Origin of the sequence: Larkinella humicola, from assembly GCF_008727875.1 — a bacterium.
GTDB lineage: Bacteria > Bacteroidota > Bacteroidia > Cytophagales > Spirosomataceae > Larkinella > Larkinella humicola.
In genome coordinates this window covers 1152570-1383255 of the sequence record NZ_VTWS01000001.1, presented here as the reverse complement: position 1 = coordinate 1383255, position 230686 = coordinate 1152570, and the positions used below count along the sequence as shown (strand labels likewise).

Here is a 230686-nt window from a genome sequence, read left to right as displayed (position 1 = left end):
GAGAAAAAGCGCTGCAATGGACGACCAGTTCCGAAAAAGACGCCAGCCGCTTTGAAGTCGAATTCAGTGCCGATGGGCTGACGTTTGGCAAGGTGGGGGAGGTGGCGGCATCGGGTACTAGTGCCCTTGAAAAAGCCTATTCGTTTATTCACCCGGATGCGTCCGCCGTGGCGTATTACCGCCTGAAAATTTTTAATACGTACGGACTTTTTAAATACAGTGACCCGCTGCTGATCGGCGCCTGCCCCAGTCCGCCTGCCGTGCCGACGCTGAGCGCCAGCGCAACAGCGATCAATGCCGGACAGAGCACGGTGTTGACAGCCGCCGGGTGCGCCCATACGGTGTTGTGGAACACCGGGCAAAGCGGGAATCAGGTGACGGTAAGCCCGGCCACCACCACCGCCTACCAGGCCCGGTGTCGGCAAAGCGCAGGGTGTGAGAGTGCCTTTTCCAACGCTTTAACCGTCAAGGTCAACCCCGTGACAGCCTACGATGGGTATCTGAGCACGGCCAGTTGCACGGTCATTTCGGGCTGGGCCTGGGATGGCAAAAAGCCCAATGCGCCGATGGTGGTGGAAATTCTGGAAGGGCAGACTGTGATTGCCTTTACGGTGGCCGATATTTACCGGTCAGAACTGAAAACCGCCGGGAAAGGAAACGGATTACACGCCTATGCGTTTGAACCGCCTAAAATCCTGTACGATAACAAACCGCATGTTCTGTCGGCCCGGATACAGGGCAGCACGTTCGCACTCAAGCAGGGCCCCAAAACCGTCACCTGTCCGCTGACCAACTATGCTCCGCTCGCGCCCACCATCGCCCCCTTGTCGGCCACGATCAATACGGGTTTCGCGTGGACGTTGCCCATGTTCTTCGATGCCGACTATGGTGCGGTCTACTACAGCCTGAGCGGTTTGCCCGGGGGCTTGTCGTTCGATCCGATTTCACGGGATATTACCGGAATGCCCACAGCATCCGGAACGTTCAACCTGACCTATTCGGCTTCGGATGGCATTGCCACAACGCCGGTTTTGATTTCACTCGTGGTCAGTACGACCGGTAGTGTGCCGGATCCTGTTAACCAGCAACCGCAGCCCCCGACGATATCACCCCTGTCGGCCACGGTCAATGCGGCTTATACGATCACCTTGGCGCCCTTTACGGACACCGACCCGCTGACGTACGCGCTGAACGGCTTGCCCAACGGGTTGGGATTCACGCCCGGAACCCGGGTTATTACGGGAACGCCAACGGTAAGTGGCCCGTTCAGTCTGACTTATACCGCGACGGATAACCAGTCGGCCAGTGCTTCTCTGCTTATTTTGCTGACGGTTAGTCCGGCGGTTTCCGTACCCCCATCGACGACGGTGACCGGAAATTTTGAAGGCTATCTTGACAAGGTAGAGTGTGGCAGCATACGGGGGTGGGTTTGGGATCGCAACAAGCCCAACACGGCTCTGATGGTGGAGTTTTTTGCCAATGACAACCCGATCGGTACGGCCAAAGCCGATATTTTCCGGCAGGATCTGAAAGACTCCGGCAAAGGGAACGGGGCCCATGCTTACAGCTTCCCTACACCTACCAGCGTCAAAACGGGAGCTTCCTTCCAGATTAGTGCCAAGGTGCAGAACAGCAGTTTTGTGTTGAAATGGTCGCCGAAATCCCTGAATTGTCCGGTGGGAAGCCGCCTGAGTGTGGTGGAGGATTCGGGAGCTGAATCGGGTAATTTGCTAACGGTCTGGCCGAATCCGTCGGACGGTCACTTTGAGATTCGCTATACCCTGGAAGCCGGAAAACCGGGTGAACTGTCGGTGGTCGATGCCGCTGGCCGGGGCTGGTACCGCAAGTCCGTCGAAGGGGTTGGTCCCCAGCGGCAAAAGGTCTCACTGACCGGTGCACAGGGTGTTTTCTTTGTTCAGTTGCGCCAGGGGACGACGCTGCAAACCAAAAAGATGGTCATTGGGAAATAGTCGCTTTTGCCCCGTTCCTCTAAACGGGACTTTTAGCATCCGGAGGATTCCGAGTCCAAGTCTCCTTCAGGGGAACGGGGCAAAAGCGATAACTTACTTTTTGAACACCAACGCCTTGATCGGTTGGATTCGCGTGGCCACCAGCGTGGGAAGCCACATCACGAGCGCAATGAGGGTGATGGTGGCCAGGTTTACCAGAGCGATCACCGAAAAATTCCAGGCAATCGGCACCGTGTCCATGTAGTAGTTTTTGGGGTCGAGCGGAATCACTTTGAAATAATACTGAAGCGCGCAGATGCCGATGCCCAGCAGGTTGCCAATGACCAGACCTTTGATGACCATATTCAACCCCACGTAGAAAAAGACCCGCCGAATCAGGGAATTCTGACTGCCGAAAGCTTTCAACAGACCGATCATGGGCGTGCGTTCCATCATCAGCACCAGCAGAATGGCGACCATGTTGAACCCGGCTACGAAGAGGATCAACACCAGAAAAATGCTGGTATTCTGATCGAGCAGCATCATCCAGTCGAACAGCGGTTTGTAGGTATCCGTTACGCGCATCGGGCGCATGTCGGGCGAAGCCGCATCGCGAACCCGCCGGTAGGTCTCATCGATGTGTTTGAAATCGTTGACGAAAATCTCGTACCCGCCTACCGAATCCGCTCCCCAGTCGTTGAGTTGCTGGATCAGTCGCAAGTCGCCGACGATCATCACATTATCGCCTTCCTCCAGACCCGTGTCGTAAATGCCCGTCACCTGCAGCTTGCGGGGCCGCAGGGTATTTCCGATAAAATACATGATCACATCCTTGCCGACGCCGAGTTGAAGGCGGTCCGAAATCCGCTTGCTAATCAGGATCTGGCAGGAATAATTCGGATTACACTGTGCGCTGTCGTTGAAAAACCGGGGCAATCGGCCGGCCACCAGCGAGCTTTGAAACAAACTCCAGTCGTATTCCCGGCCAACGCCCTTCAAAACCGCCCCCGAAAGCTCGTCGGCGGTTTTCAGCATGCCGGCTTTCGTGGCCACGGCCTGAATGTGGCGGATGCCGTCGATGGTTTTTGCCTGCTGGAAGAGGGGTGTCTTGAGTGCCAGGGGCGTTTCTTCGTACGAATTGTTCAGGGAAAATTTCGAGACGGTAATGTGCGAACCGAACACAAAAATCTTCTGCTGAATCCCGTACTTGTAGCCAAACAAAACCGCAAAAGCCACAATGATGCTGGCCAGTCCGATGGCAATGCTGGCAATACCAACTTTGGTAACGGTCGCTGAAAAACTCGTTGTGGGCGTATGGCGAATGCGCCGGGCAATAAAAAACGGAACGTTCAAGCGAAAAGATTTTAAGGATCAGGACCCGTTTCGGCAAATGGACTCATCTATTAACCGAAAAACGGCGAACCTGGAGACGGTTTTCTATAAAATACCACATAAATGTAACAGATACCGGCGGGACAACCTAATTCACCGGGTGTGGAATTTGGATCATACCGTATACAGTCTGTAACCGCAATAAAAGTACATGAAACAAGCCAATAATAGGCCATACAAGCCCCAAAAAGGCCATCGGGCGGGGAAATTATTACAGTATTGTTACAGTAATTCTGTAACTTGTTTTCCAGCAACAAACCCTGTATGAACACCCATTTTAACGTCGAATTGACCGACGATCCCTACAAAGACGGGCTGCACCGGATCATGATCCGGATTCACCAGAAAGGGCAGCTACCGGGCCGGATCATGACCACCCTGGCCCTGCTCCGCAAGCACTGGAACGAGAAAAAAACCTACGGGGCGTGGGTGCGCAAAAGCCATCCCGAATCCGCCGTGCTCAACAGCAAAATCGAAACGGAGCTGAACCGGGTCAAAGCCCAGTTCGAAGCGTGGCGGGTGGATTCTCCCGGACTTACGCCCAAGCAGGCCGTCGACCGGTTCCGCAAACCGCAGAGTGATCAGTTTTTTAAACTGGCGGACGAGGTGATCCGGCAGTTGAAAGCATCCGATGAGCTGGCTATCAGCACGGTCCTGATGTACCAGAGCCGTATTCATACCTTTCGGCAGTGGGCGGGGGAGGAGTTGCCCGTCAGCCGCTTGACATCGGATCTGGTACGGAAGTACCAGGAGTACCTCAAAAAGAAAACGATCCAGGCGGGCACCGTCAACGATCACCTGTTGTGCCTGCAAGCCGTCTTCACCCGTGCGATGGCGCTGCTGCACATGACCCGTAAAAAAGCCCTGGCCTTGTCCCCGTTCATGGAAGTGGAGAGCCTGACGGTGGACGAACGCAGTGGCCGCACCAAATTGGTAGGCGGGAAGCTGGAACGGGTGAAGAACCTGGAAGCGCCCCGGATCATCAACTACGGGCGACCGGTCTCGATCCAGCCCGAACAGGGGCTGCTGGCCTGGATGACGGCGTACACGCTGGCGGGGATGCGCCGGTCGGATCTGCTGCTGATGCGGTACAACTGGTTTGAGACGGACGAAACGGGGCGGGCCACCTGGATCCGGTACACGATGCACAAGACCGGCCGGACGGTATCGTTTCAGGTGTCGGAGGTTTCCTGGAGCTTGCTTCGGGTATGGTGGAAAGCGCAGGCCCGCCCGACCGATTACGTACTGCCGTATCTGAAAAACGATGCCGAATACGCCCGGTACCCCACGCGGGCGGCTCTGCGGAAAGCACCCGAAGAGGTACGGTCGGCGTTAAAGAACCGCATTGGCCACATCGGTACGCAGCTCAATCGGGCCATCCGGACGTACACAAAAGCGGCCGGGATTACCGAAGACGTGACCATGCACACGGCCCGGCACAGTTTCGGGGTGTTGGCGGTGCGGAAAATGCGGGAAGGCAAACCCATCAATTTGCTGGACCTCCAGCACTGGTTCGGTCACAGTTCCATTCTGACTACCCAGCGGTACGCCGTCGAGGTGGACCGGGAGATTCAGGGGGAAGCGATGGTGTCGATCTGGGAGGATGCGGTAAAGGAGGTAAAACAGGTGGAGTAAGGTTACTTGGGAACCGGAAAATGCGTGCTATACTTAACTACTTCGATTTGACTTTGACAAAATAATTATTCAATCTAATAAATTATTTTAACTCAACCCTAATAAGCTGATATTAGATTAATAGAAGTCATTATAATATTCACTCCTAGGGCTCATTGTTAAGAAACAGGAGCGTCGGAAAATTGGTAAACCTAAATTATCAATTTGCTAGATCTCATATTTCTCAAATACAGTTTTATACTAACTATCCAAAAGTTATAACTTTGAACTATCGGCCAAAATTTACTTACTAAATATCGCAACTGGCAAAACATAGAGGAACAAGGTAATGGATTAATAAAGTTTGTGAATTTGTATCCAATTGAACTGAGTATTCTGAAAATGAGCCATATATATAAATAAATGGTAAATTAACAAAAAAAACCTTTGAAAAGTTATATTTTTTTTGTATCTTAATATACGTAAACGACAAAAAATCGAGCCATGAATAAGATTGATTTCGTTGTTCAATCTATAAAAGGTGAAAATAGATCATTTAATCAAGACCATATTGAAGTTTTTAAGATTAACAACTTTCATTTATTTATGGTTTTTGATGGAGTAAGTTCAATGTCTAACAGTTATAGATTTATAAGAAATTTTATTGAATCGTTCAAATCAGAACTCAATAAATTTGATGAATATGAGTTGAATTTTCATGAACTTTTACATGAAGCTCATAATAAAGTTTTAGAGGAAAATATTGAAGGAATGAGTACACTGTCCTTATTATTATTATCTGAAAGTAATAAGATTGCAAAGTACTTAAATATTGGTGATTCTAGAATCTATATATATAATAATCAATTCATTGAAAAAATTACTGTTGATGATAACCTTTTGAATAAAAAAAATATATTAACAAGGTCTTTAGGAATGCAGGATTTATGTTTGGATGATTTTTGTTTATCTAATATTGAACCAGATATGAATTATCTAATTTGCACAGATGGCTTTTATAATTTGATGGAGAAATATTTAAAGAAATACTTTCTAGCTATCAATTATAAAAATTTACGTAATATTGCTAGAAGAATACATAGTATTCAAAATGGAAAAAATATTGATGATTCATCATTTATTTTGATTAAAAATGTATTTTAAAGCAGAAAAAGAATTAGTGCATGTATTAAAACAAACTTTGAAAAGTCGTTTTAATACTGGAAGGTTTGAAATATTTCAAGAAGTTTCTTTAGGATATGGTATAGCTGATTTAGTTATAAGTTTTTGTGACAACAAATCAAATGTAATTAATAACTATTTACCCACTTCAAGATTGGATATTATAGATATTTCTATTTTTAATGTTTTAAATAAAATAGATTTTATTAAAGTTGATGATCTTGTTAATATAACTAAAATTAACAGAAAAGAAATTGTAATTTCTGTAGATAAATTAAATCAATTAGGTTATATAAAATTAGAAGATGGTACTATTATTAAACAAAAAGAATATGAATTTCCATTTTACTGCAACTTTGCTGTGGAAGCAAAGTTGAAAAATTGGAAGAATGCTTTGAAACAAGCATATAGATATAGATGGTTTGCTGAGTATTCTTATGTTGTTTTGGACAATCATTTCTCAAAAATGGCGATTTGTAATATAGAATTATTTGTTAAATATAATATTGGTTTAGCAACTATATCTCCGAATGGTATAATAAAAGTTTATCATAATCCCACAAGAAAAAAACCATTTGATGTTAGAATGAAAATGCTTTTTTCAGAATATTTTTTAAATAATTATGAGTTAAATAAATAAGTTTTCCATACATTAAGGTGATAGTTACTACTCTCGTTGTTTAAATAAACCCCATTTATTTCAAAATATCTATACAAATGAATTGCTCTTTCAATTAGTCCTAACACATAGATCTTTCTCTGTTCATAATCCTCAATACTTGCAATTTCTTTTAATAGTTTTGAAATAGAAAGTAAATAATTTTTGTTTACATCTGGTTTATGGATGTTCCATTTATAATCTTCATGTAGTATTATATCTGAGAATATATTCCTTTCATTTTTAATTAGGTCAAGGTGTCCAGTTTCTCTAATAGGTGCAATGTCATCAGCACGGATCATGTTTAATAGTTTTTCTGAAAAATAATATCCTTTAGATGCACCTCCTGATTCATTTTCAGTAAATCTTTTAATATTGAAATTTCTTAAATTTTCATAGTTTCCAATTGTAATATAGTCAATATCAGTTTGTGTTAAAAAAATAATTGCGTCCCAATTTGAATAAGCATAAATTGTTTCAAATTGTTGTTGCTTCAAGGTTTTAAATACTTTTGATAGGTTCCTGAGCACCTTAATATCAGTAGTTACTTTTCGTTTCTCTTCCGGCTTGTTCTCAGAAACTATAAAATATCCATCAAATTTAATTTTCATATCAGTACAAGCAACGAGAATTTCTTCAACTTTATCTTTATCAATGATAACGTGGTTTGCGAAAGGTAAAGTCATGTAAAATTTTTCGCCATTTTTCGGCAAAGTTGAAATATACCTATTTATAGAATTTATAGTATATATAATGCTCCTTACATCCTCATTTTCATAATAATGAGGTATAATAATTTTCTTATAACCATTTTCGATCTGGTAAGATATAGCGTTTTTTACGCAATTGTCAAAATATATATTTGTTACTTCAGATGATTCACAGTTTGCTGGGTGGAAAGGTATTTCGCTTAGCTTACCTTTTAAAATGCTTCCGCTTGCCTTTTTGCCATAAAATTGCAAATCTATCAAAAAACTTGAATCTAATTTTTTAAATAATTTTTTGTCCTTGTAACCTAAACCATGATTAAACGCAGAGATTAAAAAATTATCGCCTACTTGCTGCTCCAGGTAAGTTTCAATACTCCAGTTGGAATTGTGACCTAGTATATGCGTTATTTTCATCTGATAAGTAAGTTTAATACTATTTCAACATTTCTCGGTCTTTCCGAAGGATTATTCTTTAGAACAGCATTGCAAAATCTTTCAATTATTGAACTGTCCAATTTTACAAGGGGTATTGGTTTTTGATATATCTTATCAATTTCAATTTTGTTATTCCCAAAAGGAAGGCTGTTTGTGTATAAATAATATGCTATCAAACCTAAATTAAAAAAGTCAGTGCGATAAGAAATTAGATTTTTTTTGCCCTGATATTGTTCTGGAGTAGCATATAAGTATGACAATGGCTGTCCGCCGGTTGCTGTTATTGAATCAGAGTTCAAATCCCTCGCAATCCCAAAGTCCAAAACTACCGGATCCCCATTTGGTTTAATCCTTATGTTCTGAGGTTTTAAATCTCTATGTACAAAGTTGGCAGTCCAAATCGGATCTAAAATTAATACGATTTCTTTGATAAGTTTTATTATTTTCTCTTCGTTATTATTAAATGTTGAAGAAATATCTGATAAATCATTTCCCTCAATATATTCCTCGAAGATTATTAGATTTTTTCCGAATTTATCTATTTCTTTTATCTTTGGTATTCCATAACTAGTATTGTACTTTTTGTAAATTTCTAATTCTCTATCTAATCGTTCATCCGCATTCTCTACAACTTTCAAAGCAAATACTTCTGTACCTACATTTACAATAAACACTTTCTTTTGACCTCCATGATTTGCGTTCTTATAAGATGAAATTTTATATTTACTTATAAACTCTGGAGTTAGATCAAAGTAATTCATACGTGATGTTATTCAAATTTGAATTTATGTTATTCATTTAATAAAATTATCTATTTAATAAATCTGCAATTTTATTAAATTTATAGTAAAGGTCGTCGAATGTAGAAAAAATTCTATTATTTGATTCGTTAAATTCTACAGTTAAATATTCTCTCTTCTCAACTGTTATTTCACTTTGTCTTCCATAAATTAGGTGATATTTTGGTTTAAATAAGTCTTGAAATTTATTTTTTAAATATAACGTGTTATTAGTTATGTATCTATCCCACTCTAATAATTGACCTTTAGCCTGGGTAAAGTCAGATGTGAATTGGAAATTTTTATTGCCCATTGTAAAAATTTTCTTTGAGGGTTTTTCTATTTCCACAAATATCCATTGCAGGCCATTTAAATGTCTTAAAGCAAAAGCATAGTCTGGCTTATAGATACCACCAAGATTTGGTTTTACTAACATAGTTTCGTATTCAAGGTAAATGAATTCTGGGTGTTGATTTAAGAATAATTGGACCTCTTCTTCTTTATGTGCAGTTTCTAAGAGTATTAAATATGTATTTAATAAATTTTTTGCATTATATTTACATTCTATATTTAGAATTTCAAATGCTTTGTTTATGTGATTTATTGCTAATTCTTTCGAGTTCCATGTTGAATTAAAGTACTCTATTCCTACAATTAATATTTTACTATACAATGGGTAAAATACGCCAGTAGTTTCATCTTCTATATTTATGTCAATTAAACAATTGCTAATATTTTCATTAATATTTATTTTCGTTCCTGGGGAAAGTTTGGTTGCTTTAGTGATTATTTCGTAGAATGTAAAAAAATCAGATTGATTGTTATTCCATATTTCAATTGATTTACTATTTACATATTCGTAAAAATTATACTTAATTTCGGAAGTAAACCCATTTATAAATCCAATTATATATGCATCTGAACAAATAAAAATGTTGCAACTACCTAAAGCAAGGATTGGAGCTCTTATGCCATATAGGCTAGAACTCTTCTCTTTAGGCATTTCTAATAATGTGTTATTTATTTCACTTTGATATGAGTCTAATTGCTTTGTAATTGTTTCTTTTGAGTAAGTCATTTACACGTATATTAATTTTAAAAACTATGTTTAGGTTTTATTGTTTTTTATTGTAAATCATAAACATCATGGAACTCCATAAAAAGAATAACTGTCTTCTATAAGTCTTACCTTACTTTAAAGATATATAATTGAAAAACTACTTATTAAGCGCGTATATTTCAATTAGCCGTCTGGTTCCAATAACCCTTCACCAGAAACAGGTGTAAAATATCTTCTTTATCCACTTCCCAATCCGGGTAGGTTTTGTTCTGGGACACCAGCACCACCTTTTTAGGATCGGCATGGGGAAAAATGTACTTCAGTACCCGGTACCCATCCAGGACGACCAGGTAGATCTGCCCGAAGTCTATATACTTCTTATTCTTAATGTAATAAATAAAGGCGGTTGCCCCTGGGTAGATCCGGTCGTACATGCTATCACCTTTCACCCGGCAGGACACACAGCCCGAAAATTCCGGGGCATAGACATAACCGCTCGGAATTTCTTCAATGTCCATGAACAGCTCGAATTTTCCCGCCGTGATCTCGACTTCGTAGAAGGGAACATACAGACGTTTACGGTTATCCGGTAGGCGTTGGAAGTACTCAGTGGGATCCCATAAATTCCTGAATCCATCACTTGATTTTTCAGAATTGTCAGACTCTTTTGTTTGAGTTATTTTACTTGGATCAGCTAAGTATTTTTCCAAATCTGCACCTTCCTTTAAGACTTCAAAAGGTACCAATAAGGATTTACTCATTTTTGATAAAGACTTATCAGAAATAACTCTTGAACCGCTAAGCATATTTGAGATGTTTTGCTCTCCAATACCAGTCAGCTCTGCAAGCCGTCTGTTGCTTATTCCCCTATTTTCAAGAATCTTCTTTACGACTTCTCTGCTATCCACTTGAAATATAGATTGTTGTAAAAAATTAATCATTTTTGATAAACTAATTTGAGTAATGTCTTGAAAATGTTACTCAAAAATGATTAACTTTGGCTAACGATTTGAACGAACGGTCTACTGACCGGATAAATGAACGAAAAACCATGATACTGAGCAAGCAAGACGCGGATTTAATTCGTGAACGGTTGCTGAAGACCAAGGCGGGGATTAAAGGGGCTGCGGCCTGCGCCGGAATTTCAGAGCGGGTGGCACTCAAAACGTTAGCCAGCGAGAATGTGGACGAAGCAACAATTCTGCTTTTCCGCTTCGGGGTGGACATGATCGAAGAGGCCGAACAAAAACGGGCCGCCTGGTTCAACAGCCTCCAACCCGTAACCGCCTGACCCTATGCTGATCGCCATTGACGAAGGGAAGGCCGACCGGCTGCTGGCCCTGCTTGAACGGTTCGGCGACAACATCGACCACCTGTCGGCCCTGAACGACCGCTTGAAACGGCTGGAAGAGCTGGAAAAGCACCGGCCCCTGAACCGGGACGAAATCCTGAAATACTTCAACCGCAAGGAGGAACAGGTGCTGACCTACCGGCGACGGGGCTGTCCGATCAAGCGGATTACCAAAACGGAGTGGTTCGCCTGGAAACACGAGCTGGACGCCTGGCTCGACGGAAAGCATGTCAATCGCCACACGACGGGCTAAAAAGACAAAACCCGCTCAGTACCGGGCGGGCTTGTGCAGCATTTCAATTAAAAATCATATAAAACTATGGAAAGCAACGAAGTTAAGCAAGCCGCAACTACCGGCGAGACGATGGGTAATGCCTTCACCGACGCACTGGAAGCTCTTTGCGCGCAGCACGGGATCAAACAGTTTGTGTTTGGCGGTATCGACCAGGGCAGCGAAGCGCAGCCGGATCAGGACGAACAAACGCACTTTACCGGGATGCTGAACGGGTCCTCCGCGTTTTGCCTGCAAGCCATTCCCTGCCTGATCAGCCGCCTTTCGACGGCGCAGAAAGGTGTGATTGCCATGGCCATTATTCAATCGATCGGAGTCGTATCCAAACCGTCTGCCCACCATGCCACAGCCTGACAAATCCACCTTGCCCGCCAGCTGGCAGTGCGTGGTCGATGCGCTGTCCACTGCGGACCACCGGGGGTTCTCCGATCTGGAAGCGACGCTCCAGCGGCAGGGCCACTCATTCGCCCCCATCGCCAATCTGATGGTGCTGGCCGGGGTGATCCGGCCCGATGGCTGTCAGGTGGCCGAAAACCTGTACCAGCCCTCCGAATGCTGGCGCTACGAAGACTGCTACGCGCTGGCCGGCCGCTGGTGGAAAGCCTACCGGGGTCTGTGCAGCTACGAGCGGTACCTGCTCGATACGGGCCTGCACCTGAACCCTGCGGAGCTGCTGGCGAAACTGCCCCCATCTTACGCGCACCGGTCATGAAAAAGCGAGACCGCAAGGGCGGACCACCCTTCGACGAAGACCCCGCTACGGGGCAGTACACCGACGGCACCCGGGAACTCTGGGCGATGATCCTGCTGCTAGCAACCCTATTTTTTAACCTGTTTTTCGCATGAGCCACAACGCCACCCTGATCAACGACGCCAACGACCTGGCCGACGAGGCCCGGTTCGCCATTCACATCACCGTTCAGCCGCCTTTCCGCAACCTGCCGGAAAGCGAGGTTCGGGAACTTCGAACGAAGCTCAAAGCCACGGTCGAGACCTGGCTGACCAATTTTTGCCACCGGCACCCCCTCCATGCCAAACCCGTTTCGTCCCATGAAAAATAACGCTTTTCGTACCCAGCCCCCGGTGAGCCGGTATCAGCCCGAACCGGCCAAGGTGCACGCCACCCCGCGAACCCCGCCCCGGCGCGTTAAAATGGGCTTCTGGGCCCGCATCAAAAAACGCGACCACATCGCGTCCGCGTTGGCCCTGGCGGGCGTAACCTATCTGCTGTGCCGGTTTGCACTCGGTGTCGTGGTCAGCAAACGAATCGCGGAACTGACCGCCCTGGGTACCGTGGCCGCCGTGTTGATGCTGGTCTCGGCGCTGCTGCTGACGATCGATTCCGGCCGGGATAACCACCGGATGCACTAGACTTTTTTCACCCCTTTTCAATCACAACCATGACGAAGACAACCACCTCGGCGGAAACGCCGATCGGGGAAGGACTGTCCCTATCCCAACCCCTCGACCCGGCCCTGAGCCGGTCCACCCCGGCCGCTTTGCAGGCCATCGACCTGACCCAGCCGCTGCCGGATCTGGATAACGCGACTTTGATTCCGCTGGATCTGGCCTCAGAATATTGGTCACCCGAACGTCCGGGAGAAGAAAAGCGGGTCTTTTTTGTCAAACTCGCCACGTCGCTCGTCAAACCGGCCGACGATTCAGATGAACTGATTCAGTTGGAATGCGCCTATTTTCTCGAAAAAGTAAATGGGGAGGTGCGCCAGATCCGCAACGGCAGTAAGCGGCTGGTCGGAACGCTAGCCGATGCGGTCGATCAGGGTTTTGTCACACAGGGTACGCCCATGCTTTTGACCTATATGGGGAAAAAGCGCAATCGGACGAATAGCTTTTCGGCGGATGTATTCTCGGTGAAACCATTACGGGTTAATGTTGGAGCCTGATGGAAGAGATCTGGGAAAATATTGCCGGGTATGAAGGCTATTACCAGGTAAGCACCATGGGTAGGGTCCGGTCATTAGACCGGACCATCAACCGACGGAGTGGATTGCCAACCCAGCAGAAAGGGGAGATCAGTAAGTTTTTCAAGCGGACGTATCTGTATGTGGGCCTGAGTAAAAACGGGAAACGCAAGTTCCGTGATATTCATCGCCTGGTTGCCGAGACCTTCATTCTCAATCCACTTAACAAGCCGATGGTGAATCACATCAACGGCAACAAGCTCGATAACCGGCTCGAAAACCTCGAATGGGCAACCGCTTCCGAAAACCAGGTCCATTCCAACCGAATCGGTTTGGCGAACCAGAAAGGCTCCAGAAATCCCAGCGCGAAGCTTGATTTAGCCCAGGCTCTTGAAATTCGACGGCTAACCAAAAGCATGTCCCGAAGTGAAATCGCAAAGCGGTTTAACATATCACCTCGCAACGTCAGATCAATCGAACTAAGAGAAACCTGGAACTATGAACCTGCATGATATTGACTTAGAAGGGGCGGAGCTGGGCGATGAACTCAACCACCTGGCGTTTGACCCGGCGGACTACTGTGATCTCAACACGGTGGTCCGCACGCTCCGCACCCGCCGGAAGATCGCCGGGGTTAACCTGCCCGATCTGGCCGTTAATGGGGAGGTGATCCGCGATTCATTCGGCCGGTACCTGGCCACGAAACACCTCTCCAGCTCGGTGCTGAAGGAGGTCTACAAAACGCCCCTGCATTTCTACTGCGCCATGAACGAGCCTGCCGCCAAACGGCAGTCGAAAGCCTTCGACCTGGGGACATTCTGTCACCTGGCGTTTCTGGAACCTGACCGGTTCCGCAAAGTGGTGGTGGAACCCAAAGCCTTGGGTTCTACCACGGAAGGCGTCGACAAGTTGCTGCGGTTCTGGGAGAAGAAGCTCGAAAACGAACGGGTAGGGGATGGCCGCTCGCTGGTCAACTACTGCCGTCGGCTGGTGACCAACCGGAAACTGAGCCTGGCGAAGATCGACGGCAAACGGCAGCTGCTACAGCTGTACCGGGAACGTTCGGGATTTGCGATCGTCGATCACCACACGGCGGAAGTCATCAAGCTCATCAAGCGCCACTACTACGCCTACGGCGGGGGGCTGCTGCCCGACCTGTTGGCCGGATCGATCCCGGAATGCTCGTTTTACGGCCACGACCCCGCCACCGGGTTGCCGGTGAAAATCCGCCCGGACGGCATCGTACTGGAAGAAAACGCGGGGGCCAACCTGATCATCAGCTTCAAGACCACCTCGGCCGACAGCATCGGCAAGTTTGCCTACGATGCCGCCAAATACAAATACCACCTGGCGGAAGGCATGTACCTGGAAGTGGCATCGCAGGTGACCGGTCGAAAGTTTACCGGCGTGGTGACGGTGATGCTGCAAACCGTCCCGCCCTACCTGCCCGCCGTGTTTTGGTGGGATGCCGAGCACCTGGCCAACGGCAAATACCAGTACCACCAGGCGTTGCAGACCGTGAAGGCGTGTCACGAGTCGGGTTTGTACCCGGGTTTCGATGCCTTTGCCGAGTCGCCCGACGATCGGGGACTGATTCCGCTGAGCCTGCCGGAGTGGGTGCTAAGGGAAACACAACCGATCGGGATATGAACGAATACCCGCTGCCATATCACCAACGGATCTGTCCCAACGCCCTTTAAAATATTCGGTGCGGCTTTACCACGAGCCGGGAGGGTGGCCGCCCCCCGTAAAGTCCAACCATAAGGAATCCCCGGGCAGCCGCAAACGATGCCATGTCCAAGTACCTGGGATTCTGGAGTGTGCGGTATTTGAACATTAGCACATGGTCGGGAAAGGCTGACAGCCGGAAAGACGGCAATTTTTCAACCTTTATTCACTCGTCATCATGTCCGATTTACGCGAAACCATTACCTACCGGCACTACTACACGCCGGAAGAACATTCCGAGAAAAGCCAGCAGCTGGCGACGGTGAACATCCAGAAAGTGGAACTGGAAGACGAAAAGAAAGCCATCACCTCGGAGTACAAAGCCAAGATCGATGCCCACCAGTCGCAGTTGAACCTGCTGTCCCGCCAGGTACACGACCGGTTCGAAACCCGGACGATTCTGGCCGTCAAACGGAAAAATTTCACCGACCGGATCTGGGAATACATCAACCCGGACAGCGGGGAAATCATCAAAACCGAGCCGCTGACGGGCCGGGATCTGCAATACGACGTGCCGCTGAGCGACGAGGAGCTGCCGGGGGCTACCAGCCAGGACGATAGCCCGATTGAAGGGGAGGACCTGGAAAACGGCGTAGAGCCGGACGCTACCGAATACCTTCCCGCCCTGCTGCCGGGTCAGCCGGAGGATCCGCCGAAGCTGCTCGGGACCGGCGAGGAGCGGGACGATGCGGGAACGGGAACGGCGGACCTTCCCGGCCCGAAAAAGCGGAGACCGAAACCGAAAAAGCCGTAACCCATGCAGTCGAAAAAAGGCAGTTTTACCGAGGCCCTGGTCAGTACGCTGGTGGGTTATGTCGTCTCCCTCGTCTGCGCGCCGGTGATCTTCTGGGTGTGTGGCGTAGCGATCAAACCCACGCAGCTGGGCTCGGTAACCGCCCTGTTTACCGTCGTGTCGGTGCTGCGAGGGTACCTGATCCGGCGGTATTTCAATGGCCGAATTGTGAAAAAAAATCCACCCAAATCGTAGCCCTGCCACCGGTACCACCGGGGCAGGCTGCATCGCCCAACATGAACCGATTACTCTGCGGGGATGCCCTGCGCATCGTGCCGACCTTCGACGAAGCATCGCTGGATGCCGTCATCACCGACCCACCCTATTCGAGTGGCGGTACGTTTCGCGGGGACCGCATGCAAACCACCACCAAAAAATACCAGCTTACCGGGACGAGCAAGACGTACTCCGATTTTTCGGGGGACAACCGCGACGGCCGCAGCTGGGCGTTCTGGTCGACGCTGTGGATGAGCGACTGTTTCCGCGTCCTGAAAACCGGTTGCCCGATCGTGGTTTTCTCCGACTGGCGGATGCTGCCGCTCTGCACAGATGCCCTGCAAGCCGCCGGATTTGTCTGGCGGGGCATTGCCGTCTGGGACAAAACCGAAGCCGCCCGGCCCGACAAAGGCCGGTTCCGCGCCCAGGCGGAATACCTGGTCTGGGGCAGCAAAGGCCCCATGGCCGTCGACCGGCTCGACGGGGCCGAAACCCGGTGTTTGCCGGGTGTTTTTCGCGCGATCGTCCGGCAGGACGATAAGTTTCACCTGACCGGCAAGCCTACCAACCTGATGCGGCAGGTCGTCAAGATCTGCGCGCCGGGCGGGACCATCCTCGATCCTTTCATGGGATCGGGCAGCACCGGCAAAGCGGCCCAGCTGGAAGGGTACCCCTTCGTGGGCATCGACCTGAGCCAGCACAATGTCGACATCGCCCAGGCCCGCATCAACGGGAAAACGCTTCCCTCGAGTACCCCCACGCTTTTTACGTCTGACCCATCACCCACTGGTTATGAAATTTGATTATTCCGCTTCCATTACCCATTTCTGGGAAGAGGCTCCCGATCAACCCGGCTATAAATACGTGTATGCAGCGGTGTTCTGCGCCATCATCCAGCAGATCAAAGAGGGCGGCAACCGCTCCATCAACATCAATTTTAACCGCGTCAATGCTCTGTTAAAAATTCCCCAGGACACGTACCTGGATTCGCTGAAATGGCTCAACGAAGCCGGGTTCTGGCAGTATTTTCCGGGTAAAAACCGCTTCCGGGAGGCTACCGTTTACATTCCGGTTCCCGAGTGTATAGAACCCGGAATTCCGGGTTCTAATGGGGGTGCTATGGGGGGCGCTACCGGGGGTTCTATGGGGGGTGCTAAGGAGGGTTCTAATGGGGGTGCTACGGGGGGTGCTACGGATTTTTCACCCCCCCACACCCCCCCTTTAGAAGTAAAAAATATTTTACCTACCAACCCACCTGTTTCTGAGCCGGTGGGTGGGTCGGTGGGTGAATCGATTTCCCATTTTGAAAAACAGGGGAGGGGCTACAGCATTCCGACCAACATTGACCTGACCGAAGACGAACAGCAGGACCTGGTGGCGGCCTTCGGAAAAAGCAAGCTGACGCGGGCGCTGCTGCTGGTCTCGTCGTTCAAACGCAAAAAAGGCGGTTCGCTGGCCACCTCGGATTTTACCAATGTCGTGGAGTGGGCGGCTCAGGCGGTCGACCGGCAGGATGCCGAAGCCGAGCAGTGGCTGAAAGAGCCGGTTGGGGGGCGGCAGCTCGTTCACCCGGCCACCCTGACGGAATCGGGTCGTCCGCCGGTAACGGGTGCCCCCAAAGCTCTTTACGCCCTGATGAATTCATGATGAGCACGCCACGCCCCAACCCGGCCCTGACGAGCCTGAACGCGGTTCCGGTTCAGGATGCCCAACTGGAAGCCTCCATCTTGGGGGCGATTTTGACCGAACCCGCGTACTACCCCACGGCGGCCCGGTACCTCAAATCGGCGGAGGTGTTTTACCAGGCCGAACACCAGGACGTTTGGCGGGCCATGGAACGGCTGGCCGAGCGCAGCGTCCTGCCGGGACTGATGGACGTCACGCTGGCGCTGCGGGAACAGAGATCCCGGATCTCGCCCGCCTTTCTGCTCGATCTGACGGCCGGTCCCGGGCTGCACCTGAATTTCGAGCAGCGCTGTGTGAGCGTGTTCGATCTGCACCACCGGCGCAAACTCTACCAGGCGTCAATTGGACTGGCACGGGATGCCTTCGATCTGTCCGTCGACAGCCGGGAAGCGGGCAGTAAGTTCCGCCGTCGGCTGGAGGAAATGGAGCTGGCCCTGCCGGATAAGAAGATCCGGACGCTGACGGAAAGCGCCAAAGAGATTCTGCGGGAAATGGAATCGGAAAAGCCCCCGTTCATTCGCAGCGGGATTCGGGCGTATGACGACGTGATCGGGGGGTACGAAAACGGCTGTTTTTACATCATTGCCGCCCGGCCCTCGATGGGCAAAAGTGCGTTTGTCTGCCAGAACCTCGACGGCATTGCCGTTCAGCAGAACATTCCCGCCGGATTGCTTTTGCTGGAAGGCAACGACAAAGCCATGCTCCGCCGGATGTGTACCCGGTACGGGGGCTTCAGTGTCGATGACATCAAACAGAAACGCATCACGCCCGAGCAACTGGAGAACGCCCTGGCCCGGGTGCATACCGCCCCCGTCTTCATCGACGATACGCCCTGTACGCTCGACCGGATGGAATCGCGGATCATCCGGATGGTGCTCCAGGGGGCCAAAATTGTTTTCGTCGATTACCTGCAAAAGATCCGGGATCACCGGCCCAAAGTGCAGCCGACCGATACGGTTTCGGCCATCAGCGGAGGACTGAAGGATCTGGCCAAAACCCTCAACATTCCCATCGTGGCGCTCTCGCAGCTCAACCGGGGCAGCGAATCCCGGTCCGGCTGGGACAAACGCCCGGTCATGGCCGATCTGCGGCAATCGGGCGAACTGGAACAGGATGCCGACATGATCGCCTTTCTGTTCCGGCCCGAATACTACGGCCTGAAAGAATACCCGGAAGTCGGGTTCTCAACGGCCAACCTGACGGAAGTGCTGATTGCCAAAAACCGGGAGAGTGCCATCCGCACCGGCGACGATGCCGTGGTCCTTTACCACCGGCTGGCGCAGTCGGCCTACTACAGCAGCAAAGGCGAATTCGAGCAATCCGCGTATTCCATGCACCTTCAATCCCCTTTTTAACCATGAACAAACACCACGAAAACGTAAGCTGGGCCCGTACGTACCGCCCGTCCCTGGGCCAAAAGCTGGGTTTCTGGGTCGGCCTGGTGCTCTACCCGGTGATCTGTCTGTACCGGCTGCTCAAACGACAGCTGCGATGATCACCATCATCACCATTCCGCAGGCGCTGCCGAGCCTCAATGCGATCCGGAAAATGCACAAGGGCGATTACAAAAAGCTGCGGGATATGCTTCAGCAGTATGCTCGGATGACGACCCGGTACCGGCACCCGGGCCGGATCACGATCGAGTATTACCGGTACAGCCCGGGGGTGCTCGATTTCGATAATCTGGCCGGATCGGGAAAGATTTTACTGGATGCCTGCCGGTTTGCCGGACTCATCATTGACGACCGGCCCGGTATCCTGCTCCGGCCGCATTACGAAAACATCAAAATCAAACGGGGTGAACAGCCCCAATCCGTACTGAAAATCATTGATCTGGATTGAAATGAAACCAACACTCATCGAAGTCATCGAAGAACTGGAATACGAACTCCGCAAAAAGCAGGAGGTATTTCCGGCCTGGGTACGCATGGCGAAAATGACCCAGAAGAAAGCTGATCACCGGATTGCCTGCCAGCAGGAAGCCATTCGGCGCATGAAGGAATTGCAGGCCAAAGGAGAACAGACTCACCTTTTTGTATCATGAGCAAGGGCACCCCACTCACCTGCATCGACAAAACGATCATGTCGGTTTCGTTCGACCAGAACGAAATCCTGCAAAACATCGTGACGCTGCATTGTCCGGCCGGAATCGACTGCGATGCCCCGGACGGATACGGCGGCTTTTACCAGACTATTCCCCGGCCCCGGTACTGCTTCGACATCGCGCCGAAAAAACCGGAAGCGGTGCCGTGAAGGGCGGAGGCATCAAGGCTCGCCCCGTGATCGAAACCACTACCGGGAAGCGGTACCCGTCGGTGGGGGGCGGCTGTGCAAGCACCGGGTGTTCGTCGACTCGGCTGATGGCGGTTCTGAGTGGAAGCCAGGTGTCGACGAATGAGTTGGTGTTTTAATACGAGGAGTAGTCCAACAATGCCGGGCAATCAACTGGCGTTTTCGGTACCTTGATTGGTTGACCGGGTTTTTGATCTGAATTGAGATTCAGGAAGTTAAAATAAATCACATTTCTTAACTCCACGTTTTATGGGCTTCGACCGCAGGCTAATAATAGTTAGTTTTTCCGGGGGCAAATCGCCGGCTATGATGTGCGACCTGCTTAAGACGTTGCCGGAATATTGGAATCGAAAGAAACCCTAGGTATAAATAACTTACTGTCTAATTTCAAAACATCTTCAATTCTTATCTGTTGATTTTTCATAAAACACTTTAATTAGGCTGTATTAGCAGTTTTATATATGATCCTTTATCATATAACAAGTGCGCAGCAATAAAATTTTTCAAGTTTTATGAACCAGTCTATCCCCTCATCCAAGGCAACTCGAACGACCCATTTTTATATCCTTCTGGTGACCCAGTTAATTTTAGGGATTGGAGGGATTCAGGGCGGATGGCGTTTAATCGCGGACCCTACAGGCGGCTCCCTGGGGATCCCTACGGAGATTTTAAGAAGTTTGCCAACTGCCAATTTTTTCCTGCCAGGAGTGTTTATTCTGCTGATGTTCGGCATAGCGCCAATGTTTCTGGCTTATGCGCTCTGGACAAAATTGCCCTTGCCATCAGCCGAAGCAGTGGTCAAAGATTACCCCTGGGCCTGGGCGGCTTCAGTGGGGTTAAGTATCTTATTGCTTATGTGGACCGGTATTTTATTTTGCCTGTTGGGCTACCGCATTTACTATCAATTGATCGATGGGCTGATGGGGTTGGTCCAGTTGAATTTGCTGTTGATGCCTTCCGTGCGAAAGTCCATGAGTCGATAGGAGTACCGCTTGTATTAAAATACTGCGTAAATTATGTATTGCCGTTGTTCTGAGTTGGAATCTGAACAGCTTTAGTGACCTTAACCAGTGTTCCTACATTTAAAGCGATAAACCGTCGTTTGGCATCGTGTCGATTGAGAGCGGCCAGATGCATGTCCCGGATTTCCTCCCCTTTCAAGTAAGTGATTTTGTAATTCTTCGTCAGCACGGCTTTTAACTAGAAAATGGTTCCTGGGCTATTTGACGATCAATTAAGGTGCCAGTTTAACGATGTGATAAAAAAAGTCGATGGTACAAAATGGATGTGTAGTTCAACAAACCTCCGAAAAAAAGAAGGGGGCGTGACACAATTGTCAGGTACTCGATAAAACTTTGTCAAAGTTTATCAATTCATAAGCTGAAATGCCAAAATAGTGACAAACAGGTTCAGTATAACCATACCTAGAAGCCAATAATACTTATTGCGTTGAAGGCCGGGTAATCCACGACAAAAAATAAGAATAATAGCAATCAAGAGGACATTGAGAATAATGCTGAGATGGTACATCTTTTGAAAATAGAGACCAACCGAATGAAGGTCGTATTCAAAGTACAGTAGGGCAAAAGAAGTGCCAAGATTTTAAGTCTAACAAACCTCCGAAAAGTGAAAGTCGAATTACTAAGGGACAGACTGAGCTATGAACAGGAAATGGTTGACTGGCTCAATAACTGGCATCCTGCTAATCGCGAGGATTTGCTGGAAATCCTGAAGCGTGAACTTGATGAAAAACGAACTGCGGGCGGTGACAGGCTCATAAATTTCGAATTCCACAAAAACGGAAATGTGGTTTTATTAAATAATTCCTATTGATCTGCGGGGCCATTCTGTCGCCTGATCGTAGATGACACTAAATCAATTAATTAAACCTCCAATTCAATCCGTTGCATATGGAATGAATAAACGCTCATACATCGTTGATTTAGGTTAGGCTAAGCCCGCATATAAGGCTTTCAGGTATGATTTATGACTTTCCAGAAAGGCTTGCAGCGATTCGGGTTGGATGCCGTAGCCAGCAGCCTCTTGTGGGTCAATTCTATAACCTTCCACGTTCTGCCAGATGTAGGGTTCGATTCCCCAGTTAAACAAGCCGCTTGAGACTGCTTCCTCCTCGGTGAGACTGGTGGCTTCAAAACGTTTGCCGATCACGGCGGACAGCGCTTCGGCCACCTCGGCCATCGTGAGTTTATCCCCCACCAGTGACAGTTCTTTGTGGTTGAATTTCGCCGGGTGGGTAAAGGCTTCGGTAGCAAAGCGGCCAATATCCTGCCCCGTTAACCAATCAACTTTGGTGTCGGATGCGATGGGCGTGTTCAGCTTGCCTTGGGCCATCATAGGGAACATGACGGCATCCCGGGGGGGGAGCAGATTCTCCATTAAATACGGAGGCTTCAGAATGGTCCAGTACGGGAAGCCCGCGGCTTTAACGGCCTCGATAGCAGCGGTTTTTTCTTGCCAATATAATGGCTCCCAGCGGCCTTTGTCCCAGTCTACAAAGTGTTCTTGCTCCCCGGCCCGCGCCACCGAGGTATGCACAAACTGCTGCACGCCAGCAGCCTTGGCGGCCAAAACCAAATTGTTAGCATGCCGCGTTTCTTCCCCCTTATTACCGGGGTGGCTACCCATTTGTACGGAGAAGACCCCGGTCGCCCCTTGTGCCGCCTTGGTCAACCCTGCCAAGTCGTCGAACGTAGCCTCGACCACCTCGACCTGTTTGGCCGCTAAGGCTTGGGAGGCTTTACTGTTCTTATCGCGCACTATCGCTCTGATGGCGAAATTACCTTTCGCTATTAAGGCCGTAACGACGGCCCCACCCTGGAGGCCAGCGGCACCCGCTACCAGAATGACTGATTTCTGAATCTGATTCATGTTCGTCGGTTAAATTTCCGTAAATTTACACCGTACTGGTTTACAAAAGATGCCAGTTACCTAAAGGATGCCAGATATACAACCGGACAAAGCCACCGTTGCGCAGCAAATACGCCACCTTCAGGATACCCTGTACGTAGTCAACGGGAAGTGGAAGCTCCCCATCCTGGTAGCTGTTCACCAAGGCAACAGCCGCTTCCGCGACATCCAGCGGAGCGTGCAGGGTATCACCACCAAAGTCCTATCCACGGAACTCAAGGCCCTGGAACAGAACAAGCTGGTGGTGCGGAAGGTGTATGACACTTCGCCCCCCACCGTGGAGTACACGACTTCTTCGTATTGCGATACCTTGCAGACTATGATTTTGGAAATGATTGCCTGGGGTAAAAACCACCATGACCGGATTCGGGAAGAGTAAGGGTGTTATCAGTCTATTAAAACCTCCGATTTATGAGGGATTTAATTGTGGCGCAAACAGGCTTCACACTCAGCGAGAGTTTCAAATGGAACGACCCCTCCGCAACCACCCCACACAAAAGATTTACATACCTTTTCTGATGGATCATAATAATATCTGGTAAAGGCCGCAAAGCATGGTCCACTTTCCGGTTTGAGCTCGCATCGGGGTGATTTTATACTATCCTTCTCACAACCAATAAGAGAGATAGCAATTAGTACGAAGGCAGTTATTGGTTTCATGAAGTTACTAAGCTAAGAGTCTTTGTCCATTAAGAGTCTTTTCAAGTAACCAGGGTTGTAAATGGAAAAGAAAAAATGAATTCTAACAAACGTCTAATTTCAATACATCTTCAATTATTATCTATTGACCTTTTATAAAACACTTTAATTAGGCTGTATTAGCAGTTTTATATATGATCGTTTGTTGAGAATAGTTCTTAAAAAAGTGCATCCTAATAAGGCCCGATCGACCGAAATACAAAAAGACACCGGTTAATTCATTACTCGTAGCCTGGTAAGAAAACGCTAAACGTGGCTCCCTGACCAGACTGACTTGAGGCTGTAATAGCCCCCCCATGATTGGTCACCACCTTCTCACAAATCGCCAGCCCGATGCCAGTGCCGGCAAACTTGCTTTTGCCATGCAAGCGCTGAAAGACCTGGAAAATGCGATCCAGATATTTCTCCTCAAAACCAATCCCGTTGTCCACTACGTCAATCCGATAATAGCCGCTGACCGGTCGGTGGGGCGTAAACCCCTTTGGTAAATCACTTGCTAACACCCAACTCGACAGGATCTGAATCCTTGGATCAACGCCGGGCTTAACAAACTTAAGGGCATTACTCAACAGGTTCTGGAACAACTGGCCTAGCTGGGCGGCATCACCTGGTAACATAGGCAACGGCCCCACTTGAATCTGAGCTTCTGTTTGCTGAATCGTCCAGTCTAATGTATTGAGCACGGTGGCAACAATGGTTTGGAGAGAGACGGGAGCACTTTGGTCGCGAAGGGTGGAAATTCGGGAGTAATTCAGCAGGTCCCGAATCAACGTCGACATCCGAGAGGCCGATATTTGCATCCGCTCCAGATACATCAGTGCCTCACCAGCGGGGTCTGTTAAATACGTTTTTAAGAGATCACCAAACTGCTGAATCTTGCGTAGAGGCTCTTGCAAATCGTGGCTGGCAATGAAGGCAAAGGTTTGTAGGTTGGCATTCGAGCGAACCAACAAGCCATTGGCTTCGGCTAAGGCCTGGTTATTGATCGCCAATTCGTGGTTAGCCGCCGCCAGCTCCTCCGTGCGCTGTTGCACCTGACTTTCCAAATTTGCCAACAACTGCCGAAGCTGCTCCTCACTTTGGCCCAGGGCGGTCTCGGTGCGGGACCGTTCCAAGACCGTCCAGGTACGTTCCGCCGTTTCCTGGATCAATTCAACCTCCGACAAAGTCCAGGAGCGAGCCTGGATACTAAGTATCGTCAGCGTGGCAACCCATTGCTGTTTCTTAACCAGAGGAACGGTGATATAGGCTCCAATCTGAGCGGCTTGCAGTTCCGCTCGTTCGGCCAGTGTATGGACGGGATCCATGGCCACATCGGCAACTACCTGCACCTGACCCCCTCGGTCGGAATCAAGTGATTTTACGCCCAAGGTCATTGAGCGAAAGGTATCCATCCGGAGTGGTTGATGGCTGCCATGGACCGCGTGAATGATCACTTCCTGCCCGGTCATTGGTATAAACTGAATCTGGGTATTGCCAAGGTATTGCTCCAGCAACCGGACGGACGTCGTTTGGATCTCAATCGGATCCGCTAAGGCCTGCAGCGCATCACTCAGGGCGAGTAAAAATGCCTGTTTCTCCTGGTTTTGGCGTAGCGCTGTCGTCAGCTCATATTCAGCTGTCATATCCAGATTTGTCCCCATCAGTTCCACGGGGCTTCCCTTCGGGTCGGTTACCACATGGAAACGGGAGCGAATATGGCGGACGCTTTGGTCCGGATGGATGACCCGATAGCTCAGGCCGAAGGGTAGGCCCCGGGCGATACCCGCCATCACCTCGGCTTCCGTGTGGGCCAAATCGTCGGGATGAATGCTGGACATCTGTGCCTGGGCTACGTTGGCTAGATGTCCCGGAGCCAGACCGATTAGCTCCGCTCCCCGTGCATCCAGATACCCCTCATTGGTCAGCAGGTTCCAACTCCAGGTGCCCAGTTGGGCAATATCCAGGGCCAACTGTAGGCTGACTTTGCTTTGTTGCTGGGATTCTTGGGCCTGTCGACGGGCGGTGATGTCGTCATAATGGACCACAAACTGGTCATTGCCATAAAAAAAGGCCGTCATTTCAAACCAGCGGTCCAATCCAGGCATGAACCGCTCAAAGCGAATAGTTTGTCCGCTATCGATGAGCTGCTGGTAGGTGTCGAACCACGCTGGGTCAAGAGCGGGGAATACGTCCCGAGCTGTTTTGCCAACGGCCTCTTGAGGAGGGACACCGGTGAGTTTTTCAAATGCCGGGTTCAGCTCCAGGAATCGGCAATCGATCATTTTACCGGTTTGATTCTTAATGGTTTGGCAAAGGGCAAAGCCGGTGTTTATCGCTTCGAAGAGTCGGCGGTATTTTTGGTCTGACCAGTCCGGGCCTTGGGAGTTCTCTACCGCCTGGTGGCTTAGAGGTGAATCTGTAGGCTGAGCTAGATGCTGTTTGCTCATGGTAATCGGAAAAGAGCCTTTGATAGCCATCTTTTATGGAAGCCAAAGTTAGGCTTAATTTTCTATTTACCAGAACCAGTTAAGTTTTGGTCGTTGAGGGGGAGTAGGTTGGATTACCATGTCAAATATGCCTGTTTCCACGAGACAATAGACTAACCAGCTATGTGGCCTTCTTGGGCTAAATTCATCAGTCTCACATTGCCATCTCTCGAATCCATCGCAACGGCGCACCGTGTTCCATTTTTTAGTACAACAGATGAGTTTGTGACTTACCCGCCCCCTCTACGGTAGGTAGCCACCAGAACCAACAATGATGCCCTGTTATTTTGCAGGCGACTCAATGTGCCGGGTCCGGTGCTTAGTAACGAGTCAAAGTCGTGATCGGGCAAATTACTTTCGATTATTTTGTACTGGCAAGTAGACGCTGAAGGTAGCCCCTTTACCGAGCTTACTCGTAGCGGTAATAACTCCGCCGTGATTAACAGCCACCTTTGCGCAGATAGCTAAACCAATGCCGGTTCCGGTAAATTTACTCCTGCTATGTAAACGCTGAAAAAGCAGGAAGATGCGATTCAGATACTTTTCATCAAAACCGATTCCGTTATCCATCACATCAATGCGGTAGTACTGATAAGCCTGTTTAATGGGCTTAATCAAAGGGGGTAAGTCCGAATGCCGTACGATGCTTGAATGGATACTAATTTGAGGAATTACCTCCTCACGACGAAATTTGAGCGCATTGCTGAGTAGGTTCTGAAATAATTGCCCGAGTTGCAACGCATCACCCGAAATTTCTGGCATAGGATCCGTGTTGACCACCGCTCCAGCTTCCTTAATGACCAGTTCAAGATCGATCAGTACAGCATTGACAATCTCATTGAGGCTCACCATTTCAATCGTATCCCGCTGATTGGAAACACGTGAGAAGGTCAAAAGATCCTGAATGAGGGTCGACATTCGACGGGTCGCTTGCTGCATGCGGTCTAGATAATCAATACCATCTCCCAACTGATTTTTGTGCTGATCCCTCAGCAAATCTCCGAATTGTTGAACCTTCCGTAGCGGTTCCTGTAAATCATGGGAGGCTACATAGGCAAATTGCTGTAAGCTATCATTGGAACGTTTCAATTCGTCGATCTTGCTTTCGAGCTGGAGTTGTAGCAGCCTTAGGCGGGTAAAATCAGTAAAATGAATGACAACCTCATCATTCAACTTGGCCGTACTCATGAAGTTATATAAGTCCAGTCCGTCTTTATTGTAATGAATCTCAAACGTGAGCGGCTTGCCTGTTGTAAAAGTAATAACCGGGTTGGTGAAACTCTCGGTTTCAAAATAGCCGGGAAATACCTCACTCACCCGTTTCCCCTGCAATTGCTCGGGGGTAGTATTAGCATAGGTTGCATAAGCCTGGTTGGTTAAATTAAAGCGAAAGTCGATGATCTGACCATGCTCAATAATTGGTTCAAGAACTTGCAAGGGCTCCTTAAATTCATTGATGATGGCTTGAAGATACTGGTTGGCATGGGTAAGCTCCACCAACTGCACGGATTGAGTAACGTCCTCAATCGTGTGAATGACACCAATTAGCTCATTATCGGAGGTAAGGATAGGCTTATTGACCGGTCGCCAGGTACGCCACTCCAGTTCACCAGTCCCAACATTAGGCCACCTGTGCCGTTGATCGGCCATCTGATGGGATTTTCTGGTCAGTAATACCTTGTACATCGAGTGGAGGAAATGTTCGGAAACCCCCTTGTTCTGTTCGTCATGGAAGAACACATCGAAAACGGCAAAACCCACCAGGACTTCCCGATGTAGGCCGAAAGCCGCCAGGAAATCGTCGGTTACGGCGGCAATCGTAAATCTTGGCGCATCGGGTAACAATACCAGATGCTTGCCAGGCATGGCATTGATCAATAGTGAATAGAAGGCCAAGCTATCAGGGCTAGTGACTGGTGTGTGCATTCTTCAGGCTCTTTCAAGTATCGGGATTTAATGAACAAACCTGGCTGATTTACGCCAACACGAAACTACGGATCAGCTAGGTCGAAGCATGTGCCACAAGATAGATATTTTGTGGCACATGCTTCGACCAGGTAATTTAGAATTAGCTGGTTTTAATCAAGCAATTCTATGATCTGCTCAACAGCCCTAATTCACTCTGCTAAGTTGGCTATTATAGCCGGGATACCTTTAAAAAGCTCCGATTCCAGTGAACTACCGGCATTCACAACCATTCCAACGGAGATTTGCTTCTCTTACCCAATTGTATTACCTGAATAGCTCTTGTTTACCTGTCATCGTTTCGAGGTTCGACCATTTAAAGTAATCTCTTGGTCACCAATTAAGATACAAAAACTCGGACTGCACCGCCACCTTATCTGCCTGCCCTTCAATCACCCGCTCGACCGCATTCGGCACATTGGCCAGCAGATCATACCCGGTTAATCGCTCAATCTCATCAACGCTCACCCGGTAATCACTCCAGGGCTTTTCGCCGTCGGCATTGGTATTCGGGATGAATACGGCAATAACCCGCGTCTGGGCGGTGATCCGGTTTACATCATCACTACCTACCGGTAAGACGACAATCACTTTCCAGAGGGCAGAGGGAACGGTGACTTTGCCGCCCGCGATCGTTTCGGCCTCCCCGTTGTCCCCAATGCCGCCTTTCCCGTATGTCCCCGCCATGATGTAGGCTTCGTTTCCGTCGGCGATGAGCTTCCGGGTATAGCCTTCCAGCAGGTTCCAGCTTTCACGGTTATGGCGGGGAGCCTGGGGAATGATGTTCGTCATGAAAAACGTGGTGCGGTTTTCCTCTGCTGTTGAGTCTCGGTCATCCGACGGGCAGAGGTGGCCACGGTCAAAGCCGCTGAGCGTATAATCATCATGCCGTACCTGATACCATTCGGTTGGCAAAGTCTGATCCGGAATGAAGATACCTGCGTACCGTTTTGCTGATCCCTTCCAGGCGGAAGAAAGATGCCAGGAACACCAGTTGGCAATCCCAGTGCTGCGGTTGTAGCTGAGGGTGTAAGCGGGCCGATCGATGAGGTAATTGTTTTCCTGGGTGCCTGCGTTACTGGGATTGCCCAAAGCAAGATTCGCCTCTCGGGTGGGTATAGAGGTATCCGGACCCGGCTGGTCGGCCTTCTTGCAGGAAACGGGAGCCAGAAGTAAGAAAACGGCAGAGAGGAGGTAAACGGCGATGCGGTTCATGGGGCGATAGCAAATTTTTATTGATTACTCCCTCTATTGATGACCCTTACCTTGACTGGACGCTCCTTCGGTCCATTCGGGTTTAGGCATTTTATCCACCGCTTGCTGAATCTTCAGTGTCGTTTCTTCGTCAATGGGTTTTCATACCACCATGCCTGTTTCAGGGTCGGTCACAAAATGCATTTTCGATGGATCAATTGTTGAATCAGTCGTATGAAGTTAGTCCATGAAAATCCCCTGCATCTTTTCGAAGTCCATTGCAATCGGTCCTTCGCCGGTGTCCATATCGTTGGGCAATTTTATTACGAATGTACATAAAAGATCTTCAATCCAGTTCATCTGTAATCGGCTCAAATTGTCAAAGTTCAACGGTGAACGGATCCAACCATACAGCTTTATTTACCGCCAGGACGCAGGCATGTAGGGCCATGGCAACGGGTGTTAGCGTTTGATGGGCGCAATAGCCATTCTTAAAGCGACCTTCTCATATATTTATCCGATTTACAAGGTCTCCGGGATCATTTATCTTTGCCTATCAGCAACCGACCACCTACTGAAGGAAGCCAGACCAGGAGCACCACCCCAACGTCCGGTGCTTGCCACTTTAATTCAGCAGGAAGCTTGAAGGGAGTTCCAACCTTGATCGTTATACAACAATTCAAACCCTTATAACCATGATTACGATTCGAATTATGCTAAAAACCCCGCGCAAAAAGAAGGCGGGTACGGATGCCGACGTCCAAGCTTCCATCACCTCCACAATGGGGGGCATGGATTGGACGGTACTTGATCGTAAAAATGTCGATGATCGGGAACAAGGGAGTTTCGACTACTATACCTTTACGCTTCCCCAGGATATAGGCATCATTCAAGAGTTAAAGCTGCGGGTGAAAAAGGCAAATGAAAATGGTCCCGAATGGCTTTTGGAAGCCGCCTATGTTCATATCGTGAACCAGACGAATCTGTATAAATTCTTCTATAATCAGTGGATCGTCCCTACGTCCTACACAGACTGGGTCATTGTTAAGATGACGAATCCCAAAATCCTGAATGTCCATAATACCGAGTTTGGACAACCCAGACCTCTGGGACTGTAGTAAAAATCTATTCAGTATCTGGAGTGGAGTACCCGAGATTTGACGCGTAGGCAGTTGTGGAAAACCTATCACTTGGTTCGAAAAGGAATTGTGGCACTGTAAATAAATCTGGTAGGAATCAACATATTGGCCGACCTGTATTGCCATTCCCTTAGATGGAAATTCATTTATGCGTTCGGTTCAGAAACAGGCTTGAGCAGCGTTTCAATCTTCATTAATAACTCCGTCATGGCAAAGGGCTTTATTAAAAAAGCATCCGGAGTTGCCTGGGCTACCCCCTCCCTGGCAATAGGCCATTCGGCTCCTGAAATCAGAATGACGGGTAACTTGTAGGGTAAGGCCTTTATACTTTCCAAAACTTCAATGCCACTCATCCGGGGCATCAAAAGATCAACCAGGACCAGATCGGGCCGCTGCTGCGGATTCTTAAGCCAATTTAATGCCTGCTGCCCGTCATTGGCTATCATTACATCATAACCCGCCCTGGTTAATCCGATGGTCATCAACTGGCGGTAGGCCGCATTATCGTCAACAACTAGTATTTTTTGTTTCCCGGTCATCTTTCTCTGTCGGCTTCACGTTGACAATCTGGGCGGTACAAGAAATTTAAAAGGTTACCTTCCTACTTTAGAACTCGCTCCCAGAGTAATTGTTCCTGCTATCTGCACTCCCTACTGGAGACCGGAAAAGTCCAGGCCTGGTTACTCTGCACTTAAAAACGGGAACCAGGTAACGCCAAAGAGCCAGGGGATGGCAGTTGGATTCATGCCAACAAAGATGGAGCCGGTTTACCTAAAAAGTTCATTCGAATCCAGCGCCAGCCCCGGCAAGGCCTGCACCCATAGCTGCCCTGCACGGTCTTGTTCAGCTACGGGTTGATACAACCCATCCGGGTTCAGAACATACCGAACGATCTGCCGGGTATCCGGGGAAACGATCCAGTACTCCCGGACGCCAAAATACTGGTACAGGTGGTATTTCGCACCTTGATCCGTTTCATCTGTTCGGGCGTCGGTTACCTCCAAAATCCAGTCCGGTACCCCGTGCCAGCCGCGCTCGTCCAGGTAGTTCGGCGATTCCCTCCGGATCACGTATACATCGGGAAGCACCAGGTTGAAACTATCTTCGGGCTCTTCATACCCCAGGATCAGCGGCAAGGGCAAAGACCATATTTCGTACGCCGGATCAGGCCATTTCTGGGTTACCTGCATTCCGATGCGACCCACCACCTGCTGGTGAGCGGGTGATTTGCCGGGGGTGCTGAAAATCGTACACTGGCCGCCAATAATCTCGACCCATTCTCCAAACTCCCAGGTCAGGTAGTCTGAATACGAATAGTGATTGTTCGGGTCCAGTTGCGAGAGCGTGGTGATCGTTGCCATGGTTAGGGGATACAGGAGGTTGGATTGCTTTCTTCCGTTGTCCGGGTTTCAGTGCGGTTGATCGATCCCAATCGCTGCATATTCTCATCGACCAACTCACTAAAGATGTGCAAATAATTTCGTTCCAGGGTCCTCAGGTGCTGAATCCCCAAAATCTTTTGAACCGCTTCGGTTCGGTAGCCTCGGAGCAGGAACAACGCACCCGCCGTCTTCCGACATATCTTGGTCGTTAACCGAAAGGGCAGGTCCATCATCTTCTGGATGGTCTCCAGGTTGCGGTTCACCCGCTGAATCGTCACGGTAGGCAATTCAGGAGCCTGCTCCAGCAAGGCCTTGGCTTCGGGCAGCAGGGGAATATGGGACACGCCCCAATCCGGTTTAGCCTGGTGGACGGACTGGAACTTCTGCCTTCGGATGACAATCTTCTGTCCGAAGGGTAGGTTCACCAGGTGTTCCGCCGGATTCCGAACCAGTTGCACGGCATCTTTGAAATCCAATCCGGTATAACAACTCAGCAAGGCCCAATTCCGCACGGTGTTCAATTGCTCGGGTAATACCAGCTCCGCTAAGTGTTGAACTTGCTGAGGGGTCAAACAGTACACCGTTTTGGCGGGCTCCGCCGTTAGATGCAACTCGCTGAGTTTGTTGCAAGTAATCAGTTCCTGCTCGACGCTATATTGCAATATCTCCCGAATCTGGCCGATGTACCGGGAAGCCGAATCGATGGACAAGGGGCGTTGCCGGAGCCAGGAATAGTACGTTTTTGCCCAACCAATGGAAACCCCGTCCAGCGATAAGTGCTGCATCTGATTCGTATTCAAATACGTGGTCAGGAGGTGATAACCCCGGTTCCACTTGTAGAGCGTACTGGGGGAATTGCGTTCCGGAAGAGGGGCCTGGTGTAATTTCGTCAGGTACTCTTCATACACAGGCAGCAACCGGACCGAGATTCGTTCTCCCGAGAGCCAGTACCGTTGAATCAAAGCGGGTGACATCCCCTGATTTGATCGTTGTAAATCCAGCAGGATGCTGAGGTGATCCGCCCGAATGTCTGAAAGACACCGGTTCACTACGCGGGCTTCCCGGGTGGGCCCCTCAGCCTGCTGGCGAGTAGAGTTCCAAAGCGATCGCAAAAGGTAGATACCTGACCCGTACGGTGGCAAGTCCTGATCATCGACGCGCAGTAGGCATTGCAGTTCGTCAAAAGCCAGATGCGTATGCGGGGGAAAATCAAACGTCAGCTTCAGGCTCACCCGCTGGCGGGAGGAGCAGGGTGGTAATCGGGACGGTGGGGGCATGGGGTTCGATTAAAATCAGCGCGAATATATTTCAATCATATGAGTAAACCGGCGATTCATTGGTAGGTTTGCCGCATGGATTCGTTGACACTAACCACTTCTTTACCGCTGTGCAGGCGGGTTGCCCTTTCGTTACGCTTCGATTTTGCCCCACAATCCCCTCCGGGTCTGGCTGAATTACAGTGCCATCTGACCGTAAATGAGACTACGGTGGAAGCCTATGGTTCGGGAGTATTCACCCTTCCAGCCTTGTGGAATGCCAACACTCAATGCTCCGAAGGGGACTCAGCCGAAGCGCGCATCGTTAGTCAATTGCTCTCGGATATTCGGGCGGGCCACCTCTCGATTTTTCAGGCGTTGATTCGCGCCGACCTACCGGTAAATGCCCAGCGCGTACAACACCATTGGAACAGCGGGGAACCCATTGCGCCCCGGTTGATCCACGTTTATGATGAATACCTGACCACGTTACTAGCCATGCCCGAGCCCGAGCGCCGGGCCGTGGGTACCCTCTACAAATGGCAACTCAGTTACCGCTATCTCAAAACGTATCTGGAATCCACCGGCCAGACCGAATTACCCCTAAATCGGGTTACCATCGGGTGGGCGAAAGACTATTACCAGTGGCTGCGGGCTCGTCCACTGGCCATCAACTATTCGACGGAACTGATCGGCAACGTGCGCGAAATTCTCCAGTTTGCCCTGGAAAACGAATTGATCCTCGAAAATAAGTTGAGTACTTTGAAGCTGACCTGGCAGGCGAGCAAAGCAATCCACTGTTTGTCGTTGGTTCAACTCCAGACGCTGGAGCAACTTGACTTACCCAAGCCGCTGGATCTGGCCCGTTGGTGGGCCCTTTTTTGCTGTTATACGGGGCTGGATTACCCCGATGCCATTGCGGTGGCGAAAAATCCGGAAGCTCATTTGGTTCGTTTGCGGCAGGGAGACAAAATTGTCTGGAAGCGCTTGAAAGTGAAACAGGTGCATCAGTCGTATCCCGAGTGGGCCATCTGCCACATTCCCCTGCTGGAAGAGACCCGGCGGTTGCTACCCCGAATGCAGTCCTTAAGGGCCCCCTCGTTTACCGGCCTGAATGAGAATCTAAAGAAGATCGAAGGTCGGCTGGCTTTACCGTTTCGGTTCACCACGAAAGTGTGCCGTAAAACGGCGGGTGCGTTGTTTATTCACCGGGGGTACCGGATGGAAGCGGTGCAGAAGATTCTAGGGCTGAAGGATTTCAGGACATTCCAGCGGCATTACCTGACCACCTGGCAGGAGGTGGTCGATGACAACATGGAGCGGGTGCAGGGCTGGGAATCAGGGTCAGGAGATTTCCTAAGGTAATCATGTCAGGTCCACCAATTTCAGGAACTGGTAAATTCGCTCCCCGAGTTGAAACTGGTTGAGAGAGCTGATTTCGTATTGGGAAAAGTAACCCGCCACGATAAGCTTGCCGTGTCGGCAATACTGCTGCTCGGCCGGAGAGAAAGCATCCCCCTGATCCCAGTTAAGATCAAACGCAACCACTCCCGATGTCAGATGATAAAACAACGTATACGCCCTTAGGTCGAGAGTTGTGATCGGCTGAGTTCCGGTTTGATTCATCGCCCGCTCGAAGGCCACTGAAACAGTTCGGGCTATGGAAATACATTCAGACTGAAGATCCAGTATGTCTTTTCGGGCCATCATGAAATACGGATAGCGGGTTCAATAGAAGCTATCAACCGGAGCTGTAAGATATTTAGATTTTCCATACCGAGTATGTTGGATAACAAAATTCTGGAGCCGTTTAGCTGGAGTTTAAGGAAATCTTTACCGGAATAATAAGCAAACTGGAAGTTAGGAATTTCGATGCTTATTTTCTTTGCTTATGCCGGGATTTGTTACGCCTTTCCTGTATAAACTAAATTGTCGGCAGCATCAAAATTTTAGCCACTTAGGTAAAACAGGATGTAGAAAAACTTTCCAGATTGTACATTCTACGAGTGAAATGTCCCAAATCTGACGATAGATGTCCCGAATCTGACAGTCTGTTAGTTTTTAAATTAGCAGTTTTAGGTCGGCAAATTGTACCTTATGAATTTAGCCTCAATGTGGTCAATAAGGTCAATTAAATAGTCACGCTATCTCGGTTATCTTACTTAAATCGTCAATATCATGCAAGCAAAACGTTTTCTGGTATGGGCTATTTGTCTCTTTTTGGCGAGCCAGTTTTCAGGTTGTGGTGATCATCTTCCGCCCGGAGAACCACCCGCCCGGTTTCGTGTTAAATCCTTAACCCAGGTGGTGCCAGAGGTTGCGGGGCGGATCAGCGTCATGGCCAGTTTGAGCACGGTCAGCGCCTTTTCCTATGATGACAAAGGTCGATTGAGTTTGATTGTGGCTTATCAGCTACCCGATAGTTCAGTCGCACCCGTTGAGAACACTACTTTCCATTATGATGACCAGAATCGACTTACGCAGGTTGAGCATTCGGTGGTCCGGCGGGGATCAGGATCAGAATCCTACACGCTTACCTATAATGGCGCGGGTCAATTGACAAAGCTCGAGAACTCGCCGTCAACATTTAGTATCGTACCCCAGTACAACTCCGATAACAAAATTTCAAGTTATTGGAGAAGTATCGACGTGGGCGGCCTTTCTTCTAACGGTGGAGGTGAATTTACCTTTACAGGAAATAATTTAACGTCTACCACTGACGCATTTTCAGTTAGTCGTACCGGGGGAGGGCCTTTAGTCGTTTACAGCCGATCGATTAACTCTACGTATACCTTCGATGATCAGACCAATCCATTTTACGGCGTTTTTATTATTCCTGCTCCGGGCGTATTTCGTCCGTTTGCTAATTCCCCTTCCGCTTTTGATCCCTATTACACCTTCTACGGCGGTATTGACAATTATTATAATTTAAGTCAGAATAACGTATTAACGGTCGTGAGTTCCAATGGAACGACTACTTCGTATAACTATGCCTACAATGGGTCAAACCTGCCAATCACCAGAACGACAACGATCAATGGGAAGGTGACCGAAATCTTACAATACGAGTATGAGTCGTAATGGCCAGGAGAGAATGGAAAGCTAAACGGCAATAGTGGCCGGAGCATGCTCATTGTTGTCTTCCCGGCTGCTGAGAGCTATACGTTTTTGGGTTTGTGTTAGTGTATGAACTAACACAAACCCAACCCGGCGGGCTTTTTCTTTATCGCATTCCCAGACTGGCGATCACCACCTGGTCCATGTGCCAACCTCTCCCATTAAACCCCAAATCACCCAACTGGTACGTTTTCCATCGGCTTCAATGCGTTATTGCGGGCCTTCAAATCTTTCTGAGTACTCACATGTACCGGACCATAAACTGGGTTGGTCCGTTGGTGGAATAGCATCTGGCTGAGCGAAGCCAAGCACGGAGTAAAGGTGCCGTGTTTTCGTATGACTGAACCAGCACAATTACTAACAGGTGCTGGCCTTGTTGCTGGAAATGCCCGATGGAGACAAGGAAAATGAAAAATACCGGCAGATCCGGGCGATCCTGGAACAGGCGGTGAAATAAAAAAAACGACCCGGTCAGCTGATCGGGTCGTTTCCGATGTACCCTAACCTTTTTTAAGCGGCCTGGTTTAGCTTTGGCAAAGCGCTGGTAAAAGCCTGAAAAGCCGTAGGATCCCGGGCAATTGTCAGGTAAACTTTCTCAGTCCGCAGGGCGGCCTGGATGCGGAGAAACCAGGCCGTGAACGCGGCCCGTGAATCCAGCACCTTGTTGGCTCCAAAGAACAGCCCCGGCAGCAGACAGCCTTCCGTGTCGGCCGCCACGTTGCCCGGGTGAATCCGAATGCCTTCATAACCCGGCACGGCCAGCAGCAGCGGCAAGAGTTTCCGGAACCGGTTGCTGTACGAAATAGCTACTTCATACCGGCCGGCCGGAATGGCCGTTCTGCCTTTCACTTTGCGGGCGGTGATCTGGGCCAGGTTCATCGTCTGTTCCAGCCCCCGGTCCTGATCTTCCAGAAAATGCCCCACGAACTGGCCATCGATAAGAACATCCGAAATCGTCGAATCGACGGTAAAGCGTTTTCGTAGTGCAGTGATTTCCATCTTACAATTTGGTTTGGGTACGGTGGGCAAAGCGGCTACCGGCTACGAACATGACCAGGCTCACCCAGGATAGGAGCAGTAAGGCTCCCAAAACGAACGCGGCCGTTCGCCAGTTTTCATTCACGCCAACGATGAGCTGAGGAGGGCAGGGGATCTGCACCCGAACCTCCTTGACGATCGAATCACAATCCGCCCGGGCGGTCGTTTCGGTGGGCGTGCGGATGACCGTCACCGTTGCCCGGCCCTGCCGCTCGATTACCTTAACATGCGTGGTGTCGGTGGTCAGTCGAACCACCGCAGAGTCCCGGGGAATCATCACCGTTTCGACTTGGGTCACGTAGGTCGTGTCGACCAGTGTTTCGGCTTTGCGCAGGATTTTCTTTTGCGTCAGGCAGCCCGGCAAGGTGACTGCCAGACAGAGGATCAGGACGTATTTCATACGGCTTTCCGGTTTGAAGAGCGTGGGTTTTTCGTACCGTGAATTTCCTGCTTAAGCTCCTTGAGCTGTTCCCCCAGGCGAATAAACCACTCCTGCATTTTATCCCGTATCTGGTGGATGTCCTGCCGGAACAGGGCTTCGTTTTTTTCGGCCTCGGCTTCGATCCGGGCGATGCGTTCAGCCTGCGTGCGTTGTTCAGCTCTCAAATCGTCCAAATCCTTGTTCCGACCAAATACGCGGTCGAACACGGCTTTTAATAGCCAGGATCCGGCGGCTGAGATCAGGCCAACTACTAGGGTTAGGTTATTCTGGTCCACGAGCACCTCCTTTCCGGTGATCCTTGGCCGCCAATCCGCCGATACCGGCAGTTACCAGGGCGACCGAAAGGGTGGTTTTGAGGGTGACATCCATTTCGTCCTGAAGAGCGACGAAGAGGCCCAGGGCCAGCAGCAACAGCCCGACGGCGGTCGTTTTGGTCTCCCGGTACGCATTTTGCAGGAATCGTTTCATCGGTTGCGTTACGGTTAAAAGCACGATCGGTTCAGGCCGATCAATAGACCTTTTCCAGAATGAACTGGCTGATGTTGATGCGCCGGGGGTTGTTACCGGCACTCTTTTTAATGAACAGCCCCCCAGCGTGGGGGCCGGAAGGGTACGATATGCCACCCACCCCGTTGGTGTAGCTTCCCACGACATCGCTATTGTCCAAGGCCCAGGGCCATTCCTCGATATCGTACCAGAGTCCACCGGTTTCGGCCTTCATCCGAAACGTGACCATATTGCCATCCCACTCGACGCGCAGGCGGTACGTGGTGGCCGCCACCTGGGTGCCCGACCCCAATTCCGTCCCCTGGGTGGATGACGACTGCACCGAACGCGCCCGAAAGGAAGACGACTGAATGGTCCAGCCGACGTAGTTGCCCGCATTGGCGGTGTTGTTGAGAAAGCCAAAAACGGCCTGATACGTATCTGTTCCGTCGCTGAAGGTCGGCACATCGATGACGGCTTCGATGGCGTATTTGTCGGTGGAGTTGAGATTAAACAGACTGTTCGATGTGCCGAGAAAGGTGTAGCCCGTGGTCGTTGTCCCGGTTGAAATCCCGTAGGTCCCGATGGGAGTGCCGGACGTAAACACGGCACCGGCCCCGCTTCCCGACGAAATCAGACTCAGCAACCCATTCCCGGCACCGAGGAAATTAGCCGAATAGATCACCCGGCCGTGAGAAGACCGTTTCGCAGAGCCTCCACCACCACTGGGGAGCGTCGCCCAGGTACCATCCCCGCGCAAATACGTTGTATTACCCGGGGTACCGGTCGCGGCAATCTCCGAAACCGGATGCGTGTGGGTCGTGGGAATTCGGGCGTCAGCCAACCGGCTGTCATCCCCTCGTACCACGCCGGTCGAACTGTTGACGCCCGTGGCCACCACCGGTAGCCGGGCCAGCGGCACGGTGCCGGAGGTGAGATCCGCTCCGGAATGCGTGTGGGTGGTCGGAGGCCGGGCGTCTGACATCCGGGCGTCATCCGACCGAACGAGCCTGGTTGAGCTGCTCTCTCCACTGGCGGCAACCGGCAGCCGCCCAACTGGGACCGTGCCCGACGTGATATCTTCACCGGCCAGCAGTATGGCCCCGGTTTTTCCAGCGACTGAACTCACGGCGGCTGTGGGGGACAATACCTCTTTCCAGTCCGCTACCGTGGTGGGGCTGTCGGTCGACAGCACGAAGGTTTTGTTGAGGTCGGTGCGGATGGCGATATCCCCGCGCTCCGCCACCAGCGATAGCATGGCCGCCTGACTGTTGGCGGTAAACACATCGCTGATCACCACCTCGGATAATTGCGAAAGGGGAACCTTTCCTCCAACCAGATCGGCTTTCATCGCCAGCGTGCCGACCAGGCTGGTTATTTTGCTTTGCGGCAGTTCCGGAATCCGGCCAACGGCCAGCGTTCCACTGGAAATCTTCGATGCCGAAATCGACGCTGAGGTGTCCAGCTTCACCCGGACGGAATCCCAGCGGGCTTGTAACGTACTATCGACATCGATGCGGGAAAGCCCAATGCCGTATTCGGCGCGCCATTCTGAATTTAATTCATGAGGATCTGTCTGGGCGGTGGCCAGCAGAGGCCAGAGCAAACAGAGAAACAAAAGCAATTTTTTCATGGGGGTTACGACAGGGGTTTTTGTTTGGTTACGAGTTCTAAAAGCCGGTTGACGCCATTGAGGTAGATGTAAACTTTACCGTTGGTGGTATCGCCGTAAAAGCGAATGCCGGTGGCCAGGGCGGCTTCGGCCTGCGTTTCGGCCAGTGAGCCGACCGCCATCACCCCGCCCGACTGGAGGGCAACCACCTGACTCTCCAGCGCCACCAGCCGCTGTTCAGCCGCCGACGCTCCGATGGCGGTTTCGACAAAGGGATTGCCGCCGTTCCAGTTGAACCGGATCGTCTCGGCGACGGCCGCACCCGGGGCGAAGTTGGAAGTCGTCGACGCAGCCGTTTTGATGTCCAGAAAAAGCAGCGGAAAGATCCCGGCCGCATCGTTGCGGAACATGATCACGACGTTGGAGCCGGGGACGCTGGCGGCCGTGGGCGTTGGATAGTCCACCAGCAGGGCGTGGCTCTGGGGCCGGGATAAATGATCGGGATCGTTCCAGATTTCCTGGAGGGGCGTTTCGTTGATTCCGGTTAATTTGGCAAACCGGATGTCCCAGTTTTCGGGGATCTGAAACGGGTTGGCCCCGTCGTACCATTCAATTGGTACGATAAACCGGGCGAAGCTGTAGCGAAAAACCAGCTGGGTCGGCGCGTAGGGAGCTGAAATAAGGTCTGCCATGGATCAAGCGGCCAGCGGCCAGGGGCTGTTGACTTGGATGATGTGGGTAAACGGGCCGGTGTAATTATTCAGCGATTTGGCACTGCCCGTATCCCGGTACTCCTCGCTGCTGTAGGTGAGCGTTTTGGTGTTGTAGATCGTGACGAAATCCGAGCCGATGAGTCCGGCCGGGGCAACCGTCCGGTCGTTCTTGATGAGCCGTAGCGGGTAATAGAAAAACCGGATGTTGCCAAATACGCCCAGATAGCCGTTGCCATTGAGCATCTTCACCATCTTGTCGCGGGCAATTTCCCGGTCGGTGTACACGCCCGGCGAGGTATACCCGCCCGTTGCCCACATCCCGTTTTCCCGGCGGAGAGAGCCGTCCGCATCGCCCGTAAACCGGTTTTTCAAACCGCGCCCGACGTCGGCTTTCTGCTCCCAGTTGTCGCCATAGGTAGGGTTTTCCTTCACCATATCGGCCGTGCTGGCAATGGTCTGCACTTCCGTGGTGCCGTTGATCACCGCCTGATTGCCATAAAAGCTCCCGCACTCGAAAGCGACCGGTATGTTGGGATTGGTCTGGCGGCAGTACCACTCGAACATTTTCTGATCCTGCTCGACCCGGCGGCTGCGAAACTCATACCAGGCCTGGCGAATACCAGTACCCTTGAAGGTGCTCCAGAAGGATTCCCAGCTCGACCGGCTCGGCGTTGGAAACACGAGCTGCGCATCGGTCAGCGACTGATTGCCCAGCAGGTTGCGGACCCCGGCCAGCGTCCCGCCCCCCAGCGTATACAGCCAGGCTTTGAAGGCGTCCCGTTCGCTTTGCTCATTGCCGCCAAACTTGGCATCTTCCAGCGAATCCACCCGGGAGTTATAGCCCCCTTCGCCGGTATGGGTTCGACCCTGGGCCAAAAACCAGATCGGTGCGATGGCTTCCAGTTCCTGAATGGCCGGAATGACCATCTCGTCGTACAGGATGCGCTTGGGTGTTACGCCAGCCTGCCAGTTCGTCGTATCGCCAGTGTTGCGCCATGCCAGAAAACCATCATTCTGGCTCATGGACGGGGTGTAGTAGTACTGCTCCGTTCCCCCGTTGTTGGTATAGATTTCCGAGGTAGAATCGTTCACACTGCTGGGCATGGCGTGCCCTTTGTCGAACATCATCCCCATGTGAATGGCGCACTTCTTCCCCTTGACGACCGTAATCCAGTGGTAGACGTTCTTGAAAGCCGCCCAGGCAGCCGGGTTTTTGATGTCCTGGTAGTAGACGCTGAGTTTCGCGCCGGTTAACAGGCCCTCATCGAAGCCGACCCCCAGTTCGTCTTTCAGGTCGAGCATTTCCCCCGCGTAGGAAACGTGGTGCTTGACGGCGTAGACTTCCCGAATCGGCGCCAGGCGGGCACTCACGCCCGGCACCAGCGGCCCCAGTGATTGAATGCCCGCGAGGAATCCGTTAGCCAGCTTTCCGCTGCCGGTCGCATTCAGGTGTGTGCCGTCGGACAAATCCGTTGCCCGGTTGAGGGAACTGGCCGCGCCGACGTACTGCAGCACCCGGCCATTGGCCGCCCGGCCCGCTACAACGGTCGGAACGATGTCGTTGTACGTATTGACGCGCGCGTTGAAGGTGTCGTCTGATCGGGGTGGGATGTTCGAGACAATCAGTTTGACGTTCGATTTGGTCGCGTAGATCGTATCGATCAAATTCCCCAGTTCCCCCGCAGCATTGGACAGGTTGTAGGCCCCATTGTTGACGTTGTTGGTTCCGATCATCAGCACAATGATGTCCGGGTTGGCGGCATTGATCCAGCCCGCCACGCCATCGCGAATCTGGGCGATGGTATACCCCACGTGGCCTTCGTGCCGGGGATCATCAACCGTACCGGAACCTAAACTCCCCACCAGCGAGGAAACGATACCGGCATTGTCCAGCCCCGCTTTCAGGTTTTTTCGCATTACATTGTCCACCATTAGCGAATCCCCCAGCAGCATGATTTTGGCCCCGACGATCGGCGTGGGGGTTGTTCCGCCCCCGGTTCCCCCGCTGGCTGCGGAGATCGTGAAGGCCGTGCCGCCGTTGGGCGTGTTGGAGGAAGGGGGCGTAAAGGTGATGGTCTGGACCGGACCCAGTGTGTTTTTCTCCCGGATAAAGATGCGGTGGGGAATCTGATTCACCCCGGTTCCTCCGGTAGCCTCCCAGCGTCGGTGAATGCTCGTCCCGGCCAGGTTGACATCGACCGTGTTGGATACCAGGTCATACCAGACTTCCGACTGCCAGGAACCGGAGCCAGGACCGGAGCCAAAGTTTGAGCCGTTTTCGTCGGCACCCGATTCGGCTTCCAGCCAGATCTGCAGGGCTTTGCCAGCGGTCTGCGGCTCGAAGAAGGTCGAAAAGGATTTGTTGTTGACGTCGTAATTGAACCGCCCTAATTTTACCAGCAACTCCACGGTATAAATAGCGTGCCACTGGCCATCCTGGGGAGGAGCTCCGGCGGGTATGATGACATTCAGGACCTGATCCGTCCCGGTTTTTTGAAACTGGAGGGTTCGTTGTGCGGTGCTGGTGGGCAATGGGTCTTCCAACTGGTAGCCTTTGGCACCCGCCAGCAGGTTAGTCATCCCTGAGTTGTAAATGGCGTTTTTCCAGGAAGTTTCCGTGCTGAATTTGTACCGAACACCCGTTAGGTCCGTTACTTGTGCCCGGACATCCAGATACCCCTCACCGCCATCGGCCCAGTCCACCTGCAGGAAGTAATTCGAGACAGCCTGAGCGGCTACGGTGAACACCCCGGATTGCACAATCGATGTGCCAACGATCCGGACATCGTACCGATAGGACCCCGCCGGGGCGACGGTGCTGTAGGCCCGTTGGTAGCTGCTGTTACCGGAAACGAGCGGAGCGGAGCCGTAACTGGTCAGATTCCAGCCACCCCCCGACGTTTGCACAATGGCGACTTCCACGCCGTTGGGAGCATTGAAGACCACGGCGTTCACGATGGGCTTGCCATTGCTGTCGATGGTATGGGAAATCGACGAAATCGACGGATTGGGGGTTCCCGAGTCGCTTTTCTCGTAAATCGTCCGCGTATTGATGTTTTCAGAAGGGATGTTGACCGCCCGGCTGATGATGGGACCGCCTTCCACTTCCTGAAACTGAATTTCGTAATCGCCCGGCTGAACGCCGGAAAATCCCTCCGGTGAAGCGGCATTCAGCACTTTGTTGGTACCGTCGTCACTGTAGGAACCGTTTGCCATCACCTTCCAGCCACTGCCCCCGTAGACCGTCCCGGAAGCCCCCAGCAAGTTGACGCGCATGGGCCCCGAATCGACCACATTGGCCGTAATGACCAGACGCCGTTGCGGCTGGATGTAATCGTAATGAATTTTTGCAAACAGCAACGTATTGAGCGTACCGACCCGCTGCACTTTCAGCTTGAAGGTAGCCGTGGTCGAGGAGCCGTGTTCGTCCGTGGCCGTCAGTTGCAGCGGATACTCGAAAACGGTGGACAGGGAACCGCCCTCCCAGGGCAGCGCCGATACCAGAATGTGGCCACCCGACCACGCCATCCACGAAGGCAGGGCAAAACCGCCCTGGAGCGTCAGCACTTTTGTCACCGCGTCGCCATCGACGTCTGTTACCGACGGATTCAGGTCGTAATCCAGGGATTGCCCTTCCGTGCGAACGATGTCGGTAATGGTGCTGATGACCGGCGGGTGATTTATCACGGGGTAATCACCGAAGTCCTGCCATTCATTGAGCCTCAGCTGACCGGTATCGGACCTTTGCACCAGAATGGTACTGGCCTGAAAATCCTCCAGGTCGATTTTGATCGGTGAGGTCGCATCCACCGGAATCTGCCAGAAGCGTATCCCTGCCTTGTTAAAGTTTTGCTGGAACGACCCGGCGCTGATGCTGAGGTTTTCCCCGGCGATGACGAAGGCTCCCTGAAAATCGGCTGGATTGGCCGTATGGATGTAGCTAACGCGGTGGCGGGCTTTCTGCCCGTCCGTTTCCAGTCCGGCAAATCCGATGCAGGGTTGCAGTTCCGAGTCGGTGGCGAACGAATCGCCCAGGTTCAGGTTATTGATATTTTCCTGATTGCTGCCGGAGGATACCTGCGCGGTCTTGCCGGTAAACAGATTCACCTGACCCGGAAATACGACGCCGGGTTGGGTACCGGTCGCCAGCGTAAAGTCTTCCTGAATGGCCCCCGAACCCACTTTCAGCTCGGCCCGAACGGTATAGTCCCCATCGACGGCCCCCTGAAACGTAAATTCGTAGGTGCGATCGGCTACTTTGACCATGTCAAAAAATGACGCATCGGTAAAGCCGGATCCAGCCAGTCCCTGTTTGATCCGGATGCCCTCCGGGCCGCCTTCGCCTTTCAGCGTCCATTTCAGACTGGTACCCGTGCGCTGGCCTGCCAGTTCTTCCAGGTAGCGGGAAATCGAAGCGGATTGGACCGTAAAACCGACCGTGATGGCTTTGCGAATTCCGGCCGCGCTGATCCCCGTCACGGTTACGACGTAGTTACCGCTGGTGGTGGGCGTCCCGTAAATCCGGCGAGTCGCGTTGTTGAAGACGAGTCCGGCCGGAAGGTCTTTCACCTCGTATTCGTTGGCATTGCTCCAGGCGACGAGCTCATAGATGTAGGCGGTTCCGACCGTCAGGGTCTGGGTCAGAATCCCGCCCGTCGGTGGGGTCGGCACGGCCGAGCCACCGGTCCATCCGGCGAGCAGATCGGGTGGGATTCGGTAGGATTTACGGATTCCGCCTTCATTGCGGGAGATAATAACCTCGTCACCCTCCATAAACGCAGTTACCGCCGGAAAATCGAGCAGTTTCGATTTCTTCTGTTTCTGAATTCGTTTCCGGGGAATGCCATCCGTAATGACCAGCTTTTCGGTCAGTACAAAATCGACCTCGGTGGTTACCTCTTCAAATTCGGGAGCTTCGAAGCCGAAGGCGTCGATTACCTCACCGGTTCTGCGTCCGTTTTTTGCTGCCACATCAAGTGTTACTTTTCCATTGGTTAATCCAAACGTGTAGGTTCCGTTGATCCGGTATTCGTCGGCGGTACCCCGGCCCGTCACCGCGTATACCGGGTAGGTCTGGCCGGAAACAAACGGCTGCCCGTTGTAGTCGTCAAAAACGGGCGACTCCTGCCAGGTGGCATTGTCCAGGGAGTATTCCCAGATGATGCCGTTGACGACATCCGAAACCGGGTTTTCAATTACAATCTGGTTCTCGTTCATCTATTTAATCTTTAAGCCGAAGGCGTTCAACAGGCGGGTAGTCGGTTGGATGTACTTGAGGATGCCCGCATCTTTGACTTTCAGGACGAGTTGTTCGGGCGCACCGGGCGGCAAAACAGCGTGCCCCTGCCCATCCGTCATGCCGACGCGAATGCCGGGTAGGAGCGGGCTACCCAACAGCTGATTGGCAATGCGTTTGTCAATGAGGGCCTTTAGAAGCTCGTTACCCGCTTTGCTTTTTCCGGGACCGGCACTAGCCAGGTTATCCTCGTTGTCATCCATGGGGATCAGGACACCGTCCTGGGTTTCCCAATACCCCATCACATCAATCGCTCCGGCCACCTGACCGGGGATTTCTACCGCCCGAACCCGGGCGATTTGCGAAAAGTCGCCGATGGAGTGGGATAGAATCAGCATCCGGATGGGCTGATTGGAAGCATCCCGGATTTCCGGAAATACCAGCACGTCCAGGGGGCGGATGGGCTCCACACAAAAAAGATCCCCTTCAAAGCCGCGCCGAATGGCTCCCGTCAGGGCCAACCGTTCGTAGGCGAGAATCTGCGCCAGCGGTTTCGACTCATGGAAGGTGCTGGGACGGGTTTGCCATTTGCTGGTCGCGACGCTGCTTTCAACCCGGCGCATCGCCCCGGTGCGAAACCGGTAGTAGGTATTTTTGATGGCCACCGGCGGAAAGCCTGCGGCTGTCAGGTACTCTCTTTTGGCACTGCGCTGATCGGCCAGGGTCAGAGTGGTTTCGTCAACCGAGCGGACGGGGTCCGTGGTTTGCAACGCAGCGATGTAGCGTTCCCCTTTCAGCGGCTCTTTGCTGGAATCCCGGCGGGAGAGTCGCACATCCCTGATTTCGATCTGAGGAGACGGCGTAGCCAGCTGGCCGTCGAGCCGACGGCCGCGAAAGAAAGCGATTTGCAATTTGTACGCTCCTGAATCGGGTACCTCGGGCATTTCAATCTCCACGTTGATTCCCCGGGTGGGTTTGGCCTTCTGGATTTTGTCACCATCCGGATAAAAATTGTCGTGGGTATAGTAGTAGGAGAATCGGCCCCGGTCTTTCCAGGTCCCGTCGTTTTGCAGATAAAAAGTGGTTTTGGCGGTTGTTGCCGATATCTGCAACTTCACGCCCCGCGTATTGCGGTTGATGTAGGTCAGTGACAGTTTCCACAAATCGGCTTCCAGGGTGGTTCCGTTCCGGCTGGGTACTTCGATATAGGGCGACGCAATGTTGATAAGATCAATTTTGGTTTCGTTTGTGTCGGAGTAGCCATCGATCTGCAAGGCGTACGGATTATCAACCGTTCCCTCACCGATCCGCCGGGCCTGAATGCCCGGTTGCCGGGGGGTGAAGCCGGTTGGAAGCAGGCCCGTTACGTCCGAAAAATCACCGTTGGGCATTTCGTTCCGGTCATCTCCGTACGCGACGGCAACCTCCGCCCGGTGGTAAATGGGCTCGAAAAACAGGGATCCACCCTGCAACGGCAACCCATCCGCGTCTTTGTCAATTCGGCGGTCGATCCGCTCGGTGATGAGCCACTGGCCGACGGGCGGAGTTCCGCTGAGCAAACTGCCGTTATCCCGCCACTGGATGTATTCCGGATTGAAACCAATGGGCGCGTTGGTGATCGGGTGGGAAAACTGCCCCCAGCGGCTGATCCGAAACGCGCCGTCCTGCTGGCAGAGCCGGGCACCCATCGATTGCAAAATGGTTTTCAGGGCATCGTAACACGATTTGCCCTGAAAAAGCTGCTCATCGTGTTTGAGATAGACCAGGGGCGAAAACGGAGCTGCCGGAGCTACGCCCGGTGTTGGCAACTGATTGGCTTCTTCGGCAAGCGGCAAGCTGGTATAAATCGGTAGATCATACCCCACGTGCGCCAGACAATGTTGCAGCGCTTCGTTGGTATTACCGATGCCCCGCCGGATGGCTTTCGTCGGGTAGCTGCTGTAGGGAATATTTTTCAGGGATGCCAGCCCGCACGATGCTGTAATTTGAACGACGTACGGGGCCTGGGTGTAGGGCTCTTTTACATCCCAGGCGGAAACCCAGCCGGTAAACAGGTTCTTGTCATACGACAGACCGCTGTTAACCGACTCGTCGATGGTGATCCAGAAATCCCGCTCCGAATTGGAGTAGACAGCTTCCAGCGCAAAGTGATCATCGACCACCAACTGGATTTGGGCTTTCCGGCCCACAATAGCACCGAATAACTCTTCCCCGTCGGATACGGATTCAATCGTTACCACCGATTCCGCCGTCAGGATGTGATCCTCCGGCCGGTGCATCTCGAACGGGTTGCCATCGTAACCCTTCTGGTACAGGTGGATCCGGCGAAGATTTCCCGGCCGATAGGTGCCCGCGACCGGGTCCAGGATATCAACCGGATAATAATCTGCCCAGAAACGAAGGTTATAGCCCGTCATCTTATCCGAAATTGATTTTGCTTTTTTCAGCCCGGCGTAAAACCGTAAGGAGTTCCGAGCCTTGCGCCCTGAATTCACCCTCCACCAGAATGCGCTGGGTATAGGCCGCTGGTGTCAGGTTGTTGTAGGGGCGGCTCGGTAAATTTTTCCGGAGCCGATCGTCGATGGTTTGGGAAATCAAAGGACTCAGCATACTCTTGAGCGTCCGGAGCGGACTGATGACTTCGGGGTTGCCGGTACGGGCGGAGGGGTATTCACCCACCAACCCCAATGTCGCCCCCCGGACGATGCCCCCGTTGGCAAAGGCTTTGGCACCACCGCTGGATGCGAGTGCATTGACCGCCGAGGCACCGGCGATCATGATGCCTCCGGTAATAATTTTCTTCACCCCGGTTGCCGCCGTCAGCGGATCGAGTAAAAGCAGTGAACCGACTTTGATCAGGCCCGCACCAATCTTTTTGACGTATTCCGCCAGCATGCCGACGATTCCCTTCAGCAGATTGCCAAACGCATCGCCTTTGCTGGCTATGGATTCGCCCAGGGCTTCAAACAGACCGACGGCTACCGTTTCCTTGATGGAGGCAAAGCCTTCTTTGAATACCCCGACCACGTTGGTGAAAGACTCGGCAATCCGGGCGGTTTCGTCGGTGGTCAGGATGCCGTTTTTCAACGCTTCCTTAACCTGGTCGAGTCCCAGCGAACTCAGGACTTCAGTAGTATTTTTCCCCAACCCGCTGTCGTTGACCAGACCATTCATGGCCTTTTGGAAATCGGCCATAGCGGAAAATTTCCGGATGGCGGAATCGATGTTGGTATCGCCCCCCTCGGCGGCTTTCTGGTCCTGCGCTTTCTGGAACGCGTCTTTGACAGCCCCTTGCAGGTTGGAGACCACCGTGGCGATGTTTTCCTGAGCGGACAGGGCGTGCCGGGTCATCGACAGTTTCCAGCCGTTGGTGACCGTTTTCCAATACGCATCGGACTGCCTCCCGATTTTGTCTGGTGTTTCGAACAGCCGGTCCTCCTGCTTCATCCCCAGCCAGCCCTTCAGTTCCTCCCGGTGCGCACGCAGGAAAGCGGGTGGTTCGATGCCCCGGTATTGGTCCTGAAACTGCTTGATCCGGCGCTCGACGTCATCGAGTTCTTTCTCCAGTTCAGTCTTTTCCCCCTTTCCGGGTTTGGGAGTGCGGGCGAAATCCTGAACGGTGGGCGCAAGGGGTGCAGTACCGGCAATCGGGTCCGGTGGGGCCATCCCGCTGGTGGCCTGGGCTTCCTTTTTGGCCCCGGCCACCGCTACTTTCATGGTATCGGCTGCCGATGTAATGTCGTTCAAACCGGCCCGGATGGATGCTCCGAAATCCCTGGCCCCGAATTGCTCTACAAACGCGGCAAACAGTTCACCGACATAAGCGATCGATTTGGACGTTAGGCCAATGATGCCGTTCCAGATGCTGACGGTGATGTTCTGCAACCCTTCCATCAGCTTGCTCCAGTCGAGCGTTAGGATGCCCGTCAACACTTTGAAAATGCCGGTCAAAACGCCCCCGGCGACGTTGAAAATCTCGGTCAGCGTACCGAACAGAAATTTTGCCTGGGGAATCAGAAACCCTTTGAAGGTATTCCAGGCGGTCATCATGAGGGCGACCCCGGCTTTGAATACGCCGGTGACCAGATCAAAGGCGGAGGAAACCAGTCCCGTAAACGTCGACCAGACGCCCGAATCGGTAAAGGTTTTCTGGGCGGCTTCCCAGTAGACCTTCAGTTTGTCCCAGTTGGCCATGATAAACATGGCAGCTCCGGCAACGGCCGTCACCGTCAGCGCAACGGGACCACCCAGAGCGGCAAAGCCAATTTTTACAACGGGGAGCAGTCTGATCAATGAGCCGATGGCGAGGGTCAGCGGCCCCAGGGCCGTAGCCAGTCCGGTGACGAGAAAAATGGCTTTCTGAACCGAATCGGGCAGGGCTTTAAATTTGCCCGCCCAGTCGCCCAGCACATCGCCCAGGCCGCTTAGCTTGTCAGTCAGACCGAACAGCCGATCGGCGGAAGCACCGATTTCGTAAGACCCGATTTTGAGACCGTCGGTAAAGTTCTCCCAGGCAACCTGCGGCCCGACAATCGCGCGGGGTAATTTGGAAAGACCGGTGACGACCTTGGTCGTGAACTCATCAGCACTGATGCCCAGCTTTTGCAGGCTCTGTGTGTCAGTGGTTCCGAACACATCTTTCATGATCTGCCGAATCTGCGGCATGCGCTCGGCAATCTGGTTGATTTCTTCGGCCTGAATCGAACCTTTGGATTTGATCTGCTGGAAGGCCAGCGAGACTCCCTGTAGTTCGGCCTTGCCTTTGCCCGCCAGGGTCAAAGCGTTGCCAAATTCCATCACCGCCGATTTGGCCAGATTCGCATCGTATTGAACCGCCCGAAGACCCACCACGGACCCGGCCGCTTCTTCCAGACCCAGACCCGGCGCTTTGGCAATTTTCTGGATGTCCTGTAACGTAATGCCGTAGGCTTCCCCGGCATTCTTGAGCTGGGTGATGCTGGCGTAGTTCCTGGCGATCATACCCAACCCAATGGCCAGCGGCCCGGTGAGACCGACCGTCAGACTCCGCCCAACCGATTGGAAATCGTCCGCTAATCTGCCCAGTCCTTTGCTGAACACCGCCCGCTGCCGATCCTGCGCCTTGTAAAAAGACGCCAGATCATTGTTCATGGAAGCGACCGAATTGCGCACCGCGCCCGAAACGCCTTTCATGGCGTTCAGAAAATCGGTGGTGATCGCTCCCAGTCGGATGTTGACAGCTCCGGCTCCAGTAGCAGACATGATCAAGTAGTTACGGTAGTACGGTTGAAACGGCGGTCGAGTTTTTCCGACAGCTTCCTGGGCAGTTCGACGGCCCCTTTGTCCTTTTTCGAGGGTTTCCACCGTTTCCTCGGCGGCTCCTCATCGGACAGCAGGTAGAAGTCGCTGCGCTTGGCCGGGCCTTTGGTAAAATCCCGGTTCGCGCTCGTGTTGTAGAGTGTGGCCAGCAGTTCACCCTGAAAGTGTTTGCGCTCATCGTCCTTCAGAATGTAATGCGCTTTCATCAGTTCGAAATCCGCGGGCCGCAGCTCCCAGAATTCATCGGGTTTGAGACCCAGCACCCGGATCGCCAGCTCGTATTCGGCCCTTAGGGCTTCTTTGCGGCTTAGGACTTTTTGGCGCTGGCGGGGACGGGTTTGGCGCTTTCCACGCTTTTGGCGATGGCGCTGTACTTTTGGATCGCCAGCCCGATAAACCCCATGGCTTCCGTACCCAATTGGAAGACCTCGCCCACATCGTCGGGTGACATCGTAAAGAGGAAGTCATCCATCTGATCCAGCGAGAAACCTTCCGGAAGAGGGTTGTTTCCGGCGACCAGGGCGGCAAACAGCAGGACGGGGATTTGCTCGAACCCGTTGAGTTTATCAAATTCTTCCATGTCCACGGATTGAGCCAGGACGGCCATCGTGCGGAAGGTGAAGGCAAACGTTACCGGAGTTCCGTTTGCCATTTTGGTGATCTTGGATTGCAGAAACATTGAAGTGGTGGTTAGGTGGGAATCAGCGTGGTGTACTTCAGGGGTTACGCATCCACGGTATCAACCGTGATTGGCTCGGAGCCTTCCAGCGTCAGGGAGTATTTGGACGCTTCGCCCTGGTTTCCGTTCAGCTCAAATTCGGTAATGAATGCTTTGCCGAGCCAGATGGGATCCCCTTCGAACTCCGTTCCGAACTGGATTTCGATGATGGTTTTGCCAGCATGCCATTCGTAGGCCTTTTTCACCGAGATGTTCAGGGCCTCAGCCGCCGGGTTGAAGATCCGGTTGAAACCACCCGTCGAAATAGTCCACGAAGCCGCTTTGCCACTGGGCTTCTTGCCCGAAAAAGCACGGCAATTGACCTCGAAAGATTCAATCGACGATTTGAAGCTAAAGGAGTCCATACACCCCCATTTGATGAAGGTTGAGCCTACCTTGGCGTAGAGGTATATCTCGTCACCTGCTACGTTTTCATCGGTTCTTGCTGCCATGTTTATACAGAATTACGGTGTTAAAATTTGACCCAGAATGTTCCAGCGTAGTGATTTGCCATGCAGTTTCAGCGTGTCGTCATACCCGGCCTGTCCTTCAGTGCCGGTAAAAAACCGGACGGAAATTCCGGCCGCTACACCCCGGTAATTGTCCAGTGATTTGCGCACGGCCCGAAGCGTCAGAATCATTTTGTCGAAATCAGGGCTGATGACGCCGATCTCGATGGTACCGCTGAATGACCCCCGGGCGTCGCGGCAATTCAGGGGGGTAACCTCCTCGGTATCGTACCAGGCGGCTGTCGTCGACTGGCCCTGCGGAACCAGGTTTGGAAACACGTTCTCGCCGATCTGGGCCGTGACGCCCGGATCGTTGGTCAGAATGTGGTAGATCGCATCTCCAATCATCGGCTGCTGTACGGGCGGCTGGCCAGAAAAGCCTCGGCCCGTTTGATGAGCACTCCGCCCAGTTGTTTGACTACCCCGGAAAAAGTCCGATCGTAGGTTCGTTTGATGAAATCATTTCCCCGAGTGTTGATCTGTCCGGCTTTCCCACCGCCCGAAACGGGCCGGGTGATAAAGTGCGTTCGCCAGCCTACTTTGCCCGATTTCATGCTGACCCCAACGTACGCGACTGGACCTGTGTCGAGATAAAGCACCTTGATGCGCAGGTCGCGCCGGGTTGCTCCGCCCCGTCGGTACTCATTGGAACGGGACGATTTGCCGTACCGAAGGGAGATCCGTTCGCGTCCGTAATTGCCGATCGGAGCCTCCTGCCGGGCTACGCGAAGCATGGGCTTGACCGCTTCCCGCAGCGCCCCACCGACTACGCCTTTCGGGTAAATGGCGGAGGCTCGTTCCAACCGAATGACCAGCTGGTGGGCCTGGCTGAAATCCGCTTTGACCCGGAACATTTAATCGTGCCTTCGGCATTTAATCGCTAGCAGGTGGTTTCGTCCTACCGGCGCGATGTGCTGGATGTCGAAGGTGTCACCGTCGGATACCAGTCGCCATTTCACCGTAATGTCCGATCGGTACCGGATCGTAAACGTGACCAGACTAACGGCCGTTAGCCGTTTGCTGCCTTCGACCTTCTCATCCGCTCCGCCGGTCTCGTCCGTTCGGGCGGCCCAGATGGCGGGCAGGTCTTCGAACGTATCGATCACCTGCCCGGAGCCGGACTTGGTTTCAGTCGGTCGCTGCGGAATGACCTGCCGGTCCATCTTGCCCGCCTGAAATCGTTTCTCTGCCATCAGAAGTGCATGAGTTTGTAGGGTTTCAGCAGATTCTCAACGGCTGAGGGTGCAGCTCGTTTGGAATCGGCCCGATTGTCATACCAGTCGGCCACGCAGAGCCTAATCACGACCGGCATGACCGGGGGTAGGGGCGTTGGCCCTGCCTTGAACCGGATCTCCACGCGATCGACGTTTTGCAGGACAAAAAGCGACTCATGGAAGTGAAGGGCGTTGTCGAACAGCTCAAAATCAAACCCTTCGACCAGTTCCGTTATTTCCGTTTCGCCCTTCACCTGGTACTCCACCCGGGTGATTTCGGTGACATACAGGCTGTCAAAACACCCGTTTTCAAAGCCGCGAAGCGTCACAACGAATTCCCGGTTGAAAATCGGCTGACAGCAAAAGTCTTCGATCCAACCCATCGCGGCCTGAATCAAAACCGGCACATCCGGATCATCATCGGCCACTTTCACCCACGAACACGCGTCTTCCAGCGACACCACGGTGGGAAGTGCAGCAGCAGGATCAGCGGGTTCGTGGGTGAAGGTGGTCATGATGGCTTCTTAGGGTTTCTTTCCAGATGCCCCTTTCCCCGTGGCGACTGTCTGGCTGGGATTGGCACGGGTTGAGGTATCGATTGGATCAGGTTCTGAATCGACAGTGTCCTGTGCGGTCTGGGCATCCGGGACGGATGCACTGGCGTTTTCGGCCGTACCGGATACCGCTGCCGTCGCCGTTTCAGCTTCGTTTTGCTGCTCGATCGCCAAACCGTGCCTGACCAGATCCGCCCCCACGATGGGGTCTACGTTGTCGACTTCCTGCCCTTGCGCGTAGGAGAATCCCAGACCTGAGCAGGAAGTCAATAGTTTGATTTTCATGGCGGATGTCGGTTAGGCGGCCGCGTGTTGCAGAAACTTGACGGCTCCCGCGTTGAGCAGCCGGGCATCCGTCCGCATAAAGCCGACGTAGGCCGTCTGGTTGTACTCCGCAAAACGCTCCGTCAACCGGGTGATCAGCGGCTGGGCTACATTCCGGATGATGTAGCGGCTGAAGTCGCCAAAGCCGACCGTTTTGGCCGAAGCCGCGATGTCAGCCAGATCATCATTGACGATGTACTGGTACCCCCAGATGGTATCCGGTGAACCTTTGGTGATGTCACCCATTTGCCAGATGTAGCGCCCCTGGCTGTCTTTCAGCTTGCGGACGGCTGCCAGCGTCAGGTCGTTGAGCGTGTATTTGGCGTTACGCCGGTAGGCCCGATTGACCGAGTGGAGAAGATCCAGCAGGTTATCGGCGGTAATGACGGTTGCGGCTACTCCCGTATTGAAGACGCCCGCGCTGGTCACAACTCCTTCGGGCTGGTTTACGCCCGTTCCCTTGGTGTAGTGCTCGTTCTGAATGCGGCCAAAGCGAATCCCCATCGCTTCGGTGATGAGCGCGCCCAGGTCAAAATCGGAGTCCTGAACCAGCGCGTTATCGACCTTGATCACATCCGAAGTGTAGGTGTAGGCACCGAACGTTTTGTTGCCAAAACCCAGGTCCGTCGAACCGGGCGTAGCGTCGGATCCGGCCGTCAGAATGCGGCCTTTTACGCCGGTGTCATCGACGGTGGGCCAGTCGACTGTAGCCCCGGTACCGGTGCCCCAGATGCGGCCCAGTTCCAGCATGCCGCCATAGGCTTTCAGGGCCACTTCCAGTTCCCGGCTGAATTCGCGTGGAACCAGATATCCCCCGGCAGCTCCGGAAGCGGCACTTTGGGCGCGCGAGTTGGCACCACTTTCAACGGCTTTCTGGAATTCACCCAGGGCCCGTTTTTCGGCTTCGTCCAGATCCGCAAACCCGTATCGTAAAAACGCATCGAAGGCCTGTGCATGGGCGGTCTCGGCCTGACTTTCAGACGCCTGATTGCGTTTTTCTGCTTCGACTTTTTCAGTGGCTTCCGCTACCGCCCGTTTGTCTGCCTCTTCCCGTTGCAGGAAGCGGATTTGGCGATCGAGGTCCTGAATGTCGGCATCGTGCAGGTCAAACGCCGTTCGCTCTTCAGCGGTAAACGACCGGGTGTTTTCGGTTTCGGCCTTGTCGATGAGGGCGCGTTGTTCGGCAACAATCCGACCCTTGCGCTCCTGAAGGGTTTTTAGTTTATCGGGCATAGTGATAAAGAATTTTGGTGGGCTCGGTTTTTGGCTTTGTACCAGGCCAGCTCATCACCCACGGAGCGCTGGTCGGTAGGGGTTGTATTGGGGTCGATGGGTACGCGGTTTAGATCTGATTCGTCGGTCGATTCGGGAGCAGTCTCCTCTGTTTCGGTTTCCGTCCCGGGAGTGGTTTCTGTCGACCGGGTTTCGGCTTCTTCCCAGGCTTCATAAGAGCGTTGGGCGGCATCAACCGAAACGGACGTTTGCAGGAACGCGGCCCGGGTGACCAGACTCAGATCAAGCAGGGCCTTGAACTTTTCGACAAAGCGGTATAGAACGCCATTGATCCGCTGCCAGCGGTCTTTCGCCGTCGTGTATTTGAAGGAATTGCCCCGGATGTCGCCCCGGCGCACCCATTCTGCGCAGTCGATGCCGATCGAGTTGTGCGGTTTAAGAATCCTGAATTTGACGCCTTCGGGCGTTGTTTCGAACCGGAGCGTTCCCGAATAGTTGGCCCCCAGCAATCGGTTTTCATCGTGATTGAACACCGCCAGCACTTCCGATACATCGCACCCGTCCATGGCAGTCGGTTCGATGACCTCGATGAACGGGCCTTTGTCTTTGTGCAGCAGTAGCCGGGAGGGCTTATTAAACGGGATACCCAACCCCACGAATTCAATGCCCCCGCCTTCCTCCACGGACCGGGTTTCAATGCCGATGTCGGTTACGTAAATCCGCTGTTCGATTAAATCCATGTTATTCGGTGGGCGGTTTTGGGGTGGAGGTGTCGGATTTCGGAGCGTTCCGGTGCGAATCGCCGGTGACTTTCGAAAAGCCGAGCTGGATGTAATAGTCATCCATGCCCGGATTGGTCGACGGGTTTTCGTTTTCCTTCCGCTTGATTTCGTTGGGAGTCAGGGAGCCGGAAGCAAAGCGGGCCTGGTAGAGCGTAGCGCGGGCCGCTGAGTCACCCCGGAGCAGGAAATCGAAATCGAAAACGATCTCCTTGATTTCCTTCTCGTCTTCGGCAATGAGTTTCATTTCGAACTCCTGCCGTATCCGTTCGGTCCAGGGTAAAATCGTATCAGTAACAAACTCTTTCGACTGGTGCTCGATGTTGTTGTTGGTGGCTTTATCGAGCTTGCCCAGTTTGTGCTGGGGCGTCCCGTAAATCCGGGCAATGTCCTCCACCTGAAAGCTGCGCGTTTCGATAAACTGCGCATCGTCGGGCGGAATCGAAATCCGGTTGTACTTCATGCCCGCTTCCAGCAGCAGCGGTTTGTGGGAATTGGCCAGGCCGCCGTACCGCTCGGCAAACTGGGTACGCAGCCGATCGACTACTTTTTGATCTTTCAGCACCTGATCCGTCTCCAGCGCTCCGGACATGTTACCGCCCTGACCAAAAAACCGCGCGCCGTATTCCTCAGCTGCTTTGGCCAGGCCAATGCTTTCGCGAAACAGAGCGATCGGGCTTTTGCCGATCACGCCGTCACTGCCCAGGCATTTGATGTGGATGATGTCCCGTTTTTCAACGAGTTCGCCGAAAACGAAATAGTAGAGGTACCGATTCCGGCCAGTATTCTGATACAAAGGGGTGCATTCGCCCTTTGTCAAAAACCGCAGGCCCAGCGGCTCCATGTACGGCCCCCGGATGATTTGGGCGTACCCATTTCCGTTCAGCAGGCAGGACGCCACCAGGGCAAACATGAACTCGTACCAGGTCATGAACTCATCCGGGGAACGAAAGAATAGTTGCTGGAGCAGATCCGTCCGGTCGATGTCACGACCGTTTTTGGTTTCCTTGTAAACCGCTTTGGGCAGCATGGCCACCGTATTCGCTATCAGATTGACGGCCCGGTAAACGGCGGAAACCTTCAGGGCGGTGTCGGAGGTGACGTTAACGCCTGCCAGCGCGTTGGGCTTGCCGCCCCCGGAAAGGTGGAGGTCATCCCAACTGGTCATGCCCGAGAGGGGAACGGCCGGATTTTCGAGGGAACGATGATGGGAGCTCGAAACGGGAAAAGCCGACCCCGTGGAAGAGTCGGCATTTGTTGTCTGTTCGGAAGAAAATAGTCCTTTGAAACTATTCCAGAGGTTCACATCGTCTGTACGCCTTTAAAGTGGGTGCGTAGCCGATGTAAAATTGCCGGGAATCAGAAGGGCAAAACAGTGACAGTTGTCACCTATTTTATTTTAAAACTAGAGCAAAACAAGATAGGAGAGGAATGTTGACCTTAAGCAGAATGTATTAAATTATGGTAAGTATTTGCTCTTAACCAGTACTTATTACGTTTAAGATCACTTCTGGATTATTGCGATGGCACTTTCGAAAAGAAGGTTTTTAGATTTCGGTAATCAAATACCTTGGTCAACGTAAAATTGAATAAAGGCATTTGTCCTCTTCTTAAATAAACCTCAGCTCCCAGTGAAACTCCTGGACTTTCTACTAGCGTTGCGTCAACATGGCAACGGAAATACAAGTTTCGAGATTGGTCGTATCTTGTTATTTCAGTGGCATTTCTCCTAACGGATGAGATAGGGAAATTGTAAACATTTAACCCTAGTTGAATAAAAGTTTTTAGATTAACTGAGTTGCCTGAATGGATATACATGAATCCTGTATAAATATTGTAGTTCCAGGATTGTATTTGAGTCTGAACTAGTAACGGAGTAAAAGTATAGAGACTATCTCTTCTCGAAGGAATAGTAATAGTATCAGATTGAATGTTGTGATTAGTAAACTTTAGGGTTCTTTTTTGAAAATCAATATAAATTCCAGTCATAATATAGAAATTGTATTTATTTGAAGGGTGGTTCATTCTCAAATTTTGCAAACCACTAATGCTAAACCCGATATTTTCCGTTACAGACTCTCGGAATGAATTATACTGGCCTTTCGCAATTGTGATACTGTCAGTTTGTCCTCTTTTGAAAACTCGATCTGTAAAAGCTAGGCGGTATAGGGAGTCTCTTGAGCTAAAAAAACGATTCTTTTCAAAGGTTATGTACAGTTGTTGGTTCTTAGGTTGAGTATTATTGAGAGGAATTAAAAATGAAGTTCTGAAATAGAGGTCTTTTGCCTTGATTCCATCAAGAAGATCGAAATTAGTTCCTACAAAAAACCAGTACTCATTGTCTGCATTATCCAATTCAGGGCGCGGTTTGATATAAATTTCAGCCTCGGTTTCTCCATTTTTTTTAAGTGCCAAGTCTTTATTGGCTGCGTCTAAAGCCGTAAGCTTCAATACTAGTCGTCTATCATTTTTAGTATCACGAGTAAAGGAGACCTTAAATTCAGCAATTTGTTCCTTTGTATCGTCTTTTATTACATAGGTTGGGTCGTTGGAAATCATAATACCTGTAACATCCGATTTTGCAGGGTCAACTGAAAAAATAACCTTTGATCCCTTTTTTCCAGGTTGTTTGGGAATCTTGACTTTGGCAGTATAGCTTGACACCTCTGAACCAGAAGCTATTGTGTCTTTAACAATTTCAAATGAAACGGCTAAAGTATCGGCCGCAAAACAGTTTGTTACCTGTAATAAACTGACAACCAGGAGTAGGTAAAATGATTTCATAATTTATAGGAATTAGACTGAGTTTATGGTGCGTACAAGTTTGGTCTGTAATGATAATGAAATGACGAATGGCATGTCAGAAAATTCAGCCGCTCCCAGCTGTTCCAGGCAGGAAAATAGCCTATGGATTTAATGGTTATCGGAAATGAATTATATGATTCCAAAAAAGTAGAATTTGCATTAGACAGACAATGGGGAATTTCCCGTATTTTTTTCAGATCTTTTATCTTCTTTAATTTAGAAGGCTTTTGTATACTGATTTAAGCTTGGTTCACTCTGATTTAAACAGAGTCTATTACTCTATCAGACCAATTTGTAGTCGTTCAGTAAATGATTGTAGGAAGCTGATGTAATTGCAAAAAATAATGCAAAATATGAAGTTGATAAAGACCTAAGTAAGGGTTCGAGTTTAATCTGAGAGTTCTCGGGCTATATTAAAATAAAAAAGCCCGTTAAATTAACGGGCTTTAGTAAAAGGGGAAACTATATTTAAGCAGCTACCCGCAGTGTCTTTGGGGGTTGCAGCTTTTGAATATGCTCTTCTTTCAGTACGATCACATCACGTTGTGGCTTGCCGCTGTTGATCGAATCAACCAGCGCATCCAATAGCCGGGTAGCCCATTCGGGGATGTATTTGCCGTCCACTTCTACAAATACCCGTGGAAAACTATATAGAGCACGGCCAAGGCCGAATTGCACAGCTGCCCGCTTCATTGCATCTGAAATGCCTCCTTTCAAGGGCTCTACATTCGTGCGGCTAGCTCCGTCAGTTTTGCTTACCTTTTCACCTGTTGGCAAAGTGACCGTAATAGTACAGAGGAACCCGCCGTCCACTTCTTTAATCTCATTGCCCCAGTTGGTCCAGCCAAATTGATCATCGAAACGCTCCATGACACAGCGGTTGGTGATGTAGGGGACAACGATCAACTTCGCGGGTTTACCGTTCTTAGCTTCGATCTGTTGTTGTACCCGCCATTCGATTTCGTCGGGTCGCAAGGGCGCTGTTAATTTGCTTATTTCCATACCTGAGTTGTTTATAATAAAACAAAAAACAACTCAAAATCGATCAAATATTCAACTGTTTTTGGAATAAGTACCTATAAATTTTCAGAGAGAATTAACGCCCCAAACGATGGGCATCATACCGCTTGTAAACCCGTTCAAAAGTCGAATAGCCATTTTCATACCGGCGGCTGCCGTATATGGCTATATGCATTCGCTCCGTCTCTTCGTACGCCAGTTCATTGCCTAAAACCGTCCGGTTTTCGCAAAATTTCTCATAAAACCCTTTGGGATCGGCTAGTTTTCTCAAATCTTCAGTTAATAGGGCCATTTTTTGGGTAGTTACGGTGTCAGTTGAAAAATCAAAGTTCAATAAAACCTCGCTTGTCATAGATTGAGGAATCCTCCAGGGTGTCGCTCATCCAGGAACCCAGTGCCATGATCCCGGCCACAATTCCATCGACTTTTTCAGGAGCGCGCTTTGGGTCTTTCGTAATTTTGATGTTTCCATTCGTATCGGTGATGGGGACCGAATTGCGCATCATCCAGGTTGCAATCGGATTATGACCGTGATCGAGCCTTTTTTGAAGAACCAAATCCCGAAAGTTCTTGGTCGGGGTGGTAAAATGAGCCATGGTCTGCGGAAAATCGATGCTCGAAATACCCTGTTCATTCAGGGCGATCGCCGTGCTATTGCAATTGTAACGGTCATACATCAGTTGCCGGATGTCGACTATTTCACTCAGGCTGATAATATCCTTTTCGATTTCGCGGGGATCAATGACGTTGCCTTCCAGAAGCCGGATGTGCCCGTCTTTTTCCCAATCCCGCAGCGCATGGAGACCGTTGGAAATGCGTTGTTGTTTCTTGGCTTCCGGTATCCAGAATCGCCATAGCATGCGGTATTTACCCGGTACCCGGATCGGGCTCCGAACGTAAATGGCCTTGTCGTCATCGATATCGCATTCATGCACCTGCCAGTCTTCGGGCGGGAAAAACAACGCCAAAGCGCAAAAGTCGTTCGTCTGGGCCATGTCGAGGCCACCCCAGCACTGCATACCGTATACCTCCTCCTCCTTCCATTTCGTGCCCGATTTGATCCAGATGGTTTCGGCCACAAAGGAAGTAGGAGCGTCACACCACCAGTTGAGATTCTTGGTTTTGAAGGCGACCACCGACTCTTCGCCGTTGTTGATTTTATCGTCCCGTTCCCGGATTAGCGTCACCAGATCCAGCACCCCGCCTTCGCAAAGCATCGGGTTGGACTTTTGCCATGTCTCAGGTTTGTCGAATTCGTCTTCCGAGTCCTGGGTATAGATCACCACAAACAAATCATCGTTGATCAACGAACCTTCCAGCGTCGGAATAGCCACTTTCCGTTCGTAGATCGCACAAGGCCAATCTTTGTGAAACCCCCGGGTGGTAATGATCGATAGCACCGAGTTTTTCTTTTTGATCAATCCGGAAGACAGCACTTCCGTCATTTTGTCGTTTTCAAACTCGTGGTATTCGTCAAGAACGGCATAGGTGGGGCGGCTCCCGTCGGCTGTGCTGGGGTTCGAGGTCAAAAAGCGGAATTTCGAGCTGTTTTCGGGGCAATAAATCTGTTCGGCACTCGCCGACATGACATCCTGCAACTCGGGTGAATTGGTCAGCATCGCTTTGACGTCACCAAAACAGATTTTGGCCTGCTCTTCCTTGTTGGCCGACACGTAGGCTTCGGCTTTGTAGGGTCCATCGATGGCCAAATGGTAGAGAATTTGAAGCGCTTCCATTGGCGTTTTACCATTGCCCCGGGCGCAACTCTTGTACTTTTTACGAAAGCGTCGGGTTCCATCCCGTCGCTGCCAGCCATAAAAAGCGTAGAGTTCCCATTGCTGGAAGGGAAACAGCACGATCGGCGTATCTGGCTCCAGATTGACTAGTTCGCCGAAATCGAGAATGGCCTGGGCGGCTTCGGGATCGAAATACAGACCGCGTTTGGCTCCTTCCCGCAAATCCTTCCGGTGCCGCCTGATGGCCAGCTTCAGCAACCGGCCGGCAACGATCTTTCCGGACAATACGTCTTCTTCGTACTGCCAGACAATAGGGTTATAGTTCTTGGGCGCTTTGGCCATCGTTACGGTTGGGATCGGGGTCGGATGGGTTACCGGTTCCCGCGTTTACTTTTTAATTTTTCCAGTCTGGACTGGGGCTTTTCTATTTTTCCGGCCTTGATCCGGCTCCGGGCCGAGGGCGTAAACCCGAATTGACCCGCTAGCCGTACCGCACTGTCGTAGGAAGACTTTCGAAGGGCGGTGTACGGATTCGCCTGAACCCTGGAGGGATTTCCCACCTCATCTTTGAAGACGATAACCGACCCTTTGGCTTTTACGATAGCGTCATATTCCCAGTAATTGGCGATTTCATTGCAGTAAATCGCCACCAGGGACAAGTCGGTACTGGCCAGATTGCCGACCGAATGAAGCCAGCGGCAGACGGTATACCATTCCTTTACGGCCAATTCCTCCAAACCGTCCGGGGGATCGGGAATGTCGCCCAACAGTTCCGGCTCCACTTCATCGTGGATGGCCCGGTCCTTCCGGTAGGTGCCTTCCAGAACCTTAACAGCGGTGGGTTTGGGTGGTCGAGCCATCGATTAGAACGGAACGTCTTTGTTTGCCCCTACGCCTTTGGGAACCTGTGTTTTGTAGCGGAAGGGTTGCCGCGCTTTTGCTGCGGATCCTTTTCCTTTTCCGGCTTTACCTGATTTTCCTGATGGGGATGAACCTGATGCCATAGCGTTTTGCCCCGAAGGGACTTGTTTATCGTTTTGAACGTGTCAATGATGCGGTCGTGAATCCGGATGTCGATTTTGTTGATCATCTCGTTTTCTTCAATGGTAATGTGTTCAATGCAGGAAGAGGAGCGGAGGTTTGCCGAGCCACGGATACCGATGTGCAATCCCTCATCGGTCGTAAAAACACACAGTTTGCAGTGGGAACCCGCTACGGCCAGTTGGAACCGGTTTTCGATATCGAGTTGCTGGTAGAGATAGGGAATGAGGTTGTTCCGTTCGTGGGAAAAGAAGTAGTCGGAAATAACCAGGTCCAGGGTATCGACGAACTCGCCCTGCAACAGATTCCGCAGACTGTCCACGTTATTCTCACTCATGCCCAGGGTTGAAATGATCATTCGGTCGGTATGCCAGTTGTTGACCACCATCAGCGCTTCGATGAAATCGCCGAAGTGGAATGAACCGTTGATGTAGGCGTAGTACCGACTGTTCTTTTTGATCTTCAAATCCAGCGCCAGCCGTTCCGCGTTCTCGTAGCACAACCCGTACTCCGGAATTTCCGGGGTCACTGGCGGTTTGATCAGGTGCGACTCGGTGGCCGGAATCAGCTCGTCGTACCGTTTGAGCCGCTTGGCTGCCTTGGGCGTCGCCTGGATCTCGCAGGTGAAATCGGTATCCGGCGTGAAGTCATCCAGCGAAAAAAAGTCAAGATTCAAGGCCTCATTACTGGCATCAGACCGCATGGTAAAAAGCTGTTTTTTTTTAATTGTCAGACACAATAAAATGACCAGTAACGCTCTGATCAGTAACCTGTTAAATTTGCACACCGTCCCAACACGTCCGGGAGTTTTGACACCGATTTTTTTTGGGGCTGGATTCGGTCGCAGGCAAGACGCTTTTAGGGATTTGACCCACCCCTCCCCAGGGCCCGTGTCATTGCTGCGATGAACAGTTCGGGGCGGGCTTTTCCTGCATGATCAACATCAAACCACTTCCTTTCAGGATTGCTCCAGATCCAGCGGGTTCGACAATGTGTTGCTGGATGGCTTCGACCAGGTTGCGCAGCACATTCACCGCCGTATCGTGGTGGCCCTGCTTCTCATAGCGTTCGTAATCATTGACCAGGTCATGAAACAGGAGGGCCATGGGTAAGGGGGTAAACGGGCCGTTCCCCTCTAACCATTCCACAATGGGGGTATTGTCCGTAGAAACTTGGGAATTCCAACCTTCGTCGGTTCGGGTATAAGCGCCAATCTTGCCTTCAGCATCTTTGGTATAGACCAGTTTGCCCACTTCGGGTAAACGCTTTTCGATTTTTATCCAATTCATTTTGATACAGTGGTTACGGTTGCTCGGTAAACGCTTTCTCTCTGGCCCGGCAACACAATCCCACCGTCAGCAGGATGCCGGTAATCAGTCCGGAACAGAATAAGACGGTAGCGACTAGGAGCATCGTTCGGGTTTATCGGTGGGTGGTAGGGGTATAGTAACATTCCATCGGAGTAGGAAAGCGGTAGGCATAGAGGACTGTGGGCGGGCGGCATGACGGACCGAAAACATGGGTTCATTTCTCTTTTCCGGATTTCGCATTGTGGCAGGAATTGCAGAGCGTTTGCCAGTTCTCCGGATCCCAGGGATCACCGCCCTGATTGATGGGTTGAATGTGGTCGGTAACGCCCGTTTTCTTTCCCGGGCTACAATCGGTAAGAATCCCTTTTTTCAGGCATTCCACACAAAGCGGGTGTTTGGAGCGGTGCATCCGGGAACATTTCGTCCAGCGCGACAATCCATAGATGTCCCGGTTGGTGCGGGAGCGGCCCTGTTGCGGTTGTCGGGGAGTCGGATCCCGGCGAAACGGTCGGGGCAGGATTCTACGAATGGCCATCGGCAACGTGATGGTACTGATCGAACTGACGGCGGACTAAGGCGATCCGACGGCGTGAGACCGTCAATGACTGGCCACCCGGCGACGCACTCCCTTTGATAATGCATCTCGCACTTCCGGCCTGCGCATTGGCGGGCCATCGGATTCTGGCCACAAAAAAAGGATTGACCGCCGTCTTTCGATGGATGCGAATAAAATGAGAAAAAGGCGTTTTGGCCAGCGCTCTTTTCAACGTCCGGCAAACGACCTTTTCTTTTCCATCAGCGTAATGAATACGGGTGTAGTTGCCCCAGCCGGACAGGTGGGTAACCAGCGTAGACTCCATAGAACGTTACAGTGGATATTTGAAGCAATTATAACAAAAAGTTATAACAAAATAAATAATATAGTATGAAAAGTTATAGATAGGTAGTAGAATTTGGGTACAGGTCTCCTGGTGTTCCGCAGTTGGGTAGGTTGGCAGTAAGAGGAGGGGATGTCAAGTGAACAACGACCGGCGTTCGGTTTGCAGTCGCTTTGGAGTAGGAGGGGTGTAGGGAGCTTCTTTAAAAACTATACCGTACGGATCACCCGTCAAGCGGTCCGGGTAAAGCGATGCGGTCACTAAGCCTTGCAGACCTGAACGGGTGGCAGACCAATTCGGGGAAGGAACTACCCGTGCAGCAGCCTGATCAGGAAAACAAACGAGACCAGGGCGGTCAGCGCAATCGGAACAACGATAAACCCTTCGGGCAACCGGCTCAGGAGTTTTTGTATGGTTTTCATGGTCAAAGAAAGAGGAATTCAAAGATTAAAAATCCATCCGAATTCCACTGCGATTCAAGCGCACTTTTTTGAACCGACATGTCTGTGAGGTAATCAACCCGGTCTGGGAGGCCGGGTTTTTGTTTTTTTTCCGCTCCCGTAAAAACTTCGTATGGCATTGAAAATATGCCATTACCTTTGTGAAAAGACCCTTCCGGGGAATATTATTTCAGAAATATTACAGTACTGTTTTCTGAAATTATGTCCAACGCCTTGTTTATCAGTTGACTAGTAGGATATGCGCCTATTGGTAACAGATTTGCAGTATAAATGATCAGACGAACCATGACTTCATCCGTTAAATTACTCTTCATCGCCTGTTTGGCCGGTTTTCTGGGAACGTCGGTGGGCTGCACCGCCCAATCCGGCAAGAAGCCGACCACCGTTGCAACGGCGGAACCCATCCGCACCGGAGCCGAACAAATGAACCTCTACCTACCGTCGTTGCTCGGCAAACGGGTAGGGCTGATCGTCAACCATACCTCCGTCATTGGCAAAACGCACCTCGTCGATAGCCTCCTGGCAAAAGGCGTTACCATTAAAACCATTTTTGCGCCCGAACACGGTTTTCGTGGACAGGCGACCGACGGCGAACACGTTGCCAACGGCCGCGATCCGCGCAGTGGTGTTCCCATCATCTCCTTATACGGTGCCAACCGCAAACCGACACCCGCCCAGCTCGACTCGCTGGACGTGCTCCTTTTCGATATTCAGGATGTCGGAACGCGGTTTTATACCTACATCAGCACGATGCACTACGCGATGGAAGCCTGTGCCGAAAACAAAAAATCGTTCATCGTGCTGGACCGCCCGAACCCGAATGGCAGCTATGTCGAAGGCCCCATTCTTGATCCCCGGTTTCGGTCGTTTGTGGGTATGCACCCCGTTCCCATTCTCCACGGTCTGACGGTGGGCGAACTGGCCCGGATGATTAACGGAGAAAAATGGCTGAAACGGCCGGATACGGCCTCGGTCGATCTGCTGTGTCCGCTGACGGTGGTTCCCGTAAAAAACTACACCCACCAGCTTCCGTATACGTTGCCGGTGGCTCCTTCGCCGAACCTGCCGAATCAGCAAGCCATTCTGCTGTATCCGACGCTCTGCCTGTTTGAAGGGACGGTCGTCAGTGTGGGGCGCGGAACCGATAAGCAGTTTCAGGTCATTGGTAGTCCTAAAAACCCGAAGTTCGGGTCCTATCAGTTTACCCCCGTCGACAAACCGGGTGCCATGAACCCGCCCCAGGAAGGCCAGCTTTGCTACGGGATGGATTTGTCGGGGATCGATGCGACCCGGCAGGGGTTAACCCTCAAATACCTGATCGACTTCTACAAAAAAGCCGTCGATAAGGACAAGTTTTTCCTGGCAACGAATTACATCCACAAGCTGTATGGCAACGACCAGTTGCCCCTGCAACTTAAAATGGGGTTGTCAGAAGACGCCATCCGGAAAACCTGGGAACCGGGTTTGAGTCAGTACAAGGAAATGCGGAAAAAGTACTTACTCTATCCGTAGGGAATTACCAGATTCAGCCGCTTCTGTGTGATGTTACCAAATAATAAATTAAGTGACATTTTGATCGTAACCAATTGACTGACATAGAGATAATTTAAAACTTACGCACGTAACTTGTAAACGTGTGTCCATGAAAAAATACTCTATTGTCTACTCTTGGTTAATACTCATTTTTTCTCCTTATTTTTCAATTGCCCAAATCGGTATCGTCTGGCAGAAGTGGCCCGCAGCCTTGCAACTGTATCCCCGTGATCATCAGAATAAAGCGGAGGTTCCGATTGCCGGAAAGTTGCAGTCCTTAAGCTACTCCCACGCATCGGTCTGGGTTTTTAAAAACAACGCCAAATGGAAATACCTGCGGACGGCGGTTTCTAAAAACGGCGGTGAATCCCGGTTTCAGTTTACGCCGACGATTGAAGCGGGTTTGCATCAGTATAAATTCGAGGTTTATGCCGTTGCGGGATCTGATTCGGTGTTGGTCGACACCCGCGACAACATCGTTTGTGGCGATGTGATTCTGTGCATGGGCCAGTCGAATCTCACCGGTTTTTACCCCAACAACTACAGTTACCGCAACAATTTCGTCCGGGCGTTCGGAAATAGCGCGGGCGCGGTACCCGACACTGTCTGGCGAGTATCCAATGTTCAGGAAGGCCAGGTGGGGCTGATTGCGACCGAAATCCAGCGACTTATTCTGGAAAAACACGGCATGCCAACCTGCCTGATCAACGGGTCGGTGGGTGGCACCTCGATCAAAAGCCACATCGCCCGCAACGCGGCCAACCCGGCCGACCCGAAAACCTTATATGGACGATTGCTCTACTGGGCCCAAAAGGCGGGCGTTGCCAACAAGGTGAAAGCGTTTATCTGGCGGCAGGGCGAAAACGAAGCCGGGGGCGGTTCGGCCATTGGCTACGAGCAGGACCTTCAGACTTTGTTTGGCTATTGGCAAACGGATTACCCGAACGTTGGGAAATTCTACGTGGTTCAGAATAACCTGCTATCCGATTCCAACAAAGGCGCTTCCCAATTGCGGGATTTTCAGCGAAGAACGCCCCAGCTCTTTCCGCGCACGGAAGCCATTGCCACAGTGGGATTACCGGCCTACGGCGGGGTTCACTACGGACCGGAAGGCCAGTACCAGTTTGCCAGTGAAGTCTTTCGCCTGATTGCCCGCGATGTGTATAATTCGTCGGATCTCAACGGCATTACGTCGCCGTCCATTCGAAAAGCGTATTACAAAACCGCCGAGAAGAAAGAGGTCGTCCTGGAGTTTGAAGCCGGGCAAAACATGGTATGGAAGCAGGACACGGTCGTAAACGGCGTTACGCAGGACATCCGGGATTTTATCTATTTTGATTACGCCAACGTTCAGCAGGAACGCGTGATTGAAAGTGGAACGGCGGAAGCAAACCGGATTACGCTGAAGCTCACCAAACCGATTTCGGCCACGGGCATCACCTACCTTCCGAATCATTTTAAAACGCCGTTTGGGGGGCCTTTCCTGAAAAACAGCCGGGGAATGCGCGCCTTCACCTTCCACAAAGTAACGATCGAGGCTTCTGCGGGAACCACCCCGCCGGTGGATAATCCACCCCCGACCGACCCGGTAGTGGTAACGCCACCCCCAACCCAGACCGCAGTCGCTACCAATCCGCCGGGAACCAACTACGGCGGGAGCCTGGATGGGGTCAGTTGTGACAACATCTGGGGGTGGGTCTACAACAAAGACTACCCCAATGCGCCGATTACAGTGGAGTTTCTGGTCAATACGACCGTCGTCGGTACGGTTATGGCTGCTCATTTCCGGCAGGATCTGAAGAACGCGAACAAGGGCAACGGCGAGCACGGTTTTAATTTTCTACCTCCTGCCAGCCTCAAAACCGGACAAAATCAGGCTATCAAGGCTCGGGTAGTGGGGACAAATTATTTCCTGCCGGGTGGCCCCAAAAACCTCACCTGCGCCAGTACGGGTACTCCCCCGCCCAATCCGCCGGTTGACAATCCGCCCCCGCCCAATCCGCCGGTGGTGACGCCACCGCCGACGCAGACGGTTGCGACCACCAATCCACCGGGGTCCAATTACGGCGGGAATCTGGATGGGGCCCGGTGCGACAACATCTGGGGGTGGGTTTTTCATAAGGATTACCCCAATGCACCGATCACGGTGGAGTTTCTGGCCAATAATGTCGTCGTCGGTACGATGACAGCCACTACTTTCCGGCAGGATCTCAAGAATGCTAAGAAGGGCAACGGCGAACACGGTTTTGATTTTTCACCACCCAATAGCCTTTTAAATGGACAAAGCCAAGCGATCAAAGTTCGGGTAGTGGGGACAAATTATTTCCTGCCGGGTGGCCCCAAAACTATGACCTGCACGAACTCCGCGCGTTTGAGTGTCGAAACCGTTGACGAATCGCTGGCGGTTTTGGTGTATCCGAATCCATCGGCGGGGCGGCTGCACATCCGGCTGTTCGTTCCGGAAAAACAGGTGGCGACCTTGCGGATGACCGATTTGTCGGGCCATCTCGTCTGGCAACAGGCGGTAACCGGGACTGGAAACTACCACGAAGAAGTCGCCGACGTGCCGGAAACGGTGGTTCAGACGGTGTTGGTTTCTGCGCAGGTGGGGAGCCGGAAAGTCGTGAAAAAGGTCTTGCTAAACCGGTAAAGCGGGCAAGGGCCGCAACGGTTTTCGGGCGGTTGCGGCCCTTGCCTAATGCACAAAATGCGGGATTCAAACGTTAAAGTTGTCAGTTTCCCAAAAACACCCTAATTTTGGTTTTTAGAAACGTATCATGACAACCGAACAAATACTGATTCTCGATTTCGGTTCGCAATACACCCAACTCATCGCCCGCCGGGTGCGCGAACTCAACGTTTACTGCGAAATCCATCCCTACAATCACCTTCCAACGATCAGCCCTGATGTTAAGGGTGTTATCCTGTCCGGTAGCCCGTGTTCTGTTCGGGACGCCGACGCGCCCATGGTTCATCTGGCCGCTTTTCGGCACAAATTGCCTATTCTGGGCGTCTGTTACGGTGCCCAACTCATGGCGCATACGAGCGGGGGAGAGGTCAAACCGTCGACCATCCGGGAATACGGCCGGGCCAAACTGAGCACGCTGAATACCGAAAATCCGCTATTGAAAGGGCTGGAAGTGAACACCCAGGTATGGATGTCGCACGCCGATACCATCACCTCCGTACCGGATAGCTTCGAGATCATTGCCTCGACCGAAACCGTTCGGGTGGCGGCTTTCCAGATTCAGAATGAACCGACCTACGGCATTCAGTTTCACCCGGAAGTGACGCACTCGACACAGGGAAAAACCGTCCTGAAAAATTTCGTTGTCGATATCTGCGGCTGTTCGCAGGACTGGACCGCCGAGTCGTTCGTGGAATCGACCATTGCTGAACTCAAAGCAAAAATTGGCAACGACAAAGTGGTGATGGCCCTCTCAGGGGGCGTCGATTCGTCGGTGGCGGCCACGCTCGTGCACCGCGCCATTGGTCAGAATCTGTTCTGTATTTTTGTCGACAACGGTTTGTTGCGGAAAGACGAATTTGAGCAGGTTCTGGACTCCTACCGCCATTTGGGTCTCAATATCAAGGGCGTCGATTCCAAAGACCAGTTTTATTCGGCCCTCGCCGGTCTGACCGATCCCGAAGCCAAACGCAAAGCCATTGGCCGGACCTTCATCGAGGTATTCGACCAGGAATCACATCTGATCGAAGATGTGGACTGGCTGGGTCAGGGTACGATTTACCCTGATGTGATCGAGTCGGTATCGGTCAAAGGGCCGTCGGCTACCATCAAATCGCACCACAACGTTGGTGGTTTGCCCGCGTTCATGAAGCTGAAAATTGTAGAACCGCTGAACACGCTGTTTAAAGACGAAGTTCGGACGGTTGGGAAGGCGCTGGGATTACCCGATGCCATTCTGAAACGCCACCCGTTCCCCGGCCCCGGTTTGGCCATTCGAATTCTGGGCGATATCACCCCGGAAAAAGTGCATATTTTGCAGGAAGTGGATGCGCTTTACATCAACGGCTTGAAGAAATACGGTCTCTATGACCAGGTTTGGCAGGCGGGTGCTATTCTGTTGCCAATACAGTCCGTCGGCGTAATGGGGGATGAGCGAACCTACGAACGCGTGGTTGCCCTCCGCGCCGTCACGAGCGTCGATGGCATGACGGCCGACTGGGCGCACCTGCCCTACGAGTTCCTGGCCGACATTTCCAACGAAATCATCAACCGCGTCAAAGGCGTCAACCGCGTCGTCTACGACATTTCTTCCAAACCCCCGGCCACCATCGAGTGGGAGTAGGTAGTTAAGAGTTAAGAGTTAAGAGTTAAAAATTAAAAGTAGGTTGGCTGGAGTTCGAATGCGTCAGCCCATTTTTAACTTTTAACTTTTAACTCTTAACTTTTAATCCTCACTCGAAACGCCGTCTTCTTCTTCGTATAAGGTTGTCTGTTCCAGATCCGGGTCGGGACTGGGGAGGTTTCCGGACGGACTGATGTCCGGTTCCAGTTCTTCGCCTGCATTCGGGTTGTTGCGCGACATGGTTGAGGCCACGCCCTGATTTTCGTCTTCGGCCGGATTGTAGTTTTCCATACGGTTTCTGGTTTACGTGCCACTGCGGGTGACTTTCCCGCCGAGAGCATAGTTATCGTCCTGATGATGGTCGTGTTCGCCGGTCGGGTCGCCATCTTCATCGACCGGTTCATCGTAGAGGTCGGTTTCTTCCTCGATTTCGTTCAATTCATCTTCATCACCATCTTCGATGGAAGCACCGCTTTGGTTGGTGAAAAGATGGGGGTTGATGCGGGCCAGCCGCGAGCTCATGAGTTCCATACTTTCCGTCTCCGTTTTCGTATATAACCTGGCGAATTGCGAAAGGTTTTATTCGTATCTTACTGGCCTGAACCCCGTACTCCGTGAAAAACCGTCTCGCAATGCTTCTGCTGGCTTTGCCGCTGATGTCGCTGGCACAATCCTCCCGCGAACCGCTGTTTACCTCATTCGACGGCACGAAAATCCATTATGAAGTAGCCGGTGAGGGAAAACCGGTGGTGCTCGTACACGGTTTTATGGGCAGCGGAATTTCCTGGCAGAAAGCCGTGCTGCGACAATCGCTGCTCGATGCCGGGTATAAAGTCGTTCAATTGGATTTACGGGGCAACGGCCTGTCCGACAAACCGCATACCGTCGAAGCCTACCGAAACGACGCCGAAGCCAGAGACATCATGAGTCTTATGAATTTCCTGAAACTGAAAAACTACGATGCGATTGGTTATTCGCGCGGTTCCATCATTACGGCGCGGTTGCTGGTGCTGGATAAAAACCTTCGTTCGGCGGTTTTGGGCGGCATGGGCGCGGATTTCACCGATCCGAACTGGGCGCGTCGTATGTCCTTTGCCGAACTGTTCAGCGGAAAAGCGCATTTACATCCCGAGTTTCAGGGCGCCCTAAATGCTGCTAAAACCAGAGGATTGGATACATTAGCCCTTGGTTTTCAGCAGCAAACGCAGCCTTCGACCAGTCCGGCGGAATTGAGCAAGGTCAAAATTCCGGTCCTGATCATTTCCGGGGATCAGGACGAAGACAATGGCCGGGCGGGTGATCTGGCGAAACTACTGCCTAATTCGACTTTGAAAACCGTACCGGGCAATCACGGCAATACGTCCGGTTCGGAAGGCTTCGCGTTCGTGGTGCTGGCGTTTTTGAAGAAGAACTGATTTACAATGTTTTATCTAGAGGTGCCGTATGCGAAGAATAAAGGATCAAACCGGGTCTCATTGTCGGAAAAGCATGCGATTAACGGTTTTGCTCCCGGCATTCTGGCTCCTCTTCAGCAGCCCGGTTGCCTGTACCCAAGCTACGGAAAATCTCAGGATTCCGGGCCTGCGCCAGCCCGTCGAAATCCTCCGCGACCGTTGGGGCGTCGCCCATATTTATGCCCAAAATGAGCACGATCTGTTTTTTGCCCAGGGCTACAATGCCGCCAGTGACCGGCTGTTTCAGCTTGAAATCTGGCGTCGGCAGGCCACCGGAACCGTCGCCGAACTACTCGGAGCGAAGGAGATCAAACGGGATCAGGGGACGCGCTTGTTCCGGTTTCGGGGTAATCTGGAACAGGAACTCAAACACTATCACCCCCACGGTCCGCAGATCGTGGGCGCTTTCGTCGAGGGAATCAATGCCTACATCCGGGCGATTAATCAGACACCGGAGAAACTGCCGGTCGAGTTCAGATTGCTGAAAACGCAACCCGGTTTCTGGACGCCGGAGGTGGTCATCAGCCGTCATCAGGGTTTGCTCGAAAACGTGCGGACGGAACTGGATTTCGGGCGACTGGTGCATTTGCTGGGGCCGGACAAAGTCCGGGAATTGTCCTGGTTTCACCCCACAACCAAAGCCGGAGAACCCGATTTAACCCTCCACGTCAACGGTGCGGAACTGTTTCAGCCCATTCTGGAATTGTATGAAGCGTTTCGATTGCCGATCCGGTTTACGGACCAGGATACCGGTTTGGGCGCGACGGAGGAAGAGGCTTTACGGACTCCAGAAAAGAACCGGTCTTTGGATGAAAAACCGCGCGATGGTTCCAACAACTGGGTCGTCAGCGGTCAACGGTCGGCGAGCGGTTTTCCGATGCTGGCGAACGACCCGCACCGGGCACAGGCGGTTCCGTCGCTGCGGTACTGGGTTCACCTGCACGCGCCGGGTTGGAATGTAGTTGGCGCAGGGGAGCCCGCGCTGCCGGGTGTTTCGGTTGGTCATAACGAATCTGGCGCCTGGGGACTGACCATTTTTGAAACCGATGTAGAAGATTTGTATGTCTACGAAGCCAATCCGGAAAGCCCCAATCAATACAAATACAAAGGCGCTTGGGAAACCGTGCGGGTGATTTTCGATACGATTGCCGTCAAAGATCAAAAACCGGTCGTCGTGCCCTTAAAGTATACACGGCATGGCCCGGTGGTGTTTGAGGATGCGAAAAACCATAAACTGTATGCCGTTCGGGCGGCCTGGCTCGAAACGGGCTGTGCGCCCTATCTGGCGAGTTTGCGGATGAACCAGTCGAAAAACTGGACCGAATTTCGGCAGGCCTGCACCTATAGCCGGGTTCCCGGCGAAAACATGGTTTGGGCTGGGCGGCATTCCGCTGGGCAGCCATCCGCCATTCCAAAAGGAGCCATTGGCTGGCAGGCCACCGGCATTTCGCCCATTCGCCCATCTAAAACCTGGACGGGACTTGTACCCGTGCCGGGCGACGGGCGGTTCGAGTGGGGCGGGTTTCTACCCATCCAGCAACTGCCCGGCAAGGTGAACCCGCCCGAAGGATTTGTTGTAACCGCCAATAACAATCTGATCCCCAAAAGTTTCCCGCACCGGGACGCGGTCGGGTGGGAGTGGGCGTCAGCGGTGCGGGCGGATCGGATTACGGAGTTGATCCAGGCCAAACCGAAGCATTCGCTGGCCGATTTCAAAACCTTGCAGTCGGATTATCTGTCGATGACCGCCCGGAAACTGGTGCCGTTGCTGGAAAGTCTGAAAGCCGATGACGAACCCGTCGAATGGGCGCGGCAGCAGTTGCTGACCTGGGATTACATTCTGGAACCCGGCTCTATTCCGGCGGCTGTTTATGTCGCCTGGGAAACGCAATTGCGCGGGGCGGTTTACGAATTGGCTGTACCGGAAATAGCCTGGAAATACATGCCTTCCATTGCAACGGAGAAGCTGGTGCAGTGGCTCCGGTCTGATCAGCCAGGCCCATTGAAAAATAATGACCGGAATGAAGTGGTACTCGCCTGCCTCGAAAACGCGATTGCCGATCTGACCAAGCGGCTGGGGCACGACCGCACCCACTGGTGGTATGGGCAAACCGGGAATAAGCACAGTTACCTGCGGCACCCGTTGTCGAATCTCATGGCCCCGCAACAGGCGTCCGAATACGGTATTGGTCCGGCTCCGCGCGGTGGGTATGCCGAGACCGTCAACAGCACGGGCCACCAGATGAATCAGGAATACGGCGCATCGTTTCGAATTCTGGTCGATACGCAGGATTGGGACAAAACGCTGGGCATCAATAGCCCCGGCCAGTCGGGCAACCCAGACAGTCCGCATTACCGCGATCTGTTTCCGATCTGGGCTAGAGACGACTATTTCCCGGTTTATTTCTCTTCTGAAAAAGTAAAGTCCGTAACCGAAAAGCGAACGGTTCTGAAGCCATAGGCTATTGAAGTTTCTTCAACAAACCGCCCGGTACGTTCACGGTTGCCAAACTGTCGGTTTGCAACGCGAGCGTCCCAAAAACATCCCGTTCGGCTTTGAACACCGAACTGTCGCGGGAGGTGATGAGGGCGGTGCCAACCCGATTGGTCGGTTTGGTGTGCAGTTCGCTGCCTTTCTGGTCGAGTACCGTCAGGTTTCCGATGTTGCTATTGGTCAGTAATACACCGGCATTTTCCTGCAAAATCGTCAATTTATCGACATTCAACTGGTTTACATTGCAACTTACTTTCGACGTAATGAGCGTTTGCAACGTGGGCGTCAGAAAAACCGCTACAGGAATGGCATCAAAATGCTGATTGGCCCGGGATTGCCAGGGGGCAGTGGCCGGTTTGTAAGTTACCAGCATCGTATCGCCCTGCGAACGGAAGGTAAACAGCTCTTTCGTTTTTTCTTCAAGGCGAATTTCGGTTGTTTTTCCGCTTTGGACGCTGATCAGTCCCGTGTTGTTGCCTTCCAGTTTCATTACCCGGAACGGTTTCAATTCCATGGATGAAAGGCCATAGAACGGGTCGTCGAAGTCGATTTTATCGTATTCTTTTTTCAGGGCTACGTTCGCACCGATCAACGTCAGCAGACCGATGGTAAAAAGAGCGATGAGGAGTTTATTGCTTGTTTTCATAGCGGTTTTAAACAACTTTATTCGGGTTGAATTCACTTTCGATGAATGCTTTATACCGCTCCTCAATCTCTTCCAGGCTAATGTTTAGCAGGTAAAGGTTGCGGAAAAAGTAGGGTATTTCAGTTTCCAGAAATTGTTCTTTTCGATAGGACTTGATGCGTTCTGCCGCGTCGTCGGCGGCAAAAAAACCAATGCCCCGTTTGTTGTAAAGTATGGCTTTCTGCTGCAGGAAATCGTAGGTCCGCATCACCGTATTGGGGTTGACTTCCAGTTCGGAACCCAGATCCCGGACGGAAGGAATGCGGTCGCCGGGTGGCCATTGGGCCAGGAGAATTCTCTCACAAACGTAGTCGGCGATTTGGAGGTAAATGGCTTTTTTATCCTGAAAATCCATATTAGAGTTCTTTCTCTTTGAAACGTACGTAGGCAATGAACCACAGGAAAGGAATGATCAAGGTCAACAGTGTATTGATCAGTACCCGGGACTGACCCGTCAATTCGACCCTGTACCACCGGCGGTTTTGTATAAAACTCACTTCCTGAAACAGCGTAAGACCGTAGTGTTCGCGGGGCGGAAACAACTGCCGGATGATGAATTCGTTCAGAAACAAGGCGGTTATAAAATACAGCACAAACGCGATAACGGCAGTTTTGACGAAAGGCACTTTGGAAAAATAAATTGATCCAATCAGAAAAAAAGAAGGCGTAATAAGGGTAAGATAACGCAATTCCGGATCCAGGTAGTCGCCGGTTAAATCGAGCAATTCATACCGGGGACTTCCTGCGGGCAGACGCGCGTTGATGATTGAAAATGTAACGCCTTCAACGGTGTAAAAAACGCCCAGGAAAACCGGAACGAACAACAGCAGCATCAAGAAAACCGCTAAATATTTTTCAAGTTGGGAAGCAGGTATGGTTAAAAAAGGAATGCCGCGAACGGGCGTGCTGACCATCCGGAAAGCTTCACTGGCAAACCAGGCACCGGCTCCGCAAAAAATAAAACCAAAAAATATGCCGTGTTTCCGGTAAATCGATTCGTGGAAAACGGAAAGCCGGGTGGTATCCGGCAACAGCATGAGTAACCAGACGCCGACCAGAACCCCGATTCCCAGTAAATAGCTTTTGAGGTGTTCGGACAGATGCAGTTTCACAACCAGGCCGAAACGGTAAAAATTGAAAGTTTGGTTCATGGGTCAGAAAAGCGAGGTGAGACAGGAGACGAAAGACAGCAGGGGGGCGGGAAGGCCCGAAAGGAGCGCAGCCAGCAGGATTTGGAGGATGGGGATGAAGCGCATAGCGGTTATTGGAAAAGATTTTTAATGCCCGCCCGGTTGGTGACGACGGCGTTGAAAAGCCGTTCCAGATCGACTTTGCTGTCTTCCTGTTCCGTGTTTTCCAACACCACCGAATACCCGCGTAATGACGGTTCGGCGTATAACACCCGGTGGGTTTCGGTGACGCTGCTTAGCGAACTGAACAACAGCCGGTCGCCGATGTCGGCCAGGGAATGATTCAGCAGGATTTCGTTTTCGTCGATGATGATGATGCCGTCGATGAGGTGATCCAGATCCCGGACCTGGTGGGTCGAAATGAGCATCAGCCGGTCGGGAGCAAGCGCCGAAGAGACAATTTTCCGAAACTGGCTTTTCGACGGAATATCGAGGCCGTTCGTCGGTTCGTCCATGATCAGAACGCGGGTGTTGGTGGCCAGCCCAAAGCTGATAATGACTTTCTTTTTCTGACCATACGACATCGCCGTGAGCTTCTGATCCGGCGGCACGTCGAACTCCGAGAGGTATTTCCGAAACTGGCCTTCATCGAATTTCGGATAAAATGGCCCCATCGTGTCGATGTAGCGGTTGAGCGAAACCGACGGCAGGTAAATTTCTTCCGGAATGAAATACAGTTCCTGGAAAAACGCCGGTTCCCGTTTGCGGGGCGTAAACCCGGCCACGTCGACGCTGCCCGCCGTGGGGTAGAGCAGGCCCCCCATCAGCCGAAGCAGACTCGATTTGCCCGCGCCGTTTTTGCCCAGCAACCCGTAAATGCTGCCCGGCTGCAGCGACAGATTCAAGTCCTGAAACAGCAGTTTTTTGGGCGTATAGCCAAAGGTCAGGTTTTTGAGTTCGATCATTGTTTTAGTGTACTAAGTATCTAATACACTGCAAAACAGTAAAATTGTATTTACAATGTCAAGCAGGAGTGAAAATATTATTCATTATCGCACAGATTCGACCGGTCGAACGGGGCATTCATCTATGAAATTGGGGCATTCGGCGATTAAAAGGTGATGACTATTTAAAACGGGTCTAACTTGGACGCTTTAAAGCGTCATGCGCTTTAGATAGTTTGTAATAATTGGTTTTATTTTGCACAGTCCCCGGTATTCACCGGGGATTTGTCTTTTTTAATCGATTAAGGACGCGTTTTTTTCGGTACTGAATCAACGATAAGCCGCAGCCCATGTATTTCCAAAGCCGCTCCGAATTTTCACTTTTCCCAGAATTGACGCCGGATTCTTCCCCCAAATAGGCCGATTCAACCGCCGGTTTTCGTCACTCAACCTCTTTTATTTTCCAGAGCCGGTTGCCGGGTGCAACTTTGTTTCAAGCAAACGAAATCAATCCCATTTAAATCGCCGAAGAATCGGTCCACAATCATGAAAAAAACAATCCTGTTGATGCTGGGTCTGGTAGCCGGAACCGCATCGTTCGCCCAAACGTCTCCTTCATCGCCCGTGGCCCAATCGCCCGAAAGCATTTTCCTGACGGCCACCGATCAGAAAATCAAGCTGTTCATTGAACCCAAAACCGCAGCGGCCACCATCCTGATGCGCGATCAGAACGGCCATGTGCTGTATCGCAAAACCGTGGATTTGCAGAATGGTTTGCGTCAAAACTTCGACATCTCGGGACTGGCGAGCGGAGCCTACAGCCTGAGTATCGTGACGGGTAAAACGACCGTTGAAAAACCTTTTGCCATTCAGGAAAAAACCATCGAAAAATACATCACCTTTGGTTCCTGATCTTACTTCGAATGAAGGCACCTGGTTCTGACCCACTTACGATCTGGCAGAAGGGACAACTCGCCCTGAGCATTTTCGTCATCTACTGGCCGATTCGTCTCTACATGAACATCGATCAGATCAGTGGGTCATTCCTGGTGAGCTCACTTCCTTTCTGGGCACTCGAAATACCGCTGACGATCTTCTTCTTCTTCTGTTGGGTTCTGGTCACTGACTGGCTTCAACAACGGGTGTTGCACTGGTTTGGCTCCCGGGCGCTGGTGGAAATGAAGCTTCCCGTTCAGGTTGGTATTCTGCTCGTTGCCAGTGCGCTGGCGGTAGTGTTCAATGGCGGTTTTAATCAAATTCGGGCGGAGATGGCGGATTCGCTCAACCTGCGGTTTCCGCCAGCCGGCCACCGCCCGACCGTCGAGCAATGGCTCCACAACGGTGGGAGCGGAAACCGGAACCAGCGGCAAAAGATGAACAATGGCATTACCGTCATGGCGATGTTGTCGGCGTTCTACCTGGCGGCCAACCGTCGCTCCGGCGCCCGGATGCTCGAACTGGAAATTCAGACCGAACGGCTGGAGAAAGAATCGGCACAGGCTCAGTTTATGGCCCTCAAAAATCAGGTAAATCCCCATTTCCTCTTCAATAGCCTCAGCATTTTGTCGTCGCTGGTCGAAGTGGATGCGAAGCTTTCGGTACAGTTTATCAACCGCCTTTCCAAAGCCTACCGGTATATTCTGGAGCAGCGTGACAACGAGCGGACCCGTTTACGAACCGAACTGGATTTCATCGACGCCTATACCTTTTTACTCAAAATCCGCTTTGATGAGAAGCTTCAGATGGCAATAACCGTTTCGGAAACTGATGCTAACCGGTATGCCATTGCGCCCCTGACTCTGCAATTGCTGATCGAGAACGCGGTGAAACACAACCAGATGTCGGCGCAAAAACCGCTGCTGGTGTCGATTTATACGGAAGGCGATTATTTGATCGTCGCCAATCCCTTGCAGCTTCGTCCGCAGAACGATACCTCGACGGGCGTGGGTCTTCAGAATATCATGAACCGGTATGCCTTGCTGACCGACCGGCCGGTTTGGGTGGGTGAGCAGGACGATCAGTTTGTCGTTAAAATTCCCTTGTTACCATGAACGTGCTGATTATCGAAGACGAAAAGCGGACCGCTCAGCGGCTGGAAAATTTGCTGCACACCTACGACCCGACGATTCAGGTGCTGGCCCAGATCCCTTCGGTTGCCGAAACCGTTCGCTGGTTCGAGACCCATCCGATGGCGGATCTTGACCTGGTTTTTATGGACATTCACCTGGAAGATGATCTGGGATTTCGCATCATCGAGCAGGTGAAATTCACCACGCCGATTGTCTTTACGACGGCCTATGATGAATACACGCTCCAGGCCTTCAAGGCCAACAGCATCGATTACCTGCTTAAACCCATCGATTTCGACGAACTGGTGGCTGCCATCGAAAAATACAAATCGTTCCGGTGGGCGTTTTCCGAACCGGCTCCGCCCTTGCCCGACTTTTCGGCGGTGCTGAACCTGCTGGGACAGGCCCGCCCGACGGCCTACAAAGAGCGGTTTATGATTACGGTGGGTACGAAAATCCGGAGCATCGAAACCGCCACCGTTGCCTACTTCTTTTTTGAAGCCAAAGCCACGTTTCTAACCACCCGCGACGGCCAGAATTTCGCGCTCGAATACAGCCTCGACAAGCTGGTGAGCCTGCTGGACCCCCGGCAGTTTTTTCGGGTAAACCGTTCCTTTCTGGTCAGTTTAGCCGCCATTCGTACCATTCATGCATTTTCCGGGGGCAAATTGAAACTGGAACTGGAGCCGAAAGCACGGCAGGAGGTGTTTGTCAGTGGCGACCGGGTTACGGATTTTAAAGCGTGGCTGGGGCGCTGAAAAAGGGCTTGCTTTCCCATTTCCGGTAGCGGATGTAGCCCCAGATGTCTTTGAAAAATTCCGGGTACAAGGTCGTGCCTACGCTGTAGTAGGTGCCGTTGTAATGCTGGCTGACGTTGGTTTGGAAAACCGAGTAGCGATAACCCACCTGGGCACTCAGACCAATCCAGCGCGACGCCTTCCATTGCCCGTAAACTCCAATTTGGACGGGCATAAAAAAGTCCCAACGGGCATTGCCCCGTAAGGTATCCGTCTGGGTGTCTTGGCGAATGATCGATGCTTTTCCTGCGCCAATCTCGACGGGAATGCTGAACAACCAACGGCGGTTATTGATCGGATTGCCCCAGAACATCAGACTGCCGTAGGCCATATCGGTTTTGGTGTAATACTCGATGTTCAGTCGTTTGGCAGCATTGCGGTGCCAGTTGATCAGTCGCAGATAGGAATTGTAAGACAACCAATAGTAGCCAACCGTCACCTGATGGCGTTTCTCGCCAAACACGATCCCGGTGTTGACGCCCCAGACATTGACCGGTTGCCGGTTGACAAACGAATTCCGAAAATCAAGGTTGAGCGTCCACCGAACCGGATACCGGGTTGATTTGACCACAGAATCCACAGGCGCCTGGATCGCAACGCTTTGGGCGAAACCGACCGTTCCTCTCCACCAAAATAGTCCGCACAGAATCAAAAATGCTTTCATGTCGTCAAGACAAAACCCGCCAAAGTTGGCGGGTCTGTACCGATTCTCTTAAAACATTGCCAAAATATTTTTAAACGGGCGCCAGGGTTTTTGGCCGATAGAACACATAAAAGACGAGTGGAAAGATGAAAAGTGTCAAAAACGTGGCGGTTATCAGACCACCGATGACCACAATCGCCAGCGGTTTGGAGGTTTCGGAACCGATGCCGGTGGAGATGGCCGCCGGGATCAATCCGATGGCCGCCATCATGGCCGTCATCACCACCGGGCGCACCCGCGAGATGACCCCCAGCTTGATCGAGTCGTTGAGACTGAGTCGATTGTGCAGGTTTTTCTTGAAAACCGAGATCAGAATCACCCCGTTCTGAATACAGATTCCGAACAGCGCAATGAAGCCTATTCCGGCCGAAATGCTGAAATTGACGTGGGTGATGAGCAAAGCCGCAATGCCGCCGATGATGGCAAAGGGCACGTTGAACAACACCAGCCCGGCATCTTTGACGTTGCCAAACAGCACAAAGAGAATGAAGAAAATGCCGAGCAAACTGAGCGGAACGACTTGGGTCAGCCGGGCGGTGGCCCGTTGCTGGTTTTCAAAATCCCCCGCCCATTTAATCGAGTAGCCCTGCGGCAGTTTAACGTTGGTCGACACTTTCTGCTGCGCTTCGGCCACGGCGCTGCCCATGTCGCGGCCCCGAACCGAAAACTTCACCGCGCCGTAGCGTTGGTTGCCTTCGCGGTAGATCAGGATCGGGCCGGTCTGGGTGTAAATTTTGGCGATTTCCTTGATCGGAATCTGCGAACCGTTGTTGGTCGGCACCATCAGATTGCCAATTTCAGCTTCGTTGGAGCGGAACGGCTGGTCGTAGCGAATCCGGAGGTCAAACTTCCGTTCACCCTCGTAAATCTGCGTCGCGGCCTTGCCACCAATGGCCATTTCGACCACGGTTTGGGCGTTGGCTTTATCGACGCCGTAAAGTGCTAGCTTCTGTTCGTCCAGCTCGATCCGCAATTCCGGCTGTCCAATATTGCGGATCACGCCGAGGTCGGTAATGCCGTTGACGGTGGCCAGTTGCTTCTGGATTTCGTTGGATTTATGTTCCAATGTGTACAAATCCGGGCCGTAGACTTTGACCGCAATCGAACCTTTGACGCCCGAAACCGCTTCGGCCACGTTGTCCATAATCGGCTGCGAAAACCCGAAATCGACGCCCGGAAAAACCGCCAGCTTTTTCTGCATCTGACTGATTAACTGGGCTTTTGAAATACCGCTTTTCCATTCTTCTTTCGGGAAAATGCTGACCAGAAATTCGATGTTGTAGAACCCCGTTGGGTCGGTGCCGTCGTTGGGTCGGCCGGTTTGCGAAATGACGCCTTTCACTTCCGGAAACTGCTCGAAAACGTGCCGCATTTGCGTGGTCAGTTTGACGGATTCGGGCAATGAAATGCTCATCGGCATACTGGCCCGGACGTAAATCGAGCCTTCATCCAGTTCCGGCAGAAACTCCGTTCCGAGCAATTTGAAACCCGACAAACCCACTACCACGAGACCCAGCGCGAACAACAGGCTCAGTTTTTTGTGGGCAAACGTAAAGCCAAAGGTTTTGGTCGCGTATTTCGTGATGACATTGACCACCGGGTTGTGTTTTTCCCGAACATCTTTTTTCAGTAAAAAACTCGCCAGAACCGGAACCAGCGTCAGGGTGAAAATCAACGCACCCAACAAGGCAAAACCGAGTGTCCAGGCCAGCGGGGAGAACATTTTGCCTTCCACTTTCTGAAACGAAAAGATGGGAATCAGGCAGGTGATGATGATCAGTTTGGAGAAGAAAATCGCCTTGCCCATTTCCGTTCCGGTTTTGCGCAACACGCTGAGTTTAGCCAGTTTATTGAATTTTGGCATGCCGTTGTGCAACGCCATTTCGTCCAGCGTGACAAAGATTCCCTCCACCATCACCACCGCGCCGTCGACAATAATGCCGAAGTCGATGGCCCCCATCGAGAGCAGGTTGGCCGACATGCCTTTCAGCCGCAAACAGATGAACGCGAAGAGCAACGCCAGCGGAATGACGATGGAGACAATGATCGTGGTTCGCCAGTCGGCCATGAACAGGAACACAATCACCGTCACGAAAACGAGTCCTTCAATCAGGTTATGCGTCACCGTGTGCGTCGCAAAATGAATCAGGGTTTCGCGGTTATAGAACGTGTCGATTTGAACGTCTGCCGGCAAGATGCTGGTATTCAGTTCGTTAATTTTCGCTTTGACGTTTTCAATCACCTCGCTGGGGTTTTCGCCCTTGCGCATCACGACGATGCATTCCACGACATCGTTCTGGTTGTCGCGTCCGGCTTGCCCCAATCGCGGTAGTGCTGATTCCGAAACCTGGGCCACGTTGCGCACCATGATCGGTGTTCCGTTGGCATTTTTGATGATCACGTTGCCAATGTCCTGGCTGTTTTTCAGCAACCCGATGCCGCGAACGACGTAGGCTTCTGAATTTTTCTCGATCACATCACCGCCGACATTGACGTTGGAATTGGCGACGGCCTGGTACAATTGCAGGGGTGTAATGCCGTAATCGAGCAACCGGCGCGGATCGACCGAGATTTCGTAGGTTTTTGCTTCGCCCCCGAAACTGACCACATCGGCCACGCCCGGCACGCTTTTGAGCTGACGTTCCACTACCCAGTCCTGCATGGTTTTCAGTTCGCGGCTGGTGCGGGTGCTGCTTTTGAGGGTATAGCGGAAAATCTCGCCGGTTGGGCCGTAGGGCGGTTGCACATCCGGTTTGACGCCATCAGGAATGTCGATGCTGCCCAACAGATTGTTGACCTGCTGACGGGCAAAGGCATCGTCGACACCGTCTTCAAACATGATTTTGACGACGGATAAACCAAACAGCGTGGTCGAGCGGATGTCGGTTTTTTTCTGAACCGAATTCAATCCAATCTCAATCGGAATCGTCACAAACTTCTCAATTTCTTCCGCACTCCGGCCCGGCCATTGCGTGATGATGGTAATCTGGGTGTCGGTAACGTCCGGGAAAGCTTCAATGGGCGTGTTCTGGTAGCTGACAAAACCCGCAACAACCGCCAATGCCGTCAGGAAGAAGATAAAAAACCGGTTCTTCAGCGAGAACGAGATGATATTTTTGATGAACTTGTTCATGTTGTTCAATGAGTGATTTGTGATTGAGCGAATGAGTGAATAAGCTTCGCTGTGATGAGGTCATGAGTAAAACCGCACACCAGCAGCTCACTCAATCGCTCAATCACAAATCACTCAATTAGTTTCCTAAGGCATTGTAAATCAGCAGTTGATTTTGTTTCACGACCCGGTCGCCGGGCTTTAGGCCGCTGTTGAGGTAGGTGATATCGCCGATGGTTTTGAAGATGTCAATTTCGCGCACCACCGGCTGATTCCGGGAGTTGACGGCCACGACGAAATTGCGGCTTTTATCGAACACAATGGCTTTGGCCGGGATGCCAACCCGTTGTTCGTGACCCGCATACTCAACGCGCACATTGGCGAACATTTCCGGTTTCAGCGTAAAATCTGCATTCAGTAATGTCACCCGTACCTTCATGGTTTTGCTCTCTGGATCGAGTACGCTGAAGATTTTATCGATTTTTCCTTTGAAAACCCGGTCGGGGTAAGAGAGTGTCGTGATGGTGGCGTTGAAACCTTCTTTCACGTTGGCCAGATCCGATTCGTAGACGTTGGCCAGCACCCAGACCTGGTCGAGGTTCGAAATCGTGAACAGATTTTCGGGATCATCCGAGCGGAGTTCCATTCCCTGAGCCGCATTTTTTTCAACCACAAAACCGTCAACCGGGGCTTTTACAACATAAATGGAACCCGAACCGCCAAGAATGCTTTTGCGCTCCGCCACCCGATTGACTTCACCCTGAGCGGCTTGCATCTGTTCGCGGGCAGCAATGAGGTCTTTCTGGGCCGTCAAACCGGCTTTCGACATGTCTTCCGTTACCTGAAGGTTTTTCCGGGCGACGGCCAGTTGGCCTTTCGCCGAAATCGCCTGTTGGGCGAGGTCTGCCATGTCGCCGGAACGGATGATGGCCAGTACCTGACCGCGTTTCACGTAATCGCCGAGGTCGGTTTTGACCTCTTCAATGTGCCCGCCCACCAGCGGAAACACTTTCACCACCTTGTCCTGGTTGAAGGTGATTTTGCCGGTCAGGTTCAGTTCGTTGTTGACGGGCAGCAGCCGGGCCGTATCCAGTTTGGCAGTGGCTAATAGGTTGACTTTCTGTGTTGTTGCTTCGTCGGCGTTGTCTTCGGGATTGGCTGAGGACTGGCATCCGGCCAACCCGATCATAAGAAGAAAGGCCGTTAAATACCAAGCCGGATGGGTTGACAATTTCAATGTTTTTAAGAGATGATTCGTGTTCATGATCGTACGGTTTAAAACCGTTGCTTATTTCGTGAATAGGGTAGTGCCGACGGCAAAATTGAGTTCTTCCAGACTTTGCATGCGGTCGTTTTGCAGTTGGTTGTATTGAATCTGGCTGGACTTGAAGGAGTCGAAGAAGTCCAGAAATTCGACCACGTCGATGTTTTGTTTCCGGTAATTGGTCGTGACGCCTTCGATCAGTCGGCTAAAGTCGCCGTTGAATTTCTGGTCGAATGTGCGGTACACCTGATCGGTTTGCTGCACTTTTTTAAACGCCCGTTGCACATCGCTTTCGACCTGAACTGTGTAGGCATCCGTGGCCTGCTGGCTGCTCTGCGTCCGGATGGCAGCGGCTTTGATGTTGCCCTGATTTTTGTTGAAAACCGGCAGATTGATGCCAACGCCGATCCCCACGTAGTTTGGAATGTAGCCCGCATTGCGATCATAAGTGGCCTGCACCGACAAATCCGGAACCGCTATGGCCTTCTGCAACGCCAGATTCTGCTTTTCCTGAATGGCCTGGTCCCGGAACGCTTTCAAATCGTAGCGGTTTTCTTCAGCGGTTTTAATCAGCTCATTCAGATTGAGTTGACCGACGGCAGGCTGAACGGCCTCCGTATTTTCCAGCACGGGTTTTAGGGTGAGTGAAGGGCTGGCATTCAGTAAGACAGCCAGATCGGCCTGGTCGTCGGTCAATTTCCGGAGCAGTTGCTGGCGCTCGGAGGTTAGATTGAACAGGTAGGCTTTCAACCGGGTCAGGTCTTTCAGCGGCACATTGCCTTTGTCGTATTGCTGCTGAAACAAGCTGACGGTTTGCCGGAGCGTGCCGGTTTCCTGTTCGTACACCTGGAGCGCCTGCTGCGTATAATACAGGTCGTAAAACGTGGTTCGTAACTGGTAGTTGAGCGTCCGCAGCAAGTCGTAAAACCGGTCGTTGGCCAGCTCGGTATTGGTGCGGGCAATCGCGAGTTGTTTGTTCCGTTTGCCAGCCAGCAGCAGCAATTGCTGCAATTGAACGACCTGTTCCGAATTCCGCTGCCGCAGCGGCATCACCTCCTTCGTTTGGGCGTTGTACGGCATTTGTTCAACGTAGAGGCTCGGATTGTTCCAGAGTTTCGCCTGAAACTCGTAGGCCTGGTTTTCATGGATGCCCAGTTTGGTCGCCATCAGTTGCAAATTGTTCTGACGGAACTGTGCTTCGGCCTGGGCGAGCGTCAGTCGCAGGGTATCGCTTTGTGCAAACGAAACCGTTGGACAACTGACCAAGCACCCAAACACGAAAAGAAGAATCCTTTTCATGATGAATGGTATGTGTGTTTTAAGAGCGTACTGCGCCGGATGGCGGTAAAGAATTGGGAGGCACTGGGGCAAAATCAGCCCGGAGATTTTAAACCGAAGGAATGCGTAACGAGCAGAATAACAGGTAATACGGCTGGGATAACCCTGCCCGTTTGGTAACCGGAAGCCGCAAAATGGGTTGGAGCAGCACCAGCGCCATCAGCAAACCCGGCAAAGCAACCGGAAGCGACGGCAGAAAATCGGAATTGACGCGCAGCGAAGTTTGCTCGTCTTCGTCCTGAACCAGAAAAACGGCTGAGTCGGGAATCGGATGGCTTTTGTGGGCATCCCGGAGAACGGAGGTCTGGACGTTTGGCGCTGCGGTAAAAACCGTTTCGGCTACCGCCGGGTAGACCCGGAATAGTACCGCCCAAATCAGGCTGACCGTTAGCGTTATGTGGTGGATAAGACCCATTGTCTGGCTTTGCTTGCGACAAACTAAGCCCGACGGGATTTAAAGCGAATGAAATTTTTGTTAAAAGGGCGTTAAAAATACCCTGTTAGCGGTCGAAGACTCTGACAGCGGTATTTTTAACGCCCTTTTACGTCTTTTTGAATAGGCGGTTTTAGGTAAAATGCCGCTTTTAGAGGTTTTAGGGTATTTTAATTCGGATTTAACTTGCCTCCATTCACCGTTATCACTCGCGAAACGCGATCGACAACGGTGAATTTTAAAATGCGGATTGTATTTTGCCCTGGCGGGGCATACTGTCAATAGTTAAATTATGCCGTCAATAGAAAAAGCTCCGGCGGAGCGTCCTGAAAATAAAGGACGCTCCGCCGGAGCTTTGGAATTTTCCAGCGTTGTTGTTCTATTGACAGAAAACTCCGCCGGAGTTATTAAACGAATCGGTTACCGGAACTTCAGCGTCGTTCCGATCCGGAAACCGAGTTTCTGGTACTGCCAATCCTGCCACTGCGAAATCACCTCCACCCGGAAAAAGGGAAAAATGCCCGGAATCAGGCCGTCGAGGGCGTAGCCGACTTCGGTGTAATTTTTGGAATGGGGGGTGCCGAGGTAGTGGACAAACAGGTTTTCTTTCAAACCCGTCAACCGAACGAGCGTTAGTTGGGTAATCAGGAATTTGCGGTATTCCATCAGCACGTGGCCTTCCACAAACCGCTTTCCGGTGCTGTACTGATAATACGGTAACATCCGGAAAATGGACGTCGGATCGCCCTGTTGCAGGAAAAATTCGTTGCCCTGGAAATGCTTGAAATCCGGGAAAAACACGGCTTTGTCGTTCAGAAAACCACCCGCCGACACATTATAACTCAGGCGACTCCGAATACCGGTTTCGAACGAATGGCTCAGACCGGCTTGGACAAAATCATAATCCACATCACTAACTTCGGTATTGCCGGAATTGAATGGAATCCCTTTTCGGTAGTTCAGCGTCAGTTCGGGGCTGTTGTTGCGACTCGCCACGCGCCGACCGTTCCGAATCCGGTAGCGGGTAGCCGCCAGTTTTCCCGAAACCGCCAGATTGAGCGTCAGCGCCTGATTCACCGGAAAAGCCGCCGAGCCCAGTTCGGCGTTGTTCGGCCGGTTGGGGCTGTAACTGAACTGATTCCAGTCGATCCAGGGTTTCAGATTTTCCTTGTAATTCGCCAGTTCCGTTCGTTCGGCGTATTCCAGACTCCCGGAAACCGTGATCCGGTTCTCGAACGGACGGGCCGAAATGCCCAGACGCAGGAAATCACGCTGGTAAAACTTGGCGTAATTTTTTTCGAATAACAGGGAGGTTATCGAGTTGAGGAACGGACTAATGGGTTCATTGGGATTAAACTGGTTTACCCAGCGTCCGCCCATGAGGCCTATGCTGGTGTTTTTGTAGTTGTAGCTAAGTCCGCCTGTTCCCACCAACCGCTTCATGCCAAACTCGTAGCGCCCCGCCCCGCCAATCGTCAGGTCGGGCGTCGGTTTGTTCACTACCCGTCGGCGGGTGGAGTCGCGTTGCGGAGTTCGGAGGAAATACCGCAGTCGTAGTCCCATATCAAAGGTGTAACCTTCCACGGTGTTGTAATAAATTTTCTGGAGCGGGCTGTCCCAGGTCAGCGCCGTCCGTTTGCTGAAATTCCAGGTGTTGCCCGAAATCAACTGGCCGGGTTTGAAGGTTTTGCTCGACCGGTTTTTCTTCGTTGAATCCCGAACGGCTTTGGTGCTGTCTTTCTGCACTTCAATTTTCCGAACAATTTTCAGGCTATCCCGCTTAACGTAACTGATCCGTTCGGCCGAGGTCAGCGGAACCGTCCGCAGGGAATCCCAGAACGCGTTGCTGCGTTTACCGGCCAGTGAGTCGACGACCGTGGAGTCGTTGCGGGAAACTTCCACTTCTTCCTTGCGTTCTTTCTTGGCCTGGTATTCCTGTTTTTCGTATTCTTTCAGCAATTTTTTGAAATCTTTGGTCGAATATTCCTTCTGTTTGGCAATCTTATCCTCCAGTTTTTGCCCTTTTATGTCCTTGTTGGAGAGTGAAACCGCCGGTTTTTCAAACTTCTCGTCCACAATTTTAACATCCTCCACAAACGCCGGATTGACTTTCAGGCTATTGAATGTCTGGCTGATAATGAATTGAGCGTTGCCGGCTGCCCCCATGATCTTGCCGTCCAGGTTATACCGCTGATTGACCGGTAGCCAGACGTTTTGCACCGGGCTGTAAACCTGCCGAATTTTGATGTCGAAGCCCAGCGGATTGCGGGTTTCCAACTGCAAACTGTGAATGGCCCACGTGTTTTCGATGATGAAAATATACCCCCGAAAAACGCCTTCGCCATAGGCCCGCGGGTTGACCTGAATCTTGCTGACGTCGATACCGCGCTCGCTGAATGTGCCCTGGTATTCAAATTTGTAGTAGGCAAATGCTTTCGGCGACAGGGGCGAAACCGCGTTATTGACCTCCGGGCGGTAGAAACTCGTCAGGAAATAATCGCTCACCGAAATGTTGTCGCCCATCGAATTGCGGGTCGCCATCAGGCGGTAACGGTAGGTATTGGGCTGTTTGAACGTCACTTCCGACACCGATTCGTATAGCATCGGAACGCCGATTTTAAAACCTTCTTTTTCGGCTTCCTTCAACTGTTTCCGGTACATGAACTGCATCGGCAGATCCGTAATCGTGAAGGTCGTTTTGGTATAGGCTTTGGCCGTGTAACTCATTACCTGCAATTCGTGGTAACGGGCTTTGGCAATGGCCCGGCGCATGATGCTGTAGGCCGGGTCTTCCTTGCCCTCGCGGGCCTGCACTTCCTGCAGGCGAAAGGCCTGTTCCTCCATGGTCACGTCGACAGTTTGCCAGTCGCTGCCGATTTCAACGGATTTTTCCTGCGCCTGAAAGCCTAAGTACTGGAAAACTACGCTGTATTTGCCCGGTTTTAGCGGTACTTCATACCGGCCTTCCGAATTGGTAATGGCCCCGCTCGACGTCCCCTTGACCACGATAGCCGCGTAGGGAAGCACCTCGCCTTTAGTCGTTTTGATCGTCCCCCGGATGCCCTGAGCCGGAACCAGTTTTATAAAATAAAGGATGAAAAGAATCGTAAGCGTGTATTTCATAAGTATACGGTAAGCAAACGGAGTGGAAAATAACCATTCTGCCCCACGGAGGCAACCTCTTTGTAACGGTTTTTTCGGCAGACAGCGGTATATGTAGCGATCTATTTTCCTGCAAGATGCCGAAATATAGCCTACCGTTGCTCACCAGAGCGGAAAATCCGTATTTTTAACGAATAATAACATTTCACTTCATCCATGCACCACCGTCTCCTTTCGCTGTTTTTAGTCCTTTTTTCGGCCTGCGGTTTAGCCGCCCAACCGCTTTCCCCTTCCACCATCCTGAACGAGCGAGAACGCGCGCGCGTGATCGATGAAATCCTGGAAGATCGCTTCAACAACCTGCTGCCTCAGTTGATGCGCCGGGAGGGCATCGATATGTGGGTGATTATTTCGCGGGAATACAACGAAGACCCGGTTTTGAAAACCATGTTGCCCAGCACGTGGCTGTCGGCCCGGCGCCGGACGATCATGGTTTTTTTCGATCAGGGGGGTGATAAAGGCGTGGAAAAACTGGCCATTGCCCGCTATGATGTCGGCAATCTGCTCAAAGGGGCCTGGGACATCGACGTCCGGCCCAACCAGTGGGATGCACTCGTGAAAATTATTCAGGACCGCAAGCCGAAGAAAATCGGGCTAAACTTCTCCAAAAACTACGCTCATGCCGACGGCCTGACCTTTACGGAACACGGTGAGTTTCTGGAAAAATTACCGGCTGACGACCAGAAAAAGCTGGTGTCGGCGGAGAAGCTGTCGGTTGGCTGGCTGGAAACGCGGACGGAGAAGGAAATGGCCATTTACCCGCTTATCTGCCGGTTGTCGCACCAGATTATTCAGGAAGGCTTTTCAGAGCAGGTCATACAGCCCGGCGTCACCACGACCGAGGATGTGGTGTGGTGGTTTCGCCAGCGGATTACCGAACTGGGCCTGGAAACCTGGTTTCATCCGACGGTGGATGTGCAGGGGAGTGGGGCGCCCAAAGACTTCGATCACCTCAAAACCTTCTCCAAACGCCCCGCCGGTCAGGTGATCATGCCGGGCGATCTGCTGCACGTCGATTTTGGCATTACGTACCTGCGGCTCAATACGGATCAGCAGCAACATGCCTACATTTTGCGCCCCGGCGAGACCGAGGTACCGGAAGTGTTGCGCAAGGCCTTTCAGCAGGGAAATCGATTGCAGGACATCCTGACGGAACGGTACAAGGCCGGAAAAACCGGGAATCAATTGCTACTGGAAGCCCTCGAACAGGCAAAGAAGGAAGGCATTCGGGGGACAATTTATACGCATCCCATTGGTGTTCATGGTCATGCGGCTGGCCCGACCATCGGGATGTGGGATCAGCAGAGTGGGGTTCCCGGCTCGGGCGATTATCCACTGTATGCCAATACCGCCTATTCCATTGAACTGAATGCGGCTGTCGATGTGCCGGAGTGGAAGAAAACCGTGCGGATCATGCTGGAAGAAGACGGTTTTTTCGACGGACAGAATTTTCGGTATATCGACGGTAGGCAGATCGAGATTTTTACCATTCCCCGCAAATTATCGTATGTCAAATAAGGCTATTGGCCGTGAGCAGGATTTTTGTTTTAAAGTGATCTTTTGAAGGGTTAATTTGATTTAAATGCAGTATGTTTTTTTGCATTACCAGACTGTTAATTCTTTAACTACATTCGTAATCATTCATTACGAATGCACAGGATTGAATGATAGAATACAAGATTCATTCTTGCGCAGGCAAGAATAAATAAAGATTTGACCGTGGTTAATCAGTGCCGATTTTAACGAATTTTTTTCGACAGCCCAGGCATCGGTAGGTACGGGTGGGAACATAAAAAAGAAGGCTTTTCACCAGAATGGAGCGGGGAACACGCTCTGCCGCCGACTGATCCCGACCGCAATGGGGGCATTCTTTCGTTGTCGTAAATCTACGGGAGATGGACATGACGTTCAGCGTCATGGATAAAAAAGATAAAGTTTTCATGGCACGTTTCGTAATGTATCCCTCAAGATACAGAATACGGTGCTATTGAGACTACCTGACCCCGCAGATAAACCGTAAAATCTTGATTAGTTTTTAGAAATTCCTCATTCCGTTCAATGTTGGTGAAAATAACTAGTTAAAAGTACTTAACGTGTTAAACTATTTGCTGTTATTTACACCGATATGTACTAACCTTCAGGTTAATAGGGGTAACTATCAGACGCATTAGTTTTTGGAAAAGAAGGCATAAAAAAAGAGTTACCAGTCTTTCGACTCATAACTCTTAATTCGTAATTCTAACTTCCTTATGCCAGTCGGTTGATGCAGTTCAGGTCTTCGAAAGCCACTTTCAAACGGCTCACCAGACTTTCTTCGCCCTTGCGCAACCAGACGCGCGGATCGTAGTATTTTTTGTTCGGAGAATCGGCACCTGCCGGGTTTCCAAGCTGACCCTGCAAATAAGCCTTGTTGGCTTCGTAGTAGTTTTTAACCCCTTCCCAGGTAGCCCACTGAATGTCGGTATCGATGTTCATCTTGATGGCACCGTAGCGGATGGCTTCCCGGATTTCTTCCCGGCTTGAACCCGATCCGCCGTGGAAAACGAAGTTGACGGGCAGCGGGCCGGTACTGAATTTTTCCTGAATATAATCCTGCGAATTTTTCAGAATGATCGGCGACAGCTTTACATTGCCCGGTTTGTAAACACCGTGAACGTTTCCGAAAGCTGCGGCAATGGTGAAATTCGGAGAAATCTTCGACAGTTCTTCGTAGGCATATGCTACTTCCGAAGGCTGGGTATACAGTTTCGAATCATCGACGTCCGAGTTATCGACGCCGTCTTCTTCACCTCCCGTTACGCCCAATTCAATTTCAAGCGTCATGCCGATTTTGGCCATCCGTTCGAAATACTTGGCGCAGATTTCGATGTTCTCTTCGATTGGTTCTTCCGACAAATCGAGCATGTGTGAGCTGTACAACGGTTTTCCGGTCTGGTCGAAATGCTTCTCGCCCGCTTCCAGCAGTCCGTCGATCCAGGGCAGCAATTTCTTGGCGCAGTGGTCGGTATGCAGAATGACGGGGACACCGTATAATTCCGCGATGTTATGAATGTGCAGGGCTCCGGAAATCGAACCGGCAATGGCCGCTTGCTGATTGGTGTTCGACAGGGTCTTTCCCGCGTAGAAAATACCACCACCGTTCGAGAACTGGATGATAACCGGCGAGTTGACGGCTTTTGCGGTTTCCAGCACAGCATTGACGGAGTTGGTCCCGACAACATTGACCGCCGGAAGCGCATAGTCATTTTCGTTGGCATGACGGAAAATTTCGGTGACGCCTTCGCCCGTTATCACACCGGGCTTAAATCGGCTGGCTACTTCGCTCATAGTCAATAGGAATAAAATAGATTGCGTAAAGAAAAAATAGACTGATTTCGAGATGGTTAACTCATAGCGAATTCAGACTGCAAAGTACGATTTATTTTCTGAAAAGTAGTTTCGCGGAGTTGAGCGGAGGTAAGCAGAGTCGAGCGGAGTAGTTTTTTTCTCTGCTTATCTCTCTTTTACTCCGCTCAACTCCGCGAAACAACCGTATCTTCTTTACCTTTGAAAACGCCCTTTGCCTAACTCATGCAGCTCTCAAAAATTACCGTACTTCTTCTTGCTCTCAGCAGCAATTTTACCCTTTCTGCTCAAACCGACAGCATTTCCTGTTCCTGCCAACAGCTTGCCAGACAGACGTTTCCGGGAGCCACCATCACGATGGCCGAGTGTGTAGCCGCCGGAACGTTCAAAATGCCGGGCAGTGGCGTGGCCGTTCCCGATTTGCCCGCTTTCTGCCGGGTGGCTGCCACGCTGAAACCTACGCCCGAGTCGACTATCCGCATCGAGGTGTGGCTTCCCCAAACCGGGTGGAATGGCCGGTTTCTGGGAACCGGTACGGGCGGAGGAGCTGGCAGTATCGCCTACGGTGCCCTGGTGAATGGCCTGAAGCGCGGTTTTGCGACCACCAACACCGACATGGGAACCTCCCCAAATGCGAATGAAGCCGTGGGGCACCCCGAACGCTGGGCGGATTTTGGTCACCGGGCCACGCACGAGATGACTAAAACCGCCAAAGCCATCACCCAGGCCCACTATAAAAAGCCGATCCAGCGTGCCTACTTCGCGGGTTGCTCGACCGGAGGGCAGCAGGCACTCATGGAAGCACAGCGGTATCCGGACGATTATGACGGTATTTTAGCGGGTGCACCCGCCAACAACCGTACCCATTTGCACACCGGTTTTGTCTGGAATTACAAGGTGACCAATCAGTTAGCGGGAAGTGCGTTTCTGCCGAAAGAGAAGATTGCGCTCATCACCCAGGCGGTGGTGAAAGCCTGTGCCGGGAAGGATGGCGGAGCGCCCGGCGATAATTTTCTGACCGACCCCCGGGCGTGCCGGTTTGATCCCGAAACGCTTCCCAAATGCCCGGAGGGTACCGACAATGGCACCTGCCTGACCAGCACGCAACTGACCGCCCTGAAACAAGTATACGCCGGACCAACAAACCCCCGAACGGGTGAGCGAATCTATACACCCCTGCCACTCGGGAGCGAAAACTCGTCGGCCGGACTGGAATACCAGCAGAATCCGAAACAGGCACCGGGTTCGCTTTTTTATCAATACAAATGGGTATTTGGCCCGAATTTCGATTACAAAGTATTTGATTTTGACCGCGATCAGGACCGGATGGATTCGGTGTTGGCCCCCATTCTGAACGCCAACAATCCCGATTTGTCGTCCCTGAAAAAACGCGGAGGCAAGATTTTGATGTATGCCGGAACCGCTGATCCGCTCGTTCCGTATCAGGATGCCGTCACCTACTACGAGCGGGTGGTGGAAGCGCAGGGGGGCGCAAAGCAGACCACTGACTTTTTTCGGTTTTTTTTGATACCCGGTATGGCACACTGCGGGGGAGGGCCGGGCCTGAACGACTGCGGGCAAAGTCTGGCGCTGACGGTTCCGCAGGACCGGGAGCATGACATTTTGACGGCCCTGATGAACTGGGTGGAGCAGGGAAAGGCTCCGGATGAATTGATCGCTGCGGCTTATACCGGTGGCGTCGCCAGCAACGGCGTCCGGTTTCAACGCCCGATTTACCCGTATCCCAAACTGCCCACCTACAAGCGGGGTGACCCAAACGCTCCAGCCAGTTACCGGGGCGTCGCCTACCCCAAACGAGCGGTTCTGAGCCCGGCAAAGAAATACTTGAGGTAGCTAAGTTGTTTCACAGAGTTAATCAGAGGAAATCAGGGTTAAACGGAGTTATTAATTTTCTCTGATTAACCCTGATTTCCTCTGATTAACTCTGTGAAACAACCCTCATTTCCGGTAATCCAGCGCCGGTTTCCGGTCGCCTAGCAAGGCTTCGTATTTGAAAGCTGCGCCACCCCGGGCTTTTTCCCAGTCGGTGTGGGCTTTTTGAATCAGGGTTGGATCTTTGAAGAGGTCGATGGCGGTGAGCGACAGCGATTTAGCCGCAACAATCATGCCTTTGACGCCAATGCTTGTGCCGCTTGATGCCACCGCCTGCCAGCTATGAGCGGCCGTTCCGGGAACCCAGGTGGCTGCCGATAGACCGACCGTCGGAACCACCCAGCTCACGTCGCCCACGTCCGTCGACGCGCTGCTGAGAAGGTCGTTATTCGAGAAGGGTGAAACCGCTGCGGCTTCTCCCGGTTTCCGAATAGAGCCAAATGAGGCCCCGAACGATTCGCCCAGCTTCTCGGCAAATTTGGTTTCCTCCGGCGTGTAGGTGACGCCCCCCACCAGACTGAGGTTTTTGTGCATCTGTTTCGCCAGGGTTTCTACAGGCAACAGATTGTAGACACCACCGATGATTTCGTATTCCATTTTGGTTTCCGTACCCATACCGGCTCCTTCGGCGGCTTTCACCATGCGCTTCCAGACGTCCTGCAAAATCGTCCGGTTTTTATGCCGGACATAATAATAGACTTCCGCAAAATCCGGCACGACATTCGGGGCTTCACCGCCTTTGGTAATGACGTAATGCACCCGCGTATCCGACGGAATGTGTTCGCGCATCATGTTGATCATGTAGTTCATCGATTCCACACCGTCGAGGGCCGACCGCCCGCGATCGGGCGACGCGGCTGCGTGGGCCGCAATGCCCCGGAAGCGGAATTTGGCGGTGATGTTGGCGAGCGAGGTCGATGGGTCCGCTCCGTTGCGGTCGGCGGGGTGCCAGTGTAAAACCACGTCTACATCGCTGAACAGGCCGTCCCGCACCATGTAGACTTTCCCCGAACCGCCTTCTTCCGCCGGGGTTCCGTAGAGCCGGATGGTGCCGCCTTTGCCGGACTTCTGCAACCAGTTTTTCACCGCAATCGCCGATGCGACCGAACCGGGTCCGAACAGATTGTGTCCGCAGGCGTGTCCGGCTTTTTTGGTGTCGAGCGGTTTTCGGTCCGGCGTGGCATCCTGCGTAATCCCCGGCAGGGCGTCGTATTCCGCCAGAATACCGATGACCGGTTTGCCACTTCCGAAGGTGGCGACAAAAGCCGTCGGAATACCGGCAACGCCCGATTTTACCGAAAAACCTTCTTTGGTCAGTTCTTCCTGCAACAAGGCCGAGCTTTTCTGTTCCTGGTATCCCACCTCGGCCCAGTCCCAAATCTGTTTGGAAAGTGTGCCGTAGTGGGCCGATTTGCTGTCCAGTCCCGCCAGAACTTCCTGTTGCTCTTTGGTCAGGGTCGATTGGGCGAGCAGGGCCGTAGGAAGCCAACCCAGTCCGAAGACCAGCAGCCGGAAAAGCGGTTTTTTTTGCATGACAAGTCAGTTAAGATGGTTTTGTAGGCGTCATGCCGGTCGTAACCGGCACGACGCTACCGTTTCGCTGATGAAGATATTGTTTTATTTTAAAGGTTGGTACAACGCTTTCTTGTTATCCACGCGAATCACCAGGCGGCAATCGCCAACCTGCCCCCGGGTTTCGTCACAAATCCCGTCGTGGAACGCGTCGAAACGACGGCCATCGTTGGTCTGAACCACAAATTTCAACTGAAACGTATCGTTCAGCACCAGACTCGTTGGCGACACCCCAACGGCCGCAGCGGCTTCGCTGGCTTTGATGGAAACCGTCGCCGGGAAGGTCGAAAAGGTCTTCCACAACTTGTCGGTGGCTACCAGACGGCTGGGCAGTGGCCCCAGCGAACCGCTCGGATACAGACAGCCGACACCGTTGCCACAGGAGGTCATGGATGCCGCCAGTGTAATTTTGGGGCTGTTCAGGCCGATCCAGACTTCAATGGCTTTGACGCCGACGCCCTGACCAAAATCCTCGCCACTCAACTGAAACTCAAAATCCGTGGTCGCCAGATTCGTGACGTCAAAATACGCTTTGGCGGCATTGACCTTCGCCACCGCTACCGCTCCGGCGGGAGCCAGCGGAATGGGATCTTTGGTCTGGCAGGCGTCTGAAATGACCAGCGCGGTTAAGAACAAGGTTATATAAACAAGTGATTTCATATGGTTCTGACGGTTTTTGATACCGTGTTTTAAGTTAGTTATCGTTTACGGTTTTCGGTCTACCGTTTACGGTGGCTGACGCCTGCACAATAAAACGCGTCAGCAAGTAGGCGTCAGCCACCGTAAACAGTATACCGAAAACCCGTAAACCGTTTACAAATCCCAGAAAACCGGGGTTACAAAATTGTTCTGGGCCGGGGCCGCCGTGTTGGTGTTCAATTCACGCTGTGAATACGTAAACCGCAACGGGAACGGATTCAGGGGCGAAATCGGGGCCATCAGTGTCGGGATGCCGGTTCGGCGGTAGTCGTTGTACGATTCGATGCCGTTGCCGAATAGCGAAATATACTTCTCTGTCATCACCACCGACAGTTTTCCGGCTGCCGGAGCCGCATCGAATTTCGCCAGCCGATCAGTCACGAAGTTAGTAATGGTCGTGGCCGATAGCTGCGTGCCGGAGTTACCCGGAGCCTGCACAAAGCTGTTGATGCTGTTGAGATTCAGTGTCATTCCGTTTCTGAAATACTCTTTGGCATCCCCCGTTGTGCCGAGGGTCAGCGCGGCTTCGGCCAGAATAAAGTTGACCATCGAAGCGGTAACGATCGGAAAAATACCGGCACCGGTGCCGTCAGCCGTGGTTACCACCCGGAAATTGGCCGGGGAATTGACGCCCGCATTGGTCAGAAAAACGTTGGTAGCCGGTAAATTGCTGATGGGATTGTTGTCATATAAACCGCCATACGGATAAAGCCCGAACGTGGCCCGAACGGCGTTGTCGGCGGGAGCGCCGGTGGGATCTCCCGTAAAGCGACCGCCGTACCCATTGCTGGTCCGGGTGAAATTGACCCCGGCATTGTTGGTCTGGCGATACACATAATAGCGTAGCCGCGGATCATCGGCATTGTACAGACGCTCCATGAAGCCCTGATCCATCCAGAAATCCTTCGTGGCGCGGTAGTCGCTGATGTGAATCGGGTGGCGGTTTTGGGGGGTCTCGGTCGCGCCAAACTTGAAGGTAAAATCCTGCGCATTCGTCAGAATCAACTGTCCACCGGCAATCAGGGCGTTGATTTCCTGCTTCACCCGCGCCTGTTCGCTCGGAACGAGCCGAATCTGATTCAGGAGTTTCAGTTTTAAACTGTTGGCCGCCCGAATCCAGCCCAGCCGATCACCCCGGTAGAATAGGTCCGCATTGCCCGGCGATACATACGGTGTCTTGTTCAGATCCGCCACTGCTTCGTCGATCAGCTTGAAAACGGCCGCGTAAATATCGGCTCCTTTGTCAAATTTCGGGCTGAGGTTGCCGTCACCCTGCGACGCTTCCGAGAACGGCACATCACCCCAGAGATCGACCAGCACACTGTAGACATACGCTTTTTCGAGTTTGGCGATCCCAACATAGCTCCACTGGTTTTTGGCGGTGCCTTCCCGGATGATGATTTCCAGGTCGTTCAGGGCTTCCGAGTAAATACCGTTCCAGGGCGTTTGGAAAGTCGAACCGGTCAGTTCGAAGCGACTGGGACCGTTTTGGGTGGCGTGTTGCATGATGACCGTCGCAATGCGGTTGGTGGCTCCCCCGCCGATGTGGACGCCAATGGAAACCTGCGTGGCCGGAAGAAGCAGATCCAGCACCGGTTGCGCCGGGGTGTTCGGATCGACGTTAATGTTCAGAAAGTCATTGCAACTGCTGAACGTGAGCGCGAAAAAGGCTCCGAGAAACAGTTTAAATATCGTCTTCATAAATAAGTTTCGGTAAATGTTGGAGAGAAAACCGCATCAGAACGTAAACCGCAGGTTGACGCCGTATCGTTTGGTGGTTGGAACCGCCACCAGTTCGAAGCCCTGGGCATTGCCCGCACCCAACGAATTTACTTCCGGATCGAAGTTCATGTACTTGGGAAAGTTGGGAGCTTTGTACCACAGGTTGCGGCCGCTGAGCGAAATCGTTGCCGATCCGAAGGGGGTTTTCGCCAGCCACAGCGCCGGAATCTGGTAGGCGAGGGACACTTCGCGCAGGCGGAAAACCGTCGCATCGAAAACCCGGAACTCGTCGGCGGTTCCCTGACTGCCACTGAAAGCACCCGTACCGAAGTAGTATTCGTTGACCGAAATCGGGATGTTGTTGGGTTGTTTCTTACCGTCGGCCGTCAAAATGGGCAGTTTGGTGTTCGGATCGCCCAATACGCCCACCGGCACCAGCACCTTGTTGCGGTCTTCGTTGTCGCGCGTGATGCCCCGGCTCAACATTTCAGCCACCGAAATCGACAGCAGATCTCCCCCCTGTTTCCAGTCAAACAACGCACCGAGCGTGATGCCTTTGAAGGTGAATGTATTGGTAATTCCCATCGTGAACTTCGGGTTCGGATTGCCGACCGGTCCCTGGCGGTCCGCCAGAATGGCCTTGCCGGTGGCCGGGTTGATCAGCAGATTGCCTTCGTCGTCGCGCAGGTAATAACTGCCCCGAATCAAACCGTAGGGCTGGCCCACGATGTGCATACTGCCGATCGTGTTGGTCGCATTGGCCTGACTGTAATAGAGTTCGGTTGCGCCACCCAGATCCAGCACCAGGTTTCGGTTTCGGGTGAAAGCCGTGTAGATGTTCCATTTGAACCCGTTGGACAACTGGATCGGCGTGATGTCCAGACCAAGTTCAATGCCTTCGTTGCGCACTTTCCCGAGGTTCACCACCCGCGTCAGATAACCGGATGAAGGGGCCACATCGACCGTGAAAATCTGGGACGTACTGATCTTGCGGTAATACGTCAGGTCGATTCCGATGCGGTCTTTCAGAAAACGCAATTCGGTACCGGCTTCAAATTCGCGGATAAACTCCGGTTTCAGCGTGGCACTGCCCAGCCGGTTGCTGTAGGTCATCGCGTTGACGCCGTTGAACGGGGCCAGAATGTCGACCGGGCCGGGGTGGGTGAACGATGGGTTGATGTTGTAAACCGTTTGGGTCTGGTACGGACTGGCTTCGTTGCCAACCACGGCATACCCCAGGCGAATTTTACCGAATGACAAAATCGCCGGGTTGGTTTTGAACAGCTCCGTGAAAACAAAGGAACCGTTGACGCCCGGATAGAAGTAGCTGCGGTTTCCTTTCGGGAGGGTCGAGGAGATGTCGTTCCGGGCGACCACGTTCAGGAAGGCGAAGTTGCGGTATGACAACTGGAAATCCCCGAAAAACGCCATAAACCGTTGTTTGATCAGGTTTCCGCCGAACGTCTGCTGAATCCGGGTGTTGTCGAGGTCGTTGATGCCCGGCACGATAATCCCGTCGCCAAACACGAGCTGGCGGTCGGTCAGTCGCTGGTTGACGTTGTTGCCGATGATGGCCCGCAAGCTGAAATCCGGCCCGAAATCCCGGGTTGCCGTGATGAGCAGGTTGCCATCGAGTTCCTGGCGGTAGATGTTGTCGTCAGTGACGTTTCCGTTCGGATAAATCTCACCATTCTTCCCGTTCACGCTCCGGCGACGGTCGGTGTAGGCATTGAACCCCGCCGTATACTGGACGTTCAGCCACGAAAACGGATCGAATCCAAGGGTGAATTTTCCGTAATACCGGTCGACCTTGCTCGTAAACGGACTGTTTTTGACCGACCAGTACGGGTTATCGATCCCGACCCGGTCATACACACTGCCGCCGGTCAGCGGGTTGGTGTTCGGGTAGTTGGTCAGGTCGTAGCTGTTGGGCGTCCACGGCAGAATTTCGATGGCCGAGGGGCCGTTCCCGATGCTGGACGTAAGCTGCGGGGAGCGCTGGTCGATGTTTACGTACGTCAGTGACCCGTTGAGGTAGAAGCCGTTGTCCAACTGCGCATTGCCGCCGATGTTGAAACTGGTCCGGTTGATTTTATTCTCGGGAACAATCCCTTTGTTGGCCGTCCGCGAAAAACCGGCGGTCAGGCTGGCTTTTTCGTTGCCCCCCGAAACACTGAAAGCGTTTTCGTAGACAAAGCCGTTTTCGTAGAAATTCTCAAAGTTCTGCTGACCAAACGGTTCGTATTTGACCTTTTTGTTCGCCAGCTCCGGGAAAACCGTTGGAAGACGAACGCCGATGGGGTGGAGGATGGAGTCGATCTGGGAATACGGCGCTCCCCAGGTACCAAATACGCCATAGCGCGTATCCCACTCGGTTCCCTGACCATACGTTGTCTGGTATTCCGGTGCTTTGGCGAGTTTCTCGTACGAATACGAAGTGTTGTACGTGATCTCCAGGCCCTTTTTTGACTTCTTGCGGTTGTTTTTAGTCGTCACGATGATGGCCCCATTGGCCGCCCGCGAACCGTAGAGGGCTGCCGCAGCTGCCCCTTTCAAAACCGTCATCGACTCGATGTTGTTGGGATCGAGGTCAAAGGCGCGGTTGGTGAAACTCGCCCCGCCCTGCTGACCGCCATCGGTCAGAAACGAAGAGTTGTCGAACGGCACTCCATCGACAACGAACAGGGGCTGGTTGTTGTTGGAAAGCGACGAGTTTCCGCGAATCGTGATGTTGGTTGAACCACCGGCGGCCCCGCCCGATCCCTGTACGTTGACCCCGGCCACTTTTCCTGAGAGGGACCGAAGCGGGTCCGGTTCCGAAATCTGGGCAATTTTGCTGCTGTTGATGGTGCTCACCGAGTAGCCCAGGGCTTTCTTTTCCCGGGTAATCCCAACGGCGGTAACGACGACTTCGGTCAACTGCTTGGTGTCCGTTGGCAGCGAAACGTCGATGGTGGTTTGGGAACCGATGGTCACTTCCTGGGTCTGGAAGCCGATGGAGGAGAAAACGAGTGTGGTGGCACCCGCCGGGACGTTAATCTGGTACTCGCCCTGTGCGCCGGTCACCGTTCCAATTTGCTGGTTTCCTTTTACCGACACCGTCACGCCTGGCAAAACCGTGCGTTCTTCGGCAGTAATGACCTTACCACGAATGGCTTTCTGCTGAGCGTGGCTCAGGAAGGCACAGAGTAGCAGGAAAAATGTGAGTTGTACACATTTTGTCATAGAATTTAATAGAGTAAGTGAAAAATAGGTTAGGTACAGTTCTGGACTGATTATTTCAAAATAAACACAATATTTGGAATAACTGGTCTTAAATAGAACAATTTTTTTTAAAAATTCTATATTTTAATATAAAATCATCAAATATTTAAACCTGTTTTGTGAAATTTGTTGAAATTATATTTGAGGATGGTATGGGCTATTGTATTTGAATTGTACAAAAAAATAGCTGGGACTACAGGGTAACCGTTAGTAGTAATTTGCCGTGACCTCTATACGTTGTATGCGTCTCTATGTGGAAAATCAATATCTTCACAGTCCATCAAGTGCAGAATTTGTGGAAAATCAGTTGAAGATTTTACTGGAAACCTTTCCCCGTTCGGGGCAGGTAGAGTGGCTGGGGATTCGGCCGCAGAAACACGGCGCCATCGAAGTGGTTCGTGAAGTCGAAGTTTCGGAGAAAAAGGGATTGCTGGGCGATCACTACAGCGGGCGGAGCGGCAACCGGCATGTGACACTGATTCAGGCCGAACACCTGCCGGTGGTGGCCGCCCTGACCGGGCGTGAATCGCTCGACCCGGCTTTGCTGCGGAGAAATCTGGTGATCGGCGGGCTGAACCTGCTGGCGTTGAAAGACCATCAGATTCAGATCGGCGATGCGGTTATTCTGGAAATTACCGGACAATGTCACCCCTGTTCACGCATGGAAACCAACCTGGGGCCGGGCGGTTACAACGCCATGCGCGGCCACGGCGGGCTCACGGCACGAGTTGTCCGGGGTGGTAGTATTCATTTGAATGATCCGGTTACGGTCTTAAAAACCGATCAAACCGGGACCGAGCGGCTGACCAATTCCTGAAACCGGTCTGGTGTCAGTTCCGTGAAGTCACGGATTACTTCGTTGGCTCCCATTCGCAGCAGTTCTTCGACCGAGTCCGTGGTGGCCAGTCCGATCACATAAGCGCCCGCAGCTTTGGCCGCCCGGATGCCCGTGGTTGAATCTTCAAAAATAATGCTCTCGTGGGGTTCGACGCCCAGCAGTTGCATCGCTTTCTGGTAGATTTCCGGATCCGGTTTCGGTCGGCTGACCTTGCTTTCGTCGAGTAAAACCGTAAACCACGAACGCAGAGCGAGCGCATCCATCACAAAATCAAGGTTTTCGAGCGGGGCTGACGTACCAACGGCTGTCAGGATGCCGGCATTCCGCAGCGATTGGAGGAAGTCGATCAAACCGGCCACTGGTGCAATGTCGGGCTGATACAATTCCCGAAACAAAGCTTCCTTTTCGGCGGCCAACTGCCGGGATTCGGCATCCGACAACGTGCGATCGGTGAAGAGGTGCGTCAGAATCTGGCTGTTGTGTTTGCCCGAAACGTACTGAACAAAATCCGCATCGGACAGCGGTTTTCCGTAGCGTTCAAAATACTGGCGCCAGGCCAGGCGGTGGTGGGGATTGGTGTCGACAATGACACCATCCATGTCAAAAATGGCAGCTTTCATGAAAGGATCTTGAGTGAATATAGAGCGGTGAAACCGTGTTTTGAGTGATTGATCAGACGTTTACTTTTCGGGATATGAAAGCAGAAAGCACCAGCACGACGACGACCAGACCCAGTCCGTAGGCCAGCCCGTAGGCTTCGGCCACAAAACCGATGACGGGCGGTCCGGCCAGAAAACCGATGAAACTGAAGGTCGCAAAAGTGGCTAGACCGGTGGCTGCCGGAATGCCCGGAACGCGCATCGAAGCCGTATACAATATGGGCGCAATCAGCGAACAACCCGCGCCCAGCAGGGTAAATCCCGCCAGCACCACCAGCGGAACCGGAACCAGAATGGCCAGCAACAGCCCCGAAGCCGCCACCAGACTACCCACACTCAGGATGCGTTTGGCTCCGAAACGCGGAATGATGGCGTCGCCCATGAACCGGCCAATCGTCATCGCCAGTGAAAAACAGCCAAAACCCAGCGCGGCAATTTGGCTGGAGGCACCGGTTGATTCGTGGAGGTAAACGGCACTCCAGTCGAGGGCCGCCCCTTCGCCCATGGCAACGGCCAGACCAATAAAAATCATGAGCAACAGCAGCATATTCGGTTTCACGAAAGCCGCCGACGATTCGGTGGGTGGTTGCGCCGGGATCGTCGCCAGGATGGGACGCAGCGCAACCGTCAGCAGGAGCAGCGCGATGGTGACGGCGAGCATGTGGATGGAGGGCGAAACGTGAATGGCAATCAGAATGCCGGCCAGCAGCGAACCAACCATACCGCCGAGGCTCCACATACCGTGGCAGGAAGACATGATCAGAATCTTTTGTTCCCGTTCGACATCGGCTGCGCAGGTGTTCATCGCCACATTCAGCAAGGCCGCACTCAGCCCCACCAGAAACAAACCAAAGGCCATCAGGGCTACGTTGGGGGCGTTAATGGGGATCAAGGTGCTGAAACACAGCACGAGCGCACTCAGGAAACAGGTTCGGGCGGCCCCCAGCCGGGCAATGATCCAGCCCGTTAGTGGGTTCATGAGCAGCAGCCCGACCGGCATGGCAAACAGAACCATGCCCAGACCGGCGTCGGTCAGGTGCAGTTTTTCTTTGACGTAAGGGATATGCGCCACCCAGCCGCCCAGTGACAGGCTTTCCGTGGTGAAAACGAGTCCGACAGCCCGCGCCTGCGGATTGGTAAAAAATGTTTGGAGGCTTCGAAGGAGGCTTGGTGTGGTTGACGGTTTCTCGTCGAGCGTGATGTTCATTGGATTCTGATTCATTCCGGTTACAAAAGTAAGGCGGTTTTTTTACTTCTATTTTCGTTTAATTACCTTATTTTGGTGCTGGATTGATTTATTATCTCAATATCATGTTTCCAAAATGTTAACAGTGCATCTATTCGATCCTAAACAATGAAACCGCAGTTTGAAAAAATAGAACCGGAATTCGGGAGTTCGTTCCGGCTGATGCACCACACCCAGCCGGACAGTTGCTGGGTTTACTGGCATTATCACCCCGAATACGAGATCGTGTACATTCCGCGCGGCAATGGCAAACGCCACATTGGTCACCACGTCTCTACCTATTCTGATGGTGAACTGGTGTTTCTGGGGCCGAATCTGCCGCACCTGAATTTCAGCCACGGAATCGTCGGGGAGTTTGAGGAAATTGTGGTGCAGATGCGCGAAGATTTTCTGGGGAAGGATTTTCTGCAAAAACCGGAAATGGAGGCCATTCGGCGGTTGTTCGAGCGGGCACACCAGGGCATGTCATTTTACGGGCAAACCAAGCAGCATGTGGGGCAGCAGGTCGCGTCGCTGGTGACGCTGCCACCCTTTGAACGGATGCTGGCGTTGCTGACGATTTTTCAGCAACTGGCGGTTTCGACCGATTACCAGATCCTGAACGCCGAGAGCATCAGCCTCGATCTGAACGGCCGGGAGCAGGAGCGGATCAACCGCATTTATGGATTTGTGGAAACCAACTATGTTCAACCCATTGACATTCAGGATGTCGCTTCGTTGGCCAACATGACGGTGCCGGCTTTTTGCCGGTATTTCAGGAAAATGACCCAAATGACGTTCACGGATTTCGTCAACGAGTTCCGCATCACTCAGGCCCGCAAGCTCCTGACCGGCGACCGTAGCATCGGCGAGGTCTGTTACGAAAGCGGTTTTAACAACCTCTCGCACTTCAACAAAGTTTTCAAACAGCGAACGGGGCAGACGCCGGGGCTGTATCGCAAGAGCCTGGCATTGTGAGTAGAACGAACCTTTCCGGATGACCACTCGCTAAGACGCCGGGCCGGATGCGTGATTTTTGTCGTATACTTGCCCCGGTATGACCATTCACCAAACGATAAAAGTAGCCGTCGATGCCGTGGTTTTCGGGTATCGAAACCAGGCCCTGCACCTTCTGTTGATTCAGCGAAAGCTGGAACCGTATCGGGGAGGCTGGGCGTTGCCGGGCGGTTTTGTGTTGGAGGACGAGAGCCTGGAAGCCGCCGTTCACCGCGAGTTGAGCGAAGAAACCAATGTTACCATTAATTACTTGGAACAACTTTATACCTTCGGTCAGCCCAATCGCGATCCCCGTTTCCGGACGGTTGCCGTTGCCTATTATGCCCTCGTGAAGCCGGAAGCCTTTGCCATTGCCGCTTCGACGGATGCTGACGATGTCCGCTGGTTCGACGTTCGGGACCTGCCCGATCTGGCGTTTGACCATGCCGAAATCATTCAACACGGCTTGCAACGTCTGCGCGGTAAATTGAGGTATGAACCCGTTGGATTTGAGTTGCTCAGCGAGAAATTTCTGTTCTCGGACTTCGAAAAACTCTACGCAACGATTCTCGACAAACCCATCGACCGGCGCAATTTCCGGAAAAAGGTGTTGAGCTTCGGGCTGTTGACAGAACTGGACGAAAAACGATCCGATGGGAAAGGTCGTCCGGCGAATCTGTTTCAATTTAATGAAAATCAGTACTTTAAGATGAAAGAGTGCGGTTTTTACTTCGAGCTTTGAACGAACGGTTTACCGTTTGCTCAACAGTTGGCAAATAAAAACCGCAAAATGTAGTTACTATGTAGTTTGTTTTGTTGATTTGCGTAAAAAATACGCAAAATGATTTATCTACACCTTTCTCCCGGTTTTGAGCCCTACGGTCCGTCCGTGCCGTTCAAGGCGTTCACTTTCAATGGGGGAGAACCACACCTGAAATTAAGCGGGCCTTTGCCCGAAACCAGCGTACTGATCACGACCCGCCTGAACACGTTTCAGGATGTGGGCCTGCTTCTGGTGGCAACGGATGCCCTGCGCCGGGCCGGTGCCGAACGCATCAGCCTCTTTGTTCCGTATTTCCCCGGAGCCCGCCAGGACCGGGTTATGGTGCCGGGCGAACCGCTGACGGTTAAAATCTACGCCGATCTACTGAACGCCCAGCAGTATCACCAGATTACGGTTTTTGATCCCCATTCTGACGTAACGCCCGCTTTACTTAATAAGGTTCAAGTGGTTGATAATCATCGGTTTGTCGAGCAATGTCTCGCGCAGGTTGGGGATTGTAAACTGATTGCTCCGGATGGGGGTGCGTTAAAGAAAATCTATAAACTCTCCGAAGCCCTGGGCGGTATGGAGGTGGTGGAATGCAGCAAACGGCGGGATGTCAAAACCGGCGATTTGTCGGGCTTTCTTGTATCGGGGCCGGATCTGCAAGGCGCGTCCTGTGTGATTGTGGATGACATCTGCGACGGCGGGGGCACGTTCGTGGGCCTGGCCGATGAACTCAAAAAACACGGGGCCGGTGATTTGTACCTGATGGTCAGCCACGGGATTTTCAGCCGGGGCCTTGAGCCGCTGGCGACCTCGTTCAAACGGGTTTTTACGACGGATTCCATTCGCGAAATCACCCATCCTCTTCTGAATCAAGTCTCATTTTCCAGCTTTTTACCACACCTTTCCAACCAATGACGACCCTCAATCTTTCCGACGGTTACAAAGTAGACCACCGTCGTCAATACCCCACCGGAACTGAACTGGTCTATTCGAACTGGACCCCTCGCAAAAGCCGCCTTGATCAGGTCGATCGCGTAGTTTTCTTTGGCTTACAGTACTTTATCAAAAAATACCTGATCGAGGATTACAACCGGAATTTCTTCGCCCGCCCGAAAGAAACCGTCGTGGCCGAATACAAACGCCGGATCGAAAGCTACCTGGGGCCGGGTGCGATTACCTACGATCACATTGAAAAGTTACATGATCTGGGCTATTTGCCGCTCGAAATCAAAGCCGTTCCGGAAGGAACGCGGGTGCCGATGCGGATGCCGATGTTTACCTTCAAAAACACCCGCCCCGAGGAATTCTGGCTGACGAATTTTCTGGAAACAATCCTGTCATGCATCCTGTGGTTGCCCTGCACCAGTGCGACAACGGCCTTCGAATACCGGAAAATCCTGGACGGCTATGCCGAAAAAACAGGTGGTGATCCGGCGTTTGTCCCCTGGCAGGGCCACGATTTCAGTTTTCGCGGTATGGGCGGTCTCGAAGCGGCTTTGTTGAGTGGAGCGGCTCATTTACTGAGCTTTACAGGAACGGACACCATTCCCGCCCTGGATTTTCTGGAACAGTATTATGGTGCCAACTCCGACACCGAACTTATCGGCGGGAGCGTTCCGGCGACGGAACATTCGGTGATGTGTATGGGGATGCAGGATGGCGAAATTGAAACTTTCCGGCGGCTCATTCAGGATGTGTACCCGAAAGGCGTGGTCAGCATCGTGTCCGATACCTGGGATTTCTGGCAGGTCATTACCGGGTATTTGCCCCAGCTAAAACCGCTCATTCTGGCCCGCGACGGCAAGGTGGTGATTCGCCCCGACAGTGGAGACCCGATCAAAATCATCTGCGGTGATCCGGATGCCCGCGAAGGAACCCCGGAATACAAAGGAGCCATCGAATGTCTGTGGGAGGTTTTTGGCGGAACCGTTACGGATAAAGGCTTCAAGGTGCTGGACTCTCACATCGGGTTGATTTACGGCGACAGCATCAACCTCGAACGCTGCCAGGCCATTTGTGAAGGCCTATACCAGAAAGGGTTTGCCTCCACGAACGTGGTGCTGGGCATCGGAAGTTACACCTACCAGTATGTGACGCGCGACACCTTCGGGTTTGCCGTGAAAGCCACGTATGGTGAAGTGAACGGCGAAGGACGCGCGATTTTCAAAGATCCCAAAACCGATGACGGAACGAAGAAAAGCGCGAAAGGGCTGATTCGTTTGGTGAGTGACGAAACCGGTACGACCGTGATGGAAGACCAGGTGAGTTGGGAAAAAGAAGGAACGGGGTTGCTGGAGACCGTCTTCAAAGATGGCCAGTTGCTGAAAGAACAGACCTTGCGCGAAATCCGGGCCAGGCTGGTAACCCAGTAAGGAACCGTGCTAAAAGGAGCGGGTGTTCGTCCGGGCGACGGAGGCCCGCTCTTTCGTTTTCTTACAATTTTGGGCGGGGAAGAAAGGTGAAATTTGTCCGATCAAACCAACACAACCATGACACAATCCACCTCCCCTTCGATTCTTATTACGGGTGCCACCGGCACGATTGGTTCCGAACTCGCCACTCAACTTTCCGCCAAAGGCATCCCATTCCGCGCCCTGGTGCGTTCTCTGGAAAATGCCAAAACGCTGGCGCAACTCGACGGTGCCGAACTGGTGGTCGGCGACTTGAACGATCCCGAAAGCCTGGTTCGCGCATTGGACGGTATCGAACGGGTTTTTCTGCTCACCAACTCTTCGGAACAGGCGGAAACACTGCAAATGAACTTCGTTGCAGTGGCGCAACAAACTGGTGTAAAGCATCTTGTAAAACTTTCCCAGTTTGCCGCCGACCTTCATTCGCCCGTCCGGTTTTTGCGATACCATGCCGCCGTCGAGCAAAAAATCCGTGAATCCGGGCTGGCGTTCACCTTTCTCCGACCGAATCTGTTCATGCAGGCCCTGCTGGGTTTTCGTGATTCCATCGTGAACCAGGGGAAATTCTTTGCCACGGCAGGAGATGCCCGAATTAGCCTCGTTGACATCCGAGACATTGCCGCCGTGGTCGTCAAAGCCTTAACCATGCCGGGCCACGAAGGCAAAACGTACGATCTGACCGGCCCCGAAGCGTTGACGCATCAGCAGATGGCGGCTCACTTTTCCGACGTCCTCGACCGACCGGTTCTTTACATCGATGTGCCGCCCGCCCATTTGCGGCAGGCGTTGCTCTCCGTGGGTTTTCCCGAATGGCAGGCCGACGGGTTGATTGAAGACTACGCCCATTATTCCCGCGGGGAAGCTTCGGCGGTTTCTTCGGCCATTCAGGAGGTGACGGGTAAGCCGCCCCGCGATTTCAAAAGTTTTGTGCGTGATTACACGGCGGTTTTTTCCTGATAGAGCCTACGGCAACGCAAAGGCGACGTAACTATCGCCCTTTTTCGTCCCCAGCTTGGTGCCGCCACAGGCGATGACGATGTATTGTTTGCCGTTCACTTCGTACGTGCTGGGCGTCGCATACCCAGCCGCCGGGAGTTCGGTTTGCCACAAAACCGCCCCGGTTTTTTTGTCGATGACCCGGAACATGCCGTCTTTGCTGGCGGCAATGAACAGCAAACCGCTGGCCGTAACGACGGGGCCACCGTAGCTCTCGGCCCCGGTTTGTGGAATGCCTTTGGCGGTCAATTCTTTCAATTCGCCGAACGGTTTTTGCCAGAGGTGTTCACCCGTGTTGAGGTCGATGGCGGTCAGCGTTCCCCAGGGCGGGCGGATGGCGGGGTAGCCATTGCTGTCGAGAAATTTGGTGTAGCCATTGAATTTATAGGGGACATACGGTTCCTTTTTGCCGGGTTTCGCGGAGGTTGCTTCTACCTTTTCATCACCGAACAGGAAGGCCGTCAGTGCCTGTTTTTCGGATTCGGAAAACCGCGTAAAACCAGGCATCATGCCTTTGCCGGAGGTGATGAGTTTACTGACAAACTCCCGGTCCCGGCGTTGCCCGATGTTGACCAGCGACGGATAACCACTGGTCGGATTGCCTTTGCGGTCCGGCCGGTGGCAAACCGCACAGTTGAGCGTATACAGCTTCTCGCCCGGACTCAGGTGGGCCAGTTCTTCGTCTTTCGGCGTATCGCGCAGACTCAGCACCCAGGCCATTTCATTGGCATTCACGTACATAATGCCGTCCGGATCGACGGCGGCACCGCCCCATTCGCCCCCGCCGTCCAGCCCCGGATAAACGAGCGCCGGGGTTTTGCCGAGTGGTTGGTACGGGCCGACTTTGGAACGTCGGTAGGTTGCCAGCAACGAATCCCGGTTTTCGGCGAGTGGGCTTAAATCCGCTTCGGAAATGGTCTGCCGGGAAAAAGGTGCCGGTTTGGTTGGAACGGGCTGCGTCGGCCAGGTGTATTCATCGGGCAAGGATGATTTCGGATAGGGCGTTTCCTTGATCGGGAAGAGCGGTTTTCCGGTTACGCGGTCAAAAACAAAAACGTGTCCGGTTTTGGTGATCTGCGCGACGGCATCGACGGTTTTGCCCTGACTTTTAACGGTAATCAGATTGGGCGGAGCGGGCAGGTCGCGGTCCCAGATGTCGTGGTGAACAAACTGGTAATGCCAGATGCGTTTCCCGGTTTTGGCGTCCAGGGCCAGCAGGCAATTGGCAAACAGGTTCTGGCCTTTGCGGTTGCCGCCGTAAAAGTCGAAAGCCGCCGAGCCGGTCGGAACATACACAATGCCGCGCTGGCGATCGATGGCCATGCCTGACCAGTTGTTGGCTCCGCCGATGTTGGTATTTTTATAGGCGTCCTTCGGCCAGGTTTCGTAGCCGAATTCGCCGGGGTTCGGAATCGTCCGGAAAACCCAGGCGATTTTTCCGGTTTTCACATTAAAAGCCTGAATGTAGCCCAGGGCTGCATCCGAGCCTTCGGAGAGCCGCAACGGCATAATGATGACGTCGCCAAAGATCGTTCCGGGTGTATTGGAGATGACAAACTTATCGGCAGCGGTGGGACCAAGTCCGGCTTTCAGGCTGGCTTTCCCATCCGTACCAAAGCTGGGAATCAGAACGCCCGTTCGGGCATCGACGGCGCAGAGGTTGGAGCCGGAAGCGAAGAGAATGCGCTTGTCGTCGTTGTTACTCCAGTAGGTGACACCCCGGGTGGTGTTGACTCCGCCCTTGTTGGCTTCTTTATACCGCCACTTTTCCTGTCCCGTTGCCGCATCGAGCGCAAACACCTGACAGGAAGCCGTGATGCCGTATAACGTTCCGTCGACAATGATGGCGTTACACTGCACCTGCCCCGAATCTTTGGAATGATATTCCCACGCAATTTGTAACTTACCGACGTTGGAAGCGTTAATCTGGTCGAGTGGCGAGTAATGGTTCCGGTCGGGACCGCCGAGGTATTCGGGCCATTCGCGGGAGGAAGCGGGTGGTTGGAGGGCGTTGGAGAAGAACCGGGCCGCGGTCAACGAAGCCGCCAGCACAACAGCCGCAGGGAATAAAAAACGTTTCATTCGGTTTAGGAAAGCACGATTCGTGCTATTGATTTTTTAGGATGACAAAAAAGCCACCAGTTACCCGTAAAACGGTTCGGAAATATACAACTTCATCGACACTCCTGACGCTAATTCATGAATAATTCGCCCATTACCACTTCCATCTTCGATTTGTTTAAAGTCGGCCCCGGCCCGTCGAGTTCGCACACGATTGGTCCGATGAAGGCGGCTTATGATTTTCTGGAGCGGTTGCGGCACCTTCCCGAGGCCACTGGAGAATCCGCGGATTCGATTCATGTTCATCTATATGGGTCACTGAGTGCAACCGGCAAAGGCCACGGCACCGACCGCGCGATTGTGGCCGGTTTGCTGGGCTGGCAACCCGAATCGACCGACCCGGTGGCCTTGATGGCGATGTTGAAAGAGCCAGCGGTGACGTATCCGGTGGTGGTGGGAAACCGGACGTTTGACCTGGGTGCGGAACACATCCATTTTGAGCGCAAAAAGTACGAGTCGCCATTTGCCAATACCGTCGTATTCAAGCTGGTGGCGAATGGAAACGGGCTTTATGAGGAGGAATATTACTCCATCGGGGGCGGTTTTATTCTCCGGAAAGGCGAAGAAGCCGTCGATCAATCTGCCATCCAGTTGCCGTATAAGTATCAGACGATGAAGGAATTGAAAACCCGTTTGGCGGACCATCAACTGACGCTGGAGCAACTGATGCTGGCGAACGAAACCGCCGTAACGGGCCGTTCGACCAAAGAGATCAACCTGCGGATCGACCATCTTCTGGACTTCATGCACAAGGCCGTCCGGCGGGGCCTGCGGCATACCGGCACCTTGCCGGGTTCAATCAAACTGCGACGGAAAGCACCGGTTTTGTTTCAGCAGGCGCGGGGTTTGGCACAGTCGTCGGATAGTTTTCTGATCTTTTTGAACTCGTATTGCCTGGCGGCTTCGGAAGAAAACGCGGCTGGCGGCATTGTCGTGACTGCCCCGACGTCCGGCGCATCGGGCGTGATTCCGGGATTGACCTATCTGGCCAAACACCATTTTCATTATAGCAAGGAAACCCTCCGGGCGGGCATGTGGGCCGCAGCCGCTGTCGGTTTTCTGGTGAAACACAACGCCAGTATTTCGGGGGCCGAAATGGGTTGCATGGGCGAAATTGGCACGGCGTCGGCGATGGGAGCGGCTTTTCTGACCCAATGCGCCGGGCATTCCATTGAAGCCATCGAAGCGGCCGCCGAAATCGGCATCGAGCACCACCTCGGCATGACCTGCGACCCGATTGGCGGGTACGTCCAGATTCCGTGCATCGAGCGCAACGCGATGGGCGCGGTCAAAGCTTACAATGCCTTTTTGCTGGCCACCGCCGGAACGCCCGCCAACCAGAAAATCTCGCTGGATGCCGTCATCAAAGTCATGAAAGCCACCGGACGCGACATGTCCACCAAATACAAGGAAACCTCAGAAGCCGGCCTGGCACTCAGCGCCACCGAATGCTAACCCAAACCCCCCGAAGCCTGAAAGGCTTTCATCACTAGCCCCGGCGGTAGGCCGGGGGAGGCATGGTCATGAGTAGGATCGGAATTCGGGGAGGGGTTGTTGTGTGTGATGCGAGATTCCGTCCCTCCGCGATTCCCGGGCATACCGCCCCGGTTCCCCGGTATATGATCCCGATTCCCCCGGGATATCGCCCCGGTTTCCCCCGGCATATCGCCCCGGTTCCCCCGGCGTATTCCCCCGATTACCCCCGTCGTATTCCCCCGGCCCCCCCGGCCTACCGCCGGGGCTAGTGATTAAAGCCTTTCAGGCTTCTGGGGGGGGCGAAGTTGGATTCTGCTCCTCAAACAACCGGTTCGGACCTCCAAAAACCGTACTCTGCAATTTTCTTTTTACATTACCAGCCTTATGATGGACCTTCGCGGTGCATGAATCCGAAAACGGCTTACCGGTTAACCTCCCGCCAGATTGCTCAACTCGCTTTGAGCGTGCTGGTGATCTATTACCCCATTTTGTTGTACGTCAACCTGCCGGAACGAAACTGGCCGTTTCTGGTGCAATCCCTGCCGTTTCTATTGGGGCAGGGTGTGGTGACGTTTGCGATCTACTACGTCTGGATTTACATCACGGAAATCATTCTGGATCGGACGTCCATCCGCTTTGGCGAGGAGTTTCTGGTCGATTTCAAGTTGCCGATGCAGGTGCTGGCATTGTTGCTGGCCATTACCGCCGGGCTGGTGTTGAATCTGGCGGGTGATCAGGCCCGGCACCAACTGGTCCGGTACATTCCGCGACCGGAAGTGGGCAGCCACCGGCCGGCTTCAAAGCGGCAATCAACAGACGAACCGCCCAACCGGCCACACCGCTGGGAGTTTTTCGAGCGATCTAACAACGGTTTGTCCATCGTGATCATGCTGTCGATCTTCTATTTGTCGGCCAATCGCCGGGCCAACCGACGGCTAAAAGACATTCAGATTCGCGCGGAGCGGCTGGAGAAAGAAGCGGTTTTGACCCAGTTTGCGGCTTTGAAAAACCAGATCAGCCCGCACTTTCTGTTCAACAGCCTGAGCATTCTTTCGTCGCTGGTTCATGTCGATGCCGATTTGTCGGAGCAGTTTATCGACCAGCTTTCGCGGGCCTACCGGTATATTCTGGAGCAAAAAGACAACGACAAAGTACGGCTGAAAACCGAACTGGATTTCATTCGATCCTACACTTTTTTGCTCAAAATCCGCTTTGAAGACAGTTTCGACGTCCTGATCGACATTCCTGAAAAGACCGTCGATCAGTATTGCATCGCGCCATTGACCTTGCAACTGCTGGTCGAAAATGCGGTGAAACACAACCGGATGACGCCCGAAATGCCGCAGCAGGTTTGGATCAAAACCGAGGGCGAGTACCTCGTGGTTTCGAACCGGATTCAGCCGCGCGAGCAACTGGAACACTCGACGGGGGTGGGCTTACAGAACATCATCAACCGCTACGCGCTCCTGACCGACCAACCCGTGTGGGTGGGTGAGCAGGACGGCGCCTTCGTGGTTAAAATTCCGCTTATCGCATGAAGGTAGTTATTCTGGAAGACGAAAGACTGACGGCCCAGCGGCTGGAAAGCCTGCTGCATCGCTACGATCCCGAAATCAGGGTGCTGGCTACATTGCCATCGGTCGAAAAAGCTGTGGCCTGGTTTAGTCAACCCCAGCCGGAAAAACCGGATCTGGTGTTTATGGACATCCATTTGCAGGACGGTCTGGCGTTTCGGGTCATCGAGCAGGTGAAGCTTACGACGCCGATTATCTTCACGACGGCTTTCGATGAGTATGTGATTCAGGCCTTTAAGGTCAATAGCATCGATTATCTGCTGAAACCACTGAGTTACGACGAACTGGTTGCCGCCATTACCAAGTATAAAAAACTGAAGGAGCAGTTCGCACAACCTTCGTCGGCACCACCGGCTACTCCGATGGTAGCACCGGATATGGACGCCCTGGTTCGGATGCTGGGGGCATTCAAGGAAACAACCTACAAAGACCGCTTCATGATTACTGTCGGATCGAAAATCCGGAGTGTGGAAACGAGCGAAATTGCGTATTTTTTTCTCGACGAACGCATGGCATTTCTGGTAACCAAAGACGGTGCAACCCTGCCCGTCGATTACAGCCTGGACAAGTTAACGACGCTGCTCAACCCCAAACAATTCTTTCGGATCAGTCGGCAATTTCTGGTGACCTTGCCCGCCATTCACACGATTCACACCTATTCGGCCGGAAAGTGGCGGCTCGACCTGCAACCCAAATCCCGGCTGGAAGCATTCGTCAGCGGAGACCGGATTGCAGATTTAAAAGAATGGCTGGGGAAATAGACGGATTTTCGAATTAGATTTAGTCGGCATTCTGCACCGAAAACCGCCGATTCAGCGCCCGAAAATCCCGGTTTTGCAACATTCTTTTTCGTAAGGAGTTCCCGAAGGCAACCTTTGCAACCTGCTACGACAACGCAGGTCTATCATGAAAACCAAAGGATTTACGTCATCCATTCGCCCGGCCCTCCTCGCCGTTTTTCTCTTCACCAGTCTCTCGGCTGCCATAGCCCAGTTTGGCCCTCCCGGGGGCGGTCCTCCGGGTGGTAGCTTCGGCGGTCAGGACGACAAGAAGAAGAAAGAATTTAACGGTGTCGCCGAGGATGCGCCCAAGGGCAATGGTAAAATATCCGGTATCCTGATTGACTCGACCTCCGGCAAACCGGTCGAGTTCGCCACCATCGCGCTGATCAATCCCACCACCAACAAGCCCATCGACGGAACGACTTCGGACGAAAAAGGGAAGTTCTCGCTAACCAAACTCGCTCCCGGTCAATACCGCCTTCAGTACTCTTTCATTGGCTACAAAAATACGGATTCCAAAACGATCACCATCGCCAAAGGCACGGAGTTAAATGTGGGAAATGTGCAACTTCAGCCCGATGTTCGCCAGTTGAACGAAGTGGTCATTACCGGACAGGCTCCCATGATTGAAGAGAAAGTGGACCGGCTGGTATACAATGCCGACAAAGACGTCACGACCAAAGGCGGTGACGCCACCGATGTGCTGAAACGGGTTCCAATGCTGTCGGTGGATCTGGACGGTAACGTGAGTCTGCGGGGTAGCCAGAATATCCGGGTGCTGATCAACAACAAACCGTCGACCATCGTTGCCAGCAGCGTTGCCGATGCGCTGAAGCAATTACCCGCCGACATGATCAAATCCGTGGAGGTGATCACCAGCCCGTCGGCCAAGTACGATGCCGAGGGAGCCGCCGGGATCATCAACATTGTGACCAAGAAGAATACGCTGCACGGTTTGACGCTGAACGTCGACGCCGGAGCCGGAATTCGCGGTTCGAATCTGGGATTGAACGGGTCGTATCGGCAGGGAAAACTGGGCATTAGCCTGGGCGGTTTTGGCCGGGCCTTCTACAACCGGGCGTCGTCGAGCCTCGATCAAACAACGCTGATCGGTGGCGTTCCGATGCGAACCAGCCAGCAGGCTACGGCTTTCGATAAACCGCTTTTCGGACAATATACGCTGGGTTTAGACTACGATCTGGCTAAAAACCAGTCTTTGACGGCGAATATTCGCTACGGTACCCGCAATTTCGTTCAGGAACAGAACCAGTTGACCAGCACGTATTTCGGGGATTCGTTGCAGGGCAAAACCAACCGCGATGTCGACCGGAAAGATTTATCGAACTCGGTGGATATCAACCTGGATTACATCCGCACGTTCAAACCGCAGCAGGAGTGGAGCATTTCGACGCAATACAGCCGCACCGGTCTGGTGAATAATTTTTATGCCGACTTGCTCAATAATGGCGGAGAATTGACGGCCCGTCAACGGAACCTGAATAACAACACCAACCAGGAAATCACCCTCCAAACCGACTACCAAACGCCGATTCAGAAGAATCAGTTGCTTGAATTTGGTGCGAAAGTGATTATGCGTCAGGTCGATAGCCGCTATCAGTATCAGGTGGGCGGCACCACCGGCGACTTGGTTTTTGACCCGACCAACCCATCCGGTTCACTCAATTATTCACAAAACATCGGAGCCGGTTACGTGTCGTACACCTACGTGACGCCTACAAAATATACCTTCAAAGTCGGGACACGCTACGAACACACCGGCATCACGGCCACCAGCAACGAAACGACGCCCCTGGCCATTCCGAGTTACAGCAACCTGGTGCCGAGCATCAACGTATCAAAGAGTTTGAAGGGGGGAGCAACGGTCAAAGCCGCCTACAACCGCCGGATTCAGCGGCCCGGTTTGCAGCAGTTGAACCCGAACCCCAACGCGGCCAATCCGCAGAACATCAGCGTCGGAAATCCAACTCTGCGGCCGGAATTGACGGACAACGTGGAACTGAGCATCAGCTCGACCATCAAGAAATCATACCTGAATGCCGCCCTGTTCGGACGTCTGACCAACAACGCCCTGACGCAAATCCGGCTGCCATCGGATACGCTGGCGGGGAGCATCATCACGACGTTTCAGAACATTGGGGTGCAGCGGACTTTCGGAGCCAACCTGTTTTTCAACACCAATCTGACGTCTAAATGGAGCATCAACGGTGGACTGGACGGTTATTTTGTCTACATGCAGGGGATGACGGCCGGAGTCGACGGACGCTCGCAGCAGATTAGTAATCAGGGCTTAAGCATCGGTGGCCGGCTGATGTCGCAGTGGACGCTCAACAAAGGCTGGGGCGTTCAGGGGTTTGGGTTCTACCGCAGTCCACAGCCGCAGTTGCAGGGAACGATGGGCGGGATGTACATGTATTCGCTGGGCGTGAAAAAGGATTTTGCCAACAAGCGCGGCAGCATTGGGCTGGCGGCTGAAAACTTTCTGGGGAATGGGGTAACCATGCGTACAACGCTCGACTCGCCCCTGCTTTCCCAGACCAGTGTCATGAATCTGTACAACCAGAATGTGAAGGTAACGTTCTCCTACCGCATCGGAAAAATGACGTTTGAAGAGAAAAAGAAGAAGAGCAAGTCGGTCAATAACGACGATGTAAAGGGCGAAATGAATTAATTTTCTGAATAAAAGTGCATTTGGACTCACTTGCTGAACAGGCGGGTGAGTCCATTATTATGTACAGGGTTTCCATAATTCTGTACGAAAAGCGGGAAATGAATCGCCGATCTTTGTAATGTAAAAAATTGACCACGCTGGTTTTCAGGTTATTGATGGAAGACCGCTTTTTGATCCTGCTGAGGATGACTTGTTTACCAAATTTAACGAATCTACCCATGAAATCACTAAAAATAGGGATGGCAATTATGCTATTGCTAGCGTCATTTCTGTCGCAGGCAGCCATCAAAAATGCCGTAACCGAACAGGTAAAAATCCCGGGTGACTGCTCCCAGTGCAAAGAGGGCATTGAAGCGGCCGCTTTTCAGAAAAACACCTCAGAAGCAAGCTGGGATGTAAGTACGAAAGTGGCCTCCATTACCTATGATCCGAAGAAGACGTCGGTGGATGCCATCCTGAAAAAAATGGCCCTGGCGGGCTACGACAATCAACAGTATTTGGCACCTGACGATGCTTTTGCCAAACTGCCGGACTGTTGCCGGACTGCCCGGGCTGGTAAAAAAGACGCACTGGTTGCCAAAAATGCACCTGCTCATCAACCGGAGTCGGTACCGGTCTCTCCAGTCGAAACGGCTGGTTCTGATCCTTTGAAACCGGTTCTGGCAGCGTATTTCTCGGTGAAAGACGCCCTGGTCAATTCGGACGGAAAGGCCGCTTCAACCCAGGCTGCCGTTCTGGTGAAGGCTATCAAAGCGGTGAAAATGGGGCAGTTGAGTGCGGAGCAACACACCGTCTGGATGAAGGTGATGAACGACCTCGGTCTGGACGCGGAACACATCGAGGAAACCAAAGAGGTAGGTCACCAGAGAGACCATTTTACCTCGCTTTCCGAAAATATGTACAAACTCATTAAGGCCGGAAAACCGTCGGAAACGGTTTATTACCAGCATTGCCCCATGTTTAATGACGGAAAAGGGGCCAACTGGCTGAGCAAAATCCCGGCAGTCAAAAATCCCTATTACGGCGCACAGATGCTGAGCTGTGGTAAAACGACCGAAACCATCAAATAAAATCCGGGCTGTTCCAATTCCATCATACTGCTGCGAATGAGCGACGACACGTGGAATTGGAACGCCCTTTTCTTTCCTCCTTTACAGAAAACACACGATGGATTTTGGTAAAAGTCTGGCTGAAAGGCTGCTTCTCGCTTTCAGCCTGTTTCTGCTTGCCTTTCGCCCGGCACCGGCTCAAAAAGTAGTGCGGTACGACCTGTACGTGAAGGATACAACCGTCAATTTTACCGGGAAACTCAAAAGGGCCATTGCCGTGAACGGGCAAATCCCGATGCCGACGCTCACCTTCACCGAGGGTGACACGGCCGAAATTTACGTGCACAACGAGTTGAATGAAGAGACGTCCCTGCACTGGCACGGGCTGTTTTTGCCCAACCGGTACGACGGTGTTCCCAATCTGACCCAAATGCCGATCAAGCCCTACACGACTCATTTGTACCGGTTTCCCATTATTCAGAGCGGCACCCACTGGTACCACAGCCATACCGGTTTGCAGGAACAACTTGGTATGTATGGTTCCCTGATTCTTCATAAGAAAAAAGAGCCGGTTATTCCCACGGTTCCGGTCATGCTGAGTGAGTGGACGGATATGAACCCCAAAAATATTCACCGGCTGCTGCACAATGCCAGTGATTGGTTTGCCATCAAAAAGGGAACGACACAAAGCTATTCGGAAGCGATCAGGCAGGGCTATTTGAAGACAAAAGTCGTCAACGAGTGGAAGCGGATGAACGCCATGGACGTCAGCGATGTCTATTATTCCCAATTTTTGATTAATGGAAAAAACGAAAGCCAGCTGTCGCAATTCAAAGCCGGTGACCGGGTGCGTTTGCGGATTTCGAACGGGGGAGCCTCCACGTATTTCTGGCTTACCTATGCGGGGGGGAAAATGACGGTGGTAGCCAACGATGGCAACGAGGTGGAGCCCGTGGAAGTCGACCGGTTGATTATTGCCGTTTCCGAAACCTACGACGTCATCGTTACCATTCCGGCGGGAAATGCCGACGCCCGCCCAACGGCCTATGAATTCCTGGTGACTTCCGAAGACCGGACCCGCTCGGCTTCGTTGTACCTCGGTGAGGGCGTGAAACAACTCGCATCGCCCCTGCCGAAATTACACTATTTCGAGGGGATGAAGATGATGAATGGCATGATGAAAATGAACGGTAATCTGGATGATAGGGGTATGAACATGAGCCTCAACCAGATGGATATGAACGTGGTCATGTATCCGGAAATTACCGGGCCTGTCAACGGGAAAACGACACTAATGGGTGGGATTAGCCCGGAAAATGAACATGCCCATCAGAACCGGTACAACAGCAATGCGTTGTCGGCGATTACCACCCTGAATTATGCCATGCTCAAATCGCCGGTTAAAACGTCACTCCCTAAAAATGCACCGACAAAAGAGCTGCGGTTTGTGCTGACGGGAAACATGAACCGGTACGTCTGGAGTCTGGATAACCGGGTGGTGTCTGAAACGGACAAAATCCTGATTCAGAAAGGGGAAACGGTTCGGATGGTGATTTACAACAATTCCATGATGCGCCACCCGATGCACCTGCATGGCCATGATTTCAGAGTGCTTAATGGGCAGGGGGAACAGGCTCCGCTGAAAAACGTCATCGACATCATGCCGATGGAAACCGACACCCTCGAATTTGCCGCCACCGAAAGTGGTGACTGGTTTTTCCATTGTCATATTCTCTACCACATGATGAGCGGAATGGGCCGGGTTTTTTCCTACGAAAATTCTCCTCCCAATCCGGAAATTCCCAACCCGAAACGAGCCCGGCGCAAGTTATTTGCCGACGACCGGGCGTTTCATTTCATGGCCGAAAACGATTTTGCCACCAACGGAAACGATGGGCAGGCGATGCTGCAAAATACCCGCTGGAGTGTTGGCACCGAATGGCGACTGGGCTATAACGACCATCATGGCTATGAAACCGAAACCCACATCGGACGCTATCTGGGCAAAATGCAGTGGTTGATGCCCTTCATCGGTTTCGACTGGCGGTATCGAAAAATGGGGATGGACGAAGTCGAGCGCAATCTGTTCGGCCAGCAAAATACCAAAGACAAACGAGCGGTTTTCAGTGCCGGGATTAACTACACCCTGCCGATGCTGGTGGTAGCCCAGGCTGAGGTTTTCACCGACGGCAATGTCCGCTTGCAACTGGAACGGATGGATATTCCGGTTTCCAAACGCCTGCGAATGAGTCTGATGGCAAACACCGATAAAGAATATATGGCCGGATTTCGGTATATTCTCACGAAAAACAGTGGCGTATCAGCCCATTACGACAGCGATATGGGATTTGGCGTAGGATTCACTCTGAATTATTGACCGCGGGCAGGGCTTTCATAAACCGTAAGAAGATGGAACATCATCACGAGCATCATCACGACATACAAGAGGAAACGGTTTTGCATGCACATTCCGCCAAACCCACGGACGACCATGCCGGTCATGACAAACACGCTGGTCACCACACCGGCGATTTCCTGAAGCGTTTTTGGTTATGTCTGGTCGTTACCGTTCCCGTCCTTTTGTTGTCGCCCATGATCCAGCACTGGGCAGGATTCCACTGGCGCTTTCCCGGAGATACGTATGTGCTCATGGTCCTGAGCAGCTTCCTGTATTTTTATGGCGGATGGCCTTTTCTGACGGGCTTGGTCGGGGAGCTCAAAAACAAAAACCTGGGGATGATGACGCTGGTGGCCGTAGCGATAACGACGGCTTACGGATACAGTGTGGCGGTGGTTTTTGGCCTGGAAGGCATGGATTTCTTTTGGGAGCTGGCTACCCTGATCGACATCATGTTGCTTGGGCACTTGCTGGAAATGAAATCCCAGATGGCGGCTTCACGCGCGCTGGAATCCCTGGTGGCATTGTTGCCTTCAATCGTCCATGTGGAGCGAGGTAATCAGGTAATAGACATTGCCTTGAAAGAACTGCGCAACGGCGATGTGTTGCTGGTAAAACCGGGGGAAAAGATCCCGGCCGATGGGCTGATTCTGGAAGGGACTTCATATGTGAATGAAAGTATGCTGACCGGTGAAAGTGTTCCGGTGCAGAAACAGAAAGCGGATAAGGTCATCGGCGGGGGAATCAATACGGATGGGGTTCTGAAAATCCAGGTTACCGGTGCCGGTGATGATACGTATTTACAAAAAGTAATTAAAATGGTCAGGAATGCGCAGGGAGCCAAATCGACTACCCAGAATCTGGCCGACACGGTAGCGAAGTGGCTTACGTTGATTTCCATCAGTGTCGGCATTCTGACGTTTGTCGTTTGGTACACGGGTGGTCAAAGTCTGGCCTTTGCGCTGGAACGCATGGTAACGGTGATGGTAACCTCCTGCCCACATGCATTGGGTGTTGCGATTCCGCTGGTTATCGCGGTTTCAACCACCCTTTCGGCCACACACGGGCTCCTGATTCGAAACCGCACGGCGTTTGAAAATGCCCGGAATCTTACCACGATCATCTTCGATAAAACCGGGACATTGACCAAAGGGTCTCATGAAGTTCAAGCGATCATCGTGCAAGACAAACTGTTTTCGGAGGACCAGATCCTTCAATTTGCCGCAGCGATCCAGCAAAACTCCGAACACCACATCGCGCACGGGGTGATCCGAAAACTGAAAGAAAAGAAGCTGGGCCTATGGCCCTCAACCGATTTTACTTACCTGCCGGGTGTCGGGGTGACGGGAATTGTGAACAAAAAAAAGGTAATGGCGGTCGGCCCCAATTATTTTAAACAGGAAAACCAGCCCGTCCCCACCATTCCCGATCAGGTCGATCAGGCGACTGATACTGTCAATTTTATTTTAATTGACGGAAAGCTCGCCGGTCTGATCACGTTGGCCGATAGTCTCCGGGAAAATGCGGCCGCATCCGTGGCGGCCTTAAAAAAAATGAATATCAAAACCTTCTTGTTGACGGGTGACAACGAGAAAATTGCGGAAGCCATCAGTAAAAAGCTACAGATGGACGGGTATCTAGCGAATGTTTTACCGCATGAAAAGCAGGACAAAGTCAGGGCATTTCAGGAGAATGGAGAGGTGGTTGCCATGACCGGCGACGGGGTGAATGATGCGCCGGCACTGGCACAGGCCGATGTGGGCATTGCCATTGGCTCCGGTACGGATGTAGCCGCCGAAACCGCCGATATTATTCTGGTCAACAGCGATCCGATGGATGTGGTGCAGATGATCACTTTTGGGCGGGCAACGTACCGGAAGATGGTGCAAAACATGGCCTGGGCCGTTGGCTATAACGTAATAGCTATTCCTTTAGCCGCAGGTGTTCTGTATCCAAGGTTTATGCTTAGCCCGGCGATGGGAGCCATTCTGATGAGTGCATCTACCATTGTTGTTGCCATTAATGCCAAGCTGTTGCGAGTACAATAGGCACTAAAGGGCTGTCGCTGGGGCTGGACAGAAAGAGAAATTCATTCCAAAGGTGATCTTATCCCGATTTGCCAAAACAAAAACCAAGGGGAGTGGTGTTAATTGGGTACACACCTTTTTCAACCATCGATGGCCACCATTTATACTCCCAAACAACAGCGTGTTCTCTTAATTATCAGTCTGGTTGTTATTGCCGGTTTTATCTTGATTGGACTGCGTCAATACACCATTGCCCTGCTCGGTTCCGGAATTATCTACGTCATTTTTCGCCCCTGGTTCACCAATCTGGTTCACAAGCGGAAATGGAACCGCTTGCTGGTCACCATTTTACTCATTCTCTTTTCGGTTGTAGTGATTATCATGCCGTTTCTGGCACTAAGCCTGTTGCTCATCAACCGGATTCAGTATTACAGCCAGCACACCGATCAAATTCTGCAATTGATCGAAAAACTGGAAAAAGCCACCGGTATCCAACTGACCGATCAAGCCAACATCAAGAACCTGGTGAAGCAGAGCGCCGGTTTTGCCAGCCAGCAGTTTCCTTCCATTCTGAGTGGTACCCTGGACGTCATTATTTCGCTGGGTTTGCTCTACGTCGGCTTGTACTTCATTTTCATGGAAGAAGAAAAATTTCTGAAGGGGCTGCGTAAATACCTGCCTTTTGAAGATGACACACTCAACGAGTTGGGTGAGGATTTGAAAAACATGGTGAATGCCAACATCCTGGGGCAGGCACTGGTTTCCCTGGTTCAGTCGATTCTGACCGGTTTGACCCTCTGGATTTTTGGGGTGCCCGATGCGGTTTTCTGGGGTACAGTCGCTTTTTTCTTCGCCTTTATTCCGATTCTCGGAACGCCCATTGTCTGGGGACCCGCCGGTATTCTGATGATTTCACAGGGCAATACCGGTGACGGAATCGGCATTTTGGTGGTTGGTGCGGTGGTGATCATCAACGTCGACAACCTGCTCCGGGTTATGCTGGCCAAGCGCATGGGCGATGTTCACCCGTTCGTAACCTTAACTGGTATCGTGCTGGGCGTACCGATCTTCGGCATTTTAGGTCTGGTCATTGGACCGCTCTTGCTGGCCTATTTCATGGTGCTGTTCAAGGTTTTTGAACGCCAAAACGGCAAGTTGCGCCTGGAAGCCGCCAGAGAAGAAAAGGTACTGGAGAAAAAAGCGGAGCGGACAGTACAATAAGTTTTACTAGAAATCATAAATGAAAAATGATGAATGTAAAATGTTAAAGGATTGGCCGGACCAGCACTTTAACATTTTACATTCATCATTTTTCATTTATGATTCATAGGTTTCGAACAAATTGAAATGCTAATCCGGCCGGGTTTTCAGCCTTTTAGGTAATGCAACTCCACGAGTCCCCGCTCATAGGTTTTGGTTTCCACCAACTGCCAGGGATGCGGTTTTTCCGTCGACTGGAACATCGGAATGCCTTTTCCCAGAATAATCGGATGGACAAAAACCTGAAGCTCATCGATCAGCCCGGCTTCGAGTAAGATAGCGTTGATCTGTCCTCCGCCCACCAGAAAAATGTCTCTCCCGGCCTGCTGTTTCAATGCCTGAACAAATGCTACCACATCACTTGCGATAAATTGCGCGTAAGCTGCTTCGGGTCGATTTGAGTTTCGGGTAAAGACGTAATTCGTCTGGGACTTATACGGAAAATCACCAAAGGTTTCGATTAATTTGTACGTTTCATACCCCATTAGTGTCGTATCGACGGTTTCCATAAACGCGTCGTATCCGAATTCTCCCTCGGTAAACAACCAATCGATTTCGCCGTTCGGTCCGGCAATGTAACGGTCTAAACTCGTCGCGATGTACAGTTTTACTTTTCTCATTGTATTTGTTTTTTGAGGCAAAAGTACGCGGCAGCGGTACCGGAGAATTGTATAAAAATTACCCGCGATTCGGTGAGGCCCGGATGTAACAGGGTGATGCGGGGTCGATGGCACCCGCCAGAACATGGTCGCGGTAATCGCCCGGAGTAAGATTCGTCAGGGATTTAAAGAGGTGATTCAGGTGGGCTTGGTCGAAAAAACCGTGCTGATGGGCGAGTTCCGTGAGCGACTGATGCGGTTTTTGAGCTAAATCGCTCGCGAGATCGTTGAGCAGTCGCAGGTGCAAAAACCGCCCGGGTGAGATGCCGATGTGCTTTTTAAACGCCAGCGTGAGCGATTTCGGGCTGATTCGGAGGTCTTGGGCCACTGCTTTGATGATTCCGTCGTGCCAGCGGCTTCGTTGCAGATAATCGACCGCATAAACCAAATAAGCCGGAATGTCTTTGTCAGTCAGGCGTTTGACCAGAAACCGTTCGAGCAGGTCCAGCTTCTCACCGGCGGTTGGTGTGTCCTGCATCCGTCCGTTGAGTTCATCCATCGACTGGCGAAAAACCGTACTTCCCGAAACGATTTGATTGGTTAGTTCCGACGCAGGAATTCCCGTCAGCGATTGCAAGGCCCAGGGTTTCAAAAAAACGCCGAAGGTTTCGTGCTTGCCCGACGTTACGGTTCGCTGCGGGCGCGTATACAAACCGCTGATCCAGTTTTCCGCGTCTTCAACAATCAGCGTGTCGTTTGAATCGCTGACCGAGAAGTGATCCGAAAAATTGAACATCAACTCGTACTGCAAAACCGGCAGGCAAATGTCCTGTTGATCGATGTAATCCGCCGAAATGTGCCAGAGCTTGTGAACGAACAAACGGAGGGATTCGGGCGGTTCCTGGACAATGACGTTCATACGGATTATGGCGGTTCTTTTCCGGTCAACGCTAGCAGTTTTCGGTAAGTTTCTTCAGAAGGAATTGGGTATAAACTGACTCCTGAAAATAATAGAACAACATGAACAATGAGAGTATTGACCCCGGAGGGGGCAAATGTCAATAGCAAATGGGTATCTGAGTAGGCCAAGCGTGCCGGAGGTACGCGATATAGGCGTTAGTTGCGTACCGATCGGTACGCCTGGAACGCTTAAAATGCCGATTTGCTAGTAACATTACGTGCCGCTGGCACTTAAACAACTGGTCGGCAAGGAAATTATCACATAGTTCGCGTTAAAATAAAAAAGTAACGCCGGGAGCGTTACTTTTTACAATTTGCTACGTCTAAGTGGACCGAATTTTAATAGATGGAAAATAGCGCGGCAATTTTCCATATCCCGTTATTTTCCTATTGAACCAAACCAAACTGCCATTTCGGTGGCACCCCGGTTGTTCCAGGCATAATACGGAATCAACGTAACCGGTTTTGCCCCTGCCGATTTCAAGACCGTTACGCCACCCAGCAACTCTTTTCGAAATTCTGGCGTAAAAGACTGATTACTAGAAGTAGTAATGCCAAGTGCCTGCCCGTTGTTGTCTACTCCTTCGGCACAGTACACAATCGGCCCCCGCTCGATGGCCATTTTCCCTTTGGTGGCTTTTACTTTCTCATTTGCCACCACTTCACGAACCGGCATATCCAGCGTCAGCGTCAGCACATCACCGGTTTTCCAGGTTCTGTACAATTTCAGATAACCCTTTTCAACCGTAACCGGCGTCACTTTTCCATTGATGGTCAATTTAATCGAAGGTGCGTTTTGCGTCACATACCGGTACAGATCCCCCGGCATCGGCTGGTTGGTAGCCCAGCCCGGAACACGAATCAGAAGCGGAAATGCTACGGCTTTTTTGGGCGAAACCGTCATTTTGATGGCACCATCCCACGGATAATTCGATTGCTGCCGAATAGTGACCGGCGTTTCGTTCATCGTTACCTCCGTCTGGCTATCGGCAAAGAGGTTGATAAACAGCTCGTTGTTGCGAAGCGCGTAGATGTAACCCGGCAGCGACGGCAAAAACCGGGCGACGTTGCTTGGGCAGCAGTTGATGCCAAACCAGGGCGAGCGCCGGGCCGGTTCGCCGTTGCTAAAGTCTTTTTTGCCGTTTGATGACATCGGATTGACGTAAAAAAAGGAATTGCCTTCAATCGAAACGCCACCCAGAAAACCGTTGTACAACACCCGCTCGAAAACGTCCATGTATTTGGATTCGCCGGTCAACAGAAACAGGCGGTGGTTCCAGAGCAGATTGGCTGTGGCCGCGCAGGTTTCGGCATAAGCCGCGTCGTTGGGCAACACATACGGTTCGTCAAAAGCTTCGCCGTTTTCACGCGCACCGACGCCCCCTGTGATGTACTGCTTGCGGGTCGTGGCATCCTCCCAAATCTTCATGACCGCATCCAGAATCGGCTGGTCGTGCTGAATGGCTGCCAGATCGGTCATGGCCGCATATAAGTATTGTGCCCGAACGGCGTGCCCAGCGGCTTCGGTTTGCTGGACAACCGGTTTCAGGTCCTGAAAATACGTTGGGCCCAGGTTGTGCGCATCCTGGTACAACGACCGCTTATCGCCCCTGCCGCGCATGTCGACAAAGAATCGGGCCAGATCGAGGTAACTTTTTTCACCGGTTAAGCGGTACAGTTTAACAAGGGCGATTTCCGTCTCTTCGTGGCCCGGCACCACAATCATCTGCCCCGGTTTTGGTCCAATGGTTTTAACGAGGTGGTTGGCATTTTTGATGGCCACATCCAGCAGCGTACGTTTGCCGGTGGCCTGAAAATGGGCTATGGCGGCTTCGTAGAGGTGCCCCACATTATACAGTTCGTGACTGCCATTTTCGAACGCATACCGGCTGGGTCCGGCAATCCAGTCTTTCAAACCGGTGCTGTCTTTGAAAATGGTTCGGATGGTATAAATATACCCGTCCGGTTCCTGAGCAGCCGCAAAAAGCGTAATCAGGCTGTCGAGGTAGCGGTCGAGTTTGGGATCATACTTGTTCTGGAGCGTATAAGCGGCTCCTTCCACGACCTTATACACGTCGGATTCATCGAATCGAATGCCATTGAACGTTCCCTTTTTCAGACCACCGGCCACGGCGAAATTGTCGAGTTTGCCGGTTTCTTCAATTTTATGGAATGCGTGCGGGATGGTTACGTTGCGGGCCGCTTCCAGCCGGTTGTACCAGAAACCGGGCTGAATTTTGACCTTGGAAAGCGGAACGGCGGTGATCGGATACTCCTGCGCAAAAACGACTTGCGTGGCTAAAAAAAACGATAAAAACCAAAACGAATAGTTCATAGGTTGAGCTGATTAATTCAATTTAATAACCGTGCCATCCTGAATGGACACCAGCCAGCCTTCCACCGTGGAATGGCCCATTTGATGGTAGAGTTTCATAAAAGACCGCATTTTGGCCTGATCGTTTTCATCGGACTCTTCGGTCAAATAATTGACCAATACCACTTTGTCCGGAAATTGAACCACCCGATTGGGGCCGTTTCGTTGCGGTTTTCCGTTCAAACCGGTGTTGACCAGAATCCGGCGGTTGTTATCAGCCCGGTTTGCCGACGCGAAAAGCGGACTGATATCGGGATGGTTCAACACGGTTTGCAAAGCCGACCACATCGTATCCTGCTCCGACGCCCGCAAAATCCCCTCGGCCACCATCCGCCGAATGGCGCGTTCCGAGTCCTCCGGTTTCTGAATCAGGGACAGGGCCGTACAAACTTTTTGCCACCACGCCCGGCTTTTTTCAAAGGCCGACGTGTCGATCGTCCGCTCGATGCGCCGGAGCCGAAGCGGTTGGTTTCCTTCCCGGTTTCCAACGGTAACCGCGAAAGCGTCACTTAGGGTTAACGAATGTTTGGTCGGTTGGGTTACAAAATCAGACAGCGGGTAGCTCATTTTTCCCTCTTCCCAACAGGGATTGCCCCGAAGATCAGTGAGATAGGTATACAACCAGAAGTCGATGCCGTTGGCATTTTTAAAGCCGCCGTCTTTGGCCGTTGGCGAAAAATCCTGCTTGGCCGCGATGATGTACAGCCGGTCGGTGGGGCGAGTGAAGGCCACATAGACCAGGTTCATGCACTCGACAAACGTCCGGTACAGTTCGTCCTGGTACTGATCTGCCAGGGGTGTTTCGTCCAGGTCTTTTTTGATGGTGATCGATGCGGTTTGCAGCCGCCGGATTTCCTGGTGACCCAGACCCGGAATGGCCAGTTCATCCACCTCACCCAATGGCCATAGATCGGCCCACATTGTCTCGTTGTTGCGCGGTTTATACGACCAGTCGGCATACGGAATGATGACGACGGGGTATTCCAGCCCTTTCGATTTGTGGATCGTCTGGATCGTGACGGCATTCTGGTCGGCTGGGGTGCTGACCGACACTTTCTCCTGGGCGGTTTCCCAGTATTTCAGAAAATCCGTCAGGTGACTGCTGTACCGGCTGCTGTAGGTTAGCACCTCGTCCATGAACCGGAACAGATAGGCACTATCCCGCTCATTTTCGTACAGATCAAAGTAGTCGGCCAGTTTTTCGCACAGTTCATAGATGCTGAGCTGTTGCAAAGCCGTCGGATCGAGCTTGGCCTTGTCAATTTTTGAAACCAGGCCGAAAATATCTTCCTCATCTTCCGCCTTGGCCATCTTGTCCATGTATTCCATCCAGGCAGCATCGGGAAGGTTGGGGTTGATGAGCCGGTGGTACAGAAACAGCATGTCGTAGCGCACCATCCGGTTTTCGGGCTGGTGCAGCAATTGCAGCAGCGAAACCAGAAACCGCACCCGTTCCGACGATTGCAGCGTCAGCGAATCTTCTGAGGTGAGTGGAATGTCGTTGGCTTCCAGATAGTCGGCAATGCGCCGGGCGTTTTTCTTAAACCGGCACAAAACCGCCACATCGCCGTACTGATAGCCATCGGCCACGGCTTTCTGAATCAGTTGCAGCGTGCGCTCCACCATTCGGGCGTTGAAATCCGGCTCATCCCCGTCGGCGTTTTTAGCCGCAAACCGATCCGGTTTTTCGATGAAATCAAGCTGAACGTGCCCCTGCACCCCGGCTTTGGCCGATGCCTGCCGGAATTGCTCATCGAACACCTCCGTTACTTTTTGGAAATCCGTATTGGCGTAGAAATCCGCCATGAACCGAAAAAAGCCGTTGTTGAATTCCACGATGGATTCTGCACTGCGCCAATTGGTGGCCAGCCGGTCGGGTTGGAGGTGGTGTTGCAAACCGGATAGCCGCTCGACCGTCATGTCACTGGTTTCGTGCGCCGACAAAAGTGAATCCAGTTTGCCGCTGTGCAGGGCGACGATCTGGTCCATGTCGCCCCCGCGAAACCGGTAGATGGCCTGCTTGGCATCGCCCACAGCAAGGTTAAACCGTTGATAGGCTAAGTTGTTGTCTATTAGAGGTAACAGGTTGACAAACTGAAGTTTTGATGTATCCTGAAACTCGTCAATCAGAATATGGTGAAATTTTTCGCCGAGCCGTTCGTAGATGAAGGGAACCGGTTCTTCGGTTACCACTTTCACAATCAGGCGGTTAAATTCCGAGATATGGATCCGGTTTTGCTCGCGTAACAAATCGTCACATTCCTGTTTGATTTGCTTTAGCAAGGCCACTTTCTGCAAATGCTGTTCGATGGCTCCGAATGTCCGGTAGCGCAGAAGACTGTCCTGCCGAAGCTGTTCGATTTGCCGAATGTATTCCCGCAGTTGCTCTTTAATGGCCTCAATCTGAAGTTGTTCGGGGGTCAGATTCTTCTTGCCCGAATGCCAGACGTCGTCGTCGATGGCTTTCCGCACATACGAGTTGGGATCTTCCGGAAAAGAAAAGAGCGAAATTCGCTTCTTGAAATACGCTCCGACGCCTTTGTCGCCGTAGTAAAAGGCCTTTTCGGGAATACCGGCATCCTGAATGAGTTGGTATCCTTGCTGAGCCAATTGCTCGATCATCGTCTCAATTTCCCGGTTTTTCTCGCGCAGGTTGCGCCGAATGGTCCGGAAATTTTCGGGATTCAGTTCCTTGAGTTTCTGCACGAACTCGTAGTTCCGGTCGCCCAACTGGCCTTTGGAGAAATCGGCGAGCGTACCGGCGAGGCTATACCAGCTTTTTCCGTCGGACGCATTATCGAGGTAAAATTCTTCCAGGGCTTCCGACAAATAGGGGTGATCTTCCTGTCCCACTTTTTCCAGCAGCCGGTCGATGGCCGTTTGCAAAACCGCATCGGTATCCATTTCCACCTCAAAACTGTACGGTAATTCCAGATCGTCGGTGAAAGCCGTTACCACGCGCTGCACGAAGCTGTCGATGGTCAGAACAGAGAAGGAAGAGTAGTCGTGGAGAATGGAATGGAACGTCAGCCTGGCCCGATTTTGCAGTTCAGCAGGTTCAAGCTGTAACTCGCTGGCTAATTCCGAAAGCTGGGAGTTCAGGTCACCGGAAGTGATTTTCCGGAGCTGCTCCAGAATCCGGTCCTTCATATCCCGTGCTGCCGCGTTGGTGAAGGTCACCGCCAGAATGTTCTTAAACTGGTGGGATTCAAAGCCTTTGCCGGATTGGGAACGGTCCCCCAAGGCCAGTTTGAGGTATTCTTTGGTCAGTGTATAGGTCTTCCCCGATCCAGCCGATGAACTGAAAATTTTGAACATAGAGGAAAGGTAAGCAGGTTAATGTTGTAACGCGGAGTTAAGCGGAGAAAAAGAGAGTTGAGCAGAGTTATTGTTCCCTCCGCTCAACTCTCTTTTTCTTCGCTTAACCGCCGGGCGGCCCCGTCCGCGAAATAACCTATAAATTCAGGCGTATCCCCAGTCCGGATTGCAGACCCATGAAAAACGGAGCGGGAATTACTTCAACATAAGCCCCGGTTTCCAGAAAAACGGAGAAGGGTTTGTTGGGCAGGAAATACTCCAGACCCGCCACGCCCGAACCGCCAATCGAAATCGTGTTGTCGTAGGCATTCACGAGGCTGAACTGATCGGGATAATACCGTCGGCTGTTCAACTGCCCCCCAAAGCCGAAGTAATAATGCAGGGTTTCCGACTTGCCAATGCCGCCGTGCCAGAGGTAATGTCCCTGAACCGTAAAACCGACATTCTTGTACATCCCTTTGCGGTAACTGCGCCGGTTGCCATAAATGCCGCCGTAGGTGCCGACATTCAGATCGAAGGCATGATTTTCACCGAAATACTTCCGGATATTGACACCGGCCGGTTCGCCGATGCGGAAACCGATGGCCCAGTTGTTGGTTTGCGCTTCGGCCCGCTGGCTGATTGCCAAGCCAACCAACAATACAATCAGCAGAGAAAAATTTCTTTTCATACGATTCATTGATACTTAAACGGTTGTAGTCAAGCGGTTTGCGAACGTTTTCAGCATGGCCAGCACCTGTTCGTTTTCCGAAGGTGTTCCAACGGTGATGCGCAGACAGCCTTCGCACAGTTTAACCCGATGCCGGTCGCGAACAATAATTTGCTGGTCGATGAGGTAGTCGAAAACCGCTCTGGGATCGTCAAATTTCACTAAAATGAAGTTGGCGTCTGAAGGATAAACGTGACGAACCAGCGGTAAATTGAGCAGTTTCGTAATTAATTCTTCCCGCTGGGCCAAAATTTGAGCCACCATCGCATCTTTGGTTGGTACCTGATTGAGGGCTTTCAGTAACAAATGCTGCGTTGGGCCGCTGACGTTATACGGCGGTTTTATTTTATTCAGCACCTCGATCAGGGCTTCGGAAGCGAAGCACATGCCCGACCGCAAAGCCGCCAGACCCCAGGCTTTCGAGAAGGTTTGCAGAACCACCAGATTGGGGTACTGATCCAGCAAAGCCGTAAACGATTCGGTATCCGCAAAGTCGATGTACGCTTCGTCAACCACCACCAATCCATTGAAATGGGTGAGCAGCGTAAAGATTGCTTCCCGGTCGATGAGATTCCCGGTCGGGTTGTTGGGCGAACAGACGAACAGCAATTTTGTGTGAGGCAGGATGGCCGCCAAAACCGCCAGGACATCGATCTGAAAATCAGTCGTTAGCGGTACTTTGATCAATTGGACGTCGTTGATGGCTGCACTGACTTCATACATCCCATAGGTGGGCGGCAGAATCAGGATGGAATCCGAACCCGGTGTGCAGGTCGCCCGCACCAGCAGATCGATCGGTTCGTCGGAACCGTTGCCGATGAAAATCTGCGTGGGCCGAACGCCCTTGATGGGTGCCAGTTTGGCCTTAATCGCCAGTTGGTGCGGGTCCGGGTAGCGGTTATAGTGTTCTTCCGAAGCCGACCCGTCGAGTGTCGACCCAGCGATCGTCGACCCGTCGAGAGTCGATCCGAATGCGTTTTCGTTGGCGTCCAGAAAAATTCCTTCTTTTCCGGTGTATTCGTCGCGGGCGGAGGAGTAGGGCGTCAGCGTAATGATGTGGGGGCGGAGGATGGTATTGAGGTCAAACATAAAATCAAAAAAATACTTACGTAATCGATTGTAAGGAAATTACCTGTAGACCCGATATGTCTTCGAAGTCGGCGGTATTATTCGTTAAAACGGGTAAATTATACACCAAAGCCGTCGCAGCAATGATGGAATCGGCCAGAGAGCGTTTGCGCTGTTGCCGTAAACGGATGGCTTCGGTGATGATGGCGTCTGTTATAGGAAAAATTGATGCTGCATCCAGTAGACGTTCCAGTTCAATCCTATCGGTTGGCTTGAGTCTGTGGTATCCTAAAACCTCCAGTGTAGAAATTAACGAAACATAACTTGTGTTTTGCCTTTCCTTTAAATAAGCCCGTAAGGTGTCAAAACCAGGATTGGCAAAGTAGATCAGAATATTGCTATCCAGTATCATTCCTTGCGACCATCAAGTTCCCGATCCCAACTTCGGATTTCGCGCTGCCATTCTGATGGGTCACCCATGGAGGTTATTCCGCCTTTTGCCGCAATTTGTTCTGCGATTTCAACAAAAGATAATTTAGAATCACCCGGCTGTGGCTGCATTTTGTTTACTACCCGTGCATTCAATTTGGGTAAAAGTGCGAGAAGTAATTCTTTATCCTCAGGAGTTGCTATCTCAATTGTTAATTGTTCCATCACCACATCTTTTTAGCAAGATAACAAAATTAGGGCGAATTAGATCATTCCAGACTCGCCAGCCGCAGACTCACCGCGCGCTTGTGGGCCAGTAACGATTCAGCTTCGGCCATGGCCTCAATCGTGGGTCCGAGGTTGCGAATGCCTTCCGATGAAATGTGCTGAACCGTAATTTTCTTGACGAAACTATCGAGCGAAACCCCGCTGTAGGCGCGGGCAAAACCGTTGGTCGGCAGGGTGTGGTTCGTGCCGGACGCGTAATCACCCGCGGATTCGGGGGTGAAGTTACCCAGAAAAATCGACCCGGCATTGGTAATCCGTTCGGCCACGGCTTCGGCGTTTTCAATGCTCAGAATCAAGTGCTCAGCGGCATAATCGTTCAGCAGATCGATGGCGTCCTGCTGGGTTTCAACCAGAATGGCTTTGCTGTTTTCGATGGCTTTGGCGGCCAGGTCGCGCCGGGGCAGTCGTTCCAGTTGCGTCGTTAACGCCAAATTGACCGTCGTTACCATTTTTTTACTCGTAGAGACCAGTAACACCTGGCTGTCGGCACCGTGTTCGGCCTGCGACAGCAGATCGGCGGCCACGAAAGCCGGAACGGCGGTGTCGTCGGCATAAACCGCTACTTCCGATGGCCCCGCGGGCATGTCGATGGCCATGCCTTCTTTCGCAACCAGCATTTTCGCTGCCGTCACGTATTGGTTTCCCGGTCCAAAAATCTTGTACACTTTCGGAATCGAGGCTGTTCCATAGGCCATCGCGGCAATGGCCTGCGCCCCGCCAATCCGGAAGAGTTGGGTTACGCCCACCAGTTGAGCGGCATACAGAATCGCCGGGTGATCGCTGGGTGTACAAAGAATAATCTCCTTACAGCCCGCCAGTTGGGCCGGAATTCCCAGCATCAATACCGTGCTGAACAAGGGAGCGGTTCCGCCCGGAATGTACAGCCCGACCTTCTCGATGCCCACACTCCGACGCCAGCAGGTGACGCCCGGCATGGTTTCGATCTTTTCGACCGGTTGCCGCTGTGCTTCGTGAAACGTCCTGATATTCTGGTAGGCCTGTTGAATGGCGGTTTTCAGTTCCTCGGAAAGCTGGCTTTCGGCGGCTGCGAGGTCGCCGGGCTGGAAGGGCAAACCGGTGTAGGCGATTTTGTCAAATTTCAGCGACAGTTCCGCCAGCGCCTGATCACCCTGCGTCCGAACTTGTTCCAGAATGGGGGCAACCGCTTTTTCAATCGTTTCGGTAGACTGCACCGGCCGGGCCAGCAGCGCGGGCCAGTCGGTGCGAGGAGGAAAAGAAAGGATTTTCATGAGGAGACAGGAGAGGATAGACAAGAGAATAAAGACAAAAAGCAAACGCAGAAACGTCTTTTCTCTCTTGTCTATCCTCTCTTGTCTACCAATCAATAAATCATTTTTTCGATGGGAATCACCAGAATGCCCTGCGCCCCGGCGGAACGGATGGCTTCGATGTTTTCCCAGAAATCGTTTTCGTTGATGACCGAATGCACCGAACTCCAGCCTTCGGTCGCCAGGGGCGTCACCGTGGGGCTTTTCATGCCCGGCAACAGCGATTTGATCTGATCCAGGGCCGCATTCGGCGCGTTCAACACAATGTATTTGTTGTTCTTGGCAGCCTGAACGGCTTTGATCCGGAACAGCAGTTTGTCCAGCAGACTCTGCTTTTCAGTCTCCAGCGTGGAGCGGGCAATCAGGATGGCTTCGGAGCGGAAAATAACCTCCACTTCTTTCAATCCGTTGCTCAACAGCGTACTTCCGGAACTGACAATGTCGCAGATGGCTTCGGCCAGACCAATGCCCGGCGCAATTTCAACGGAACCGCTGATGACATGAATATCCGCCGAAATGTTCTGATCGCGCAGGTAATTTCCCAGAATGAGGGGATACGAAGTCGCGATGTTTTTACCGCTCAAATCCTGAATGCCGTTCCACTCGTTTCCGCGGGGAATGGCGAGCGACAGGCGGCATTTGGAAAAACCGAGCCGATGAACGGTGTCGATGTTGCGGGCTGATTCGACGGCCACGTTTTCACCGACGATGCCCAGATCAGCTACGCCGTCTTCGACGTAACCCGGAATATCATCGTCGCGCAGGAAAAGAAATTCGGCGGGGAAATTCGATGAAACGGATTTCAACTTGCCGGTGCCGTAGTCGAAGCGGATGCCACACTCTTTGAACAACTGGTACGAATCCTCGCTCAGCCGCCCGGACTTTTGTAATGCAATACGAAGGATAGAAGACACTTTGAATCGGGTCTGGATTTGAAAGCGCAAAGGTACGAAAAAAACGCACCGCATAGCCGCCATTACCACAAGATCGGCGGATTTGCCGAAAGCGGTTTCCCGGAGCGGACGTTGGCCCGGAATCAGCTAAAATAGCTTTCGGCTTTGTACACTTTGTTCTGAACGGTGGCGGAAGTGACCGTATAGCTGAATCCTTTCTGTACCGAAAATGCTCCCACCTCGCCCCGACGGTTCAGGGCGATGAAACCGACCTGAAAGTCTTTCGCCTTCACAGGGTCGCGTTTGATGATTCGTTCGACCGCCCGCCGACAGGCTTCTTTGGGGTTCATTCCCTGGCGCATGAACTCAACGACCAGGTGCGAACCACACATCCGGATCACTTCTTCGCCCTGACCCGAGCAGGTAACGGCACCCACTTCATTATCGACATACAAGCCCGCGCCGATAATCGGCGAATCGCCGACGCGCCCCCGCATTTTGAAGCCCATGCCGCTGGTTGTACACATCCCCGACAGGTTTCCGGCCGCATCGAGGGCCACGGTTCCCATGGTGTCGTGATTGGGCGTTCCGTCCTCTAGTTTGTTGGGTGCGAAAGCCTTTTTACTTTTGGAAGGAGACGGTTTTTGGTTTTCGACGTTGATGATGGGTTTGTACTCGGATTTTTCGAGCCATTTCCGGTAAGTCTTGTCGGCATCGGCGGATAAGGTGCCGGGTTCGAGCGCAAAACCGTTGGCCACCGCAAATTGCTGTGCGCCTTCGCCAACCAGCATGACGTGGGGCGTCGTGTCCATTACTTTCCGGGCAACCGAAACCGGGTGTTTGATTCGTTCCAGAAACGCCACGGAACCGCAGTTGAACCGGTCATCCATGATGCAGGAGTCGAGGGTAACGCGACCATCGCGGTCGGGATTGCCACCCAGTCCGACGCAGCAATTGATGTCGTTTTCAATCGCAATACCGGCCTGCTCCACAGCGTCGATGGCTTTGCCGCCACGTTGCAGCACCGGCCAGGCTCCGCCATTGGCAATGGTGCCACTGTCCCAGGTAGAAACCACCAGGGGCTGGCCCGCGATTCGACTACCCGTTAAACCCGGCAGGCTCTTCAGGCTGAAATGAGACAGTGGAAATAAAGCTCCCAAACGGAGAAACGAACGCCGGCTTTTCATACTAAAATGAAGAAATGTCAATGAAGGTGAAACTGGGCTGCAAGTTAACAGCAAAGTAGTTTCAAAAAACCGACGGCCCGTCCTTTACAGTGAATTGTAGTACGCAAATACGTCCATCAAGGCCGTTCGGGTTTTTAAATCCGGTTTTTTCTCCTTCAAATACACATTGATGGTGTCTTCCTTGTCTTGCATGATACTCAACAATCCTTTGCGGCCTGGGGTGAATTTGGTGAGCGTTTTGCCATCGCTGGTATACCAGATGGCCTCTTTGATCAATTCGGTATCCTTCGATCCGGTGCTTAAGGCGACGTTGTAGGTAGGTTTCTTGACGTAAATCTGGTGGCGAATCAGGAGTTTGAGCTTTCCGTCGCTCACCTGTTCAAAAAAACCGCGAACGTCTGCCGGGGCACCGGCTTCGGTTGCATTGATGAAGGTCGTCGTCTGTCCCTTTTGTTCTATGGTAAACTGTTTCACGCGTTCGCCACTGACGGCTTTCACGGTTCGGTTGTCCATCAGAAATTCGAGGTCGTTGGCCGTGATGTTGTAGCGAACGGGGACGTTAACCAGTTCCTGAATCGGTTGAACGCCCGGTTTGGCAATATTCTGGTAAAACAAAACCGTCGTTTTGGCAAAGGTGGTGTCCAGATAGGGGTAACCCAGGATTTTTCCTTCCGGCCCCGCCATCGTGTAAATAGGGGTGATGTCGTAATTAGACGCACGGAAATAAGCCCCCTGATTCAGCAGGTCGCGGGTCACGTTGGGAATCTGAGCCAGAGCACTGGAAAAGATGCCCATTACCAGGAACGCCGGCAAAAGGAGGGCGCGTTTCAGGGAAAACGTAGTATTCATAAAAGTCTTGCCGATGTGGTTAGGGTCGCAATATGAACAGTAAATCGGGGCCTTTCAAGACTTTTTACCGAAACGTACATTCTCAATCAATCACCGAATGAAAAATACCATAGTCGCTCTGTTATTTCTGGTTAGCCTGGGGCCGGTTTTCGCCCAGAAGAAGCTATTTCCGCAGGCCCCCGGTATGGTGTCGTATACGTATCGACACAGTTTTCAGAAAAACGTGGCGGCCACGCTCGATACGATCAAGGCGCTGGGAATCACCGATATGGAGTTCTCGAATCTGTTTGGTAAAACAGCCGCCGAACTGCACAAACTTCTCGATGAGCGCGGCATGAAGTGTTCGTCGTTTGGCGTGGGGTATCCCGATGCGCTCAACAAAACGCAGGAAGTGGGCCAGAATGCCAAAACCCTCGGTGCGAAGTTTGTCCGTGTGGCCTGGATTCCGCACGAAGGCCCGTTTACGCTCGACATGGCCAAGAAAACCGTCGCCGATTTCAACCAGATTGGCAAGAAACTGAAAGACGACTTCGGGATCATGTTCTGTTACCACAACCACGGATTTGAGTTTCAGCAACACGAGAACGGAACCCTGTTCGATTACATCGTGCAGCAAACCGACCCGAAGTATGTGGGCTTCGAAATGGACATTCTGTGGACGGTTTTTCCGGGCCATGACCCCGTTGCTCTGTTGAACAAATACGGCAAACGGTTCAAGCTGATGCACCTGAAAGACCTGCGCAAAGGAATTGTCGGCAACCTGTCGGGCGGCACGCCGGTGGAAAACGACGTGGCCCTGGGAACGGGACAAATCGACCTGCCGGCCGTTCTGAAAGCTGCCAAAAAAGCGGGTGTCGAACACTATTACATTGAAGATGAGAGCCCCAGCATTGCCACCCAGGTGCCGCAGAGTATCGCCTACCTGAAAAGTCTGTAAGGCTGCTGAAGCAGTATTGGTTCGATCGGCAAGGGTTACACCCCGCGTAACCGTTGCCGAAACCGGGCGGGCGTAACGCCCTGCTTCTTTCGAAACGCCTGGACAAAATAGGAAATGTTCTCAAAACCAGACTGTTCGCTGATGAACGTAATGCTTTCGTCGGTTCGGGTCAGGAGGTCACAGGCGTAGCGGATGCGCAGATCGGTGACAAACTGCGTAAGGGTTTGCCCCATTTGCGATTTGAAATACCGGCAGAACGCGGCCGGATTCATGTTGGCTAATTCGGCGATTTCCACCAGCGAAACGGGCGCTTCGACCTGTTGCATGAGGTGGCCGATCACCCGGCTGAGCCGCTCGCTTTGCCGCGTGACCTGCTGATTGGGAACGTAGCCCGGAGCGATGGGCAGCACGGCTTCGGAGTGGGCAATCTGGTCGAGAATGTGCAGCAGGGCGGTCAGTTGCGTCAGCCCTTCGTTCTCCAGCAAGGCCACGAGCTGGCGGGCCACGTCTGTCCGAAGCGGTTCCAGCAGTTTCAGACCGATGCCGGCCCGGTTGAGGAGCCGTTGAATCGGTTTGGTTTCGGGGAGTTCCCAGAAGGGTTCGCCCGCAAACTGGGGCGCAAACCGGGCGACAATGGCTTCGGCCGAAGCCGGATTTTCCGCTTCCGGATGCACCACATCATTCTTCCAGTAGTGCGGCAGGTTAGACCCCAGCAACACAATTTCACCGCCGGAAAACCGCTCGATGGTGTGTCCGATAAACCGCATACCGGTACTGTTTACGACGAAGTTTAATTCGATTTCCGGGTGAAAATGCCACGGATTGGTAAAAAACGGCAGCCGCTCGTGCCGTAAGTCGAACGAGCGGTGGGGTTGTTGCGGAACCAGGAGACGATCGGGGCGCATCGGCTGATGAATGAGGTACGATTTGCAGTTTTAATCAGAACAAGGGATAAGATGCAAATTTTGTGATAGTATTTGCAAATTTGCTGTCAAAAAAATGAAATTAAATAGCAGAATTTTGCTGCTATGAATGGAATCGCCCTAAAACTCATTACGGTTGGTATCAGCCTGTCATCGCTGGCCCTCGCACAACCAGCCAATACCCTCAGCCCGGCCGAGAAGAAAGCCGGTTGGCAATTGCTCTTCGACGGCAAAACCACCACCGGCTGGCGGGGGGCTTACGCCGACCGGTTTCCTGCCAAAGGCTGGGTTGTGAAAGACGGTGAGCTGCGCGGGGAACTCCAGGATGGTGCCGAATCCGGCGACGCCGGAGACATTGTCACCCTGAAAAAATACCGCCATTTCGAGCTGGTGTTCGAGTGGAAACTGGGCAAAGGCGGCAACAGCGGGGTGAAGTATTTCATCGAGGAACGACTGCCCAAGCCCGCCATTGGCTCACAGGCGGGGTACGAATACCAGCTTATCGACGATGCCGACTATATTTATAACGGTAAAAAGCTGCCCCAGGATTTGAAAACCGCATCCATCTACGATGTGGTGGCCGCGACCAAACCGGACGTGAAAATGGATGTCTGGCACCGGTCGCGCATTGTCGTCAACTCCAATCAGATCGAACACTGGCTCGATGGTGTGAAAGTCCTGACCACCAACCGAACCTCCGATGCGTTCCGGCAGGGGGTGACCGATAGCAAATTTAACAGCTATGCGGGTTTCGCCGACATTCCGGAAGGCCACATTCTGCTCCAGGATCACGGCCACAGTGTCGCGTTTCGGACCATCAAAATCAAACCCTTGCCATGAACCGACGTCATTTTCTGAAAAATAGTGCCGTTGCGGCCAGTGCCGTGTCAGCGGTGGGTATTCCAACCATCGTACCGGCTTCGGTGTTTGGCAAAAACGCCCCTTCCAACCGCATTGCGGTAGGCCTGATCGGAACCGGTCGCCAGGGCTACGGACAGAACCTCCAGGGTTCCGATCTCAAAACCATCGGGGCGCGGATTCCGGGCCTGCTCGATGTGGCCGACGCGCAGGTGGTGGCGGTTTGTGACGTGGATAGCTGGCGGATGGGCAAAGCCAAAACGGCCATTGAAAGCCATTACGCCCAAAAAACCGCCAGCGGGACCTACAAAGGCTGTTCGACCCACCGTGATTTTCGGGAGATCATTGCCCGTAAGGACATCGACGCGGTGATGATTTCGACGCCCGACTACTGGCACGTGCCGATGGGGATTCTGGCGGCCAAAGCCAAAAAACACATCAGTTGCGAAAAACCGCTCAGCATGAGTGTGCATCAGGGCCGATCGCTGGTCGATGCGTTGAAAAAATACGGTGTCGTGAACCGTACTGATAGCGAATTTCGGTCGGTTCGCCCCCAGAATCAGGCGGTTGAACTGGTTCGGAACGGGCGCATCGGCAAGCTCCGGAAAATCGAAATCTCGTTTCCGTCGGACCCCGACCCCGTTCCGGCGCAGGCCGATATGCCCGTCCCGAAAGAACTGGATTATGAATTGTGGCTGGGACCGATGCCCTTCGTGCCGTACACCGACATGCGGGTACACACACCCTTCGATCTTCAGAAACGACCGAACTGGATGCGCGTCGATACTTACGCACAGGGAATGATTGCCAACTGGGGGGCGCATTATTTCGATGTGGCGCAATGGGCCAACAACAGCGAATATTCGGGGCCGGTGGAAGTGGAGGGGAAGGGCGAATTTCCGAAGAGCCTCTGGAATTCGATGATCAACTTCACCGTGACGTACCGCTATGCCAACGGCGTTGAAATGACCTGTGTGCAAAGCCCGACGAGCAAACCGTCCATCAAATACATCGGGTCAGAAGGCTGGATTCTGGTCGATAATTATCCCGGTGTCATCAGCAGCAGCAATCCCGCTTTACTAACATCGAAGCCGACCGGGAGTGAACTGGATTTGTCGAAAACGCTCTGGGACAAGGTGGATTTTGTGGATGCCGTCAAAACCGGTCGCAAAACCCTGGAACCGATTGAAGTGGGTCACCGCACGATTTCGATTTCGCAAATTGGCCTGATTGCCTGTCAGATCGGCGAAAAACTGACCTGGAATCCGGAGAAGGAGTTGTTTGTCGGAAACAATGCCGCCAATGCGCTACTGGCGGCTCCGCTGGCGCGGAAAGAGTGGGCGATGTAAACTCATCAGAAGGAACTTATGAAAAAACTGGCGTTTTTTTTCGCTGCGGTATTGCTGAGCGGTTTTGTGCTGGCGCAGAAGGGTTCGAAAATTCAGAATTCTTTCTTTGTGTTGCACAACGCCATCCGGGGCGATTCAACCTATAAAACCTTCGATCAGCAGGTGGCTTTCATCAAGAGTCTGGGCTACGACGGCGTCGAAATCAACCTCCTGGATTCATTCGAAGGCATGAAAGCCGCGCTGGACAAACACCACTTTACCGGCTCGTATTTCTACATCAAAATCAACCTCGATTCGCCGACGCTGGACCCGCGCATCGAACCGTATATCCGGGCGTTGAAAGGCTCCAAAACAATTCTGGCCCCGTTTATTGTCAGTGACAGCAAGCGGTTTACGTCGCCATCCGCTACCGCAGACTCCATCGTGGTCAGTCAACTGCGGCAGATGGGTGAGTGGGCCAAAGCGGCCAACTTGCAGGTGGCGGTTTATCCGCACGTCAGCTTTTATGTCGAAAAAATCGACCACGCACTGCGGCTGGTTCAGCAGATCGACCGGCCCAACGTCGGGCTGACGTTCAACCTCTGCCACTGGCTGGCCACGACGCCCAAAGCCAGTCGGAGCGACTGGAAAGGCTTGCTGACGACCCTGAAACCGCACCTGAAAATGATCACCATCAGCGGAGCAAACGATGTGGATGCCGCCGGCATGGACAACGGCCCAACGGGCGTCTGGAATCAGTACATTCTGCCGCTGGGAACGGGTAGTTTCGATACCTACGAACTGGTTCGGTATGCGGTTCAGGAACTGGGTTTTCGCGGACCGATCGGTGTGCAGTGTTACGCCATGAAAGGCGACAAACCCACCAACCTGCGGAATACGATGGCGGCCTGGCAGCAGTTTCAATCCCGTATGGCCCGGCGCTGAAACCGTCTCCGATTTTTAGTCTTTTCTCTCTTTTCTCATCTCTATCATCACCCATACAACCATGCCTTTTACCAGCGAACACCTCCAGACTTACCAGCGCGACGGCTACGTGGTCGTACGAAATCTGTTTACCGAAGCCGAAGTGGAACGGCTTTACAGCCTGGCCGTGGGCGATACGGTGTTGAGTACCAAGACCTACGACCGCGTCGATGCCTCGGGCATGAAAACCAAACTGGCGTTGTGGTATGCGCTCGATGAGAGTTTATACAGCAAGTTTGCCCGGTCGGCACGGATTGTGGAAGGCGTGGAGCAGATTCTGGGCGGGCGGGCGGCCCATTACCACTCCAAACTGATGCAGAAAGAACCGCGAACCGGCGGGGCGTGGGAGTGGCACCAGGATTATGGTTACTGGTATAAAAACAACGGATTTCTGTTTCCCGACATGCTCTCCGTGCTGACGGCACTGACACCCGCGACGAAGGAAAACGGCTGCTTGCAGATGATCAAAGGCTCGCACAAAATGGGCCGGGTCGAACACGGTTTTTCCGGTGAGCAGGTAGGCGCAGACATGGAAAAAGTGAACGAAGCGTTGAAAATCATGCCGCTGGAATACCTGGAAATGGAGCCCGGCGACACGGCGTTTTTTCACTGCAACACGCTGCACGCGTCAGCGGCCAACTTGTCCGACAAACCCCGCTGGTCGATCATCACGGCGTATAACCTCGCGAGTAACAAACCGTATAAGGACGTTCACGAAAGCAGCTACATACCCATCGAGTCTTTCGACGGCGATCTGCTGGCCGAAACCGAAGCCGGTATTTCGGAAACGGCGGATTTTTTGGTGAAAAGATAGGTAATTATTTCATCGCTTTCGCCCCTAAATCCCCTGAAGGGGACTTTCAGCATCCAGATTAAGCTGCGTCCAAGTCCCCTTCAGGGGATTTAGGGGCGAAAGTGGCTACTCTAACGTCTCTTGTCTAAAAAAATGACCCTCCAATTTTTTGCCCCTGCCTGGGGAAATACACTGCCCTTCGATCAGTTTTGCCGGAACGTGAAAGCCGCGGGATACGCCGGTGTCGAAATGGCGCTGCCATTCGAAACCGGCGAGAAAAACGCCATTCTCGATAGTCTGGCGAAACACGGTTTGGCCTTGATCGGGCAATACTGGCAATCGTTGGAATCCGATCTGGACACGCACGCGGCCAATTACGAAAAGTACCTGCGCCACCTGATCGACGCCCGGCCGGTATTCATCAATTGCCAGACGGGGAAAGACTTTTTTGCCTTCGAACAGAACCGTCGGCTCTTTGAACTCGCCGACCGGATTACGGCGGAAACCGGTGTTCGGATCACGCACGAAACCCACCGGGGAAAAGCCCTGTTTGCGGCTCACATTGCCCGGGATTACCTGCAAAAACTCCCTGACATCCGGCTTGCCCTCGACATTTCCCACTGGTGCAACGTCCACGAATCGCTGCTCGAAAACCAGGAGGACGCCGTTAAACTCGCCATTCGGCATACTGACCACATTCACAGCCGGGTGGGGCATCCCGAAGGGCCGCAGGTCAACGACCCCCGCGCCCCGGAATGGGCCGATGCGTTGCAGGCACACCTGAACTGGTGGGATCAGGTTGTGGGCATACACCGCGAAAACCAAACCGTCCTGACCGTCACCACCGAGTTTGGCCCCGCGCCATATTTGCCCACGCTGCCGTATACCCAAATGCCGGTCGTGAATCAGTGGGAAGTCAATGTGTTCATGATGAATTTGTTGAAAGAGCGGTATTGAAAAGCGATGCCAATCACATTGATCGGTCGGTGGCATTTCTCCGTTTTATACCTACCTTTGCAGCCCATTATGCGACGTCTGAATGCAGGTAATTGAGGTTGGCCAAAACGCAACATACCAGAAGGAGTTTATCCGGTTTCCGGTGCGCTTATACCGCAACGACCCCAAGTGGATCCGGCCGCTGGACACGGATGTCGAGGAAGTTTTTGATCCGGCCCGCAACAAGCGGTTCGAAAACGGCGAATGTGTCCGGTATGTGTTGCTGAACGACCAGCAGGAAACCATCGGGCGGGTCGCGGCATTCGTAGACCGGGACATTGCGAATCTTGATAATGACCAACCAACGGGCGGACTGGGTTTCTTCGAGTGCATCGACAACCGGGCGGCCGCGTTTTTGCTCTTCGACACGGCCCGGACCTGGCTCCAAAACCGGGGGATGGAAGCGATGGACGGCCCCATCAACTTCGGCGACCGCGACCGCTGGTGGGGTTTGCTGGTCGATGGCTTCGACCGGGAGCCGAATTACTGCATGCCTTACACCAAACCGTATTACATTGCTTTCTTCGAGGAGTACGGTTTTCAGGATTACTTCAAACAGTTTACGTTCGGGATTCCCACTACCTGGTCCAAGCTGACCGGGATGTCGCAGGCCGTGAAAGACCGCGCCCGGCGTATTTACGAAAACCCCGACTACAGCTTTCGAACGATTGACAAGCAGCAACTGCCCGCAGCGGCTGAGCAATTCCGGCACATCTACAACGCGGCCTGGGGTGGCCACAGTGGCGTCAAGGAAATGACGGCGGCTCAGGCCCAAATGCTGATGCAGAAACTGAAACCGGTCATCGACGAGAACATCATTTACTTTGCTTACTACGGCGATGAACCCGTCGCCTTTTTCGTTTGCCTGCCCGAACTCAACCAGGTGTTCAAGCACGTCAACGGCAAGCTCGATCTGATCGGCAAGCTGAAGTTTTTGTGGCACATGATCCGGAAAACCAACCGGAAAGCGTTCGGGGTCGTTTTTGGCGTTGCGCCCGCCCACCAGGGCAAAGGACTCGAAGCGGCCATCGCCCTCCGCATGCCCCACGAAGCCGATCACAATCCGGCCTTTCAATATACTGAGCTGGAAATGAACTGGGTAGGCGATTTCAACCCCATCATGGTGCGGTTTGTCAGCCAGCTCGGCTCGACCATTGTCAAAACCCATGTGACGTATCGCTACCTGTTCGATCGAACCAAACCGTTTAAACGGTGCCCGGTGATTGGTAGGAAAAAAGAAAAAAGCTGAGGGATAAGTAACCTTCGCAAATCGCCCCTAAATCCCCTAATTGATTGAAACATAAAAACCACCGAATTGCTATTTCGGCTTATAGCCCACTGCTTTAGCTGTGGGTAAAGCGACAAGTACCCCCCCACTACCAGAACCGTTTTAACGGTTTCATCGTCCGGTAAACCGTTAAAACGGTTTCGGAATGATTCGGTTTCGTTTCAATTTACCCACAGCTAAAGCAGTGGGCTGATAAACATTCATTTCGGCGGGTATTTTGTTTCAATCAATTAGGGGATTTAGGGGCGATTTGTAAACACATTAGATGATCATCAGGGTATTGCTTTTCTTCGTTTTTTTTAAAGGTGGTTTTCTGAATCCGGTTTTGTCCCTAAAGCTTCCTGTTTTCATCATAAGTCGTTTGTTTTCTGAGTAAAAAAGTTGATTCTGGAAGGAAATTGCGGGGATTTAGTTTGATTTGATAGGTCGATGACGTTACTCCTTTCGTAGATTTGTAACATTGACTTCCTTTCTCATCACCTAACTAATTCCCCTCATGAGGAAAATTTTCCTGACTGGTATACTGACCTGGGGCCTTGCCCAGATCGGCTGGTCGCAGGTTACCTTTCCCCGGAATGGCGTCTACGACGAACGACCGGGGCTTTATGCCTTCACCAACGCTACCCTGATTGTCGATTCAAAAACCACCCTTGAAGGGGCCACCTTACTCATCCGCAACGGGCGCATCGAAGCCGTTGGAAAAACCGTCAGCATTCCGGCGGGAACCGTGGTGGCCGATTTGAAAGGGAAACGCATTTATCCGGCCCTGGTCGACATCGACTCGGACTACGGGATGCCCGAACTCCGGCGAACTCCGCCAGCCGGTGGCCGGGGTGTGCCGCAATACGACTCCAACAAAAAAGGAGCTTTCAACTGGAACCAGGCCATTCAGCCCGAAACCGACGCCGGAACAATTTTCAAAGCTAATGTCGCTCAGGCCAATGAACTTCGGAAACTGGGCTTCGGGGCGGTGGTAACGCACCCGCACGACGGCATTGCCCGGGGTAATTCGGTGCTGGTAACGCTCGCCGATGACCGGGAAAACAACGTCGTGATCCGCGACCGGGTTTCGGGCCATTATTCATTTAGCAAAGGCACCTCGACCCAAACCTACCCGAACTCGCCGATGGGTGCGGTGGCGCTGTTGCGACAAACGTATTACGACGCCGACTGGTACAAGAAAGCCGGGAAAACGACCGAGTCCAACCTGTCACTCGACGCCTTCAACCAGTTGCAAACCGTCCCCTCTGTTTTTGAAGTACCCGACAAACTGGGTGTTCTGCGGGCTGATAAGATCGGTGAAGAATTTGGAATTCAGTATATTATCAAAAGTGCCGGGGACGAATACCAGCGAATTGAAGAAGTGAAAGCCACGGGAGCCTCGCTGATTGTTCCGCTGAACTTTCCGCAAGCCTACGACGTAGAGGACGTCTGGGATGCCGATAACGTGACGCTGGCCGAACTGAAACACTGGGAAATGGCCCCGGCCAATCCGGCGATGCTGGCGAAAGCCGGGGTGCCGTTTGCGCTGACGACGGCCAACCTCAAGAACAAAACCGACTTCTGGGCGAACCTCCGCAAAGCCATCGACTACGGCCTCACCGAGCAACAGGCACTGGCGGCACTGACGACGACGCCCGCCCAACTCCTGAAAATAGACAATGAAGTCGGTAGCCTGAAACCGGGTTTGCTGGCGAACTTCATCATCACGTCCGACAACCTGTTCAGCGCCGATAATGTGGTTCTGGAAAACTGGATTCGGGGAAAGCAGTATGTGTATACGGATAAAAATGCGGCTGATTTGCGCGGAACCTACAACCTGACCATCGGCGACCGCAGCAACCTGAAGCTGAACATTACCGGAAAACCGGGAAAACCGGACTATGCCGTGATGGCCGATACTGTGAAACTGACGCCGAAAGTGGCCCTGACGAACGACCTGATTTCGTTGCAACTTCAACTTGATAAGAAACAACCGGGAACCACCCGCTTAACCGGCTACCGCGACGGTACGACGCTGAAAGGCGAAGGCGAAATGCCGGATGGCAAGCTTGTAAAATGGACGGCGGTTTTGGCGCAACCGTTCTCTTCAACGGCCATTGCTAAAGCGGATACCGCGAAGAAAACCGCCCCGCAGTTCGGGAAGTTGCTGTATCCATTTATTGGTATGGGGAACCTCGAAAAACCCAAAGCGCAGACCCTGCTGATCCGGAATGCGACGGTATGGACCAACGAGAAAGACGGCGTGATGCCCAATGCGGATGTGCTGGTGCAGAACGGAAAAATTGCGCAGGTGGGCAAAAGTCTGGCAGCACCGGCGGGTGCGCAGGTGATCGACGGAACGGGCAAACACCTGACCAACGGCATCATCGACGAACACTCGCACATCGCGCTCTATTCCATCAACGAAGGCGGACAGACGAGTTCGGCGGAGGTGCGGATGAGCGACGTCATCAACTCGGAAGACATCAACATTTACCGCCAACTGGCCGGGGGCGTCACGACCTCGCAACTGCTCCACGGTTCGGCCAACTCCATCGGCGGGCAGTCGGCGATTGTGAAACTGAAATGGGGCGAAGCTCCGCAGGAAATGCTCGTGAAAGGAGCCGACGGTTTTATCAAATTTGCCCTCGGCGAAAACGTCAAACAGGCCAACTGGGGCGATGGTGTCCGGATTCGGTTTCCGCAAACCCGGATGGGGGTGGAGCAGGTCTACTTCGATCATTTCACCCGCGCCCGCGAGTATGACAGCGCCTGGAAAGCGTATAACTCGATGAACGCCAAGGAGAAAGCCAAAGCCGTGCCGCCCCGCCGGGATGTGGAACTGGATGCGCTGGCCGAAATCCTGAACAAGAAGCGGTTTATCACCTGCCACAGCTACGTGCAATCCGAAATCAACATGCTGATGAAAGTGGCGGATTCGCTGGGCTTCAAAGTCAACACGTTTACACACATTCTGGAAGGCTACAAAGTGGCCGACAAGATGGCGAAACACGGTGTCGGCGGCTCGACGTTTTCCGACTGGTGGGCCTACAAAATGGAGGTGAAAGACGCCATTCCGTACAATGCCGCCCTGATGGCACGGGCGGGTGTGCTGGTTTCGATCAACTCGGATGATGCCGAAATGGCGCGCCGACTGAATCAGGAAGCCGCCAAAGCGGTTGAATACGGCGCGATGTCGGAGGAAGATGCCTGGAAAATGGTGACCCTCAATCCGGCGAAACTCCTGCACCTCGACAGCAAGCTGGGCAGCATCCGGGCCGGTAAAGACGCCGACCTGGTGCTCTGGAACAACAATCCGCTGGCGATTTATGCCCGGCCCGAAAAAACCATCATCGATGGCACGGTTTATTTCGACCTGCAGGACGAAGACCGCAAGCGCGATGACCTGCAAAAAGAACGCGCCCGGCTGATTCAGAAGATGTTATCGGCTAAAACCGGTGGTGCCTCGACCCAACGGCCCACCTTCCGCCGTCAGCGGATGTGGCACTGCGAAGACGTGGAAGGCGTCATGGCGGAAGGGGAGGAACGGGAAGCAGAAAAATAACTGTCCCAGAACCCCTGCATTTGCCCCTAAATCCCCTAAAGGGGACTTGGACGCAGCATCTTCCGGACGCGTAAAGTCCCCTTTAGGGGATTTAGGGGCAAATGCAGGGGAATGGGGCAAAATGCAAACTATAAAATCATGAAAAAATTAACACTCTCCATACTCCTGCTGGCATCGCTCAGCGGTTTTGCCCAGAATCCGGCTCCGGCGGGGCCACAGACGCGGGCCATTGCCCTGACGGGCGCGACGATTCACGTTGGCAACGGGCAGGTAATCAATAACGGGGTGATTCTTTTCGATAAAGGAATCATCACCGCCGTCGGCGACGGCAACACGCCCACCAACGGTGCGGAAGTGATCAATGTGGCCGGAAAACACGTCTATCCGAGCATCATTTCGCCCGCTTCGACGGTGGGGTTGCAGGAAATCAGCGCGGTTCGGGCCACGGTCGATTTTCAGGAAACCGGTTACATCAACCCGAACATCCGGTCTTTGATTGCCTACAACACCGATTCGGAGGTGATTCCGACCATCCGGAACAACGGCCTGCTGCTAACGCAGGTGATGCCGATGGGCGGGGTCATTTCGGGGAGCTCGTCCGTGGTGCAGTCAGACGCCTGGAACTGGGAAGATGCCGTGCTGAAAGCCGACGACGGCATCTGGCTAACTTGGCCGGGGTATTTCGCCCGCAGCTTCGATTTTGAGGATTTTTCGGTCAGTTTAAAAAAGAGCGAACAGCGGCAGGAAAGCATCAACGCCCTGAAAGCGACGTTTTCCGATGCGGTGGCCTATGCCGCCCTGAAAAATCCGGCTCCGAAAAACCTCAAATTTGAGTCGATGAAGGGCCTGTTCGACGGCACGAAAAACCTGTACATCCGCGCCGATTACGGCAAGGACATCATCGAAGCCATCAAATTTGCGAAGCAGATGGGCATTCGGAAACCGGTGATTGTGGGCGGAGAAGACGCCGGTCGGGTGATCGATTTTCTGAAAGAGAACAACGTCGCCGTGATTCTGGGGCCGATGCACCGCCTGCCCAACCTCCAGGACGAAGACGTGTATTTGCCGTATAAACTGCCGGGAATGCTCCAGAAAGCCGGTATTGCGGTGAGTTTGAGCTACGACGGAGCCTACTGGCGGACGCGAAACCTGCCGTTTCAGGCCGGAACAGCCGCCGGTTTCGGGGGCATCGACAAAGAGGACGCGCTGAAAATGATCACCTCCACGACCGCCAAAATCATGGGCATCGACAACGTGGTGGGCACGCTCGAAAAAGGCAAACACGCGACGCTGGTTGTCTCGAAAGGTGATTTGCTCGACATGCGCACCAACGTCATCGAACACGCGTATATCCAGGGCCGTCACATCAATCTGGATGATAAACACAAGCGGTTGTACCACATGTACCGCGAGAAGTATGGACAGCCGGATTTAGGGAAATAACTGGAATTTTTTGTAGAATTGGGGAGTTCAACCGTCAGGAGGTTGGGCTCCCTTTTTATTAAAGGCAGGTTCGCGTGCAGCATGGCCGATGGAAGTCAGCAATCCCATTGATTGTTTTGTCATATTAGCCGTTTCAACCATTTACTATCTTAAAGTATAGGACTTTCGCTTTTGCCCCTAAATCCCCTAAAGGGGACTTATAGGATCCGGATTAAGCCGCGTCCAAGTCCCCTTTAGGGGATTTAGGGGCAAAAGCGAAAGTTTGATAGAATTATCAGACGTAAGTCTTAAAGTAAACTCTAAAAAAACGCAAATCAGTATGTCTTTTCAAGCCTACATAGACAACATCAAAGCCAAGACCGGAAAAACACCGGCGGACTTTAAAAAATTAGCGGAAGAAAAAGAATTTATCATTGATGGAAAACTTAATCCAAAAGTAAAAGCGACAGAAATAACAAACTGGCTGAAAGAGGATTTTGCATTGGGACACGGCCACGCCATGGCCATTTATGCGACCTTCAAAGGAAAAACGGAATGAAGCGGTTCGCAACGCTGGTTGTATTCCTATTCTTTTGCGCTTCCGGAACTGCACAGAAAATGCCTGCCAACCTCCTGGATAGCATTACGATTGCAGCGAACAATGGCACCTATCCCAACCTGGAAGGCGTTACCATAACCAAAGGTGGCAAGCTTGTTTTTGAAACCTATCTTCATGGGTTACGGAAGGGTGATCTGCACGATACGCGTTCTGCTTTGAAGTCCGTGACGGCGCTCTTGATGGGCATTGCGATCGACAAAGGGTTCATTAAAAATGTACATCAAAACGTATATTCTTTTTTTCCGAAGTATAAGCCCTACGGAAACTGGGCTAGTTTAAAAGACAGCATGACCATTGAACATTTGCTGGAAATGAAATCCGGTTTTGACTGCGAAGAATGGGATGGAAGCAAGGATTGTGAAGACGACATGGAAAATACGCAGGATTGGATCAGGTTTTGCCTGGACCTGCCCTTAAAAAATAAACCGGGAACACATTGGGATTATACGTCGATCAATGCCATGCTATTGGGCGGCATCCTTGCGCATGCTTCCCATAGGTCGGTTTCGGAGTTTGCCGATCAGTATCTCTTCAAACCGTTGGGAATTACCCAGTACCGGTGGACAAAAGATCCGCTTGGTCACGAAACGACGGCGGGTTCTTTTTACATTTCTCCGGGCGATATGAACAAAATTGGGCAGGTGGTTTTAAATGACGGCGTTTATAACAACCGAAGGATTGTTTCCGGCGAATGGGTTAAAACCATGACAGAAAGTCGTATAAAAATTGAAGACTTTTCAAACGTGCGGATTTCCAGAAATAAAACCGCTATTCCGCAACCTACTTATTATGGGTATGCCTGGTATACGGAAGAAATAAAGACGGATCAATGGAAGCACACGGTTGTTTTTGCTTCCGGGAATGGCGGGCAGTATATTATGGTGATCAGAGATCTGGATTTGGTGGTAACCTTTACGGGCAATAGCTACAATTCTGCCAAATCAAAACTGCCTTTTGATATCCTGATCAAATACATTTTACCCTATTTTGCTAAGAAATAGCTCGGCTACCGGCAAACGGTTTTGCGCAAGTGAGGGGATATAAGAACAAAGAGTATTTGCCCGCTAGTATTCTTACTTCCTATGGATGTTACTGACCAAGAAATTAAAGCTGAAGAAGTATTTATTGATCTGTGAATAGGTTTTTAATATTTAGTTATTTGTGATTAATAAGGTAATCTACAAACAAACCAAATTCGATTGAACTTTAGTACTAAAAATTCGCGCCATCGGCAACCTCCAAACCGTTGGCGGTTAGCTTAAAACAAAACGATCTTACGAAATCAATCCTGCACACTATGACAGATAATAAAAGATCTCTTGAACAACAAAAAGAAGAATTTAAACAAAAGAAACTTTTAGCCTCTCCAATTGCGGGCTTAATTGCTTGGTTGACAGTAGCTGTTTCAGGACTTTTTTTCCCTGACCTGATAACTGTGTGGGTTTTATTTATTGCAACTGGCTCGATAGTTTATTTAGCGATGGGTATTTCAAAATTTACAGGTGAAGATTATCTTGACAAAACCAAACCTACAAATACTTTTGATAGACTATTTTTTTATACTGTAGCTCAATCTGTTTTAGTATATTCAATAGCAATACCATTTTTCATGCTCGATTATACATCCCTTCCGCTGTCTGTTGGTATCTTGACCGGTTTAATGTGGATACCTTTGAGTTGGATAATTGACCATTGGATTGGTCTGTTTCATACATTGACAAGAACAATCTCAATTTTAGTTCTTTGGTATCTGTTTCCATCGGAAAGATTTGTTTATATTCCTATGGCAATAGTAATCGTATATGCAATTTCAATTCTCATTTTGCAAAAAAGAAAGACGACTTGAAAAAGCCGAACTGAAAACAACGAGGAAGCAAACCAATGAAGAAACATGCCGTCTTACTCTGCATTGGCATTTCGGTGATTTTAATCATCACCGCAACCATGCTCTATCCCGGAGGTTCCTTGTTTGATAAAAATTCGGTCGGATTTGACTGGACTAAAAACTTCATCAGCAATCTCTTTGCGGCAAAAGCAATCAACGGTTCAGACAATCCATCCCGAATCTGGGCCATTCTTGGCGTGGCATTCCACTCGGTTGGGTCTGGGATTTTCTTTCTCCATATGTCAAAAAAGATGACGAATCGCCATGCGGCTACGGTTTTAAAATCCGTAGGGATTGCCAGCATCGCACTTGATGTCCTGATCGTCACTTCCTTGCACGACGTGATGGTGATGGTATCGAGTACGTTGTCGTTGCTGGGTCTTTTTTATTGTACGGTTTTTATTCTGAAGTCAAAACTTCACGTCTTAAAATTCGCCTGTGTCATCTGCCTGTTGATTTTTTACTATACCCTCTACTTGTATGGTTCCGGCGATTGGGGATTATTGGCCATCATGCAGAAGGTATCGTTCATCGGTTCAACGCTGCTGGTGTTAGGAATGGAGTATTTTACCAAAAAGGAAGACTTCATTCAACGTAAACCGGATGGGCAAACCATACCGACGACGAACCGGTAACGCCCTTTCAGCTACAACATTGCGACTTTTGGCTACAGCGGTTTTCTGATCCCTGCTGAACTTTGCAGCAACAAACGATCAGAACGATGAACTTACAGAACAACACCATTTTAGTGACCGGCGGAACCAGCGGTTTCGGCATCGAATTTGCCGCCAGATTGCTTGCGCTGGGCAACACCGTCATTATCACCGGCCGGAACGCGGAAAAATTGCAGGAAACGAAACACCAACTGCCAGCCGTCCACACCATCCAGAGCGATGTGAGCAATGCCGACGACATCATCAGGCTATACAATCAGGTAACCCGGCAATTTCCCGACCTGAATATCATCATCAACAATGCCGGTGAAATGCGGAAAATCAGTCTGCACCAGCCACATGAACTGACCGAAATCACCCGCGAAATTGAAATCAACCTGATGGGACCGATCCGAATGGTGCAACAATTTCTGCCCCACCTGAAAAAACAGAAAAACGCGGCCATTGTGAATGTCACCTCGGGTATTGCGCTGTCGCCTTTTCCGATTTCACCCATTTACAGCGGCAGTAAATCGGGGTTGCGGGCGTATACACAGGCTTTACGGGTGCAACTCAAAAACACGGACATTCAGGTAATCGAATTGGTGGCGCCGGGAAGTTCCACACCCTTGAATGATAAATTCAGGAATGAAGACGGATTTAGTGCCAGTGCCTTGATGGCTCCCGAAAAAATTGTGGATGCCGCCCTCAAAGGCATGGAAAATGATAAAGACGAAATCTATCCGGGACTGGCGAAAGTCATGCGGGTGATGAGCCGAATTGCACCCCGCTTTTTGATCGCTCAAGCCGGGAAAATGGGCGCTTCGACGATGTACGGGAAATAATTTTTCTTATGTAGGACTTTTGCTTTTGCCCCTAAATCCCCTAAAGGGGACTTGGACGCGGCAATATCCGGATGCGTAAAGTCCCCTTTAGGGGATTTAGGGGCAAAAGCAAAAGTCCTCTGTTTAAATTAATAAAATGAAAATCATCAGCCTAATTCTTCTTCTGGTATCCGCTTTTCTGGGTATCAAACACGGTTGGGACGCCTTCCAGCCCGGCAACGCCGAACAGGCAAAAATGATGGCAACCCTGGGTATTTCCCAAGCCGTTTTACCCTATTTTGGCGTGGCTTCCATTGCAGCGGGTTTGCTATTGCTGTTCCCACAGACCTTTTTCGCGGCCAATTTGCTCAACGCCTTTTCCATTGTTCTGATCATGGCATTGGCGTTGCGGGCAGGGGATTATAAAATGGCCTTGCTGGAAATTCCGTTTCTGGCCATTCCCCTGCTGTTGATTTGGCTGAAATATCCGTTTAAATTTTAAAAACCACTTTTGCACGATGTTGAAGACAACGCCACGCCGAATAAAAACCATACCAGAAGGGCATCGCTTAACGGGACTTGAAAAACCGCATCATCCGCTGATCAGTGTGGTGGATGTGTCTCAATTTAAAAGTCATTCTGATATTCAGGCGGTTATTTTTGACTTCTATGTTGTATCGCTGAAGCGGGGCTGCGACAACCTGTTGTACGGGCAGCAGAAATACGATTTTGACGAAGGCCTGATGGCGTTTATGGCACCCGGACAGATTCTGCGGGGTGAAGAAAACGGTCGTCCACCCAACCTCCAGGGATGGATGCTGTTTATCCATCCCGACTTTTTATGGAATACGTCCCTGGCTAAAAAAATAAAGAAGTACGACTATTTTGGGTATGCTACCAACGAAGCGTTGTTTCTTTCCGATCGGGAAGAAACGCTGATGAATGGAATCATCGACAACATTAAACAGGAGTACAACGCACCGATCGATAAATTTAGCCAGGATGTCATCATTGCCCAGTTGGAGCTTCTGTTTACATATGCCGAGCGGTTTTATGAACGTCAGTTCATCACCCGTAAAATGACCAACAGCCGGATTTTAACCCGATTGGAAGACGTATTGGATGACTATTTTAACCAGCAAGAATTACTCTCGAAAGGGTTGCCCACCGTGCAATATGTTGCGGATCGTCTTAACATTTCCAGCAAATATTTAGGCAGTTTGCTGAAACAACTAACCGGGCTAACGACCCAGCAGCACATCCACGAAAAACTGATCGGGAAAGCCAAAGAAAAACTCTCCACGACTGAATTGTCGGTCAGTGAAATCGCTTATGAATTGGGGTTCGAACATTCGCAGTCGTTCAGCAAATTATTCAAGACAAAAACGAAGCAAAGCCCGTTGGAATTCAGGGCTTCGTTTAATTGATTGACAAAAGCCCGGCTAACTTTGACAGAAATATCCCTTATTTTTGGCCAAAAATAACGCAGTTATGACATTTATCGGATGGTTAACCCTGTTTCTCTCCCTGTCGGGAGCGTTGCCACAACCTGAAAAAAAAGCTACCTCCGACGGTTTTGGGATCGACCAACCCCTCAACATCAGGAAAGATCAAAAGGTCTGGATGCTAACGTACTTCCGGCAGCGGTATCCGACCCGGATTGAGATCGATGCGCAGGGAAAAACCGTGGAGGTGCCGCTGGAAAACCCGATGCTGATCAACAAACTGCACATTGCCTTGTCGACCGATGGGCGGCACTGGACGCCGTTGAACGACAACAATCCGGTCTGGGAGCAACCCATGCGCGACCCGTACGTTCGGCGGGGGCCAAACGGGATTTGGCGCGTTTTGACAACCGGAGGGGGCGGCAAAGACCGGGAGAAAGTGGGGCCAAGTTGTCAATATGCCACCTCGAAGGACCTGATTCACTGGCAGGTGGAAGGGCCGTTGCCGTTGATGAAGGACGTGCGGAATGCATCCGGCGCGTTGGCCCGCAACATCTGGGCACCCGAATGGTTTTATGACGCCAAAACCGGGGAGTATGTCCTGTTCTGGTCGTCGTCTTACCAGGATGCGGGCTGGAAAGAGAGTCGTCTCTGGTATTGCCGGACGCGGGACTGGAAGACCTTCACCCCGGCCAAAGTCCTGTTTGAGCCGCCCTATTCCGTGATCGACGGCACCTTGCTGGAACACCAAGGCACCTACTATCTTTATCACAAAGAAGAAGAATTTGGGGCCAAAACCGGTGAGCGCAGGGCGATTCGAGTGGCCACCTCGAAGAACCTGGAAGGGCCTTATATCGTGGTGGAAGGCCCGATGAACAAAGGACAAATCGTTCCGGTCATCACCGAAGGCCCCACCGTCATGGAAGATCCCCGTAAACCCGGCTGGTTGTTGCTCTACGATTATTGCATGACAAACCGCTTTGGGGCTTCGTCCTCGCCGGATTTGATTCACTGGACGGTGGAAGAGGACGTCAGTTTTCCGTCGGAAGCGCGGCATGGCTGTGTTTCGCTCGTAACAGCCGCGGAAGCCGAGACCTTGCGGAAGGCGTATGCCGGTAAAAACTAGGGGCAAAAGCGAAAGGCCTGTGAAACCTAAAACGGATTTGTTGATACATGAGGGAACTCCGGGAATGGGGTTCCTTTTTTTGTTGGCAAAATTACCTTTTGTTTGTCCGAAGGAAACCAACCCAAACTTCGTCTAGTTACCAGATCGTGGTAATTTTACAAACCATCAACAACTAATTTATACGAGCAACATGCGGACAAGTATCTTGACCATCGCTTTCCTTTTCATGCTAATCAATCTGTTTGGACAGGCAAAACCCGAAAAACTTAAGATGGCGCACCTGACGGGAGACTTTTATATTTACACAACCTACAACACCTACCAAAACTCTCAGGTACCGGCAAACGGAATGTACCTGGTCACGAAAGAGGGTGTTGTTCTGTTTGATACGCCCTGGGACACCACGCAATTTCAACCCTTGCTCGATAGCATAAAAATAAAGCACAACCAAAACGTGATCATGTGTTTTGCAACGCATTGGCACAGCGACAAAACGGCTGGACTCGAATACTACCGGCAGCAGGGCATAAAAACCTATACGACGGTTCTTACCGATGAATTAAGTAAAAAGAACGGTAAAAAAAGGGCCGAATTTTTAATGACCAAGGATACGGTTTTTCAGGTCGGCCCCTATGCTTTTGAAACGTATTACCCCGGACCGGCCCACACCGAAGACAATATTGTCATCTGGTTTAAAAACGAAAAAATTCTCTACGGTGGCTGCTTAATCAAAGGGGTTGATGCGGATAATTTGGGCTATTTAGACGATGGAAGTGTCACCGAATATGCGACTACGCTGGAAAAGGTTCAGAAAAAATACAGAAATCCAAAATACATTATCATCGCTCATAGCGATTGGAACAACCTGAATTCATTGAAGCATTCTCTGAAGATGGCCAAAGAACTTGAAAAGAAAAACCACCGTTAACATCGGTTTGGTAATCGCAGTGCACGCCGTTCCCAAATCAACAGACCAATCAAACGACGATGTCAATAACGAAAGAAGCGGAACTCATCGGAATGCAGAAAGCCAGTGAAGCAGTTGCTTACACCTTGAAAGCAATGCGAAACTATGCGCAACCCGGTATGACCACCAAACAACTGGACGACTATGGTGCAACCATCCTGGCGGATTTTGGAGCCAAATCCGCCCCTTATTTAACCTATCAATTTCCCGGTTGGACCTGCATTAGTGTGAACCACGCCTTTTGCCACGGTCTTCCGTCCGACAACACCATTCTGAAAGAGGGCGATCTAGTGAATATTGATGTTTCCGCTGAACTGAACGGTTTTTGGTCGGACAACGGCGGCTCCTTTGTGTTGGGCGAAGATGTCAACCAACACCAGAAGCTGATCGACGCTTCGAAGCAGATTTTGCAGAAAGCCATCTACACGATCAAAGGTGGGGTTCGCGTTGCCGACATCGGGCATCTGATCGAAACGGAAGCCAAAAAACGGGGGTACAAAGTCATCAAAAATTTGACGGGACACGGCATCGGAAGAAGCCTGCACGAAGAACCCCGCGAAATAGCCAATTACCGGGATCGCTCGAATCCAACCCGGTTTAAGAAAAATTCGGTCGTTGCCATTGAAACGTTCATTTCAACGACTTCTACCTATGCCGAAACCCAGCAGGACGGCTGGACGATGGTTGGAAACAAGGGCGGTTTTATGGCCCAACACGAGCATACCATTGTGGTTACGGACGGCAAACCACTGGTGCTGACTGAAATGAATGACATTTGGTAGAAAAGCGCAAACTCGTCTTTTTGCCCCTAAATTTCCTACAGGGGACTTGGACGCGGCTTAATCTGGATGTTAAAAGTCCCCTTTAGGGCAGGGCTGTTAAGTTCTGGAAATTAGGATCGTATCGATCCGCTTTTCGCCCCCAACCCCCTAAAGGGGGCTTCGAAATCCGGATGTTTTAGCCCCCTTTAGGGGGTTGGGGGCGAAAAGCGGAAGAACTTAACAACCCTGCCCTTTAGGGGATTTAGGGGCAAAAGCGAAAGTGTAAAGAATTATCAAACGTAAGTCCTACAAACGGACATCTTTTAACAAACCGGCCTTTTAAACAAAGTATATTCGGACGTTTAAACAAAGTCGCTCAGAACCGCCCTGCCTAATTTTGTCCCAACAAAAACAATTAACGGTTTTAAATCATGGGACAAACAAATAATCAGGGCGCGTTGCAGCAGCCGATCGGTTCAGGATTCAACGCTAGCACCACGACCAGCGACGTCATCAAAGGCATTGACCTGACCGGCAAAATCGCCATCGTAACCGGGGGGAACACCGGCATCGGTCTGGAAACCACCAAAACACTGGCAGCCGCCGGAGCCACAGTCATCGTTCCGGCGCGGGACACCGAAAAAGCAAAGAGAAATCTGGCCGGCATTCCCCGCGTCGAACTGGAAACGATGGACTTGATGACTCCGGCCTCCATCGACGCCTTTGCCGAAAAATTCCGGGCATCGGGTCGGCCGCTTCATCTGCTGATCAACAATGCGGGCATCATGTGGGTGCCGCTGCGCCGGGATAGCCGGGGTATCGAATCGCAACTGGCAACCAATTATCTGGCACAATTTCAGCTCACGGCCCGGCTATGGCCCGCCCTCAAAAAAGCCAATGGCGCCCGCGTGATCAACGTGTCCTCGCACGGGCATCAATTCGCGCCCTTCGATTTCAATGACCCCAATTTTCTGAACCGGGACTACGAAACGCTGCAAGCCTACGGGCAATCGAAAACCGCCAGCAATTTATTCGCCCTTGAACTCGACAACCGGGCCAGCGCCTTCCACGTTCGGGCGTATTCGTTGCACCCCGGTTCCATCGGCGGCACGGAATTAGGCCGGGAAGCTCCCCTGGTACTGTTTCAGCAAATGGGATTTCTGGATGCCGATGGGAATATGCTGCCGGAAGTAGCTGCTTCCCTCAAAACCATTCCCCAGGGCGCAGCCACGACGGTTTGGTGTGCTACCAGTCCCTTGCTCGATGCGGTCGGCGGGGTATACTGCGAAAATGTTGAGGTTGCCGGGCTGGCTTCCGACACCGAAATGTCAACGGGCGTGAAACGGTATTCAGTCGATGAAGCCGACGCAAAACGCCTGTGGACCTGGAGCGAGGAAATGAGCGGAATCACCTTCGAGATCAACTAATCAGATTAAAAATCGTACAATGAAAACGTTAACAGATAAAGTTGCCGTCATCACGGGCGGCAACAGCGGGATCGGGTATGCCACCGCAAAAACACTCCTTGGAAAAGGGGCCAACGTCATTATCACCGGTAGACGAAGAGAAGCGGTTGAACAGGCGGCAGCAGCCTTACAGGTGACCGGTTTACTGGCTGATCAATCCAGTTTAGCCGACATTGACCAGCTGGTAGCGGATGTGGCCGAACAATGTGGTAAAATCGATATTTTGCTTATCAATGCAGGCATCACCAAGTTTGCGCCTATTGAACAGATGACTGAAACGATGTTCGACGAAATCATGAATGTAAATTTCAAGGGGGCCTATTTTACGCTGAGTAAATTTATTCCTGTTCTGAATGACAACGCGTCCGTGGTGTTGTTATCGTCCACATCGGCCACCATTTCTCCGCCAAGTGCATCGGTCTATGCGGCAAGTAAAGCAGCCATCAATGCAGTTGCCAAAATTGCCGCGCTCGAACTAGCACCCCGCAAAATCCGGGTCAATACCGTCAGTCCGGGACCGATCGCTACCGAGATCATGCATAAAATTGGTCTGGACGATCAGCTGGAAAAGCAACTGGTCAACAGTATCCCGCTGTCAAGATTAGGCAAAGCTGAAGAGGTAGCGGATTTGATTGCGTATTTATCCAGTGATGAATCCGCCTATATCACCGGTTCAAATTTTCTGATCGACGGTGGGCAATCCGTATAGCCAGAAGCGTTTTTCATTGTATCGATTTTTCTAGTATTCAATTATCTCGTTGACAACCGATTCGTTCGCTGCCCCATTGGGGGCTCCACAGCGGAGCGTCGCCGGGCCGCCGGAGCGGTAGATAATACGATCATTCCGTACCGGGCGTGCCGCCAGGCACGCTGGAAAAACGGGTCATTCTTTTCTACCGCTCCGGCGGCCCGGCGACGCTCCGCTGTTTATTCAATACGGGAATGGATCGCTTCTGTAATTTAATTAAAGCAAAAAAACCATGGACTATCAGGCCAAATACATCACCGACGACATCAAACTTTCCTGGTACGAGGATCGGTTTTTCAAATCGGACATTTTGTTCGACCACCACATGCTGATCTGGTTTATTTCGGGGGAAACCAAAATTGTGCAGGCCGATGCCACCTACTTTTTTAAGAAAGGCGATATTTTTTTAATTCCCAGAAATCAACTGGCAACGATCATCAATTATCCGAAAGACGGCCAGCCGCATAAAACCGTCGTCATGCATTTGACGACCACCAGATTGAGGGATTTTTACGCCAACCGGCCGGTGAAACCCAATGCTTCGGAATCGCAGAAAATCTATGGGTTCAACAACCACCCGTTGCTGGAAAGTTGTCTGGCTTCCCTGGTGCCGTATTTCGACATGACGGATCTTCCCGAAACGATTGCCTCGTTGAAAATCACCGAAGCCATCCACATTCTCCGGGCGATCGACCCGGGAATCGATTCCGTATTGGCCAATTTCGAAGAACCCGGTAAAATCGATCTGGTCAGCTACATGGAAAAGAATTTTATGTTCAATTTGCCGCTGGAAAAATTCGGCTACCTGACGGGCCGCAGCCTGACCACCTTCAAACGGGATTTTGGCAAAGCGTTCAACGTCACACCGCAGCGGTGGCTTACCCAAAAGCGGCTGGAACTGGCACACTACCAGTTTATCGAAAAAAAGAAGAAACCGATCGATGTCTGCTACGAAGTGGGGTTCGAAAACCTGTCGCACTTTTCGTATGCCTTTAAAAAGCATTTTGGGTATGCGCCGACCACCTTGCTGGGGCAAAAGTGACCATAATTAAACTTAAAAACGATGAACAGGCCCAATGGCCCAATGGCGTCCATGTGATTGTCGTGCGGAAAGGATTTTTATAGCAGCGCGGATTCAACGGATCGGGCAGATCAAAACGGATATTCTCCGTGTAAATCCGTTCAATCCGCGTTGCTATCCCAATCGAAAGGCAAATTCTAGTAAGAAAAAGTCATACTGTAAAATGAAAGCAACCAACAAAACGCTGGCAGACTTCCAGCAAGACCGGGAAAAACTTTTCGATAAAGCACTGGAAGACATCGATTTGCTGTCAGCAGATGAGCGAATTTGGTTTACGATTGAGTCGCTGATCGGGGCGGTAGATAACGGTGGGTTAATCAGCCACTACTACAATTCCGACGCCGACTATAATCAGGAGACCATTCAGGATCTGCACACACTCGGTTTTCCGGATATCGCCGATCTTTTAGTACAAGTCAACACCTTATTTCAAGGCGGACAACCACCGAAAGACATTGAAGAACGAAACGAGGTGATCAACCATTGGCCCGAGGGCAAATATGATGACTTATTGGATCGACTCGATCAATTGTTTTACGAGAAAGAAAAAGCGTTGGAAAACCGACTGCTTCTGCACATCGAAACAAAGCTGAGTGTAAGTGGACTGAAAACGCGGGAAAACTGATCCCGATCCCCTCAAAGATTCTGACCGCCCGACACTTCGATTCGCTGGGCATTGATCCACCGGGCTTCTTCCGTACAGAGGAAGGCCACAACCCCGCCGATGTCGTCCGGAAGTCCAACCCGGCCCAGGGCGGTTAAACCGGCAATGTGCTGATTGACCTGCGGGTTGTCGCGCGTTACGCCACCGCCGAAATCGGTTTCGATGGCTCCCGGTGCTACGGTGTTGACGGCAATGCCGCGTGCGCCCAACTCTTTTGCCAGGTAGCGCGTCAGCACCTCGACGGCCCCTTTCATGGACGCATAGGCCGAATAACCGGGCAGGCTGAACCGGGCCAGCCCCGTTGACAGGTTGATAATGCGACCTCCGTCCTGGATCAGGGGCAACGCTTTTTGGGTCAGAAAATAGACGCCTTTCAGGTGGATGTTCATCAATTGATCGAAGGCTTCTTCCGTCGTTTCGGCAAACGAGCCGTAGAGTCCAATACCGGCATTATTGATTAAAAAATCGAAGTGATCCGTTTTGAACGTGTCTTGCAAAACCGCCGATAAGTCGGTGAAAAAACCGTCGAAACTTTTGACGTCGCCCGTATTGAGTTGAAGAGCGGCCGCCTTCCGACCGGTTTGTTCAATTTCGGCTACCACCGCCAGGGCTTCTGCTTTTTTGCTGTTGTACGTCAGAATGACGTCGATTCCCTGTTGAGCCAGACGCAGGACCATATTTTTACCCAATCCCCGGCTTCCGCCCGTGACCAGGGCTATTTTACGTTGTGATTCCATGGTTGTTTTTTGTTTCAATTGCCTGAAACAAAAGTAGCGGGCCAACGTCGGGTACGGTTTGCAAGCATCAATCCATCCTTTGCAAAATTCAAATCAGGCGGTTCAGGACCGGAAGGCGATGGGAGTGAAGGCGGTCTGTTTTTTGAAAAAATTAGAGAAGTGAGCCACTTCCTCGAATCCCAGCGAATAGGCAATTTCGGAAATGTTCCAGTCGGTTTGCTTCAATAGGATCTTGGCTTCCTGAACGATCCGGCTGCTGATGAGGTCGGTGGTGGTTTTGCCGGTACTTTCTTTCAGCACTTTGTTCAGGTGATTGACGTGAACCGCCAGCCGTTCTGCGTAATCCCTGGCCGTGCGCAGGCTGAGTTTCTGGTGCGGAGATTCGATCGGAAACTGCCGTTCCAGGAGTTCGATGAACAGAGACGACACCCGGGCCGAGGCCGTGTGCGACGGATAGAGGGCGGTTTCGGGTTGCAACTTTTGTCCGTAATGAATTAGTTCGAGGACGTAATTTCGCAGCAGGTCGTATTTGAAGGCATAATTGGAGGCCAGTTCCTTGTCCATCTTGCGGAAGATATACGCGATGTCTTCCGACGCTTCGTCGGTAAGCTGAAAGATGGGATAACCGCCGGGTTGAAAGATCGGGAGATCGTCCAACACCACCCCGCTTTTGGTCTGAACCAGAAAATCGGCCGTGAAAATGCAGAAGTGACCTGCCTGGTTTTCGTCCTGCGGAACCCAGTGATACGGTATTTTTGGGGTGGCAAAGAGCAGAGCATTCTTCTCGATATGAATTACTTTATCCGCGTATTCGGCTCGGTTACGCCCGCTGATGTGGCTGATTTTGTAATACGCTCGCCGGTTGTAGGGCATCACCGGTTTTACTTTGAGCTGAGCCGCGACCTCGTCGATTTTGAAAACATTGAAATGACCGATCTCTTTGCTGATTCCTTCCGGGATCAACGAAGCGGTTTCCTTGTAAAATTCTTCCAGTGTCGTGGTTTCCATGTTCCTGCTCGTTTGCGAAATTCAAATGTACGAAAGTTGGCGGGGATTTTATTTGCCCCAACCGGTTGGTTTTGCCGGGCGTTATTTTGGATAAAAGGCTTGCCATCCGTGGAGTAACTTTGTCAAATTCAAACAGAATGGAGTAGATTTGGCAATCGCTCCGGTAGCGACCTTCCTCCTTCAGTTTAACCGCTTCCCAACAAGCTCATGAACACACGATTTACCACTCGAATCCTGGCATTTGTTCTCACGGTTTTCATGGTTCCGTACGCCTTTGCCCAGAAAAAGGCGGAGAAAATAGAGGAACTCATGCGCCAGTACGTCGAAAACCGGCAGTTCAACGGAACGGTGCTGGTGGCCGAAAACGGCAAGGTAATTATGAAGAAAGGCTACGGCCTGGCTAACATGGAGTGGAACATTCCCAACACGCCCGACACCAAATTTCGGCTGGGATCGGTCACCAAGCAATTCACGGCTTTTCTCATCATGCAACTGGTCGATCAGGGGAAATTGAAAGTCAGTGAGAAAATCACGACCTACCTGCCCGATTATCCCAAAGCGACCGGCGATAAAATAACCGTTCACCACCTACTCACTCACACGTCGGGCATTCCGAACTATACCAATTTTCCCCGGTTTTTTGAAACGATGAGCCGCGACCCGTACGCGCCAGAAGCGTTTGTGAAGAAGTTCTCCGATCTGCCGCTGGATTTTGAACCCGGTTCCAAATTTTCCTACAGCAATTCCGGCTATTTTCTGCTGGGCGTTCTCATTGAAAAAGTAACCGGCAAACCGTACGCGACGGTTTTGCAGGAGGGTATTCTCACCCCGGCGAAACTGAAGGATACGGGCTATGATTTGCCCGGTCCGATTCTGCCCAAACGGGCGGCAGCCTACGAAAAACGGGGGGGCGGTTATGTCAATGCGCCCTACCTGGACATGACAATTCCGTATGCCGCCGGTTCGCTCTATTCGACCGTGGAAGATCTGTATCGCTGGGATCAGCTTTTGTATACGGACAAATTGCTGTCAGCAGCTTCAAAAAAGGCTCTTTTTACGCCCGCGCTGGCGCATTATGCCTATGGGTGGGGCGTGGGTAACGCGAAGATCGGGCAGCGGAAAGACAGCGTTCTGATCGTTTCCCACGGCGGAGGCATCAACGGGTTCAATACCCAGTTCACCCGGCTTCCCAATGACAAACACACGGTTATTTTGCTGAACAATACCGGCGGAACGGTTTTGGGTGCCATACAGGCCAATATTCTGAACATCCTGTACGACCAGCCCTATGAGAAACCGAAAAAATCCATTGCGACGGCCCTCCGGCAAACCCTTGCGACGGCATCGCTGGAAAAAGCCCTCCAGCAATTTGCGCAGCTAAAAACGGACAAAGCGTATTCCCTGAACGAGGACGAAATGAACGAATTGGGCTACGATTTAATGCGGGAAGGCAAAATGAAGGAAGCCCTGGCGGTTTTTAATCTCAATGTGGAAGCCTATCCCCAGTCGTTTAATGTGTATGATAGCCGGGGTGAGGCATACCTGAAAAACGGCGATAAAGAACTGGCCATCAAGGATTATACGAAGTCGGTGGAACTGAATCCGCGCAACACCAATGGCCTTGAAGTCCTGAAAACGCTGGGCGAAAAGGTAGCAGGTCCGAAGGATGCGACGGTGTCGGCCGAAATCCTTGAAAAATACGTCGGTAAATACGAGCTGGCGCCGACTTTCAGCATTACCGTGACCCGGACGGACACGCAACTGTTTGCGCAGGCCACCGGTCAGGACCGCTTTGAGCTTTTTCCGGAATCGGAAACCAAGTTTTACCTCAAAGTGGTTCCGGCGCAGGTGACGTTCGTGAAGGACGACAAAGGGCAGGTGACTCAACTGGTGCTTCACCAGAACGGACGCGACATTCCGGGCAAGCGGATTCCTTAAATGATTGTTTAGAGATGTAACCGTATTCTATGATTCGCATATTCCAACAGGATGAAGCCGCAGTTCGGAAGGTTCGGGATATTGACTCGTTTTCCGATACCGAGCGCACCCTCTGGGTTGATTTACAGAACCCGACGCGCGAAGAAACCAAGAGCGTAGAAGATAAATTTGACGTTAATTTCCAGACGCAGCAGGAGCAGTCCGAGATCGAAAGCAGTTCGCGCTACATCGAGGAAGACGATTTCCTGATTGCGAACTCCAACTTCATGGTTCCCGACAAGGAACAGATGTATGTGACGGTGCCGGTCAGTTTCATGCTGAAAGACGAGACGTTGTTTACGTACCGGAACGCCGATCTGAAATCGTTTGCCGATACCGTCAAGCGGATCAAGTCGCGCCGGTCGATGTTCAACGACGGGGCGCAGATTCTGATCACGATTTTCGAATCCCGGATCGATTACGACGCCGATTTGATCGAGGTGGTGTCGCTGGAAATCAAATCCATCAACCGCCAACTGGATCTGGAAGCCAACCTGGATCGTGAAATGCTTCTGAAAATCAACGATTATCAGGAGCTAACGATGTCAATTCGGGAAAACGTGGTCGATAAACAGCGCGTGATTACTTCTATGATTCGCAGCGACGGCTGGTTTACGGACGAGGAACAGCAGCGGCTTCGAACGCTCATCAAAGACATCAACTCCCTGATCGACCACACGAATTTCATCTTCGAACGGCTGGAGTTTTTGCAAAATACGTACCTCGGTTTGATCGACCTGGAGCAAAACCGGATCGTCAAAATCTTTACCGTCGTGTCGCTGGTTTTTCTGCCACCGACCTTGCTGGCGAGCATCTGGGGAATGAACTTTACCAACATGCCGGAACTGAGCTGGAAGTTGGGCTATCCGATCGCGCTGGGTTCCATCGTCCTGTCGTCGCTGGTAACTTTATTGATTTTCAGACGAAAAAACTGGCTTTAAATCATCCAGAGCGAATAAATAGTCAGGAATACGTTACTTTTCGGGGTTCCCTGCTTCTTAACTGTAGGAACTAAAACTACAACTGCATGGAACCCACCCAATCGTCCTTTCAAATCGTTCTCGGCCAGATCGTCGCGTTTGCTACACTGTACGGTTTCAAAATTCTGTTAGCCATTGTTATTCTGGTTGTCGGCCTGTGGCTGGTCAATCAAGTGGTAAAAATGCTTTCCACTGTAATGAACAAACGGCAGGTCGACCGGGATGTTCAGCCTTTTCTGTTGTCGCTGGTGGGTGCTATTTTGAAGGTGCTGGTGTTGCTGAGTGTGGCCAGTACGCTGGGCGTCGAAACGACCTCGTTTGTTGCCATCATCGGTGCCGCCGGTTTGGCGGTGGGTCTGGCGCTACAGGGGAGTTTGGCCAATTTTGCCGGTGGCGTGCTGATTCTGACGTTCAAACCGTTCCGGGTGGGCGATCTGATTACGGCTCAAGGCTTTACGGGTAATGTGGAAGCCATTCACATTTTCAACACCATTCTGGTAACGCTCGACAACCGCACAATCATTCTGCCCAACGGAGCACTGTCAACGTCACCGGTAACCAACATTTCCGGCAGAGGAACGATCCGGGTCGACATGGTTTTTGCCGCCGGGAATTCCAATGCCGTCGATGCGGTCAAGGCGTCGATCAAACGCGTGGTGGATGCCTGTCCGACTGGATTGAAAAACCGGGAACACGACATTCTGGTGACCAAACTAACCGAGCTGGCGTTTCATTTCGACGTCCGGGTCTGGTGCAACAGTGCCGACTATTGGGACACCTACTATTTTGTTCACGAGGGCATCGCGCGCCAGTTTGGTAAAGACGGCATCAAAGGGCCGGAACCGAGTGTTACGGTGATTGGCGATTTTAGCTCAGTCGGCAAGCTGAAATAACGCACATTAGGCGTTTTTGGTCGCGTAGCGGACGGATGTTTGTAGAAAAAGCAACTACTAATGCACCCGCGTGCCTCTGAGTAGGCAAGTTAGGAGTCACGTACCCAGAGGCACGTGCGAAGGGTTAGTTGAGCTACTTTTTCTACAAACATCCCATGCCGATGGCACAGCATCAATCGATCAATTCCAAAATTTTAATAAATCAACCTGCTCAAAACCGGCCAGTGGTCGGAAATGAAAACCTGATCTTTTAAAATGGGCAGGTAATCATGGCGTTGCACCGCAACGTCCGGCCCGACAAAGATGAAGTCGATCACCGGGCCGCGCTGGTCGGTTTTGAAGTTGTTGAAGGTACTGGTGCCGCCGGTATGCGGGTTTTCCGACAGGCTTTCCGAGTTGGTGAGTTTGAATGTCGGGTCACTCGTCAAAGTCTTGATGGAAGGCGACGCGTCGGGCGTGTTAAAATCGCCGGTCAGAATCACCGGGAGATCGTTGCTCAATTCTTTGATCTTGCCAATGAGCAGTTTTGCACTGTTCTGGCGGGCGGTTTCGCTGATGTGGTCGAAGTGCGTATTGATCACAAAGACTTGACTTTCGTTGCGTTTGTCCTGAAAAACCGCATAGGTGGCGATCCTGGGAAAAGCGGCCTCCCAGGATTTACTGCCCGGCACCCCGGGTGTTTCGGAGAGCCAGAACGTGCCCTGTTTCAGTACCTCAAATTTCTGCTTGTTGTAGAAAATCGGCGAAAATTCGCCCTGGGTTTTCCCGTCGTCCCGACCCACGCCAATCCAGGCGTACGCTGGCAATTGATCCTGTAAATCAGCGATCTGCCCGGCGAGTGCTTCCTGCAAACCGGCAAAATCGACCTGATAAGCGGTGAACACATTGGCGGCTATTTCTTTCCGGTTCGGCCAGGCATTTAACCCGTCCTGTGGCGTGTTGTACCGAATATTAAACGACAACACATTCAGCGGAAACCGGGAAACTGTCTGGGCTGAAACACCTGACAGCATACAGAATAAAAGGGCAGCTACTAATCCCAATTTCATAAGGGCGCGGATTTAGTTTGTTTGCGACGAAGTACGCCGTCGATAACCGGAAAACCAATCAAACCGGCTAATATTTCGAGAATGGGCAAGGTGGTGCCAGCGCCTTCCTTGGGCCGGAGCCTAACAAATAACTGTATTCTTCAACATTTAACCGCTTCCGTCGCTTAGCCTGGTACGTTATGAACCACGCACTATGCAAACGACCCTATCCCCCGGCTCTGTAGCGAGCCGGGCACCTTCGCTGCCGGAAAAACACGCCGTCAAGCTCACCATTAATGGCGCCGTTCACCACCTGGAATTGGCACCGTGGACGACGTTGCTCGATGCCCTCCGTGAATACGTCAACCTAACCGGTACGAAAAAAGGCTGCGATCATGGCCAGTGCGGAGCCTGCACGGTGCTGGTCGATGGCAAACGGATCAACTCCTGCCTGACGCTGGCCGTTATGAAGGATGGTTCGGACGTCACCACCATAGAAGGACTTGCCGGAGAAAACGGCCTGCATCCGTTGCAAACCGCCTTTATCGAACACGATGCTTACCAATGTGGTTACTGTACGCCCGGTCAAATCTGTTCGGCGGTTGGACTGATGCAGGAAGGCCGTGCGAAAACCGCCGACGACATTCGGGAATTGATGAGTGGTAACATCTGCCGCTGTGGAGCCTATCCCCACATTGTCGATGCCATTCAGGAAGTGATGCAACTTGACCCCAACGCCTGACGCTATGAATAGTTTTTCGTATGCCCGACCCAGCGACATCAGCATGGCCGTAGGCGAACTGGCAACCCATGAGGGAGCCAAATTTATTGCAGGAGGAACCAACCTGCTCGATTTGATGAAGGAGAACGTCGAACGGCCCAACCGGTTGGTAGACATTAACCGGCTGACACTGAACACCATTGACGACACCGAAGACGGTGGCCTTCGACTTGGTGCGTTGGTGACGAATGCCGATACGGCGTATCATCCGGCTGTCGAAAGCCGGTATCCGCTGCTGTCGCGGGCCATTTTGGCGGGAGCATCGGCGCAGTTGCGCAACATGGCAACCAACGGTGGTAACCTCTTCCAGCGGACCCGCTGCTATTACTTTTATGATCTGGCAACGCCCTGCAACAAGCGTGAACCGGGGTCAGGCTGTGGGGCAGTTCATGGCTACAACCGGATTCACGCCATTCTGGGCACGAGTGATCAGCAGCCTGAAACGACCTGCATTGCCACCCATCCATCGGATCTCTGCGTGGCCCTTTCGGCCCTTGACGCCGTTGTTCGGGTGACGGGACCGAATGGGGATCGAACCATTCCGTTTGCGGATTTTCACCGTTTGCCCGGTGATGAACCCTGGCTTGACCATACCGTTCAGCCGGGTGAGTTGGTAACGGCCATCGATCTGCCCGCCAAAGGATTTTCGGACTATAATACCTATATCAAAATTCGTGACCGGCAATCCTACGCCTTCGCACTGGTATCGGTTGCGGTGGGTCTGGAGATTGAAAATAACCGCATCACCGACGCCCGGATTGCGCTCGGCGGGGTGGCGCACAAACCCTGGCGCAAGCCCGAGATAGAAGCGATGCTGGTTGGGCAAAATCTGTCTGAGGCAGATTTTCAATCGGTGGCAGAAGCCCTTCTGGCCGGTGCCAAAGGGTATGGACACAACACGTTTAAAATTGAACTGGCCAAACGCGCCATTGTGCGGGCGCTGAAACAGGCCGCTAACCTTGAACCCGCATCATGACCAAATACATCGGAAAATCCATCAATCGTGTCGACGGTGTAGCCAAAGTCACGGGAAAAGCAAAGTATGCCGCTGAGTACAAAGCTGCGGATCTGGCGCATGGCTGGGTAATTTCCAGTTCCATTTCCAAAGGGAAAATCACCCGCATCGACGCAGAAGCCGCACTTCAACTGCCGGGGGTTATTCAGGTGTTTTCGCACGAAAACCGCCCCGGTCTGGCCTGGTTCGATATGAGCTACAAAGACCAGGATGCGCCACCCGGTTCACCGTTCCGGCCGCTGCGAGATGCGACGGTGAAATACAGCGGCCAGCCGGTGGCTTTGGTCGTGGCTGAAAGCCTGGAACTGGCCCGGTACGCGGCTTCGCTGATCCGGATTGAGTACGAAGAGGAGGAACACGAAACGGCGCTGGAGCACAACCTGCACCGGGCGCGGGAACCGAAATCGGGCGTTGCCAGTTTGCTCAAACCGCCACCGCCCAAACCACGCGGTGATTTCGAAAAGGCTTTCCAGCGGGCAGCGGTGCAGGTTTCGGGAACGTATGTCCACTCTGCCGAGCATCACAACCCGATGGAGATGTTTGCTACGACGGTGGTGTACGAAAAAAACGACAAGCTGACGATTTACGATAAAACGCAGGGGGCACCCAACAGCCAATTGTATGTTTCGCAGGTATTTGGCATTCCCTTTAAGGACGTCCGGGTTATTTCGCCCTTCGTCGGGGGCGGTTTTGGTGCCGGTCTGCGTCCGCAATACCAGTTATTCTTAGCGGTTTTAGCCGCCCGTGAACTCAAACGATCGGTTCGGGTTTCGCTCACGCGCCAGCAGATGTTTACGTTTGGACACCGCCCGGCTACGGTTCAGAACGTGTCGCTCGGCGCTTCGGCGGATGGAAAGCTTGAGGCCATTCGGCACGATGCCGTGGGAGAAACCTCTCAATTTGAGGATTACACCGAAATTGTCGTGAACTGGGCGGGCATGTTGTATCCGGCTCAGAATGTGACGTTGACCTATAATCTGGTGCCTCTGGATGTCTACACCCCGATCGACATGCGCGCGCCGGGTGGGGTAACCGGCCTGTCGGCTCTGGAATGTGCCATCGACGAACTGGCGCATCAAGTGGGCCTGGACCCTGTGGAATTTCGATTGAAAAACTACACGGAACGGGACATGAACGAAGACCTGCCGTATTCGAGCAAGGAGTTACGGGAGTGTTTCCGGCAGGGTGCCGAGCGGTTTGGCTGGGCAAACCGAACCCCCGAACCGCGCTCCATGCGGAACGGACACACGCTGGTCGGCTGGGGCATGGCAACCGGTATTTGGGAGTCGATGCACATGCCCGCGCGGGCCGAAGCCGTGCTGACGGTCAATGGAAAACTCCGGGTCAGCAGCGCCACTGCCGACATCGGAACCGGCACGTATACGATCATGACCCAGATTGCCGCCGACACCCTCGGCATGCCCATCGAAGACGTCATTTTTCGACTGGGGGACACGGATATGCCCCTGGCACCCATTCAGGGCGGTTCCTGGACGGCAGCCACGGTAGGTTCCGCCGTGAAAGTGGCTTGCGAGGATTTGGGGAAAAAGCTCTTCAAAATGGCTCAAAAAATGCCGCATTCGCCATTTGCTGATGTGAAACTGGAGGAGATTGTTTTTGAGAATGCCCACATCCGACTCAAAAAGGATTCGTCTGTAGCGGTTTCGCTGCTGGACATCGTCGGAACGAATGGCGGGCGGGCCGTGAGTGAAACATCGACGTCGGTGCCGAATATGCTGGAGCAACGCAAATACGCCCGGGCGGTTCATTCGGCGGTTTTTGTGGAAGTGGAGGTCGATGAAGATTTCGGAACGGTTCGGGTAACGCGGGCGGTGACTGCCGTAGCGGGCGGACAAATCCTGAATCCGAAAACCGCCCGGAGCCAGATCATCGGCGGCATGGTGTGGGGCATCAGCAAAGGACTGGAGGAGGAAAGCGTGATGGACCACCAGTTTGGTCGGTTTATGAACCATTCGCTGGCCGAATACCATGTTCCGGTCAATGCTGATATTCAGGGTCTTGATGTGATATTTGTGGAAGAAACCGACACCATTGTGAATCCGCTGGGGGTAAAAGGATTGGGCGAAATCGGGATTGTCGGCATGCCGGCGGCTATTGCCAATGCGGTTTTTCACGCCACCGGAAAACGGATTCGGAGTTTGCCCATTACGCTGGATAAACTGTTATAAAGTAGATTAAACCTTTGACTCTTTCGTTTATCAAAGGAGCAGTTCTACTTTTAACGTCCGACGGGCCATGAAAACACGACGAATCATACCGGTTTTTGGGTTGATGCTATTCTTTTTAATCGCGCTGGCGATGCCTCAAAAAACGATGGCACAACCCGGCGTCGATATGCCAGTGGAGTCCTTTTACGACGAATTGGCTCCTTATGGACAATGGACCCGAAACCCGACCTACGGTCAGGTCTGGATGCCGGATGTGCCGGGTGATTTTCAACCCTATGCGACCAACGGACATTGGGCGGTAACGGAATATGGTAACACCTGGGTGTCGGATTACGACTGGGGCTGGGCACCTTTTCACTACGGACGCTGGTTGTTTGATGACTATTACGGACGCTGGGTCTGGGTTCCGGACAGTGAATGGGGACCGGCCTGGGTGAGCTGGCGTTCCGGTGGTGGCTACTACGGCTGGGCTCCGCTCGGACCGGGGATGAGCATTAATGTGAACATCAATCTTCCGTTCAACTACTGGACGTTTGTTCCGCAGATGTACATTACCAGTCCGCGCGTTTACAGTTATTGCATTCCCAGAACCCGGATCGTCAATGTCTATCATAACACGACCATTATCAACAACGTATACCGGTACAACAACCGGTCGTATGGCTACGGCCCGCGTCGGGATGAGATGGAACGCTACACCCGCCGGAGTGTACCGGTATACCGGGCCAATGACATTGCGAGTCGTGGTGCCTACGGTGCCCGGGGTGGAAACGGGAATCCCAATCGGGGTGATAGCCGGGGTGGTTACAACGGAAATGGAAATTACAACGGCAATAACCGGGGTGAGGTAGCCGGAAACTACCCGAACTCAAACCGTTCGAACCGCTATGACAATGGCCGTAATAGAGCCAATCGGGGTGACAATTCGATGAACCGCAACGATGGTTTCAATAACCGGCCCGATTTGGATAATACCAACCGCCCGGACTATTCAAACCGCCCGAATAGTGGAAATGATAATCGGCCAGACTATAACAGCCGCCCGAATACCGGTTCTTCTGAAGGCGTTGCTCGTCCGGATCGCAGCACCTGGGATCGCACCAGTCCGGGTCGGGTAGAAAGTCCCTCCGAAAACCGTACGAACCGCAGCTTCGATCCTGGCGCAGGCTCTCCGTCGGTCGAGCGTCGGGCCGAAAGCCGGAGTTATCCCCAGCCGGATCAGTCCAGCCAACGCTCCCGTTGGTCGGGTGGTGGCGGAGCAGGTGAAAACACTCCGCAACGGGTAGAACGGCCTCAGGGCCAGGGAGGCCAGTTTCAGCAACGGTCTGCCGACCGGCCACCCCGTCAGTATCAGGAGCGTCAAAATTCTTCCAATCGGGGTGAGGGCGGTGGCGGCCGTCGAGGTCCGCAGTAAAATTAAAAACGCTTACGAAGCGGTCACGAACGGTCTAACGCACGGTTCGTGACCGCTTTTTTATTGTACATCCTGTCGCGATAGAATTGTATAATCTACGTAAAACGTGCCAAATGGGATCAGGCAGGCGACTAATACCTTCCAGGTTGTTTCCTGAAATTTCCATTTCTGCTCGATTCCGAAACTCAGGGTATTCAGGATGAAAAGCAGGAATAATAAACCGTGTACCGGCCCCATGGTTTTTACCAGCGTGGGATCCCCTTTGGCGTATTTTAAAGGAACCGCGATACCGATTAAGACGAGGAGAGAGAGGCCTTCTAAAAAGCCGATCAGCCGCAGACGACCGATTTTGGTAGTCAGAAATTTCATGATTAAAAAGAGCGGAAGTAAGGCCGGCTGGCCAGTGGTGAAAAAGGCCAGGGAATGGCCGACAGCAGAATCAATAGGGCCAGGAAGAACCAGATCGTCAGGGTTTTAAATTTCCCCCGATCGGAATTCATGCGTTTCGAAGCCGATGAACCAATTGTGATCAAAACGATCGCTACAGTCATTAAGATGACATGGATCAGTCCGAAAAAGAGCAGGTCGAATTGCTTGCGGGCTTCGTCGTAGTGGAGCCGGAAATACTGAATCAACGGGCTGTTAAAATAGAGGACGTAGCCGATCAGGAGCTGAATATGGCAAATGGTGGCGGTAATGTGGCGGGTGGCGTTATCGGTTCGGGTAAACGACCGCTTGCCAAACCAGCCCCGGAACCCCCGATAAATACCGTACAAAACACTCAGTAGAACCAGCCATCGGAAGGCAGAGTGAACACTTAAAAGAAAGGAATACATTGATCGATTGCATCTATTGATGATGCAAAGGTCGGTTTTTGGGAGAATGGGGGTTAGGATGGATAAGGAGAGTTTCAGGACTTTTCAATCATTCTGCGGAACTCGGTTGGCGTTTGTCCTTCAAAATTTTTAAACAGGCGGGTGAAATAGGAAGGATCGTCCAAACCGACTTGAGTAGCAACTTCATTGATGGACAAACCAGTTTGGCACAACAGCACTTTGGCTTCGAGCATAATGGCTTCGTCGATCCATTTGGTAGGAGATTTCCCGGAAACGGTCCGAACGGTTTTATTCAGATGATTGGGGGTAATATTGAGCAGGGCGGCATACTCGGACACGCGCTGTTTCGTCCGGAACAGTGAGAATACCAACTCCCGAAACCGGTTCGTCAGGGTCACTGCCGCGATGGGATCAGGGGGTGAAACGGACTGGTAAACCCGGTTTACTTCACACAGTAACGCGAATAAATAGGACTGCAGAAGGCCTGGGTTTTGAAGGCCGTTCTGGGAGTAATCAATCAGAAGTCGTTCGTACAGGGACTGAATAAACTGAGCGGATTGCGCGTCCGGTTTGATGAGTGGATGGCCCCAGATCTTTAAAAAATCAAATTCTTTTAACAGGTTGTTTTTTAGCCATTTCCCCACCAGAAAATCGCTGTGAAAACCGCACAGATAGCCTTTGTTAACGTCATTTTCCTGAAACGAGAAAACCTGGCCCGCGGGTACAATCAGTAATTCATGGCAGTGAATGGTGTACAATTCACTCCCGATTTTCATGCTTGCCGCGCCTTCGGTGAGGTATAAACAGGAATAAATCGTCGATCGGGAAGTCGGAACCGGTCGGTTGACATGGCGATACATTTCTTCTACCCGTACGATAAAAAACTTGCTGCGATCCTCTTTTAAAATCGCATTTAATTTCTCCGAGGGCATGAACTTCGCCGTAAATTCGGGGGCATCGTATAATTTTATTTCGCTCATGATTCCTGGGAATAGAACGGCAATCCGATAAAAATAAAAACCGTACTGAAATACGGTACGGCTTTATTAAACTGCAAAATTTGGTAGTAAAATTATTTCGTTTTCAGTCGGTCGATCATCATAATGGCACGATCCACGCGGATCTGGACGTTTTTGGCTCCGTCGATGTAATACATGATGCTGCGTTGCTTGCCGGGCGTGAGGGCCTGAAAATGCCGGTTTCCCTCTTCGTCGATCGCCAGCAACTCCTGAAGTTCTTCCGGCATTTTTCGGCCATATTCACTTTCATCTTTCCAGATTACCGCCTTCACCGTGTCACCCAACCGCACTTTGAGCTGCTGGCGGATGGGCGTTCCGATGCTGATCATAAATGACCCGTCGCCTTTGGGCCGGAGGGCACAGTGAAATTCAACGGTGCTGTTGAGCAGGCACATGACGCGTACTGCCGACTTTTGCGTAAACTGCTGCACCACCTCGTCCGGAACACCAATGTAATGCGCTCCGATTGCGTTTGTAAATCGCTCGATCACTGCGTCAAACCGGACGGCATCGTTGGGTGCTGCCATGATCTGACTAATTTAAAGAACCGGTTCGGTCTCCTTTAGCCCCAACACTTCACTCGTCCAGGCCCGGGTCTGGTGCGCCAGTTCCGCATTGGTCGCCAGCGATTGTCCGTATGACGGAATCATCTGCTTCAATTTGGTTTGCCAGGCTTCCGTACGAAGTTGGGTGGGGAAACACCGGTTCAGCAGATCGAGCATAATGGATACGGAGGTTGAAGCACCAGGCGATGCCCCCAAAAGAGCCGCAATGGAACCATCGGCCGCACAAACGACTTCCGTGCCGAACTCCAGAATACCGCCTTCTTCGGGGTCTTTCTTGATGACCTGAACCCGCTGGCCGGCAGTTTCCAGATCCCAGTCTTCCATTTTGGCCGCCGGGAAATAGTCTTTCAGGGCCGCCAGCCGGTCTTCCGGTGATTGCCGCACCTGATCGATGAGGTATTTCGTGAGCGGAATGTTATGAATGCCGGCCGCCATCATGGGCAGCAGGTTGTTGGCTTTAATGGACAACGGTAAGTCCATAAACGAGCCATTTTTGAGAAATTTTGTTGAAAAACCGGCGTAGGGGCCAAATAGCAGGGCTTTTTTGCCGTCGATCATCCGCGTATCGAGGTGCGGAACCGACATCGGGGGAGAGCCGACAGCCGCTTTGCCGTAGACTTTCGCTTCGTGCTGTTCAACGATCTCCGGGTTGTTGCAGACCAGCCACTGGCCGCTCACCGGAAAACCGCCAAAGCCTTTGCCTTCGGGGATGTCGGCCTTTTCGAGCAGGGGTAGAGAGCCACCACCCGCGCCGATGAAAATAAACCGGGTGCGCAGTTCCCGTTTCTTGCGTGTCGACCAGTTTTTTACGGTGATTTTCCAGGTGCCGTCTTTCTCCTGTTCCAGGTCGCGAACGTCGTGGGCGAGCCGGATGGTAACGCCGTCCATTTTCCGGAGGTGCTCGAAGAGCGCACGGGTCAGGGCACCAAAATTGACGTCGGTTCCAATGTCCATGCGGGTAGCAGCCACTTTTTGATCCGGTTCCCGTTCATTCATCACCAGCGGCATCCACTGCTTCAATTGTGCCGGGTCTTCGGAATAGAGCATTCCTTTGAAGAGGTGGTGATTATCCAGCGCGTCGTGCCGCTTTTTCAGATAGTCGACGTTCTTTTCCCCCCAAACGAAGCTCATATGGGGAATTTCGTTGATAAATGTTTCGGGCGAGGGCGTAATGTTTTGCTGAACCAGATAGGCCCAGAATTCTTTGGAAACCTCGAACGACTCGGCAATTTTAACGGCTTTGGAAATATCAACCGATCCGTCTTCTTTTTCCGGAGTATAGTTTAATTCGCAAAAGGCGGAGTGGCCGGTTCCGGCGTTGTTCCAGGCATCCGAACTTTCGGCGGCCAGCACATCCAGCCGTTCAAACACTTCGATGGTCAGCGTTGGGTCCAGCTCCTTGAGTAACATGCCGAGCGTGGCACTCATGATTCCGGCTCCGATCAACACAACGTCCGGGTCTTTCTGTATAAATCGACTACTTTGTGGCATAATCAGTAAAACGCGTGGTCTATTCTATAAAACTATATTTATTGCGATGTAATTCACTGTTTTTTAGTAACTTCTTTGGAATGTATGTTGTTTTTTCAGGCAATTTTCCGGGTGCATTTGACCAGTACAATTTATGCCGGTATTTATTCAATCGGGGCTAATCGGGCGTAATAAACCGAATCGAGAAAGCGACCGTTGAAGAATTTATTTTCTTTGAAATGCCCCTCTTTCCGAAAACCGCTTCGCTCCAGAACGTTGGCAGAAGCGGTATTGTCCGGGTCGACAATGGCTTCGATGGAATGGAGTTGTAGTGCCCGAAAACCGTAGTCAACCACCGCCAGCAGGGCTTCCTGCATCAGTCCACTGCCGTGGTAGTCCGAATGCAGCAAATAGCCGACTTCGGCCCGGTAGTTTTCTTTCTGAAAGCGAACGAAACCAATGGTTCCGATCACTTGGGGTTCATTTTTTAGCGCGATTCCCCACGTAATGCTTTCACCGGCCCGAATCAGTTCGTCAAATCCCCGGATCAACAAAACCGCATCGTCCATGGATTTCGCCAGGGGGCGGGGAATAAACCGCATCAGGGTTTCATGAGAACGAAGGGCAAACAAATCATTCGCATCGCTTTCGACCAATTGCCGGATTCGCAGTCGGTCGGTAGAAAGGATGGGGAAAGGATCGAAATTTACGGTTAGCATGAATCAAGATGTGGTTTCCTTCACTTACTGTTCGATATTCGTTATTCAATACTTATTATTCGATATTTATTGATTTTACCTTTACAACATCGAACAATGAATATTGAATAACGAATATTGAAGTTTTTAACCATCAGGCAATCAACGGCGTATCCAATTCCGCCAGCGACTCCAGAATTTCTTCCTGCGTCACTTCATGTTCCACCAGCTTGCCCGACAGATACTGCTCGTACGCACTCATGTCGAAGTGGCCGTGGCCGCAGAGGTTGAACAAAATCGTTTTGGCGGTTCCTTCTTCTTTGGCCCGTTGCGCTTCCCGAATGGCCGTCGCAATGGCGTGGGTGGCTTCCGGTGCCGGAATGATGCCCTCGGTTTTGGCGAATTTGATCCCCGCTTCGAAACACTCCAACTGCTTGAGTGCCTGCGCTTCGATCAGCCCGTCCTTGAGCAACTGGCTCACGATGGCCCCCGCGCCGTGGTACCGCAAACCGCCCGCGTGAATTGGGGCCGGAATGAAATTGTGACCAAGCGTATACATCGGCAGGAGGGGCGTCATGCCCACCGTATCGCCCAGGTCGTAGCGGAACACCCCGCGCGTCAGCTTGGGACACGAAGCCGGTTCGGCGGCAATGCAGCGGATTTTTTTGCCTTCTTCCAGATTATACCGCAGAAATGGAAACGTGATTCCGGCAAAGTTGGAACCGCCCCCAAACGGAGCGACAATAACATCCGGGAAATCACCAGCCTGCTCCAGTTGCTTGATGGCTTCGAGACCTATGACCGTTTGGTGCATCAGCACGTGGTTGAGCACCGAGCCGAGGGCGTATTTGGTGTTTTCGTCCTGAAACGCCAGTTCGACGGCTTCCGAAATTGCTATGCCCAGGCTGCCCGGCGAATGGGGGTCGCCCGCCAGGATTTTCTTGCCGGCTTCGGTGCGGTTCGAGGGGGAGGGATATACCGTGGCGCCCCAGGTGTTCATCATGATTTTGCGGTACGGTTTGCCGTCGTAACTCGCCCGAACCATGTAGACTTCACACTCGATACCGAACAGTTGACAGGCAAAACTCAGTGCGCTACCCCACTGACCCGCGCCGGTTTCGGTCGTAATGCGCTTAACGCCAGCCTGTTTGTTGTAATAGGCCTGCGGAACCGCCGTGTTGGGTTTGTGCGATCCGGCGGGGCTGCCCCCTTCGTATTTGTAGTAAATTTTGGCGGGTGTGTCCAGCAATTTTTCCAGACCATAAGCCCGGAACATGGGCGTGGGACGCCAGATTTTATAGATTTCGCGGACTTCATCGGGAATATCGACCCATTTGTCAGTCGTGACTTCCTGCTTGATCAATTCCATCGGAAACAACGGCGCCAGCATATCAGGACCAATAGGTTCTTTCGTGCCGGGATGTAGGGGAGGCAGCGGCTTGTTGGGCATGTCGGCCACGATGTTGTACCATTTTTCGGGAATTTCGGCTTCGCTCAGGATAAATTTTTTCTGTGCCATGCGTTTACGGGGTCTGGAAAATAATGAACCCCTAACTTAGCAATTTACCCGATGTATTGCGATGACGATTCGACAAATAATACCAGAGGAGACGTATGCCCTGCGTCATGCGGTGCTGTGGCCCGACAAACCGCTTGACTATGTAATGCTGGAAGAAGATGCTGACGGACGTCATTTTGGAGCCTTTCAGGAGGACGAACTGGTAGCCGTGATTTCTTTATTTGAAGAAAGTGGGGTCGCCCGTTTCCGGAAGTTTGCCACCCGCCCCGATTGCCAGCGGCAGGGCGTTGGTACACACCTATTGAATCGGGTCATTGATGAAGCCCGCAAGCTGGGTGTCCACATGCTCTGGTGCGATGCCCGGCTTTCGGCGGCCGATTTTTACCGGCGGTTTGGCATGCAGCCGGAAGGAGAAGTGTTTCACAAAGGGGAAATACCGTATTCGAAATACGTGTTACCATTGAACGTTTCGCCCCCGACCCCCTAAAGGGGCTTTGCCTCCTCGGGTGTTAAAAGTCCCCTTTAGGGGGTTGGGGGCGAAACACTACTTGAAACTATTCACCATGCTGTTGTGCAACGTACGGGGACTCCAGTAACCGCTGGCGATGATCCGGCGGACGGACAGCAATGGATTTTCGTCGTCGCGTTTCTTTTCGGCGAGCTGATAGGCACCCAGATAACCCCGTTTTTTCAGTTCAACGGTGGCTTCGTGGTTCCAGAGACCGAACGGATAGGCAAAATGCTTGACCGGTTTTCCGGTGATGGCTTCCAGTTTTTTGGTCGGTTCTTCAATCTGCGTCACCCAGTCCTGGTCCTGGTATTTTTTGACGTTGTGGTGATCCCAGGTATGACAGCCGATGGTATGCCCCCGGTCGGCCAGGTCCTTGATCTGCTGTTTGTCCATGTAGGGCTGGTAGCCGCGTCGTCCGATGGCCACCGTCATGATGAAAAAAGCGGCTTTGTAGTTGTGCTTCTCCAGAATGGGAACGGCGGTTTCGTATTGGTCCAGGTCCCCATCGTCGAACGTAATCATGACCGGTTTGCTGGGCAGCGGGGCTCCGGTGGTCAGGTACGCATACAACTGATCCGGCAGAATGGCGTGGTAGCCGCTGTCGGCCAGCATTTTGATCTGGGCTTCAAAGACCGAGGTGGGGCAGATGTAATCTTTTGCACTTTTCGAATCCTTGGCGCGCCATTCCCGAATTTGGTGGTAGCACAGAATCGGCACCTGTTTGCGGCTCAGGATGGTAGCGGCATCGGCGATCTTGCCAGCCGGAATCGTTGCCGGGTCGAGTGTGGTTCCGGGTTCTGTTGTGGTCGATGAAACCGGGATGGCGGTTGCTACCGTGGCGCTATCACTATTAGTATCAGTGGTTTGCGAGGTTTCTTTTGTTTGAGAGCAGGAAACCAGGGTAACGGCAGTCAATAGCGAAATGGCAAGGGGTACTAGGGCACTCTTTGTAATACTCATCTTCTTCCGGGCGACACAATTGGATGGTGAAATGGAGTTGGTCCGGGGAAATATACGCAAAAGGTTTTGTTGGTAACTCCGGAAGTTATTCAAAGTGCCGACTATTTTTTTGGCAAAAGCGTTTCGCTCTGACTATGAGACAGATTGTTCCGCTTCTTTTTTGAGACGGCTTTCCAGCCAGAACGTGCCGAAAGGAACCAGAGACGCAATAAAGGCCACGACCACGCGGATGAACGACCAGCGACGGTCGAAAGCAACGGCAAACAGAGCGATGAGGTAGGCGATAAACAGAACGCCGTGTGCCCAGCCAACGTACTTAACGGCCAGCGGCCAACCCGCCCAGTATTTTAACGGCATGGCAATTCCCAGCAGAACGAGAAAGGAAATACCTTCCAGAATACCAATGAAACGGAAACGACCAAGTGGGGTTTTGAGGGAAAGGGACATATATTTCAATAATCAGAAAACGGAACCAGTCAGGTGTTTTGCAAACATACGACAGCATTTTTGAATACCCTCGCAAATCAAAAGGTTAGCCACTGCATTTGGTATCCTCCTTTCTCCTGGTCGTTTGGATGTCGCGCGCGTTCCTGTTAAAGTTTGTTAAGTCAACCCGGCTTTGTTTGATACCTTCAGCAACCGTCTCACCTTTGAAGACAAAACCGGAAGTGAAGAATGATACCTTGGATGTTATTAAGCCGTTCCGTACTGAGTGTGAGTTTAGCCGGTTTGCTTGGCTGTAGTCAGTTAACCACTGATGCGCCCGCTACGTATACGTACCGACTCCCTGATCAGTTGGAGGATGGGTGGTCGGTTGCTTCACTACAGAGCCAGCAAATAAATCCAAAACCGATTGAGCAATTAACGGATATGATCACGACTGAGCAGTACCGGAATATTCATAGCCTGTTGATTATCAAAAACGGCAAGCTGGTATACGAAAACTATTTCGGTGGCTACACGCAAACCGTTCCCGAAAACATCTACTCGGCAACAAAGAGTATTGCTTCTGCGCTGGTCGGAATTGCAGTAGACAAACGGTTTATCAAAAGTGTGGATGAGAAAGTGGTCGATTATTTCCCACAGGATTCTTTCCCCAATCTGACGCTGGCCAAAAAACAGATGACCATCCGCGATTTGCTGACCATGCGCTCCGGACTGGAATGCAATGACGACGATCCGCAATCGCCGGGGAGCGAGGGAAAGATGTATCAGTCTCCGGATTGGATTCGCTACACGCTGGGCCTTCCGATGGCAACTAATTCCGGTACAACCTCAGCCTATTGCACCGGGGGTGTGGCTATTCTGGGCGGTATTATTCAGCAGGCAAGTGGAAAAACCGTGGATGAGTTTGCCCAACAGTATTTATGGGGACCGTTGATGATCAAACCCGTCCGCTGGGATCGAATGCCAACCGGTCAGGTCAATACCAGCGGCAGGTTATTCATTCGGCCCCGCGACATGGCCAAGATTGGTCAATTGTTTCTGAACAAAGGGCAGTGGAAGGGCCAGCAACTGATTTCGGCGGATTGGATAAATAAATCGACCCGCAACCAGGTTCTGTTGCGCGGTCAGGAGTACGGTTATTTATGGTGGCGAAGATCGTTTACCGTGGATGAAAAGAGCTATCCGGCTTACTATGCCTCGGGCAATGGCGGTCATTACATTGTCGTGATTCCGGGCGAGAATCTTGTGATGGTCTCAACCGCTGGAAACCTGAATTCCGGACTCACGGCCCAGATCTTTGGTATGATTCGCTTCGGTATTCTTCCCGCATTATGATGAAAGCGTCGCTAAAAGCACTGCTTTGTGCTGTAGCCATGACCGGTTTTTTCCGCGTTGAAGCGCAGCAGAACCGGTTTTTGGGGATTAGTGCTGGCGTTGCTCCCCTGCAAATCAAGGATCAGTTTCATTCGCCTTACACGTACCGGGGAACGGGCCTGAATCTTCAGGCTACCTTTGGGCAGGAACGAACAAAGACGCAATGGCAACTGGATGCCGGTTACACGCAGGCCAATCCCCAGTCCGTGGTTTCCAGAAAAGCCTCCACCCGGCTCTTCGATCTGATCCTGAATTACCATTGGCGGCTTTTTCCGGCCAGCCAACCTGAAAACCGCCTTCAGTATTTTGGTGGTGTTGGACTTCGGCTTTTTGGAAACGCTACGAATTATTCACCCGATAGTGAAGTTGCTACGGTTCAGGCTACGGCTGCGATTTCGCTGGGAGCCTCGGCCAGGGTTTCGTATCGGCTTAATCCGGTTCATCGGCTACAGATTCAGGCTTTTGCTTCGGTAGTCAGCGTGGTTTATCGGCCCGACTACGACTACAACGGCAAAGAACACCTGGCGGCAAGCTGGTTAGGCAAAAGTCCAATCCTGGCTTTGGAGGCCAGTTATCAGTACCGATTCAGTAAAAAGTATCAGGCGACCTGTCGTTACCAGATGAACTATTTCAGGTACGATCAACCCCGGTCGGTTCTTTGGTTAGGGCAAAGTGTTTCGATGGGGATTCAACGATCGTTTTAACGAAGTGGAGCAGAAAAACCGACTCGTTCCCGGAAAAGTTACCTTGGATGGTTGGTTTTCCACTTTTCGTATTTCCCTTTTAAGAGCGTGACGGCGTTCGTGCCACCCCGTTTTTGACCGAAAAACTGTAATTCCATATACAGTTTACTGGGTTTGTCGGTTGGCCGGGCTACCATCATAAAAGCACTGGTTGCCCGCTGTTCGCCACAGCGTTTGTCTCCTCCGGCAATAGAACCGGCTTCGAGTGCCAGCATCAGGATGTCATCGATGCGAAGTCCCGCTTTTTGTCCTTTCAAAACCGTTTCCAGAATGATTTTCAATTCATCCTTATTCGTAAGCGTATTCCCCTGAACTGAAACGCCCCGGGAAATTAAAGAGCCATGGTAAGTGTGGGTTGCAGTACCGGTATACGTTTTGGAATCATTCAGATAGTTGAGACTGACGACCGCGTATTGCTGCTCTTCCGGATCGAATTCAGGATCCCGAAGTGCCTTGATGATTTGATCGGGCGAGGCATTGGCTTCCAGCATTTCCAACCCTTTTTTCCGGGCGTCGTTATTACTCATGGCCTGGACAATGACGGCTCCCTTTCCCGGAATAATTCGCCCGATTCCGTAGCAATTGTAGGAACACGAAGCCCCGGCAATGCCAATTTCGCCGGTTTTTGTATCTACCAAAATGATCGACCAGGTGGCAAATGAAGAAAAAGAGACGAAAAGAAGGATCAGGAAAGTGCCGGTGAATTTCATCGTGATTAGTTTCTGATCAGAGATGCACGAAAGGATGTTTCAGTTGCCTGCGGTTTTAAAAATGAGTTTTCGGATAGGAACACGGATGTAGCGGATTGTACAGATTTGCGCAGATGAAAATCCGTTTTGATCCCTTCAATCCGTTTCATCCGCGTTCCAATCCGAAAGCTTAAAACAAAAAAGGCAAGCCGAAGCCTGCCTTTTGTATGAATAGTCGAAAGCAGGATTATCCCACACTTCCTTCCAAACTGATTTCCAGTAATTTCTGAGCTTCCACCGCAAATTCCATCGGCAACTGGTTCAGCACTTCTTTGGCGTATCCATTGATGATTAGCGCCACGGCCTGTTCGGTTGGAATACCGCGTTGGTTGCAGTAAAACAGTTGATCTTCGCCAATTTTGGATGTCGTCGCTTCGTGTTCGACGGTCGCCGTCTGGTTGTTCACCTCGATATACGGGAACGTATGCGCTCCGCAGCGGTCGCCCAAGAGGAGGGAGTCGCACTGGGAGTGGTTCCGGGCATTTTCAGCGCGTTTGAACACCTGCACCAGACCCCGGTACGAGTTCTGACTTTTTCCCGCCGAAATCCCTTTCGACACAATCCGGCTTTTGGTGTTCTTGCCGACGTGAATCATTTTGGTTCCAGTGTCGGCCTGCTGGTAGTTGTTGGTCACCGCTACCGAATAAAACTCACCGATCGAATAATCACCTTTCAGGATCACCGACGGGTATTTCCAGGTGATGGCCGAACCGGTTTCTACCTGGGTCCAGGAGATTTTCGAGTGAGCGCCTTCACAAATACCGCGTTTAGTCACGAAGTTGTAAATACCGCCTTTCCCTTCCTTGTCGCCCGGATACCAGTTCTGAACCGTCGAGTATTTGATCTGGGCTTCCTTAGCCGCAACCAGCTCAACGACAGCCGCGTGCAACTGATTTTCGTCGCGCATCGGGGCCGTACAACCTTCCAGATAACTCACGTAAGAGCCTTCGTCGGCCACGATCAGCGTCCGTTCGAACTGCCCGGTTCCGGCCGCGTTGATCCGGAAATAGGTTGAAAGTTCCATCGGGCAACGAACGCCTTTAGGGATGTAGCAGAACGAACCGTCGGAAAAAACCGCCGAGTTGAGGGCGGCAAAGTAATTGTCTCTCGGCGGAACCACCGAGCCTAAATATTTCTTGACCAGTTCGGGGTATTCCTGCACCGCTTCGGTCATCGAACAGAAAATGATGCCGAGTTCTTTTAGTTTCACCTTGAATGTAGTGGCAATGGAAACCGAGTCGATCACGGCATCGACCGCAACGCCCGACAGCCGTTCCTGTTCCTGCAACGAAATGCCCAACCGCTCGAAGGTCGCGCGCAGTTCGGGGTCGATTTCGTCCAGGCTATTGATGGTTTTTTTCTGCTTCGGGGCCGAGTAGTATTTAAGTCCCTGATAATCGATTGCGGGATATTTGAGGTTAGGCCAGTGGGGTTCAGACAGCGTTACCCAATGCCGATATGCTTTCAACCGCCATTCCAGCATCCATTCCGGTTCATTCTTCTTGGCAGAGATAAACCGAACGATGTCTTCGCTCAGGCCAATCGGTGCCTCATCCGCTTCAATCAGCGTTTCGAAACCGTACTTGTATTCGGAATTGGTAATACTCTCTAAAATTTCAACGTCTTTGCTCATGATGGGTTGCGGGCTAATACACGCAAAAGTCTACAGGATAACACAACGGACCGGGGGTCTGTTCCATTCTGGTTAGGCAAATATCGGAAAGTTTCCCTTTATTTGGTAAAACCGATTAAACTAAGCCTGTTTATTCTCTATGCAATCTGACAAACCGGTTGACCCCGGAAAACCGATCAACATCGAACTGCTGCTTGGCTTGTCAGCCACTTTTTTGAGTGTTGCCGCTTTAATTGTTTCTATTTTTCAGACACGCATTGCCCGGGAGCAACAGCAGGCTTCTGTTTGGCCCTACATTCAGGTTACCAGCATTCACCTTGACAACAATTTCGAACTGCTTCTGAAAAACAACGGCGTCGGCCCGGCATTAATCAAAAAAGTTGAATTCCGTTACCACGGGAAAAGCGAGTTCTCTCATACGAAATTGCTGAATCACATGGTAAATACAGAGACAATCCAGGATTCGGTCAGGAAGGCCGGCCGCTTCTGGAATGCCGTTGTGCCGGGCGACGTTATTAAGGCCGGTGATCAAATCGAGATCTATAAAACGGCTAACAGCAGCTACCTGGCTGATTTTTTGGGACAGGTCACCAGCGATTCAACGTTTCAGTTTCAGATTACCTATTCTGATGTCTATGGAAATTGCTGGCTTCTTGATCGAGGGAAAGTAACCCGACTGGGCGATTGTCCGGAATGAGCCTTTATTCTTTGTCGGCAGGTACATTAACGCCGAACGGAATGGGTCGGGAAATCCGTTCTTCCAGCGAAATAAACGTCTCGGTTCGTTGTATGCCGCTTACTTTCTGGATTTTGTCGTGTAACACTTCGCGCAGATGCTGGGTGTCCCGGCAGACAATCTTGGCAAAAATGCTGTAAATGCCGGTCGTATAATGAATGTTGACAACTTCGGGAATTTTCAATAACTCAGTAGCAACATCTTCGTAAAGGGAGCTTTTGTCCAGATAGATGCCTAGAAAACCGCTGATGTCCCAGCCTAATTTGGTGTGATCGATGACCAGTTGGGAGCCGCGAACGATGCCCATCTGCTCCATTTTTTTCATCCGGACGTGAACGGTACCACCCGAAACAAAAATCCGTTTACCGATTTCCGTGTAGGCCATGTTGGCATCTTCCATCAATAACGTGAGGATCTTGAGATCGACATTGTCAATCTCTAAATTTTTTTCCATTTGAACCGTAAAATTTTTAATATCATCAACAAAATAAGTGATATTTTGAGAAAACAGAAATTTTTCTAATTTTTTTCTAAAGAATTTGTAAACTTCAACGGTTTTGCATTAACTTTGTATTGTTCAATCGGTCAGAAAGGTCATGCGGCCGGTTAGACAGCGTTCTTTTTACCTTGTAGGATGTCGAAATTGGCAGACGTGCCCTCCTGTCTCGGGGGTGGTGAGTTCGGGATAAACGCAGCATAATGCCGCTTGCAAAAGCGACTGGGGTTGACCACCAGAAGTTGTACTGTAGCTAACCGCACCGTGGGTGGTTCGAGTCCCCCTCCTACAGCTTATGGCCTGATTTTAATCAGCCGCAACATAATTAAGGCTTCGGCAGCTCAATTTGGTTTCTGTAGCTGCATTCCGATTGGTTTTTAGTTTGTTGATGAAGTGTAATCTTAACACGCCGGCTCAGGTTGAGGCCGGCGTTGTTTGTTATAGCTCAGATGTCAGACCCTATTACCCTCGGCGCCCTTTTCCTGATTTTAGCAGCGGTTCTGACCACCGCCGACAGTGCGCGTCCGTTCTGGCAGAAGTTCTACCACTACGTTCCCGCTACGCTTCTTTGTTACTTTATTCCTTCTTTATTAAACACCTTTGGCCTGGTCGATGCCGACAACACCGAATTATACCCCGTGGTGTCGCGCATCCTGCTACCGGCTTCTCTGGTTCTGTTCACACTGAGTGTCGATTTTAAAGCTTTTCGGCGGCTGGGTCGCAAATCCATTCTGATGTTTGCGGCTTCGGCCATCAGCATCATGCTCGGCGGTCCGCTGGCGGTTGGGGTTATCGCCCAGGTTGCGCCGGAATTGGTGGGTGGACAGGGGCCGGAGGCTGTCTGGCGCGGACTGGCCACGCTGGCCGGTACCTGGATTGGTGGCGGAGCCAATCAAACCGCTTTGAAAGAAGTGTTTCAGCCAAGCAGCAATCTGTTTTCCGCCATTGTTACCGTTGATGTATTTGTATCCAATCTCTGGTTGGGGGCGTTGCTGTACGGCGCAGCCCATTCCGTTGCCATCGATCGCTGGCTGGGTGCCGACGCCAGCGCCGTAGAGGAAGTGAAGCAACGGATTCAGAGTCAGGTCAATGCCATTCGGAGAATTCCCACCGCCACCGATCTGATCGTGATTTTGGCGGTCGGTTTTGGCGCTACGGCAGTCGCTCACGCGCTGGCCGACCAGATTGCGCCCTATATTGACCGGAATTCCCCACTCTTGAGTCAATTCAGCCTGAATGCGCCGTTTTTCTGGATTGTCGGTCTGGCCACGGCCATCGGCATTGGGCTTTCTTTCACCAAAGCCCGGAATCTGGAAGGCGCGGGTGCGTCAAAAGTGGCCACGGTTTTTCTGTACCTGATGATCGCTACCATTGGCCTGAAAATGAACATTCTGGCCATTGCCGATCACCCCGGTTTGATTCTGGTTGGTGTGGTCTGGATGCTTTTTCATGTGCTGCTGATGATCGGTTTCAGTCGGTTGATCCGTGCTCCGTATTTCTTTCTGGCGGTAGGCAGTCAGGCCTGCATTGGTGGCCCGGCCACGGCCCCCATCATTGCGGCCGCTTTCCACCCGGTTCTGGCGCCGGTGGGGGTGTTGATGGCGATTTTAGGCTATGCCGTTGGAACCTACATGGGCTATCTTTGCGGGATCCTGATGCAATTGGCATCACCCTAACCCTGCCAGCGCCGGGCTGTCGATACAGTCAAAGACCCTGACAGGGTCAAGTACCAGTCAACATTCATCACCCTGTCAGGGTCTGCGACCGCTGACAGGGTGACGAGAATCTGCGGTTTTTTAAGTATTTTTGCATTTACACCGAGACAGACAACCGTTTTCACAGCGTGAAGCACATTCGTAATTTTTGCATTATTGCCCACATCGACCACGGCAAAAGCACGCTGGCCGACCGATTACTCGAGTTTACAAAAACCATTGGAGAGCGCGACATGCAGGCCCAGTTTCTGGACGACATGGATCTGGAGCGCGAGCGTGGGATTACCATCAAGAGCCACGCCATCCAGATGGATTACCTCTATAAAGGTGAAAAATACACGCTGAACCTGATCGATACGCCGGGTCACGTGGATTTTTCCTACGAAGTTTCCCGGTCCATTGCCGCCTGTGAAGGCGCTTTGTTGCTGGTGGATGCCGCGCAGGGAACTGAAGCCCAAACCATTTCGAATCTCTACCTGGCGATGAATAACAACTTGGTTATCATTCCGGTACTGAATAAAATTGACCTGCCCGGTGCCATGCCGGAGGAGGTAAAAGACGAAATGGTGGATCTGATTGGCTGTGAACGCGAAGACATCATCCCGGCCAGTGGCAAGGAAGGCATCGGAATTGAAGCCATACTGAATGCCATCGTCGAGCGCGTACCACCACCGAGTGGAGACCCCGAAGGTGAACTCCAGGCCCTGATTTTTGACTCCCAGTTCAACTCCTACCGGGGCATCGAAGTTATTTTCCGGGTTAAAAATGGCCGCATTCGCAAGGGTGATAAGGTCAAGTTTATGGCCACCGGGAAAGAATATTTTGCCGACGAAATCGGAACGCTGAAATTGAGTCAGGTACCCAAAGAGGTCATCGAGTGTGGCGACGTAGGGTATCTGATTTCGGGGATTAAAGTGGCCAAAGAGGTAAAAGTAGGGGATACCATCACCCGTTTCGCTGCCCCGGCAGCCGCGCCTATCCAAGGCTTTGAAGAAGTCAAGCCGATGGTTTTTGCCGGTATTTATCCCGTCGATACCAGTGAGTATGAAGAACTTCGCGAAGCGATGGAAAAACTCCAGCTCAACGATGCGTCGCTGGTTTGGGAACCGGAAACCTCGGCAGCCCTCGGTTTTGGATTCCGTTGTGGTTTTCTGGGTATGCTGCACATGGAAATTGTGCAGGAGCGTCTGGAGCGCGAATTCGATATGACCGTGATTACCACCGTGCCGTCCGTGCGGTTTGAAGTGATTACGACAAAAGGAGAAACGCTTCAGGTCAGCGCCCCGGCCGAAATGCCCGATCCAAGCAGCATCGACTGGATTGAAGAACCGTTTATCAAAGCACAAATCATTACCAAAGCGGAATACGTTGGCGCGATTATTGGTTTGTGTATGGACAAACGCAGTCTGTTCAAAAATCAGGTGTATCTGACCGCCGACCGCGTCGAACTCCAGTTTGAAATGCCACTGGCGGAAGTGGTTTTTGACTTTTTTGATAAGCTAAAGACCATTTCACGCGGCTACGCTTCGCTTGATTATGAGTTCCTGGGCAACCGGGAGTCGACGATGGTGAAGCTCGACATCATGCTGAATGGCGAAGGGGTCGATGCGCTTTCGGCCATCGTTCACCGCGACAAAGCGTATGAATGGGGCAAGAAACTTTGCGAAAAATTGCGGGAATTACTGCCCCGTCAGCAGTTCGAAATTGCGATTCAGGCGGCTATCGGCCAGAAAATCATTGCCCGCGAAACCGTAAAAGCCCTGCGGAAAGACGTTTTGGCGAAATGTTACGGGGGTGACATCAGCCGGAAACGGAAGCTGTTGGAAAAACAGAAAAAAGGAAAGAAACGGATGCGCCAGGTCGGAAACGTCGAAATTCCGCAGGAAGCGTTTATGGCGGTTTTGAAAATAAATTAACCGGTTTACGGTTTTCCGTTTACGGTGGCTGACACAAGCCTATCTCTCTCTCGTCAGCCACCGTAAACGGAAAACCGTAAACCAATTTGCAAAATCACGATGCGTTGTTGTACAATACTTGTTTGGCTAATCATGGTTTCGGTTTCGGTTAGCCGGGCACAATCCGGGGCCAAACTGATGAAGAGCCATACGACGGACTTCGTGATCAAAGCGTTTGACGAACAGACGAAAGTTGAGGTTCCGGCTGCTTACCAGGTGCAGGCGGTTCTTTCGAAGAAGAAATTCAGTGGACGAAGCCAACCGGGTCGGGCGTTTGCTTTTACGCTGGGGCGGAGTGATACGGTGGTGATTAATACAACCGCAAAAGGGTATTATGCGATGGAGGAAGTGCTGTTTGTGCCTTGTGACACCTGCGCGAATTATGAACACCTCGCGTTGATGGAGAAAATCGTAACGGGAAAAACCGGCAAACCCGACAGCGTTTTCCGGGATTTAAAAGTCAACGACAAAATCCGGCTCGACAACGTCTATTTCGACCAGAGCAGTTACATCCTGCGGAAGGAATCGTATCCGCAATTGGACATGCTGCTGAATACGCTGAAAAGTTACCCGAAACTGGTCATCGAAATTGCGGGACATACCGACAACGTGGGCGACCGCCGACTGAACCAGTCTCTTTCCGAAAACCGGGCGCGGGTTATCACCAACTACCTCATTCAGCGGGGAATTCCCGAAAACCGCCTTCAATACCAGGGCTACGGTGACAACCGCCCGGCCGCTCCCAATGACAATGAAGCCAATAAGAAGCTAAACCGGCGGGTTGAATTTACGGTTTTGAAATTATAAGCTTTGCCACCGCAGTCAGGGTCTGCGACCACAACGGTGGCCCGGCGCTGACAGGGTGAGGCATTTTTTTAGAAAAAATACGTTATCAGGGTAGAAACCAACTGACTGCTGACTGTACTGATGCGCTACTTTGTTCGTGAAGATTCGATTGTTCGAAAAATCTGGGGAGATGCCGATGTAATCCTGCTCATTTTTGCGGGTGGAGCTGCTGAATTTGCCCTCAACCGGGCGGTCGACTGGCTGTTTTATACCGGAAAACTGCCCGCTGATCCGATTGGCCGGTTATTTTCAACGGTTAAATATGCCCAGGAAATTGTGTTCATGCCGAATGAAAGAGCTGTGGCGGCCATCAACCGGATGCGGGCGATTCACGGGGGCGTCGAAAAAAGCCGGGGCTACCAAATTCCGGACTGGGCCTACCGCGACGTCCTGTATATGCTGATCGACTATTCCGAACGGGCTTTTCAACTCCTGCACCGCCCGCTGACCAACCCGGAACGCGAGGAACTGTTCGATACCTTTCTCCGCGTGGGCGAGGGCATGGGCGTTCCGGAAATTCCACAAAATTATGCCGACTGGCAACTTGACCGGCAGCTTCATCTGGACCGGGATCTGGCGCATAGCCCGTTTACGGATAAACTTTTTGAACGGTATCGGGAGGAGTTGGGCAACTGGCGGTACGGCCTGTTGTTGCAGGCACAATCGTTGCTGGTTCCCAAACCGGTTCATGAACGACTCCCCTTACCGGATCGGCCGGTCCTGGCTTCGATGCTGTGGCTTTACAAGGTTCTGGAACGACTGCAGTTGCGGTCGGTCACCCAACGGATTTTGCTGCCCCCGGCCTATCTGAAGCAGGTGCGGGAGCTGGATCGGGAAAAGGTGCCGGTGTAATTACTTTTTTCGAAAATACATCGTTTCCGTCGCTTTGGCTTCTTCGCCCTCCGGAGAGATGTTATACGCGGTGATCACGATTTGATCGGGATTGATCCCTTCAATTTCGGTTCGCCAGCCCCATTGCTGCCCTTCGGCACCGTAGCCCCCCAAAACGTTGACAGTTGAACCGGTTTTTTCGGCCTGGGAGAACATGATTGCCGTTCCCATGTGGAAGCTATCGACCCAGGCGCTCTGAAATTTCCCGCTGCCAAGGTCATATCCGTATATCGCAATGCCTTCGAACGGTTCGCCACTCAAACTGCCCTGGTATTCGTGGAGTATAAACCGTCCGTCCAGAACCGGTCGAATGGTGCCCTGCATGGATGACTCGTCCGCCAGTTGATCGGCTTCAAACCAGGTTTTGGTCATGCCTTCCCATTCGCCGGTTAATAAACCAAGCTGGTGATGAACACCGGTTTCTTTCGACGTTTCGAATTTTTCCTTACTCATGATTTTGAAGGGTTTATGGTTTTCGGTTTTCAGTTTACGGTGGCTGACGCAAGAAGACGAATCCGTCATCCACCGTAAACTGAAAACCGAAAACCGTCAAATTATTTCGGCCAGTCTGTCTCGATCCCCTGACTTCTCACCTGCTTCTGAAACTCTTCCAGCAGCGGTTTTTGCGCCCGGACCGCGCGGGGAATCACGTTTTTACGGTGCGAGAAAGCAACCAGTTGGCCGACAGCTTCGCCAATGCTCCATTCCACCGGATGCAGCCGGTAGCAACCGTTGGTGATGTGCGTCGTCCCGATGTTTTTATTGGCCGGTAGCAGGTTTTCCATCCGTTGGGGAAGTAGGGCACCCAAGGGAATTTGAAACGGCAGCGAACCAAAATCGATGTAATTGTTGCCCCGGCTACTGGGGTGTAAATCGATGTGGTAATAGCCGGTGCCTACGCTGTCGTAAAATTCTGCCGCCGTGTTGCCGGTTTTTTGTCCGGTAATCAACGCCCGGTTGGCCGCGCCGACGTGTTCTTCCAACACGGTGAAAACCGCTTTGATCCGGCGCGATTCCCGGACGTACGGATATTTCGCCATGCCGTCTTCCGTGCCCATGATGTCGGGACGAAGCCGCAAACCGGGCCATCCCTGACCACCGTCGGGCCGGGGCGCTTCGGTCTGGAGCCAGTAGAAAAGCGAAAGGCTAAGCTGCTTGCCACCATCAACGTGCTTTTTGAATTCCTTCTCGCTGACGCCCACCAGATTACCCAGAAAATAATCGTTCTGCGGCCAGTTGACCACCGTGATATCACTGAGATAAGTACCCGATTTGAAATTGTTTTTGTTGATCAGCCGACGGTAATTCCACAGATTCAGCGCCGAGCCGGTTGCAATGCCTTCCGGGTGAAAACCCAGCTTTTTCGGTTCCAGCGTCGAGGGGTTCGAGTAGGAGAGGTCCAGCAATTTGCCCGACCAGGCGGGCGTTAGTTTCGGAACCAGCTTCTGCCAGAAAGCGTAGTCTTTGGGTTTTTCGATCCGATGTTCCGTTTTCTTTTGATTGATCTCGGGAACATAATCCATCGCAAAACAAACCGTAAAGGACTGCTGGTTATTCGGGTCGGCTTTTTCGGGCGCATGTAATTCGCCGGTTTCTTTTTTCGACTCCGTACCGGTAACAAATTCGGTGCCGGTCAGCGGCAGCAAATCACCCAGTTCCGTGGCGTCGACGAAATACGGAGCCGTCAGCACCACTTCTTTTCCGCTGCGGTAACTAAGCGCTTTCAAGGCCCGAACCCGGTCGCCGGACGTGTCAGCCCCCGTGATTTTGTGTTCCAGCAACACGATCAACTGCTGGGAGCTCTGGTAGGGTGCCAGCATGTCCTGCAAAACCGCCACGGCCACCCGGGGTTCGTGACACAGCCGCGAAACTGCTCCATCGCCCGGGTTGAGGTGTTTGCGGTTTCTGGCTTCGTCGGTCAGCGGGTAATTCCGGATGTAATAGTCACGAACGGCGGTGCGGAAGGTCCGGTAAAGCTGCGTGGCCCCGTGGGTTTCGATCCACTGATGCTCATCGGGTGGCACGCCCTGCTGCGAAATCTGGCCGCCAATCCAATCGGTTTCTTCCGTCAGAATAACCCGTAAATGGTTTCGAAGAGCTGCCAAAGCGGCCGCACAGCCGCCTAATCCGCCACCGGCTACAACTACATCGGCCGAAAATTCGTTACTACGTTTAGCCGGTGCAGACCAGCCTGCTGGCGTCTGGACCGGAGTTGAAGGGGAAAAAGAAGATGAAGTGGCAGCCGCAAGACCGCCAACGGCAACCGTTTCAATGAAATTCCTGCGATTCATAGGGAGGATAACCGGAAAAGTCGGGATGAACCATTATTTGGCGGCAATTTGCAAATCAAAGTGGATAAGTGGAAACTTCGCCTTAGATTAACCAACTTTCCCCGCTTTCTTCTAATTTTGAACACTCGAAGCAGAACTACTGATATACTTGCACAAAACCGCATATGGCAGAATTAATCCGAATGCCCAAGATGAGCGACACCATGACCGAAGGTGTCATCGCTGAATGGCATAAGAAAGTAGGCGACACCGTCAAGTCGGGCGACGTGCTGGCCGAGGTCGAAACCGATAAGGCGACGATGGATCTGGAGGCTTACGACGAAGGGACGTTGTTATACATTGGCGTTGAAAAAGGCCAGTCCGTACCAATCGATGGCATTCTGGCCGTGGTAGGAAAAGCCGGTGAAGATTTCAAGGGCTTGCTGGATGGTAATGGCTCCTCGAACGGTTCTGCGGAACCGAAGCCTGAAGCTCCCGCCGAAAAACCCGCACCCGCGCCCGCTTCCAACGGAACGCAACAACCGGCTGCCAAAGCCCCGGCACCTGCGGCTCCGGCCGCCAACATCAATGCATCGATCATCCGGATGCCGAAGATGAGCGATACGATGACCGAAGGGACCATTGTGGCCTGGCATAAAAAAGAAGGTGATACCGTGAAATCGGGCGATGTGCTGGCCGAAGTCGAAACCGACAAGGCAACGATGGATCTGGAAGCCTACGAGGAAGGAACCCTGTTGTACATTGGTGCGAAGGAAGGAACGGCAGTGGCCGTCGATGATGTAATTGCGGTCGTTGGCGAAAAAGGTGCCGATTTTCAGGCCCTGCTGCAAGGTGGTGGACAACCCGCTGCGGCTGCTCCGGAACCGGAAGCTCCCAAAGCCGAAACCCAACCGGCGGCTGCTCCTGCCGAAGCATTGACCGGCAACGGACACGATAGCCGGGTACTGGCTTCTCCGCTGGCCAAGACCATTGCCAAAGAAAAAGGCGTTGATCTGGCACAGGTGCAGGGTTCTGGTCCCGACGGACGCATTGTCAAACGCGACGTTGAAACCTTCCAGCCTGCCGCTCAACCGGCATCGGCACCGCCAGCTCCGGCCCCAGCCGCCAAACCGGCTGCTCCCGCTCCCGTTGCGCAAACTGCCCCAGCCGCTCAGGAAGGCGGTTACGAAGACATTCCGTTGAGCCAAATGCGGAAAACCATTGCCCGCCGGTTGTCGGAAAGCCTGTTTTCCGCTCCGCATTTCTACCTGACCATGGAAATCAACATGGACAAGGCGATGGATCTGCGCGGCAAAGTCAACGAGGTGAGCGCGGTGAAAGTGTCGTTCAACGATTTTGTGTTGAAAGCTGCAGCCCTGGCGCTGAAAAAACACCCGGCGGTGAACTCCTCGTGGTTAGGCGACAAAATCCGGCGGTATTCGTACGTCAACATTGGCGTTGCAGTGGCCGTCGATGAAGGGTTGCTGGTACCGGTGATTCGCAACGCGGATCAGAAAACGCTGTCGACCATTGCCGCTGAGGTGAAAGACCTGGCCGGCAAGGCAAAAGATAAGAAACTCCAGCCGAAAGACTGGGAAGGCAGCACATTCTCGATTTCCAACCTGGGAATGTTCGGCATCGACGAATTTACGGCCATCATCAACCCGCCCGATTCCTGTATTCTGGCGATTGGCTCGATCAAACAAACCGTCAAATTTGAAGGAGAAGTGGCCAAGCCCACCAATGTCATGAAAGTGACCCTGTCGTGTGACCACCGTTCTGTCGATGGCGCAACGGGCGCGTCGTTCCTTCAGACGTTCAAAGGCCTGCTGGAAAATCCGTTCGGGATGCTGGTGTAAAATGGGTTTATGGTTTACAGTTTACGGTTTATGGTTTAGGCATCCTTTCCCGACTAGACTCCATAAACTGTAAACCATAAGCCATAAACTGAAAAAATCGAATGCAAAAAATACACGCTACAACCGTCATTGGCATTCTGCACAATGGCGAGATTGCGCTCGGAGCCGACGGCCAGGCCACGATGGGCAATACCATTGCCAAAAGTAACGTTCGAAAAGTACGCAGCCTGATGAACGGCAAGGTGCTGGCCGGTTTTGCCGGCTCCACCGCCGATGCCTTTACGTTGATCGAACGATTTGAAGAAAAACTCAATGCCTACGGTGGCAACCTGAAACGGGCGGCCATCGAACTGGCCAAGGACTGGCGAACCGACCGGTATTTGCGGAAATTGGAAGCCATGCTGATCGTGGCATCCAAAGACGACCTGCTGGTTATTTCCGGAACCGGCGATGTGCTGGAACCGGATAACCAGATTGCCGCCATTGGCTCCGGCAGCATGTATGCCCAGTCGGCCGCCATCGCCTTGAAAAAGCACGCATCCCAATTGACGGCGGAAGAAATGGTTCGGGAAAGCCTGCACATTGCGGCTGATATTTGCATTTACACCAACCACAATCTGGTGGTTGAAACGATTCGGTAACTACCTGGTTTAGGTTTACGGGGTATGGTTTACGGTTTACGGTTGGCTGACGCACTCAAAAAAGGCTTGCGTCCACCAGCCGCAGACCGTAACTCGTAGACCGTAAACTGAAAACCGTAAACCGTTAACAGACTAACTGTTTATGAAAGGTTTACGCGCTGTTCTGCCCAAAGCCGTGAGGAAACGAATTACCTTCGGTTTCGGTACGGCCTTGCTGCTGATTGCATTGGGGTTCGGTCTCACCTTGTACAGTTACAACCAGTACCGGAAAGCCAGCGACCGGATTGAACACAGCCAGCAGGTTACCAACCGGCTGGGGCGAATACTGTCGCTCATTACGGACGTCGAAACCGGTGAGAGAGGGTATCTGGCTTCTTCCGGGGATGGAATTTACCTCGAAGCATTTGAAGAGGCTGTGCCTCAGTTTACGCCGGAACTAAACGAAATTCGCATACTCGTCGCAGACAATCCGCAGCAACTCCGGAATGTCGATTCATTATCGATCCGAATCAACACCAAAATAGCCACGGCGTATCAGCAGGTCGATGCCGTTAAAAAAAGATTGCCGATTTCCATTGCGCGGACGTATATGCTATTGGGCAAATCCCGCATGGATCGGGTTCGTCAGTTGCTGAAAACCATGAATGAAATCGAGCAGGCCCGGTTTGAAACCTACTCTGAAGCCGCCGAAAATTCATTTCGCAACACGCTGATTATTATTTTTACGTTATCGCTTCTAACGTTCGTAACCCTCATTGTATCGTATAACCTGCTTGAAAATGAGCTGAATACCCGGCAGAAAACGGAAGATCAACTGCGGGCTTACGAGGATGAGCTGCAGGATAAAATTCAGTTGCTGGAAATCTCGAACGAAGAACTGGAACGGTTTGCCTTTGTGGCTTCACACGATATGCAGGAACCGTTGCGGAAAATTCAGTCGTTTGGCTATTTGCTGCGTGACCGGCACGAAGATGGGTTGACGCCGGACGGGGTGATGTATCTGAACAAGATTCTGCAATCGGCGGAGCGGATGTCGAAAATGATCAAGGACCTGCTCAATTTCTCCCGGATCTCCAGCAAAAAAGAACCGTTTCGGACGGTGCGGCTGGCCGATGTAGTGCAGGGTGTTCTGTCGGATCAGGAACTGAAAATAAAAGCTGCGGAGGCCACCTTTCACATCGATAAACTGGCGGTGATCGAAGCCGTGCAGAGTCAGATGGACCACCTTTTTTCGAACCTGATTTCGAATGCGCTGAAGTTTACGCAACCTGATAAACCGCCGGTCATTACGATCCAGGGAACCGAAGTGGATGGTGAACTATACCCCGAACTGATCCCCGGCAAAAAATATTATCAAATCACGGTTGCCGACAATGGAATCGGGTTTAACGAAAAATACATCGATCATATTTTTAAAATTTTCCAGCGCCTGCACGGAAAAAGCACCTACGAAGGAACCGGAATCGGGCTGGCCATTTGCAAGCGCATCGTTACCAATCACAAGGGCCTGATTACAGCCCGAAGCCAGCCCGGTGTGGGCACGACCTTTATTATTCTATTACCCGAAAAGCAGACGCAGTCTATTCATGACAATGCAACAACCCACGAAACCAGTACATATCCTGTTGGCTGATGACGACGAAGACGACCGTTTTTTAACGCAGGAAGCCTTTCGCCAGCAGTTTCCGGTGACCGAAATGACTATTGTGGAAGATGGGGAAGAGCTGATGGAATTTTTGCGTCGGTCGGGCCGGTATGCGTTGTCAAATCATTCGTTGCCGGAGTTGATTTTGCTGGATTTGAACATGCCGCGGAAAGATGGCCGCGAGGCTTTGCAGGAAATCAAATCGGACCGTGAACTCCGGCATATTCCTGTTGTGATTCTGACCACTTCCGACGCTGGTGTCGACATCGACAATTCCTACCTGTGGGGGGCCAACAGCTTCATTACCAAGCCGTCTTCTTTTAAAACGCTGATGGACATTACGCAGACGATCGGTGACTACTGGTTCACTGTTGTCAAAGTGAGCGGACGGAATTAAAAAAAGGGGTTATTCATTGACTTTCAGGGTGGTCAACTGGGCCATGATCTGCTCCAGGTACCCCATGACGCCCTTCAGAGAACCGGGATTGTATTTGTTCACCAGAATGGTAAAACTCAGGAGTTCACCGTCGGCGGAGGTGGCATACCCGGCATAGGCCCGTACTCCCTCGATCGTTCCGCTCTTGGCCCGTACGTTCCCGACGGCCGACGTGCCGCGTGCCAGGCTTTTGACCGTTCCCGATTCGCCCACCACCGGAATGCTGTCGTAGAACGGAAGAAAACTTTTTTCCTTCGACATGGCTGCCAGAATCCCGGAAAGGTTAGCCGCCGTAAGTGCCCCAACCGGCGACAACCCGCTGCCGTCTTTGGGTCGAAAACCGCTCAGGTCGACGCCCTTGCTCTGCCAGAACCGGGTCAGTTGCTGAACCGCCTGTTCCGTGTTTACGGGGGTTTTCGCCAGCGCGTTGCCCGCCAGAATCAGCAGCGATTCCGCGTACAGATTGATGCTCTGGTGGTTGGTGAGTCGGGCAATTTCGGAGAGCGGTACCGACGTATGGAGGTGCAAGGGGTGGCGCTTGGCTACGGGGGTGATCGGTGGCGTTCCGGCTGCGACCGGCGCTCCAATTCGGCCGGGGCCGATGGATTGAGGCAGGCTATTGACGAAAATACCGGCTCGGGTCAACTGATCATGCAGGGAGAAAGCCGTAAAAAAAGCCGGATCGGGCAGGGAGCCTTTCACGCCAAACTCGTTGACCCCCGTCGGCACAGTACCCTCCAGAAAAACCTGGGATGAAGGCGGAGCGTTGTAGATAATCACTTCGTCGCCCGAGCCTGCGGGGCCGGTCCGAACGTTGTTCTGAAGCTGGAGAAAAGGGGTAGCGGGTTCCGTACGCAGAAGTCCGGCGGGTTGTCCCACGGTTTTGGCGGGTTTAAAAACCGCCCGGTACAAGTTCTCGTTGAAGTTCAGACCGGAGAGGCCAGCCCCATAGTAGTTACCGATGTCGCCCCACACCCAGGTGTTGGGTACGGGAAGCGACTGAATAACCGTGGCGTCGCCAATGACTGAACCCCGGATTTGTTTGATGCCAGCCCCTTGCACCATTTCCCGCCAGGTACGGAGAAGGGTGGGGGCATCCGCAAATTCGGCGAAGCGGTTGCTGCCCAGCGTTGGGTCGCCGGAACCCCGGATGTAGAGATTTCCGGTCAGAATGCTATCCCGAATTGTGCCGTCATTTTCCAAAACCGTCCGAAACGTGTAATTGTCGCCGAGAACGGCCAGTGCCGTTGCCGTTGTAACCAGTTTCAGTGTGGAGGCTGAAGGAAGACTAAGATGGGCGTTTACATCGAGCAATGCCACACCATCGCGGACGCGTCGCACCGAAACGGCGGCTGTTCCATTGCGGACAAACGAACTGGTTTGCAGTTGATTGACGGTTGTTTGCAACCGTTGTAATGCCAGCGAATCCGATGTCGGATGGGCCTGACAAAACGAAATGATACCAAAAAAATAACCTGAAAGTAACGTAAGATACCGGGGCATGGAAGTAAGAGTAGGAATCGAACGATCGGTTGTCGGAATGAATTGGAAAAAAAAGACCGGTTTCCATCCCTGTCATCCGTTCAGTCGGTGTGCCGGTTAGGGATAGTTTATGAAAGCGGATTTCAGTAATATTGCAAAAATAGCCAGAATTTATAGCCCTTTTCTGTTGTTCTACCGAAATAAAACTAGTTGTAGCTTCCTTTGAAACTGCACGATCGTGAGAATCAGTAGCAAAGGCATTAATCGAATCGAATGAAGTTAACATTTTGGGGGGCGGCTCGACAGGTAACCGGTAGCATGTTCCTCCTGGAGACAGAGGATCAGTACCGAATATTGATTGATTGCGGGGCTGACATGGATAAAAAAGCCGCCTTGAACGGCAACAGCCCGGAGGATGATGAATCTCCGAAATCGGCGGCTGGTTTTTTTCCGTTTGAAGCTTCCTCGATCAACGTCGTTCTGCTGACCCACGCCCACATCGACCACAGCGGTAATCTTCCCAATTTGTACCGGGAAGGGTACGAAGGCCAGATTTTGTGTACAGATCCTACGTATTCATTGACCAACCTCCTGCTCCAGGACGCAGCCTCGCTCAACCACCGGCGGCTCAACGAAATGGGGAAAAGCAAAAAACAGAAGGTCCGGAAAAAAATGGCGAGCCTGCAGAAGGATTTATTTCTGGAAAAGCAGGTTCGGGAATCCATGGACAACGTGGTTCCGATTCAGTATAACCGGAAGTTTCGGCTCGGCGACAGCGTTGATGTGACGTTTGTTCCGGCTGGACACTTGCTCGGAGCGGCTCATATTGTCATCAACGTTTACGAAAACGGCGAGAAAAAAAGCATTTGCTTTTCGGGCGATATCGGTCGTAAAAACTACCCCCTGCTGGGCGATCCGGAGCCGATTCCGCAGGTCGATTACCTGATTTGCGAGTCGACCTACGGCAACCGGCTGCACCTCAACACCGAAACCCCGGAAGCCATGTTGGCCGATGTCATCCAGCGGACCTGCATCGACATTCCGGGCCGGCTGATCATCCCGTCGTTTTCGGTGGGCCGGACGCAGGCGCTGCTCTATACGCTCAACCGCCTGTATACCGAGCAGGGTTTTCCGCCCATTAAAGTCTTTTCCGACAGTCCGTTGGCGCTGGAAAGCACGAAAGTGTACCAGAAAAACCTGCGGCTGCTGAACAAGGAAGCGAAGGACTACCAGGAAGAAAATGCCTCGTTGTTCGATTTTGTCAATTTCGAATACTTGGAAAGCTCGAAAGCCAGTCGCGAAGTCTCGAACTACAACCAGCCCTGCATCATCATTTCGTCGTCGGGCATGGTTCAGGGCGGGCGCGTGGAACAACACGTAGCGGCTAACATCAGCAATCCGTATTGCACCATCCTGATCATTGGGTATTGTGCCGAAGGAACCCTCGGCTGGCGGTTGCTGAACGGACAACCGACTATTTCGATCAAGGACAAGGAGGAGCCGGTTTTGGCGAAAGTCGAACGGACCGACGTGTTCAGTGGTCACGGCGACCGTGACGATCTGGTGCGGTTTGTCAAACACCAGTCGCCCGAAAAGCTGAAAAAAGTATTTCTGGTTCACGGCGAATTCACCAGCATGTCGGCTTTTCAGCAGACCCTGGCGGACGAAGGATATTCCAATGTGGAGATTCCAACGAAAGGCCAGACCTATGAGTTATAACCGCGGAAGGTTGCTGAACCGGATTTTCCGCTAACTTTGCCAATCGAAAAAGTTGCCCCGTCCGTTTCCGGTTTGCTTCGAATCACGTGCAACCGGATGACGACACCTTAAATGGGCAGCAGACAACCAATTCTTGAATGAGGACGTATTTGGACTTCGAAAAACCTATAGCCGATTTAGAAGTACGACTGGTCGAAATGAAGAAACTGGCCGAAACCAGTAACGTGGACGTTACTGGCGCTGTGGCATCGCTGGAAATCAGTATTGAAAAGCTCCGCAAGGAGATTTTTGAGAACCTTACCCGCTGGCAGCGCGTCCAACTTTCCCGCCACCCCGACCGGCCCTACACGCTCGATTATATTTCCCTGATGGGCGAGCAGTTTGTTGAACTGCATGGTGATCGAACCGTCCGGGATGACCCTGCGATGGTCGGCGGTTTTGTCGAAATGGATGGCCAGACGGTCATGCTGATCGGTCAGCAGAAAGGACGAAACACCAAGCAGCGCCAGCAGCGCAACTTTGGCATGGCCAACCCGGAAGGCTACCGCAAAGCCCTTCGGCTGATGAAACTGGCCGAAAAATTCAATAAACCCATCGTTACGATGATCGACACGCCGGGTGCATATCCGGGGCTGGAGGCTGAAGAACGGGGGCAGGGCGAAGCCATTGCGCGCAACCTCAAGGAAATGTTCATGCTTCAGGTGCCAGTGATCTGCATCGTCATCGGCGAAGGAGCTTCGGGCGGTGCGCTCGGGATCGGCATTGGCGACCGGGTTCTGATGCTTGAAAATACCTGGTATTCGGTGATTTCGCCCGAAAACTGCTCGACCATTCTCTGGCGTAGCTGGGATTACAAGGAGCAGGCGGCCGAAGCCATGAAGCTGTCGGCGCGGGATATGGAAAAAAACAAACTCGTGGATGGCATCATCGAGGAGCCGGAAGGAGGAGCCCACACCGACCACGCCGAAATGGCCCGACGAATCAAAAAAACCATTCTGGAGAAAATCGAAGAACTCAACCAGTTTACGCCCGAAGAACGCATCGATCAGCGCATCGAGAAATTCTGCTCGATGGGGGTTGTGGTCGAATAATTGTATAGTCTATGGCAGGTGTCTTAAAACCGGGTATTAAAAATATCATTTTCGACCTCGGCGACGTCATTATTCCCATCGATCTGCGCGCACCCATCCGAAATTTCGCTTCGCTTTCGGGCATGAGTGAAGAGGCTGTGGAAGCACTGTGGAAGGAACACGGCCTGACGATGCACTACGAAACCGGGTTGATCGACGATGCCGGTTTTCGGCAGCACGTCCGCGACCTGCTCAAAAATGACAGTTGGGCCGACGAGGTGATCGATACCGCCTGGAACACGGTTTTGCTCGATTTGCCCATTGAGCGGGTCGATCGCATTCGGGAACTGCACGGAAAATACCGGCTTTTTCTGTTGAGCAACACCAGCTCCATTCACATTCAGGGCGTTAACAAGATCTTCATGGAGTTGGGGCAACCGTCGCTGGAAGAACTTTTTGAGCGGGTTTATTACTCCTACGAAGTGAAAATGGCCAAGCCCTCGCCCGAAATTTACCGGCATGTGCTGACCACCTCCGGGCTGGTTGCCGAAGAAACCCTGTTTTTAGACGACAATCCGCACAACATTCGCTCGGCGGCTGAGTTAGGTATCCATGCTGTGCAGGTGCAACCGCCCCTGTCGATTCTTGATTATCTTCGCGATGAATCCACAAACGAGGACGTACCTCATTCAAGCTAGCCTTTTTGTTCTTACCCTGATTTCAACGACCGCGGCTGGTGCGGAATGGATGTATGGTCGTTTTTTTCTGGATCTGGAACATGGTATTGGCTGGCCGGAGTTCTGGGACGGTCTTCACTATTCAATCCCGTTTCTGGCCATTCTGACGGTTCACGAATTCGGACACTTTTTTATGGCCCGCTACCACCATGTTCGGGTCACCTTGCCCTACTACATTCCGATGTGGTTCGGTTTCGGGCAAACTCTTGGTACCTTGGGGGCTTTTATCCGGATTCAGGATTTCATCAACAGCCGCAAGAAATTCTTCGATATTGGCATTGCCGGGCCGTTGGCCGGATTTGTGCTCGCGCTCATCGTTCTCTGGTACGGTTTTACGCATTTGCCACCACCGGAATACATTTTTTCGATTCATCCCGACTACCAGAAATACGGATTGGCTTTTGGTCAACACGTCTACAAAAATCTGCCGCCCGAGAGTGCGATTCAGTTGGGGGATAACCTCTTGTTCTGGTTTTTCAAAACCTACGTTGCCGACCCGGCCCGTTTGCCCCATCCCTACGAGATGGTCCATTACCCGTATTTGATGGCGGGTTATTTTGCCCTGTTTTTTACATCACTTAACCTGATTCCGATTGGTCAACTGGATGGTGGTCACGTGTTGTACAGCCTGATAGGCCGCCGGGCGTTTCGGATGATTGCCCCGGTTTTGCTGGTGGGCTTTGCGTTTTATGCCGGTTTGGGATTTTTCAAACCGACTGATTTTGTCGTGGCCGATGACCGGAAATTTATGAATGAACTGGGCTACCTCGGTTTGTATATTTTCGGCCTGTTTCTCAGTTTTCAGAGCATCAACGAAAATCGGATGACGACGCTGCTGCTAGCCTTGAGTGTGGTAACCGGGCAGTTTCTGGTGTCCTACTTTTTCCCCACCGCCGAAGGCTACCCCGGTTTTCTGTTGTTTATTCTGATCCTGGGGCGTTTCCTGGGCGTGTACCACCCCGAAACGGAAGACGATCAACCGTTGGGAACCGGGCGGATTGTGCTGGGCTGGCTGGCGTTGCTCATTTTCGTCCTGTGTTTTAGCCCCAAACCGTTTGTTTTTTCTTAAAATTGTCGTCCTCAACATGGACGGTTTCACAGGATATGTTTAGCGCTTTGGCCAGGTGGCTCTATAAAGTAGCCGGGTGGAAACTTCTCGGCGTGGTTCCGGATCTTCCCAAAGCAATTTGGGTTCTGGCTCCGCACAATACCAACTGGGATTTTCCGGTGGGTGTGGGAGCGAGGGCGACAACGCGCGTCTGGATTCAATACCTGGCTAAAAAAGAATTGTTTACGTGGTATGCCGGCTGGTTTTTCCGGCTTCTGGGTGGCAAACCTGTCAACCGGAGCCGGACCAACAACCTGGTGGATGCGATTGTGGATGTTTTCATTCAAAACGAGTACCTGCACATCTGCATTCCCCCCGAAGGCACCCGCAGCGATGTGGAGCGGCTCAAAACCGGGTTTTACTACATTGCGCTGAAAGCGGATGTTCCCATCATCCTGACCGGAATCGACTATCCCCGGAAAGCCGTTATTCTGAGCGAACCCCTTTACATGACCGGCGATTACCAGAAAGACATGCGCCCGGTGTATGAGTTTTTTAGCCAGATTCAGGGTAAGAAAAAAGAATGGCTGAAGCGGTACGAACAGACCGGTTTAATCTCGTAAGTACTTCACCATCAGTTCCCCTGCGCGATCCGATGCGCCTGGTCCACCCACTTTCTCCCGCAATTCCGCGTAATCAGCCCGTTGTCGCTCGTGATCCGATCCGCCGGGGAGAATTTTCGACAGCTCGTCAACCAGCCGTTCCGTGGTCAGCTCATACTGCTTCAACTCCTTGACGGCTTCCCGACCCAGAATGAGGTTGACTAGCGAAATAAAGGGCACGGCAATGAGCCGACTGGCGACCTGAAAGGTCACCCACGACATTTTGTAACAAACCACTTCGGGCACATTCAGCAGGGCGGTTTCCAGCGTGGCCGTTCCAGAAGTAACCAATGCGGCCTCCGCAACGGCCAGCAAATCGTAGGCGGCATCGGTGATCACGGGTATATCCGGCGCGTTTTTCAGCAAGGTTTCGTAGAGGGATTTCGGCAGGTTGCTGACGCCGGAAACCACAAACTGGTGGTTGGGGAAGTGCCGGACGGTTTCCAGCATGGCGGGCAGCAGCAGCGACACTTCCTGGTGGCGGCTGCCGGGCAGAAGGGCAATGATTGGTTTGTCGCCCAACTGGTTTTTTTTCCGAAAAACCGGGTCGGGCCGGAAGGCGGCAATGGCGTCCATCAACGGGTTGCCGACGTAATCGACCGGGTAGGCGTATTGCTGGTAAAACGCCACTTCAAACGGAAAAATGACAAAAAGCCGGTCGACCACCGCCTTGATTTTCAAGGCTCGTTTCTGGTTCCAGGCCCATACTTTGGGCGAGATGTAATAGAAAACCGGAATTCCGTGTTTTTTGGCAAAACCCGCCATTCGAAGGTTAAAACCGGCGTAGTCGATCAGAATCAGAACGTTGGGGCGGGTTTCAAGCAGGTCCCGCTGGCAATCGCGCAGGTTCTTCCGGATGGTTCCCAGGTTTTGAACCACTTCGAGAAAGCCCATGAACGCCATCGAGCGATAGTGCCGCACCAGCGTGGCTCCGGCTTCTTCCATTTGCTCACCACCCCAGGCTCGAAAGCGGGCGTGCGGGTCGTGGTGATGAATGGCTTTGATCAGATTGCCGCCGTGGAGGTCACCGGAGCGCTCTCCGGCAATGAGGTAGTAGGTCATCGGCTATTCCCCATAATAATCCACGTAGTTTTTCGGGGTCTCGTATAAGCGGATCCGGTGGAGCCGGGCTTCGGTAATTCGACCCAGTGCACGATCCAGAATTTTCCAGATTTCGACGATAAAGATCTCACAGCTAGCCATTTTCCCCTGCATAAAATCGACGTCGAGGTTGAGGTTTTTGTGATCGACTTTGTCGATAATTTCGGTTTTCACCAGATCGCCCAGCACCTTCAGGTCGATCACGAAGCCTGTGTCGGGATTGGGCTCTCCTTTGACGGTCACAATTAACTCAAAGTTATGACCATGTCCGTTCACATTGGCGCACGGACCGAAAACTTCTTTATTTTTCTCCTCAGACCAGGCCGGGTTGAATAACCGGTGGGCTGCGTTGAAATGCTCTTTTCTGCTAATATATACCATTATTCACCATCGCCGGGGCGATTCGTCGTTTTGGGCAGCCTTTCCACCACCACTTGATTTGACAGCAAAATTACGGCCTTCGGAGCGTTAATAAAAATCCAAAATTTAGATCGCCTTCGCTTCCGTATTTGTGATCATATCGGGGCCGTTTATCGGGCATCCATGAAAATGAGTATTGGAATAATTCTATTTTTTCATCAAAACGTGGATTGGTTGGTGTAGTGATTTATCCTAACTTTACACCCTATTTAAGATGTTAACACGTAATTTTAATCTAACCTAAAACAATCGTTGCTCAATTTCTACGGAGTATGATCATTGTTACGGGCGCTACAGGCTTTATCGGAAGCTGTCTGATTTCAAGACTGAATCAGGAAAATTTCAATGCTATCATTGCCGTGGATGATTTTTCACGGGAAGACAAGCTGGCCAATCTGGAAGGAAAACGCATTCTTGAACGGGTCGACCGGGAAGAGTTTTTTGACTGGCTGGACAACAATTACCACGAAATTGAATTTTTATTCCACATCGGCGCCCGAACCGACACGACGGAATTTGACCGGAGTATTTTCGAACACCTCAATGTCGAGTACTCAAAAAAAATCTGGCAAAAATGCATCGAGTATCAGATTCCGCTGGTCTACGCATCCTCGGCGGCTACTTACGGCCTGGGCGAATTGGGATACGATGACAACGAATCCCTCATTCCGCAATTAAAACCGCTCAATCCCTACGGCGACTCCAAAAACGAGTTCGATATCTGGGTTTTGGAACAGGAAAAACACCCGTTTTTCTGGGCTGGTTTGAAGTTTTTCAACGTCTACGGGCCGAACGAATACCACAAAAGCCGCATGGCTTCCGTCATCTACCACGCCTTTTGTCAGATACAGCAAAAAGGTTCGATGAAATTGTTTCGGTCGCATCACCCGAATTTTGCGGATGGTGAACAGATGCGCGATTTCATTTATGTGAAGGATGTGGTGGAGGTCTGCATGTTTTTGATGCACCACCGCCGGAACTCCGGCATCTACAACCTCGGCAGCGGCAAAGCCCGAACCTTTCTGGATTTGGCCAACAATACCTTTCAGGCCATGGGCGTGACACCCCAAATCGAGTTCATCGACACGCCCGAAGACATCCGTGATAAGTATCAGTATTATACGCAGGCCACGATGAGCAAACTGCGCTCCATCGGGTATTCCCAACCGTTTCGATCGCTGGAAGCCGGGATTGAGGATTATGTGAAAAATTACCTGATGCCGGGAAGCCATCTGTAAGGTTTACACGGTTGGAAAACCGTGTAAACTGTTCACTGCCAGATAATTTCGACCACTTCCTTCTTTAAATCCACCGTTGTCCGTTTTTCGTCGTGATTCCGGCGCAGCAGAATCGCGCCGTTCTGAACCCGCATGGACTCCTGTTGCAGAACGCGGGTATCGTCTTTTTTGTGAAAAACCGACACCGACACGTCGGCATAGTCGGGCAACGGCAGTGAATACGTTTTGCCCGTCACTTTGATGGATTTTGCCGAAGCGGCCAACGTCTGCCCTTTGGCCATCGCCAGCGCGCGCGAAGCCTGCGGGACGCCATAGCCGATGTAATTGTTTCCGTAAGGATAGAGGTGCGACGATTTTTCGATAATGGCAATCAGTTCTTTGTTGGTCAGCTTTGGATTGGCCTGCATCAGACAGGCGGCAAAACCGGTGATGACCGGTGCCGATAGCGAGGTGCCGTACAGCGAAAAACAGGAAACGTTCGGTTTCAGATAGGGGAGGAATTCCGGACCAATGCTGCTGTAGCCAATGCGGTTCCAGACCTTGTTGTTGGTGGCTCCCACGGCCAGCACGCCCTGCGCGTCGGCTGGCGTGGAAATGATGCGCCAGGAGCGGTCGTCACCTTCGTTACCGGCGGACACGATGACCAGGATGCCTTTCTTGTCGGCGGCCAGTTGGGCGGCTTTGCTGATCAGGCTCGTATGGCCGTCCATCTGGTTGGGCTGGTAGTTTTCTTTGGGATTCGTAAATCCTTTGGCATACCCCAGCGAGGTGTTGATGATGCGCACGCCCAGGCTGTCCATCCACTCCATCGCGGCAATCCAGTTGTCTTCTTCGCCCCGAAATTCGCGGGCTCCGTGGTCGGTGCGGGCAAGGTAGAAGGTGGCGTCGGTAGCTAAACCGTACTGAATATTTTCATTGGGATCGTGGCCCGAAATGGCGGCCATCACTTCCGTGCCGTGAAAGTCGGAGAGGGTTTCGAGTGAACCGAAAAAGGCGTTGCGGGGGCGACTGGTATTCACGTAGTCGCGAACTTCCCGGATTCCGTTTCGCTGAAAAATGTGTTTCAAGGCACTGGCCGAATCCGCTCCGAAATACCCCGCATCGATGACGCCAATGGTCACATTCTTCGCGGTCATCCCGGCGCGACCAAACACCTCCGCCTGAATTTGCGACATCACCGGTGCCATCAACACTTTTGTGATGTCATGGTCGATGCTGTTGATGACAAGGTGCTGATCGATGGGCAAAAGGTCCTTCACGAACGACAAGGCCTTTACCTGTTGCGCCTGCCCGGCGGTCAGTTCGGCCGACACCGCGTTAAGCCAGCGCGAACGGAAGAGCGGACGAACGCCCTGGAGGGAGAGAGCCTGCAAGTAGGCCGGATTGAGCGGCAGGTCCGTTTCGTCGACGGGGAGCCCCATCGACTGGCGATTGGAAAGGGTCAGAGGAGAGAGAGACGGTTTTTCAGCAGAAGGCTTGTCCTTCAGGGTGATCCAGTACTTGGATTGGGCGTGTGTGATACCGACCCCGAAGAGTGTGATCCCAAAAAGAAGCAAAACTATTTTTTTCATTGAAACGAAAGCATCAATTTTAGGCATTAAAGTACAAAATGATATTGATATTACCGAATTGAGCCATTTGAAACCTTACCCCGCATGAAGTATACACCCATCAGCAACGAATTGTTTATCCGAAACCGCCGGCGATTGGCGGAAGTCCTGAAACCCAAATCCGTGGTGGTTCTGAACGCCAACGACATCCTGCCAACCAATGCCGACGGTACGATGGGGTTCCGGCAGAATAATGACCTCTTCTACCTATCCGGCGTCGACCAGGAAGAAACCGTTCTGGTGTTGTTTCCCGATCATCCGGACGAGAAGTTTCGCGAAGTGCTGTTTCTGCGTGAAACCAGCGAACTGATCGAAATCTGGGAAGGCCATAAGCTGACCAAGGAAGAAGCGGAGCAAACCTCGGGCATTTCCCGGAAGTCGGTTTTCTGGACGCATGAATTCGACCGCGTGTTCATCCAGATGGTTTTTGAGGCTGAACACATTTATCTGAACACCAACGAACACACTCGCAACTCGTCGGAAGTGGAAAGCCGGGAAGCCCGGGGCATCCGCCAGTTTCAGGAAAAATACCCGCTTCACCGATACGAACGACTGGCGCCGTTGATGCATTTTCTCCGGGCGATCAAACAGCCGGAGGAAGTAGCGCTGCTCAGCGAAGCAATCCGGATTACGGAAGCCGGTTTTCGGCGGTTGTTGCCGTTTATTAAACCCGGTGTGTGGGAGTACGAAATTGAAGCCGAACTTCTGCACGAATTTGTCCGGCAACGGTCGCAGGGGTTTGCTTATACGCCAATCATTGCATCCGGGGCCAGTGCCTGCGTGCTGCATTACATCGAGAACAACCGCCCGTGTAAAGACGGAGAAATCATCCTGCTGGACGTGGCCGCTGAATATGCCAATTACAACGCCGACCTGACGCGCAGCCTGCCGGTGAACGGGCGGTTTACAGATCGGCAGAAAGCCGTTTACCAGGCGGTGTTGCACGTGATGAAGGAAGCGAAAAAACTGCTGGTGCCGGGCAATGTCTGGGATGAGTACCACAAGGAAGTCGGCCGCATCATGGAGTCGCAACTGATTGGGCTGGGCCTGCTCGACCGGCAGGAGGTGGCGAAACAGGACCCGGACAATCCGTTGTACCGCCAGTATTTCATGCACGGAACTTCCCATTTTCTAGGGTTGGATGTGCATGATGTGGGAAACAAATACCGCAAATTCGAAGCCGGGATGGTTTTTACCTGCGAACCGGGTATCTATATACGCAAGGAGGGTTTGGGTATCCGACTGGAGAACAATATCCTGATTACGGAAACCGGTAACATCGACCTGATGGATTCGATCCCAATCGAGGTTGAAGAAATTGAGGAGTTAATGCATCAGAGACCCTGACCTTTGCAATCTGACAGCGCCTGGGTCATCAGCCGTACGACGGCCCGGGGCTGTCAGGGAGTGAGGGTATCGCAAATTCGGTGAATGGCGTGTTCGATTCGCTTCCAGCCTTCGTCCGATTGCAGATCAAGGGTCATAAACTGATTCTGATTGGGAGCAATGAGCAGGAGCATGGTGATACCCGAAACCAGTATGGCAGTTACGGCACTCTGGTCTTCTTTGTCGTTGGTAAAAAACTGGTCGAGAACCTTCTGAAAAGACTCGTTGCGGGCCATTGCCAACTGCTGACTCAGGTAAGAACCCGGATTGCTGATTTCCCATTTGAGCATTTCCTGTGCGGGCATCCGCACTTTCAACTCGCGCAGCAGCCCAACCAGGTAATTGATCCGGTACTGTTTTTTAACGCTGGGATCGGTTTCCGGGTGTTTTTCCAGAAACTGCTGGTTGTAGTCGGTCAGGAAATGGCCTTCGTGCAGAAACCGTTCCATCAGGCCTTCCCAGCCCCCAAAATACCGATAAATGAGCACTTTGTTGACTCCCGCTCTTTCGGCTACCGCATTGATTCCAACCCGGTTGACGCCCCGTTCAGAAATCACTTCTCCTACAGCCTGAAGTATGCGCGCCATAGTCTGTGTGCGACTCCTTTTCCGAACTTCTATCATTCCACTAGGCTTAAACGTCCGGGGGCAATCAGGCCCCATTTCGGTTTGGTTATAAAGCTAAACTTGATTTTGTATCGGAAGCAAAGGTAGGTGTTTTCGACTAAACGGTTTTGGTTTTTGAGAATTGTCAGACAAAAAAATGGGAAAAGCTAGAAAACGGTAACCCGATCAAATTTGTATAATTCGAACTAACGCTCCGGAAAAAGGGCTAGTTGATTGACCAAATCCCGGATGGCTTCGCGGAGTTGAAACCGGGTTAACGTAACATCCATCAGGAGGGGAAAATCGGGGTAAGGATGCCAGGATGGCGTTAGGGTGCCGTCTAACTGAATCTGCAACCGGTACTGTTCGTTGGGCAGGGAAGAGGCTTCGACGTTCAGGCCCGGTTCCGAAAACGAGACCGTTACGTGATTGATGGCTCGGCTCCAGAGCAGTTTAAGACCATTGATCAACCGCTTGATTTCGTAGGTTTGCAGCGGTGCCGATTGCGTATAGGATTCTTTCTGCCATTCGGTAGACAGTTCGCAAAGCAGGCTGTTGCGTTCCCGCCAATTGGTTCCTTTCACACCGTAGCCTTTGATCGATAGTTCAAATGAACCCGTAGAGCTCTTCAGTTTCATCGCGTTGGGGAGGGTTTTGTTGCAAAAATAGACTTTTGCCTATCTACCAAATATACTATACCGGACGGTGGTGTCCAAATCAAAAACCGGAATCTTTTTTAATGACCCCGTTCAATCTTTTTCCGGAATTTCTGTCAACAACGCGGCCGGGCTGGCTATCTTTGCGCGAATTTGTTCAACCCTGTTTGTTGGTTCCTGCCGGTAGTATCAGACTGATGAAAATCCGCAGAACGTAACAAATCCTAAACAGTTATACGAAATCAAATGGCTAAAGTGCTGATTATTGGTGCCGGAGGGGTCGGGAGTGTCGTGGCGCACAAATGTGCGTTGAATGCGGACGTCTTCACAGACATTATGCTGGCCAGCCGGACACTTTCCAAATGCGATAAAATTGCCGCCGAAATTCGGGAAATGCACGGCGTGGAAATCAAAACGGCGAAGGTCGATGCTGATGTTGTGGCCGAAATGGTCAAGCTGATCAAGCAGTTTCAGCCGTATCTGGTCATCAATGTGGCATTGCCTTACCAGGATTTGCCCATCATGGATGCCTGTCTGGAAACCCGGACGCATTACATGGACACCGCCAACTATGAGCCGAAGGATGTCGCCAAATTTGAATATAGCTGGCAGTGGGCCTATCAGGAGCGGTTTAAGGAAGCCGGTATTATGGCGCTGCTGGGCTGTGGCTTCGATCCGGGCGCCACGCAGGTGTTTACGGCCTACGCGGCCAAACACCACTTCGACGAGATGCACTACCTGGACATCGTCGACTGCAATGCGGGCAACCACGGCAAGGCGTTTGCCACCAATTTCAATCCCGAAATCAACATCCGGGAGATTACGCAGCCTGGTCGGTATTGGGAAAACGGCGAATGGGTCGAAATCGAAGCCATGTCGATTCATAAACCGATCGTTTACCCCGAAATCGGCCCGAAAGAGTCGTACGTACTCTACCATGAAGAACTCGAGTCACTCGTTAAAAACTTCCCGACGCTGAAACGCGCCCGGTTCTGGATGACGTTCGGACAGGCCTACATTACCCACCTGCAGGTGCTGGAAAACGTGGGCATGACCAGCATCAAGCCGATCCCGTTTCAGGGAATCGATATTGTACCGTTGGAATTTCTGAAAGCCGTGTTGCCAGCTCCCGACTCCCTGGGTGAAAACTACACGGGCCAGACCTCCATTGGTTGCCAGATCAAAGGCATCAAAGACGGCCAGGAAAAAACGTATTTTATCTGGAATAACTGCGACCACGCCGAGACCTACAAGGAGGTCCGCGGGCAGGCGGTGAGCTACACCACCGGTGTTCCGGCCATGATCGGTGCCATGCTGATGCTGAAAGGCGTCTGGATGCAACCCGGCGTCTGGAACTGCGAAGAGCTCGACCCCGACCCCTTCATCGAACAAATGAACAAGCAGGGCCTGCCGGTGCAGGATCAAATCAATCAGCCGCTGAGCGTGGAGAACGAATGATGGATTATGAATGATGAACGATGAATGTTTTGCGTTAGCCAATTCATCGTTCATCATTCATAACTCATCATTCATTTAATTCCTCAGCCATCCCCCCCGAAAACCGGCTCGTAACAAGCCCCGCCGGATGATGGGGTTGCGCATCATGAGGTTCCAAATCAGGTTGGTGCGGTAATTTTCGGTCATCAGCAGAATCGGGCCGCTGTCGATGCCCAGGTAGTCTTTGTCGAACCACTGGCCGGGGTAAGAAAGGTTGTAGGCGTCCTTGAAACCGTAGGGGCCGTAAATCTTTTTTCCATAGCGGTATTTCATCAACTGGAGCGCCCGGATGCTTTCTTCCGGCGTAAACGGCATCGACCCACCGGCCGCCGTGGGCGCAATCGTCCCGTCATCGACGATCTGGATGGCGGAAGCACCCCGGGCGCGGTAGGAGAAAAACTGTCGTCCGTTGATTAGCGTATCTTTCGGGCCGTCGCTGGCGGTCAGGCCCCAGAGGTCGGTTTCATAGCCGGTAAATCCTCCGGGATTTTCGATGCAATAAGCGCGGTTGGCGAGCGTGGCCCGGCGGCTGTTCTCAAAATAATCAATTCCCCGCTGACGCAGATAAGCGTCTTGAATACTGCGGAAATCAATCCAAATATGCGAATATTGATGGCCGAACAGCGGTTCAAAGTTGAGGTGGGCATAGTCCTGGAATTCTTTCCATTCGTAGGTTGAGGTCCACTCCGTCCAGGCCTCAGGGCCAATCGGATAGGTCGGTGACGCTAAGGCCAGCACATACAGGATCATCGCTTCATTGTAGCCTTTCCAGTCTGATTTAATAAAACCGCTTTCGGGATGCCAGCCCATCGACACCAGCGGTTTCCGGGCTTGCATCCAGGTCCAGTCGACCCGGCGAAAAATCCGGTCGACCAGCATCCGGATTTCCTTCTCTACGGCATTATTTTGATCGAAATACGTCTGACTGCTTAGCATCCCGGCCAGCAGCAAGGCTGTGTCGATGGTCGACAACTCCACCTGTTTGAAACGCAATCCGGTTTTCAGATCCAGAAAATGGTAGAAAAAACCGTGGTAGCCGGTAGCGGTTTTTTCGTCGGCCGATTGGGGGGCGTAATTAAAAAAGCGCAGGGTTCGAAGTGTTCGTTCGGCGGCCTCCTGGCGGCTCACATACCCCCGCTCGACACCCACCAGGTAGGCCGTTAACCCAAAGCCGGTGGCGGCAATGCTTGCAAACGAAGGCGTCGGATACCGGTCGGGAATCAGCCCGTTCGGATTATTGCCCAATTCCCAGAAATAGTGAAACGTTTCCCGTTGCAGCGAATCCAGAAACCGCTTCGAGGTGGCTACACCCCGAGGCTGAGCCAGCGCAAGTGTTGAACCGAAGTACAGCAACAGAAATAGGGACAACACAATGAAATGTGCAGGGGAACTACACCGGTTTCGGTATCCTTCGACTTTCATGGCACGGGAATCAGCGGTATGGAAAGGTAAGATAAGGGAAAGAAAACAAAAAAGATTACCCTTAACTTGTATATATAGTTTTCTTATATATATTTGTGTTAGTCACTAACATTGCTTTGGCTATGACACCCGAACAGCTAAACGTCGCGACGCTCGACGACATCGTGTTTGAAAACCGCAACAAATTGTATGGCGCCTACGATTTGCGCCAGGTCTATCAGCGCAGTGCCAACCGGGCGCTGTGGTTGGGAATTGCCTTATTTTGGGCCGCTTTGGCCACACCGACGCTCTATAACCGGCTAAAACCGGCCGAGACCCCGGATCAGTTTATGAATGAAGTCACGCTGGAAGACATCAGAACCTTACCGCAGGAGGAACCGCCGATTGTCATTCCGCCGAAAGTAGAGATACCGGTTCAATTGCCTACGGTGCGAAATCTGCCCCCGGAGGTGGTGACTGAAGCGCCCGATGATGTAACGGTGCCGACGGTGGAGGACCTGGAAGACAAGGTGTCGAGTGATAAAACCCAGGAGGGGGACCCCAACGCGCTGGATGTCATCGAGGCCCCCACGGAAACCGCAGGCCCGGCTCCGGTCGAAAAATCGATTGAAGTGGAACGTAAACCGGATGAAGTATTTTTGAAAGTGGAGCAGGATCCCCAGTTTCCGGGCGGCATGCGAAAAATGGCTGAATTCCTGGAAAAAAACCTGCGGTATCCACCGGCCGCTTCCCGGGCAAGCATTTCCGGAAAAGTGTATCTCCAATTTGTGGTGAACACGGATGGGAGCATTGTCGATGTGAACGTTGTTAAAGGAATCGGATTTGGTTGTGATGAAGAAGCCCTGCGGGTCGTGAAGAAGATGCCGCCCTGGCAACCCGGCAAGCAATCGGGTCGGCCGGTGCGGGTTCGGTTTACGTTACCCGTGGTGTTTGCCCTGGAATAACGCATCCACACTTTGGACAGCATGCCCGCCGGTTCGCAACCGACGGGCATTTTTTATGCTGAACAAAACCGACGTTTTCGCTATTTTTGTGATTAAAAACCGCCTTCATGTGGCGTCACCATCCCTGATGATCGACTACTCCCAAATTCCCTCGCCCTGTTTTGTACTGGAAGAGGCCAAGCTCCGCACCAATTTAAAGCTGATCGATAGTGTGCAGCAACAAGCTGGGGTTCAGATCATTCTGGCTCTCAAAGGCTTCTCGATGTACAGTGCTTTCCCGCTGGTGAAGCAATACCTGTCGGGTGCCACGGCCAGCTCACTCAACGAAATCAAGCTGGTCAACGAATACCTGGGTGTGCAGGCGCACACCTATATCCCGGCCATCCGCGACGACGAATTTGACGAAGTTCTCGAACGGAGCAGTCATCTCACGTTCAATTCGCTGAGCCAGTGGGAGCGGTTTAAAAACCGGGCGATCGGGTCGGGCGTTTCCTGCGGGATTCGCGTCAATCCGCAGTATTCGGAGGTCGCCACGGATATGTACAATCCCTGTGTGCCGGGCTCACGGCTGGGCGTGACGCGGAATCTGATCGGTGACCGGTTACCGGACGGGATGGAGGGGATTCATTTTCATACGCTCTGCGAAAACGACTCCTACACGCTCGAACGCACCCTCGAAGCATTGGAAAGCCGCTTTAGTGACCTGCTCCACCAGGCGCGTTGGGTCAACATGGGCGGAGGACACCTCATGACGCGCGAAGGTTATAATACCGAACACCTGATCGGGTTGCTGAAAGCGTTCCGGGAAAAATACCAGGTCGAGGTCATTCTGGAACCGGGTTCGGCCATTGGCTGGCAGACCGGGGTGCTGGTTTCGTCGGTACTGGATGTGGTTGACAGCCAGGGTATTCAGGTGGCCATTCTCGACACTTCCTTTGCCGCCCACATGCCCGACACGCTCGAAATGCCGTATAAACCCCGGATTCTGAATTCATACCACGAACCGGTTTCGGGGAAACCAACCTATCGCCTGGGCGGTATGACCTGTCTGGCGGGGGACTTCATGGGTGATTACAGTTTCGATAAACCGCTTCAGATCGGGGATAAAATCGTTTTCGATGACATGATTCACTACACGATGGTGAAAACGAGCACGTTCAACGGCGTCAATCTGCCTTCTATCGGCATCTGGCAGGAAGATGGAACCTTTCGGCTGGTGAAAACCTACGGGTATGAAAGCTTTAAGGACCGGTTAAGTTGAGGTAAATACTCTGAAAGGTGAAACCGCTTAGGCCCTTTAGTAAGTAATTTAAATAATACCGTAAATATGCCGGTTGTCAGACAAGTCTATTGTTGTATTAGGTATGATTATGAGTGTAATATGTCGTATATTTTCGGCATAATTAAACTCATATGAACATCCTGAAAAACCTGACCGCTTCCGTATTTGTTTTTATCGTATTTCTTTTCGCCGGGTGTTCGGTTGACGATCACCTGCAACCGGTGACCATCAACATCGGCGGACTTTCGTCGCTGACCGGAAACTGGTCATCCCTCGGAATCACTACCCAGGCCGCGATGGAAATTGCTGAGGAAGACATCAACCTTTATTTTGCGGGGAAAGGCAGTGGCTTCCGGCTTAGCATCACGGACTACGACACCCAACTCGAAGCCGAAAAAGCCGCTGGTTTTTTTACCGCAGCGGCTGGTTCCGGCACCCGGTTTTTCATCGGGCCACAGTCCAGTGCCGAGCTGGCGGCCCTGTTGCCCCTTACCAGTTCCTACAACAGCCTCGTGATTAGCCAGGGCAGTACGGCGGGGAGTCTGGCCATTGCCGACGACCCGGTTTTCCGGTTTTGCCCGGCCGACAAAATTGAAGGAGCTGCCATTGCCAAAACCATCTATGGGCAGGGCATTCGCGGACTGGTGACGATTGCCCGCGATGATGCCGGAAACAAAGGATTGCAAACATCAACCGGCACTTCGTTTACCACGCTGGGCGGGGTGGTTCAGCCATTGACGCCCTACGGCACGTCCATCAGCGATTTTACCGCGGAAATTGCCGCGATTAAAGCACAGATTAGTGCATTCACTACCACCTACGGTGCTGACAAAGTCGGCGTTTATCTGGCTTCCTTCGATGAATGTGTCGCCCTGTTCAAACAGGCGGCATCGGACCCCGTTCTGAGTTCCGTGCGCTGGTATGGTGGGGACGGTGTGGCCCTGAGTGCCGCCTTGATTGGCGACCCGGATGCTGCTGCTTTTGCGATCAGCACGCAGTTTTTTACGCCAACGTTTGGCCTTCCCGACGCTTACAAGGTCACCTGGGAGCCACTGATTGCCCGGATAAAAACCAAAACCGGTATCGACGCCGATGCATTCGGCATTGCGGTGTACGATGCGATGTGGGTTATTGCCAAAACCATCGAAGCCAGCAATGGCGTTCCGTCCGATCTTAATACCCTCGAAAGCCAGTTTGTAACGCAGGCCAATGCCTATGTGGGGGCAACCGGCCCAACGAAACTCGACACGTTTGGCGACCGGGCCAATGGCTCGTTTGATTACTTCGGAATTGAAAAAACAGGCAGTGTTTATCAGTGGAAATTGGTTGGGAAATCGAATTGAAAGGACTTATTTTAAATACATTATTCCGGATTCTATTTCTTAATAATACGGTCCAGTTGTTCCGATAATCGTTGAAAACCGGTCAATCCTTCGTCTTTAAAAACGATTTTGCCGGATGAATCGATCACGACGAAAGAGGGATAGGCCGTAATACCGAACTGTTTGCTAAGGGTTGGATTCGTTTGCGGATCGTAGAGTTGCAACGAAGTAATTTCGCGCTTTTTAATGAAAGCTTCTACCTTGCCGGGATCCTTGTCGTAACAGACGCCGATCATGGCTACTTTTTGCTCATCAACCGTCGCGTGCATTTTCTTAATGGATTCTAAAATCTGTAGACAGGGAGCGCACCAGGTGCCCCGAAAATCCAGTACAATGTATTTTCCTTTCAGGGTTTTCGAACTGACGGAGTCTTTTGAAAGCATGTCTCTCCGGGAAAAAGGATGGGCCATGTAACCCACCTTGCTTCCGTAAGTATCTTCCTGTGAGGTGATTGTTTGCAGGAAAATGGAGTCTGCCAGTGGCGATACTTTCTCAAACAGAAACTTCTTCAAACCAACAAGTACAATATCGCCTTCGACGTATTTATTAAACTCGTTGGTGTTGGCTTTCACACTGCGGGGATCGACGTTTGGCGGAACGACCACCAAAAAAGTTGATTTTTTTGTATAATCAAAAACGGTTTTTGAAAACAGCATCAGTGAATACGTTGCCGTATCGACTTTGATCGTTGCCTGTTTGTATTCGTTGGGACGGATAAAAAAGTGTACTTTATTTTCGGTAGAATCGCCATGATCAATCTGGAGTTTAGGCGGTTTGATAATCGAATAATCAAATAGGATTGATCTGCTTTTGTACTGGCCTGCCGCTGCATTAATTTTTAGGCTTTTATAATTTCCCCGGGCGGGGCTCGTCAGGGTGTCTGGAAAATACACAATTTCATCATCCGATAAATCGCTATTGAAATTTTGATCGATCACAACGTAGTCTTTGTTGCTGATTGTTTTTCCGATCAAAACGGCAACGTCTTTCTCCAATGCTTTTAATTTAAAACTTCTTGACAAGGTGGAATACTTTGATGGAATAGCGGGAAGCTTAACCTTCAGCTTATTTTTAACCGGATGGATGTAGGAAAACGAATAGGCGGTTGAATCATAAACCGCTTTGAGTGCCAGGGGCACAGCCAGGCGTTGAGAGAACAGGGCTGACGAGCCGCTTAAAATCAGGAAAATGCAACCAAATAGGACCCAATGTTTCATAGGGAATGCAGAGTTAGGGGTTTGACTTAATCGTAAAATGACGTAAATCAACTAATCTGTACGTTATGAAACTACTGTAATAGTTTTGTGTTTTCTGATTTTACTCTCCCATACCCATCAATATTCATTTTGGTAATGCAAACGCCACAATCGAACCGGCCGGATTTTCCTTGCTTCCGCCAACCGAGAGTGCGACAAATTGCCGGTTGCTACTGAAATACGTACAGGCGGTTGCGTTGGCAACACCCGGGAGCGAGGTCTCCCAAACCAGTTTGCCCGTTGATTTATCAAAGGCTTTCAGTTTCTGATCCCGGGTGCCGCTGATAAAAACCAGCCCTCCGGCGGTGACGATGGGACCAGCGGAGCCTTCCAGACCGGTTTCGGCCGCACCTTTTTCCTGTAGTTCCGGATGATTTCCCAGCGGAATCTGCCAGACGTAATCGCCGGTGGTCAGGTTGATCGCGTTGAGTGTTCCCCAGGGCGGTTTGATGGCCGGATGTCCGTTTGGATCCCGGAAATGACCGTAGGCCGTCAGATTCAGGTATTTATCGGCACCCGCGAGGGTCTGACCGGTTTCCATTTTGGTGGCTTTTCCCGAATTCTTTTCCCGTTCGAACAGGAAAGCAAGAATACCCTGTTCCTTCCCTTTGACCACGCTGGCAAAGGCCGGCATTTTGCCGCCACCCTGTTTAATTTTGGCCAGCGCAGCCTCGCGGGTCATTCGGTTTCGGAGGCCGATCAGCGATGGATAATTGGGTTCGTCGCCATTTTTGTCCTTGCCGTGGCAGCTCACGCAATACGTCATGTAGAGCGTTTTGCCTTGGGCAAAAACCGTCTGGTCTTTGGCTTCTTTTTCAAGATCGACTTTTTGCATCGACTGAATTTCCGGCGAATCGTTCGACTTGACGTACAACACGCTCGTGGCCGGATCATAGGCCGCGCCACCCCATTCGGCACCGCCCCGGGTTCCGGGCAGCATCAAGGTGCCTTTCAGGTCCGGTGGGGTGAAGAGCCCTTCGTAGCGCATCGACCGGAATTTCTTAACGATGGAGTCATGCCCTGCTGTCGAATACCGGGTCAAATCCGCTTCCGTCATGTGTTGTCGGGCAAACGGTTTGGGCTTCAGCGGAAAAGGTTGCGTGGCCCAGGCTTCCTCGCCGGGGAGGTGAGAAACCGGTACGGTTCGTTCTTCAATCGGGAATAAGGGCTCCCCCGTTTCGCGGTTGAAGACGAACACAAAACCGTGTTTCGTCACCTGAGCCACGGCGTCTATCTTTCGGGGCCGACCGTCGGGGCCAACGCGTTCCACCGTAACCAAATTGGGCGGAGCGGGCAGGTCATAATCCCACAAATCGTGGTGGACGGTTTGGAAATGCCAGCGGTAGTTGCCGGTTTTGGCATCGAGGGCTACCACACTGTTGCCGTACAGATTTTTGCCTTTGCGGTCGGCGCCGTAAAAATCGTAGGAAGGGGAGCCCAGGGCCAGAAACACCATGCCGCGCCGGGTGTCCACGCTCATTCCCGCCCAGTCGTTGACGCCACCAGCGTATTGATACGCTTCTTTGGGCCAGGTTTCGTAGCCGGGTTCGCCGGGCAGCGGAATGGTGTGAAATGTCCATTCGAGTTTTCCGTTCCGGATGTTGTAGGCCCGGATGTAGCCTGGTTGCGCCCCGTACAGCTCCGACACTTCAGCACCCATGATCAGCAAATCCTGGTAGACGATTCCGGGCGATGTCGGGATGACCGAAATGGTTTCGGGAGCATCGCGCAACCCAACATTCATGCTCACCTGCCCGTTTTTTCCGAAGCCGGGAACCGGTTTCCCCGTGCGGGCATCCAATGCAAACAGCACATCGCCACCCGTTACCAGAATCCGTTTGTCGGCGCCATTTTCCCAATACGTAACGCCCCGGCTGACGCCCCCGCCCACTCCGCCATCGAACGGATCGAACGACCATTTTTGCTCGCCGGTGGCGGCATCGACGGCATAAACCCGGTGCCGGGCCGACGTGGCGTATAAAACACCGTCGATGATGATGGGGTTGCACTCACTGCTTCCGGGACGCGCACCCGCCTGGGCGTCGTTCGGGTGAAACGTCCAGGCGAGTTGCAACTGGCTGACGTTGTTAACCGTAATCTGATTCAATTCGGAATAGCTGGTGCTTTCGGCGTCGGCTTTGTAGAGGCTCCAGGTACGGTTTTTATTGTCATCCGACTGATAACCCGCCAGGAACAGGAAGGCCGGCAAGGCAAGAAAAAAGCCCAGTTTCAGACCGAGCCGGTTTTTTAAAAAGAGAGCGAGGTGGCGCATGGGAGGCTGCGATGAGTGACGGCTGTGTTCCGTACCCATAAACAAAATAGCGCCTGATTTTACTCGTGCGTTCCGGTATGGAGTCGGTTCCGGACTAAAAAACCGGTTGGTTAAGGGGAACATCGTCCGGCAAAACCTCCGCCGTAAACCCGAAATCCTGCACCAGCGAAATTACGAAACCCGGTTCGACCAGACCGGTTGACGAGTGGATGCGCAGAATCCTGTCGCAGTCTTCCAGGTCAAAATTGGCGGTGTAGTGCGTAAACGTTTGGTGGATGAGATCCAGAAGCCGGTTGGCGTGACGCGTATCCCACACATTGGTTTTAAAAACTTCGACCATAACACCTGCGGATGGATTCATACCGGAGAGAACAATAATCCTGCCGAATGCCTACCGGGCTGATTCAGGCTGGTAACAAAGAACCACAATGCCGACGCTGCTGACGGTGGTCTTCACCAGTTTCAGCGTCATGCGGTCGGTCATTTCCTGCCAGACCGGAAGACCGGTTTTCAGGGCGACGGGGTTGATAAAAAGATGGTATTCATCAATCAGGTTGTGTTGAATAAAAGCCGAAACGATGCGGGCTCCCCCGTAAATAATCAAGTCTTTGCCCGTCTGTTCTTTCAATTCGGCCACTTCTTCGGCGGGGCTTTTTTGGGTCAATCTGGCGTTTTTCCACTCAACCGTTGAAAGCGTCGTTGAAAAAACCACTTTATCGATCTCGTTCATCTGGTGCGCAAAGGCCAGATCATCCGGATTGGCGTCGGGGTTGGTGGCGGCATTCGGCCAGTAATTCGCCATACCCTCGTAGGTGACGCGTCCTATTAGCATCGTGTCGGCAGAGTTGGCGAGATCGGCGGCATACTGATTCAGGACCGCATCCCAGTTCCAGACCATCCAGTCCTGTTCGCCCGCTGGGCCGGCCACGAAGCCATCGAGAGTCATTTGCATTTGTAATTTCACCTTTCTCATGATTCAGTCGGTCGTAATCATCCGTGGAACAGAACCCGGTTTGAAGCCGGGCTCTGTTGGTTTTAAAAAAGAGGAAGGTTGTTGTTCCTGTTCGTTGCCTGGTCAGGCGGCTGGTTTTTCATCGAAACTGATCATCCACTGGATGCCGAAAGGATCGGTCAGCATGCCAAAATAAGAGCCCCAGAATTCTTTTTTCATCGGCATCACGGCTACACCACCCGCCGAAAGTTTTCCGTACAGGCGGTCGGCTTCTTCTTTGTTGTCGACATTGATCGAAAGATGGAAATTACTCCCCGGGGTGACGGTATGACCCATCGATTCGAGGGCATCAGTAGCCATCAGGAGCGTTCCGGACCCAATCGGCAAGGCAATGTGCATGATTTTTTCGGCCTCTGTGGCCGAGAGTTTGGCGCCTTCGGGTGTGTCTTTGAAACGTTGGAGCGCGATAAATTCACCCCCAAAAACCGACTTGTAGAACGTAAACGCTTCTTCGGTGTTGCCATTAAAATTCAGATACGGATTGAAAGTTGCCATGGTTGGAGTGGTTAGAGTCAGGCGGTTTTTTCCGCCTTGCGTATAGGACAAACGTACGGGAATGAGTTGACACCGGCAGGGGGCAAACGCGGCAATAAAAGGGGTTGATTACGACAATCCCTTTCTTTATTTTTGACGCATGAAGCATATATCGATTTTAGTCCCCAAAGGGGCTATTTTAGGTAGCCTGGAGGGCACCCGCCAGTTGTTTACGCAGGTCAATCAGTTTTTTGCCGCCAAGGGCCAACCGCCCTTGTTTCGGGTGCAACTGGTCGGTCTGACGAAAGAAACGCCCCTGAGTGGCGGTGCTTTTACGGCCCATGCGGATGCGGTTCTGGCCGACGTGCAAAAGACGGATTTGATCGTCATTCCTGCGCTGGATGGGGATCTGCGGCTGGCGATTGAAAAAAACCGCGCGTTTATTCCCTGGATCACCGACCAGTACCGGGGCGGTTCAGAAGTGGCCAGCCTGTGTCTGGGCGCTTTTTTGCTGGCATCGACCGGTTTGCTCAAAGGCCGCCAATGTGCCACACACTGGCTGGCGACCAATGACTTCCGGCAGTTGTTTCCCGACGTGAATCTGGTGACCGAGCGGATCATCACCGACGAGATGGGCATCTATTCGAGCGGGGGCGCGTTTTCGTACCTGAACTTGATTTTGTACCTCATCGAAAAATACGCGGGTCGCGACATTGCGGTGCTGTCGGCCAAAGTCTTTGCCATTGAAATCGACCGGGAAACCCAGTCGCCGTTCACGATTTTTCAGGGTCAGAAAGAACACGAAGACGAGCCGGTGAAGAAAGCCCAGGAGTTTATCGAAAAGAATTTTCAGGACAAAATAACGATCGATCAACTGGCCGACATGCACGCCCTGGGTCGACGGAATCTGGAACGGCGGTTCAAGAAAGCCACGTCCAATACCGTTGCCGAATACATCCAGCGGGTGAAAATCGAAGCGGCCAAGAAAAACCTGGAAATCAGCCAGAAGAACATCAATGAGATCATGTACGACGTGGGCTATTCCGACACCAAAGCCTTCCGGACGATCTTCAAAAAAATCACCGGTTTGTCGCCCATCGAATACCGCAACAAATACAACAAAGTTGCCGCCGTAGCCTGAGCACACCACGGGCTGACCCTCAACTGATTACTACCGGTCCGTAACTTTTTCCACGCTCATACCCACCTTTTCTCCGTAACTTTCCCTACCTTTACATCCCGTAACAACCACATTTCGTTTTCAGACATGGCTCCATCCGGTCAGA

At 52.0% G+C, this 230686-nt stretch carries 215 protein-coding genes (2 of these 215 only partly in view); 109 read left to right on the top strand and 106 right to left on the bottom strand.

Features of this window, described 5'->3' with window-relative positions; translation table 11 throughout:
* Nucleotides 1-1970, top strand: the 3' portion of a protein-coding gene (locus F0P93_RS05995) for a CotH kinase family protein (RefSeq protein ID WP_150875427.1). 1531 nt of this gene lie to the left of the window's left edge; 1970 of the gene's 3501 nt are visible here — the last part of the coding sequence; the start codon falls outside the window, past its left edge; it ends in the stop codon at nucleotides 1968-1970.
* 93 nt (nucleotides 1971-2063) lie between these two features.
* On the opposite strand, the gene F0P93_RS05990 is transcribed toward F0P93_RS05995, so the two are convergent.
* The gene (locus tag F0P93_RS05990) at nucleotides 2064-3302 is read right to left on the bottom strand and encodes an ABC transporter permease (protein ID WP_150875425.1); all 1239 of its coding nucleotides are present in this window, start codon (nucleotides 3300-3302) and stop codon (nucleotides 2064-2066) included.
* A 303-nt stretch (nucleotides 3303-3605) separates the two neighbouring features.
* Between F0P93_RS05990 and F0P93_RS05985 the strand changes: the two genes are divergently transcribed.
* From F0P93_RS05985 to F0P93_RS05975, 3 genes are all read left to right on the top strand, one after another.
* Nucleotides 3606-4976: a tyrosine-type recombinase/integrase gene (locus F0P93_RS05985; protein ID WP_150875423.1), complete on the top strand. Its 1371-nt coding sequence runs from the start codon at nucleotides 3606-3608 to the stop codon at nucleotides 4974-4976.
* Between the two features lie 483 nt (nucleotides 4977-5459).
* On the top strand, nucleotides 5460-6119 hold the full coding sequence (locus F0P93_RS05980) for a PP2C family protein-serine/threonine phosphatase (protein WP_150875421.1): 660 nt from the start codon (nucleotides 5460-5462) through the stop codon (nucleotides 6117-6119).
* Nucleotides 6109-6777, top strand: a complete 669-nt coding sequence (locus F0P93_RS05975; RefSeq protein WP_150875419.1) for a hypothetical protein — start codon at nucleotides 6109-6111, stop codon at nucleotides 6775-6777. Before F0P93_RS05980 ends, F0P93_RS05975 begins: the two co-directional genes overlap by 11 nt.
* On the opposite strand, the gene F0P93_RS05970 is transcribed toward F0P93_RS05975, so the two are convergent.
* From F0P93_RS05970 to F0P93_RS05955, 4 genes are all read right to left on the bottom strand, one after another.
* Nucleotides 6759-7919 (bottom strand): hypothetical protein, encoded by a 1161-nt coding sequence (locus F0P93_RS05970; protein ID WP_150875416.1) that lies wholly within the window; start codon nucleotides 7917-7919, stop codon nucleotides 6759-6761. The two genes, F0P93_RS05975 and F0P93_RS05970, sit on opposite strands and share 19 nt — an antisense overlap.
* Nucleotides 7916-8701, bottom strand: a complete 786-nt coding sequence (locus F0P93_RS05965; RefSeq protein WP_150875413.1) for a protein kinase domain-containing protein — start codon at nucleotides 8699-8701, stop codon at nucleotides 7916-7918. The genes F0P93_RS05970 and F0P93_RS05965 overlap by 4 nt, the downstream gene beginning before the upstream one ends.
* 46 nt (nucleotides 8702-8747) lie before the next feature.
* Nucleotides 8748-9797 (bottom strand): Shedu anti-phage system protein SduA domain-containing protein, encoded by a 1050-nt coding sequence (locus tag F0P93_RS05960; protein WP_150875411.1) that lies wholly within the window; start codon nucleotides 9795-9797, stop codon nucleotides 8748-8750.
* A 161-nt stretch (nucleotides 9798-9958) separates the two neighbouring features.
* The gene (locus F0P93_RS05955; protein WP_150875409.1) at nucleotides 9959-10720 is read right to left on the bottom strand and encodes a LexA family transcriptional regulator; all 762 of its coding nucleotides are present in this window, start codon (nucleotides 10718-10720) and stop codon (nucleotides 9959-9961) included.
* Nucleotides 10721-10830: 110 nt separating this feature from the next.
* Here F0P93_RS05955 and F0P93_RS05950 point away from each other — a divergent pair, with 110 nt between their 5' ends.
* The 22 genes from F0P93_RS05950 to F0P93_RS05860 all read left to right on the top strand — a co-directional run bounded on the left by F0P93_RS05950 (nucleotide 10831) and on the right by F0P93_RS05860 (nucleotide 21892).
* Complete coding sequence (locus F0P93_RS05950) at nucleotides 10831-11070, top strand: hypothetical protein (protein ID WP_150875408.1); 240 nt, start codon at nucleotides 10831-10833, stop codon at nucleotides 11068-11070.
* 4 nt (nucleotides 11071-11074) lie between these two features.
* Nucleotides 11075-11383: a hypothetical protein gene (locus F0P93_RS05945; RefSeq protein WP_150875405.1), complete on the top strand. Its 309-nt coding sequence runs from the start codon at nucleotides 11075-11077 to the stop codon at nucleotides 11381-11383.
* A 66-nt stretch (nucleotides 11384-11449) separates the two neighbouring features.
* Nucleotides 11450-11776 carry a hypothetical protein gene (locus tag F0P93_RS05940; protein ID WP_150875403.1) on the top strand — a complete coding sequence of 109 codons (327 nt, stop codon included), beginning with the start codon at nucleotides 11450-11452 and terminating at the stop codon, nucleotides 11774-11776.
* Nucleotides 11763-12134, top strand: coding sequence for a hypothetical protein (locus F0P93_RS05935; RefSeq protein WP_150875401.1), 372 nt, complete (start codon nucleotides 11763-11765; stop codon nucleotides 12132-12134). The genes F0P93_RS05940 and F0P93_RS05935 overlap by 14 nt, the downstream gene beginning before the upstream one ends.
* Complete coding sequence (locus F0P93_RS31450; protein ID WP_191908737.1) at nucleotides 12131-12268, top strand: hypothetical protein; 138 nt, start codon at nucleotides 12131-12133, stop codon at nucleotides 12266-12268. The genes F0P93_RS05935 and F0P93_RS31450 overlap by 4 nt, the downstream gene beginning before the upstream one ends.
* Entirely contained in the window at nucleotides 12265-12483 is a 219-nt protein-coding gene (locus F0P93_RS05930; protein WP_150875399.1) for a hypothetical protein, read from the top strand. The genes F0P93_RS31450 and F0P93_RS05930 overlap by 4 nt, the downstream gene beginning before the upstream one ends.
* Nucleotides 12473-12793 carry a hypothetical protein gene (locus F0P93_RS05925; RefSeq protein ID WP_150875397.1) on the top strand — a complete coding sequence of 107 codons (321 nt, stop codon included), beginning with the start codon at nucleotides 12473-12475 and terminating at the stop codon, nucleotides 12791-12793. The genes F0P93_RS05930 and F0P93_RS05925 overlap by 11 nt, the downstream gene beginning before the upstream one ends.
* 29 nt (nucleotides 12794-12822) lie before the next feature.
* A complete protein-coding gene (locus F0P93_RS05920; protein WP_150875395.1) occupies nucleotides 12823-13326 on the top strand; it encodes a hypothetical protein in 504 nt (167 codons plus the stop codon).
* The gene (locus F0P93_RS05915; RefSeq protein ID WP_150875393.1) at nucleotides 13326-13856 is read left to right on the top strand and encodes an NUMOD4 motif-containing HNH endonuclease; all 531 of its coding nucleotides are present in this window, start codon (nucleotides 13326-13328) and stop codon (nucleotides 13854-13856) included. The genes F0P93_RS05920 and F0P93_RS05915 overlap by 1 nt, the downstream gene beginning before the upstream one ends.
* Nucleotides 13843-14994: a PD-(D/E)XK nuclease-like domain-containing protein gene (locus F0P93_RS05910; RefSeq protein WP_150875391.1), complete on the top strand. Its 1152-nt coding sequence runs from the start codon at nucleotides 13843-13845 to the stop codon at nucleotides 14992-14994. Before F0P93_RS05915 ends, F0P93_RS05910 begins: the two co-directional genes overlap by 14 nt.
* Nucleotides 14995-15250: 256 nt before the next feature.
* Nucleotides 15251-15826 (top strand): hypothetical protein, encoded by a 576-nt coding sequence (locus F0P93_RS05905; RefSeq protein ID WP_150875389.1) that lies wholly within the window; start codon nucleotides 15251-15253, stop codon nucleotides 15824-15826.
* Between the two features lie 3 nt (nucleotides 15827-15829).
* The gene (locus F0P93_RS05900; RefSeq protein WP_150875387.1) at nucleotides 15830-16060 is read left to right on the top strand and encodes a DUF7220 family protein; all 231 of its coding nucleotides are present in this window, start codon (nucleotides 15830-15832) and stop codon (nucleotides 16058-16060) included.
* 41 nt (nucleotides 16061-16101) lie between these two features.
* Nucleotides 16102-16884: a DNA-methyltransferase gene (locus F0P93_RS05895; protein WP_150875385.1), complete on the top strand. Its 783-nt coding sequence runs from the start codon at nucleotides 16102-16104 to the stop codon at nucleotides 16882-16884.
* Complete coding sequence (locus F0P93_RS05890) at nucleotides 16874-17728, top strand: hypothetical protein (RefSeq protein ID WP_150875383.1); 855 nt, start codon at nucleotides 16874-16876, stop codon at nucleotides 17726-17728. Before F0P93_RS05895 ends, F0P93_RS05890 begins: the two co-directional genes overlap by 11 nt.
* Nucleotides 17725-19122, top strand: a complete 1398-nt coding sequence (locus F0P93_RS05885; RefSeq protein WP_150875381.1) for a replicative DNA helicase — start codon at nucleotides 17725-17727, stop codon at nucleotides 19120-19122. The genes F0P93_RS05890 and F0P93_RS05885 overlap by 4 nt, the downstream gene beginning before the upstream one ends.
* 2 nt (nucleotides 19123-19124) lie before the next feature.
* A complete protein-coding gene (locus F0P93_RS31445; protein WP_191908736.1) occupies nucleotides 19125-19262 on the top strand; it encodes a hypothetical protein in 138 nt (45 codons plus the stop codon).
* Nucleotides 19259-19609, top strand: a complete 351-nt coding sequence (locus F0P93_RS05880) for a RusA family crossover junction endodeoxyribonuclease (protein ID WP_150875379.1) — start codon at nucleotides 19259-19261, stop codon at nucleotides 19607-19609. Before F0P93_RS31445 ends, F0P93_RS05880 begins: the two co-directional genes overlap by 4 nt.
* Nucleotide 19610: 1 nt before the next feature.
* A complete protein-coding gene (locus F0P93_RS05875; RefSeq protein ID WP_150875378.1) occupies nucleotides 19611-19811 on the top strand; it encodes a hypothetical protein in 201 nt (66 codons plus the stop codon).
* Complete coding sequence (locus F0P93_RS05870) at nucleotides 19808-20020, top strand: hypothetical protein (RefSeq protein WP_150875376.1); 213 nt, start codon at nucleotides 19808-19810, stop codon at nucleotides 20018-20020. Before F0P93_RS05875 ends, F0P93_RS05870 begins: the two co-directional genes overlap by 4 nt.
* Nucleotides 20017-20178 (top strand): hypothetical protein, encoded by a 162-nt coding sequence (locus tag F0P93_RS31440; protein ID WP_191908735.1) that lies wholly within the window; start codon nucleotides 20017-20019, stop codon nucleotides 20176-20178. Before F0P93_RS05870 ends, F0P93_RS31440 begins: the two co-directional genes overlap by 4 nt.
* A 393-nt stretch (nucleotides 20179-20571) precedes the next feature.
* Nucleotides 20572-21042 (top strand): hypothetical protein, encoded by a 471-nt coding sequence (locus tag F0P93_RS05865; RefSeq protein WP_150875374.1) that lies wholly within the window; start codon nucleotides 20572-20574, stop codon nucleotides 21040-21042.
* A 643-nt stretch (nucleotides 21043-21685) separates the two neighbouring features.
* On the top strand, nucleotides 21686-21892 hold the full coding sequence (locus tag F0P93_RS05860; protein ID WP_150875372.1) for a hypothetical protein: 207 nt from the start codon (nucleotides 21686-21688) through the stop codon (nucleotides 21890-21892).
* A gap of 114 nt (nucleotides 21893-22006) precedes the next feature.
* Here the strand turns inward: F0P93_RS05860 and F0P93_RS05855 are convergent, their stop codons facing one another.
* Nucleotides 22007-22948: an NmrA/HSCARG family protein gene (locus tag F0P93_RS05855; RefSeq protein ID WP_150875370.1), complete on the bottom strand. Its 942-nt coding sequence runs from the start codon at nucleotides 22946-22948 to the stop codon at nucleotides 22007-22009.
* A 67-nt stretch (nucleotides 22949-23015) separates the two neighbouring features.
* Between F0P93_RS05855 and F0P93_RS05850 the strand changes: the two genes are divergently transcribed.
* Nucleotides 23016-23366, top strand: coding sequence for a winged helix-turn-helix transcriptional regulator (locus tag F0P93_RS05850; RefSeq protein WP_150875369.1), 351 nt, complete (start codon nucleotides 23016-23018; stop codon nucleotides 23364-23366).
* A gap of 41 nt (nucleotides 23367-23407) precedes the next feature.
* On the opposite strand, the gene F0P93_RS05845 is transcribed toward F0P93_RS05850, so the two are convergent.
* The 4 genes from F0P93_RS05845 to F0P93_RS05830 form a co-directional block, all read right to left on the bottom strand.
* Nucleotides 23408-23647, bottom strand: coding sequence for a BPTI/Kunitz domain-containing protein (locus tag F0P93_RS05845; protein WP_150875367.1), 240 nt, complete (start codon nucleotides 23645-23647; stop codon nucleotides 23408-23410).
* 260 nt (nucleotides 23648-23907) lie between these two features.
* Nucleotides 23908-26145 carry an ATP-binding protein gene (locus tag F0P93_RS05840; RefSeq protein WP_150875365.1) on the bottom strand — a complete coding sequence of 746 codons (2238 nt, stop codon included), beginning with the start codon at nucleotides 26143-26145 and terminating at the stop codon, nucleotides 23908-23910.
* Between the two features lie 360 nt (nucleotides 26146-26505).
* Nucleotides 26506-28080 carry a sensor histidine kinase gene (locus F0P93_RS05835; RefSeq protein ID WP_150875363.1) on the bottom strand — a complete coding sequence of 525 codons (1575 nt, stop codon included), beginning with the start codon at nucleotides 28078-28080 and terminating at the stop codon, nucleotides 26506-26508.
* A gap of 372 nt (nucleotides 28081-28452) precedes the next feature.
* Nucleotides 28453-29334, bottom strand: coding sequence for a DNA/RNA non-specific endonuclease (locus F0P93_RS05830; RefSeq protein WP_150875361.1), 882 nt, complete (start codon nucleotides 29332-29334; stop codon nucleotides 28453-28455).
* 674 nt (nucleotides 29335-30008) lie between these two features.
* On the opposite strand from F0P93_RS05830, the gene F0P93_RS05825 reads away from it, so the two are divergent.
* A complete protein-coding gene (locus F0P93_RS05825; protein WP_150875359.1) occupies nucleotides 30009-30431 on the top strand; it encodes a PLAT/LH2 domain-containing protein in 423 nt (140 codons plus the stop codon).
* 167 nt (nucleotides 30432-30598) lie between these two features.
* Here the strand turns inward: F0P93_RS05825 and F0P93_RS05820 are convergent, their stop codons facing one another.
* The 3 genes from F0P93_RS05820 to F0P93_RS05810 all read right to left on the bottom strand — a co-directional run bounded on the left by F0P93_RS05820 (nucleotide 30599) and on the right by F0P93_RS05810 (nucleotide 33111).
* A complete protein-coding gene (locus F0P93_RS05820) occupies nucleotides 30599-30991 on the bottom strand; it encodes a response regulator (protein WP_150875357.1) in 393 nt (130 codons plus the stop codon).
* Between the two features lie 228 nt (nucleotides 30992-31219).
* Nucleotides 31220-31813, bottom strand: coding sequence for a Uma2 family endonuclease (locus F0P93_RS05815; RefSeq protein WP_150875355.1), 594 nt, complete (start codon nucleotides 31811-31813; stop codon nucleotides 31220-31222).
* A gap of 2 nt (nucleotides 31814-31815) precedes the next feature.
* Nucleotides 31816-33111: a tyrosine-type recombinase/integrase gene (locus tag F0P93_RS05810; RefSeq protein ID WP_150875354.1), complete on the bottom strand. Its 1296-nt coding sequence runs from the start codon at nucleotides 33109-33111 to the stop codon at nucleotides 31816-31818.
* A 75-nt stretch (nucleotides 33112-33186) separates the two neighbouring features.
* Between F0P93_RS05810 and F0P93_RS05805 the strand changes: the two genes are divergently transcribed.
* The gene (locus F0P93_RS05805; RefSeq protein WP_150875352.1) at nucleotides 33187-34455 is read left to right on the top strand and encodes a phage integrase SAM-like domain-containing protein; all 1269 of its coding nucleotides are present in this window, start codon (nucleotides 33187-33189) and stop codon (nucleotides 34453-34455) included.
* Here the strand turns inward: F0P93_RS05805 and F0P93_RS05800 are convergent, their stop codons facing one another.
* Nucleotides 34456-34800 (bottom strand): hypothetical protein, encoded by a 345-nt coding sequence (locus tag F0P93_RS05800; protein WP_150875350.1) that lies wholly within the window; start codon nucleotides 34798-34800, stop codon nucleotides 34456-34458. It abuts the gene before it with no gap.
* Nucleotides 34801-35268: 468 nt separating this feature from the next.
* On the opposite strand from F0P93_RS05800, the gene F0P93_RS05795 reads away from it, so the two are divergent.
* Nucleotides 35269-36171 carry a hypothetical protein gene (locus F0P93_RS05795; protein ID WP_225309380.1) on the top strand — a complete coding sequence of 301 codons (903 nt, stop codon included), beginning with the start codon at nucleotides 35269-35271 and terminating at the stop codon, nucleotides 36169-36171.
* Between the two features lie 546 nt (nucleotides 36172-36717).
* Here F0P93_RS05795 and F0P93_RS05790 read toward each other — a convergent pair.
* From F0P93_RS05790 to F0P93_RS05650, 29 genes are all read right to left on the bottom strand, one after another.
* On the bottom strand, nucleotides 36718-37206 hold the full coding sequence (locus F0P93_RS05790; RefSeq protein ID WP_191908734.1) for a DUF5675 family protein: 489 nt from the start codon (nucleotides 37204-37206) through the stop codon (nucleotides 36718-36720).
* Between the two features lies 1 nt (nucleotide 37207).
* Nucleotides 37208-37645 (bottom strand): hypothetical protein, encoded by a 438-nt coding sequence (locus tag F0P93_RS05785; RefSeq protein WP_150875348.1) that lies wholly within the window; start codon nucleotides 37643-37645, stop codon nucleotides 37208-37210.
* Nucleotides 37642-37893 carry a hypothetical protein gene (locus F0P93_RS05780; RefSeq protein ID WP_150875346.1) on the bottom strand — a complete coding sequence of 84 codons (252 nt, stop codon included), beginning with the start codon at nucleotides 37891-37893 and terminating at the stop codon, nucleotides 37642-37644. The genes F0P93_RS05785 and F0P93_RS05780 overlap by 4 nt, the downstream gene beginning before the upstream one ends.
* A gap of 55 nt (nucleotides 37894-37948) precedes the next feature.
* Nucleotides 37949-38155 (bottom strand): hypothetical protein, encoded by a 207-nt coding sequence (locus F0P93_RS05775; protein WP_150875344.1) that lies wholly within the window; start codon nucleotides 38153-38155, stop codon nucleotides 37949-37951.
* Nucleotides 38156-38195: 40 nt separating this feature from the next.
* Complete coding sequence (locus F0P93_RS05770; RefSeq protein WP_150875342.1) at nucleotides 38196-39806, bottom strand: hypothetical protein; 1611 nt, start codon at nucleotides 39804-39806, stop codon at nucleotides 38196-38198.
* A 5-nt stretch (nucleotides 39807-39811) separates the two neighbouring features.
* The gene (locus tag F0P93_RS05765) at nucleotides 39812-40477 is read right to left on the bottom strand and encodes a hypothetical protein (protein WP_150875340.1); all 666 of its coding nucleotides are present in this window, start codon (nucleotides 40475-40477) and stop codon (nucleotides 39812-39814) included.
* Between the two features lie 3 nt (nucleotides 40478-40480).
* Nucleotides 40481-45715: a putative Ig domain-containing protein gene (locus tag F0P93_RS05760; protein ID WP_150875338.1), complete on the bottom strand. Its 5235-nt coding sequence runs from the start codon at nucleotides 45713-45715 to the stop codon at nucleotides 40481-40483.
* On the bottom strand, nucleotides 45716-48151 hold the full coding sequence (locus F0P93_RS05755) for a hypothetical protein (RefSeq protein WP_150875336.1): 2436 nt from the start codon (nucleotides 48149-48151) through the stop codon (nucleotides 45716-45718).
* 1 nt (nucleotide 48152) lies between these two features.
* Nucleotides 48153-50975 carry a tape measure protein gene (locus F0P93_RS05750; protein ID WP_150875335.1) on the bottom strand — a complete coding sequence of 941 codons (2823 nt, stop codon included), beginning with the start codon at nucleotides 50973-50975 and terminating at the stop codon, nucleotides 48153-48155.
* A 2-nt stretch (nucleotides 50976-50977) separates the two neighbouring features.
* The gene (locus F0P93_RS05745) at nucleotides 50978-51301 is read right to left on the bottom strand and encodes a phage tail assembly chaperone (protein WP_255471985.1); all 324 of its coding nucleotides are present in this window, start codon (nucleotides 51299-51301) and stop codon (nucleotides 50978-50980) included.
* A gap of 38 nt (nucleotides 51302-51339) precedes the next feature.
* Nucleotides 51340-51711 carry a hypothetical protein gene (locus F0P93_RS05740; protein ID WP_150875331.1) on the bottom strand — a complete coding sequence of 124 codons (372 nt, stop codon included), beginning with the start codon at nucleotides 51709-51711 and terminating at the stop codon, nucleotides 51340-51342.
* Between the two features lie 44 nt (nucleotides 51712-51755).
* Nucleotides 51756-52202 carry a phage tail protein gene (locus F0P93_RS05735; protein WP_150875329.1) on the bottom strand — a complete coding sequence of 149 codons (447 nt, stop codon included), beginning with the start codon at nucleotides 52200-52202 and terminating at the stop codon, nucleotides 51756-51758.
* Nucleotides 52203-52214: 12 nt separating this feature from the next.
* Nucleotides 52215-52607 carry a DUF3168 domain-containing protein gene (locus F0P93_RS05730; protein ID WP_150875327.1) on the bottom strand — a complete coding sequence of 131 codons (393 nt, stop codon included), beginning with the start codon at nucleotides 52605-52607 and terminating at the stop codon, nucleotides 52215-52217.
* Nucleotides 52604-53113, bottom strand: a complete 510-nt coding sequence (locus F0P93_RS05725; RefSeq protein WP_150875325.1) for a hypothetical protein — start codon at nucleotides 53111-53113, stop codon at nucleotides 52604-52606. The genes F0P93_RS05730 and F0P93_RS05725 overlap by 4 nt, the downstream gene beginning before the upstream one ends.
* Complete coding sequence (locus F0P93_RS05720; protein WP_150875324.1) at nucleotides 53114-53452, bottom strand: phage head closure protein; 339 nt, start codon at nucleotides 53450-53452, stop codon at nucleotides 53114-53116. It lies immediately after the preceding gene.
* Nucleotides 53452-53988, bottom strand: a complete 537-nt coding sequence (locus tag F0P93_RS05715; protein WP_150875322.1) for a head-tail connector protein — start codon at nucleotides 53986-53988, stop codon at nucleotides 53452-53454. The genes F0P93_RS05720 and F0P93_RS05715 overlap by 1 nt, the downstream gene beginning before the upstream one ends.
* Before the next feature lie 9 nt (nucleotides 53989-53997).
* A complete protein-coding gene (locus tag F0P93_RS05710; protein WP_150875321.1) occupies nucleotides 53998-54312 on the bottom strand; it encodes a hypothetical protein in 315 nt (104 codons plus the stop codon).
* Between the two features lie 12 nt (nucleotides 54313-54324).
* Nucleotides 54325-55584 carry a phage major capsid protein gene (locus F0P93_RS05705; RefSeq protein ID WP_150875319.1) on the bottom strand — a complete coding sequence of 420 codons (1260 nt, stop codon included), beginning with the start codon at nucleotides 55582-55584 and terminating at the stop codon, nucleotides 54325-54327.
* Nucleotides 55569-56324: an HK97 family phage prohead protease gene (locus tag F0P93_RS05700; protein ID WP_191908732.1), complete on the bottom strand. Its 756-nt coding sequence runs from the start codon at nucleotides 56322-56324 to the stop codon at nucleotides 55569-55571. Before F0P93_RS05700 ends, F0P93_RS05705 begins: the two co-directional genes overlap by 16 nt.
* Before the next feature lies 1 nt (nucleotide 56325).
* Entirely contained in the window at nucleotides 56326-57531 is a 1206-nt protein-coding gene (locus F0P93_RS05695; protein ID WP_150875316.1) for a phage portal protein, read from the bottom strand.
* A 347-nt stretch (nucleotides 57532-57878) separates the two neighbouring features.
* Nucleotides 57879-59147: a hypothetical protein gene (locus F0P93_RS05690; protein ID WP_150875314.1), complete on the bottom strand. Its 1269-nt coding sequence runs from the start codon at nucleotides 59145-59147 to the stop codon at nucleotides 57879-57881.
* Nucleotides 59148-59636: 489 nt separating this feature from the next.
* Nucleotides 59637-60170, bottom strand: a complete 534-nt coding sequence (locus tag F0P93_RS05685) for a Rad52/Rad22 family DNA repair protein (protein ID WP_150875313.1) — start codon at nucleotides 60168-60170, stop codon at nucleotides 59637-59639.
* A gap of 94 nt (nucleotides 60171-60264) precedes the next feature.
* Nucleotides 60265-60480: a hypothetical protein gene (locus F0P93_RS05680; protein WP_150875311.1), complete on the bottom strand. Its 216-nt coding sequence runs from the start codon at nucleotides 60478-60480 to the stop codon at nucleotides 60265-60267.
* 31 nt (nucleotides 60481-60511) lie between these two features.
* Nucleotides 60512-62266, bottom strand: a complete 1755-nt coding sequence (locus F0P93_RS05675; RefSeq protein ID WP_150875309.1) for a terminase large subunit — start codon at nucleotides 62264-62266, stop codon at nucleotides 60512-60514.
* A 29-nt stretch (nucleotides 62267-62295) separates the two neighbouring features.
* Complete coding sequence (locus tag F0P93_RS05670; RefSeq protein ID WP_150875307.1) at nucleotides 62296-62784, bottom strand: phage terminase small subunit P27 family; 489 nt, start codon at nucleotides 62782-62784, stop codon at nucleotides 62296-62298.
* 29 nt (nucleotides 62785-62813) lie between these two features.
* Entirely contained in the window at nucleotides 62814-63668 is an 855-nt protein-coding gene (locus F0P93_RS05665) for a hypothetical protein (RefSeq protein WP_150875305.1), read from the bottom strand.
* Nucleotides 63669-63858: 190 nt separating this feature from the next.
* Entirely contained in the window at nucleotides 63859-64254 is a 396-nt protein-coding gene (locus F0P93_RS05660) for a hypothetical protein (RefSeq protein ID WP_150875304.1), read from the bottom strand.
* Nucleotides 64255-64489: 235 nt separating this feature from the next.
* Nucleotides 64490-64810 (bottom strand): HNH endonuclease signature motif containing protein, encoded by a 321-nt coding sequence (locus tag F0P93_RS05655; protein WP_150875302.1) that lies wholly within the window; start codon nucleotides 64808-64810, stop codon nucleotides 64490-64492.
* Nucleotides 64797-65135, bottom strand: a complete 339-nt coding sequence (locus F0P93_RS05650) for a LytTR family DNA-binding domain-containing protein (protein WP_150875300.1) — start codon at nucleotides 65133-65135, stop codon at nucleotides 64797-64799. The genes F0P93_RS05655 and F0P93_RS05650 overlap by 14 nt, the downstream gene beginning before the upstream one ends.
* Nucleotides 65136-65899: 764 nt before the next feature.
* Between F0P93_RS05650 and F0P93_RS05645 the strand changes: the two genes are divergently transcribed.
* From F0P93_RS05645 to guaA, 3 genes are all read left to right on the top strand, one after another.
* The gene (locus F0P93_RS05645) at nucleotides 65900-67126 is read left to right on the top strand and encodes an exo-beta-N-acetylmuramidase NamZ family protein (protein ID WP_150875299.1); all 1227 of its coding nucleotides are present in this window, start codon (nucleotides 65900-65902) and stop codon (nucleotides 67124-67126) included.
* Between the two features lie 130 nt (nucleotides 67127-67256).
* On the top strand, nucleotides 67257-69797 hold the full coding sequence (locus tag F0P93_RS05640) for a sialate O-acetylesterase (protein ID WP_150875297.1): 2541 nt from the start codon (nucleotides 67257-67259) through the stop codon (nucleotides 69795-69797).
* A gap of 127 nt (nucleotides 69798-69924) precedes the next feature.
* Complete coding sequence (guaA, locus tag F0P93_RS05635) at nucleotides 69925-71457, top strand: glutamine-hydrolyzing GMP synthase (RefSeq protein ID WP_150875295.1); 1533 nt, start codon at nucleotides 69925-69927, stop codon at nucleotides 71455-71457.
* Nucleotides 71458-71559: 102 nt separating this feature from the next.
* Here guaA and F0P93_RS05630 read toward each other — a convergent pair whose 3' ends face one another.
* Nucleotides 71560-71748 carry a hypothetical protein gene (locus tag F0P93_RS05630; RefSeq protein WP_150875293.1) on the bottom strand — a complete coding sequence of 63 codons (189 nt, stop codon included), beginning with the start codon at nucleotides 71746-71748 and terminating at the stop codon, nucleotides 71560-71562.
* A gap of 12 nt (nucleotides 71749-71760) precedes the next feature.
* Nucleotides 71761-71988 (bottom strand): hypothetical protein, encoded by a 228-nt coding sequence (locus F0P93_RS05625; RefSeq protein ID WP_138990659.1) that lies wholly within the window; start codon nucleotides 71986-71988, stop codon nucleotides 71761-71763.
* Between the two features lie 83 nt (nucleotides 71989-72071).
* Between F0P93_RS05625 and F0P93_RS05620 the strand changes: the two genes are divergently transcribed.
* Together F0P93_RS05620 and F0P93_RS05615 are read left to right on the top strand one after the other, a co-directional pair.
* Nucleotides 72072-72872 (top strand): alpha/beta fold hydrolase, encoded by an 801-nt coding sequence (locus tag F0P93_RS05620; RefSeq protein ID WP_225309379.1) that lies wholly within the window; start codon nucleotides 72072-72074, stop codon nucleotides 72870-72872.
* A 73-nt stretch (nucleotides 72873-72945) separates the two neighbouring features.
* A complete protein-coding gene (locus F0P93_RS05615) occupies nucleotides 72946-75372 on the top strand; it encodes a penicillin acylase family protein (protein WP_150875292.1) in 2427 nt (808 codons plus the stop codon).
* 1 nt (nucleotide 75373) lies between these two features.
* Here the strand turns inward: F0P93_RS05615 and F0P93_RS05610 are convergent, their stop codons facing one another.
* The 4 genes from F0P93_RS05610 to F0P93_RS05595 form a co-directional block, all read right to left on the bottom strand.
* Nucleotides 75374-76051, bottom strand: a complete 678-nt coding sequence (locus tag F0P93_RS05610; RefSeq protein WP_150875291.1) for a hypothetical protein — start codon at nucleotides 76049-76051, stop codon at nucleotides 75374-75376.
* Between the two features lie 7 nt (nucleotides 76052-76058).
* Nucleotides 76059-76445, bottom strand: a complete 387-nt coding sequence (locus F0P93_RS05605; RefSeq protein WP_150875290.1) for a GntR family transcriptional regulator — start codon at nucleotides 76443-76445, stop codon at nucleotides 76059-76061.
* Nucleotide 76446: 1 nt separating this feature from the next.
* On the bottom strand, nucleotides 76447-77241 hold the full coding sequence (locus F0P93_RS05600; RefSeq protein ID WP_150875289.1) for a hypothetical protein: 795 nt from the start codon (nucleotides 77239-77241) through the stop codon (nucleotides 76447-76449).
* 110 nt (nucleotides 77242-77351) lie between these two features.
* Complete coding sequence (locus tag F0P93_RS05595; RefSeq protein WP_150875288.1) at nucleotides 77352-78185, bottom strand: ABC transporter ATP-binding protein; 834 nt, start codon at nucleotides 78183-78185, stop codon at nucleotides 77352-77354.
* A gap of 525 nt (nucleotides 78186-78710) precedes the next feature.
* Here F0P93_RS05595 and F0P93_RS05590 point away from each other — a divergent pair.
* Genes F0P93_RS05590 through F0P93_RS05580 form a run of 3 tightly spaced genes read left to right on the top strand, consistent with a single transcriptional unit; the run spans nucleotide 78711 to nucleotide 80991 of the window.
* Nucleotides 78711-79076 carry a T9SS type A sorting domain-containing protein gene (locus tag F0P93_RS05590; RefSeq protein ID WP_150875287.1) on the top strand — a complete coding sequence of 122 codons (366 nt, stop codon included), beginning with the start codon at nucleotides 78711-78713 and terminating at the stop codon, nucleotides 79074-79076.
* An 11-nt stretch (nucleotides 79077-79087) separates the two neighbouring features.
* Complete coding sequence (locus tag F0P93_RS05585; protein ID WP_150875286.1) at nucleotides 79088-80215, top strand: sensor histidine kinase; 1128 nt, start codon at nucleotides 79088-79090, stop codon at nucleotides 80213-80215.
* Entirely contained in the window at nucleotides 80212-80991 is a 780-nt protein-coding gene (locus F0P93_RS05580) for a LytR/AlgR family response regulator transcription factor (RefSeq protein ID WP_150875285.1), read from the top strand. The genes F0P93_RS05585 and F0P93_RS05580 overlap by 4 nt, the downstream gene beginning before the upstream one ends.
* Here F0P93_RS05580 and F0P93_RS05575 read toward each other — a convergent pair.
* From F0P93_RS05575 to F0P93_RS05550, 6 genes are all read right to left on the bottom strand, one after another.
* Nucleotides 80969-81694: a hypothetical protein gene (locus F0P93_RS05575; RefSeq protein WP_150875284.1), complete on the bottom strand. Its 726-nt coding sequence runs from the start codon at nucleotides 81692-81694 to the stop codon at nucleotides 80969-80971. The genes F0P93_RS05580 and F0P93_RS05575 overlap by 23 nt on opposite strands.
* 70 nt (nucleotides 81695-81764) lie before the next feature.
* Complete coding sequence (locus F0P93_RS05570; RefSeq protein WP_150875283.1) at nucleotides 81765-84866, bottom strand: efflux RND transporter permease subunit; 3102 nt, start codon at nucleotides 84864-84866, stop codon at nucleotides 81765-81767.
* 118 nt (nucleotides 84867-84984) lie between these two features.
* On the bottom strand, nucleotides 84985-86109 hold the full coding sequence (locus tag F0P93_RS05565; RefSeq protein ID WP_150875282.1) for an efflux RND transporter periplasmic adaptor subunit: 1125 nt from the start codon (nucleotides 86107-86109) through the stop codon (nucleotides 84985-84987).
* Nucleotides 86110-86133: 24 nt separating this feature from the next.
* The gene (locus F0P93_RS05560; RefSeq protein ID WP_150875281.1) at nucleotides 86134-87408 is read right to left on the bottom strand and encodes a TolC family protein; all 1275 of its coding nucleotides are present in this window, start codon (nucleotides 87406-87408) and stop codon (nucleotides 86134-86136) included.
* Between the two features lie 88 nt (nucleotides 87409-87496).
* On the bottom strand, nucleotides 87497-87862 hold the full coding sequence (locus F0P93_RS05555) for a hypothetical protein (RefSeq protein ID WP_150875280.1): 366 nt from the start codon (nucleotides 87860-87862) through the stop codon (nucleotides 87497-87499).
* A gap of 438 nt (nucleotides 87863-88300) precedes the next feature.
* Nucleotides 88301-91003, bottom strand: a complete 2703-nt coding sequence (locus F0P93_RS05550; protein ID WP_150875279.1) for a DUF5686 and carboxypeptidase regulatory-like domain-containing protein — start codon at nucleotides 91001-91003, stop codon at nucleotides 88301-88303.
* Between the two features lie 195 nt (nucleotides 91004-91198).
* Between F0P93_RS05550 and F0P93_RS05545 the strand changes: the two genes are divergently transcribed.
* A complete protein-coding gene (locus tag F0P93_RS05545; RefSeq protein WP_150875278.1) occupies nucleotides 91199-92560 on the top strand; it encodes a M24 family metallopeptidase in 1362 nt (453 codons plus the stop codon).
* Between the two features lie 205 nt (nucleotides 92561-92765).
* Here F0P93_RS05545 and F0P93_RS05540 read toward each other — a convergent pair whose 3' ends face one another.
* Together F0P93_RS05540 and fbaA are read right to left on the bottom strand one after the other, a co-directional pair.
* On the bottom strand, nucleotides 92766-92984 hold the full coding sequence (locus F0P93_RS05540; RefSeq protein WP_150875277.1) for a hypothetical protein: 219 nt from the start codon (nucleotides 92982-92984) through the stop codon (nucleotides 92766-92768).
* A gap of 305 nt (nucleotides 92985-93289) precedes the next feature.
* Nucleotides 93290-94369 carry a class II fructose-bisphosphate aldolase gene (gene fbaA / locus F0P93_RS05535; protein WP_150875276.1) on the bottom strand — a complete coding sequence of 360 codons (1080 nt, stop codon included), beginning with the start codon at nucleotides 94367-94369 and terminating at the stop codon, nucleotides 93290-93292.
* A 243-nt stretch (nucleotides 94370-94612) separates the two neighbouring features.
* Here fbaA and F0P93_RS05530 point away from each other — a divergent pair, with 243 nt between their 5' ends.
* On the top strand, nucleotides 94613-96241 hold the full coding sequence (locus F0P93_RS05530; RefSeq protein ID WP_150875275.1) for a tannase/feruloyl esterase family alpha/beta hydrolase: 1629 nt from the start codon (nucleotides 94613-94615) through the stop codon (nucleotides 96239-96241).
* A 105-nt stretch (nucleotides 96242-96346) separates the two neighbouring features.
* On the opposite strand, the gene F0P93_RS05525 is transcribed toward F0P93_RS05530, so the two are convergent.
* The 4 genes from F0P93_RS05525 to F0P93_RS05510 all read right to left on the bottom strand — a co-directional run bounded on the left by F0P93_RS05525 (nucleotide 96347) and on the right by F0P93_RS05510 (nucleotide 103498).
* The gene (locus tag F0P93_RS05525) at nucleotides 96347-97813 is read right to left on the bottom strand and encodes an amidohydrolase (protein WP_150875274.1); all 1467 of its coding nucleotides are present in this window, start codon (nucleotides 97811-97813) and stop codon (nucleotides 96347-96349) included.
* A gap of 84 nt (nucleotides 97814-97897) precedes the next feature.
* The gene (locus F0P93_RS05520) at nucleotides 97898-98512 is read right to left on the bottom strand and encodes a hypothetical protein (protein ID WP_150875273.1); all 615 of its coding nucleotides are present in this window, start codon (nucleotides 98510-98512) and stop codon (nucleotides 97898-97900) included.
* A gap of 153 nt (nucleotides 98513-98665) precedes the next feature.
* Nucleotides 98666-100252 (bottom strand): SusD/RagB family nutrient-binding outer membrane lipoprotein, encoded by a 1587-nt coding sequence (locus F0P93_RS05515; RefSeq protein ID WP_150875272.1) that lies wholly within the window; start codon nucleotides 100250-100252, stop codon nucleotides 98666-98668.
* A 36-nt stretch (nucleotides 100253-100288) separates the two neighbouring features.
* Nucleotides 100289-103498 (bottom strand): SusC/RagA family TonB-linked outer membrane protein, encoded by a 3210-nt coding sequence (locus tag F0P93_RS05510; protein ID WP_150875271.1) that lies wholly within the window; start codon nucleotides 103496-103498, stop codon nucleotides 100289-100291.
* A 334-nt stretch (nucleotides 103499-103832) separates the two neighbouring features.
* Here F0P93_RS05510 and F0P93_RS05505 point away from each other — a divergent pair, with 334 nt between their 5' ends.
* Nucleotides 103833-104354 (top strand): MOSC domain-containing protein, encoded by a 522-nt coding sequence (locus F0P93_RS05505; protein ID WP_225309378.1) that lies wholly within the window; start codon nucleotides 103833-103835, stop codon nucleotides 104352-104354.
* Here the strand turns inward: F0P93_RS05505 and F0P93_RS05500 are convergent.
* Both F0P93_RS05500 and F0P93_RS05495 read right to left on the bottom strand, forming a co-directional pair.
* A complete protein-coding gene (locus F0P93_RS05500; RefSeq protein ID WP_150875269.1) occupies nucleotides 104321-104995 on the bottom strand; it encodes an HAD family hydrolase in 675 nt (224 codons plus the stop codon). The two genes, F0P93_RS05505 and F0P93_RS05500, sit on opposite strands and share 34 nt — an antisense overlap.
* Nucleotides 104996-105047: 52 nt before the next feature.
* Nucleotides 105048-106256: an MFS transporter gene (locus F0P93_RS05495; RefSeq protein WP_225309377.1), complete on the bottom strand. Its 1209-nt coding sequence runs from the start codon at nucleotides 106254-106256 to the stop codon at nucleotides 105048-105050.
* A gap of 132 nt (nucleotides 106257-106388) precedes the next feature.
* Between F0P93_RS05495 and F0P93_RS05490 the strand changes: the two genes are divergently transcribed.
* From F0P93_RS05490 to F0P93_RS05470, 5 genes are all read left to right on the top strand, one after another.
* Complete coding sequence (locus F0P93_RS05490) at nucleotides 106389-107237, top strand: AraC family transcriptional regulator (protein WP_150875268.1); 849 nt, start codon at nucleotides 106389-106391, stop codon at nucleotides 107235-107237.
* A gap of 79 nt (nucleotides 107238-107316) precedes the next feature.
* Nucleotides 107317-107997 carry an NUDIX hydrolase gene (locus F0P93_RS05485; protein ID WP_150875267.1) on the top strand — a complete coding sequence of 227 codons (681 nt, stop codon included), beginning with the start codon at nucleotides 107317-107319 and terminating at the stop codon, nucleotides 107995-107997.
* Between the two features lie 99 nt (nucleotides 107998-108096).
* On the top strand, nucleotides 108097-108942 hold the full coding sequence (gene prs / locus F0P93_RS05480; protein ID WP_150875266.1) for a ribose-phosphate diphosphokinase: 846 nt from the start codon (nucleotides 108097-108099) through the stop codon (nucleotides 108940-108942).
* Nucleotides 108939-110399 carry a nicotinate phosphoribosyltransferase gene (locus tag F0P93_RS05475; protein ID WP_150875265.1) on the top strand — a complete coding sequence of 487 codons (1461 nt, stop codon included), beginning with the start codon at nucleotides 108939-108941 and terminating at the stop codon, nucleotides 110397-110399. The genes prs and F0P93_RS05475 overlap by 4 nt, the downstream gene beginning before the upstream one ends.
* A 117-nt stretch (nucleotides 110400-110516) precedes the next feature.
* Nucleotides 110517-111395, top strand: a complete 879-nt coding sequence (locus tag F0P93_RS05470) for an SDR family oxidoreductase (protein WP_150875264.1) — start codon at nucleotides 110517-110519, stop codon at nucleotides 111393-111395.
* Between the two features lie 6 nt (nucleotides 111396-111401).
* Here F0P93_RS05470 and F0P93_RS05465 read toward each other — a convergent pair whose 3' ends face one another.
* Nucleotides 111402-113516 (bottom strand): outer membrane protein assembly factor BamB family protein, encoded by a 2115-nt coding sequence (locus F0P93_RS05465; RefSeq protein ID WP_150875263.1) that lies wholly within the window; start codon nucleotides 113514-113516, stop codon nucleotides 111402-111404.
* Between the two features lie 117 nt (nucleotides 113517-113633).
* Here F0P93_RS05465 and F0P93_RS05460 point away from each other — a divergent pair, with 117 nt between their 5' ends.
* The 8 genes from F0P93_RS05460 (at nucleotide 113634) to F0P93_RS05425 (ending at nucleotide 126771) form a co-directional block, all read left to right on the top strand.
* Nucleotides 113634-115010, top strand: coding sequence for an L-serine ammonia-lyase (locus F0P93_RS05460; protein ID WP_150875262.1), 1377 nt, complete (start codon nucleotides 113634-113636; stop codon nucleotides 115008-115010).
* 425 nt (nucleotides 115011-115435) lie between these two features.
* Nucleotides 115436-116569 carry a sensor histidine kinase gene (locus F0P93_RS05455; RefSeq protein ID WP_150875261.1) on the top strand — a complete coding sequence of 378 codons (1134 nt, stop codon included), beginning with the start codon at nucleotides 115436-115438 and terminating at the stop codon, nucleotides 116567-116569.
* Nucleotides 116566-117366, top strand: a complete 801-nt coding sequence (locus F0P93_RS05450; protein ID WP_150875260.1) for a LytR/AlgR family response regulator transcription factor — start codon at nucleotides 116566-116568, stop codon at nucleotides 117364-117366. The genes F0P93_RS05455 and F0P93_RS05450 overlap by 4 nt, the downstream gene beginning before the upstream one ends.
* Before the next feature lie 145 nt (nucleotides 117367-117511).
* A complete protein-coding gene (locus tag F0P93_RS05445; RefSeq protein ID WP_150875259.1) occupies nucleotides 117512-120076 on the top strand; it encodes a TonB-dependent receptor in 2565 nt (854 codons plus the stop codon).
* Between the two features lie 218 nt (nucleotides 120077-120294).
* On the top strand, nucleotides 120295-121146 hold the full coding sequence (locus F0P93_RS05440; protein ID WP_150875258.1) for a DUF3347 domain-containing protein: 852 nt from the start codon (nucleotides 120295-120297) through the stop codon (nucleotides 121144-121146).
* 97 nt (nucleotides 121147-121243) lie between these two features.
* Nucleotides 121244-123502 carry a multicopper oxidase domain-containing protein gene (locus F0P93_RS05435; RefSeq protein ID WP_150875257.1) on the top strand — a complete coding sequence of 753 codons (2259 nt, stop codon included), beginning with the start codon at nucleotides 121244-121246 and terminating at the stop codon, nucleotides 123500-123502.
* Nucleotides 123503-123534: 32 nt separating this feature from the next.
* Nucleotides 123535-125571, top strand: a complete 2037-nt coding sequence (locus tag F0P93_RS05430) for a copper-translocating P-type ATPase (RefSeq protein ID WP_150875256.1) — start codon at nucleotides 123535-123537, stop codon at nucleotides 125569-125571.
* A gap of 129 nt (nucleotides 125572-125700) precedes the next feature.
* A complete protein-coding gene (locus F0P93_RS05425) occupies nucleotides 125701-126771 on the top strand; it encodes an AI-2E family transporter (protein WP_150875255.1) in 1071 nt (356 codons plus the stop codon).
* Between the two features lie 146 nt (nucleotides 126772-126917).
* Here the strand turns inward: F0P93_RS05425 and F0P93_RS05420 are convergent, their stop codons facing one another.
* The 12 genes from F0P93_RS05420 to F0P93_RS05365 form a co-directional block, all read right to left on the bottom strand.
* Nucleotides 126918-127430 carry a dihydrofolate reductase family protein gene (locus tag F0P93_RS05420; RefSeq protein WP_191908731.1) on the bottom strand — a complete coding sequence of 171 codons (513 nt, stop codon included), beginning with the start codon at nucleotides 127428-127430 and terminating at the stop codon, nucleotides 126918-126920.
* A 58-nt stretch (nucleotides 127431-127488) separates the two neighbouring features.
* Nucleotides 127489-128328, bottom strand: a complete 840-nt coding sequence (locus F0P93_RS05415) for a helix-turn-helix domain-containing protein (protein ID WP_150875253.1) — start codon at nucleotides 128326-128328, stop codon at nucleotides 127489-127491.
* A gap of 420 nt (nucleotides 128329-128748) precedes the next feature.
* Nucleotides 128749-130704 (bottom strand): glycoside hydrolase family 127 protein, encoded by a 1956-nt coding sequence (locus tag F0P93_RS05410; protein ID WP_150875252.1) that lies wholly within the window; start codon nucleotides 130702-130704, stop codon nucleotides 128749-128751.
* Between the two features lie 12 nt (nucleotides 130705-130716).
* A complete protein-coding gene (locus F0P93_RS05405; RefSeq protein ID WP_150875251.1) occupies nucleotides 130717-134061 on the bottom strand; it encodes a UvrD-helicase domain-containing protein in 3345 nt (1114 codons plus the stop codon).
* 136 nt (nucleotides 134062-134197) lie between these two features.
* Nucleotides 134198-134731: a hypothetical protein gene (locus F0P93_RS05400; protein ID WP_150875250.1), complete on the bottom strand. Its 534-nt coding sequence runs from the start codon at nucleotides 134729-134731 to the stop codon at nucleotides 134198-134200.
* A 15-nt stretch (nucleotides 134732-134746) separates the two neighbouring features.
* On the bottom strand, nucleotides 134747-135859 hold the full coding sequence (gene hisC, locus F0P93_RS05395; protein ID WP_150875249.1) for a histidinol-phosphate transaminase: 1113 nt from the start codon (nucleotides 135857-135859) through the stop codon (nucleotides 134747-134749).
* Between the two features lie 16 nt (nucleotides 135860-135875).
* Nucleotides 135876-136250, bottom strand: a complete 375-nt coding sequence (locus tag F0P93_RS05390) for a type II toxin-antitoxin system VapC family toxin (RefSeq protein WP_150875248.1) — start codon at nucleotides 136248-136250, stop codon at nucleotides 135876-135878.
* Entirely contained in the window at nucleotides 136247-136492 is a 246-nt protein-coding gene (locus tag F0P93_RS05385; RefSeq protein WP_150875247.1) for a hypothetical protein, read from the bottom strand. The genes F0P93_RS05390 and F0P93_RS05385 overlap by 4 nt, the downstream gene beginning before the upstream one ends.
* A gap of 44 nt (nucleotides 136493-136536) precedes the next feature.
* A complete protein-coding gene (hisD, locus tag F0P93_RS05380) occupies nucleotides 136537-137805 on the bottom strand; it encodes a histidinol dehydrogenase (RefSeq protein WP_150875246.1) in 1269 nt (422 codons plus the stop codon).
* Nucleotides 137806-137897: 92 nt separating this feature from the next.
* Nucleotides 137898-138758, bottom strand: coding sequence for an ATP phosphoribosyltransferase (hisG, locus tag F0P93_RS05375; RefSeq protein WP_150875245.1), 861 nt, complete (start codon nucleotides 138756-138758; stop codon nucleotides 137898-137900).
* 122 nt (nucleotides 138759-138880) lie between these two features.
* Nucleotides 138881-139924: an isoaspartyl peptidase/L-asparaginase family protein gene (locus F0P93_RS05370; protein ID WP_150875244.1), complete on the bottom strand. Its 1044-nt coding sequence runs from the start codon at nucleotides 139922-139924 to the stop codon at nucleotides 138881-138883.
* Between the two features lie 84 nt (nucleotides 139925-140008).
* Nucleotides 140009-140773: a hypothetical protein gene (locus F0P93_RS05365; protein ID WP_150875243.1), complete on the bottom strand. Its 765-nt coding sequence runs from the start codon at nucleotides 140771-140773 to the stop codon at nucleotides 140009-140011.
* Nucleotides 140774-140870: 97 nt separating this feature from the next.
* On the opposite strand from F0P93_RS05365, the gene F0P93_RS05360 reads away from it, so the two are divergent.
* Entirely contained in the window at nucleotides 140871-141710 is an 840-nt protein-coding gene (locus F0P93_RS05360; RefSeq protein WP_150875242.1) for a sugar phosphate isomerase/epimerase family protein, read from the top strand.
* A 35-nt stretch (nucleotides 141711-141745) separates the two neighbouring features.
* Here F0P93_RS05360 and F0P93_RS05355 read toward each other — a convergent pair whose 3' ends face one another.
* On the bottom strand, nucleotides 141746-142615 hold the full coding sequence (locus tag F0P93_RS05355) for an AraC family transcriptional regulator (protein ID WP_150875241.1): 870 nt from the start codon (nucleotides 142613-142615) through the stop codon (nucleotides 141746-141748).
* Between the two features lie 123 nt (nucleotides 142616-142738).
* Here F0P93_RS05355 and F0P93_RS05350 point away from each other — a divergent pair, with 123 nt between their 5' ends.
* From F0P93_RS05350 to F0P93_RS05245, 22 genes are all read left to right on the top strand, one after another.
* Nucleotides 142739-143473, top strand: coding sequence for a 3-keto-disaccharide hydrolase (locus F0P93_RS05350; RefSeq protein WP_150875240.1), 735 nt, complete (start codon nucleotides 142739-142741; stop codon nucleotides 143471-143473).
* Nucleotides 143470-144840, top strand: coding sequence for a Gfo/Idh/MocA family protein (locus tag F0P93_RS05345; RefSeq protein ID WP_150875239.1), 1371 nt, complete (start codon nucleotides 143470-143472; stop codon nucleotides 144838-144840). Before F0P93_RS05350 ends, F0P93_RS05345 begins: the two co-directional genes overlap by 4 nt.
* 18 nt (nucleotides 144841-144858) lie before the next feature.
* A complete protein-coding gene (locus tag F0P93_RS05340) occupies nucleotides 144859-145764 on the top strand; it encodes a sugar phosphate isomerase/epimerase family protein (protein WP_150875238.1) in 906 nt (301 codons plus the stop codon).
* A gap of 61 nt (nucleotides 145765-145825) precedes the next feature.
* Nucleotides 145826-146617 (top strand): phytanoyl-CoA dioxygenase family protein, encoded by a 792-nt coding sequence (locus F0P93_RS05335; protein WP_150875237.1) that lies wholly within the window; start codon nucleotides 145826-145828, stop codon nucleotides 146615-146617.
* Between the two features lie 132 nt (nucleotides 146618-146749).
* Nucleotides 146750-147553, top strand: coding sequence for a sugar phosphate isomerase/epimerase family protein (locus F0P93_RS05330; RefSeq protein ID WP_150875236.1), 804 nt, complete (start codon nucleotides 146750-146752; stop codon nucleotides 147551-147553).
* A gap of 82 nt (nucleotides 147554-147635) precedes the next feature.
* Entirely contained in the window at nucleotides 147636-148841 is a 1206-nt protein-coding gene (locus F0P93_RS05325; protein ID WP_150875235.1) for a hypothetical protein, read from the top strand.
* Nucleotides 148842-149376: 535 nt separating this feature from the next.
* Nucleotides 149377-152427, top strand: a complete 3051-nt coding sequence (locus F0P93_RS05320; protein ID WP_150875234.1) for an amidohydrolase family protein — start codon at nucleotides 149377-149379, stop codon at nucleotides 152425-152427.
* Nucleotides 152428-152565: 138 nt separating this feature from the next.
* A complete protein-coding gene (locus tag F0P93_RS05315; protein ID WP_150875233.1) occupies nucleotides 152566-153870 on the top strand; it encodes an amidohydrolase family protein in 1305 nt (434 codons plus the stop codon).
* 319 nt (nucleotides 153871-154189) lie between these two features.
* The gene (locus F0P93_RS05310; RefSeq protein WP_150875232.1) at nucleotides 154190-154408 is read left to right on the top strand and encodes a DUF4287 domain-containing protein; all 219 of its coding nucleotides are present in this window, start codon (nucleotides 154190-154192) and stop codon (nucleotides 154406-154408) included.
* Nucleotides 154409-154467: 59 nt separating this feature from the next.
* Nucleotides 154468-155469: a serine hydrolase domain-containing protein gene (locus tag F0P93_RS05305; RefSeq protein ID WP_191908730.1), complete on the top strand. Its 1002-nt coding sequence runs from the start codon at nucleotides 154468-154470 to the stop codon at nucleotides 155467-155469.
* A gap of 296 nt (nucleotides 155470-155765) precedes the next feature.
* Entirely contained in the window at nucleotides 155766-156314 is a 549-nt protein-coding gene (locus F0P93_RS05300; RefSeq protein WP_150875230.1) for a DUF7010 family protein, read from the top strand.
* Nucleotides 156315-156349: 35 nt separating this feature from the next.
* Nucleotides 156350-156988 carry a hypothetical protein gene (locus F0P93_RS05295; RefSeq protein ID WP_150875229.1) on the top strand — a complete coding sequence of 213 codons (639 nt, stop codon included), beginning with the start codon at nucleotides 156350-156352 and terminating at the stop codon, nucleotides 156986-156988.
* A gap of 86 nt (nucleotides 156989-157074) precedes the next feature.
* On the top strand, nucleotides 157075-157851 hold the full coding sequence (locus F0P93_RS05290) for an SDR family oxidoreductase (RefSeq protein WP_150875228.1): 777 nt from the start codon (nucleotides 157075-157077) through the stop codon (nucleotides 157849-157851).
* A gap of 136 nt (nucleotides 157852-157987) precedes the next feature.
* A complete protein-coding gene (locus F0P93_RS05285) occupies nucleotides 157988-158332 on the top strand; it encodes a hypothetical protein (protein WP_150875227.1) in 345 nt (114 codons plus the stop codon).
* Between the two features lie 16 nt (nucleotides 158333-158348).
* Nucleotides 158349-159257, top strand: coding sequence for a helix-turn-helix domain-containing protein (locus tag F0P93_RS05280; RefSeq protein WP_150875226.1), 909 nt, complete (start codon nucleotides 158349-158351; stop codon nucleotides 159255-159257).
* Between the two features lie 64 nt (nucleotides 159258-159321).
* Nucleotides 159322-160401 (top strand): glycoside hydrolase family 43 protein, encoded by a 1080-nt coding sequence (locus tag F0P93_RS05275; RefSeq protein WP_150875225.1) that lies wholly within the window; start codon nucleotides 159322-159324, stop codon nucleotides 160399-160401.
* 190 nt (nucleotides 160402-160591) lie between these two features.
* Nucleotides 160592-161329, top strand: a complete 738-nt coding sequence (bla, locus tag F0P93_RS05270; RefSeq protein WP_150875224.1) for a BlaB/IND/MUS family subclass B1 metallo-beta-lactamase — start codon at nucleotides 160592-160594, stop codon at nucleotides 161327-161329.
* Nucleotides 161330-161388: 59 nt separating this feature from the next.
* Entirely contained in the window at nucleotides 161389-162150 is a 762-nt protein-coding gene (gene map / locus F0P93_RS05265) for a type I methionyl aminopeptidase (RefSeq protein ID WP_150875223.1), read from the top strand.
* Nucleotides 162151-162560: 410 nt separating this feature from the next.
* The gene (locus tag F0P93_RS05260; RefSeq protein WP_150875222.1) at nucleotides 162561-163556 is read left to right on the top strand and encodes an SDR family NAD(P)-dependent oxidoreductase; all 996 of its coding nucleotides are present in this window, start codon (nucleotides 162561-162563) and stop codon (nucleotides 163554-163556) included.
* A gap of 19 nt (nucleotides 163557-163575) precedes the next feature.
* Nucleotides 163576-164304 (top strand): SDR family NAD(P)-dependent oxidoreductase, encoded by a 729-nt coding sequence (locus F0P93_RS05255; protein WP_150875221.1) that lies wholly within the window; start codon nucleotides 163576-163578, stop codon nucleotides 164302-164304.
* Nucleotides 164305-164575: 271 nt separating this feature from the next.
* On the top strand, nucleotides 164576-165385 hold the full coding sequence (locus tag F0P93_RS05250; protein WP_150875220.1) for a helix-turn-helix domain-containing protein: 810 nt from the start codon (nucleotides 164576-164578) through the stop codon (nucleotides 165383-165385).
* A gap of 202 nt (nucleotides 165386-165587) precedes the next feature.
* Complete coding sequence (locus F0P93_RS05245; RefSeq protein ID WP_191908729.1) at nucleotides 165588-166049, top strand: DMP19 family protein; 462 nt, start codon at nucleotides 165588-165590, stop codon at nucleotides 166047-166049.
* 11 nt (nucleotides 166050-166060) lie between these two features.
* Here the strand turns inward: F0P93_RS05245 and F0P93_RS05240 are convergent, their stop codons facing one another.
* Together F0P93_RS05240 and F0P93_RS05235 are read right to left on the bottom strand one after the other, a co-directional pair.
* The gene (locus tag F0P93_RS05240) at nucleotides 166061-166825 is read right to left on the bottom strand and encodes an SDR family NAD(P)-dependent oxidoreductase (protein WP_150875218.1); all 765 of its coding nucleotides are present in this window, start codon (nucleotides 166823-166825) and stop codon (nucleotides 166061-166063) included.
* 102 nt (nucleotides 166826-166927) lie between these two features.
* Nucleotides 166928-167833, bottom strand: coding sequence for a helix-turn-helix domain-containing protein (locus F0P93_RS05235; protein ID WP_150875217.1), 906 nt, complete (start codon nucleotides 167831-167833; stop codon nucleotides 166928-166930).
* Nucleotides 167834-168040: 207 nt separating this feature from the next.
* On the opposite strand from F0P93_RS05235, the gene F0P93_RS05230 reads away from it, so the two are divergent.
* The 3 genes from F0P93_RS05230 to F0P93_RS05220 all read left to right on the top strand — a co-directional run bounded on the left by F0P93_RS05230 (nucleotide 168041) and on the right by F0P93_RS05220 (nucleotide 171683).
* Nucleotides 168041-169771 (top strand): serine hydrolase, encoded by a 1731-nt coding sequence (locus F0P93_RS05230; protein ID WP_150875216.1) that lies wholly within the window; start codon nucleotides 168041-168043, stop codon nucleotides 169769-169771.
* 29 nt (nucleotides 169772-169800) lie between these two features.
* Nucleotides 169801-170751: a magnesium/cobalt transporter CorA gene (gene corA / locus F0P93_RS05225; protein WP_150875215.1), complete on the top strand. Its 951-nt coding sequence runs from the start codon at nucleotides 169801-169803 to the stop codon at nucleotides 170749-170751.
* Nucleotides 170752-170837: 86 nt separating this feature from the next.
* Complete coding sequence (locus F0P93_RS05220; RefSeq protein ID WP_150875214.1) at nucleotides 170838-171683, top strand: mechanosensitive ion channel family protein; 846 nt, start codon at nucleotides 170838-170840, stop codon at nucleotides 171681-171683.
* Between the two features lie 194 nt (nucleotides 171684-171877).
* Here F0P93_RS05220 and F0P93_RS05215 read toward each other — a convergent pair whose 3' ends face one another.
* Nucleotides 171878-172732, bottom strand: coding sequence for an endonuclease/exonuclease/phosphatase family protein (locus F0P93_RS05215; protein ID WP_150875213.1), 855 nt, complete (start codon nucleotides 172730-172732; stop codon nucleotides 171878-171880).
* A 193-nt stretch (nucleotides 172733-172925) separates the two neighbouring features.
* Here F0P93_RS05215 and F0P93_RS05210 point away from each other — a divergent pair, with 193 nt between their 5' ends.
* From F0P93_RS05210 to F0P93_RS05195, 4 genes are all read left to right on the top strand, one after another.
* Nucleotides 172926-173453 (top strand): (2Fe-2S)-binding protein, encoded by a 528-nt coding sequence (locus tag F0P93_RS05210; protein ID WP_150875212.1) that lies wholly within the window; start codon nucleotides 172926-172928, stop codon nucleotides 173451-173453.
* Nucleotides 173454-173457: 4 nt separating this feature from the next.
* Nucleotides 173458-174468, top strand: coding sequence for an FAD binding domain-containing protein (locus tag F0P93_RS05205; RefSeq protein WP_150875211.1), 1011 nt, complete (start codon nucleotides 173458-173460; stop codon nucleotides 174466-174468).
* Nucleotides 174465-176696 carry a xanthine dehydrogenase family protein molybdopterin-binding subunit gene (locus F0P93_RS05200; RefSeq protein ID WP_150875210.1) on the top strand — a complete coding sequence of 744 codons (2232 nt, stop codon included), beginning with the start codon at nucleotides 174465-174467 and terminating at the stop codon, nucleotides 176694-176696. The genes F0P93_RS05205 and F0P93_RS05200 overlap by 4 nt, the downstream gene beginning before the upstream one ends.
* Before the next feature lie 67 nt (nucleotides 176697-176763).
* The gene (locus F0P93_RS05195) at nucleotides 176764-178110 is read left to right on the top strand and encodes a DUF6600 domain-containing protein (RefSeq protein WP_191908728.1); all 1347 of its coding nucleotides are present in this window, start codon (nucleotides 176764-176766) and stop codon (nucleotides 178108-178110) included.
* A gap of 60 nt (nucleotides 178111-178170) precedes the next feature.
* On the opposite strand, the gene F0P93_RS05190 is transcribed toward F0P93_RS05195, so the two are convergent.
* From F0P93_RS05190 to F0P93_RS05160, 7 genes are all read right to left on the bottom strand, one after another.
* A complete protein-coding gene (locus F0P93_RS05190; RefSeq protein WP_310587983.1) occupies nucleotides 178171-178479 on the bottom strand; it encodes a DUF3817 domain-containing protein in 309 nt (102 codons plus the stop codon).
* 2 nt (nucleotides 178480-178481) lie between these two features.
* On the bottom strand, nucleotides 178482-178946 hold the full coding sequence (locus F0P93_RS05185) for a hypothetical protein (RefSeq protein ID WP_150875208.1): 465 nt from the start codon (nucleotides 178944-178946) through the stop codon (nucleotides 178482-178484).
* A 74-nt stretch (nucleotides 178947-179020) separates the two neighbouring features.
* Entirely contained in the window at nucleotides 179021-179926 is a 906-nt protein-coding gene (locus F0P93_RS05180) for a helix-turn-helix domain-containing protein (protein ID WP_150875207.1), read from the bottom strand.
* A 92-nt stretch (nucleotides 179927-180018) separates the two neighbouring features.
* Nucleotides 180019-180492, bottom strand: a complete 474-nt coding sequence (locus F0P93_RS05175) for a YdeI/OmpD-associated family protein (protein WP_150875206.1) — start codon at nucleotides 180490-180492, stop codon at nucleotides 180019-180021.
* 12 nt (nucleotides 180493-180504) lie between these two features.
* On the bottom strand, nucleotides 180505-182022 hold the full coding sequence (locus F0P93_RS05170) for a malate:quinone oxidoreductase (protein ID WP_150875205.1): 1518 nt from the start codon (nucleotides 182020-182022) through the stop codon (nucleotides 180505-180507).
* Between the two features lie 143 nt (nucleotides 182023-182165).
* Complete coding sequence (locus F0P93_RS05165; RefSeq protein ID WP_150875204.1) at nucleotides 182166-182720, bottom strand: GNAT family N-acetyltransferase; 555 nt, start codon at nucleotides 182718-182720, stop codon at nucleotides 182166-182168.
* Nucleotides 182721-182853: 133 nt separating this feature from the next.
* On the bottom strand, nucleotides 182854-184218 hold the full coding sequence (locus F0P93_RS05160; protein ID WP_150875203.1) for a TrpB-like pyridoxal phosphate-dependent enzyme: 1365 nt from the start codon (nucleotides 184216-184218) through the stop codon (nucleotides 182854-182856).
* Nucleotides 184219-184279: 61 nt separating this feature from the next.
* Between F0P93_RS05160 and F0P93_RS05155 the strand changes: the two genes are divergently transcribed.
* The gene (locus tag F0P93_RS05155) at nucleotides 184280-184705 is read left to right on the top strand and encodes a GNAT family N-acetyltransferase (RefSeq protein ID WP_150875202.1); all 426 of its coding nucleotides are present in this window, start codon (nucleotides 184280-184282) and stop codon (nucleotides 184703-184705) included.
* A gap of 57 nt (nucleotides 184706-184762) precedes the next feature.
* Here the strand turns inward: F0P93_RS05155 and F0P93_RS05150 are convergent, their stop codons facing one another.
* Nucleotides 184763-185689 carry a polysaccharide deacetylase family protein gene (locus F0P93_RS05150; protein ID WP_150875201.1) on the bottom strand — a complete coding sequence of 309 codons (927 nt, stop codon included), beginning with the start codon at nucleotides 185687-185689 and terminating at the stop codon, nucleotides 184763-184765.
* Between the two features lie 132 nt (nucleotides 185690-185821).
* Complete coding sequence (locus F0P93_RS05145; protein WP_150875200.1) at nucleotides 185822-186136, bottom strand: DUF3817 domain-containing protein; 315 nt, start codon at nucleotides 186134-186136, stop codon at nucleotides 185822-185824.
* 228 nt (nucleotides 186137-186364) lie between these two features.
* Between F0P93_RS05145 and F0P93_RS05140 the strand changes: the two genes are divergently transcribed.
* Complete coding sequence (locus F0P93_RS05140) at nucleotides 186365-187471, top strand: serine hydrolase domain-containing protein (protein ID WP_150875199.1); 1107 nt, start codon at nucleotides 186365-186367, stop codon at nucleotides 187469-187471.
* Nucleotides 187471-188214 (top strand): hypothetical protein, encoded by a 744-nt coding sequence (locus tag F0P93_RS05135; RefSeq protein WP_150875198.1) that lies wholly within the window; start codon nucleotides 187471-187473, stop codon nucleotides 188212-188214. Before F0P93_RS05140 ends, F0P93_RS05135 begins: the two co-directional genes overlap by 1 nt.
* Nucleotides 188215-188252: 38 nt before the next feature.
* On the opposite strand, the gene F0P93_RS05130 is transcribed toward F0P93_RS05135, so the two are convergent.
* Complete coding sequence (locus F0P93_RS05130) at nucleotides 188253-188963, bottom strand: DUF1028 domain-containing protein (protein WP_150875197.1); 711 nt, start codon at nucleotides 188961-188963, stop codon at nucleotides 188253-188255.
* 226 nt (nucleotides 188964-189189) lie between these two features.
* The gene (gene sufB / locus F0P93_RS05125) at nucleotides 189190-190635 is read right to left on the bottom strand and encodes a Fe-S cluster assembly protein SufB (RefSeq protein WP_138990509.1); all 1446 of its coding nucleotides are present in this window, start codon (nucleotides 190633-190635) and stop codon (nucleotides 189190-189192) included.
* Nucleotides 190636-190849: 214 nt separating this feature from the next.
* Between sufB and F0P93_RS05120 the strand changes: the two genes are divergently transcribed.
* A complete protein-coding gene (locus tag F0P93_RS05120) occupies nucleotides 190850-191332 on the top strand; it encodes a DUF8453 domain-containing protein (RefSeq protein WP_150875196.1) in 483 nt (160 codons plus the stop codon).
* A 4-nt stretch (nucleotides 191333-191336) separates the two neighbouring features.
* Here the strand turns inward: F0P93_RS05120 and F0P93_RS05115 are convergent, their stop codons facing one another.
* Complete coding sequence (locus F0P93_RS05115) at nucleotides 191337-191825, bottom strand: Lrp/AsnC ligand binding domain-containing protein (protein ID WP_138990507.1); 489 nt, start codon at nucleotides 191823-191825, stop codon at nucleotides 191337-191339.
* A 491-nt stretch (nucleotides 191826-192316) separates the two neighbouring features.
* Between F0P93_RS05115 and F0P93_RS05110 the strand changes: the two genes are divergently transcribed.
* The 4 genes from F0P93_RS05110 (at nucleotide 192317) to F0P93_RS05095 (ending at nucleotide 197235) form a co-directional block, all read left to right on the top strand.
* Nucleotides 192317-193543 carry a DUF819 family protein gene (locus F0P93_RS05110; RefSeq protein WP_150875195.1) on the top strand — a complete coding sequence of 409 codons (1227 nt, stop codon included), beginning with the start codon at nucleotides 192317-192319 and terminating at the stop codon, nucleotides 193541-193543.
* A 167-nt stretch (nucleotides 193544-193710) separates the two neighbouring features.
* Nucleotides 193711-195498 (top strand): translation elongation factor 4, encoded by a 1788-nt coding sequence (gene lepA / locus F0P93_RS05105; RefSeq protein WP_114404676.1) that lies wholly within the window; start codon nucleotides 193711-193713, stop codon nucleotides 195496-195498.
* Between the two features lie 132 nt (nucleotides 195499-195630).
* Entirely contained in the window at nucleotides 195631-196344 is a 714-nt protein-coding gene (locus tag F0P93_RS05100; protein ID WP_225309376.1) for an OmpA family protein, read from the top strand.
* A gap of 120 nt (nucleotides 196345-196464) precedes the next feature.
* Nucleotides 196465-197235, top strand: a complete 771-nt coding sequence (locus tag F0P93_RS05095; protein WP_150875193.1) for an oxygenase MpaB family protein — start codon at nucleotides 196465-196467, stop codon at nucleotides 197233-197235.
* Here the strand turns inward: F0P93_RS05095 and F0P93_RS05090 are convergent, their stop codons facing one another.
* A complete protein-coding gene (locus F0P93_RS05090) occupies nucleotides 197236-197727 on the bottom strand; it encodes a DUF1579 domain-containing protein (RefSeq protein ID WP_150875192.1) in 492 nt (163 codons plus the stop codon).
* Nucleotides 197728-197828: 101 nt separating this feature from the next.
* On the bottom strand, nucleotides 197829-199565 hold the full coding sequence (locus F0P93_RS05085) for an FAD-dependent oxidoreductase (RefSeq protein WP_150875191.1): 1737 nt from the start codon (nucleotides 199563-199565) through the stop codon (nucleotides 197829-197831).
* Between the two features lie 164 nt (nucleotides 199566-199729).
* Here F0P93_RS05085 and F0P93_RS05080 point away from each other — a divergent pair, with 164 nt between their 5' ends.
* The 4 genes from F0P93_RS05080 (at nucleotide 199730) to F0P93_RS05065 (ending at nucleotide 204086) form a co-directional block, all read left to right on the top strand.
* Complete coding sequence (locus F0P93_RS05080) at nucleotides 199730-201403, top strand: pyruvate dehydrogenase complex dihydrolipoamide acetyltransferase (protein WP_150875190.1); 1674 nt, start codon at nucleotides 199730-199732, stop codon at nucleotides 201401-201403.
* 101 nt (nucleotides 201404-201504) lie between these two features.
* On the top strand, nucleotides 201505-202044 hold the full coding sequence (hslV, locus tag F0P93_RS05075; RefSeq protein WP_114404681.1) for an ATP-dependent protease subunit HslV: 540 nt from the start codon (nucleotides 201505-201507) through the stop codon (nucleotides 202042-202044).
* A 142-nt stretch (nucleotides 202045-202186) separates the two neighbouring features.
* Nucleotides 202187-203677: a sensor histidine kinase gene (locus F0P93_RS05070; RefSeq protein WP_191908727.1), complete on the top strand. Its 1491-nt coding sequence runs from the start codon at nucleotides 202187-202189 to the stop codon at nucleotides 203675-203677.
* Nucleotides 203670-204086 (top strand): response regulator, encoded by a 417-nt coding sequence (locus F0P93_RS05065; protein ID WP_310587982.1) that lies wholly within the window; start codon nucleotides 203670-203672, stop codon nucleotides 204084-204086. Before F0P93_RS05070 ends, F0P93_RS05065 begins: the two co-directional genes overlap by 8 nt.
* Before the next feature lie 9 nt (nucleotides 204087-204095).
* Here the strand turns inward: F0P93_RS05065 and dacB are convergent, their stop codons facing one another.
* The gene (gene dacB / locus F0P93_RS05060) at nucleotides 204096-205628 is read right to left on the bottom strand and encodes a D-alanyl-D-alanine carboxypeptidase/D-alanyl-D-alanine endopeptidase (protein WP_150875188.1); all 1533 of its coding nucleotides are present in this window, start codon (nucleotides 205626-205628) and stop codon (nucleotides 204096-204098) included.
* A gap of 252 nt (nucleotides 205629-205880) precedes the next feature.
* On the opposite strand from dacB, the gene F0P93_RS05055 reads away from it, so the two are divergent.
* From F0P93_RS05055 to F0P93_RS05035, 5 genes are all read left to right on the top strand, one after another.
* Complete coding sequence (locus F0P93_RS05055; protein WP_150875187.1) at nucleotides 205881-207326, top strand: MBL fold metallo-hydrolase RNA specificity domain-containing protein; 1446 nt, start codon at nucleotides 205881-205883, stop codon at nucleotides 207324-207326.
* A 137-nt stretch (nucleotides 207327-207463) separates the two neighbouring features.
* Nucleotides 207464-208417 carry an acetyl-CoA carboxylase carboxyltransferase subunit alpha gene (locus F0P93_RS05050; RefSeq protein ID WP_150875186.1) on the top strand — a complete coding sequence of 318 codons (954 nt, stop codon included), beginning with the start codon at nucleotides 207464-207466 and terminating at the stop codon, nucleotides 208415-208417.
* Nucleotides 208418-208428: 11 nt separating this feature from the next.
* The gene (locus F0P93_RS05045) at nucleotides 208429-209094 is read left to right on the top strand and encodes an HAD family hydrolase (RefSeq protein WP_150875185.1); all 666 of its coding nucleotides are present in this window, start codon (nucleotides 208429-208431) and stop codon (nucleotides 209092-209094) included.
* Complete coding sequence (locus F0P93_RS05040) at nucleotides 209057-210202, top strand: site-2 protease family protein (RefSeq protein WP_150875184.1); 1146 nt, start codon at nucleotides 209057-209059, stop codon at nucleotides 210200-210202. The genes F0P93_RS05045 and F0P93_RS05040 overlap by 38 nt, the downstream gene beginning before the upstream one ends.
* 35 nt (nucleotides 210203-210237) lie before the next feature.
* The gene (locus F0P93_RS05035) at nucleotides 210238-210804 is read left to right on the top strand and encodes a 1-acyl-sn-glycerol-3-phosphate acyltransferase (protein ID WP_150875183.1); all 567 of its coding nucleotides are present in this window, start codon (nucleotides 210238-210240) and stop codon (nucleotides 210802-210804) included.
* Here the strand turns inward: F0P93_RS05035 and lpxB are convergent.
* Both lpxB and F0P93_RS05025 read right to left on the bottom strand, forming a co-directional pair.
* A complete protein-coding gene (gene lpxB / locus F0P93_RS05030) occupies nucleotides 210793-211905 on the bottom strand; it encodes a lipid-A-disaccharide synthase (RefSeq protein WP_150875182.1) in 1113 nt (370 codons plus the stop codon). The genes F0P93_RS05035 and lpxB overlap by 12 nt on opposite strands.
* A gap of 3 nt (nucleotides 211906-211908) precedes the next feature.
* Nucleotides 211909-212325 (bottom strand): 6-pyruvoyl trahydropterin synthase family protein, encoded by a 417-nt coding sequence (locus F0P93_RS05025; RefSeq protein ID WP_150875181.1) that lies wholly within the window; start codon nucleotides 212323-212325, stop codon nucleotides 211909-211911.
* A gap of 311 nt (nucleotides 212326-212636) precedes the next feature.
* Here F0P93_RS05025 and rfaD point away from each other — a divergent pair, with 311 nt between their 5' ends.
* On the top strand, nucleotides 212637-213602 hold the full coding sequence (gene rfaD / locus F0P93_RS05020; protein ID WP_150875180.1) for an ADP-glyceromanno-heptose 6-epimerase: 966 nt from the start codon (nucleotides 212637-212639) through the stop codon (nucleotides 213600-213602).
* 32 nt (nucleotides 213603-213634) lie between these two features.
* On the opposite strand, the gene F0P93_RS05015 is transcribed toward rfaD, so the two are convergent.
* Entirely contained in the window at nucleotides 213635-215173 is a 1539-nt protein-coding gene (locus F0P93_RS05015; RefSeq protein WP_150875179.1) for a S8 family serine peptidase, read from the bottom strand.
* Between the two features lie 84 nt (nucleotides 215174-215257).
* Here F0P93_RS05015 and F0P93_RS05010 point away from each other — a divergent pair, with 84 nt between their 5' ends.
* Nucleotides 215258-216559 carry an aminopeptidase P N-terminal domain-containing protein gene (locus F0P93_RS05010; protein ID WP_150875178.1) on the top strand — a complete coding sequence of 434 codons (1302 nt, stop codon included), beginning with the start codon at nucleotides 215258-215260 and terminating at the stop codon, nucleotides 216557-216559.
* 53 nt (nucleotides 216560-216612) lie between these two features.
* On the opposite strand, the gene F0P93_RS05005 is transcribed toward F0P93_RS05010, so the two are convergent.
* Nucleotides 216613-217185, bottom strand: coding sequence for a TetR/AcrR family transcriptional regulator (locus F0P93_RS05005; protein ID WP_191908726.1), 573 nt, complete (start codon nucleotides 217183-217185; stop codon nucleotides 216613-216615).
* A gap of 224 nt (nucleotides 217186-217409) precedes the next feature.
* Nucleotides 217410-217841 (bottom strand): WapI family immunity protein, encoded by a 432-nt coding sequence (locus tag F0P93_RS05000; protein ID WP_150875176.1) that lies wholly within the window; start codon nucleotides 217839-217841, stop codon nucleotides 217410-217412.
* Between the two features lie 264 nt (nucleotides 217842-218105).
* Between F0P93_RS05000 and F0P93_RS04995 the strand changes: the two genes are divergently transcribed.
* On the top strand, nucleotides 218106-219317 hold the full coding sequence (locus F0P93_RS04995; protein WP_150875175.1) for a saccharopine dehydrogenase family protein: 1212 nt from the start codon (nucleotides 218106-218108) through the stop codon (nucleotides 219315-219317).
* A 75-nt stretch (nucleotides 219318-219392) separates the two neighbouring features.
* On the opposite strand, the gene F0P93_RS04990 is transcribed toward F0P93_RS04995, so the two are convergent.
* Nucleotides 219393-220778: a glucoamylase family protein gene (locus F0P93_RS04990; protein WP_150875174.1), complete on the bottom strand. Its 1386-nt coding sequence runs from the start codon at nucleotides 220776-220778 to the stop codon at nucleotides 219393-219395.
* 122 nt (nucleotides 220779-220900) lie between these two features.
* On the opposite strand from F0P93_RS04990, the gene F0P93_RS04985 reads away from it, so the two are divergent.
* The 3 genes from F0P93_RS04985 to F0P93_RS04975 all read left to right on the top strand — a co-directional run bounded on the left by F0P93_RS04985 (nucleotide 220901) and on the right by F0P93_RS04975 (nucleotide 224347).
* A complete protein-coding gene (locus F0P93_RS04985) occupies nucleotides 220901-221722 on the top strand; it encodes an energy transducer TonB (RefSeq protein ID WP_150875173.1) in 822 nt (273 codons plus the stop codon).
* A 127-nt stretch (nucleotides 221723-221849) separates the two neighbouring features.
* Complete coding sequence (nspC, locus tag F0P93_RS04980; protein WP_150875860.1) at nucleotides 221850-222983, top strand: carboxynorspermidine decarboxylase; 1134 nt, start codon at nucleotides 221850-221852, stop codon at nucleotides 222981-222983.
* Between the two features lie 152 nt (nucleotides 222984-223135).
* Nucleotides 223136-224347, top strand: a complete 1212-nt coding sequence (locus F0P93_RS04975; RefSeq protein WP_150875172.1) for an ABC transporter substrate-binding protein — start codon at nucleotides 223136-223138, stop codon at nucleotides 224345-224347.
* Between the two features lie 32 nt (nucleotides 224348-224379).
* Here the strand turns inward: F0P93_RS04975 and F0P93_RS04970 are convergent, their stop codons facing one another.
* The 5 genes from F0P93_RS04970 to F0P93_RS04950 all read right to left on the bottom strand — a co-directional run bounded on the left by F0P93_RS04970 (nucleotide 224380) and on the right by F0P93_RS04950 (nucleotide 229421).
* Nucleotides 224380-225603 carry a TlpA family protein disulfide reductase gene (locus F0P93_RS04970; RefSeq protein ID WP_150875171.1) on the bottom strand — a complete coding sequence of 408 codons (1224 nt, stop codon included), beginning with the start codon at nucleotides 225601-225603 and terminating at the stop codon, nucleotides 224380-224382.
* A gap of 124 nt (nucleotides 225604-225727) precedes the next feature.
* Nucleotides 225728-227914 (bottom strand): outer membrane protein assembly factor BamB family protein, encoded by a 2187-nt coding sequence (locus F0P93_RS04965; RefSeq protein ID WP_150875170.1) that lies wholly within the window; start codon nucleotides 227912-227914, stop codon nucleotides 225728-225730.
* A gap of 94 nt (nucleotides 227915-228008) precedes the next feature.
* Nucleotides 228009-228275, bottom strand: coding sequence for a hypothetical protein (locus F0P93_RS04960; protein ID WP_225309375.1), 267 nt, complete (start codon nucleotides 228273-228275; stop codon nucleotides 228009-228011).
* Between the two features lie 30 nt (nucleotides 228276-228305).
* The gene (locus F0P93_RS04955) at nucleotides 228306-228887 is read right to left on the bottom strand and encodes a dihydrofolate reductase family protein (protein ID WP_150875169.1); all 582 of its coding nucleotides are present in this window, start codon (nucleotides 228885-228887) and stop codon (nucleotides 228306-228308) included.
* Between the two features lie 102 nt (nucleotides 228888-228989).
* Nucleotides 228990-229421: a VOC family protein gene (locus F0P93_RS04950; RefSeq protein ID WP_150875168.1), complete on the bottom strand. Its 432-nt coding sequence runs from the start codon at nucleotides 229419-229421 to the stop codon at nucleotides 228990-228992.
* Nucleotides 229422-229560: 139 nt separating this feature from the next.
* Between F0P93_RS04950 and F0P93_RS04945 the strand changes: the two genes are divergently transcribed.
* Together F0P93_RS04945 and pyrG are read left to right on the top strand one after the other, a co-directional pair.
* Nucleotides 229561-230541, top strand: a complete 981-nt coding sequence (locus F0P93_RS04945) for a GlxA family transcriptional regulator (protein WP_150875167.1) — start codon at nucleotides 229561-229563, stop codon at nucleotides 230539-230541.
* Between the two features lie 126 nt (nucleotides 230542-230667).
* Nucleotides 230668-230686, top strand: the beginning of a protein-coding gene (gene pyrG / locus F0P93_RS04940; protein ID WP_150875166.1) for a CTP synthase. 1646 nt of this gene lie beyond the right edge of the window; the window shows 19 of its 1665 coding nt (coding positions 1-19); it begins with the start codon at nucleotides 230668-230670; its stop codon lies beyond the right edge, outside the window.

Bases quoted from the DNA above. Each gene is read 5' to 3' on its own strand.
- F0P93_RS05985 (WP_150875423.1), top strand. From the start codon at position 3,606: ATGAACACCCATTTTAACGTCGAATTGACCGACGATCCCTACAAAGAC.
- F0P93_RS05980 (WP_150875421.1), top strand. From the start codon at position 5,460: ATGAATAAGATTGATTTCGTTGTTCAATCTATAAAAGGTGAAAATAGA.
- F0P93_RS05975 (WP_150875419.1), top strand. From the start codon at position 6,109: ATGTATTTTAAAGCAGAAAAAGAATTAGTGCATGTATTAAAACAAACT.
- F0P93_RS05970 (WP_150875416.1), bottom strand. From the start codon at position 7,919: ATGAAAATAACGCATATACTAGGTCACAATTCCAACTGGAGTATTGAA.
- F0P93_RS05965 (WP_150875413.1), bottom strand. From the start codon at position 8,701: ATGAATTACTTTGATCTAACTCCAGAGTTTATAAGTAAATATAAAATT.
- F0P93_RS05960 (WP_150875411.1), bottom strand. From the start codon at position 9,797: ATGACTTACTCAAAAGAAACAATTACAAAGCAATTAGACTCATATCAA.
- F0P93_RS05955 (WP_150875409.1), bottom strand. From the start codon at position 10,720: ATGATTAATTTTTTACAACAATCTATATTTCAAGTGGATAGCAGAGAA.
- F0P93_RS05950 (WP_150875408.1), top strand. From the start codon at position 10,831: ATGATACTGAGCAAGCAAGACGCGGATTTAATTCGTGAACGGTTGCTG.
- F0P93_RS05945 (WP_150875405.1), top strand. From the start codon at position 11,075: ATGCTGATCGCCATTGACGAAGGGAAGGCCGACCGGCTGCTGGCCCTG.
- F0P93_RS05940 (WP_150875403.1), top strand. From the start codon at position 11,450: ATGGAAAGCAACGAAGTTAAGCAAGCCGCAACTACCGGCGAGACGATG.
- F0P93_RS05935 (WP_150875401.1), top strand. From the start codon at position 11,763: ATGCCACAGCCTGACAAATCCACCTTGCCCGCCAGCTGGCAGTGCGTG.
- F0P93_RS31450 (WP_191908737.1), top strand. From the start codon at position 12,131: ATGAAAAAGCGAGACCGCAAGGGCGGACCACCCTTCGACGAAGACCCC.
- F0P93_RS05930 (WP_150875399.1), top strand. From the start codon at position 12,265: ATGAGCCACAACGCCACCCTGATCAACGACGCCAACGACCTGGCCGAC.
- F0P93_RS05925 (WP_150875397.1), top strand. From the start codon at position 12,473: ATGAAAAATAACGCTTTTCGTACCCAGCCCCCGGTGAGCCGGTATCAG.
- F0P93_RS05920 (WP_150875395.1), top strand. From the start codon at position 12,823: ATGACGAAGACAACCACCTCGGCGGAAACGCCGATCGGGGAAGGACTG.
- F0P93_RS05915 (WP_150875393.1), top strand. From the start codon at position 13,326: ATGGAAGAGATCTGGGAAAATATTGCCGGGTATGAAGGCTATTACCAG.
- F0P93_RS05910 (WP_150875391.1), top strand. From the start codon at position 13,843: ATGAACCTGCATGATATTGACTTAGAAGGGGCGGAGCTGGGCGATGAA.
- F0P93_RS05905 (WP_150875389.1), top strand. From the start codon at position 15,251: ATGTCCGATTTACGCGAAACCATTACCTACCGGCACTACTACACGCCG.
- F0P93_RS05900 (WP_150875387.1), top strand. From the start codon at position 15,830: ATGCAGTCGAAAAAAGGCAGTTTTACCGAGGCCCTGGTCAGTACGCTG.
- F0P93_RS05895 (WP_150875385.1), top strand. From the start codon at position 16,102: ATGAACCGATTACTCTGCGGGGATGCCCTGCGCATCGTGCCGACCTTC.
- F0P93_RS05890 (WP_150875383.1), top strand. From the start codon at position 16,874: ATGAAATTTGATTATTCCGCTTCCATTACCCATTTCTGGGAAGAGGCT.
- F0P93_RS05885 (WP_150875381.1), top strand. From the start codon at position 17,725: ATGATGAGCACGCCACGCCCCAACCCGGCCCTGACGAGCCTGAACGCG.
- F0P93_RS31445 (WP_191908736.1), top strand. From the start codon at position 19,125: ATGAACAAACACCACGAAAACGTAAGCTGGGCCCGTACGTACCGCCCG.
- F0P93_RS05880 (WP_150875379.1), top strand. From the start codon at position 19,259: ATGATCACCATCATCACCATTCCGCAGGCGCTGCCGAGCCTCAATGCG.
- F0P93_RS05875 (WP_150875378.1), top strand. From the start codon at position 19,611: ATGAAACCAACACTCATCGAAGTCATCGAAGAACTGGAATACGAACTC.
- F0P93_RS05870 (WP_150875376.1), top strand. From the start codon at position 19,808: ATGAGCAAGGGCACCCCACTCACCTGCATCGACAAAACGATCATGTCG.
- F0P93_RS05865 (WP_150875374.1), top strand. From the start codon at position 20,572: ATGAACCAGTCTATCCCCTCATCCAAGGCAACTCGAACGACCCATTTT.
- F0P93_RS05855 (WP_150875370.1), bottom strand. From the start codon at position 22,948: ATGAATCAGATTCAGAAATCAGTCATTCTGGTAGCGGGTGCCGCTGGC.
- F0P93_RS05850 (WP_150875369.1), top strand. From the start codon at position 23,016: ATGCCAGATATACAACCGGACAAAGCCACCGTTGCGCAGCAAATACGC.
- F0P93_RS05845 (WP_150875367.1), bottom strand. From the start codon at position 23,647: ATGAAACCAATAACTGCCTTCGTACTAATTGCTATCTCTCTTATTGGT.
- F0P93_RS05840 (WP_150875365.1), bottom strand. From the start codon at position 26,145: ATGGCTATCAAAGGCTCTTTTCCGATTACCATGAGCAAACAGCATCTA.
- F0P93_RS05835 (WP_150875363.1), bottom strand. From the start codon at position 28,080: ATGCACACACCAGTCACTAGCCCTGATAGCTTGGCCTTCTATTCACTA.
- F0P93_RS05830 (WP_150875361.1), bottom strand. From the start codon at position 29,334: ATGAACCGCATCGCCGTTTACCTCCTCTCTGCCGTTTTCTTACTTCTG.
- F0P93_RS05825 (WP_150875359.1), top strand. From the start codon at position 30,009: ATGATTACGATTCGAATTATGCTAAAAACCCCGCGCAAAAAGAAGGCG.
- F0P93_RS05820 (WP_150875357.1), bottom strand. From the start codon at position 30,991: ATGACCGGGAAACAAAAAATACTAGTTGTTGACGATAATGCGGCCTAC.
- F0P93_RS05815 (WP_150875355.1), bottom strand. From the start codon at position 31,813: ATGGCAACGATCACCACGCTCTCGCAACTGGACCCGAACAATCACTAT.
- F0P93_RS05810 (WP_150875354.1), bottom strand. From the start codon at position 33,111: ATGCCCCCACCGTCCCGATTACCACCCTGCTCCTCCCGCCAGCGGGTG.
- F0P93_RS05805 (WP_150875352.1), top strand. From the start codon at position 33,187: ATGGATTCGTTGACACTAACCACTTCTTTACCGCTGTGCAGGCGGGTT.
- F0P93_RS05800 (WP_150875350.1), bottom strand. From the start codon at position 34,800: ATGATGGCCCGAAAAGACATACTGGATCTTCAGTCTGAATGTATTTCC.
- F0P93_RS05795 (WP_225309380.1), top strand. From the start codon at position 35,269: ATGCAAGCAAAACGTTTTCTGGTATGGGCTATTTGTCTCTTTTTGGCG.
- F0P93_RS05790 (WP_191908734.1), bottom strand. From the start codon at position 37,206: ATGGAAATCACTGCACTACGAAAACGCTTTACCGTCGATTCGACGATT.
- F0P93_RS05785 (WP_150875348.1), bottom strand. From the start codon at position 37,645: ATGAAATACGTCCTGATCCTCTGTCTGGCAGTCACCTTGCCGGGCTGC.
- F0P93_RS05775 (WP_150875344.1), bottom strand. From the start codon at position 38,155: ATGAAACGATTCCTGCAAAATGCGTACCGGGAGACCAAAACGACCGCC.
- F0P93_RS05770 (WP_150875342.1), bottom strand. From the start codon at position 39,806: ATGAAAAAATTGCTTTTGTTTCTCTGTTTGCTCTGGCCTCTGCTGGCC.
- F0P93_RS05765 (WP_150875340.1), bottom strand. From the start codon at position 40,477: ATGGCAGACCTTATTTCAGCTCCCTACGCGCCGACCCAGCTGGTTTTT.
- F0P93_RS05760 (WP_150875338.1), bottom strand. From the start codon at position 45,715: ATGAACGAGAACCAGATTGTAATTGAAAACCCGGTTTCGGATGTCGTC.
- F0P93_RS05755 (WP_150875336.1), bottom strand. From the start codon at position 48,151: ATGACGGGCTATAACCTTCGTTTCTGGGCAGATTATTATCCGGTTGAT.
- F0P93_RS05750 (WP_150875335.1), bottom strand. From the start codon at position 50,975: ATGTCTGCTACTGGAGCCGGAGCTGTCAACATCCGACTGGGAGCGATC.
- F0P93_RS05740 (WP_150875331.1), bottom strand. From the start codon at position 51,711: ATGTTTCTGCAATCCAAGATCACCAAAATGGCAAACGGAACTCCGGTA.
- F0P93_RS05735 (WP_150875329.1), bottom strand. From the start codon at position 52,202: ATGGCAGCAAGAACCGATGAAAACGTAGCAGGTGACGAGATATACCTC.
- F0P93_RS05730 (WP_150875327.1), bottom strand. From the start codon at position 52,607: ATGATTGGAGATGCGATCTACCACATTCTGACCAACGATCCGGGCGTC.
- F0P93_RS05725 (WP_150875325.1), bottom strand. From the start codon at position 53,113: ATGTTCCGGGTCAAAGCGGATTTCAGCCAGGCCCACCAGCTGGTCATT.
- F0P93_RS05720 (WP_150875324.1), bottom strand. From the start codon at position 53,452: ATGGCAGAGAAACGATTTCAGGCGGGCAAGATGGACCGGCAGGTCATT.
- F0P93_RS05715 (WP_150875322.1), bottom strand. From the start codon at position 53,988: ATGACCACCTTCACCCACGAACCCGCTGATCCTGCTGCTGCACTTCCC.
- F0P93_RS05710 (WP_150875321.1), bottom strand. From the start codon at position 54,312: ATGAAAATCAAACTATTGACTTCCTGCTCAGGTCTGGGATTCTCCTAC.
- F0P93_RS05705 (WP_150875319.1), bottom strand. From the start codon at position 55,584: ATGCCCGATAAACTAAAAACCCTTCAGGAGCGCAAGGGTCGGATTGTT.
- F0P93_RS05700 (WP_191908732.1), bottom strand. From the start codon at position 56,324: ATGGATTTAATCGAACAGCGGATTTACGTAACCGACATCGGCATTGAA.
- F0P93_RS05695 (WP_150875316.1), bottom strand. From the start codon at position 57,531: ATGACCAGTTGGGATGACCTCCACCTTTCCGGGGGCGGCAAGCCCAAC.
- F0P93_RS05690 (WP_150875314.1), bottom strand. From the start codon at position 59,147: ATGAAATCATTTTACCTACTCCTGGTTGTCAGTTTATTACAGGTAACA.
- F0P93_RS05685 (WP_150875313.1), bottom strand. From the start codon at position 60,170: ATGGAAATAAGCAAATTAACAGCGCCCTTGCGACCCGACGAAATCGAA.
- F0P93_RS05680 (WP_150875311.1), bottom strand. From the start codon at position 60,480: ATGGCCCTATTAACTGAAGATTTGAGAAAACTAGCCGATCCCAAAGGG.
- F0P93_RS05675 (WP_150875309.1), bottom strand. From the start codon at position 62,266: ATGGCCAAAGCGCCCAAGAACTATAACCCTATTGTCTGGCAGTACGAA.
- F0P93_RS05670 (WP_150875307.1), bottom strand. From the start codon at position 62,784: ATGGCTCGACCACCCAAACCCACCGCTGTTAAGGTTCTGGAAGGCACC.
- F0P93_RS05665 (WP_150875305.1), bottom strand. From the start codon at position 63,668: ATGCGGTCTGATGCCAGTAATGAGGCCTTGAATCTTGACTTTTTTTCG.
- F0P93_RS05660 (WP_150875304.1), bottom strand. From the start codon at position 64,254: ATGAATTGGATAAAAATCGAAAAGCGTTTACCCGAAGTGGGCAAACTG.
- F0P93_RS05655 (WP_150875302.1), bottom strand. From the start codon at position 64,810: ATGGCCATTCGTAGAATCCTGCCCCGACCGTTTCGCCGGGATCCGACT.
- F0P93_RS05650 (WP_150875300.1), bottom strand. From the start codon at position 65,135: ATGGAGTCTACGCTGGTTACCCACCTGTCCGGCTGGGGCAACTACACC.
- F0P93_RS05645 (WP_150875299.1), top strand. From the start codon at position 65,900: ATGACTTCATCCGTTAAATTACTCTTCATCGCCTGTTTGGCCGGTTTT.
- F0P93_RS05640 (WP_150875297.1), top strand. From the start codon at position 67,257: ATGAAAAAATACTCTATTGTCTACTCTTGGTTAATACTCATTTTTTCT.
- guaA (WP_150875295.1), top strand. From the start codon at position 69,925: ATGACAACCGAACAAATACTGATTCTCGATTTCGGTTCGCAATACACC.
- F0P93_RS05630 (WP_150875293.1), bottom strand. From the start codon at position 71,748: ATGGAAAACTACAATCCGGCCGAAGACGAAAATCAGGGCGTGGCCTCA.
- F0P93_RS05625 (WP_138990659.1), bottom strand. From the start codon at position 71,988: ATGGAACTCATGAGCTCGCGGCTGGCCCGCATCAACCCCCATCTTTTC.
- F0P93_RS05615 (WP_150875292.1), top strand. From the start codon at position 72,946: ATGCGATTAACGGTTTTGCTCCCGGCATTCTGGCTCCTCTTCAGCAGC.
- F0P93_RS05610 (WP_150875291.1), bottom strand. From the start codon at position 76,051: ATGAAAACAAGCAATAAACTCCTCATCGCTCTTTTTACCATCGGTCTG.
- F0P93_RS05605 (WP_150875290.1), bottom strand. From the start codon at position 76,445: ATGGATTTTCAGGATAAAAAAGCCATTTACCTCCAAATCGCCGACTAC.
- F0P93_RS05600 (WP_150875289.1), bottom strand. From the start codon at position 77,241: ATGAACCAAACTTTCAATTTTTACCGTTTCGGCCTGGTTGTGAAACTG.
- F0P93_RS05595 (WP_150875288.1), bottom strand. From the start codon at position 78,185: ATGATCGAACTCAAAAACCTGACCTTTGGCTATACGCCCAAAAAACTG.
- F0P93_RS05590 (WP_150875287.1), top strand. From the start codon at position 78,711: ATGAAAAAAACAATCCTGTTGATGCTGGGTCTGGTAGCCGGAACCGCA.
- F0P93_RS05585 (WP_150875286.1), top strand. From the start codon at position 79,088: ATGAAGGCACCTGGTTCTGACCCACTTACGATCTGGCAGAAGGGACAA.
- F0P93_RS05580 (WP_150875285.1), top strand. From the start codon at position 80,212: ATGAACGTGCTGATTATCGAAGACGAAAAGCGGACCGCTCAGCGGCTG.
- F0P93_RS05575 (WP_150875284.1), bottom strand. From the start codon at position 81,694: ATGAAAGCATTTTTGATTCTGTGCGGACTATTTTGGTGGAGAGGAACG.
- F0P93_RS05570 (WP_150875283.1), bottom strand. From the start codon at position 84,866: ATGAACAAGTTCATCAAAAATATCATCTCGTTCTCGCTGAAGAACCGG.
- F0P93_RS05565 (WP_150875282.1), bottom strand. From the start codon at position 86,109: ATGAACACGAATCATCTCTTAAAAACATTGAAATTGTCAACCCATCCG.
- F0P93_RS05560 (WP_150875281.1), bottom strand. From the start codon at position 87,408: ATGAAAAGGATTCTTCTTTTCGTGTTTGGGTGCTTGGTCAGTTGTCCA.
- F0P93_RS05555 (WP_150875280.1), bottom strand. From the start codon at position 87,862: ATGGGTCTTATCCACCACATAACGCTAACGGTCAGCCTGATTTGGGCG.
- F0P93_RS05550 (WP_150875279.1), bottom strand. From the start codon at position 91,003: ATGAAATACACGCTTACGATTCTTTTCATCCTTTATTTTATAAAACTG.
- F0P93_RS05545 (WP_150875278.1), top strand. From the start codon at position 91,199: ATGCACCACCGTCTCCTTTCGCTGTTTTTAGTCCTTTTTTCGGCCTGC.
- F0P93_RS05540 (WP_150875277.1), bottom strand. From the start codon at position 92,984: ATGAAAACTTTATCTTTTTTATCCATGACGCTGAACGTCATGTCCATC.
- fbaA (WP_150875276.1), bottom strand. From the start codon at position 94,369: ATGAGCGAAGTAGCCAGCCGATTTAAGCCCGGTGTGATAACGGGCGAA.
- F0P93_RS05530 (WP_150875275.1), top strand. From the start codon at position 94,613: ATGCAGCTCTCAAAAATTACCGTACTTCTTCTTGCTCTCAGCAGCAAT.
- F0P93_RS05525 (WP_150875274.1), bottom strand. From the start codon at position 97,813: ATGCAAAAAAAACCGCTTTTCCGGCTGCTGGTCTTCGGACTGGGTTGG.
- F0P93_RS05520 (WP_150875273.1), bottom strand. From the start codon at position 98,512: ATGAAATCACTTGTTTATATAACCTTGTTCTTAACCGCGCTGGTCATT.
- F0P93_RS05515 (WP_150875272.1), bottom strand. From the start codon at position 100,252: ATGAAGACGATATTTAAACTGTTTCTCGGAGCCTTTTTCGCGCTCACG.
- F0P93_RS05510 (WP_150875271.1), bottom strand. From the start codon at position 103,498: ATGACAAAATGTGTACAACTCACATTTTTCCTGCTACTCTGTGCCTTC.
- F0P93_RS05500 (WP_150875269.1), bottom strand. From the start codon at position 104,995: ATGAAAGCTGCCATTTTTGACATGGATGGTGTCATTGTCGACACCAAT.
- F0P93_RS05495 (WP_225309377.1), bottom strand. From the start codon at position 106,256: ATGAATCAGAATCCAATGAACATCACGCTCGACGAGAAACCGTCAACC.
- F0P93_RS05490 (WP_150875268.1), top strand. From the start codon at position 106,389: ATGAAACCGCAGTTTGAAAAAATAGAACCGGAATTCGGGAGTTCGTTC.
- F0P93_RS05485 (WP_150875267.1), top strand. From the start codon at position 107,317: ATGACCATTCACCAAACGATAAAAGTAGCCGTCGATGCCGTGGTTTTC.
- prs (WP_150875266.1), top strand. From the start codon at position 108,097: ATGATTTATCTACACCTTTCTCCCGGTTTTGAGCCCTACGGTCCGTCC.
- F0P93_RS05475 (WP_150875265.1), top strand. From the start codon at position 108,939: ATGACGACCCTCAATCTTTCCGACGGTTACAAAGTAGACCACCGTCGT.
- F0P93_RS05470 (WP_150875264.1), top strand. From the start codon at position 110,517: ATGACACAATCCACCTCCCCTTCGATTCTTATTACGGGTGCCACCGGC.
- F0P93_RS05465 (WP_150875263.1), bottom strand. From the start codon at position 113,516: ATGAAACGTTTTTTATTCCCTGCGGCTGTTGTGCTGGCGGCTTCGTTG.
- F0P93_RS05460 (WP_150875262.1), top strand. From the start codon at position 113,634: ATGAATAATTCGCCCATTACCACTTCCATCTTCGATTTGTTTAAAGTC.
- F0P93_RS05455 (WP_150875261.1), top strand. From the start codon at position 115,436: ATGAATCCGAAAACGGCTTACCGGTTAACCTCCCGCCAGATTGCTCAA.
- F0P93_RS05450 (WP_150875260.1), top strand. From the start codon at position 116,566: ATGAAGGTAGTTATTCTGGAAGACGAAAGACTGACGGCCCAGCGGCTG.
- F0P93_RS05445 (WP_150875259.1), top strand. From the start codon at position 117,512: ATGAAAACCAAAGGATTTACGTCATCCATTCGCCCGGCCCTCCTCGCC.
- F0P93_RS05440 (WP_150875258.1), top strand. From the start codon at position 120,295: ATGAAATCACTAAAAATAGGGATGGCAATTATGCTATTGCTAGCGTCA.
- F0P93_RS05435 (WP_150875257.1), top strand. From the start codon at position 121,244: ATGGATTTTGGTAAAAGTCTGGCTGAAAGGCTGCTTCTCGCTTTCAGC.
- F0P93_RS05430 (WP_150875256.1), top strand. From the start codon at position 123,535: ATGGAACATCATCACGAGCATCATCACGACATACAAGAGGAAACGGTT.
- F0P93_RS05425 (WP_150875255.1), top strand. From the start codon at position 125,701: ATGGCCACCATTTATACTCCCAAACAACAGCGTGTTCTCTTAATTATC.
- F0P93_RS05420 (WP_191908731.1), bottom strand. From the start codon at position 127,430: ATGAGAAAAGTAAAACTGTACATCGCGACGAGTTTAGACCGTTACATT.
- F0P93_RS05415 (WP_150875253.1), bottom strand. From the start codon at position 128,328: ATGAACGTCATTGTCCAGGAACCGCCCGAATCCCTCCGTTTGTTCGTT.
- F0P93_RS05410 (WP_150875252.1), bottom strand. From the start codon at position 130,704: ATGAACTATTCGTTTTGGTTTTTATCGTTTTTTTTAGCCACGCAAGTC.
- F0P93_RS05405 (WP_150875251.1), bottom strand. From the start codon at position 134,061: ATGTTCAAAATTTTCAGTTCATCGGCTGGATCGGGGAAGACCTATACA.
- F0P93_RS05400 (WP_150875250.1), bottom strand. From the start codon at position 134,731: ATGAAAAGAAATTTTTCTCTGCTGATTGTATTGTTGGTTGGCTTGGCA.
- hisC (WP_150875249.1), bottom strand. From the start codon at position 135,859: ATGTTTGACCTCAATACCATCCTCCGCCCCCACATCATTACGCTGACG.
- F0P93_RS05390 (WP_150875248.1), bottom strand. From the start codon at position 136,250: ATGATACTGGATAGCAATATTCTGATCTACTTTGCCAATCCTGGTTTT.
- F0P93_RS05385 (WP_150875247.1), bottom strand. From the start codon at position 136,492: ATGGAACAATTAACAATTGAGATAGCAACTCCTGAGGATAAAGAATTA.
- hisD (WP_150875246.1), bottom strand. From the start codon at position 137,805: ATGAAAATCCTTTCTTTTCCTCCTCGCACCGACTGGCCCGCGCTGCTG.
- F0P93_RS05370 (WP_150875244.1), bottom strand. From the start codon at position 139,924: ATGAAAAGCCGGCGTTCGTTTCTCCGTTTGGGAGCTTTATTTCCACTG.
- F0P93_RS05365 (WP_150875243.1), bottom strand. From the start codon at position 140,773: ATGAATACTACGTTTTCCCTGAAACGCGCCCTCCTTTTGCCGGCGTTC.
- F0P93_RS05360 (WP_150875242.1), top strand. From the start codon at position 140,871: ATGAAAAATACCATAGTCGCTCTGTTATTTCTGGTTAGCCTGGGGCCG.
- F0P93_RS05355 (WP_150875241.1), bottom strand. From the start codon at position 142,615: ATGCGCCCCGATCGTCTCCTGGTTCCGCAACAACCCCACCGCTCGTTC.
- F0P93_RS05350 (WP_150875240.1), top strand. From the start codon at position 142,739: ATGAATGGAATCGCCCTAAAACTCATTACGGTTGGTATCAGCCTGTCA.
- F0P93_RS05345 (WP_150875239.1), top strand. From the start codon at position 143,470: ATGAACCGACGTCATTTTCTGAAAAATAGTGCCGTTGCGGCCAGTGCC.
- F0P93_RS05340 (WP_150875238.1), top strand. From the start codon at position 144,859: ATGAAAAAACTGGCGTTTTTTTTCGCTGCGGTATTGCTGAGCGGTTTT.
- F0P93_RS05335 (WP_150875237.1), top strand. From the start codon at position 145,826: ATGCCTTTTACCAGCGAACACCTCCAGACTTACCAGCGCGACGGCTAC.
- F0P93_RS05330 (WP_150875236.1), top strand. From the start codon at position 146,750: ATGACCCTCCAATTTTTTGCCCCTGCCTGGGGAAATACACTGCCCTTC.
- F0P93_RS05325 (WP_150875235.1), top strand. From the start codon at position 147,636: ATGCAGGTAATTGAGGTTGGCCAAAACGCAACATACCAGAAGGAGTTT.
- F0P93_RS05320 (WP_150875234.1), top strand. From the start codon at position 149,377: ATGAGGAAAATTTTCCTGACTGGTATACTGACCTGGGGCCTTGCCCAG.
- F0P93_RS05315 (WP_150875233.1), top strand. From the start codon at position 152,566: ATGAAAAAATTAACACTCTCCATACTCCTGCTGGCATCGCTCAGCGGT.
- F0P93_RS05310 (WP_150875232.1), top strand. From the start codon at position 154,190: ATGTCTTTTCAAGCCTACATAGACAACATCAAAGCCAAGACCGGAAAA.
- F0P93_RS05305 (WP_191908730.1), top strand. From the start codon at position 154,468: ATGCCTGCCAACCTCCTGGATAGCATTACGATTGCAGCGAACAATGGC.
- F0P93_RS05300 (WP_150875230.1), top strand. From the start codon at position 155,766: ATGACAGATAATAAAAGATCTCTTGAACAACAAAAAGAAGAATTTAAA.
- F0P93_RS05295 (WP_150875229.1), top strand. From the start codon at position 156,350: ATGAAGAAACATGCCGTCTTACTCTGCATTGGCATTTCGGTGATTTTA.
- F0P93_RS05290 (WP_150875228.1), top strand. From the start codon at position 157,075: ATGAACTTACAGAACAACACCATTTTAGTGACCGGCGGAACCAGCGGT.
- F0P93_RS05285 (WP_150875227.1), top strand. From the start codon at position 157,988: ATGAAAATCATCAGCCTAATTCTTCTTCTGGTATCCGCTTTTCTGGGT.
- F0P93_RS05280 (WP_150875226.1), top strand. From the start codon at position 158,349: ATGTTGAAGACAACGCCACGCCGAATAAAAACCATACCAGAAGGGCAT.
- F0P93_RS05275 (WP_150875225.1), top strand. From the start codon at position 159,322: ATGACATTTATCGGATGGTTAACCCTGTTTCTCTCCCTGTCGGGAGCG.
- bla (WP_150875224.1), top strand. From the start codon at position 160,592: ATGCGGACAAGTATCTTGACCATCGCTTTCCTTTTCATGCTAATCAAT.
- map (WP_150875223.1), top strand. From the start codon at position 161,389: ATGTCAATAACGAAAGAAGCGGAACTCATCGGAATGCAGAAAGCCAGT.
- F0P93_RS05260 (WP_150875222.1), top strand. From the start codon at position 162,561: ATGGGACAAACAAATAATCAGGGCGCGTTGCAGCAGCCGATCGGTTCA.
- F0P93_RS05255 (WP_150875221.1), top strand. From the start codon at position 163,576: ATGAAAACGTTAACAGATAAAGTTGCCGTCATCACGGGCGGCAACAGC.
- F0P93_RS05250 (WP_150875220.1), top strand. From the start codon at position 164,576: ATGGACTATCAGGCCAAATACATCACCGACGACATCAAACTTTCCTGG.
- F0P93_RS05245 (WP_191908729.1), top strand. From the start codon at position 165,588: ATGAAAGCAACCAACAAAACGCTGGCAGACTTCCAGCAAGACCGGGAA.
- F0P93_RS05240 (WP_150875218.1), bottom strand. From the start codon at position 166,825: ATGGAATCACAACGTAAAATAGCCCTGGTCACGGGCGGAAGCCGGGGA.
- F0P93_RS05235 (WP_150875217.1), bottom strand. From the start codon at position 167,833: ATGGAAACCACGACACTGGAAGAATTTTACAAGGAAACCGCTTCGTTG.
- F0P93_RS05230 (WP_150875216.1), top strand. From the start codon at position 168,041: ATGAACACACGATTTACCACTCGAATCCTGGCATTTGTTCTCACGGTT.
- corA (WP_150875215.1), top strand. From the start codon at position 169,801: ATGATTCGCATATTCCAACAGGATGAAGCCGCAGTTCGGAAGGTTCGG.
- F0P93_RS05220 (WP_150875214.1), top strand. From the start codon at position 170,838: ATGGAACCCACCCAATCGTCCTTTCAAATCGTTCTCGGCCAGATCGTC.
- F0P93_RS05215 (WP_150875213.1), bottom strand. From the start codon at position 172,732: ATGAAATTGGGATTAGTAGCTGCCCTTTTATTCTGTATGCTGTCAGGT.
- F0P93_RS05210 (WP_150875212.1), top strand. From the start codon at position 172,926: ATGCAAACGACCCTATCCCCCGGCTCTGTAGCGAGCCGGGCACCTTCG.
- F0P93_RS05205 (WP_150875211.1), top strand. From the start codon at position 173,458: ATGAATAGTTTTTCGTATGCCCGACCCAGCGACATCAGCATGGCCGTA.
- F0P93_RS05200 (WP_150875210.1), top strand. From the start codon at position 174,465: ATGACCAAATACATCGGAAAATCCATCAATCGTGTCGACGGTGTAGCC.
- F0P93_RS05195 (WP_191908728.1), top strand. From the start codon at position 176,764: ATGAAAACACGACGAATCATACCGGTTTTTGGGTTGATGCTATTCTTT.
- F0P93_RS05190 (WP_310587983.1), bottom strand. From the start codon at position 178,479: ATGAAATTTCTGACTACCAAAATCGGTCGTCTGCGGCTGATCGGCTTT.
- F0P93_RS05185 (WP_150875208.1), bottom strand. From the start codon at position 178,946: ATGTATTCCTTTCTTTTAAGTGTTCACTCTGCCTTCCGATGGCTGGTT.
- F0P93_RS05180 (WP_150875207.1), bottom strand. From the start codon at position 179,926: ATGAGCGAAATAAAATTATACGATGCCCCCGAATTTACGGCGAAGTTC.
- F0P93_RS05175 (WP_150875206.1), bottom strand. From the start codon at position 180,492: ATGGCAGCACCCAACGATGCCGTCCGGTTTGACGCAGTGATCGAGCGA.
- F0P93_RS05170 (WP_150875205.1), bottom strand. From the start codon at position 182,022: ATGCCACAAAGTAGTCGATTTATACAGAAAGACCCGGACGTTGTGTTG.
- F0P93_RS05165 (WP_150875204.1), bottom strand. From the start codon at position 182,720: ATGCTAACCGTAAATTTCGATCCTTTCCCCATCCTTTCTACCGACCGA.
- F0P93_RS05160 (WP_150875203.1), bottom strand. From the start codon at position 184,218: ATGGCACAGAAAAAATTTATCCTGAGCGAAGCCGAAATTCCCGAAAAA.
- F0P93_RS05155 (WP_150875202.1), top strand. From the start codon at position 184,280: ATGACGATTCGACAAATAATACCAGAGGAGACGTATGCCCTGCGTCAT.
- F0P93_RS05150 (WP_150875201.1), bottom strand. From the start codon at position 185,689: ATGAGTATTACAAAGAGTGCCCTAGTACCCCTTGCCATTTCGCTATTG.
- F0P93_RS05145 (WP_150875200.1), bottom strand. From the start codon at position 186,136: ATGTCCCTTTCCCTCAAAACCCCACTTGGTCGTTTCCGTTTCATTGGT.
- F0P93_RS05140 (WP_150875199.1), top strand. From the start codon at position 186,365: ATGATACCTTGGATGTTATTAAGCCGTTCCGTACTGAGTGTGAGTTTA.
- F0P93_RS05135 (WP_150875198.1), top strand. From the start codon at position 187,471: ATGAAAGCGTCGCTAAAAGCACTGCTTTGTGCTGTAGCCATGACCGGT.
- F0P93_RS05130 (WP_150875197.1), bottom strand. From the start codon at position 188,963: ATGAAATTCACCGGCACTTTCCTGATCCTTCTTTTCGTCTCTTTTTCT.
- sufB (WP_138990509.1), bottom strand. From the start codon at position 190,635: ATGAGCAAAGACGTTGAAATTTTAGAGAGTATTACCAATTCCGAATAC.
- F0P93_RS05115 (WP_138990507.1), bottom strand. From the start codon at position 191,825: ATGGAAAAAAATTTAGAGATTGACAATGTCGATCTCAAGATCCTCACG.
- F0P93_RS05110 (WP_150875195.1), top strand. From the start codon at position 192,317: ATGTCAGACCCTATTACCCTCGGCGCCCTTTTCCTGATTTTAGCAGCG.
- F0P93_RS05100 (WP_225309376.1), top strand. From the start codon at position 195,631: ATGGTTTCGGTTTCGGTTAGCCGGGCACAATCCGGGGCCAAACTGATG.
- F0P93_RS05095 (WP_150875193.1), top strand. From the start codon at position 196,465: ATGCGCTACTTTGTTCGTGAAGATTCGATTGTTCGAAAAATCTGGGGA.
- F0P93_RS05090 (WP_150875192.1), bottom strand. From the start codon at position 197,727: ATGAGTAAGGAAAAATTCGAAACGTCGAAAGAAACCGGTGTTCATCAC.
- F0P93_RS05085 (WP_150875191.1), bottom strand. From the start codon at position 199,565: ATGAATCGCAGGAATTTCATTGAAACGGTTGCCGTTGGCGGTCTTGCG.
- F0P93_RS05080 (WP_150875190.1), top strand. From the start codon at position 199,730: ATGGCAGAATTAATCCGAATGCCCAAGATGAGCGACACCATGACCGAA.
- hslV (WP_114404681.1), top strand. From the start codon at position 201,505: ATGCAAAAAATACACGCTACAACCGTCATTGGCATTCTGCACAATGGC.
- F0P93_RS05070 (WP_191908727.1), top strand. From the start codon at position 202,187: ATGAAAGGTTTACGCGCTGTTCTGCCCAAAGCCGTGAGGAAACGAATT.
- dacB (WP_150875188.1), bottom strand. From the start codon at position 205,628: ATGCCCCGGTATCTTACGTTACTTTCAGGTTATTTTTTTGGTATCATT.
- F0P93_RS05055 (WP_150875187.1), top strand. From the start codon at position 205,881: ATGAAGTTAACATTTTGGGGGGCGGCTCGACAGGTAACCGGTAGCATG.
- F0P93_RS05050 (WP_150875186.1), top strand. From the start codon at position 207,464: ATGAGGACGTATTTGGACTTCGAAAAACCTATAGCCGATTTAGAAGTA.
- F0P93_RS05045 (WP_150875185.1), top strand. From the start codon at position 208,429: ATGGCAGGTGTCTTAAAACCGGGTATTAAAAATATCATTTTCGACCTC.
- F0P93_RS05040 (WP_150875184.1), top strand. From the start codon at position 209,057: ATGAATCCACAAACGAGGACGTACCTCATTCAAGCTAGCCTTTTTGTT.
- F0P93_RS05035 (WP_150875183.1), top strand. From the start codon at position 210,238: ATGTTTAGCGCTTTGGCCAGGTGGCTCTATAAAGTAGCCGGGTGGAAA.
- lpxB (WP_150875182.1), bottom strand. From the start codon at position 211,905: ATGACCTACTACCTCATTGCCGGAGAGCGCTCCGGTGACCTCCACGGC.
- F0P93_RS05025 (WP_150875181.1), bottom strand. From the start codon at position 212,325: ATGGTATATATTAGCAGAAAAGAGCATTTCAACGCAGCCCACCGGTTA.
- rfaD (WP_150875180.1), top strand. From the start codon at position 212,637: ATGATCATTGTTACGGGCGCTACAGGCTTTATCGGAAGCTGTCTGATT.
- F0P93_RS05015 (WP_150875179.1), bottom strand. From the start codon at position 215,173: ATGAAAAAAATAGTTTTGCTTCTTTTTGGGATCACACTCTTCGGGGTC.
- F0P93_RS05010 (WP_150875178.1), top strand. From the start codon at position 215,258: ATGAAGTATACACCCATCAGCAACGAATTGTTTATCCGAAACCGCCGG.
- F0P93_RS05005 (WP_191908726.1), bottom strand. From the start codon at position 217,185: ATGGCGCGCATACTTCAGGCTGTAGGAGAAGTGATTTCTGAACGGGGC.
- F0P93_RS05000 (WP_150875176.1), bottom strand. From the start codon at position 217,841: ATGAAACTGAAGAGCTCTACGGGTTCATTTGAACTATCGATCAAAGGC.
- F0P93_RS04995 (WP_150875175.1), top strand. From the start codon at position 218,106: ATGGCTAAAGTGCTGATTATTGGTGCCGGAGGGGTCGGGAGTGTCGTG.
- F0P93_RS04990 (WP_150875174.1), bottom strand. From the start codon at position 220,778: ATGAAAGTCGAAGGATACCGAAACCGGTGTAGTTCCCCTGCACATTTC.
- F0P93_RS04985 (WP_150875173.1), top strand. From the start codon at position 220,901: ATGACACCCGAACAGCTAAACGTCGCGACGCTCGACGACATCGTGTTT.
- nspC (WP_150875860.1), top strand. From the start codon at position 221,850: ATGATCGACTACTCCCAAATTCCCTCGCCCTGTTTTGTACTGGAAGAG.
- F0P93_RS04975 (WP_150875172.1), top strand. From the start codon at position 223,136: ATGAACATCCTGAAAAACCTGACCGCTTCCGTATTTGTTTTTATCGTA.
- F0P93_RS04970 (WP_150875171.1), bottom strand. From the start codon at position 225,603: ATGAAACATTGGGTCCTATTTGGTTGCATTTTCCTGATTTTAAGCGGC.
- F0P93_RS04965 (WP_150875170.1), bottom strand. From the start codon at position 227,914: ATGCGCCACCTCGCTCTCTTTTTAAAAAACCGGCTCGGTCTGAAACTG.
- F0P93_RS04960 (WP_225309375.1), bottom strand. From the start codon at position 228,275: ATGAATCCATCCGCAGGTGTTATGGTCGAAGTTTTTAAAACCAATGTG.
- F0P93_RS04955 (WP_150875169.1), bottom strand. From the start codon at position 228,887: ATGAGAAAGGTGAAATTACAAATGCAAATGACTCTCGATGGCTTCGTG.
- F0P93_RS04950 (WP_150875168.1), bottom strand. From the start codon at position 229,421: ATGGCAACTTTCAATCCGTATCTGAATTTTAATGGCAACACCGAAGAA.
- F0P93_RS04945 (WP_150875167.1), top strand. From the start codon at position 229,561: ATGAAGCATATATCGATTTTAGTCCCCAAAGGGGCTATTTTAGGTAGC.